Annotated in this window: 165 protein-coding genes and 6 tRNA genes (1 of these 171 cut by a window edge); 125 read left to right on the top strand and 46 right to left on the bottom strand. The window is 60.8% G+C overall.

The genetic code is table 11. The features are described from left to right. From gltB to VI26_RS09730, 30 genes are all read left to right on the top strand, one after another. Positions 1 to 3,327, top strand: partial view of a glutamate synthase large subunit gene (gene gltB / locus VI26_RS09595; RefSeq protein WP_048409498.1) — the 3' portion only. The gene continues 1,122 nt to the left of window position 1, outside the view; only the last 3,327 of its 4,449 coding nucleotides appear in the window; its start codon lies off the left edge, out of view; the stop codon is at positions 3,325 to 3,327. 98 nt (positions 3,328 to 3,425) lie between these two features. Continuing rightward, positions 3,426 to 4,841 (top strand): FAD-dependent oxidoreductase, encoded by a 1,416-nt coding sequence (locus VI26_RS09600; RefSeq protein WP_048409499.1) that lies wholly within the window; start codon positions 3,426 to 3,428, stop codon positions 4,839 to 4,841. Positions 4,842 to 5,201: 360 nt separating this feature from the next. Then, positions 5,202 to 5,561 carry a MarR family EPS-associated transcriptional regulator gene (locus VI26_RS09605; protein WP_048409500.1) on the top strand — a complete coding sequence of 120 codons (360 nt, stop codon included), beginning with the start codon at positions 5,202 to 5,204 and terminating at the stop codon, positions 5,559 to 5,561. Positions 5,562 to 5,563: 2 nt separating this feature from the next. Then, positions 5,564 to 7,012 (top strand): mannose-1-phosphate guanylyltransferase/mannose-6-phosphate isomerase, encoded by a 1,449-nt coding sequence (locus VI26_RS23805; protein WP_082150984.1) that lies wholly within the window; start codon positions 5,564 to 5,566, stop codon positions 7,010 to 7,012. Between the two features lie 168 nt (positions 7,013 to 7,180). Next, the gene (locus VI26_RS23810; RefSeq protein ID WP_082150985.1) at positions 7,181 to 8,176 is read left to right on the top strand and encodes a 2Fe-2S iron-sulfur cluster-binding protein; all 996 of its coding nucleotides are present in this window, start codon (positions 7,181 to 7,183) and stop codon (positions 8,174 to 8,176) included. A gap of 18 nt (positions 8,177 to 8,194) precedes the next feature. Continuing rightward, positions 8,195 to 8,974, top strand: coding sequence for a glucose-1-phosphate cytidylyltransferase (gene rfbF / locus VI26_RS09620; RefSeq protein ID WP_048409503.1), 780 nt, complete (start codon positions 8,195 to 8,197; stop codon positions 8,972 to 8,974). Next, positions 8,959 to 10,041: a CDP-glucose 4,6-dehydratase gene (rfbG, locus tag VI26_RS23815; RefSeq protein WP_082150986.1), complete on the top strand. Its 1,083-nt coding sequence runs from the start codon at positions 8,959 to 8,961 to the stop codon at positions 10,039 to 10,041. Before rfbF ends, rfbG begins: the two co-directional genes overlap by 16 nt. Continuing rightward, positions 10,038 to 11,393: a lipopolysaccharide biosynthesis protein RfbH gene (gene rfbH / locus VI26_RS09630; RefSeq protein WP_048409505.1), complete on the top strand. Its 1,356-nt coding sequence runs from the start codon at positions 10,038 to 10,040 to the stop codon at positions 11,391 to 11,393. Before rfbG ends, rfbH begins: the two co-directional genes overlap by 4 nt. A gap of 62 nt (positions 11,394 to 11,455) precedes the next feature. Then, positions 11,456 to 12,466 carry an NAD(P)-dependent oxidoreductase gene (locus VI26_RS23820; protein ID WP_156183824.1) on the top strand — a complete coding sequence of 337 codons (1,011 nt, stop codon included), beginning with the start codon at positions 11,456 to 11,458 and terminating at the stop codon, positions 12,464 to 12,466. Then, on the top strand, positions 12,459 to 13,277 hold the full coding sequence (locus tag VI26_RS09640; protein WP_048409507.1) for a transketolase: 819 nt from the start codon (positions 12,459 to 12,461) through the stop codon (positions 13,275 to 13,277). Before VI26_RS23820 ends, VI26_RS09640 begins: the two co-directional genes overlap by 8 nt. Further along, the gene (locus VI26_RS09645; RefSeq protein WP_048409508.1) at positions 13,270 to 14,151 is read left to right on the top strand and encodes a transketolase family protein; all 882 of its coding nucleotides are present in this window, start codon (positions 13,270 to 13,272) and stop codon (positions 14,149 to 14,151) included. The genes VI26_RS09640 and VI26_RS09645 overlap by 8 nt, the downstream gene beginning before the upstream one ends. 96 nt (positions 14,152 to 14,247) lie before the next feature. Further along, entirely contained in the window at positions 14,248 to 15,441 is a 1,194-nt protein-coding gene (locus VI26_RS09650; protein WP_048409509.1) for a hypothetical protein, read from the top strand. Next, positions 15,441 to 16,271 carry a glycosyltransferase gene (locus VI26_RS09655; protein WP_048409510.1) on the top strand — a complete coding sequence of 277 codons (831 nt, stop codon included), beginning with the start codon at positions 15,441 to 15,443 and terminating at the stop codon, positions 16,269 to 16,271. The genes VI26_RS09650 and VI26_RS09655 overlap by 1 nt, the downstream gene beginning before the upstream one ends. Positions 16,272 to 16,702: 431 nt before the next feature. Further along, positions 16,703 to 16,951, top strand: a complete 249-nt coding sequence (locus tag VI26_RS25315; protein WP_369799202.1) for a DapH/DapD/GlmU-related protein — start codon at positions 16,703 to 16,705, stop codon at positions 16,949 to 16,951. Positions 16,952 to 16,998: 47 nt separating this feature from the next. Then, entirely contained in the window at positions 16,999 to 18,126 is a 1,128-nt protein-coding gene (locus VI26_RS09665; protein WP_048409512.1) for an NAD(P)-dependent oxidoreductase, read from the top strand. Further along, entirely contained in the window at positions 18,123 to 19,067 is a 945-nt protein-coding gene (locus VI26_RS09670; RefSeq protein WP_048409513.1) for a glycosyltransferase family 2 protein, read from the top strand. The genes VI26_RS09665 and VI26_RS09670 overlap by 4 nt, the downstream gene beginning before the upstream one ends. Positions 19,068 to 19,990: 923 nt before the next feature. After that, positions 19,991 to 21,157 carry a hypothetical protein gene (locus VI26_RS09675; protein ID WP_048409514.1) on the top strand — a complete coding sequence of 389 codons (1,167 nt, stop codon included), beginning with the start codon at positions 19,991 to 19,993 and terminating at the stop codon, positions 21,155 to 21,157. 3 nt (positions 21,158 to 21,160) lie between these two features. Continuing rightward, on the top strand, positions 21,161 to 22,225 hold the full coding sequence (locus VI26_RS23830; RefSeq protein ID WP_082150989.1) for a glycosyltransferase family 1 protein: 1,065 nt from the start codon (positions 21,161 to 21,163) through the stop codon (positions 22,223 to 22,225). A gap of 123 nt (positions 22,226 to 22,348) precedes the next feature. Beyond that, positions 22,349 to 23,248: a glycosyltransferase family 2 protein gene (locus tag VI26_RS23835; RefSeq protein ID WP_197081430.1), complete on the top strand. Its 900-nt coding sequence runs from the start codon at positions 22,349 to 22,351 to the stop codon at positions 23,246 to 23,248. A 243-nt stretch (positions 23,249 to 23,491) separates the two neighbouring features. Beyond that, positions 23,492 to 24,070, top strand: a complete 579-nt coding sequence (locus tag VI26_RS23840; RefSeq protein WP_082150991.1) for a serine O-acetyltransferase — start codon at positions 23,492 to 23,494, stop codon at positions 24,068 to 24,070. Between the two features lie 2 nt (positions 24,071 to 24,072). Continuing rightward, positions 24,073 to 25,050 (top strand): hypothetical protein, encoded by a 978-nt coding sequence (locus VI26_RS24495; protein WP_156183825.1) that lies wholly within the window; start codon positions 24,073 to 24,075, stop codon positions 25,048 to 25,050. Positions 25,051 to 25,814: 764 nt separating this feature from the next. Then, positions 25,815 to 26,924: a glycosyltransferase gene (locus tag VI26_RS09690; RefSeq protein WP_048409517.1), complete on the top strand. Its 1,110-nt coding sequence runs from the start codon at positions 25,815 to 25,817 to the stop codon at positions 26,922 to 26,924. Positions 26,925 to 27,075: 151 nt separating this feature from the next. Then, on the top strand, positions 27,076 to 27,363 hold the full coding sequence (gene groES, locus VI26_RS09695; RefSeq protein WP_048409518.1) for a co-chaperone GroES: 288 nt from the start codon (positions 27,076 to 27,078) through the stop codon (positions 27,361 to 27,363). A 49-nt stretch (positions 27,364 to 27,412) separates the two neighbouring features. After that, a complete protein-coding gene (groL, locus tag VI26_RS09700) occupies positions 27,413 to 29,053 on the top strand; it encodes a chaperonin GroEL (protein ID WP_048409519.1) in 1,641 nt (546 codons plus the stop codon). 121 nt (positions 29,054 to 29,174) lie between these two features. Further along, entirely contained in the window at positions 29,175 to 29,921 is a 747-nt protein-coding gene (locus VI26_RS09705; protein ID WP_048409520.1) for a Nif3-like dinuclear metal center hexameric protein, read from the top strand. A 114-nt stretch (positions 29,922 to 30,035) separates the two neighbouring features. Then, the gene (gene petA, locus VI26_RS09710; protein WP_048409521.1) at positions 30,036 to 30,620 is read left to right on the top strand and encodes a ubiquinol-cytochrome c reductase iron-sulfur subunit; all 585 of its coding nucleotides are present in this window, start codon (positions 30,036 to 30,038) and stop codon (positions 30,618 to 30,620) included. 14 nt (positions 30,621 to 30,634) lie between these two features. Next, entirely contained in the window at positions 30,635 to 31,972 is a 1,338-nt protein-coding gene (locus VI26_RS09715; protein WP_048409522.1) for a cytochrome bc complex cytochrome b subunit, read from the top strand. A 16-nt stretch (positions 31,973 to 31,988) separates the two neighbouring features. Next, positions 31,989 to 32,753 carry a cytochrome c1 gene (locus VI26_RS09720; RefSeq protein ID WP_048409523.1) on the top strand — a complete coding sequence of 255 codons (765 nt, stop codon included), beginning with the start codon at positions 31,989 to 31,991 and terminating at the stop codon, positions 32,751 to 32,753. 150 nt (positions 32,754 to 32,903) lie between these two features. Continuing rightward, positions 32,904 to 33,506 (top strand): glutathione S-transferase N-terminal domain-containing protein, encoded by a 603-nt coding sequence (locus VI26_RS09725; RefSeq protein ID WP_048409524.1) that lies wholly within the window; start codon positions 32,904 to 32,906, stop codon positions 33,504 to 33,506. Positions 33,507 to 33,515: 9 nt separating this feature from the next. Then, positions 33,516 to 33,956: a ClpXP protease specificity-enhancing factor gene (locus VI26_RS09730; protein WP_048409525.1), complete on the top strand. Its 441-nt coding sequence runs from the start codon at positions 33,516 to 33,518 to the stop codon at positions 33,954 to 33,956. Between the two features lie 371 nt (positions 33,957 to 34,327). Here the strand turns inward: VI26_RS09730 and VI26_RS09735 are convergent, their stop codons facing one another. Together VI26_RS09735 and glnK are read right to left on the bottom strand one after the other, a co-directional pair. After that, positions 34,328 to 35,644, bottom strand: a complete 1,317-nt coding sequence (locus tag VI26_RS09735) for an ammonium transporter (protein ID WP_369799203.1) — start codon at positions 35,642 to 35,644, stop codon at positions 34,328 to 34,330. Between the two features lie 27 nt (positions 35,645 to 35,671). Next, positions 35,672 to 36,010, bottom strand: a complete 339-nt coding sequence (gene glnK, locus VI26_RS09740) for a P-II family nitrogen regulator (protein ID WP_048409527.1) — start codon at positions 36,008 to 36,010, stop codon at positions 35,672 to 35,674. Positions 36,011 to 36,311: 301 nt separating this feature from the next. On the opposite strand from glnK, the gene VI26_RS09745 reads away from it, so the two are divergent. From VI26_RS09745 to VI26_RS09770, 6 genes are all read left to right on the top strand, one after another. Beyond that, entirely contained in the window at positions 36,312 to 36,599 is a 288-nt protein-coding gene (locus VI26_RS09745; RefSeq protein ID WP_048409528.1) for an accessory factor UbiK family protein, read from the top strand. Positions 36,600 to 36,604: 5 nt separating this feature from the next. After that, positions 36,605 to 38,113 carry a YifB family Mg chelatase-like AAA ATPase gene (locus VI26_RS09750; RefSeq protein WP_048409529.1) on the top strand — a complete coding sequence of 503 codons (1,509 nt, stop codon included), beginning with the start codon at positions 36,605 to 36,607 and terminating at the stop codon, positions 38,111 to 38,113. A gap of 148 nt (positions 38,114 to 38,261) precedes the next feature. Next, positions 38,262 to 38,903, top strand: a complete 642-nt coding sequence (locus VI26_RS09755) for an SPOR domain-containing protein (RefSeq protein ID WP_231462449.1) — start codon at positions 38,262 to 38,264, stop codon at positions 38,901 to 38,903. Between the two features lie 27 nt (positions 38,904 to 38,930). Next, positions 38,931 to 39,542, top strand: a complete 612-nt coding sequence (locus VI26_RS09760; RefSeq protein WP_048409531.1) for a thiol:disulfide interchange protein DsbA/DsbL — start codon at positions 38,931 to 38,933, stop codon at positions 39,540 to 39,542. 79 nt (positions 39,543 to 39,621) lie between these two features. Further along, positions 39,622 to 40,443: an undecaprenyl-diphosphate phosphatase gene (locus VI26_RS09765; RefSeq protein ID WP_048409676.1), complete on the top strand. Its 822-nt coding sequence runs from the start codon at positions 39,622 to 39,624 to the stop codon at positions 40,441 to 40,443. A gap of 64 nt (positions 40,444 to 40,507) precedes the next feature. Further along, a tRNA-Met gene (locus VI26_RS09770) sits at positions 40,508 to 40,584 on the top strand. Between the two features lie 143 nt (positions 40,585 to 40,727). Here the strand turns inward: VI26_RS09770 and purB are convergent. The 3 genes from purB to ffh form a co-directional block, all read right to left on the bottom strand. Next, positions 40,728 to 42,098, bottom strand: coding sequence for an adenylosuccinate lyase (purB, locus tag VI26_RS09775; RefSeq protein WP_048409532.1), 1,371 nt, complete (start codon positions 42,096 to 42,098; stop codon positions 40,728 to 40,730). Positions 42,099 to 42,161: 63 nt separating this feature from the next. Next, entirely contained in the window at positions 42,162 to 43,058 is an 897-nt protein-coding gene (locus tag VI26_RS09780; protein WP_048409533.1) for a RimK family alpha-L-glutamate ligase, read from the bottom strand. A gap of 49 nt (positions 43,059 to 43,107) precedes the next feature. Further along, entirely contained in the window at positions 43,108 to 44,463 is a 1,356-nt protein-coding gene (gene ffh / locus VI26_RS09785) for a signal recognition particle protein (RefSeq protein ID WP_048409534.1), read from the bottom strand. A gap of 107 nt (positions 44,464 to 44,570) precedes the next feature. On the opposite strand from ffh, the gene VI26_RS09790 reads away from it, so the two are divergent. Next, positions 44,571 to 45,392, top strand: coding sequence for an inner membrane protein YpjD (locus VI26_RS09790; RefSeq protein WP_048409535.1), 822 nt, complete (start codon positions 44,571 to 44,573; stop codon positions 45,390 to 45,392). Between the two features lie 36 nt (positions 45,393 to 45,428). Then, positions 45,429 to 45,806, top strand: coding sequence for a helix-hairpin-helix domain-containing protein (locus VI26_RS09795; RefSeq protein WP_048409536.1), 378 nt, complete (start codon positions 45,429 to 45,431; stop codon positions 45,804 to 45,806). 53 nt (positions 45,807 to 45,859) lie between these two features. Here VI26_RS09795 and VI26_RS09800 read toward each other — a convergent pair whose 3' ends face one another. Then, positions 45,860 to 47,422: a deoxyribodipyrimidine photo-lyase gene (locus VI26_RS09800; RefSeq protein WP_369799200.1), complete on the bottom strand. Its 1,563-nt coding sequence runs from the start codon at positions 47,420 to 47,422 to the stop codon at positions 45,860 to 45,862. Between the two features lie 187 nt (positions 47,423 to 47,609). On the opposite strand from VI26_RS09800, the gene VI26_RS09805 reads away from it, so the two are divergent. From VI26_RS09805 to yacG, 7 genes are all read left to right on the top strand, one after another. After that, positions 47,610 to 48,776 carry a porin gene (locus VI26_RS09805; protein ID WP_048409538.1) on the top strand — a complete coding sequence of 389 codons (1,167 nt, stop codon included), beginning with the start codon at positions 47,610 to 47,612 and terminating at the stop codon, positions 48,774 to 48,776. A gap of 221 nt (positions 48,777 to 48,997) precedes the next feature. Next, positions 48,998 to 50,704 (top strand): type IV-A pilus assembly ATPase PilB, encoded by a 1,707-nt coding sequence (pilB, locus tag VI26_RS09810; RefSeq protein ID WP_048409539.1) that lies wholly within the window; start codon positions 48,998 to 49,000, stop codon positions 50,702 to 50,704. A gap of 71 nt (positions 50,705 to 50,775) precedes the next feature. Beyond that, positions 50,776 to 51,999: a type II secretion system F family protein gene (locus VI26_RS09815; protein WP_048409540.1), complete on the top strand. Its 1,224-nt coding sequence runs from the start codon at positions 50,776 to 50,778 to the stop codon at positions 51,997 to 51,999. After that, on the top strand, positions 51,996 to 52,865 hold the full coding sequence (locus tag VI26_RS09820; RefSeq protein WP_048409541.1) for an A24 family peptidase: 870 nt from the start codon (positions 51,996 to 51,998) through the stop codon (positions 52,863 to 52,865). The genes VI26_RS09815 and VI26_RS09820 overlap by 4 nt, the downstream gene beginning before the upstream one ends. After that, positions 52,855 to 53,466, top strand: coding sequence for a dephospho-CoA kinase (gene coaE, locus VI26_RS09825; RefSeq protein WP_048409542.1), 612 nt, complete (start codon positions 52,855 to 52,857; stop codon positions 53,464 to 53,466). Before VI26_RS09820 ends, coaE begins: the two co-directional genes overlap by 11 nt. Positions 53,467 to 53,504: 38 nt before the next feature. Further along, positions 53,505 to 54,263: a cell division protein ZapD gene (zapD, locus tag VI26_RS09830; RefSeq protein ID WP_048409543.1), complete on the top strand. Its 759-nt coding sequence runs from the start codon at positions 53,505 to 53,507 to the stop codon at positions 54,261 to 54,263. A gap of 38 nt (positions 54,264 to 54,301) precedes the next feature. Further along, positions 54,302 to 54,490: a DNA gyrase inhibitor YacG gene (gene yacG, locus VI26_RS09835; RefSeq protein ID WP_048409544.1), complete on the top strand. Its 189-nt coding sequence runs from the start codon at positions 54,302 to 54,304 to the stop codon at positions 54,488 to 54,490. 61 nt (positions 54,491 to 54,551) lie between these two features. On the opposite strand, the gene VI26_RS09840 is transcribed toward yacG, so the two are convergent. Further along, a complete protein-coding gene (locus VI26_RS09840; RefSeq protein WP_048409545.1) occupies positions 54,552 to 55,793 on the bottom strand; it encodes an N-acetylmuramoyl-L-alanine amidase in 1,242 nt (413 codons plus the stop codon). Further along, positions 55,754 to 56,239 carry a tRNA (adenosine(37)-N6)-threonylcarbamoyltransferase complex ATPase subunit type 1 TsaE gene (gene tsaE / locus VI26_RS09845; RefSeq protein ID WP_369799204.1) on the bottom strand — a complete coding sequence of 162 codons (486 nt, stop codon included), beginning with the start codon at positions 56,237 to 56,239 and terminating at the stop codon, positions 55,754 to 55,756. Before tsaE ends, VI26_RS09840 begins: the two co-directional genes overlap by 40 nt. Before the next feature lie 4 nt (positions 56,240 to 56,243). Between tsaE and queG the strand changes: the two genes are divergently transcribed. Beyond that, entirely contained in the window at positions 56,244 to 57,320 is a 1,077-nt protein-coding gene (queG, locus tag VI26_RS09850; protein ID WP_048409547.1) for a tRNA epoxyqueuosine(34) reductase QueG, read from the top strand. Positions 57,321 to 57,323: 3 nt separating this feature from the next. Here queG and VI26_RS09855 read toward each other — a convergent pair whose 3' ends face one another. Further along, positions 57,324 to 57,740: a MaoC family dehydratase gene (locus tag VI26_RS09855; protein ID WP_048409548.1), complete on the bottom strand. Its 417-nt coding sequence runs from the start codon at positions 57,738 to 57,740 to the stop codon at positions 57,324 to 57,326. 320 nt (positions 57,741 to 58,060) lie between these two features. Between VI26_RS09855 and VI26_RS09860 the strand changes: the two genes are divergently transcribed. The 22 genes from VI26_RS09860 (at position 58,061) to VI26_RS09965 (ending at position 81,134) form a co-directional block, all read left to right on the top strand. Beyond that, positions 58,061 to 58,810 (top strand): electron transfer flavoprotein subunit beta/FixA family protein, encoded by a 750-nt coding sequence (locus VI26_RS09860; RefSeq protein ID WP_048409549.1) that lies wholly within the window; start codon positions 58,061 to 58,063, stop codon positions 58,808 to 58,810. Positions 58,811 to 58,813: 3 nt separating this feature from the next. Further along, positions 58,814 to 59,746, top strand: coding sequence for an electron transfer flavoprotein subunit alpha/FixB family protein (locus VI26_RS09865; protein ID WP_048409550.1), 933 nt, complete (start codon positions 58,814 to 58,816; stop codon positions 59,744 to 59,746). A 221-nt stretch (positions 59,747 to 59,967) separates the two neighbouring features. Next, positions 59,968 to 61,749, top strand: a complete 1,782-nt coding sequence (locus VI26_RS09870) for an acyl-CoA dehydrogenase C-terminal domain-containing protein (RefSeq protein ID WP_048409551.1) — start codon at positions 59,968 to 59,970, stop codon at positions 61,747 to 61,749. 916 nt (positions 61,750 to 62,665) lie between these two features. Continuing rightward, the gene (locus VI26_RS09875) at positions 62,666 to 62,980 is read left to right on the top strand and encodes a hypothetical protein (RefSeq protein ID WP_048409552.1); all 315 of its coding nucleotides are present in this window, start codon (positions 62,666 to 62,668) and stop codon (positions 62,978 to 62,980) included. Positions 62,981 to 63,591: 611 nt separating this feature from the next. Further along, positions 63,592 to 64,221, top strand: a complete 630-nt coding sequence (locus VI26_RS09880; RefSeq protein WP_156183826.1) for a hypothetical protein — start codon at positions 63,592 to 63,594, stop codon at positions 64,219 to 64,221. Between the two features lie 13 nt (positions 64,222 to 64,234). Next, entirely contained in the window at positions 64,235 to 66,382 is a 2,148-nt protein-coding gene (gene gspD, locus VI26_RS09885) for a type II secretion system secretin GspD (protein WP_048409554.1), read from the top strand. Beyond that, positions 66,379 to 67,839: a type II secretion system ATPase GspE gene (gspE, locus tag VI26_RS09890; protein WP_048409555.1), complete on the top strand. Its 1,461-nt coding sequence runs from the start codon at positions 66,379 to 66,381 to the stop codon at positions 67,837 to 67,839. Before gspD ends, gspE begins: the two co-directional genes overlap by 4 nt. Beyond that, positions 67,839 to 69,050: a type II secretion system inner membrane protein GspF gene (gene gspF / locus VI26_RS09895; RefSeq protein ID WP_048409556.1), complete on the top strand. Its 1,212-nt coding sequence runs from the start codon at positions 67,839 to 67,841 to the stop codon at positions 69,048 to 69,050. Before gspE ends, gspF begins: the two co-directional genes overlap by 1 nt. 24 nt (positions 69,051 to 69,074) lie before the next feature. Next, positions 69,075 to 69,335 (top strand): hypothetical protein, encoded by a 261-nt coding sequence (locus VI26_RS09900; protein ID WP_048409557.1) that lies wholly within the window; start codon positions 69,075 to 69,077, stop codon positions 69,333 to 69,335. 28 nt (positions 69,336 to 69,363) lie between these two features. Further along, positions 69,364 to 69,807: a type II secretion system major pseudopilin GspG gene (gene gspG / locus VI26_RS09905; RefSeq protein ID WP_082150993.1), complete on the top strand. Its 444-nt coding sequence runs from the start codon at positions 69,364 to 69,366 to the stop codon at positions 69,805 to 69,807. Between the two features lie 13 nt (positions 69,808 to 69,820). Beyond that, the gene (locus VI26_RS09910; RefSeq protein WP_048409559.1) at positions 69,821 to 70,297 is read left to right on the top strand and encodes a type II secretion system protein; all 477 of its coding nucleotides are present in this window, start codon (positions 69,821 to 69,823) and stop codon (positions 70,295 to 70,297) included. Further along, a complete protein-coding gene (gene gspI / locus VI26_RS09915; RefSeq protein WP_048409560.1) occupies positions 70,294 to 70,674 on the top strand; it encodes a type II secretion system minor pseudopilin GspI in 381 nt (126 codons plus the stop codon). Before VI26_RS09910 ends, gspI begins: the two co-directional genes overlap by 4 nt. Next, positions 70,674 to 71,246: a type II secretion system protein GspJ gene (locus VI26_RS09920; RefSeq protein WP_048409561.1), complete on the top strand. Its 573-nt coding sequence runs from the start codon at positions 70,674 to 70,676 to the stop codon at positions 71,244 to 71,246. Before gspI ends, VI26_RS09920 begins: the two co-directional genes overlap by 1 nt. Positions 71,247 to 71,275: 29 nt before the next feature. Further along, on the top strand, positions 71,276 to 72,223 hold the full coding sequence (gene gspK / locus VI26_RS09925; RefSeq protein WP_231462433.1) for a type II secretion system minor pseudopilin GspK: 948 nt from the start codon (positions 71,276 to 71,278) through the stop codon (positions 72,221 to 72,223). Further along, positions 72,210 to 73,397, top strand: coding sequence for a type II secretion system protein GspL (gspL, locus tag VI26_RS09930; RefSeq protein ID WP_082150994.1), 1,188 nt, complete (start codon positions 72,210 to 72,212; stop codon positions 73,395 to 73,397). The genes gspK and gspL overlap by 14 nt, the downstream gene beginning before the upstream one ends. Position 73,398: 1 nt before the next feature. Then, positions 73,399 to 73,908 carry a type II secretion system protein GspM gene (gene gspM, locus VI26_RS23235; RefSeq protein ID WP_053074347.1) on the top strand — a complete coding sequence of 170 codons (510 nt, stop codon included), beginning with the start codon at positions 73,399 to 73,401 and terminating at the stop codon, positions 73,906 to 73,908. Further along, on the top strand, positions 73,905 to 74,654 hold the full coding sequence (locus VI26_RS09940; protein WP_082150996.1) for a type II secretion system protein N: 750 nt from the start codon (positions 73,905 to 73,907) through the stop codon (positions 74,652 to 74,654). Before gspM ends, VI26_RS09940 begins: the two co-directional genes overlap by 4 nt. A gap of 270 nt (positions 74,655 to 74,924) precedes the next feature. Beyond that, on the top strand, positions 74,925 to 76,052 hold the full coding sequence (carA, locus tag VI26_RS09945) for a glutamine-hydrolyzing carbamoyl-phosphate synthase small subunit (RefSeq protein ID WP_048409565.1): 1,128 nt from the start codon (positions 74,925 to 74,927) through the stop codon (positions 76,050 to 76,052). A gap of 15 nt (positions 76,053 to 76,067) precedes the next feature. Next, entirely contained in the window at positions 76,068 to 76,718 is a 651-nt protein-coding gene (gene leuE / locus VI26_RS09950; protein ID WP_048409566.1) for a leucine efflux protein LeuE, read from the top strand. A gap of 91 nt (positions 76,719 to 76,809) precedes the next feature. Then, positions 76,810 to 80,019 carry a carbamoyl-phosphate synthase large subunit gene (carB, locus tag VI26_RS09955; protein WP_048409567.1) on the top strand — a complete coding sequence of 1,070 codons (3,210 nt, stop codon included), beginning with the start codon at positions 76,810 to 76,812 and terminating at the stop codon, positions 80,017 to 80,019. A 150-nt stretch (positions 80,020 to 80,169) separates the two neighbouring features. Continuing rightward, on the top strand, positions 80,170 to 80,646 hold the full coding sequence (gene greA, locus VI26_RS09960; RefSeq protein WP_048409568.1) for a transcription elongation factor GreA: 477 nt from the start codon (positions 80,170 to 80,172) through the stop codon (positions 80,644 to 80,646). Positions 80,647 to 80,705: 59 nt separating this feature from the next. After that, positions 80,706 to 81,134, top strand: coding sequence for a DUF4149 domain-containing protein (locus VI26_RS09965; protein WP_048409569.1), 429 nt, complete (start codon positions 80,706 to 80,708; stop codon positions 81,132 to 81,134). A gap of 96 nt (positions 81,135 to 81,230) precedes the next feature. Here the strand turns inward: VI26_RS09965 and yhbY are convergent, their stop codons facing one another. Continuing rightward, complete coding sequence (gene yhbY, locus VI26_RS09970; RefSeq protein ID WP_369799205.1) at positions 81,231 to 81,545, bottom strand: ribosome assembly RNA-binding protein YhbY; 315 nt, start codon at positions 81,543 to 81,545, stop codon at positions 81,231 to 81,233. 139 nt (positions 81,546 to 81,684) lie between these two features. On the opposite strand from yhbY, the gene rlmE reads away from it, so the two are divergent. The 6 genes from rlmE (at position 81,685) to VI26_RS10000 (ending at position 89,364) form a co-directional block, all read left to right on the top strand. After that, entirely contained in the window at positions 81,685 to 82,302 is a 618-nt protein-coding gene (gene rlmE, locus VI26_RS09975; protein ID WP_048409571.1) for a 23S rRNA (uridine(2552)-2'-O)-methyltransferase RlmE, read from the top strand. A gap of 83 nt (positions 82,303 to 82,385) precedes the next feature. Next, positions 82,386 to 84,296: an ATP-dependent zinc metalloprotease FtsH gene (gene ftsH / locus VI26_RS09980; RefSeq protein WP_048409572.1), complete on the top strand. Its 1,911-nt coding sequence runs from the start codon at positions 82,386 to 82,388 to the stop codon at positions 84,294 to 84,296. A gap of 89 nt (positions 84,297 to 84,385) precedes the next feature. Continuing rightward, complete coding sequence (folP, locus tag VI26_RS09985; RefSeq protein ID WP_048409573.1) at positions 84,386 to 85,228, top strand: dihydropteroate synthase; 843 nt, start codon at positions 84,386 to 84,388, stop codon at positions 85,226 to 85,228. Between the two features lie 78 nt (positions 85,229 to 85,306). Continuing rightward, the gene (gene glmM / locus VI26_RS09990) at positions 85,307 to 86,641 is read left to right on the top strand and encodes a phosphoglucosamine mutase (RefSeq protein ID WP_048409574.1); all 1,335 of its coding nucleotides are present in this window, start codon (positions 85,307 to 85,309) and stop codon (positions 86,639 to 86,641) included. Positions 86,642 to 86,857: 216 nt separating this feature from the next. Then, entirely contained in the window at positions 86,858 to 88,801 is a 1,944-nt protein-coding gene (locus tag VI26_RS09995) for an ExeM/NucH family extracellular endonuclease (RefSeq protein ID WP_053074348.1), read from the top strand. Then, on the top strand, positions 88,783 to 89,364 hold the full coding sequence (locus VI26_RS10000; RefSeq protein WP_048409575.1) for a rhomboid family intramembrane serine protease: 582 nt from the start codon (positions 88,783 to 88,785) through the stop codon (positions 89,362 to 89,364). The genes VI26_RS09995 and VI26_RS10000 overlap by 19 nt, the downstream gene beginning before the upstream one ends. On the opposite strand, the gene alr is transcribed toward VI26_RS10000, so the two are convergent. Continuing rightward, on the bottom strand, positions 89,310 to 90,383 hold the full coding sequence (gene alr, locus VI26_RS10005; protein ID WP_048409576.1) for an alanine racemase: 1,074 nt from the start codon (positions 90,381 to 90,383) through the stop codon (positions 89,310 to 89,312). The two genes, VI26_RS10000 and alr, sit on opposite strands and share 55 nt — an antisense overlap. 113 nt (positions 90,384 to 90,496) lie before the next feature. Between alr and VI26_RS10010 the strand changes: the two genes are divergently transcribed. Continuing rightward, complete coding sequence (locus tag VI26_RS10010) at positions 90,497 to 91,117, top strand: DedA family protein (RefSeq protein ID WP_048409577.1); 621 nt, start codon at positions 90,497 to 90,499, stop codon at positions 91,115 to 91,117. Positions 91,118 to 91,183: 66 nt separating this feature from the next. On the opposite strand, the gene VI26_RS10015 is transcribed toward VI26_RS10010, so the two are convergent. Then, complete coding sequence (locus VI26_RS10015) at positions 91,184 to 91,510, bottom strand: FKBP-type peptidyl-prolyl cis-trans isomerase (protein ID WP_048409578.1); 327 nt, start codon at positions 91,508 to 91,510, stop codon at positions 91,184 to 91,186. A gap of 171 nt (positions 91,511 to 91,681) precedes the next feature. On the opposite strand from VI26_RS10015, the gene VI26_RS10020 reads away from it, so the two are divergent. Then, complete coding sequence (locus VI26_RS10020) at positions 91,682 to 92,464, top strand: DUF2189 domain-containing protein (protein WP_048409579.1); 783 nt, start codon at positions 91,682 to 91,684, stop codon at positions 92,462 to 92,464. Positions 92,465 to 92,475: 11 nt separating this feature from the next. After that, positions 92,476 to 93,426 carry a D-2-hydroxyacid dehydrogenase gene (locus VI26_RS10025; RefSeq protein ID WP_048409580.1) on the top strand — a complete coding sequence of 317 codons (951 nt, stop codon included), beginning with the start codon at positions 92,476 to 92,478 and terminating at the stop codon, positions 93,424 to 93,426. Between the two features lie 299 nt (positions 93,427 to 93,725). Here the strand turns inward: VI26_RS10025 and VI26_RS10030 are convergent, their stop codons facing one another. Continuing rightward, positions 93,726 to 94,205: a DUF1841 family protein gene (locus tag VI26_RS10030; protein WP_048409581.1), complete on the bottom strand. Its 480-nt coding sequence runs from the start codon at positions 94,203 to 94,205 to the stop codon at positions 93,726 to 93,728. 57 nt (positions 94,206 to 94,262) lie between these two features. On the opposite strand from VI26_RS10030, the gene VI26_RS10035 reads away from it, so the two are divergent. After that, on the top strand, positions 94,263 to 94,748 hold the full coding sequence (locus VI26_RS10035) for a glutathione peroxidase (RefSeq protein ID WP_048409582.1): 486 nt from the start codon (positions 94,263 to 94,265) through the stop codon (positions 94,746 to 94,748). Between the two features lie 32 nt (positions 94,749 to 94,780). On the opposite strand, the gene trmB is transcribed toward VI26_RS10035, so the two are convergent. Beyond that, positions 94,781 to 95,461, bottom strand: a complete 681-nt coding sequence (gene trmB, locus VI26_RS10040; protein WP_048409583.1) for a tRNA (guanosine(46)-N7)-methyltransferase TrmB — start codon at positions 95,459 to 95,461, stop codon at positions 94,781 to 94,783. A 38-nt stretch (positions 95,462 to 95,499) separates the two neighbouring features. Continuing rightward, on the bottom strand, positions 95,500 to 96,420 hold the full coding sequence (locus VI26_RS10045) for an NAD-dependent epimerase/dehydratase family protein (protein ID WP_048409584.1): 921 nt from the start codon (positions 96,418 to 96,420) through the stop codon (positions 95,500 to 95,502). A gap of 38 nt (positions 96,421 to 96,458) precedes the next feature. Here VI26_RS10045 and VI26_RS10050 point away from each other — a divergent pair, with 38 nt between their 5' ends. The 6 genes from VI26_RS10050 (at position 96,459) to arcC (ending at position 103,352) form a co-directional block, all read left to right on the top strand. Next, positions 96,459 to 97,487, top strand: coding sequence for a CDP-6-deoxy-delta-3,4-glucoseen reductase (locus VI26_RS10050; RefSeq protein WP_048409585.1), 1,029 nt, complete (start codon positions 96,459 to 96,461; stop codon positions 97,485 to 97,487). Positions 97,488 to 97,737: 250 nt separating this feature from the next. Further along, on the top strand, positions 97,738 to 97,866 hold the full coding sequence (locus VI26_RS23845) for a DUF3149 domain-containing protein (RefSeq protein WP_019103856.1): 129 nt from the start codon (positions 97,738 to 97,740) through the stop codon (positions 97,864 to 97,866). A 507-nt stretch (positions 97,867 to 98,373) separates the two neighbouring features. Further along, complete coding sequence (arcD, locus tag VI26_RS10055; protein ID WP_048409586.1) at positions 98,374 to 99,813, top strand: arginine-ornithine antiporter; 1,440 nt, start codon at positions 98,374 to 98,376, stop codon at positions 99,811 to 99,813. An 84-nt stretch (positions 99,814 to 99,897) separates the two neighbouring features. Next, entirely contained in the window at positions 99,898 to 101,130 is a 1,233-nt protein-coding gene (locus VI26_RS10060) for an arginine deiminase (RefSeq protein WP_048409587.1), read from the top strand. 133 nt (positions 101,131 to 101,263) lie between these two features. Then, on the top strand, positions 101,264 to 102,274 hold the full coding sequence (locus VI26_RS10065; protein ID WP_048409588.1) for an ornithine carbamoyltransferase: 1,011 nt from the start codon (positions 101,264 to 101,266) through the stop codon (positions 102,272 to 102,274). A 133-nt stretch (positions 102,275 to 102,407) separates the two neighbouring features. Next, positions 102,408 to 103,352, top strand: coding sequence for a carbamate kinase (gene arcC, locus VI26_RS10070; RefSeq protein WP_019103860.1), 945 nt, complete (start codon positions 102,408 to 102,410; stop codon positions 103,350 to 103,352). Positions 103,353 to 103,408: 56 nt separating this feature from the next. On the opposite strand, the gene VI26_RS10075 is transcribed toward arcC, so the two are convergent. Continuing rightward, positions 103,409 to 104,446: a patatin-like phospholipase family protein gene (locus tag VI26_RS10075; RefSeq protein WP_053074356.1), complete on the bottom strand. Its 1,038-nt coding sequence runs from the start codon at positions 104,444 to 104,446 to the stop codon at positions 103,409 to 103,411. 326 nt (positions 104,447 to 104,772) lie between these two features. Here VI26_RS10075 and VI26_RS10080 point away from each other — a divergent pair, with 326 nt between their 5' ends. From VI26_RS10080 to VI26_RS10095, 4 genes are read left to right on the top strand one after another with little or no spacing between them, the layout of a single operon-like run. After that, entirely contained in the window at positions 104,773 to 105,111 is a 339-nt protein-coding gene (locus VI26_RS10080; RefSeq protein WP_048409590.1) for a PadR family transcriptional regulator, read from the top strand. A 2-nt stretch (positions 105,112 to 105,113) separates the two neighbouring features. Next, on the top strand, positions 105,114 to 106,202 hold the full coding sequence (locus VI26_RS23240; protein ID WP_053074349.1) for a DUF1700 domain-containing protein: 1,089 nt from the start codon (positions 105,114 to 105,116) through the stop codon (positions 106,200 to 106,202). A gap of 34 nt (positions 106,203 to 106,236) precedes the next feature. Continuing rightward, positions 106,237 to 106,530, top strand: coding sequence for a hypothetical protein (locus VI26_RS10090; protein WP_156183827.1), 294 nt, complete (start codon positions 106,237 to 106,239; stop codon positions 106,528 to 106,530). Positions 106,531 to 106,587: 57 nt separating this feature from the next. Beyond that, on the top strand, positions 106,588 to 107,349 hold the full coding sequence (locus tag VI26_RS10095; protein ID WP_048409592.1) for a hypothetical protein: 762 nt from the start codon (positions 106,588 to 106,590) through the stop codon (positions 107,347 to 107,349). 65 nt (positions 107,350 to 107,414) lie between these two features. Here the strand turns inward: VI26_RS10095 and VI26_RS10100 are convergent, their stop codons facing one another. Together VI26_RS10100 and VI26_RS10105 are read right to left on the bottom strand one after the other, a co-directional pair. After that, positions 107,415 to 107,963: an adenine phosphoribosyltransferase gene (locus VI26_RS10100; RefSeq protein WP_019103866.1), complete on the bottom strand. Its 549-nt coding sequence runs from the start codon at positions 107,961 to 107,963 to the stop codon at positions 107,415 to 107,417. Between the two features lie 103 nt (positions 107,964 to 108,066). Beyond that, a complete protein-coding gene (locus VI26_RS10105; protein ID WP_048409593.1) occupies positions 108,067 to 109,365 on the bottom strand; it encodes an NCS2 family permease in 1,299 nt (432 codons plus the stop codon). Between VI26_RS10105 and VI26_RS24500 the strand changes: the two genes are divergently transcribed. From VI26_RS24500 to VI26_RS10160, 12 genes are all read left to right on the top strand, one after another. Then, positions 109,364 to 109,534, top strand: coding sequence for a hypothetical protein (locus tag VI26_RS24500; RefSeq protein ID WP_156183828.1), 171 nt, complete (start codon positions 109,364 to 109,366; stop codon positions 109,532 to 109,534). The two genes, VI26_RS10105 and VI26_RS24500, sit on opposite strands and share 2 nt — an antisense overlap. Beyond that, a complete protein-coding gene (gmk, locus tag VI26_RS10110; RefSeq protein WP_048409594.1) occupies positions 109,531 to 110,157 on the top strand; it encodes a guanylate kinase in 627 nt (208 codons plus the stop codon). The genes VI26_RS24500 and gmk overlap by 4 nt, the downstream gene beginning before the upstream one ends. Positions 110,158 to 110,294: 137 nt before the next feature. Then, positions 110,295 to 110,501 carry a DNA-directed RNA polymerase subunit omega gene (gene rpoZ / locus VI26_RS10115; protein WP_019103869.1) on the top strand — a complete coding sequence of 69 codons (207 nt, stop codon included), beginning with the start codon at positions 110,295 to 110,297 and terminating at the stop codon, positions 110,499 to 110,501. A gap of 20 nt (positions 110,502 to 110,521) precedes the next feature. Continuing rightward, complete coding sequence (locus VI26_RS10120; RefSeq protein ID WP_048409595.1) at positions 110,522 to 112,678, top strand: bifunctional (p)ppGpp synthetase/guanosine-3',5'-bis(diphosphate) 3'-pyrophosphohydrolase; 2,157 nt, start codon at positions 110,522 to 110,524, stop codon at positions 112,676 to 112,678. Between the two features lie 3 nt (positions 112,679 to 112,681). Further along, positions 112,682 to 112,885, top strand: a complete 204-nt coding sequence (gene thiS / locus VI26_RS10125) for a sulfur carrier protein ThiS (RefSeq protein WP_048409596.1) — start codon at positions 112,682 to 112,684, stop codon at positions 112,883 to 112,885. Between the two features lie 25 nt (positions 112,886 to 112,910). Further along, positions 112,911 to 113,705 carry a thiazole synthase gene (locus VI26_RS10130; protein WP_048409597.1) on the top strand — a complete coding sequence of 265 codons (795 nt, stop codon included), beginning with the start codon at positions 112,911 to 112,913 and terminating at the stop codon, positions 113,703 to 113,705. Between the two features lie 129 nt (positions 113,706 to 113,834). Continuing rightward, on the top strand, positions 113,835 to 114,047 hold the full coding sequence (rpsU, locus tag VI26_RS10135; protein WP_039756346.1) for a 30S ribosomal protein S21: 213 nt from the start codon (positions 113,835 to 113,837) through the stop codon (positions 114,045 to 114,047). A gap of 188 nt (positions 114,048 to 114,235) precedes the next feature. After that, positions 114,236 to 114,682 (top strand): GatB/YqeY domain-containing protein, encoded by a 447-nt coding sequence (locus tag VI26_RS10140; protein ID WP_048409598.1) that lies wholly within the window; start codon positions 114,236 to 114,238, stop codon positions 114,680 to 114,682. A 43-nt stretch (positions 114,683 to 114,725) separates the two neighbouring features. Next, positions 114,726 to 116,510 carry a DNA primase gene (gene dnaG, locus VI26_RS10145; RefSeq protein ID WP_048409599.1) on the top strand — a complete coding sequence of 595 codons (1,785 nt, stop codon included), beginning with the start codon at positions 114,726 to 114,728 and terminating at the stop codon, positions 116,508 to 116,510. 166 nt (positions 116,511 to 116,676) lie between these two features. Beyond that, on the top strand, positions 116,677 to 118,608 hold the full coding sequence (gene rpoD / locus VI26_RS10150) for an RNA polymerase sigma factor RpoD (protein ID WP_048409600.1): 1,932 nt from the start codon (positions 116,677 to 116,679) through the stop codon (positions 118,606 to 118,608). Positions 118,609 to 118,718: 110 nt separating this feature from the next. Beyond that, a tRNA-Ile gene (locus VI26_RS10155) sits at positions 118,719 to 118,797 on the top strand. Between the two features lie 312 nt (positions 118,798 to 119,109). Next, the gene (locus VI26_RS10160) at positions 119,110 to 119,790 is read left to right on the top strand and encodes a GntR family transcriptional regulator (RefSeq protein WP_197081432.1); all 681 of its coding nucleotides are present in this window, start codon (positions 119,110 to 119,112) and stop codon (positions 119,788 to 119,790) included. A gap of 109 nt (positions 119,791 to 119,899) precedes the next feature. On the opposite strand, the gene tyrS is transcribed toward VI26_RS10160, so the two are convergent. The 5 genes from tyrS to VI26_RS10185 all read right to left on the bottom strand — a co-directional run bounded on the left by tyrS (position 119,900) and on the right by VI26_RS10185 (position 127,682). Continuing rightward, a complete protein-coding gene (tyrS, locus tag VI26_RS10165; RefSeq protein WP_048409601.1) occupies positions 119,900 to 121,174 on the bottom strand; it encodes a tyrosine--tRNA ligase in 1,275 nt (424 codons plus the stop codon). Between the two features lie 72 nt (positions 121,175 to 121,246). Next, positions 121,247 to 122,476 (bottom strand): aromatic amino acid transport family protein, encoded by a 1,230-nt coding sequence (locus VI26_RS10170; RefSeq protein ID WP_048409602.1) that lies wholly within the window; start codon positions 122,474 to 122,476, stop codon positions 121,247 to 121,249. Between the two features lie 121 nt (positions 122,477 to 122,597). Continuing rightward, positions 122,598 to 124,520 (bottom strand): pyridoxal-dependent decarboxylase, encoded by a 1,923-nt coding sequence (locus VI26_RS10175; protein WP_048409603.1) that lies wholly within the window; start codon positions 124,518 to 124,520, stop codon positions 122,598 to 122,600. A gap of 45 nt (positions 124,521 to 124,565) precedes the next feature. Then, positions 124,566 to 126,032 carry an amino acid permease gene (locus tag VI26_RS10180; protein ID WP_053074351.1) on the bottom strand — a complete coding sequence of 489 codons (1,467 nt, stop codon included), beginning with the start codon at positions 126,030 to 126,032 and terminating at the stop codon, positions 124,566 to 124,568. A gap of 438 nt (positions 126,033 to 126,470) precedes the next feature. Continuing rightward, complete coding sequence (locus VI26_RS10185) at positions 126,471 to 127,682, bottom strand: murein transglycosylase A (RefSeq protein ID WP_231463241.1); 1,212 nt, start codon at positions 127,680 to 127,682, stop codon at positions 126,471 to 126,473. 268 nt (positions 127,683 to 127,950) lie between these two features. Between VI26_RS10185 and VI26_RS10190 the strand changes: the two genes are divergently transcribed. Further along, positions 127,951 to 128,244 (top strand): BON domain-containing protein, encoded by a 294-nt coding sequence (locus VI26_RS10190; protein WP_048409606.1) that lies wholly within the window; start codon positions 127,951 to 127,953, stop codon positions 128,242 to 128,244. 397 nt (positions 128,245 to 128,641) lie between these two features. Continuing rightward, positions 128,642 to 128,896, top strand: a complete 255-nt coding sequence (locus VI26_RS10195; RefSeq protein ID WP_048409607.1) for a hypothetical protein — start codon at positions 128,642 to 128,644, stop codon at positions 128,894 to 128,896. 37 nt (positions 128,897 to 128,933) lie between these two features. Here VI26_RS10195 and lysA read toward each other — a convergent pair whose 3' ends face one another. Next, on the bottom strand, positions 128,934 to 130,169 hold the full coding sequence (lysA, locus tag VI26_RS10200; RefSeq protein WP_048409608.1) for a diaminopimelate decarboxylase: 1,236 nt from the start codon (positions 130,167 to 130,169) through the stop codon (positions 128,934 to 128,936). A gap of 125 nt (positions 130,170 to 130,294) precedes the next feature. Here lysA and VI26_RS10205 point away from each other — a divergent pair, with 125 nt between their 5' ends. Further along, positions 130,295 to 131,212, top strand: coding sequence for a LysR family transcriptional regulator (locus VI26_RS10205; protein WP_048409609.1), 918 nt, complete (start codon positions 130,295 to 130,297; stop codon positions 131,210 to 131,212). A 16-nt stretch (positions 131,213 to 131,228) separates the two neighbouring features. Here VI26_RS10205 and VI26_RS10210 read toward each other — a convergent pair whose 3' ends face one another. Then, entirely contained in the window at positions 131,229 to 131,936 is a 708-nt protein-coding gene (locus VI26_RS10210; RefSeq protein ID WP_048409610.1) for an alanyl-tRNA editing protein, read from the bottom strand. A 253-nt stretch (positions 131,937 to 132,189) separates the two neighbouring features. Between VI26_RS10210 and VI26_RS10215 the strand changes: the two genes are divergently transcribed. Together VI26_RS10215 and VI26_RS10220 are read left to right on the top strand one after the other, a co-directional pair. After that, entirely contained in the window at positions 132,190 to 132,807 is a 618-nt protein-coding gene (locus tag VI26_RS10215; protein ID WP_331282551.1) for a pseudouridine synthase, read from the top strand. Positions 132,808 to 133,093: 286 nt separating this feature from the next. Continuing rightward, positions 133,094 to 134,410, top strand: coding sequence for an NAD(P)/FAD-dependent oxidoreductase (locus VI26_RS10220; RefSeq protein WP_048409612.1), 1,317 nt, complete (start codon positions 133,094 to 133,096; stop codon positions 134,408 to 134,410). Between the two features lie 207 nt (positions 134,411 to 134,617). Here the strand turns inward: VI26_RS10220 and VI26_RS10225 are convergent, their stop codons facing one another. Continuing rightward, positions 134,618 to 134,986: an Mth938-like domain-containing protein gene (locus VI26_RS10225; protein ID WP_048409613.1), complete on the bottom strand. Its 369-nt coding sequence runs from the start codon at positions 134,984 to 134,986 to the stop codon at positions 134,618 to 134,620. A 268-nt stretch (positions 134,987 to 135,254) separates the two neighbouring features. On the opposite strand from VI26_RS10225, the gene VI26_RS10230 reads away from it, so the two are divergent. The 4 genes from VI26_RS10230 (at position 135,255) to thrC (ending at position 139,773) form a co-directional block, all read left to right on the top strand. Continuing rightward, positions 135,255 to 136,487: a pyridoxal phosphate-dependent aminotransferase gene (locus VI26_RS10230; protein ID WP_048409681.1), complete on the top strand. Its 1,233-nt coding sequence runs from the start codon at positions 135,255 to 135,257 to the stop codon at positions 136,485 to 136,487. A gap of 238 nt (positions 136,488 to 136,725) precedes the next feature. Beyond that, on the top strand, positions 136,726 to 138,036 hold the full coding sequence (locus tag VI26_RS10235; RefSeq protein ID WP_048409614.1) for a homoserine dehydrogenase: 1,311 nt from the start codon (positions 136,726 to 136,728) through the stop codon (positions 138,034 to 138,036). Then, a complete protein-coding gene (locus VI26_RS10240; RefSeq protein ID WP_048409615.1) occupies positions 138,029 to 138,361 on the top strand; it encodes a hypothetical protein in 333 nt (110 codons plus the stop codon). Before VI26_RS10235 ends, VI26_RS10240 begins: the two co-directional genes overlap by 8 nt. Beyond that, on the top strand, positions 138,361 to 139,773 hold the full coding sequence (thrC, locus tag VI26_RS10245; RefSeq protein WP_048409616.1) for a threonine synthase: 1,413 nt from the start codon (positions 138,361 to 138,363) through the stop codon (positions 139,771 to 139,773). The genes VI26_RS10240 and thrC overlap by 1 nt, the downstream gene beginning before the upstream one ends. A gap of 60 nt (positions 139,774 to 139,833) precedes the next feature. On the opposite strand, the gene VI26_RS10250 is transcribed toward thrC, so the two are convergent. Beyond that, positions 139,834 to 141,867: an autotransporter outer membrane beta-barrel domain-containing protein gene (locus VI26_RS10250; RefSeq protein WP_048409617.1), complete on the bottom strand. Its 2,034-nt coding sequence runs from the start codon at positions 141,865 to 141,867 to the stop codon at positions 139,834 to 139,836. 149 nt (positions 141,868 to 142,016) lie between these two features. Here VI26_RS10250 and flgA point away from each other — a divergent pair, with 149 nt between their 5' ends. The 6 genes from flgA (at position 142,017) to VI26_RS10280 (ending at position 146,506) form a co-directional block, all read left to right on the top strand. Beyond that, the gene (flgA, locus tag VI26_RS10255; protein WP_048409618.1) at positions 142,017 to 142,694 is read left to right on the top strand and encodes a flagellar basal body P-ring formation chaperone FlgA; all 678 of its coding nucleotides are present in this window, start codon (positions 142,017 to 142,019) and stop codon (positions 142,692 to 142,694) included. A gap of 126 nt (positions 142,695 to 142,820) precedes the next feature. Beyond that, on the top strand, positions 142,821 to 143,117 hold the full coding sequence (flgM, locus tag VI26_RS10260; RefSeq protein ID WP_048409619.1) for a flagellar biosynthesis anti-sigma factor FlgM: 297 nt from the start codon (positions 142,821 to 142,823) through the stop codon (positions 143,115 to 143,117). Between the two features lie 23 nt (positions 143,118 to 143,140). Continuing rightward, complete coding sequence (locus VI26_RS10265; RefSeq protein WP_048409620.1) at positions 143,141 to 143,605, top strand: flagella synthesis protein FlgN; 465 nt, start codon at positions 143,141 to 143,143, stop codon at positions 143,603 to 143,605. Positions 143,606 to 143,790: 185 nt separating this feature from the next. After that, positions 143,791 to 144,711: a CobD/CbiB family protein gene (locus VI26_RS10270; RefSeq protein WP_048409621.1), complete on the top strand. Its 921-nt coding sequence runs from the start codon at positions 143,791 to 143,793 to the stop codon at positions 144,709 to 144,711. Positions 144,712 to 144,820: 109 nt separating this feature from the next. Then, positions 144,821 to 146,158, top strand: a complete 1,338-nt coding sequence (locus tag VI26_RS10275; RefSeq protein ID WP_231463256.1) for a DEAD/DEAH box helicase — start codon at positions 144,821 to 144,823, stop codon at positions 146,156 to 146,158. Positions 146,159 to 146,266: 108 nt separating this feature from the next. Then, complete coding sequence (locus VI26_RS10280; protein WP_048409623.1) at positions 146,267 to 146,506, top strand: hypothetical protein; 240 nt, start codon at positions 146,267 to 146,269, stop codon at positions 146,504 to 146,506. A gap of 3 nt (positions 146,507 to 146,509) precedes the next feature. On the opposite strand, the gene VI26_RS10285 is transcribed toward VI26_RS10280, so the two are convergent. Then, a tRNA-Sec gene (locus VI26_RS10285) sits at positions 146,510 to 146,604 on the bottom strand. 587 nt (positions 146,605 to 147,191) lie between these two features. Between VI26_RS10285 and VI26_RS10290 the strand changes: the two genes are divergently transcribed. Together VI26_RS10290 and VI26_RS10295 are read left to right on the top strand one after the other, a co-directional pair. Beyond that, positions 147,192 to 147,692 (top strand): oxidoreductase, encoded by a 501-nt coding sequence (locus tag VI26_RS10290; protein WP_156183830.1) that lies wholly within the window; start codon positions 147,192 to 147,194, stop codon positions 147,690 to 147,692. Positions 147,693 to 147,725: 33 nt separating this feature from the next. Then, the gene (locus VI26_RS10295; RefSeq protein WP_082150997.1) at positions 147,726 to 149,453 is read left to right on the top strand and encodes a HAMP domain-containing sensor histidine kinase; all 1,728 of its coding nucleotides are present in this window, start codon (positions 147,726 to 147,728) and stop codon (positions 149,451 to 149,453) included. Positions 149,454 to 149,465: 12 nt separating this feature from the next. Here the strand turns inward: VI26_RS10295 and selB are convergent, their stop codons facing one another. Beyond that, entirely contained in the window at positions 149,466 to 151,349 is a 1,884-nt protein-coding gene (gene selB / locus VI26_RS10300; RefSeq protein WP_048409625.1) for a selenocysteine-specific translation elongation factor, read from the bottom strand. 101 nt (positions 151,350 to 151,450) lie between these two features. Further along, positions 151,451 to 152,380: a cation diffusion facilitator family transporter gene (locus VI26_RS10305; RefSeq protein WP_048409626.1), complete on the bottom strand. Its 930-nt coding sequence runs from the start codon at positions 152,378 to 152,380 to the stop codon at positions 151,451 to 151,453. 193 nt (positions 152,381 to 152,573) lie between these two features. Between VI26_RS10305 and VI26_RS10310 the strand changes: the two genes are divergently transcribed. Then, positions 152,574 to 152,906, top strand: coding sequence for a GlpM family protein (locus VI26_RS10310; RefSeq protein ID WP_048409627.1), 333 nt, complete (start codon positions 152,574 to 152,576; stop codon positions 152,904 to 152,906). Here the strand turns inward: VI26_RS10310 and selA are convergent. Beyond that, positions 152,889 to 154,328, bottom strand: a complete 1,440-nt coding sequence (gene selA, locus VI26_RS10315) for an L-seryl-tRNA(Sec) selenium transferase (protein ID WP_231580994.1) — start codon at positions 154,326 to 154,328, stop codon at positions 152,889 to 152,891. The two genes, VI26_RS10310 and selA, sit on opposite strands and share 18 nt — an antisense overlap. 46 nt (positions 154,329 to 154,374) lie before the next feature. On the opposite strand from selA, the gene VI26_RS10320 reads away from it, so the two are divergent. Beyond that, the gene (locus VI26_RS10320) at positions 154,375 to 155,364 is read left to right on the top strand and encodes a serine/threonine protein kinase (protein WP_048409629.1); all 990 of its coding nucleotides are present in this window, start codon (positions 154,375 to 154,377) and stop codon (positions 155,362 to 155,364) included. 364 nt (positions 155,365 to 155,728) lie between these two features. Further along, on the top strand, positions 155,729 to 156,040 hold the full coding sequence (locus VI26_RS10325; RefSeq protein WP_197081433.1) for a DUF1484 family protein: 312 nt from the start codon (positions 155,729 to 155,731) through the stop codon (positions 156,038 to 156,040). Positions 156,041 to 156,098: 58 nt separating this feature from the next. Here the strand turns inward: VI26_RS10325 and VI26_RS10330 are convergent, their stop codons facing one another. From VI26_RS10330 to fdnG, 14 genes are all read right to left on the bottom strand, one after another. Continuing rightward, the gene (locus tag VI26_RS10330) at positions 156,099 to 157,301 is read right to left on the bottom strand and encodes an EAL domain-containing protein (protein WP_048409631.1); all 1,203 of its coding nucleotides are present in this window, start codon (positions 157,299 to 157,301) and stop codon (positions 156,099 to 156,101) included. A 13-nt stretch (positions 157,302 to 157,314) separates the two neighbouring features. Beyond that, positions 157,315 to 158,415 (bottom strand): chemotaxis response regulator protein-glutamate methylesterase, encoded by a 1,101-nt coding sequence (locus VI26_RS10335; protein ID WP_048409632.1) that lies wholly within the window; start codon positions 158,413 to 158,415, stop codon positions 157,315 to 157,317. Further along, complete coding sequence (locus VI26_RS10340; protein WP_048409633.1) at positions 158,412 to 158,933, bottom strand: chemotaxis protein CheD; 522 nt, start codon at positions 158,931 to 158,933, stop codon at positions 158,412 to 158,414. The genes VI26_RS10335 and VI26_RS10340 overlap by 4 nt, the downstream gene beginning before the upstream one ends. A 77-nt stretch (positions 158,934 to 159,010) precedes the next feature. Continuing rightward, complete coding sequence (locus VI26_RS23245) at positions 159,011 to 160,576, bottom strand: methyl-accepting chemotaxis protein (RefSeq protein WP_053074354.1); 1,566 nt, start codon at positions 160,574 to 160,576, stop codon at positions 159,011 to 159,013. Positions 160,577 to 160,582: 6 nt separating this feature from the next. After that, complete coding sequence (locus VI26_RS10350; RefSeq protein WP_048409634.1) at positions 160,583 to 161,137, bottom strand: chemotaxis protein CheW; 555 nt, start codon at positions 161,135 to 161,137, stop codon at positions 160,583 to 160,585. A 13-nt stretch (positions 161,138 to 161,150) separates the two neighbouring features. Continuing rightward, the gene (locus VI26_RS10355; RefSeq protein WP_156183831.1) at positions 161,151 to 162,794 is read right to left on the bottom strand and encodes a methyl-accepting chemotaxis protein; all 1,644 of its coding nucleotides are present in this window, start codon (positions 162,792 to 162,794) and stop codon (positions 161,151 to 161,153) included. Continuing rightward, complete coding sequence (locus VI26_RS10360; protein ID WP_048409635.1) at positions 162,791 to 165,046, bottom strand: chemotaxis protein CheA; 2,256 nt, start codon at positions 165,044 to 165,046, stop codon at positions 162,791 to 162,793. The genes VI26_RS10355 and VI26_RS10360 overlap by 4 nt, the downstream gene beginning before the upstream one ends. Further along, positions 165,036 to 165,386 carry a lipid asymmetry maintenance protein MlaB gene (locus VI26_RS10365; protein ID WP_048409636.1) on the bottom strand — a complete coding sequence of 117 codons (351 nt, stop codon included), beginning with the start codon at positions 165,384 to 165,386 and terminating at the stop codon, positions 165,036 to 165,038. Before VI26_RS10365 ends, VI26_RS10360 begins: the two co-directional genes overlap by 11 nt. A 13-nt stretch (positions 165,387 to 165,399) precedes the next feature. Further along, positions 165,400 to 165,768 carry a response regulator gene (locus VI26_RS10370; protein ID WP_048409685.1) on the bottom strand — a complete coding sequence of 123 codons (369 nt, stop codon included), beginning with the start codon at positions 165,766 to 165,768 and terminating at the stop codon, positions 165,400 to 165,402. 17 nt (positions 165,769 to 165,785) lie between these two features. Continuing rightward, positions 165,786 to 166,766, bottom strand: a complete 981-nt coding sequence (locus tag VI26_RS10375) for a hypothetical protein (RefSeq protein WP_048409637.1) — start codon at positions 166,764 to 166,766, stop codon at positions 165,786 to 165,788. 148 nt (positions 166,767 to 166,914) lie between these two features. After that, complete coding sequence (gene fdhE / locus VI26_RS10380) at positions 166,915 to 167,841, bottom strand: formate dehydrogenase accessory protein FdhE (RefSeq protein ID WP_048409638.1); 927 nt, start codon at positions 167,839 to 167,841, stop codon at positions 166,915 to 166,917. Continuing rightward, the gene (locus VI26_RS10385; protein WP_048409639.1) at positions 167,838 to 168,467 is read right to left on the bottom strand and encodes a formate dehydrogenase subunit gamma; all 630 of its coding nucleotides are present in this window, start codon (positions 168,465 to 168,467) and stop codon (positions 167,838 to 167,840) included. The genes fdhE and VI26_RS10385 overlap by 4 nt, the downstream gene beginning before the upstream one ends. Then, the gene (gene fdxH / locus VI26_RS10390) at positions 168,464 to 169,339 is read right to left on the bottom strand and encodes a formate dehydrogenase subunit beta (protein WP_048409640.1); all 876 of its coding nucleotides are present in this window, start codon (positions 169,337 to 169,339) and stop codon (positions 168,464 to 168,466) included. Before fdxH ends, VI26_RS10385 begins: the two co-directional genes overlap by 4 nt. Positions 169,340 to 169,348: 9 nt before the next feature. Beyond that, positions 169,349 to 172,405, bottom strand: coding sequence for a formate dehydrogenase-N subunit alpha (fdnG, locus tag VI26_RS10395; protein ID WP_156183832.1), 3,057 nt, complete (start codon positions 172,403 to 172,405; stop codon positions 169,349 to 169,351). A gap of 133 nt (positions 172,406 to 172,538) precedes the next feature. Between fdnG and fdhD the strand changes: the two genes are divergently transcribed. From fdhD to VI26_RS10425, 5 genes are all read left to right on the top strand, one after another. After that, complete coding sequence (gene fdhD, locus VI26_RS10405; RefSeq protein ID WP_048409643.1) at positions 172,539 to 173,396, top strand: formate dehydrogenase accessory sulfurtransferase FdhD; 858 nt, start codon at positions 172,539 to 172,541, stop codon at positions 173,394 to 173,396. 169 nt (positions 173,397 to 173,565) lie between these two features. Further along, positions 173,566 to 174,792 carry an aspartate kinase gene (locus tag VI26_RS10410; protein ID WP_019103005.1) on the top strand — a complete coding sequence of 409 codons (1,227 nt, stop codon included), beginning with the start codon at positions 173,566 to 173,568 and terminating at the stop codon, positions 174,790 to 174,792. Positions 174,793 to 174,853: 61 nt separating this feature from the next. Then, positions 174,854 to 174,947: transfer RNA gene (locus VI26_RS10415), tRNA-Ser, on the top strand. Between the two features lie 7 nt (positions 174,948 to 174,954). Further along, a tRNA-Arg gene (locus VI26_RS10420) sits at positions 174,955 to 175,031 on the top strand. 6 nt (positions 175,032 to 175,037) lie between these two features. Continuing rightward, positions 175,038 to 175,112: transfer RNA gene (locus VI26_RS10425), tRNA-Glu, on the top strand. Positions 175,113 to 175,219: 107 nt separating this feature from the next. On the opposite strand, the gene VI26_RS10430 is transcribed toward VI26_RS10425, so the two are convergent. Continuing rightward, positions 175,220 to 177,898, bottom strand: coding sequence for a TonB-dependent siderophore receptor (locus VI26_RS10430; RefSeq protein ID WP_048409644.1), 2,679 nt, complete (start codon positions 177,896 to 177,898; stop codon positions 175,220 to 175,222). Positions 177,899 to 178,079: the final 181 nt, after the last annotated feature.

The following is a 178,079-nucleotide window of genomic DNA, read 5'->3' on the forward strand; positions in this document are numbered from 1 at the left end:
GACAATATCTTGACGATTGCCTCTGAAGTGGGGGTATGGGACTACCAGCCGGAGAATGTGGTACGCAAGGGCCGGGTCAAACCGGGCCAGTTGTTCGCCGCGGATCTGGCCACTGGTGAATTGCTGCTGCCGGAGGAGATAGACGCGCAGTTGAAGAGCGCCAAGCCCTATCGGCAATGGATCAAGGACAGCGCCAAGTATCTGGAGTTGTCGATAGAGGACGATGTCGGCGTCGAGCCGCTGTCCAAGGACGAACTGCTGCGGCTACAGAAACTGTTCAATCTCAGTTATGAGGAACGCGACCAGATCCTGCGCGTGTTGGCCGAGGATGGTCAGGAAGCGGTGGGCTCCATGGGCGATGACACCCCAATGGCGGTGCTGAGCCGGAAAGTGCGCTCGCCGTTCGACTATCTGCGCCAGCAGTTCGCCCAGGTGACCAATCCGCCTATCGACCCGATCCGCGAAGCGGTGGTGATGTCCTTGAACACGGTGTTCGGTCCGGAACGCAATATGTTCGAGGAGAGCGCCGAACACGCCAAGCGTCTGGAAGTGCGCTCGCCGGTGCTGTCGCACGAGAAGTTCACCCGCATCACCTCCCGGCCGGAGCCCTATCTGAAGGCGACGACTTTCGACCTGTGCTACGACCCGAGCGAAACCGATCTGTGTCAGGCGATAGAGAGCCTGAACCGGCATGTGGTGGACGCGGTGCGGGAAGGCACGGTCATCGTGGTGCTGTCCGACCGCCACATGACGGCGCAGCGCCTGCCTATCCCGGCGCTGTTCGCCACCGGGGCGGTGCACCACGCCTTGATCGACAGCGGCCAGCGCTGCAAGACCAATATCGTGCTGGAAACCGGCGCGGTGCGCGACGCGCACCAGATGGCCTGTGTCATCGGCTACGGCGCCACCGCGGTTTATCCTTATCTGGCCTACCAGAGCATCATCGACCTGGTGCAGAGTGGCGAAGTCAAACTCAAGAGCAACGAAGCGCTGCAGCAGTACCGCAAGGGCATCAACAAGGGCCTGCTCAAAGTGTTGTCCAAGATGGGCATCTCCACCATCGCCTCCTACCGCGGCGCGCAGCTGTTCGAAGCGGTGGGCGTACATGAGGACGTGGTGGCGCTATGCCTGAAGGGCACGGTGTCGCGGGTGTCCGGCGCTGGTTTCGCCGATTTCGAGGAGGATCAGCGTCAACTGGCGCGCTTCGCCTTCAATCCGGTGCGGCCCTTGTCCCAGGGCGGCCTGCTCAAGTTCGTGCATGGCGAGGAATACCACGCTTATAACCCCGAAGTGGTGACCCTGCTGCAAAAAGCGGTGCAGAACGATGACTACCAGGCCTATCAGCAATACGCCGAGGCGGTGAACCAACGGCCGGTGGCGATGCTGCGCGACTTGATGCGGGTGAAGCCGCTGGGCGAGCCTATCTCCATCGACGAGGTGGAGCCGGTGGAAGCCATCCTCAAGCGTTTCGACTCCGCCGGCATGTCCCTGGGGGCCTTGTCGCCGGAGGCGCATGAAGCGTTGGCAATCGCGATGAACCGGCTGGGCGGCCGCTCCAACTCCGGCGAAGGCGGCGAAGACGCCGCGCGCTACGGCACCGAGAAGATGTCCAAGATCAAGCAGGTGGCCTCGGGACGTTTTGGCGTGACGCCGCATTATCTGGTCAATGCCGAAGTGCTGCAAATCAAGGTGGCCCAGGGCGCCAAGCCGGGAGAGGGCGGCCAGCTGCCGGGGGATAAGGTATCCGGCTTGATCGCGCGGCTGCGTCACGCCAAGGAAGGCATCAGCCTGATCTCGCCGCCGCCGCACCACGATATTTATTCGATCGAAGACCTGGCGCAGCTGATCTTCGACCTCAAGCAGGTCAACCCTTCCGCGCTGGTGTCGGTCAAACTGGTGGCCGAGCCCGGTGTCGGCACCGTCGCCGCCGGCGTGGCCAAGGCCTATGCCGATTTGATCACCATCTCCGGCTACGACGGTGGCACCGGCGCCTCGCCGCTGACTTCGGTCAAGTACGCCGGCTCGCCGTGGGAGCTGGGCCTGTCCGAAGCGCAACAGGTGTTGCGCGCCAATGGCCTGCGCGGTCGAGTACGGGTGCAGACCGACGGCGGCTTGAAGACCGGCCTGGATGTAGTCAAGGCGGCGATGATGGGTGCGGAGAGCTTTGGCTTCGGTACCGGGCCGATGGTGGCGCTGGGATGTAAATACCTGCGTATCTGCCATCTGAACAACTGCGCCACCGGCGTCGCTACTCAGGAAATCAAGCTGCGTTCCAAGTACTTCACCGGCTTGCCGGAAATGGTGATGAACTACTTCCTGTTCATCGCTCGGGAAACGCGGGAATGGATGGCGAAGCTGGGTGTGCGTAATATGGAGCAGTTGATTGGCCGGATGGACCTGCTGGAATGCGTGGAAGGTGCCAGCGCCAAGCAGGCCAAGCTGGACTTGAGCCCGCTGCTGTCTCAGGGGCAGGTGCCGGACAGTGAGCCGCGCTTCTGCATTAGCGCCAGTAATCCTTCGTTCGACAAGGGTGAATTGGCCGAGACCATTCTGCAGGACGCGCTGTCGGCCATCCACAATAAGCAGATGCTGGAGCTGAGCTACCCAATCGAGAACACCCACCGTTCGATAGGCGCGCGCCTGTCCGGAGAAATCGCTCGCGTCCACGGCGCGGCCGGTTTGCCGTTCGGCTGCCTGAAAATCAAGTTCAGCGGCAGCGCCGGACAGAGCTTTGGCGTATGGAACGCGTCCGGTCTGCACTTGGAGCTGGAAGGCGACGCCAACGACTACGTGGGCAAGGGCATGGCCGGCGGTCGCGTTACCATCTATCCGCCCAAGAATGCGGCTTACCGCGCAGGCGAATCCATCATCATCGGCAATACCTGTCTGTACGGCGCCACCGGCGGCCAGTTGTTCGCCGCAGGCGTGGCTGGCGAACGCTTCGGGGTGCGCAATTCTGGCGCGCTGGCTGTTATTGAAGGCGCCGGAGATCATTGCTGCGAATACATGACCGGCGGCAGCGTCATCGTGCTGGGTGAAACCGGCTACAACTTCGGCGCAGGCATGACCGGTGGTTTCGCCTTCGTTTACGACCCGAATGAGAAATTTGCCTACCGCTACAACAACGAGTTGATCGACATCCACCTGATCAATGGCGAAGCCATGGGCATGTACCGCGCCTATCTATTGGAAAAGATCGCTAAGCACGTTGAATTGACCGGTTCCGAGACGGCCAAGGCAATGCTGGAGAATTTCGACGATTACGTCGATTACTTCTGGCTGGTCAAACCCAAGGCGGCCAAGCTCGACAGCTTGCTCAAGGACTAAGACGCGCAAGGCGGGGCGGCTGAGACGTCGTTCCGCCCTACCTAATTCAAAGCCCGGTCGCCTGCGAGCGATGGGCCCCAGCAAGACAGGAAACAACCATGAGCGATGTTTTCCAATTCATGAAGCTTTCGCGCAACCCTGGCGACAAGGTGGACGCTTCGGTGCGCAAGATCGAATTCAAAGAAATCTACCAGCCGCTGCACAGCGTGGATGCGGCGGATCAGGCCGGCCGCTGTTTGTCCTGTGGCAACCCGTACTGCGAATGGGAGTGCCCAGTGCACAACTATATCCCCAACTGGCTGAAGTTGGTGGAGGAGGGACGCTTGTTCGAGGCGGCGGAAATGTCGCACAAGACCAATAGCCTGCCGGAGATCTGCGGCAGGGTCTGCCCGCAGGATAGGTTGTGTGAAGGCGCATGCACCTTGAACCAGGGCGGCTTTGGCGCGGTTTCCATCGGCAGCATCGAGAAATACATTACCGACGAGGCCTTCAAGGCCGGCTGGCGTCCGGATATGTCCAAGGTGGTGTGGACGGACAAGACAGTGGCGGTAATCGGCGCCGGCCCGGCCGGCCTGGCCTGTGCCGACGTATTGGTGCGCAATGGCGTCAAGGCGGTGGTGTTTGACCGCTACGAGGAAATCGGCGGCCTGCTGACCTTTGGCATTCCAGAGTTCAAGCTGGAAAAATCCGTGATCAAGCGCCGCCGCGAGATCATGGAGGGCATGGGGGTGGAGTTTGTGCTCAATACCGAGATCGGCAAGGATGTCCAGATAGAAGAGTTGCTGGAACAATACGACGCCATCTTCATGGGCATGGGCGCGTACAAGTATATGAAGGGCGGCTTTCCTGGAGAGGATTTGCCCGGAGTGTTGGAAGCCCTGCCTTATTTAATCAACAACGTGCGTCAGGGGCTGGGTACGCTGCCGGCTGGCGAAGAGCCGATCACGATGCAAGGCAAACGCGTCGTGGTGTTGGGTGGGGGGGATACCGCGATGGACTGCAATCGTACCGCGATACGCCAGGGCGCGAAAAGTGTGATTTGCGCCTACCGTCGAGATGAGGCGAATATGCCGGGCTCCAAGCGTGAGGTGGCAAATGCGAAGGAGGAGGGCGTTGACTTCTTGTGGAACCGGCAGCCGCTCGGAATTGAGCGGCGGCAGGATGGTGTGCTGAAGATTAGACTGGCTGAGACCTGCTTGGGAGAGCCGGATGCTAACGGTCGCCGTAACGCCGCGATTGTGCCCGGTAGCGAAGCAACCGTAGAATGTGACCATGTTATCATCGCTTTCGGTTTTCAGGTGGAAGCTGTTTCATGGGCGGAAAAGCAAGGCATTACCACCGCCCCTAGTGGTCGTACCCGCGCTGGCGGCCGCGGGATGCATAATTGTCAGACTAGCAATCCCGAGGTTTTTGCTGGCGGCGACATGGTTCGCGGCGCAGACTTAGTAGTGAGGGCCGTATTCGACGGACGACAGGCGGCAGAAGGGGTATTGGGATACCTCGGAATTTGGTAGCTGTAAGTCATTACTGAAAGTATTCTTGCGACGATTTGCTGCATATTGATAATAGGGTGTTGTAAACCTCTTTGAAATGCTCCCCTGTTATAATGAGTTCGATTTCACGTTACTTTTGGCTTAATCTAGTGCTGCTTGTGATAGCTGCTTAGTTCGTGAAAAGTAATGGTCTATAAGTATGTTGGTTCTTATTAGAGAAATCTAGTGTGTGGACCTCTTGGTATAACATTGGGTCCAATGTTCAAGTTCTTACAGTGCGTATTCTTGTCGTGATCAAAGTTGCTTTGTCTAGACGCGAGATGAGAGGTATTTGAAATTGTTTTTGTACAGAGTGCCATATTGGGGTAATGCTTAGACTTTATGACCAGTCGCCAAGCAAGATTGCAGGAGGATACCTATTTTCGCGTAATGCGCATCCTGCAAGAAAATCCAGATCTCACTCAACGTGAGCTGGCTGAAAGGCTGGGTGTCAGTGTGGGTGGTCTAAATTATTGTTTGAAAGCTCTGATGGGAAAAGGGCTAGTAAAAATGAAGAATTTTGGCTATTCCAAGAATAAATTTGGCTACGTCTATGTTCTCACTCCAAGTGGTATCGCCGAAAAATCTGCTATTACGCACCGTTTCTTGCAGCGTAAGATGGAAGAGTATGAGGCGCTGAGAACTGAAATCGAAATGCTCAAAGCCGAAGCCGAAAATCAAAGTAGTGAAAGCGCACAATAAACATGACTAACGTTACACCTGTCATCCTCTGTGGCGGTTCTGGCACCCGTTTGTGGCCACTCTCTCGAACGGGTTTTCCTAAGCAATTTCTGTGCTTGACTAGTAATGAAAGCCTGTTCCAACAAGCCGCGCAACGTTTGTGTGATTTGGCTGATGTCAACATACAGCTTTCCTCGCCGTTGATTGTGACTGGTGAGGATCATCGCTTTTTGGCTGTAGAGCAACTACGAGAAATCGGTATTGAACTGGGGGGCGCTTTACTTGAGCCCGTAGGGCGAAATACCGCGCCAGCACTCACGCTTGCGGCATTGGCCGCGACAGAAGAAGGGCACGATCCAGTGCTGGTAGTTGTCCCCGCTGATCAGACAGTGAGCGATTCAAGCGCGTTTGTATCAGCCATGCAGGTGGCGATCAAAGAAGCGTCAAACGATAACATCGTTATCTTGGGGGTGACGCCTGACAGACCAGAGACGGGGTACGGTTATATCCAGGTTGACAGCTCAACAGTAGGTGTTGGGGTGCAGGCGGTCCTGGGATTTGTTGAAAAACCAGATGAGCAAACAGCTAAGGGCTATTTGGAGGCCGGCAATTATTATTGGAATGCGGGCATGTTTGTGCTGAAAGCCTCTGTGTGGTTGCAAGCACTTCAGGCATTCCGACCTGATATTCTGACTGCAACAAGGCTGGCTTGGGGTAACCGCTCGACGGATGTACAGTTTATTCGGCCAGATAAAGACGAGTTTGCCACGATCCCCTCCGAGTCCATTGATTACGCGGTGATGGAGCATTGTCCCGGAAGTACCTTCCCTATCAAGATGGTGCCACTTGATGCTGGCTGGAATGACCTGGGAGCATGGGATGCCGTCTGGAAGGTTCTGCCCAAAGACGAGACTGGCAATGCCCACGTTGGCGATGTACTAACCACAGGCAGCCGTAATACCCTTGTGCATGCTACTAGTCGGCTAGTGAGCCTGGTTGGAGTAGAGAACATTATCGTAGTTGAAACCCCCGATGCGGTTCTTGTGGCTGACAAGTCCTGCAGTCAGGATGTCAAGCATATTGTTAGCGGACTCCAAAAGCAAAGGCGTGTCGAACATACTCTTCACCGCAAAGTTCACCGCCCTTGGGGGTGGTACGATAGTATCGACGAAGGCGGACGCTTTAAGGTCAAGAGAATTTTGGTCAAACCCAAAGCTAGTCTGAGCCTGCAAAAACATCACCACCGGGCAGAGCATTGGATTGTTGTTAAAGGCACTGCAGAAATTACCAATGGTGAGAAAATCGTTCTGTTGACAGAGAATCAGTCGACCTATATTCCTTTGGGGGAGATTCATCGGCTAGCTAATCCGGGCAATATTCCGCTAGAAATTATCGAGGTACAATCAGGTAGCTATTTGGGTGAAGATGATATTGTTCGATTTGAAGATTGCTACGGAAGAAACGTTCAATGAACTCACCGAAAATAAATGTTGTGGCCCAAAGTTGGGTGGTGGGGTTTGCCTCCGTAGGTTTGTCTTGGATGTTGGTGTGTAAGGAATATCGGACAATAGTAAAAAATAATGTGTGTTGCATGAAAAAATGATTGCGACGTCAATGTCTGAGTGGGGTAAATAACTGTTGTGACAATCGTTAAACTAGCAGATGGGCGTCAATTCCAAGTTGAGAGAAATATTTCGCTACTAGATGCTGCAACAACCTCTGGGGTAAGGCTTCCCTATAGTTGTCGAACAGGCCGTTGTAGTACTTGCAAAGCAAAGGTCTTGAGTGGCTCGACAACTCCTTTGTTTGAGGAGACAGGTCTTACTTCTGAGGAACTGGAAGAAGGCTGGATTTTGACTTGTGTACGATCAGCACAATCAGACATCGAACTCGAAGTAGATGATCTTGGTGGAATCTCCTTTCCCGTATCTAAAACTATACCTTGCCGCATATCATTTTTGGAGCGACTTGCTGATGATGTTGTCAAGGTTTTGTTGCGCCTTCCTCCGGCAGCAAGTTTCGAATTTATCCCAGGCCAGTACATTGATGTGATTGGCCCTGGGGGAATACGGCGAAGTTATTCGTTGGCTAACTTCAATTTTTCTGACAAGACGCTCGAACTCCATATCCGTGAGGTTGATAGGGGTGAAATGAGCCAGTATTGGTTTGATCGGGCCAAAGTCAATGACCTTCTGCGCCTTAATGGACCGCTTGGTACCTTTTTGTTGCGAGAAACCAAGAGTATCGACATATACTTCCTTGCCACGGGGACTGGCATCGCTCCGGTTAAGTCTATGTTGGAGTCTATCGCACATCTGCCTGTTGAGAAAAAACCTAGATCTGTAACGGTATTGTGGGGAGGGCGGCAGCCCAGCGATTTTTATCTGGATGTGTCCAATATTGCGGGAGAGCATAACTATATCCCAGTTTTGTCGCGTGCGAATGATGATTGGGCAGGTAAAACGGGTTATGTTCAGCATGTGATGCTTGATTTAGCTCCTAATTGGAGCAATGCGGTGGTCTACGCTTGTGGTTCAGACGCGATGATCCATAACGCCAAAAAAATACTCATGGAGGCTGGATTGCCAGCCAAGCGATTTTACTCCGATGCCTTTGTGTGCTCGGCAAGTAATTGATCGAATAGAAAGGACAAAATGAAGGCAGTGATTCTTGCAGGGGGGCTCGGTACGAGACTGAGCGAAGAGACATCTGTTCGTCCTAAGCCAATGGTGGAAATTGGTGGCAAGCCAATTCTTTGGCATATCATGAAAATGTATTCTTATCATGGTATTCACGACTTTGTTATTTGTTGCGGTTATAAAGGCTACTTTATTAAAGAATATTTTGCGAATTACTTTTTGCATATGTCGGACGTGACATTTGATATGCAGGCCAATAGTATGCACGTGCATGAAAAGCGTGCGGAGCCATGGAAGGTGACGCTGGTCGACACCGGGGATGACTCCATGACTGGGGGGCGGCTGGGACGGGTCTCCGATTATGTTAAGGATGAAGAGGCTTTTTGCTTTACTTATGGTGATGGCGTCAGTGATATCGATATTTCGGCGACAATTGAATTCCATCGCCAGCACGGAAAAGCAGCGACTTTAACTGCCACCTATCCGCCAGGACGGTTTGGTGCGCTGGATATCCAGAGCAGTCAGGTCATGAGCTTTCAGGAAAAGCCGAAAGGTGATGGAGCTATGATTAATGGAGGATTCTTTGTTTTGAGTCCTAAGGTACTGAAATATATTAAAGGCGACACCACTATTTGGGAGCAGGAGCCACTGATGCAGTTGGCTGAGGATGGGCAGCTGATGGCCTATGAACACCAGGGTTTCTGGCAGCCTATGGATACGCTGCGGGACAAGCATTTGCTGGAAGAACTCTGGATAAGTGGCAAGGCCCCCTGGAAAAAATGGGGTTCGAAGTGATACCGCAGCAAACCAGGCCGGAGTTCTGGCGTAACAAACGCGTACTGTTGACGGGGCATACTGGCTTTAAAGGTAGTTGGCTCTCTCTCTGGCTTCAGGCTATGGGTGCAGAACTGCGAGGTGCCGCGCTTCAGCCGCCCACGACACCTGCACTGTTTGATGTAGCCCGAGTGGCTGAGGGCATGGATCATCAGGTCGTAGATATCCGCGACTATGAAAAAATCTGTGCATTAGTTGCAGATTTTCAGCCCGAAATTCTGATCCATATGGCAGCACAACCTTTGGTTCGTCTGTCGTATCAGCAGCCTGTTGAAACCTATGCCACAAATGTTATGGGCACCGTGCATGTTTTAGAGGCCGCACGTAAGGCTGGCAGTGTTCGGGCAATCGTCAATGTCACCACTGACAAATGCTACGAGAACAAGGAATGGCTCTGGGGCTATCGAGAAGACGAGCCGATGGGCGGTTATGATCCGTATTCGAATAGCAAGGGTTGTGCTGAACTGGTGAGTAGTGCCTATCGAAAGTCCTTTCTCAAGAATGAAGGCATTGCCATGGCGACGGCGCGAGCAGGCAATGTCATTGGTGGTGGCGATTGGGCATTGGATAGGCTGGTGCCGGACATCCTTCGTGCTTTGGAAAAACAGCATGCCGTTCAGATTCGCAATCCACATGCCATTCGTCCTTGGCAGCATGTGCTGGAACCGCTATCGGGCTACCTCCTGCTGGCAGAGCGGCTGTACGAAAATGGTCAAGCCGATGCGGAGGGCTGGAACTTCGGTCCCTGCGATGAAGATGCACGTCCCGTTCAATGGATAGTCGAGCAACTCTGCGAAACTTGGGGGCGGGGCGCGACATGGTCTTTGCAGACGGGTGATCACCCGCATGAGGCCAGCTACCTTAAGTTGGATATTTCCAAAGTACGGCAACGCCTGCACTGGTCGCCACGATGGTCGTTGCAAACTGCGCTTTCCCACATTACTGACTGGCATCAGGCCTGGTTGTCCGGCGCAGATATGCGCGCTTGTTGCCTTGATCAAATCACACAATATCAGAGTAAAAAATGAGTACAGCATCTACCGTTAATTTCCAGCCGCAACTCGATAAACTCCGCTCGCAAATTAGCGAGCTAGTGCAGCAATATGCTGAAATCGCCCACGCGCCCAAACCCTTTGTAGCCGGCCAAAGCGCTGTTCCAGTTTCGGGCAAGGTCATCGGCGCCAAAGAACTGCAGCTGATGGTGGATGCCTCGCTGGATGGTTGGCTGACGACCGGTCGTTTCAATACCATGTTTGAAGAGCGGCTGGCCAAGTTTCTGGGTGTGAAGTATCTGATTACAGTGAACTCTGGTTCCTCAGCCAACCTGGTGGCATTCTCGACACTGACCAGCCCCAAGCTGGGCGATCGTGCCATCAAGCAAGGTGACGAAGTCATCGGCGTGGCAGCCGGTTTCCCGACGACGGTCAATCCTATCCTCCAGTTCGGTGCTGTCCCGGTGTTTGTTGATGTGGATCTCGCAACACACAACATTGACGCCAGCAAGATTGAAGCTGCCATTACTCCCAAGACCAAGGCCATCATGCTGGCCCATAGTTTGGGCAATCCCTTCAATCTGGAAGTGGTGACTGCGCTCTGCAAGAAGTACAACCTTTGGTTGGTAGAAGATTGCTGTGATGCTTTGGGAGCCACCTACAAAGGTCAGATGGTTGGTACTTTCGGTGATATCGGTACTCTAAGTTTTTACCCGGCCCATCACATCACAATGGGCGAGGGTGGGGCGGTGTTCACCAACAATGCTGAATTGAAACTGATTGCCGAGTCCTTCCGCGACTGGGGCCGCGACTGCTACTGCGCACCTGGCAAAGACAATACCTGCGATAAGCGCTTCTGCTGGACGAAAAAAGACCTCGGCGGGGATCTGCCCGATGGTTATGACCACAAGTACACCTACAGTCATCTCGGTTACAACCTGAAGATTTCCGACATGCAGGCTGCTTGTGCTCTAGCGCAGATGGACCGTGTCGAGGAGTTCATCGCCAAGCGTCGGGCTAACTTCGCGTATCTGAAGAACCGCCTGGCTAGCGTCGAGCAGTTTCTGCACTTGCCGGAAGCGACTCCGAATAGTGAGCCGTCTTGGTTTGGCTTTCCCTTGATTGTTAAGGTGAGTGCTGGTGTGAAGCGAGCCGATTTGATCAACTTCCTGGAGGAAAACAAAATCGGTACGCGTTTGCTGTTTGCAGGCAATCTGACGAAGCAACCTTATATGTCAGGCCGTAATTTCCGTGTCAGTGGTGATTTGACTAATACCGATGTGGTGATGAATCAGACTTTCTGGTTGGGGACATTCCCAGCGTTGGGTCAAGAGCAGTTGGATTACATTGTGGAAAAACTGGAAGAGTTTTTTGGGGTAAGTTTCTAAGCATGGAGGGCACACATTCCCCTTTGCACTTGCCGGTTGAAGAGCTTGATCGAGTTGTCGACATGGTCGGCTCCCGCTGGGAGCAGTTGCGAGGTCAGAGGTTGTTATTGACCGGTGGTACTGGATTCATCGGTAAATGGCTCTTAGCGACTTTCTTACAAGCTAACAGGCAGTTGAATCTGGCTGCGCGCGTAGTTGTGCTAAGCCGTCGCCCAGAAGCTTTTCTTCAGGAGTTTCCCGAGCTGCGTGATGCTGCAGAGATTGAGTGGCTTGCAGGTGATGTGCGGGATCTTGCCCCAGAGGCTATTGGCGATTGTCGTTTCACCGTCCATGCTGCAACCGACGTTGTTGCCACAAGTGAGCCTGCTGAGATTCTGGATACGTGTATCACAGGAACACGTCGGGTGTTGGACGCTGCAATGGCTGGCGTGGCCCCGCGGCGCATGTTGTTGTTGAGCTCAGGTGCTGTTTACGGCCGCACACCGCCCGAGATGTCTGTGATTCCCGAAAGTTGGTGTGGCGCTCCGAATCCATTGGCCCCTGCGTCGGCTTACGGTGAGGGCAAGCGGGTGAGCGAGTTACTCTGCGCGATGGCCGCAGCGGAGCGGCCGGGGTTTGAGGTGGCAATCGCCCGTTGTTTCGCGTTCGTCGGCCCGTATTTGCCGCTTGATAAACATTTCGCGATCGGTAATTTCATTAGAGCCGCGATGCGCGGTGAGGATATTCAGATCCAGGGCGACGGTACTCCATTGCGAAGCTATCTGTACGCCACTGACCTTGTGCACTGGTTGTGGGTGATGTTGTTCGACGCACCAAGTGGCCGTGCCTATAACGTTGGCGGTACAGAGAGTTTGTCTATTGGTGAGTTGGCTCATCGCATTAACCGAGTTCTGGGCGGCCGTGGCGAGGTTCGCATTGCTCAGACTCCGTGTCCAGGGGCTGCTCCACAGGCTTATGTGCCATTGGTGGAGCGCATTGCCGCTGAGCTTGGGGCTGTCCCGACTGTAAGTCTGGATGATGCCATTCTTCGTACGGCCCGTTGGGCCCAATCTTCTCTGAATCGACATGAATAGCCTTCATATAGACAGTCGTGATCTTGCCCGGCGTATGCGCGTCCAGGCGTTGCAGATGGTGCACCGAGCTAGAGCTTCCCATATTGGCTCAGCTCTTTCGATCTGCGACATCGTTGCGGTGCTTTATGGACAGGTACTTCGTTTGGACCCGAAGCAGCCTGCAGCACAGCAGCGCGATCGTGTCATTCTTAGCAAGGGGCACGCTTGTGTCGCGATGTATGCGGCGCTGGCTGAGACAGGCTTTTTTCCAGTAAATGATCTTCTCAAGTATGGTGAGGATCACTCTGTGCTGATGAACCACATCAGCCACAAGGTACCTGGTGTTGAGTTCTCGACGGGGTCGCTTGGTCATGGCCTTCCTTTTGGAGCAGGCAAGGCACTGGCAGCCAAGCGTTTGAAGCAGGACTGGCGAACCTGCGTGCTGCTTAGCGATGGCGAATTGGGAGAAGGCTCCAATTGGGAGGCGATGATGTTTGCAGCTCATCATCATTTAGACAACCTCATTGCGATAGTCGATTACAACAAGCTGCAGAGTCTGACGACGGTTGACAAGACGTTGCGTGTCGAACCTCTGGCTGACAAGGCGCTTGCTTTTGGCTGGGCTGTCCGCGAGGTCGATGGCCATGATCACGCGGCGCTGGCGGAGCTCTTGGGCTCTACGCACAGGGAGCCGGGTAAGCCCTCGTTTGTGATTGCCCATACAACCAAGGGGAAGGGGGTTAGCTTCATGGAAAACAGCGTCGATTGGCATTACAAGTCACCGTCGGCAGAGCAACTTGCTCTCGCGCTGGAGGAGCTAAATCATGCGTAACGCATTCATCCAAGAACTGGTGGCTCTGGCCCGGCGACACCCACACATCGCACTGATAGTAGGTGATCTCGGTTACTCCGTCGTTGAACCCTTTGCCGACGAGTTTCCTGATCGTTTTATCAACGCGGGTGTTGCCGAGCAGAATATGACTGGTCTAGCCGCTGGCATGGCGTCGGAGGGCTATCATGTTTTCACCTATTCGATTGCCAACTTCCCAACTTTTCGCTGCGCGGAACAGATCCGCAACGATGTGGCATACCATAAGCTGCCAGTAACCGTGGTATCGGTAGGTGGCGGGCTCGCGTATGGTGCGTTGGGCTACTCACACCATGCGGTGCAAGACTATGCGCTAATGCGTACATTACCTAATATGCTGATCGCCGCACCTGGCGATCCGATGGAGGTACGGGCCTGTATGCATTTCCTGGTCGAAAATCCCAGTCCGTCGTACTTGAGACTGGGCAAGGCAGGTGAGCCGAACTTCCATCTGTCCCCCCCGGATGTTAGGCCTGGATGTTGGTTGAAGGTGAGGGAGGGCACAAGCCAGCGGGCAATGCTCACGACAGGAGCTGGTTTGCAGATCGCGATGGATTGGATCGTAAGGGAAGAACATGTAGATCGTGCGGTCTACTCTATGCCTTTGTGGTCGATGGCCGATAAGGCAACTCAGCTTGAACCTCTTCGTGCCTATACGGAAATTATGACACTGGAAGACCACCTTCAGGACGGTGGCTTTGGCTCATGGCTGCTGGAGGCAAAGGCGTTGCAGCCAGACATCAGTTGTGTCGTGAGGCCGGTAGCGCTAACTCCAGATGTCTGCGGTACAGTGGGGTCCCAGGCGACGCTGAACCGCCTCGGTGGCCTGTTGCCCTGAGTTGCGTCCTCATATCTTATGACTTCACAAGTTGAGACTATGCCGCCAGGTAGTGATGTGTGTGATGAGGCGACTCCGTGTCGTGGTATCGTGCGCGTGGCCTTGATTGCATGCCTACGTCTGTTGTCGGTATTGGCGGGTTTGGCTTACGTTAAGTACTACACCAACGCTCTGTCGTTGGAGCAGGTTGGTGCGTTTTTCTACCTGGGGACCTTAAGCTATGTGTTGAATGCCTTGGTTTTCGTCCCGGTTGACTCGTATATGCAGGCTCGTTTGTCAATTCTTGAGGCTCTGCCATGGCGCGCTCTGCTTCGTCTAGCAAGCGTTACGCTGCTGGTTGCCTTAGGTATTTGTGTGACCCTTAGTCTGCCATTTATTGCTATGGACTTGCTGGCTACACGTGACGTGCCGCTGCTCTATGGACTCGCAGCGTTGTTGTATCTTTGCTCGAGTCTGCGTAACTTGCTCAATATCCGTGGTCAAGGGACCTTCGCGGCCAGCATGATAGTGCTGGAGTCAGTGGCACGTCTGTTCGCATTTATACTGGCAGTTTGGGCTGTCGGGGCATCGGCGCGGTCATTGCTTTGCTCGTCTATCTTTGCGCTGGCGGTTGAACTCGTATTGCTGCTTTGGCAGGCGCGTCGTTCACTGCCGTTGTCGGACGATATGCAAGCTTTGGATCGACCGGCTCATGTGCTTCGCACGACATCGGCACTGGCAGGAGGGGCTGCCTCAAATACTGTTCAACTACAGGCCTATCGTGTGATTTTTCCAGCTGCGGGTCATAGCAATACAGCCGCGGCGTTGGGGGTTACGGCCAATATTGGGGCGGTAGCCATGAGTGCATGTGCACAGGTTTTTTCGCAGCTATTCTTGCCTAGGCTGTACCAGTCACGGGGGGCGTCGATTACCCAGTATGTCTGGGGAGGGGCTGCTATCACGATCGGTTTGCTGCTTATTGTATTGCCATTCTCTAACTTCATCGTGCGGCATTTAACACATGCCGAATACGTGCCCTACGCTGGAGCTATCGGGGTGGGTATCGTGATTGAAGCATGCAATATGGTGATTGGTGCGTACAGTGTGTATCTTACGCTGCACGGTCGGGCTGGCGTATTGTTCTTATTTCAACTGGGCGGTGCAGTGTTGTCCTTGACCGGTTGCCTGGCGCTTCTGTTCCAAGCGCCGGCCTCGCCCTTTGCGCTTGGACTGGTAGTTGCGGTATCTCAACTCGCAGTCACTCCCGCCTTGGCCTTCTATGTTCATCGACTTCTGAGAAGAAATACTTGATGTTCTCCAAACAAATCACCTTCGTGCTCTTCATGTTCAATGAAGAGGCACGTATTGAAAGAGCCGTTCGTAACTTCCTGCCGTATGGTCGCGTGCTGGTCGTTGACAACCATAGCACCGACCGAACTGTGGAAATCGCTAAATCTCTTGGGGCAGATGTCCTGCTTCACAAAAATCAAGGCTGGGTCGAAGACGAGCATACCACCTCAGTTGTGAAGTCCGTGGTACAGACACCGTGGCTGTATTGGGGGTTCTCGGATGAGATTGTCGACCGTGCCACTATGGATCAGATGATTGGTGTTATCGAGAGTGGCAAGTACTCGATTATTAATATCGCGCGCAAGAACTATTACTATGGCGAGTTTTGTCACGATGCTTATCGTAACACGCAGCATCGCGCCTTCAGGAAAGACGCTATCGACTTTCGTGGCAACGTTATTCACAGCTTTGGCAAAGCTACGGTGCCTGACTCTGATATTTGTTACATTGACCCGGATCGGTATTTTGTCCACCACTTCATTTCGAACACTGCGAAGAGCTACATGGGGTCGCTAGATAGGTATACCGATATAGAAGCCCGGCACACGCCTACGCTGTCACCGCTACTTCTAGTACTACGGGTGATCCGCGGTTTCCTAGGGCACTACTATCTGCGTGGTGGCCGCAAGGCGGGCCGAGCCGGTCTGTTTCTGGGTATGCAGATGGCGTTTTATAAGGTGTTGCTAGCTATGAAGTCCTACGAATACGAGCAACAGCTCGACACGCTGAACATTGAGGCACGCAACAATGCGCTACGTGATCGGCTGCTGCGGGATTTGGAAACCCGTTGAACTAAACTATGGATACCGCTGACACTTCTTCACCGCGTAGGTCTCTGCTTGTTCGCCTACGCGACAAGGATTGCTACGACATCCTCAATCTCCTCGGTGTGTTACGCGCGCGCTGGGTGACGCGGCTCTGGTATGCCCGATTCTTCGCAGTCATTGGACCGGGTAGCTGGATCAAGCCCTTGGCGCAGCTGTATGGGCCGGGGCGCATCACGCTGGGCTCGGCGGTTCGAGTTGAGAGGGACTGCATCCTATATTCGGTTAAGTGTAGTGGGAATGAGAGCTATGCTGGGCGTATTCGACTCGGTGACCGTGTCTTTCTGAATACACGCTGTAATCTGACGGCGGCTTTCGGAATCGATGTAGGTCGCGATGTGGCTTTCGGTCCTAATGTCTTTGTCTGCGACTTCGATCACGGCTATGAGCAACCTGGCATGAGTCGGTTGGCGACGCCAGTTCGCAGCAAGGGCCCTATCGTACTGGGAGAGCGCTGTTGGGTCGGTGCCAACGTCAGTATTACCAGTGGAGTGACGCTGGGCCATGATTGCGTAGTGGGGGCTAACAGCGTAGTGACACATAGTTTCCCTCCATACACTATTCTCGCCGGCGTGCCTGCACGCGCGCTACGACACCTAGATTTAGCGAGTGGCCAGTGGGTCCGTGTGGACGACGCGGATAGTTAATTGAGCGTGCCGGCTCTTCCTGACACAATCATCGAAAGACAATTATCATGAACATCCTTATCACCGGCGGTGCTGGATTCATTGGCGCCAACCTAGTTACTCGGCTGCATGCCGAGGGTCATTCGCTGCGCGTGCTTGACACGCTATCTCCTCAGATTCATGGGGTGGATCCGTCACAGTCACCGCTACGCTGCCAGATTGAGGGTAAGTGCGAGTTCCTCCAAGGTGACGTAACCGACCGAGCTATTGTTGACTCCGCATTGGAGGGGTGTGACGCCGTGGTACACCTAGCCGCTGAGACCGGTACGGGGCAGTCGATGTATGAAGTGGCTCACTACTGCCATACCAACGTGCAAGGCACTGCTGTACTGTTGGAAGCGATCGCCGCTCGCAAGAGCACTATTCGCCGCGTAGTCGTTGCGTCATCACGCGCGGTCTACGGCGAGGGGCGTTACGAGCTCGACGAGAAATACGTCTATCCTACCGGCCGCTTTGAGGCTGATTTGTCACATGGTAAATTCGAGCCTCGCTGCCCGGATACCGGCAGAGAACTGAAGGTTGTTGCTACGGATGAGGGCTCGCGTATTCAACCGAACTCTATCTATGGTTTAACCAAATACACGCAGGAACACATGACCCTGCTGAACTGTAAGGCTTTGGGCATCGGGGCCGTAGCGTTGCGCTTCCAAAATGTCTATGGACCAGGCCAGTCTCTTTCCAATCCATATACGGGCATACTGTCGATCTTCTCGACTCGTATCCGTCATGGTCGTGGTATTGATATTTATGAGGACGGCGAAGAGAGCCGTGACTTCGTATATATTGATGATGTCGTTGAATCGTTGGTACTGGCGCTGAGGAACGAGGAGGCAACAGGTGAGGCTTTCGGGATCGGTACGGGTATAGCCACAAGCGTCATGACGGTCGCGCGGACACTTGTCGATCTATACGGTATTGAGGTGCCGTTGACAGTGACTGGGGCCTATCGTGTTGGCGATATTCGCCACAACTTCGCGGACATCGCGAAAGCGGAACGTTTGCTGGGCTTCAAGGCCCGCATACCGTTCCGCGAGGGTATTACCCGGTTTGTGCAATGGGTGCTTGAGCAGCCTATTCAAATAGATACCTATGGAGAAAGCGTTGAGTCGTTGAAGAAACGGGGTCTCTTCAAATGACCATGCCTGCATCCCAGAAAATTGGCATTGTTACCGTTTTGTATAACAGTGATGAGGTGCTGCCCGGATTCTTCGCCAGTTTGGCGAAGCAGGAGGGGATCCAGTATCGGCTGTATGTGATTGACAACGGTACAACGGATAGTGGCACGCGCCTGTCAGAGGCTCTCTCCGCAGAATATGATATTGATGCGGTTTGCGTGTTTAATAATGCTAACGTCGGGGTTGCCAAGGGGAATAACCAAGGCATCGAACTAGCTTTGAGGGATGGTTGCACCCAGGTGCTGCTGGCCAACAATGATACCGAGTTTGAGTCGACAACGATTCTAGACCTCTGGAAGATGTTGGATGGTGGCCGGGAACAGGTGGTGACACCCAAAATTTATTACTATGAGGGTGAAAGGCTGATCTGGTATGGAGGGGGCCACATTAATGCGTGGCTGATGCGCACGCCACATTATGGTGACGGGGAAACTGACCGGGGCCAGCTGGATCATCAGCAGTACGTGCACTACGCACCAACCTGTTTTATGCTTCTCACGCGTGCTGTCTTCGAACAGATTGGTTTCATGGATGAGCGTTACTTTGTATACAGTGATGATACGGACTTCGTCTGGCGTATGCATCGGCATGGACTTCGCATCCGTTATGCTCCAGGGGTGCATGTTTTGCATAAAATCAGTTCGTCAACGGGAGGCGGATTGTCACCATTTTCTCTGTACTATACAAATCGTAACCGTATTTTCTTCATCCGTAAAAACCTACGTGGCATGCAGAAACTGGTCGCTCTAGTTTACGTGTTGTTGACTCGATTGCCGAGGCTCGGGCTGCTACCGAAGAATTTGTCAGAACGTGGCTGGGCTGGAATTCGTGAAGGCTTCACGTTGGATGTACAAAAGGAGGCTGATGCTGGCATCCTGCGTGGCCCTGGAAAAGTGGGTTGATTCGAGTATATTGACACTTAATCCTTTGTCGGAATAAAACCGTTTGGTGACTTCGCCTCCACGAACTCTTTAGCCCATCCACTTGCGCGGCTTGCTTGGTGTAAACTGTAGAGCGCTTCCAGTAGGGGCTTGTGGCAAGGCGAAGTTAAGGCTTTAAATTTAGAAGCTGCGAGATGTGGTATTAATCATTGTGAGGACAGGCCTTCCCCGTGAAGGAGGATATGGCTGTGGTGTAAGTGGATGGGGCAAGATTAATAAATGTCGCCAAACGTAGTTACAGATTGGCGGTTTGTCTTTATTGGATTGTGTCTTGGTATATTAGTCTTTCTTAAAAGGTTTTGTGATTTTTCAAAAATGTCGGAATTTATTCTGAATTCTGCCGTGCGGATGGGCTGTGCTTTTTATTCACCTTCCCAGTGGGAGTGAGTTGATATACATCTGTAGAAGTGTTTTTGTCTACCCTCTGTGATACTTAGGTGAGCCGGGCTCTTTGCAGATAGCTCTGCCTCGCCAATTGCTGGTACGCCCGCGATGCTATTTGCTGCTTTAGGGTGTTGCGGAATGCTCTCCGTATATGTGGAGAAGGCTGCTCTCGACGTGAGTGCTGGATTTTCGATGGGGGGGAGAGTAACAAAATCGGAAAGTAGCAGAGAGCAACATGGTCGCGACCGGCAAGGATGGTGATGGCTCATTCATTCGTGGCAATACAAGCGGGCATGGCACAATAAGGGTTTTAGTAAACATCCCTCGAGACTTGGTCTTGGATTTGGCTGATGAAATGGGGGGGCTTAATTTTTAGAGGTGAACTATCCTTAGATAAGTATTCTGGCCGAAAAGTTCTATTTAAGTGAGAATTTCAATACTCGGATAGATAATTAGTCAGAGGTGCTAAAGATCCATTTTGGTATAGACGGGTTCTCCCAATGCTATTGTTTTTTGTGCTAATTATCTTTTTTCTTCTTCATATTCAGTTTCTGTTGAGGAACCTGTTTTTTGGTGTTTCTGAACTGCCCTATTTTAACTTCACCCTAACCTATCCTTACGGCAGGGAAACGACTATTGAGAGTTTGATTTTCTCGGTTAGTTGTGCCGCCACGTTTGCGGTGGGGTACAAGGTCAGCCAGCTCTTATTGGTTCGTCGACAGTCAATCACTTTGATCCAGCTTTATTCCCCTACTAGTGTACACATTTGGATTGCGAATTTATTCGCTATCATTTCTATTGGCTACATGCTTACTCTTGGGCTTATGACTGGGTTTGATTATGGGGCCATGGTGAATGCACGAGAGGTTAATTCATTTGTTTTAGAGCTTAGAGTAGTCTTTTTGTTGCTGCTATCGCAATTCACGCTAAATTTAGGCTTAAAAGATTTCTTTTCGGCGGCTAGATTTAGACTTACACGTAAGCTTCTGTATTTATATATTCTTTCTGCCCTCCTTTTTCAGGCTCGTTCAATCGTTTTCGAAGTGATTGCTGTTCTGGTTTTTGTTCATGTTGTATGGAATCGGGACCGTGTCAAGTTGGTGTATGTCTTTGGTGTTTTTGTAGGTCTTTTGGTTCCAAATTTGATTGTTCTTGGACGCTTGGGAGTGCCAGATGATCTAAAGGAATTGGTCGATGGGTTGTTCTCGTTTGAGTACTCAATAATTTTCAACAATTTTCTTTCAGCTGCAATAGAGCAAGGCAGTGTTCATATGGCCAGTTATAGCTTTATGCCGACGCTGCAAATGCTTGTTCCCTCGCCTATTCGCGATTTACTTAGTTGGAGTGTTGAAAAGTCTGACTACTATGTAGAGCTATCTGAGTTGGCGGATATCCGAGGTGGTGGCTTTTCGCTACTTGCGGAGATGTTTTCCAATTTTGGTTGGTCGGCAGTTACTGTTTTTCTCGGCCTGGGGGTGTGGATTGGGTACTTTAATGGAATGGCAAGAAGAGCCGGACAGGTCAGTATTCCGATAGCGGCTGCCCCACTTCTTTATGTCAGTTTCATTCTTGTTTTTAGGAATGACTTTGGCGTTTTCCTGAAATACTGCATCCAGCTACTTATTATTGCTTGGTTTTTGCAGTACATGATTCCAAGGAAAAGATAAATTATGTCTATTGTGTTTGATAATATCATATTCTCTCTGCAGCGTTCAGGAGGAGGGAGCCGTTTTTGGGCAAATATTATTGAGCCCCATCTTTCCCGGCTGGATGTGGCTTTTATAGAGCATCCTGGCGCCCATAATAATCTCTACCAGCAGAAAATCACTAGTTCGCCTCTGTTGCGGGACCATGCTCTGCCATTGAGTGTCGCTCGCTATCTAAATTTCAATCGGAAATTTTTCAAGTCGCGGAAATATGTCTTTCATTCCAGCTATTTTCGGGTCAATGCTGATCGTAATTGCATCAATATTACAACGGTCCATGATTTGATCTACGAGAAGTTTCTTTCGGGGGCTGGCGCTGTTATTCACAAGCATCAAAAAAGAAAAGCACTACAGTGCTCAGATGTGATCGTGTGTGTATCCGAGCACACAAAAAAAGATTTACTGGACTTTTATCCATTTTGCCAGGGCAAGGAGCTGGTCGTTATTCGCAACGGTGTAGAGCCCTTGACATTCGCAGGGGACAAGATCGCTCCGGTTGTCGACATGGTGCGGCCTTATTTCTTATATGTAGGGCATCGTGGCGAGCTTAAGGGCTTTCATCTTATTTATGATGCTCTTGAAAGCATTGGCAATGACTTTGACTGTATTGTAGTTGGGGCGCCATTTTCGGAGGAAGAGTCTAGGCTTTTGGTACAGCGTGGACTAACTGATCGTGTTGTAAATGTAGGCCGTGTCAGCGATGCTGAGTTAGCCCGATATTATGCTCAAGCTCAGTTTTTCTTTTTCCCCTCTCTGTATGAAGGTTTTGGTATTCCGCCGCTTGAAGCTATGGCTGCTGGTTGTCCCGTTGTTGCTTCTAATCGCTCCTCTATACCTGAGGTTGTAGGTGATGCTGCCATTCTTTTTGATCCGGATGACCCCGATTCATTGGGGCAGGCATTAATTGATGTTCAGAATGGTAGTGTCAGGCAAGAGCTTATTGACAAGGGTGGTAAAAGGGTTATGGATTTTGGCTGGGGTGCTGCAGTGTCGGGCTATGCTCAGCTGTATAGTGATTTGCTGATTTGAGGTGTGATGCGTGTTTGGGGATAATCAATGCACATTCAAGCTAAAAGGATTTGAATTTGGAGTGTTGTGTTTAAAATTGTTGGGTAGTAATTGTTATGCAATGCTTTAAAGGGGTTAATGGAAATGCTTGATCTGACTGTGATTATTCTAACTAAAAATGAAGAGAAGCACTTGGCTCGATGCTTGGAAAGTATTAAAGGGATCGCGCGAGATATTGTTGTTGTTGATAGCTTGTCTACGGATGGAACAAAGAGAATTGCAATTTCTAGTGGTGCCAATTTTTTAGAAAATGAATTTATCAACCATTCCATTCAGTTTAACTGGGCTCTTGAGCATGCGGATATTCAAACGGAGTGGGTGATGAGGCTGGATGCCGATGAGGTTGTTACTGCAGAGCTGAAAGAGGCCTTGCCTGATTATATAAAGGGTCTTAAGCCAGAGGTGTGTGGAATAACCATTAATCGACAGTTTCATTTTATGGGTAAATTTATTCGTCACGGTGGCATTTACCCGGTTCGCCAGCTTCGAATTTGGCGAACTGGTAAGGGGGTCTGTGAGAGCCGCTGGATGGATGAGCATATTGTGGTGAATGGTGATATCGAGCACCTAAATGAGGATATCGCAGATATTAATCTGAATAATTTATCATGGTGGATCGAAAAACATAATCACTATGCTACGCGCGAGGCTATTGATATGCTTCTTTTGGAGCGGTCTGGAAGTTATGGTGAGGGCTGCGATGGGTATCGAGCTAGTTTGAATGCACGGGTCAAGAGGCAGCTAAAGAATAGAATTTATTCTCGAATTCCTGGCGAAGTACGGTCCTTTATGTACTTTATTTATCGTTATGTTTTGAAAGCTGGTTTTCTGGATGGCAGGAAAGGACTTATTTTCCATTTTCTTCATGCTTTTTGGTATCGACTGCTGGTGGATGCAAAAATTAATGAGATATACTATTTAATGGATGTCCGCCGGCAAAGTGTGGAAGATGTGGTTAAGGCGGAGTATGGTTATGATGTATAGTTTGTGGTTTGTTTTTCGGTCAAGTTTTAGCTGTCTGATGTTGTTTTTATAAAGTAGTTTTAGGGGTGCTGTATTGCGTTAATATTGAAAATGTAACGGCTTTTTTATGGCTGCACACTACTATGTAGTGGTGCATGTTTTTTAATTTTTGGAGGGGCTTGATGGTATTGATTTTTTTCTTTTCAGAAAAGAAGCTGGGTTTCTTGTCGAGCCCGTATTCTGGGCCTTTAGGTTGACCAATCTATGAGTGTACTTTCTGACCTTCTGGATGCGGATTGGGCGCGGTTGTGTTTGCTCTCTGGGGGGGGGCTACGCCCGAGGCTCTGGCGGCACGTTTTATCACCTCGTTTTGCGCCGGTGTTACTAATTCGTACTGCTCAATGTTTGCACGCGGCGAACTGGCCGCGTTTGGCAAAATTACCGGCACTTGTGAATTTTGTATTGTTTGGTATTGAAGTTCCGCCACGTATGCATATCGGCCCTGGACTTGTTCTGATGCATACTCAGGGAACTGTACTTGGCGCTGCAACTATTGGTGCGAACGTTACGCTATATCATCAGGTTACCCTGGGGGCAAAAGATATAGATTTTACCTATACAATGTCCATGCGCCCTATTGTGGAAGATGGCGTCGTTATCGGTTCTGGTGCAAAGGTCTTGGGGGGGGTGACTCTAGGGCAGGGCTGTGTTGTGGGGGCTAACTCTGTTGTGCTTAATGATGTGCCGGTGAACTATGTTGCAGTGGGGATCCCTGCAAAAAACCTTCCTCCTGAGGCTGAACGTTCACATGAGCCGACCATTGATCAATCAATAACAATGTAATTATGCAACTACGGACTCTTCTGATCGCGCCTCGATTCTTTGGTTATGAGCTTGAGATTGCGGCTGAGTTAACCCGACAGGGTATGCTAGTGGACTTTCTTCCGGACCGCCCTTCCAACAATTCTTTTCTCAAGGCAGTCATGCGTTTCCGGCCTGAGTGGGGGGGGCATCAAATATCAGATCGTTTTTTTGTCAAACAAGTAAATGTACTCGGCCGTGATGACTATGCGTTGATTATTGTAGTGCAGGGAGAGGGTGTTACTGGGCGTACGCTGACATCTTTACGCGCCGCATTTCCACGGGCGAAGATGGTTTTTTATACTTGGGACTCTATTGAGAATAAGCCGTTCTCGAGGCGAAATCTTTCCCATTACGACAGTTGTTCTACTTTTGACCCTGTGGACGCGAAGACGTATGGGATGAATTTTCGTCCATTATTTTTTTCTCCGGGTTTTGACCGGGCACTGCCAACAAGTTTTAGTTATGACCTCTCTTTTATTGGAACAATACACTCTGATCGTTATAAGATCATTCAGTCATTGATGCAGCAAATGCCGTTAAATTCAAAGGCATTTGTTTACTTGTACTTGCAGGCACCGTGGGTGTTTGATTTGCGTCGAATATTTACTGGAACATTGCCTAATGCACGACGCGAAGAGTTTAGTTTCGAGCCTCTAGGGAAAAAACATGTGCAAGATATTTTTTTTAGCTCACGTACAGTGCTTGATATCGAGCACCCCTTGCAACGTGGCGCTACCATGCGCACAATGGAGGCACTCGGTAGTCATCGAAAAATGATAACGACTAATACCGCTTTAAGGGATTATGATTTTTTTAATCCTAGCAACATTCATATTATTGATCGCAAGACACCTCGCCTTGATCAAGATTTTCTACGGTTGCCCTTTGTCGATGTGCAGGAAAGTGTTCGGCAAAAGTATTCTCTACGTCAATGGGTTTATGATATTTGCAAGTTTTGAGAATGCTACTGCCCCCGCCCAAATATACAAAAAATAGTTAGCATAGGGGGCAAGGTGCTTACAAGCACAATCTTGCTTGCCTATGAGCAGATCATTACCAGCATCAACGAAGCCGACGTCGGCTTGTCTGTTGTCAATTGTGGCGCAAGCACGGTACCTCTAAGGTGTGCGCCGAGATTGTGGCATGGACGTCTACGAAATCCGTCCCCTTAAGCGGCTTGTAGGCGTGAACAGACGCCTCAAGCGACTGGTATTGTGATCTGCGTTCCCACCAATAAGGAGAGAAATCTTAGATTTACAAGGTCTTGGGACTGTCCTGATCCATGGCCCCTCTCCGCCGATGCCAAGTCACTCTCTGAAAAGTTAGGTAAATTTGCCTTGGACTCTAACTGTGACTGGAAATTGGGAGCGACGCGCCACTGTCAGGGATGGCTGTGTACGAAGTGGTATAGGACGTCGTCAGGTTAGGGTAGGGGCAAGGCTGCTGGCGTGATTGAGAGCATCTGGGAGGGCGATGACTCTGCTGCTGTCAGCCATCCAGTTGAGCACAAAGTTGCCACCTGTGAAGCCGGAGCTGCCTGCCATGCGGATAGCTATATGAAAATTCAGAAATATGTATAATGCATGATGTTGGTGTCTTGAGTTTTGTTCCATGAAAGCAGTGGCTTGAAAATGGCATGGACCTTACAATAAGGAATTCAATTTTCTCGTCCTCGGATGGTACTAAATATATCGGCATCGCCAAATATTGAAGAGACGCCTAAATGTTACAAATTCTATTACTGGCTACGTTTTTATCATTGCTTGTTGGTATGTGCTTGATCCATTTTGCCCACCTGCACGAGCGTTTTTCTGCTGATCATGACTTGGGGGGTGTGCAAAAATTCCATGCCCGACCCGTGCCGCGTATTGGGGGAGTGCCAATTGCTGCTGGTTTGGTGGCCGGCTGCAGTTTGTTGGCTTGGCTACAGAGCGATACTTTGCCGTTGTTGCTATTGGTAGTGGCGCTGCCTGCTTTTGCGGCAGGAATGCTTGAAGATGTTACCAAGAAGGTTGGGCCGTTGCCGCGGTTGCTGGCAACTTTTGTTGCAGCGATTTTGGGCTATTTGATGCTCGGTGCTGGGTTGCAGCGTTTGGATGTCCCTTTCGTGGATGGCTTGTTGTCGCATTTTTGGGTGTTGTCTATGTTGTTGACTATCATCGCCGTTGGTGGGGTAGCGCATGCCGTCAACATCATTGATGGCTACAACGGCTTGTCTGGGGTTGTGTCCATCTTCATTTTTCTGGCAATGGCATATGTTGCTTTCAAGGTACAAGATGCTGCTTTGATGGGGGTTTGTTTTGCTATGGTAGGTGCGATTGCCGGATTCTTGTTTTGGAACTTTCCGCGCGGATTGATTTTTGCCGGTGATGGTGGAGCTTACTTAGTGGGCTTCATGATCGCAGAAGTGGCAGTGCTGTTGGTCGCTCGCCATCCACAAGTCTCGCCTTGGTTTCCACTGCTGTGTGTGATCTACCCAGTGTTTGAAACTTTGTTTTCGATCTATCGTCGTAAATTTCTACAAGGGAGAAGGGTGGGCTATCCGGACGCGCTGCATCTGCATCAACTGGTTTATATGCGCTTGGTTCGCTGGATGGTGGGCTCAAAGGATGCCGACCATAAAACCATGCGTAATAGCCTAACCTCCCCATACTTGTGGGCTTTGTCTTCGGTGTCGGTTGTGCCTGCCATGCTGTTCTGGAACAGCACCCCTATGCTGGTTGGGTTTGCGCTGGTGTTCATGTTTACCTACGTTCGCCTGTATCAGATGATCATTCGTTTTCGCTCCCCGCGTTGGATGCTGTTGCGTAAGTCTCTTCGGAAAGTGCGGTAAATTTCTGAGCCAGTCGAGATTTGCATCCGCCTGGCTCTTGAAAACCCTCCCGCTCGTCCCTATCATTAGCACTCGTAGCAGGTGAGTGCTAACGCTCGCCTCAACTCAAACAGGTTTCAACTCTCAACAGCCACTGTAACAGGAGAGATCCATGGCAATTCGTCCTTTGCACGACCGTGTTGTTATCAAGCGCCTCGAGGCTGAAGAAAAAACCGCTTCCGGCATCGTTCTGCCGGGTGCAGCCGCTGAGAAGCCGGACATGGGCCAGGTGCTGGCCGTAGGCAACGGCAAGATCTTGGAAAACGGCGAGCGTCGTGCGCTGGAGCTGAAGGTTGGCGACAAGGTCATCTTCGGCAAGTACTCCGGCCAGACCGTCAAGGTTGATGGCGATGAAGTCCTCGTGATGCGCGAGGAAGATGTAATGGGCATCGTTGAGTAATCCGACCCGCATCTGAACTTCCCTACACAGAATTCTGGAGATTTAAAGAATGGCTGCTAAAGACGTAAAATTCGGTGATTCCGCTCGCGCCAAGATGGTAACCGGCGTCAACATCCTGGCTGATGCCGTTAAAGTGACTCTGGGCCCGAAAGGCCGCAATGTCGTGCTGGATCGCTCCTTCGGCGCGCCGACCATCACCAAGGATGGCGTATCCGTCGCCAAGGAAATCGAACTGAAGGACAAGTTCGAGAACATGGGCGCGCAGATGGTGAAAGAAGTCGCTTCCAAGACTTCCGACGTGGCCGGCGACGGCACCACCACCGCCACCGTGCTGGCTCAAGCCATCGTACTGGAAGGCATGAAGTACGTTGCCGCCGGCATGAACCCGATGGATCTGAAGCGTGGCATCGACAAGGCCGTTGCCTCGCTGGTGGGTGAGATCGCCAAGATCGCCAAGCCGTGCGCCACAACCAAGGAAATCGCTCAGGTTGGCTCCATTTCCGCCAACTCTGATTCCGACATCGGCGACATCATCGCCAATGCCATGGAAAAAGTGGGCAAGGAAGGCGTGATCACCGTTGAAGACGGCAAGAGCCTGAACAACGAGCTGGACGTGGTTGAAGGCATGCAGTTCGACCGCGGCTACCTGTCCCCGTACTTCATCAACAACCAGGACAAGCAGATTGCCGCTCTGGACAATCCCTTCATCCTGCTGTTCGACAAGAAAATCTCCAACATCCGCGACCTGCTGCCGGTTCTGGAGCAAGTGGCCAAGTCCGGCCGTCCGCTGCTGATCATCGCCGAAGACGTTGAAGGCGAAGCGCTGGCGACTCTGGTGGTTAACACCATCCGCGGCATTCTGAAAGTGGTTGCCGTTAAAGCCCCGGGCTTTGGCGATCGTCGCAAGGCCATGCTGCAGGATATCGCCATCCTGACCGGCGGCACCGTGATTGCCGAAGAAGTGGGCCTGACTCTGGAAAAAGCCTCGCTGGAAATGCTGGGCCAAGCCAAGCGCGTTGAAGTGGGCAAGGAAAACACGACCATCATCGATGGCGCCGGTCAAGCCGCTGAGATCCAGTCCCGCGTGGGCGAGATCCGCAAGCAGATGGAAGAAGCCACTTCCGATTACGACCGTGAGAAGCTGCAAGAGCGCGTGGCCAAGCTGGCCGGCGGTGTTGCTGTGATCAAGGTTGGCGCAGCCACTGAAGTGGAAATGAAAGAGAAGAAGGCTCGCGTTGAAGACGCGCTGCACGCTACTCGCGCGGCTGTGGAAGAAGGCGTTGTGGCCGGCGGCGGCGTAGCGCTGCTGCGCGCGCGCTCCACCCTGGATACCCTGAAAACCGACAATGCGGATCAGGACGCTGGTCTCAAGATCGTGCTGAAGGCGATTGAAGCCCCGCTGCGCCAGATCGTCAAGAACGCCGGTGAAGAGCCGTCGGTCGTGGTGAACAAGGTGCTGGAAGGCAAGGGCAACTTCGGTTACAACGCCGCCAGCGGCGAGTACGGCGATATGCTGGAAATGGGCGTGCTGGATCCGGCCAAGGTGACCCGCTCCGCTCTGCAGCACGCTGCTTCGGTAGCTGGCCTGATGCTGACCACCGACTGCATGATCGCTGAACTGCCGGAAGACAAGCCGGCGGCCGGCATGCCGGATATGGGCGGCATGGGTGGCATGGGCGGCATGATGTAAGCTGACGCCAAGTCCGCATTGAGAAACCCCGCGCAAGCGGGGTTTTTCTTTATATGCGCGGTTTAGGTGTCGGCTTCTGGCAAAATAAGGCTGGGGCATATATTAAATTAAGGAGTACGCAATGGATTTGCTGGCATTGCAGAGTAGCCTGGATACGATTCTGGAGCCGTGGCGCTACAAGGACTACGCACCCAACGGCCTGCAGGTGGAGGGGCGGCGGGAGGTGAAGCGAGTGGTGACGGGGGTCACCGCCTCGCAAGCCTTGATCGATGCCGCGGTGGCGCGCGGTGCCGATGCGCTGTTGGTGCATCATGGTTATTTCTGGAAAGGCGAGGACGCGCCTATCTGCGGCATGAAACGCCAGCGTGTGAAAACCTTGCTGCAGCAGGATTTGAGTCTGCTGGCCTACCACTTGCCGCTGGATGGCCACCTGGAGTTTGGCAATAACGCGATGTTGGGCAAGGTGCTGGAGCTGGAGGCCCGAGGTCAGGACGGCGAGCAGGGTTTGTTGTGGCATGGGGAGTGGCCGGCCGCCGGCAGCGCAGCGGACTTTGCCACTCATGTCTCCGCGTGCCTGGGCCGGGATGCCTTGTTGCTGGGACGTGGTGATAAGAAGGTTTCGCGTGTGGCCTGGTGCACCGGCGGAGCGCAGGGTTTTTTTGCCGAGGCGATTGCGTTGGGGGTGGATGCTTTCATCACCGGCGAGGCCTCGGAGCAAAATCATCATATGGCAATGGAGTGTGATGTTGCGTTTATCGCGGCGGGTCACCACGCCACCGAGCGGTTTGGCGTCAAGGCTTTGGGCGAACATCTGGCCCAGCTCCATGGCATAAGTGTCGAATTTGTCGATATTTCCAACCCGGTTTAGGGGGCAGGATGGGGCCGCGGGCAATTTATTTGCATAGATGCTTCAAGTCCCTACTCGGAATCGGGTAAAATCAGGCAGTTTTGGGCTCGGTTTCCACGTTTGAGGATGACTGTAATGAGTGAACAACAAGTCGATACGGGGCGCCGTCGCTTTCTGACGGTTGCAACCAGCGCTGTTGGTGGTGTGGCGGTGGCCGGAGTGGCGACGCCGTTTCTGATGAGTTTCTTCCCGTCCGAGAGGGCAAAGGCCGCTGGCGCTCCCGTCGAAGTGGATATCGGCAAGATCGAGCCGGGCCAGAAAATCAACGTCGAGTGGCGCGGCAAGCCGGTGTGGGTGTTGAACCGCACGCCGGAGCAGCTGAAAAATCTACCCAAGCTGGATGACAAGCTGGTCGATCCCAAGTCCGAGATGGAACAGCAGCCGGCTTACTGCCAGAACGAGCATCGCTCGATCAAGCCCGAGTTGCTGGTGGCTGTCGGTATTTGCACCCACTTGGGCTGTTCGCCGACCCACCGTCCGGATATCGCGCCCGCTGATTTGGGCCCGGACTGGCTGGGTGGCTTCTATTGCCCGTGTCATGGTTCCAAGTTCGACCTAGCCGCGCGCGTCTACAAAGGCGTGCCGGCACCTAAGAACCTGGAAATTCCGCCGCACAAATATCTGTCCGACACCCGCCTGCTGATTGGCGAAGACAAATAAGCTGAGGGGGCTACATGACTAAAGGACAAAAACTGCTCAATTGGGTGGACGAACGCTTCCCGCTGTCGTCGATGCTCAAGGAGCACGTCACCGAGTATTACGCGCCGAAGAACTTCAACTTCTGGTACTTCTTCGGTTCGCTGGCCATGCTGGTGCTGGTGATTCAGATCGTCACCGGTATTTTCCTGACCATGAACTACAAGCCGGACGGTACCTTGAATGGTGCCGGCATCCCGGTTGCCTTCGCCTCGGTCGAATACATCATGCGCGATGTGGCCGGTGGCTGGATCATCCGCTACATGCACTCCACCGGCGCGTCGATGTTCTTCGTGGTGGTGTATCTGCACATGTTCCGCGGCCTGATTTACGGCTCCTACAAGCAGCCGCGTGAACTGGTGTGGGTGTTCGGCACGCTGATCTTCCTGTGCCTGATGGCCGAGGCCTTCATGGGCTATCTGCTGCCATGGGGACAGATGTCGTTCTGGGGCGCGCAGGTGATCGTCAATCTGTTCGGCTCCATCCCGGTGATCGGTCCGGACCTGTCGGTGTGGATTCGTGGCGACTACGTGGTGTCTGACGCCACGCTGAACCGCTTCTTCGCGCTGCATGTGATCGCGGTGCCGCTGGTGCTGCTGGCATTGGTGGTTGCCCACCTGATCGCGCTGCATGAAGTCGGTTCCAATAACCCGGACGGCGTCGAAATCAAGAAGTTGAAGGATGAGAAGGGCATTCCGCTGGACGGCATTCCGTTCCATCCTTACTACACCGTCAAGGATATCCTGGGCGTGGTGGTGTTCCTGATCGTGTTCTCCGCCATCGTCTTCTTCATGCCGGAGATGGGCGGTTACTTCCTGGAGCATCCGAACTTTGACCAGGCCGATCCGCTGAAGACACCGCCGCATATCGCGCCGGTATGGTACTTCACCCCGTTCTACGCCATCTTGCGCGCCATTCCGTCCTTCCTGGGCACCCAGGTATGGGGCGTCTTGGCAATGGGCGCGGCGGTGGTGCTGATCGCCTTCCTGCCGTGGCTGGATCGCTCGCCGGTGAAATCCATCCGTTATCGCGGTCCCAAGTTCAAGTTCATGCTGGTCCTGTTCATCGTGGCCTTCATCGGCCTGGGCATTCTGGGCGCCTTGCCGTCCACCAATGCCCGCACCGTGATCGCACAGGTGCTCTCGTTCGTCTACTTCGCCTTCTTCCTGGGCATGCCGTTCTACACCAAGAACGATGTGGGCAGCATCCCGGTGCCGACGCGGGTGACCGAGACCAATACCAAGCGCAAGATCCAGTTCGCCGTGCTGGTGGCGGTGACTGTGGTGGCCGCAACCGTATTCGCCATGAACGTGTAAGAAGGGGAAAGGACTCATGAAAAGCAAAATCCGCCACCTGATCGCGGCCATGGTGCTGGCTCTGCCGTTTGCCGGCACGGCTCTTGCCGCAGGTGAAGGGCCCAAGTTGCCCAAGGCGCCGATCGATATCCAGGATACGGAAAGCTTGCAGCGCGGCGCGCAGATCTTCACCAACTATTGTCTGTCCTGCCACTCGGCCAGCGCGATGCGTTATAACCGCCTGACCGATATCGGTCTGACCGAAGAGCAGATCAAGGCCAATCTATTGCCGGAAGGCACCAAGATCGGCGAGCAGATGAATGTGGCGATGAACAAGAAGGATGCCCAGGCCTGGTTCGGCGCTACGCCGCCGGATCTGTCGCTGATCGCTCGTTCGCGCGGCGCCGATTATCTGTACGGCTATCTGCGCGGCTTCTACCGCGATCCCAGCCGTCCGACCGGTTGGAACAACGCTGTGTTCGACAAGGTGGGCATGCCGCACATCTTCTGGGAATGGCAGGGCGAGCAGGTGCTGAAGACCGAGAAGAACGCGGAAGGCCATGAAGAGCACAAGCTGGAGCTGATCAAGGCCGGCTCCTTGACCAAGCTTGAGAACGGCAAGGCGAACACCGTGGAGTTCGACAAGCGCATGGCGGACCTGACCAACTTCCTGGTCTATATCGGCGAGCCGGCTCAGGTGAAGCGTCAGCAGATCGGTTATGTCGTGTTGATGTTCTTGTCGCTGCTGCTGTTGCCGTTGGCGTATTTCTTGAAGAAAGAGTACTGGCGCGACGTGCATTAAGCCCGATTCGGGTTTGTGAAAAAGGCGGAGAATTCCGCCTTTTTTCTTTTTAATCATGGCCTTATGTAACTGTGCTGGAAATTGGCAGGTGGAAAGTGCTAGAATGCTCAGCTGAATCAACCCATTGTTAGTTAAGGATTTCCTCCTGCCATGATGACTCTTTACTCCGGAATTACCTGCCCGTTCAGCCAGCGTTGTCGCATCGTGCTTTTTGAAAAGGGAATGGATTTCGAAATCATTGATGTGGATATCCATAACAAGCCGGAAGATCTGGCGGTGATGAATCCCTACAATGAGGTGCCGGTATTGGTCGAGCGCGATTTGATCCTGCACGAATCCAATATCATCAACGAGTACATCGACGAGCGCTTCCCGCACCCGCAGCTGATGCCGGCGGATCCGGTGATGCGCGCGCGCGCCCGTTTGTTCTTGTACCGCTTCGAGAACGAGCTGTTCATTCACGTCAAGGCGCTGGAGGCTGGAGCCACCGGCAAGGAAGCCAGCAAGGCGCGTGAAGCGATCCGCGACGGTCTGACCACGATAGCGCCGATTTTCTCCAAGCAGAAGTTCATGCTGGGCGATGATTTCTCTATGATTGACGTGGCGATCGCGCCGCTGATGTGGCGTCTTGAGCATTACAATATCGATCTGGGCAAGAATTCGGCGCCTATCCTGAAGTACGCCGAGCGTATCTTCCAGCGTCAGTCCTTCATCGATTCGCTGACGCCGTCCGAAAAGGCCATGCGCAAATAAGGACTGCCAATGAGCTCCAGCACCAAGCCCTACATGATCCGCGCGCTGCATGAATGGTGTGGCGACAACGGCTTCACGCCCTATGTGGTGGTATGGGTCAATGAGCGCGCCGATGTGCCGCGCGAGTACGTGAAGAACAACGAGATCGTGCTGAACATCGGCTTGTCGGCCACCAAGAATCTGCGCATCGATAACGAGTGGCTGTCGTTTTCCGCTCGTTTTGGTGGTGTGTCCCGCGATATCTGGGTGCCTATCGGCAATGTAATGTCTATTTTCGCCCGGGAGACAGGCGAAGGCATGGGCTTCGAAGTGGAGCTGGGGGCCGAGGAGGCCGCCGCGCCGGCGCTGAAGCCGGTTGCCGCCGATGAGGAAGCCAAGCAGGACGAGACGCCGGCCGCGGAAGCGCCGGCCAAGCCCAGCGGTCGTCCCAGTCTACGCATCGTCAAATAACGCCTATCCAAGCATCGAAAGCCGGCCTACTCAGGTCGGCTTTTTTTATATGGTGCTAAGAATCTGTTTACGGTTTCGCGAGCTAGGGCGAGACAAGGCGAAAACGGCTGAGAAAGCGGAGTGTACATACGGTACATGAGTATTTCGAAGACGTACTCACCGTGTAACGCGTCGACGACGCGCAGCAGATCGTAAACAGGTTCTTGGAGCAGCTAATATTATCAGTTTCACGGCTGAGGCAAGGCGCGCCGACGCAACTTGTACTCGAGTACGGCAAGTCGGCGCAATGCAGCATCAGGGCTTTGTTAACCGCTCGAAAAAAAGGGCGCCAGCGGCGCCCCAAGTCCCTTAGCACAACAAGAAAACCTGATTTATTCGACGCGCTCGCCATGGAGGATAAGGTCCAGGCCTTCGCGCTCCTCGTCTTCAGCCACGCGCAGCCCTATCACCGCATTGATCAGCTTCAACAGGATGAAGGTGACGATGGCGCAATACAGCGCGGTAACCCCAACGCCCAAGGCCTGGGCGGCCAGGCTGCCATCGGCGCCGCCAATTTCTTTCACCGCCAGCACACCGGTCAGCAAGGCGCCCAAGATGCCGCCGATGCCGTGCACGCCAAAGGCGTCCAGCGAATCGTCATAGCCCAGCATATGCTTGAGGCCGGTAGCGCCCCAGAAGCAGACAACGCCAGCGGCAATGCCAATGATCAGCGCGCCTTTGACGTCGACGAAGCCGGCCGCCGGAGTGATGGCAACCAGGCCGGCTACCGCGCCAGAGGCGATGCCGAGCACCGAGGGTTTTTTCTTGGTGATCCACTCGGCGAACATCCAGGCCAGCGCTGCGGCGGCGGTGGCAAGCTGGGTGGTGACCATCGCCATGCCGGCGCGGCCATCCGCGGCGCCGGCGGAGCCTGCATTGAAGCCGAACCAGCCCACCCACAGCATGGATGCGCCCACCAGGGTCAATACCAGGTTGTGCGGTGGCATCGCTTCCTTGCCGAAGCCGACGCGCTTACCCAGCACCAAGGCGGTCACTAGGCCGGCGATACCGGCGTTGATGTGAACCACGGTGCCGCCTGCGAAATCGAGCACGCCTTTATCCGCCATCCAGCCTCCTGGCGCCCAGACCCAGTGTGCCACCGGCACATAAACCAGCAATGACCACAGCGCCATGAAGGCCAGCATGGCGGAAAACTTCATCCGTTCGGCGAAAGCGCCGGTGATTAGCGCCGGCGTGATAATGGCGAAGGTCATCTGGAAGGTCATGAACACCGATTCCGGAATAGTGGCGGCCAGCGGATGCACCGCCAGTTTGCCGGCATCCTTGAGATAGACCATGCCGTCCAGCATCACGCGGCTCAGGTCGCCCAGATAGGGGGAGCCAACGGTGAAGGCCAGACTGTAGCCGATGACGACCCACAACACCGTGATCAGTGCGGTGATGGCGAAGCTTTGCATCAAGGTGGCCAGCACGTTCTTCTTGCGCACCATGCCGCCATAGAACAGGGCGAGGCCGGGAATGGTCATGAACAGCACCAGCGCGGTGGAGATCAGCATCCAGGCGGTGTCGCCGGCATTGATGCTTTTGGCGTCGGCGATGGCCGGACCGGCCGGAGCGGCGGCGAACGCCAACGGAGCCGCCAGGCAACCGCCGGCGAGCAGAGTGATTGCGAGCAGTTTTTTCATTATCGTTTCCCCTGTCTGCTAATGATTGGTTCAGACCGCGTCCGCGCCGGTTTCGCCGGTGCGGATGCGCACGACCTGCTCCAGTTCGTAGACGAAGATCTTGCCGTCGCCGATCTTGCCGGTGCGGGCGGATTTCACTATGGCCTCCACCACCTGGTCGAGCAAGGAGTCGTCGATGGCGATCTCCAGCTTGACCTTGGGCAGGAAGTCCACCACGTATTCCGCGCCGCGGTAGAGTTCGGTGTGTCCTTTCTGGCGACCGAAGCCTTTGACCTCGGTGACGGTGACCCCTTGTACGCCGATGGCGGACAGGGCCTCGCGGACTTCATCGAGCTTGAAGGGTTTGATGATGGCAGAAACGAGTTTCATGACTGCTCCTTAGGGTCGGATGATCCGGTGTCTTGGGTTGAGCGCTGCTGAACCACCAATACGCATGAATCGTGCCAGGCGCTGCTTAGCGCAAAAGAAAACCCTGGAATCATGTTGCAATGCAAAAACGGCCTGTACTGGCCGTTTTGGCACTTTTACTGTGCACGCGGTGAGGCGGTGGCGCACTGATTTGGTGCTACAGTGGCGAAGGCAAGCGCGCCGCGCGTTCCAGCAGGTGGCGGCTTGGGCTTTTTGCTACACTCTGCGCTGTTATCACTTATCCACATCAAGGAGCCGCAGCATGCTGAGCCAGAAACTGTTCGAAGAAATCGGCAACAAGATCAGCGAGACCATCGCCGCCAGTCCGGCCAAGGACATCGAGAAGAACGTCAAGGCGATGATGGCTTCCACTTTTTCCAAGATGGATCTGGTGACGCGGGAGGAGTTTGACGTGCAACAGGAGGTGTTGGCGCGCACCCGCGAGAAACTGGCGCAGCTGGAACGTCAATTGGCGCGTCTGGAAGCGCAAGTCTTTCCGGATGAAGCCGCGGCCAAGACCGAGGCCCAGTCCGAGCTAGGCCACTCCTGAGTCCCATGGCGCTGGCCGTGGTGGCAAGCCGGGCCTTGTCCGGCCTGGACGCGCCCGAAGTGGCCGTGGAAGTGCACCTGGCCAACGGCTTGCCCGCATTCACCATCGTCGGCCTGCCGGATTTGGAGGTCAAGGAAAGCCGTGAGCGAGTGCGCGCGGCAATCCTGACCTCTGGTTTCGAATTTCCCGCTCGGCGCATCACTGTCAATCTGGCGCCTGCAGATCTGCCCAAGGATTCAGGCCGCTTCGACCTGCCCATCGCCATCGGCATTCTGGTGGCGAGCGGCCAGGTGCGTTGCGCCACCTTGTCCGAGTACGAAATAGCCGGCGAACTGGCATTGACCGGCGCATTGCGACCAGTGCGCGGCGCCTTGGCCATGGCTTGCAAGACGCGGGCCGCCGGCCGCGCCTTTATCTTGCCGCAGGCCAGTGCCAAGGAAGCCGCGGTGCTGGAGGGCATGTCCTTGTATGGCGTGGACACTCTGCTTGAGGCCTGCGCCTTTCTCAACGGTTTGCAGCTCTTGCAGCCATGCCGGCCCGAGCCGGGCGATGCCGAGGCTAGGCCAAGTTATCCGGATCTGTGCGACATCAAGGGGCAGCCGCTGGCGCGCCATGCCTTGGAAGTGGCGGCGGCGGGGCGCCACAGCCTATTGCTGATGGGGCCGCCCGGTACCGGCAAGTCGATGTTGGCCGCGCGTTTGCCCGGTATCTTGCCAGAGATGCCGGATGATGAAGCTTTGGAGAGCGCGGCGGTACGCTCTCTGACCACGGGAGGCTTTACCTTGGACAGCTGGGGCGTTCGGCCCTTTCGCTCTCCGCACCACACCGCTTCCGCCGTGGCCCTGGTGGGCGGCGGCAGCGATCCGAGGCCAGGGGAAATCAGCTTGGCGCATCATGGGGTATTGTTTCTGGACGAGTTGCCCGAGTTCGACCGCAAAGTGCTGGAGGTTTTGCGCGAGCCGCTGGAGGCCGGTGTCATCCATATTTCACGCGCTGCGCGCCAGGCCAGCTTCCCTGCACGGTTTCAATTGATTGCGGCGATGAATCCGTGCCCATGTGGCTATCTTGGGCATTTCAGCGGAAAATGCCGCTGCACGCCAGAGCAGGTAGATCGTTATCGGGGTAAAATCTCGGGGCCTTTGCTGGATCGCATTGATTTGCATATCGAGGTGCCGCCCTTGCCGGCCAAGGAATTGGTGGCGGGAAGCGCCGGCGAAAGCAGCGAACGCGTCCGGGAGCGGGTGGAATGCGCGTATCACCGGCAATTGGCGCGGCAAGGCAAGGCGAATGCCGAACTCAGCGGCGTGGAATTGGAGGGCATAGGCGGCTTTCACGCCGATGCATTGGCATTATTGCGCCAGGCTTTGGACAAGATCGGCTTGTCGGCGCGCGCTTATCATCGGATACTTCGGGTTTCCAGAACCATTGCCGATCTGCAAGGTCAGGCTATGGTCATGCGGGAGCATGTATTGCAAGCGATCCAATTGCGGCGCGCGGCAATGCCCAATGGCTAGAATAAATAAAGAATTGATCAATCCAGATAGTTTTACCAACTATTTGATTAGCTAAAAGCGTAAGTGGTGCATGGCAAATCGAGATTTAAAAAATTCCTCCCGTAGTTCCCGCAGCCGGTCTTCCGGCGCCAAAAGCGGAGGCGGCGGCATGGTGGCTGGCATCGTCATCGGGCTGATTGTCGGCGTCGCCGTCGCGGTTGGCCTCGCCATGTATCTGAATAAATCCTCCACCCCATTCAGCAACTTGGAAAAACTGGACCGCAAGACCGCAGGCGCTTCCGCGCCGCCTACCGAGTTGCTGGCGCCCGGCACGCGTATTGCCGATGCTGCCTCGGAAACCGCGGTCACGCCGGCTCCGGCGGTCAAGCCGGCCCAGGAGCCGACGGCTCCGCCGCCGATGCCGGCCGAGGTGCCGGTCAAGCCGGCCGCGCCAGCAGCCAAGGATGCGGGCAAGGATGAGCAGCGTTTCGACTTCTACAAGATACTGCCAGGGCAGGTGGATGCGGTGCCGGGCAAGAATGGCAAGGCGACGGAACCTTCTAACCCGCCGGCTGCCAAAAAGGTTTACTTGCAACTGGGCTCCTTCCAGAACCAGGACGAGGCCGATAACCTCAAGGCGAAACTGGCCTTGCTGGGCGTGGAGGCCAAGATCCAGTCGGTAACCGTGCCGGAGAAGGGCTTGGTGCACCGGGTTCGGGTGGGGCCATACAGCCGTCAGGACGAGGTCGATAGGGTGAAGGCCCAGTTGAAGCAGGACGGTATTGGCGCAACAGTCGTCAAGGCGGAATAAACTCTTCCTCTATTAGGAAAATCGAGAATGAAAAAGTGGTTATTGCTTTCTTTGATGCTGTTCAGCGGCCTGGCGAACGCTGCGATTGAACTGGGCAAGGATTACACCATGCTGGCGACGCCGCAGCCAGTGGCCGATCCCAAGAAAGTGGAAGTGATCGAGTTTTTCTCCTATCACTGCATCCATTGCCTGGACCTTGAGCCGGCGATGAGCGCCTGGGAGAAGAGCAAGCCGGCCGATGTGAGTTTCACCAAGGAGCAGATCGTATGGCAGAAGTCGATGGAAGGCTTTGTGCGCATGTTTGCCGCCTTCAAGAGCTCCGGTACCTATGACAAGCTGCACCGGCCCGCTTTTGAAGCTGTCGTGAAGTCGCGCGTCAATCTGTCGGATGAAGCGGTGTTCAATGGTTGGCTGAAACAGCAGCCGGGCGTTAATGTCGCCAATGTGATGCAGGCTTACAAGTCCTTCGGCGTGAATGCGCAGGTGGCCAGGGCCACCAAGATGACCCGCGACTATGCGATTCAGGGCACGCCCACCGTCATCGTCAACGGCAAGTATGTGGTGAAGCCGGTGGCGCCGGAGCGCATGGTACAGGTGATCAATGAGCTGGTGGCCAAGGCCCGAGCCGAGAAAAAATAATAATCGACCGTAATGGTTCGTGAAGAAGGCAGCCCCGTGGCTGCCTTTTGTGCGTCTTAATTCTTGATGGGGGATGGATATGGATGTGATGTTGCTGGCCAAGGCCTTATTGTTGGGCATCGTCGAGGGGCTGACGGAGTTTTTCCCGATTTCCAGCACCGGTCATTTGATCGTGGTGGGGGATCTGATCGATTTCCAGAACAATGCCGATGTATTTGAAGTTGTGATTCAGCTAGGGGCGATCCTGGCCGTGGTCTGGGAATATCGCCAGCGCTTTCTCGGTGTGGCGCAAGGCGCTTTGCAGCGAGATGCGCAATCGCTGCGCTTCATCAGCAATCTGCTGGTGGCTTTTTTGCCGGCGGCGGTCATTGGCTTCTTCGCGATCAAGGCGATCAAGCATTACTTGTTCAACCCGGTGACGGTGGCGCTGGCCTTGGTGGTTGGCGGCGTGATCATCCTGCTGGTTGAGCGTCGGCAACGGGTGCCGCGGGTGATCAGCGTTGACGATATGAGCTGGCAGGACGCGCTGAAGGTCGGCATCGCCCAGGTGTTTGCCATGGTGCCGGGTACTTCGCGCTCGGGCTCCACCATTATCGGCGGCATGCTGTTCGGCCTGGATCGCAAGGTGGCCACCGAGTTTTCCTTTTTCCTGGCTGTGCCGACCATGTTCGCGGCGACTTTCTACGACGTGTACAAGCACTGGCACCAATTCACCGCCACCGATGTACCGGTGATAGGCGTAGGCTTCATCGCCGCTTTCATCAGCGCTTTCTTCGCGGTGCGCGGTTTGATCCGCTATGTGTCCAGCCATAATTTCAATGTATTTGCCTGGTATCGCATTGTCTTTGGCTTGGTGATCCTGGCCACCTGGCAGCTGGGTTTGGTGAATTGGAGTGCATGAACTGGCTTGATATAAAAATATCTTGACAGCAGGGCGGCCTACGTTTAATATGCAACCTCTCTGACGCGGGGTGGAGCAGTCTGGTAGCTCGTCGGGCTCATAACCCGAAGGTCGTAGGTTCAAATCCTGCCCCCGCAACCAAATTCAAGAACCCAGCTTTCTTTTGAAAGCTGGGTTTTTTGTTGTCGCAGTTTTGCTAGCTGTTCGAGCAAAGGTTGATTGTGGATAGCAAATAAAAAAAACCGCCGGGTGACGGCGGTTTTTTTATGCTCGAGCCAAGGTGCTCAAATACGTTTGGCCAGCTCCGCGGCCTTGCCGATATAAGCTGAGGGAGTCAACTCCAGCAGACGGGCTTTTTCCGTTTCCGGCAGCTCCAGGTTCTTGATGAAGGCATGCAGGGTTTCGCGGGTGATGCCGCCCTTGCCGCGAGTCAGTTCTTTCAACTGCTCATACGGATTGGGCACGCCATGACGGCGCATCACGGTCTGCACCGGTTCGGCCAGCAGTTCCCAGCTGTTGTCCAACTCGGTGGCGATTGCTTGCTGATTGATTTCCAGCTTGTTCAGGCCTTTCAGGCAGGCCTTCAGGCCTAGCAGGGTATAGCCGAAGCCCACGCCCATATTGCGCAGCACCGTGGAATCAGTCAGGTCGCGCTGCCAGCGCGATACCGGCAGCTTTTCCGCCAGGTGGCCTAGGATGGCGTTGGCCATGCCAAAGTTGCCTTCCGCGTTCTCGAAATCGATGGGGTTGACCTTGTGCGGCATGGTGGAGCTGCCGACTTCGTCTTTTTTCACTTTCTGCTTGAAATAACCCAGCGAGATATAGCCCCAGATGTCGCGGTTCAGGTCGATCAGGATGGTGTTGACCCGTCCCAGGACCTGGTACAGCTCGGCCATGTAGTCGTGCGGCTCGATCTGAATGGTGTAGGGATTGAAGGTCAAGCCCAGGCCAGTGACGAAGCGGCCACAGAGGCTTTCCCAGTCTATGGACGGATAGGCGACCAGGTGCGCATTGTAATTGCCCACCGCGCCGTTGATTTTGCCGAGGATTTCCTGGTGCACCAGTTGCTCGCGTTGGCGCTTCAGGCGGTATACCGCATTGGCCAATTCCTTGCCCATGGTGGATGGCGTGGCCGGCTGGCCATGGGTGCGGCACATCATCGCGGTGTCGGCCAGCTCATGCGCCAGTTTCTGCAGCTTGTGGATGACCTCGTCGATGGCGGGCAGGGCCACGGTGTTGCGCGCGGTTTTCAGCATCAGCGCGTGCGACAGATTGTTGATGTCCTCGGAAGTGCAGGCGAAGTGGATGAACTCGCTGGCGGCCATCACTTCCGGGTTGCCGGACAGGCGTTCTTTCAGCCAGTACTCGATGGCCTTGACGTCATGGTTGGTGCGCGCCTCGATGGCTTTGACTTCCTCGCCGTGCTGCACCGTGAAGTTGGCGATCACATCGTCAATCTCGCGGATCGTCGCTTCGGAGAAGGCGGGCACTTCTTCTATGCCTGGTTCGGCAGCCAGCATTTTCAGCCATTCCAGTTCCACTTTGATGCGGAACTTCATCAGGCCGTATTCGGAAAACAGATTGCGCAGGGCCTCGACTTGGCCGGCGTAGCGGCCATCCAGGGGGCTTAGGGCGGTCAGCGTGGTCAGGTTCATGCTGGGTAGTTCCAAACGTGGGTTGCCGGTGTTCTGGCGGGTTGCAGTACAAAATCGGCTGGTTCAGCTCAAGCGGCGCGCGAGCGCCGCGGCCAATTCATCGGCCGCTTGCGGCCGAAAGCGGAAAAACAGCTCCGGTTCAATCATTTCCAGTTCCATGATCGCCAGGCGTTCATGGTTGTCGTAAATCACGTCGACGCGCGCATAGAGCACATCAAAGGGCACGGCGCGCACCGCGGCTTCCGCGAAAGCGATTTCCTGAGCGCAGGCCTGATGCGCGGCAACCTGGCCACCATGGTCGTCCTGCACGCGGAAATCGCCCGCCTTTGGTGTTTTGCGGATCGCGTGACTGAAGCGGCCATCGATGACGATCAGCGACAACTCGCCGCGAGTCAGCACATTGCGCTGCATCGGTTGCAGCAGCATGGCTTCTTGTTGGATCAACTCGGCGTACACGCACTCCAGCGATTCGGCCGCGGCAAGATCGACGCGGTAGGTGTGCCGCGCGGCACCGGAAACGGCCGGCTTCAGGATCGCGTCATTCCAGCCCTGGGCATCGAGTTGCCGGCGCAGTGTCTGCGGCGCGCCTTTCTCAATGTAGTGCGTGTCTACGGTATGGACAGCGTTTTGTTGCAGTTCGGACAGGTAACGCTTGTCCAAATTCCAGCGTATCAGCGAAATATCGTTGAACAGCCGGGTTTGCTCGGCTCCGCGCTCCAGCCAGGCGCAAAACGCCGGCAAGCGCTCGAAGTAATCCCAAGTGCTGCGAAATAGCGCGCTGCGGGTGTCCGACCAGGACATGTCCGGGTCGTCCCAGGCCAGGCGGCTCGCGCGCAGACCCTGGCGTTGCAGTGCCGCCAACACCATTTCGTCTTCTAGGTGGACCTGCTTGCGGTACCAGTCTTCATCGTCCGGCTGCAACAGGCGCGAATCGGTCAGAACGGCAACATCGAGCGACATCGAAATCCTTTTACATCAAGAAAAACGGGTGCTGGGCACCCGTTTTAGCTTACATGCCGGGCATCATGCCCTTCATGCCGCGAAGCATCTTCATCATGCCTCCCTTGGAGGAGAACTGCTTCATCATTTTCTGCGTCTGCTCGAATTGGTTCAGCAGCTTGTTGACTTCCTGCACCGTGACCCCGGCGCCGGCGGCGATGCGGCGCTTGCGGCTGGCTTTGAGCAGCTCGGGCTTGTGGCGCTCCTGCGGCGTCATCGAGTTGATGATGCCTTCGATGCGACGCATGGCTTTCTCCGCCTCCGCGCCCTGTACGCCCTTGGCCATCTGGCCCAGTTGGCCCGGCATTTTTTCCAGCAGATTGCTCATGCCGCCCATTTTCTTCATTTGCTGCATCTGCGCCTTGAAATCCTCGAGGTCGAAGCCCTTGCCGGACTTCAACTTCTTGGCCATGGCGGCGGCCTCGTCGTGATCGATGCCTTTTTGCACTTCCTCGATCAGCGACAGCACATCGCCCATGCCCAGGATGCGGCTGGCGATCCGGTCCGGATGGAAGGGTTCGAGGCCGGACACTTTTTCGCCGACGCCGATGAATTTGATTGGCTTGCCAGTGATGTGGCGCACCGACAGCGCCGCGCCGCCGCGGGAATCGCCATCCATCTTGGTCAGGATGACACCAGTCAGCGGCAAGGCTTCATTGAAGGCCTGGGCGGTATTGACGGCGTCCTGGCCCTGCATCGCGTCAACGACGAACAGGGTTTCCACCGGATTCAGCGCCGCGTGCAGCGCCTTGATCTCGGCCATCATCGCTTCGTCGATGGCCAGGCGGCCGGCGGTGTCCACCATCAGCACGTCGAAGAAGTGGCGCTTGGCGTGATCCACCGCCGCGCGGGCGATGTCGATCGGATTCTGTTCGCCGGAAGACGGGAACCACTCGACGCCGACCTGTTCGGCCAGCAATTTGAGCTGCTCGATCGCGGCGGGGCGGTAGACGTCGGCGGAGACGACCAGCACCTTTTTCTTCTGGGTCTCTTTCAGCAGCTTGGCGAGCTTGCCCACGGTGGTGGTTTTACCCGCGCCCTGCAGGCCGGCCATCAGCACAATGGCTGGCGGCACTGCAGCCAGGTTCAGGGCGTCGTTCTTGTCGCCCATCAATTTGGTCAATTCTTCATTGACCACGCCCACTAGGGCTTGGCCCGGGGTCAGGCTGCCGACCACGTCTTGGCCTAGCGCGCGTTCCTTTACCTGTGCGATAAAGGTGCGAACCACGGGCAGGGCGACGTCGGCCTCCAGCAAGGCCATGCGCACTTCGCGCATCGCGTCCTGGATATTGGCTTCGGTCAAGCGCGCATTGCCGCGCAGATTTTTCATCACGCCGGACAGGCGGCTGGTCAGGTTGTCTAGCATGGTGCGTCCTTACTTCTGCCAACGGCTTGCCGGTTGGTGTAGACTCTCAAACCATTGATTTTACCACGAGCCGCCGGGCTGCACCCGGTTTTGATAAAACACCTGCCATGACCAGCTTCCTGCTCGCACTTTCTATTGCGCTGATCCTCTCTTACGGGGTTTTCACCTGGCACTACTTCGCCAATTGGCGTGGCCTGGCCTGCTGGCCGCGCAAGCCGCGGCTGGAGCACAGCCTATTGGGCGTGCTGCTGCTGCTGCAGGCTATCGCCGTGCTGATGCCGCTGACCCAGGGGCCGTTGCTTTCTCTGGGAGTGGGGCGCGCCCTATCGGTGATGGTGTGGATCATGTTGTTGATCTACTGGACTTGCAGCTTCTTTTATCGAGTTGAGGGCTTGCAGCTGTTCATGATGCCGCTGGCCATGGCCGCGCTGGGCTTCGCCTTGTTGTTTCCTGGTCAGCATGTGGTGCAAGACCTGAGCAACCCCGCCTTCGTGCTGCATATTCTGGTGTCCTTGTTCGCCTACAGCCTGTTCGCCATCGGCGCCTTGATCGCCATTCTGATGTTGTTTCTGGAAAAGGCCTTGCACGATAAGCGGGCATCGCCGCTGGTCAAGCAGCTGCCGCCCTTGCTGTCCTTGGAAAAAATGATGTTCCAGGTCATTGGCGTCGGCTTCCTGCTACTGACGGTGTCCCTGCTGACGGGGGTGGTGTTTTCCGAAGAAGTGCTTGGCCATGCGGCGGCGCTGACGCACAAAACGGTTTTTGCCGTCGTGTCCTGGCTGCTGTTCGGCGGCTTGCTGATCGGCCGCAAACTGCAAGGCTGGCGCGGCCGAGTGGCGATTCGTTGGACTTTGGCCGGTTTCCTGTCCTTGGCGCTGGCTTACATCGGTAGCAAGGTCGTCATAGAATTGATCCTGCAACGCAGTTGAGGTTGCCGAGTCTTGCCTCATACAAGGAGATCGATGATGAAAAAACTGTTTGCCCTGTTTGCCGCCCTGATGTTGATTTGCAGTACCGCTTTCGCCGCGGTCAACATCAATACCGCCAGTCAGCAGGAACTGGAAGCACTGAAAGGCATAGGTCCGGTCAAAGCCAAGGCGATTGTGGATTATCGCGCCAAGAATGGGCCGTTCAAGAGCGTCGATGATTTGAAGAACGTCAGCGGCATCGGCGATAAGACCCTGGAAAAGTTGCGCAGCGAGATCGCGATTAGCGGCGCTTCCAGTGCGGCGCCGAAAGCGGCGGCCAAGCCCGCGGCGGCTCCTGCGGCCAAGCCGGCTGCGGCCAAGCCGGCCACAGCAAAGAAAGAAGCCTCCAAGCCGGCGGCCAAGAAGAAGTCCTGAGCCATTTATCCTGGCTGTCCCTGCTGAAAAACGCCCGCGCTTGCGGGCGTTTTTCATTGCCTGCCAAACAAGGCCAGCGCTTGTTGCCGTTGGACGGCATGGTCAACGATGGGAGTAGGATAGTCGCGCCCAAGCACAAAGCCGTCCGGTAATTGTTTCGCCAGCCAGGGCGCGTGGATCGCCTGATCATCCAGTTGCGCCAGCTCAGGCAGATAGCGCCGGATGAAGCGGCCTGCGGGGTCGAATTTTTGCGATTGGGCCACCGGGTTGAAAATCCGGAAGTAGGGCTGGGCATCGCAGCCGGTGGAGGCCGCCCATTGCCAGCCGCCATTGTTCGACGCCAGATCGAAGTCCAGCAGCTTTTCCGCGAAATAGCGTTCACCCAGACGCCAGTCGATCAGCAAATCCTTGACTAGGAAACTGGCAGCGACCATCCGCAGCCGGTTGTGCATATAGCCGGTTTGATTCAACTGTCTCATCGCCGCATCAATCAGCGGATAGCCGCTTAGTCCTTTCTGCCAGCTTTCCAGCCAATCTTGGCGATTAGGATAAGCAAGGTTGCGATATTGCGGCTTGAAACTGTGTTCTGCGACCTCGGGAAAGTGCCAGAGCAGTTGTTGATAGAATTCCCGCCAGATCAATTCCTTCAGCCAGCAAGCCGCGCCTTCGCTGCCGTCAAAGCAGGCGAACTGAACCAGTTGGCGTATCGACACCGTTCCGAAGCGCAAGTGAGTGGACAGATAGGACACTCCCTTTACTGCGGGATAGTCCCTTTGCTCATGGTAGCGCTGAATGCGCTGTTGGCAGAAATCGGCGAGCAACTCCGCCGCACCGGACATGCCAGGCTTCAATAGGCAGGGTTCGACCTGGGTAAAGCCCAGCTCGCTCAGGCTGGGCATGATTGGAACGCCCGCCGGTGCGCGCAGCCTCCCGGCCAGCGGCGGCACCTCCCGTGACTGGCTATGGTAGGGCGTCAACCTTTTCAGCCAGGCATTGCAATAGGGCGTGAACACGGTGAAAGGCTTGCCGCCGCCGGTGAGCAATTCGTCTTTGGCGAAGATGACTTGGTCTTTGCATTGGCGCAACTCCTTGCCCTGAGCGCTGAGGATGGCCGCGATACCCTGGTCGCGCTGGCGCGCATAAGGCTCGTAGTCCTCATTGGCGTAAACCGTATCGGCGTCCAACTGCATGGCGAGCCTGGGAATGATGGCTTGCGGTTCTCCGGTCTCGCACCACAAATCACCGCCTACCGCGCGCAGTAGGTCGCGAATTTCTAGCAAGGAGTGCCAGATGAAGCCTAGACGTCGGTCCGAAGAGGGAAGGGAGGCCAGGATATTGGTGTCGAAAATGAAAACGCATTGCACAGGATGGCCTGCGGCCAGGGCTTGTTGCAGGGCATGGTTGTCTTCCAACCGCAAATCGCGTCGGAACCAATAAAGTGAGGACTTGCTCATGGTTGTGGATGGTGCGGTGTGATTGTCTGACAATGAATGGTCCATTTTATTTGCGATGATCTGTTGTTTTTTTGCAATAAACTTTGGCTTGTGTTGTGTATTTGCATCTTGCAAGCCGTCCGGCTGTGCTTTGTAGGCTATGTGAAACAATGTGTTAGCCACTGTGTGTTGTTTTTTTGCTTGGTTTTTTGTCGAAAGCGCATGCTGTTTTTGTTTTTTCGCAACGCTGGTCTTATATTGAGGCTAGCAATCACCGGAGCATATCGGTGACACATAAATGTCCGGATTCTCTGGCCTTAGAACTAGCGAAATCAACAGGACAATATCAACTGACTTGAAAGGAACTGCAATGAACAAGACGCATATCGCTCTTGCAATCGCCGCCCTGATGCCGGCCGCTGCCGCGATGGCCGACGTTACCATCTACGGTGAAATCCGTGGCGGTTACGAGTACAACAAGACCTACAATTCCAGTGCTGGGGTTGATGCCAATGGCAAGCCGCAAGGCACCTCCCAGATCAACGACTGGACTTCCCGCATCGGCTTCAAGGGCAATGAAGATCTGGGCAATGGCCTGAAGGCGATCTGGCAGGTGGAAAACCGCGTGCATATCGACGGCACCAACGGCAACAAGAATGGTAGCTCCAGTGATAGCTTCGCCACCCGCGATAGCTTCATCGGCTTGGCCGGCGACAATTGGGGTAAAGTCCGTTTGGGGCGCTTGTCCAACTACGCCAACGACATGATGGAACAAGTGGATCCTGGCTTCTACAGTGATGAGAGTGTCGGCGGTCTGGGTATGTTCACCCGGTTGGATGGTCGTCAAAACAACTCGATCCGTTACGACAGTCCAAATTGGTATGGCTTCAGCTTTGCCTTCCTGTACGGTGCAGATGAAAATCGCAAGATTGACCCGAATAGCGGTTCGCGCACCAACAATCAGACCTGGAACTTGGGTCTGAGCTACGAAAACTCCGGCTTCTTCGGCAAGTACAACTACCAGAACTGGGGTGATGCAGACAAGCGTGGCGGAGTTAAGAATTGGCATCGCTTGGAGGCTGGTTACAACGCCAATAATCTGTATGTGGCTTTGGGCTATCAACAGATTGAGGGCTACCTGGCCACCTCCACAACTGGTGGTGTAACGACGTTCACGGATGATGCTGGTGTGGTTTACAACGTAAATGCTTTGAATGCTTACGCCAAGTCTGCCAATGCGCAAATAACCGCAGCTTCTTTTGATACGACTCAGCGAATCAAAACCAAGGAAGCCGCTTTGACTGTGGGCTATACCTTTGGCTCTCTGACCCCGTATTTCTCCTATGTCAAAGGTTATGATGTCAGCGTTGGCGGTAATAACTTCTCGAACTCGGGCTATGATCAGTTCGTGTTGGCGCTGGATTACTCCTTGTCCAAGCGGACCGACGTCTACACTTCCTATGGTAATGTGAAGTGGAAAGATGGCGCGCTGGCTAGGGAAAACAGCTTCGGCCTGGGCTTGGTGCATCGCTTCTAAGTCAGCCTGAGTTTGATCTTGAAAGGACTGCTACGGCAGTCCTTTTTTATTTTGGCGCAACGAAGCTTTGAATTGTCCTGCTCCGGGATTTAAGTCAAAGTGCCCCCCACATTTTGCATATAATGTTGTAACGGCGGCTTTGTTGTCTTGAGGGGGCTGGGTTCTGGCTCCGTTTCGGTCGCCGCATCGTCAATTCTGTCCTTTAGGTAGGTTGCAAGCGTATGGAAGCTTCGGCGGGAATTTCCGGCTTGGGTCGAGCCCTGGTGCAAAACAATATGTTGCTGCAGCAGGATGCCGACGCGATTCTGCGGCAGTCGCTGGCATCGCATATCAGCTTTGTCGAGCAGCTGATCCAGAGCAAGAAGATGAATGCCCAGGAAATTGCGATGTTCGCGTCCAAGACCTTCGGCTATCCCTTGCTGGACATGTCCGCCGTCGACCTGGAGCAACTGCCCAAGGGCTTGGTAGATGATGAATTGATCGCCAGCCGACGGTTGTTGCCCTTGCTCAAGCGCGGCAACAAGCTCTACGTCGGTACCTCGGACCCTACCCAGACCTCGGCCTATCACGCGATCACCTTCAAAACCGGCATGACGGTGGAAGTGGTGGTGGTGGAGGACGACAAGCTGGGCAAGATGCTCGGCAAGTACAACGAGGACGCCACCGCCGCGATCAAGGCATTGGAGAACGAGGATTTCGGCGATCTCGAGTTTGCCGATCCTGACGCGCCGGCAGAGAGTGGCGCGCAGCCGGACGTGGATGATGCGCCAGTGGTCAAGTTCATCCACAAGGTATTGCTGGACGCGATCAATGGTGGCGCATCCGATATTCATTTCGAACCGTACGAGAAGTTCTATCGCATCCGCTATCGGGTGGATGGCGTGCTGAAAGAGGTATCGCAGCCGCCCCTGGTGTTGAAGGAAAAGATCGCCTCGCGGATCAAGGTCATTTCCAAGCTGGACATCTCGGAAAAGCGGGTGCCGCAGGATGGCCGGATGAAGTTGGTGATCTCCAAGGCGCGCGCGATCGACTTCCGGGTCAGCACTTTGCCCACCTTGTATGGCGAGAAGATCGTGATGCGTATCCTGGATTCGTCGGCGGCGAACCTGGACATCGAGCAACTGGGCTTCGAACCGGAACAGAAGCGCTTGCTGCTGGACGCGATTGCGCGCCCCTATGGCATGGTGCTGGTCACCGGGCCTACCGGCAGCGGTAAAACAGTGTCCTTGTACACCTGCCTCAATCTGCTGAACAAGCCGGATATCAATATCGCCACCGCCGAGGACCCGGTGGAAATCAACTTGCCGGGCATCAACCAGGTCAACGTCAACGAAAGGGCCGGCCTGACTTTCGCCTCGGCCTTGAAAGCCTTTCTACGCCAGGATCCGGACGTGATCATGGTGGGGGAGATCCGGGATTTCGAAACCGCCGACATCGCGATCAAGGCGGCGCAGACCGGCCACATGGTGTTCTCCACCCTGCACACCAATAATGCGCCGGCCACGCTGACGCGGATGTTGAACATGGGGGTGGCGCCGTTCAATATCGCCAGCTCGGTGTTGTTGATCATGGCGCAGCGCCTGGCGCGACGCCTGTGTGCGCATTGCAAGAAGCCGGCGGACATCCCCGAGGCAGCGCTGCTGCGCGCCGGCTTCAAGAAAGAAGAGCTGGATGGCAGCTGGAAGCCGTATGCGCCGGTGGGCTGCGAAGAGTGCCGCAATACCGGTTATCGCGGCCGTACCGGCATCTACGAAGTGATGCCGATCACCGATGCGATGACGCGGCTGATCATGCAGAATGGCACCGCCATCGACATCGCCGACTTGGCGCGGCAGGAGGGCATGGTGGATCTGCGCCACGCCGGCCTGCTCAAGGTCAAGGCCGGGTTGACCTCGCTGACCGAGATCGAGGCGGTGACCAATGAATAAGCATGAGATTAGGGATCCAGCCGCGCTTGATCGGCGGCTCTGAAAGCTTGGAATAAGAAAGAGGCCATGGAATGGCAGTCACGGTAGCGAAAAAAGCGACGCCGGGCTTTGTCTGGGAATGGGAAGGCAAGGACAGGGCGGGCAAGGCGATACGCGGGGAATTGCGGGCGGAGTCCGAGGCGGTGGCCAAGACCCAGCTGCGGCGTCAGGGCATCAACGTCGTCAAGATCAAGCGTCGGCGCGCCGGTTTTGGCAAGCGCATCACGGAGAAGGACATCACCTTGTTCACGCGGCAGCTGGCGACCATGATGCGCGCCGGCGTGCCGCTGCTGCAGGCATTTGACATCGCCGCCAAGGGGCATAGCAATCCAGCGGTGACCAAGATGTTGCTGGAGGTGCGCGCGGATGTGGAAACCGGCTTGTCGTTGGCGGAGGCTTTCCGCAAGCGTCCGCTGTACTTCGACAAGCTGTTCTGCAACATCATCGCCGCCGGTGAAACCGGCGGGGTGCTGGACTCCTTGCTGGAAAAGCTGGCCACCTATAAGGAAAAGGTGATGGCGATCAAGGGCAAGATCAAGTCGGCGTTGATTTATCCGTCGGCCATTGTCGGCACCGCCTTGATCATCACCGCCGTCATCATGATTTACGTGATTCCGGCCTTCAAGGATCTGTTCTCCAGCTTTGGTGCCAATCTGCCGGCGCCGACGCTATTCGTGATCTGGCTATCGGATGGCTTCGTCCATTACTGGTGGTTGATTTTCGGGGTGATTTTCGGTGGCCTGTTCGGTTTTCTGTATGCGTTCAAGCGCACGCCCAAGCTGCAGGAAAAGCTGGATCGCGTGCTATTGCGGCTGCCGGTGATCGGCGACATTATCCGCAAGGCCACCATCGCGCGCTGGGCGCGCACCCTGTCCACCTTGTTCGCCGCCGGCGTGCCCTTGGTGGAGGCGCTGGATTCTGTGGGCGGCGCTTCCGGCAATCAGGTTTACGCTGACGCCACCAAGCGCATTCAAAGCGATGTCAGCGCCGGCTCCAGCCTGAATTATTCGATGCAGCGCACGGATCTGTTCCCCAATATGGTGTTGCAAATGACTTCGATCGGCGAGGAGTCCGGCTCGCTGGACCAGATGCTGGACAAGGTGGCGGATTTCTACGAAGAAGAAGTCGACAATGCGGTGGCCGCGCTGTCCAGCTTGCTGGAACCGGCCATCATGGTGATTCTGGGGGTGTTGATCGGCGGCTTGATCATTGCGATGTATATGCCGATTTTCAAGATGGGGCAGGTGGTTGGATGATAGATGAGTGGCGCTGGATTGCCGGCGCGTATCCCTTGGCGTTTGCCGGCGTGGTGCTGGTGTTGGGTTTGTTGCTGGGCAGTTTTCTGAACGTAGTCATTCATCGCTTGCCCAAGATGTTGGAGGCCGAGTGGCACAGGAATTGCGTCGATTGCTTGCAACAGGGAGAGGCGGAGGAGGCCGAGGCTTACAATTTACTGAGGCCGGCTTCGCATTGTCCGCAGTGCCGGGCCGAAGTGCGGCCGTGGCAGAACATCCCCTTGTTGAGCTTCGTGCTGTTGAGCGGACGCTGTGGCGGTTGCCAGGCCAAGATCAGCTGGCGTTATCCGGCGGTGGAGTTGTTGACCGGGTTGGTATTCGCCTTCCTGGCCTGGCGCTACGGCTGGTCCGCGCAATTGCCGGCCTATATGGCGTTGAGCGCGGTGTTGCTGGCCTTGGCCTTTATCGACGCGGACACGCAGCTGTTGCCGGATAATCTGACCCTGCCCCTGCTATGGGGCGGCTTGCTGTTCAATCTGCTGACCGGCACCGTTCCGCTGGCGGAAGCGGTGATAGGCGCGATGGCGGGCTATTTGAGTTTGTGGCTGTTGTTTCACGGCTTCAAGCTGGCCACCGGCAAGGAGGGCATGGGTTACGGCGATTTCAAGCTGCTGGCGGCGCTGGGCGCATGGCTGGGATGGACCTTGCTGCCATTGGTGATCCTGCTGTCGTCGTTGGTGGGGGCGTTGGTGGGCGTAGGCTTGATCCTGCTGGCCAAGCACGGTCGTGGCCAACCCTTGCCGTTTGGCCCCTATCTTGCCGTCGCCGGCTGGGTCGCGCTGATCTGGGGGCCGGGCATAGTGAATTGGTATTTGCATGGCTATTAAAGTTGTGGGACTGACCGGAGGCATCGGTTCCGGCAAGAGCGCCGCGGCAGACCGTTTCGCCGAACTGGGCGTGCCCGTGATCGATACCGACCGCATCGCGCATGAGCTGACTGGGCCGCAAGGCGCGGCAATGCCGGCCTTGGTGGCGGAGTTCGGTGCCGGCGTGATGCGCGCCGACGGCGCTTTGGATCGCGCTTGGATGCGCGAGCGGGTATTTGCCGATGCCGATAGCCGCCAGCGCCTGGAGGGTGTGCTGCATCCTATGATCCGCCAGGAAAGCATTGCGCGGCTCGCGGCGGCGCACGGCGCCTATAGCGTGCTGGTGGTGCCCTTGCTGTTCGAGTCCGGGCATTATCTGCCCTTGCTGGCGCGTACTTTATTGGTGGATTGCGATGAAGCCATCCAGATTGAGCGGGTGATGCAGCGTAATGGCCTGGATGAGGCCGCGGTGCGCGCGATCATGGCGGCGCAATGCTCGCGCGCGCAGCGGCGCGCGCAAGCCGACGATATAATTTGTAATAATGACAGCTTGGCTGCATTGAGGCTTCAAGTCGACGCCAAACACGATTATTATCTTGCCAGCCTAGCCGATAGACCATAACCGGGCTCTCGCGAGCCAAGCAGAAGGGCCGATGCGCCGTGATCAGTTTTGAGTTTCCCGTCACCGAGCGAACCCGCATCCTGCTCCGCCTGGAGCATCTCTACGCACGCCTGGGGCATTTCATTGGCAAGGACCATCCCTATGACCATCATGCAGCGCTGCTGGTGTTGTTCGAGCTGATGGAAACCGCCTCGCGCGCCGACTTGAAGGCGGATCTGTTGCAGGAGCTGGAGCGGCAGAAGCAGATGTTGGAAGCGCTGCGCGAGAATCCGCAGGTAGCGGAGGAAACTTTGGAAGGCGTGCTGGAAGATATCGAGCACGCGTCCAGCCGGTTGTTGGCCTTGACCGGAAAGTTCGGCCAGCACCTGCGCGAGAATGAATGGCTGATGGCGATCAAGCAGCGCGCGGGCATTCCCGGAGGCACCTGCCAGTTCGATCTACCGTCCTACCACCTATGGCAGCAAAAAACGGCGGAGGTGCGGCGTCAGGACATCAAACGCTGGGCCACGCCGCTGATGCCGACCGCGGAGGCCGCGGGCATCCTGCTGACCTTGCTGCGCGACAGCGGCAAGACTCACCACTATGTGGCGCGTCGCGGCGTGTTCCAGCAGATGTCGGGAGGGAAGGTGGTGCAACTGATCCGCGTCGCCTATGATGGCGGCCTGGAGTTGCTGCCCGAGCTGTCCGCCAACAAATACGCACTCAATATCCGCTTCGTCAGCGCGGTGACCGGGGAGTCCCGGCCGCGTCAGACCGAGCAGGATGTCGAATTTCACCTGACCAATTGCAAGTTCTGACCGGCTTTTGCCGATCTGTAGCCAAGTTTTGAGAAGCCATGTCTGATTCCGTTCGCGTTGTCGCCTGTCCCACCTGCCGCGCCCCGGTGCGCTGGGAACCGCAAAGCCAGTTCCGCCCGTTCTGCAGCAAGCGCTGCCGTCTGATCGATTTGGGCGAGTGGGCGACGGAAAGCTATCGGGTGCCGGCGCAGGAAGAGTCGCCGAGCGAGGCGAGCCGCGGCGAGTGAGCACCGGAGAGCCGATAAACAAACAGGTCCCGTCAGGGACCTGTTTGTTTTTGGCTTGGACTCAGGCTCGGGCGGCCAGCGCCGCGCCCTGCGAGAAATAGCCCTTCATGCCGGTGAAAATGGCGTTGGCCATTTGCTGCTGGAAATCGCTGCTGAGCAGGCGCTGCTCCTCCTCCGGATTGGAGATGAAGGCGGTTTCCACCAGGATGGACGGAATGTCCGGCGCCTTCAGCACCGCGAAGCCGGCTTGCTCCACCGCGCTCTTGTGTAGCTTGTTGAGGCCGCCCAAATGGCCCAGCACGGTCTTGCCCAACTTCAGGCTGTCATTGATGGTAGCGGTTTGAGTCAGGTCCAGCAGAGTGTGGGCCAGGTATTTGTCCTTGCTGCCTATCTTGACGCCGCCAATCAGGTCGGCGTCGTTCTGGCTTTGCGCCAGGGCCTTGGCGAAAGCGCTGGTGGCGCCTTTTTCAGACAAGGCGAACACCGAAGAGCCGCGCGCGGCGCGGTTGGGCGCGGCATCGGCGTGAATGGAGACGAATAGATCCGCGTTCAGCTTGCGCGCCTTGGCCACCCGCACGCCCAGCGGGATGAACACGTCTTCCTCGCGGGTCATATAGGCTTTCATATTGCTTTCCGCATCGATCAGCCGTTTCAACTGCTTGCCGATGCGCAGCACCACGTCCTTTTCACGCGTGCCATTCAGACCGACGGCGCCGGGGTCTTCGCCGCCATGACCAGGGTCCAGCATCACGATGATGGGGCGGCCGCTGTCTTTTTTCTTGGGCTTGATCTGCGGCGCCGGTTGTTCCAGCTTGCCTTTGTTGTAGTCCTGCAGCAGCGCCAGCAAGGGATCGTCCTGCTGGCCCCCGGCTGGGTAGAGGTCCACCACCAGTCGGTGCTTGTACTCGGCCACTGGTGCCAGCGTGAAAGCCTGCGGCTTGACGTCGGCTTTCAGTTCCAGCACCAGGCGCACGGTTTCCGGATCGAACTGGCCGGCGCGAGCGGTCTTGATATAGGGGTCGGCGGCGGAAATCTGACCGCCGATGTCCTTGAGCACGCTATTGAGTTGCACGCCTTGCAGGTCTATCACCAGCCGGTTCGGGTTGGCGATGGTGAATTGCTTGTACTGGATTGCCTCGCTGGCTTCCAGCGTGATGCGGGTGTAAGTGGACGCCGGCCAGATGCGCAGGGCGACGATCTGGCTGCTGGCGGCAAAGCCGATGCGGCTCACCGACAGCATGAAGGTGGCTGCGGCCGCGCCGATCAGACGGCGGCGGAAGGGATCGAAAGTCGAATCAGGCATGACTGTCCGGTTTCAGAGTGGGCGAGTAAACGATAATTGCGACCGTTTCCGGCCACGGCTAGTTCCAGCACGATGTCGGCGCGCGGCAGCAAATCCGCTGCCTTGTCTGGCCATTCGACCAAGCACAGGCTGTCCTGACCGAAGTGTTCGCGAAAGCCGGCATCCTCCCATTCTTCCGGATCGGCGAAGCGGTACAGGTCGAAATGGTGCACGCTATAGTGAGAAAGCGGATAGCTTTCCACCAAAGTATAGGTGGGGCTTTTCACCTTGCCGGCATGGCCGAGCGCGGTCAGCAGGCCGCGCGTGAAGGTGGTTTTGCCAGCGCCCAGATCGCCAAGCAGGTATACGACGAGGCCGGCTTGCGCCGCCTCGGCGAAAGCTTTGCCCAGCGCCAGGGTGGCGGTTTCATCTTCCAGGTAGCCGCAGCGAACGCTGGTATCATCCATGGCCATGACCGAAAACTCTTTACAAAAACCGGATTATCCCGAATTGGCGCGCCAAATCAAAGCCTGGGCGCGAGAATTGGGGTTTGCCGATGCCAGAATCGGTCGCGCCAGCCTGCCGCCGGAGGCCGAGCAGAAGCTGGATGCCTGGCTTGCCGCCGGCTATCACGGCGAAATGGACTATATGGCCCGCCACGGCGCGCTGCGGGTCAAACCAGCCGATCTGGTGCCCGGCACCTTGTCCATCGTGTCGCTGCGCATGCATTACTGGCCGCAAGCCCGCGATCCCGCCGAGGTGCTGGCCGATGGCGGACGCGCCTATCTATCGCGCTACGCGCTGGGGCGCGACTATCACAAGGTGCTGCGCAACCGGCTGCAGGCGCTGGCGGACCGGATCAAGCGGGAGATCGGCGATTTCGGCTACCGGGTGTTCACCGATAGCGCGCCGGTGGCCGAAGTGGCGCTGGCGGCCCAGGCCGGCCTGGGCTGGCGCGGCAAGCACACCCTGCTGTTGACCAAGAATCAGGGCTCGCTGTTCTTCCTGGGCGAGTTGTTCACCGATCTGCCCTTGCCCGAGGACGAGGCGGAAGACGGCCATTGCGGCCGCTGCACCCGCTGCATCGATGTCTGTCCCACCGCGGCCATCGTCGCGCCGTATACCGTGGACGCGCGCCGCTGCATTTCCTATCTGACGATAGAACTGAAGCGGGCGATTCCGGAGGAGATGCGGCCCTTGATCGGCAACCGCGTTTACGGCTGCGATGATTGCCAGCTGTTCTGTCCTTGGAACCGTTTCGCGGTGGACAGCGCCGAGGCCGATTTTGCGGTGCGTCATGGTCTGGACGACGTGAGCTTGCTAGAGTTGTTCGCTTGGAGCGAGGCCGAGTTCAAGCAGAAGATGGCTGGCAGCCCGATCTACCGCATCGGCTATGTAAAATGGCTGTCCAATTTGGCGGTGGGCCTGGGCAACGCGCCCACCACGCCGGATGTGGTGGCGGGGCTGCGCGCGCGCTTGGATTTTCCCGACGAGATGGTGGCCGAGCCGGTGCGCTGGGCGCTGGCTCGGCACGGCGTCATGGGGTGACACTCAGTTTTTGCTGGGCGCCTTGACCAGGGATTCGCCTTCCAGCACCACCTTGCCGCGGACCGTGCACTGCGTCGCCAGTTTGACGAAGTGCTTGTCCGGATTCAGCTCGATCACGGTGGCGCGGGCAATCACGGTGTCGCCGATGCGCACCGGGGCCTTGAAGCGGGTGGATTGCGACAGGTAGATGGTGCCGTGGCCGGGTAGCTGGGTGCCAACAACCGTGGAAATCAGGCTGGCCGTCAGCATGCCGTGCGCGATGCGAGTCTCGAACGGTGTTTGCTCCGCGTATTCCTGATTGATGTGCACCGGGTTGTTGTCGCCGGATACGGCGGCGAACATCAGCACGTCGGCTTCGGTAATGGTCTTGCCGAATTCGGCGGAATCGCCGAGCTGAAGATCTTCAAACCAGACAGTCATGACCGCTCCTGACTTGATTATGACGGGAAAATGCTGCACTGCATTGTGACAGCTTTGGGCTGAAATGCAAATTGCCGAGAAATCACGTACTATCGGCGGCAAGTTGCGTTTTTGCCACGCCGCATGCAATGCATGTCAACCAAACGCTCGTTTGAATTTGTGCTTGAGGCATAATCAAGCTTGCTTCGGCAATTGCTGCTTCCGCGTTCGATCAATCCAGACGGCGGCATTTCTGAAACGGCCGCCCAATGATGGCGCGGCGGCGGCGCCAGGCCGCCCCAGGTTTCTTTAAGAGATGTCCAGAGGTTTGTTGGAGGAATATGAAAGTTCTAGTCGCTGTGAAACGCGTTGTGGATTACAACGTGAAGGTTCGGGTCAAGGCCGACGGCACTGACGTGGATATCGCCAACGTCAAGATGTCGATGAACCCGTTTGATGAAATCGCGGTGGAAGAGGCGGTGCGCCTCAAGGAAGCCGGCAAGGTCAGCGAAATCGTCGCGGTGTCGCTGGGCGTCAAGCAATGCGAGGAAACGCTGCGCACCGCGCTGGCGATGGGCGCGGATCGTGCCATCCTGGTGGAAACCGATGCCGAGCTGCAGCCGCTGGCGGTGGCCAAGCTGCTGAAAGCGGTGGCGGACAAGGAACAGCCGCAGCTCTTGATCGTCGGCAAGCAGGCGATCGACGACGATGCCAACCAGACCGGTCAGATGGTGTCGGCGCTGCTGGGTTGGGGCCAGGGCACGTTCGCGTCCAAGGTGGATTTGAGCGCTGAAACCGTGGATGTCACCCGTGAGATCGACGGCGGCCTGGAAACCGTCAAGCTGCGTCTGCCGGCGGTGGTCACCTCCGACCTGCGCCTGAACGAGCCGCGCTTCATCAAGCTGCCCAATATCATGGCCGCCAAGAAAAAGCCGCTGGACAAGACCACGCCGGCTGAGTTGGGCGTGGACCCGGCGCCGCGTCTGAAGACGCTGAAGGTCGCCGAGCCCTCCAAGCGCAGCGCCGGCATCAAGGTGGCCAATGCCGCTGAGCTGGTCGCCAAACTGAAAACCGAAGCAAAGGTGCTGTAAGCCATGGCCATTCTCGTTATCGCTGAACACGACAACCAGAGCCTGAAAGCAGGCACCCTGAACACCGTAACCGCCGCCGCCAAGTTGGGCGAAGTGCATGTGCTGGTGGCCGGCCACAACGCCGCCGCCGCCGCCGAGGCCGCCAAGAGCGTGGCCGGCGTCGCCAAGGTGCTGCTGGCCGACGCCGCGCACTACGCGCACGGCTTGGCTGAAAACTTGGGCGCGCTGGTGTCCGGTCTGGCCAAGAGCTACAGCCATGTGCTGGCGCCTGCGTCCTCCTTCGGCAAGAACCTGCTGCCGCGCGTGGCCGCCTTGCTGGACGTGGCGCAGATCTCCGAGATCGTCGCCGTCGAATCCGCCGACACCTTCGTGCGGCCCATCTACGCCGGCAATGTGCTGGCCACCGTGCAATCCGTCGACCCGATCAAGGTCATCACCGTGCGCACCACTGCCTTCGACGCGGCGGGCCAGGGTGGTTCCGCCGCGGTGGAAACCGTGGCCGCGGCCGCCGACGCGCAGCTGTCCAGCTTTGTCGGCCAGGAGCTGACCAAGTCCGATCGTCCGGAACTGGGCTCGGCCAAGGTCATCGTTTCCGGCGGCCGCGCCTTGGGCTCCGAAGAGCAGTTCAAGGCGGTGATTGATCCGCTGGCGGACAAGCTCTCCGCCGCTGTCGGCGCTTCCCGCGCCGCGGTGGACGCCGGCTATGCGCCGAACGACTACCAGGTGGGTCAGACCGGAAAAGTAGTGGCGCCGCAGCTGTACTTCGCGGTCGGCATCTCCGGCGCGATCCAGCACCTGGCCGGCATGAAGGACTCCAAGGTGATCGTTGCCATCAACAAGGACGAGGAAGCGCCCATCTTCCAGGTGGCGGATTACGGCATCGTCGGCGACCTGTTCACCGTGGTGCCGGAGTTGATGGCCGAGTTGTCCAAATAATCCCGGATCCGCGCCGCGAGTTTCTCGACGGCGTGGACAGGGTTCGGCGTGCCGCACGGCCGTCGGAACAATAATATTCAGCCGGCAACGCCCGCGCGCAGTCATCGGCCCGATGCGGTCCGGACCCGTCGCGGCGCTTGCCGGCTTTTCCATGTCTGCAAATAGAAACCGATTGCCGGCCGAACCGGCGGTCCCAGCCATCCAAACACGAGGAGAAGGCGATGATTTATCAAGCACCGATCAAGGACATTCAATTCGCGCTCAACGAGCTGGCCGAACTGCCGGCCATCTGCGGCTTGCCCGGCTATGGCGAATGTTCGGTGGAACTGGTGGACGCCATTCTGGAAGAGGGAGCCAAGTTCGCCGAAGGCGTGCTGGCGCCGATCAACAAGCAGGGCGACCAGGGCGCGACATGGCGCGATGGCGAAGTCAGCGCCGCGCCCGGTTTCAAGGATGCCTGGCAGCAGTATGTCGAGGCCGGCTGGGTGGGGCTGCGCGCGCCGGAAGCCTATGGCGGTCAGGGCATGCCGGCCTTGGTGGCGGCCGCGGCCGAGGAGATGTGGTGCTCGGCCAATCTGGCATTTTCGCTGGCGCCGCTGCTGACCCTGGGCGCGGTCGAGGCCATCCATCACCACGCGTCGGACGGACTCAAGAGTATCTATCTGCCGCGCATGTCCAGCGGTGAATGGACCGGCACCATGAATTTGACCGAGCCGCAGGCCGGCTCCGACCTGGCACAGGTTCGCAGCAAGGCGCTGCCGCAGGCGGATGGCAGCTACCGCATCAGCGGCCAGAAAATCTTCATCACCTGGGGCGAGCACGATATGGCGGACAACATCGTCCACTTGGTGCTGGCACGGCTGCCGGACGCGCCGGCCGGGGTGAAAGGGATTTCGCTGTTCATCGTGCCCAAATTCCTAGTCAACGCCGATGGCAGCCTGGGCGCGCGCAACGATGTGCGTTGCGTGTCGCTGGAGCACAAGCTAGGCATCCACGGCAGTCCCACCGCGGTGATGAGCTTCGGCGACCAGGACGGCGCGATCGGCTATCTGGTCGGTGAAGCCAATAAAGGCTTGAACTATATGTTCACCATGATGAATCACGCGCGCTTGGGCGTGGGCATTGAAGGCATGGCGGTGTCGGAGCGCGCCTACCAGAAAGCGGTGGAATACGCGCGCGAGCGGGTGCAGAGCCGCGCAGTGGGCTCGCCCGATCCCAGCGGCGTGGCCATCATCCGCCATCCTGACGTGCGCCGCATGCTGCTGACCATGCGCGCCCAAGTGGAAGCGCAGCGGGCGCTGACCTTGTATGCGGCGGCGGCGCTGGATCGCGCCGCGCGCCACCCGGTGGCCAGCGAAGCGGCGCGCAACCAGGCATTGGTCAATTTCCTGATTCCCGTGGTCAAGGGCTGGAACACCGAGCAGGCCAATGAAATCACCAGCCTGGCGCTGCAAGTGCATGGCGGCATGGGCTATATCGAGGAAACCGGCGTCGCCCAGTATTACCGCGACGCGCGCATCACCGCGATTTACGAAGGCACCACCGGCATCCAGGCGCTGGACCTGATCGGGCGCAAGACCGCCAGCGATGGTGGCGCCACCGCGCGCGCCTTGCTGGAAGAGGCCACGGGCTGCGTGGCCAAATTGCGCGCGGCCGGGCTGGCAAGTCTGGCGGACAATCTGGATGAGGCGGTCAAGCAGGCGCGCGGCTGCGTCGATTTTATCCTGGCGACCTTCGCCGAGCAGCCGCAGCGGGCGGCCGCCGGCTCGGTGCCTTTCCTCAAGCTGATGGGCATCACCCTGGGCGGCTGGCAGATGGCTCGCGCGGCCTTGATCGCCAAGGCCAGGCTGGGTGAGGCCGAGGTGGATCAGGACTTCCTGCAGGCCAAGCTGGCCACCGCGCGTTTTTATGGCGAGCACCTGCTGCCGCAGGTGGGAGGCTTGGCCGCGGCCATCGTCGCGGGCGCGGACAGCGTGCTGGAGATGGATGAAGCCTGGTTCTGATTTTGCATAGCTAGTCAGTAAAAGCCGCACTGTGAAGTGCGGCTTTTTTATTAAATGCATTTATTTTTTGAGAAAAATATAATTTGTCTTTATGTTGATGTGGTACGGATGATGCGGTTTTTGATGGGGGCTCTCGTTGCGTTGACTAGAGTGGTTTGTTTAATTTTAAATAGTCAAGCTTTTCGGCGTGAGGTAAATGGCCAATAAAGTTTGAGTCTGCCTGAACTTATATGGTTGAGTATTTTTCATATTTAGAGGCTGTACTAATCACAGTTTTGATATTTACCTTGCCTGTTTCTGGGGCCGTTTCTTCTTTCAATAATGCTTGAGAGTGGCTAATGAAATTCCTAATGCTGCGTTCCGCTAATTTGCCTCGGGCGTGAAATTGATTTTTATTGGCGGCCCTAAGTCGAACGGCTTGTATAAGGTGTGATTGGCCGGTGTGCTTAGAACCTGTTCAAAGTCTGCTGCGCTTCGGCGATACGGCGTTGAAAACAAGCTCAAAATGCTCATGTACCACGTGTACATTCCGCTTTTTTGCTCGTTTTCGCCTTGTCTCGCCCTTGCTCGCGAGACTTTGAACAGGCTCTTAGGGCTGGGAGGCCCGGTAAATCTGGATTTGGATAGGAGAGACGGTGTTGTTGGCCATATAGAGGTATCGCTGATGTGCAGTCATTTGAGTCAGTGCTCGCACGAGTGTTGCGGATAATAGGCGTGAGTCATCACGAGGACTGCAATGCTTGAGTGCTTGTATGGCTCAAACAGGAAGCAGATGATCAATGCTTGTTGGGCAGATGAGGGGTGGGTGGGCGATCAGCGCTTTGAATATAAACCGGGAGGAGGCGATGGCGATTGCCGAAAGAATCAGCAGCGATGCTACAAGAGGGGCCAAAAGCCAGAGTGAAAGGAAGCAATGATGCCCAAATGGAGGATGAGGCTGGGCTTGTGGGCGGGATGGTTTGGCTTGTTTTTGTCGGTATTGGCTTTTGTCGCCAGCCTGATTTTTACGCCCGCGCTTATCGGAGCCCTGCTTGCCTTGCTTGGCGCGGCGGGCTCCATGTATGCGGGCGGTAAAAGAGTCGCAATATTGATCGTGTATTTTTCCTTTTCGACTATTCTTGTTAGTCCAGTATCGGGGTGGCTAATACCCCCCTGGCTGATCCTGCTGCTGCTTTTGCTTGGCATCGGCTTGTCTGTAGCGCTCTATTTTCATTACATAAAGAGTAAGTAGTCTCTACGATTCGTGGCAATATTGATGAGTCCGCAGGCTAGGCCATCAGGATTAGGGCGAGAATTTCCATTATCCTGTCCCGATTAAGGCGCGCGGACGGAATTGCGTCATGGGCATGCCATATGGCTGCCATTGCTCAATCATTGCTTGATGGCGACAAATTTAATGATGTTGAATTCGATATGCGATATAGTCATTTTTTGCGTTGACTGTATCTATTTGTCGTGCGAATAATTTGCTGCACAGAGCCTCAAACAAGCTGTTTTGGTGAACAGGCTGTCGTACGCGTTTGTCCGCCGAGCGGGCTGGCTTGGAGACCTTGAGACGAGACGCGCAGAGGCCGATAGCGCATCAGACGACGGCAATCGGTGCAGCACTGGGGTTTTTGGCGACTCTTGAGAGCGCGCTCAAAGTCTCGCGAGCAAGAGCGAGACAAGGCGTTGCGGCTGAAGAAGCATACGGTAGATGAGCATGCTGAAGATGTTTTCAACGCCCTAGCGCCGAAGCGTCGCAGACTTTGAACAGGTTCTAACAAGAGCAAGCATGCTTGGTGTGTCGTGCGGCTCCCCTTGTGGAGCTTTGCTTATCTCATATAACAGAAGCCCAAATGCATGAAGCAAGTGGTCCATTGGAGTGAAAAGGGGAAGCGGTTGGTGCCGTCGGCGGCGGCGCTGGGGCGTCTGGTCGCCGCCTTGCCCTGGCTGGCGCTGGCAGGCGCCGCCATGTGGCTGGGCACGGCCGTGGCGCCGTGGTTCGGCCCCGCCGCCAAGCAGTGGCGAGGCTTAAGCGAGCCAGCGCCGCAATCCGCCGCCGCCAAGGTGGCGATTGCGCATTGGTTTGGCGAGCCGGTGGCGCAGCAGGCGGTTGCCTTGCCGCCGGTGCGGCTGATAGGCGTGTACGCGCCGCAGGCTTCCGGCGTGCCGGGCTTCGCCGTGATCGATGACAATGGCCGCTCGGTGGCCTTGCTGCAGGGCAAGACAACGCCGGACGGCTGGGAATTGGCCCGGATCACCGCTTCCGGCGTGGTGATGCGCTCCGGCGGCAGCGAGCAGTTCGTGCCGCTGATCGAACGCGCCCCCGGTTCCGGCGGCGCTGGCGGCGTGGCTCCACCGTCCATGCCGATACCGTCCCCGGTCGCTCCTCCGTCCCAGGCTCCCGTTTCTCCTCCCGCCGTGGTTCCTGTGAATCCTGAAACCCCGCAGCAACCTGGGCTGGATTCCGCCAGCATGGTTCGCCAATAAGAAGACTGAATATATGCGTGTCCACAAACTCGTCGCCATCCTGGCCCTGGTCTACAGTTGCAATGCCGTCCTGGCCGCCGCGCCGCAGAATGACGCGGTGATGCTCAACTTCGTCAACGCCGACATCGAAACCGTGGTCAAGGCGATAGGCGAGATCACCGGCAAGAACTTCATCATCGACCCGCGGGTGAAAGGCACGGTCAACATCGTGTCCAGCAAGCCGGTGCCGCGCGCGCTGTCCTACCAAATCTTGTTGTCATCGCTGCGCTTGCAGGGCTTTTCCGCGGTGGAGGGCGGCGGCGTGGTCAAGATCGTGCCGGAGGCCGACGCCAAGCTGCACGCCAAGGCCAGCAAGGGCATTCCACGCGGCGACGGCGACCGCCTGATCACCAAGGTGTTCACGCTCAAATACGGCAACGCCAATCAGTTGGTGCCGGTGATCCGGCCCATCGTGTCGCCCAACAACACCATTGCCGCCTACCCGCAGTCCAATGCGCTGATCGTTACCGACTACGCCGACAATATCCAGCGCATCGAGTCCATCATTGATTCGATCGAAAGCGCCGCCGCTGGCGATACCGTGGTGATACCGGTGTTGTTCGGCTCCGCGGTGGAGTTGGCCGGCAGCCTGAACAAGCTGCTGCAGGACAGCGGCGCTGGCGCCGACGGCGGCAAGACCACCATTATTCCCGACGCGCGCGCCAATGTGCTGATGGTGCGCGCCGATACCCCCGGCAAGATAGGCAAGGTCAAAAGCCTGCTCAAGCTGCTGGATCAGCCCAGTCAGGCCGGCGCCAATGTGCGCGTGGTCTATTTGAAGAACGCCGAGGCAGGCAAGGTGGCGCAGACGCTGCGCGCCTTGATGACCGGCGACGCCGGCCCGCTGCAGGGGCGCACCGCGGTGTCGACCAATGGCGGCTCCAGTTCCAGCTTGTTGAACCAGAGCAGCTCGAGCAGTGGCTCCAGCGCTTCGTCCGCGTCTTCGTCCAGCGCCGCGCAGGCGGCCAGCCCGGTGGGCGGCGACAGCGCGGCCAGCGGCAGCAGCGGCGCCGGCGGCGGCGGCGGCTCCATGATCCAGGCCGATCCCACCAATAACGCGCTAATCCTGAACGTGCCGGACGCGATGTACCAGAATCTGCGCAATGTCATCGACCTGCTCGACAAACGCCGAGCCCAAGTGCTGGTGGAGGCGCTGGTGGTGGAGGTGGCCGCGCAGCGGGCGATGGAGCTGGGCGTGCAATGGCAGGCGCTGGGCGCGCTCAATGGCAACGGCGCCGGCGTGTTCGGCGGCACCAACTTCCCAGGCAACAGCGGCCCCGGCATCATCGGCTTGTCCGGCGGCGCGCTGGCCGGCGGCACCGCCGCCACGCCGTTGGGCACCCTGGCCGGCTCCGGTGGCCTGAACGTGGGCTGGGTCAAGGGCACGGTCAATATTCCCGGCATCGGCACCGTGCTGAACATGGGTGCGCTGGCCAAGGCGATGGAAACCGAGGTGGGCGGCAATGTCCTGTCCAGCCCGTCCTTGATGGCGATGGACAATGAGAAGGCCAAAATCCAGATCGGCCAGGAAGTGCCCATCCTGACTGGCCAGTACAGCAATACCGGCGGCAGCAGCGGCGGCGCGGTCAATCCCTTCCAGACCTATGACCGCAAGACCATAGGCTTCAACCTGGAAATCACGCCGCAGATTTCCGAAGGCGGTTCCATCCGCATGAAGATTCTGCAGGAAGCGTCCACCATCGTGCCGGGCACCGAGAAGAACCCGCAAGGGCCGACCACCAACAAACGCCTGATCGAGACCATCGCCAATGTCGACGACAGCGGCATCATCGCCATCGGCGGCCTGCTGCAGGAAACGGTGAGCGACAATGAGAGCAAGGTGCCGCTGCTGGGCGACATCCCGTGGCTGGGCGCTTTGTTCCGCTACAGCAACAAGCAGCGCAACAAGACCAATCTGATGATCTTCATCAAGCCCACCATCATTCGCGATGATCTGGGCGCGCGTTCCATCGCCACCGATCGTTACAACTACATCATCGGCGAGGGCCAAAAGGTCGAGAAGGAAAAGCTGCAGATGAACCTGGATTCGGCGCTGAAATCGCTGCCGGAGGGCGGCATCCGCTCCACGCTGGAGCAGAGCCTGAAGGCGCAGCCGAAATGAACAAGCCCAAGCTGTCGCCGACGCTGGCCTTTCCGTTCGCGCGCGCCAACGGCGTGATCCTGCTGGACGGGGAGAGCGGCCGCCATCTGCTGCTGCGCGAGGACTGCCGGCCCGAGGCCTGGGCCGAAGTGTTGCGTCTGCACGGCCAGGGCTTGTCCGGCATCGAGACGCTGGAAGCGGCGCTGTTCGACAAGCGCCTGTCCGAGCACTACGCCAACCGCGACGGCGCGGCGGCCGAGGTGGTGGACGATATCGGCCAGGACCTGGACCTGACCCAGATGGTGGAGTCCTTGCCGACGGTGGAGGATTTGCTGGAAAGCGAGGGCGACGCGCCCATCATCCGCATGATCAACGCCTTGCTGACCCAGGCGCTGCGCGACGGCGCCTCCGACATCCACATCGAGGCCTTCGAAGACCGCTCGGTGGTGCGCTTCCGCCTGGACGGCTCGCTGCGCGACGTGGTCAGCCCGCATCGCGCCTTGCACGCGGCCATGGTGTCGCGGATCAAGATCATGGCCAATCTCGACATCGCGGAAAAACGCATTCCGCAGGACGGCCGTATCTCGCTGCGCCTGGGCGGCCGCCCAGTGGATGTGCGGGTGTCCACCCTGCCCACCAGCCATGGCGAGCGCGTGGTGCTGCGCCTGCTGGACAAGGAAAACGCTCGTCTCGACCTGGCCACGCTGGGCATGGCGGCGGACACGCTGCAGGCGGTGGACAAGGTGATCCGCCAGCCGCACGGCATTCTGCTGGTCACCGGCCCCACCGGCTCGGGCAAGACCACCACCTTGTACGCGGCGCTGTCCCGCCTGGACGCCCAGCACACCAATATCATGACGGTGGAAGACCCGGTGGAGTATCACCTGGACGGCGTGGGTCAGACCCAGGTCAATCCGCGCATCGACATGAGTTTCGCCAAGGCGCTGCGCGCGATTCTGCGTCAGGATCCTGACGTGGTGATGATAGGCGAGATCCGCGACCTGGAAACCGCGCAGATCGCGGTGCAGGCCTCGCTGACCGGTCACCTGGTGCTGGCCACGCTGCACACCAACGACGCCGCCTCGGCGGTGACGCGCTTGGTGGACATGGGCGTCGAACCCTTCCTGCTGGCGTCCAGCCTGCTGGGGGTGATGGCGCAGCGCCTGGTGCGCAGGTTGTGCCCGCAGTGCAAGGCGCCACATCCGGTGCCGCTGGAAGGTTCGGCGGATACCCCGCATTACCGGCCGGTGGGCTGCCCGGTCTGCGGCCATTCTGGCTACAAGGGGCGCTACGGCGTCTATGAGCTGCTGCTGGTCGACGATGCGCTGCAGCGCCTGATCCACGACCGCGCCTCGGAACAGAAAATGCGCGATCACGCCGCCCGCCATGGCATGCGCTCGCTGCGCGACGACGGCCTGCGCTGGGTCAAGGCCGGCGAGACCTCGCTGGAAGAAATCATGCGGGTGACGAGAAGCTGATGGCCGCCTTCCGTTTCACCGCGCTCAATCCCGCCGGCAAGGAGCAGAAAGGCCTGCTCGAGGCCGATTCCGCGCGCGCCGCGCGCAGCCAGCTACGTGAGCGCGGCCTGCTGCCGGTGGAGGTGGAAAGCGTCAACGCCAAGAGCGGCGACGCCGGCAGCATCGCCTTGCGCCGCGGCCTGCCGCGCGCGGAGCTGGTGATGATCACCGAACAGCTGTCCACCTTGCTCAACGCCGGCCTGCCGCTGGAAAAGGCGCTGACCGCGGTGACCGAGCAGTGCGAGCATCCGCGCAGCCGCACCGTGCTGGCAGCCTTGCGCAGCGACATCCTGGAAGGCAAGAGCTTCGCCCAGGCGCTGGCCGCCGCGCCCGGCGTGTTTTTCCCGCTGTATCGCTCGCTGGTGCAGGCCGGCGAACAGTCCGGCCATCTCGACACCGTGATGGCGCGCTTGGCCGAATACCTGGACAAGCGCCAGAACACCCAGCAGAAAGTGATGCTGGCGATGGCCTATCCGGCGGTGGTCACCGTGGTGGCCATCCTGGTGGTGGCCGGCCTGATGAGCTATGTGGTGCCGCAGGTGGTCAGCGTGTTCGCCCAGACCAAGCAGACCTTGCCCTTCCTGACCCGGGCGCTGGTGGCCGCCAGCGATTTTCTGCGCCAGTGGGGCGTCGCGCTGCTGGTCGGCATCGTCGCCGCGCTGTTCCTGACCGTGCGCGCTCTGCGCGCGCCGGCGCTGAAGCGGCGCTTCCATGCCCGGCTGCTGAAACTGCCGGTGTTCGGCCGGCTGCTGCGCGCGCTCAACACCGCGCGCATGGCCAGTACCCTGTCCATCCTGGTGGGCAGCGGCGTGCCGCTGCTGACCGCGCTGGAAACGGCGCGCGGGCTGATGACGCTGCTGCCGATGCAGGACGCGGTCAGCGAGGCGATGGCCAAGGTGCGCGAGGGCGTGGCGTTGTCGCGCGCGCTGCACGCCACCCGCCAATTCCCGCCGGTGCTGATTCATCTGATCGGCAGCGGCGAATCCAGCGGCACGCTGGCCCATATGCTGGACCGCGCCGCCCAGCAGCAGGAGCAGGAAGTCGAGCGCAAGCTCGCCACCTTCACCACGCTGATGGAGCCGCTGCTGATCCTGTTCATGGGCGGCATGGTCTTGTTGATCGTGCTGGCCATCATGATGCCCATCATCGACATGAACCAGATGGTGCATTGATTTTTTGCGGAAAGAAGCACGGCAATGTCTCACAAGGCGGTTTTGCAGCAATGGGTGTTGGAAGCGTTGGCCGCGCACGGCGGCAAGGCGGAGCGGCTGACGGTGGCCAAGCATATCTGGCACGCGCATCAGCGCGAGCTGGAAGGCACCGAATTGTTTTACACCTGGCAGTACGATATGAGCTGGGCGGCGGCGGAGCTGAGAAAGCTCGGCCAATTGAAGCCGGCCAATGCCGGCCCGTCCGGCGTGTGGGCGCTGTCCGGCGACGGCCCCTCGCTGTTTTAACCCTGAACATATGGCAGTAGGAGCAGATATGCGACACCTTTCCCAAGCGGCCCAACGCGGCTTCACCCTGATCGAAATCATGGTCGTGATCGTGATCCTCGGCGTGCTGGCGGCACTGGTGGTGCCCAAGGTGATGAGCCGCCCGGACGAGGCGCGCGCCGTCGCCGCCAAGCAGGACTTGGGCGCCTTGAGCCAGGCCCTGAAGCTGTACCGCCTGGACAACGGCCGCTATCCCAGTAGCGACCAGGGCCTGCAGGCGCTGGTGCAGAAACCGAGCTCGGCGCCGGAACCGAAAAACTGGAAACCGGGTGGTTATCTGGAGCGCCTGCCCAAGGACCCGTGGGGCAATCCCTACCAGTACGCGAATCCGGGCACCCACGGCGAGATCGACATCTGGAGCTTCGGCGCCGACGGCGAGCCGGGCGGCGAGGGCGTGGACGCCGATATCGGCAACTGGGACGTAGTCAAGTAAGGTTGGCTCGCCGATGACTTCCTCCGTGCCGGAGCGCGGCTTCACCCTGATAGAAGTGATGGTGGTGATGCTGATCATCGGGGTGCTGGCCACCACGGTGACGCTGAGCATGCGGCCGGACACCCATCGCCAGGCCTCGGACGAGGCCTATCGGCTGGCACGGGTGCTGGAACAGGCGGCGGACGCCGCCGAAATGGGCGATCCGCTGGCGTTGGTGGCCGACGCCAAGGGCTACGGCTTTCGCCGTCGCGGCGACAACGGCGACTGGGGTGGCGCCAACGACGAACTGTTGGCCGACCGCTTGTGGCCGGAAGGCATCCATGGCGGGGCCCTGCTGCTGGACGGCCAGCCCTGGCCGGTGGGTCGGCCGCTGCCGCTGTGGCAGGACGGCCGCGCCAACGCGCTGGCGCTGGAAATCAAGACCGACACTCGCCGGCTGGCGGTGACACTGTCGCCGTTGGGACGCAGCCAGGTGGACGAAGGCCAATGAGACGCGCGCGCGGGTTTACGCTGTTTGAGGTACTGGTGGCGCTGGCCATCATCGCCGTGGCCTTGGGCGCGCTGCTGCGCGCCACCGGCTTGGCCGCCGACAATGGCGAAGGCATGAAGCGCCGGATGCAGGCGGCCTGGGAAGCGCAGAACATGATCGCGCTGATGCAGGCGCGCCGGGAATGGCCGGAAGTGGGCGAGCAGGCGGGAGAGCTGGAAGACGATGGTGCGCGCTGGCGTTGGCAGCGTGTGATCAGCCAGACTCCGAACCCCAATTTCCGCAAAGTGGTGGTACGGGTGCTGGCCCAGAGCGACAGCCGTTACGTGCTGGCCGAGATGACCGGTTATCTGCGCATGAACGCCGGAGGCGGCTCGTGATGCGCGGCCGGCAGGACGGGATGACCTTGATCGAGATCCTGGTGGCGATGAGCTTGCTCGCCATCCTGTCGGTGCTCGGCTACAAGGCCTTCGGCTCCTTGCTGATTTCGCGCGAACGCCTGATGCAGACCAGCCAGCAATGGGTGGACGCGGCGCGCGCGTTCCGGCGGCTGGAAGGCGATCTGAGCGGCCAGGTACCGGCGCCGACGCAAGGGCAGGGGCCGAGCTTGGGCGGCAGCCAACTGTTGCTGCAAAGCGACGGCGACGGCCAGACGCTGACCTTGCAGAATTTTTCCGCTCGCTATCCCGGCGGCGAGGAGCGCATCAGCTACCGCGCCGGCGCGCAAGGGCTCAGTTGGGCCGCCGGCGACGCCCAGGGCGCGGCGCCGACCGCGTACACGCTGCTGGGCAAGGATGCCGCGGTGCGTTGGCGCGTGCTGCTGGACGACGGCAATTGGCTGGACAACTGGCCGCCGCGCGAGGCCAGCCCCTCGCGCAGCCCGCGCGCGCTGGAAATGCGCATCCGCATGCCGGGCAATGAATGGGCGAAACGGATATGGGCATTGCCATGAAGTCGGGGCCGCGCGGGAAGCAACAAGGCATGGCGGTGATCATGGCCTTGTTGATCGTGGCGCTGGCCACCACCGCCGCCTCGCTGGTGTTGTGGCAGCAAGGCCTGTGGTGGCATCAGCTCGACAACGACCGCAATCGCGCCCAGCTGCGGCTGGTGGCCGACGCCGGTCTGGGCTGGGCGATGGAAATCCTGCGCTTCAACAACGGCGCGGCCGGCAACGGCGTGGTGGCCTTGTCCCAGCTGTGGGCGCAGCCGCTGCCGCAGACCGAGGCCCAGGGCGTGACCGTGGCCGGGCAGTTGAGCGATCTGCAAGGGCGCTTCAATCTGAATTCGCTGGTGCAGAACGGCCAGCCCAATGCGCGGCAGCTGGTGTTCTACAAGCGGCTGCTGACCACGCTGGGCCTGCCCACCCGTTTGTCCGATCCGCTGGTCAAGCAGTTGCGCGGCGGCAAGGACCAGGACGAGGCCAGCCAGCCCGCAGGCGAAAGCCGGCTGCCGGAGCCGGGCGCGGCGGCGCCGGGCCATCCGCTGCTGCGAGTGGAAATGCTGCGCTGGGTGCCGGGCTATACCCCGGAGGTGTTGGACAAGCTGCTGCCGCATGTTGCGGCGCTGCCGGCGGAAGTCAGTCAGATCAATATCAACACCGCCACGCCGGCGGTGATGAAAACGCTGTTGCCGGGGGTCGGCGACGGCAATCTGCTGGTGCTGCTCAACCAGCGCAAGGTCAATTATTACAAGGACGCCAATGATTTCAAGGCGCGGCTGCCGGCGCCCGGCATCATCGCCGACACCGATATCGCGGCGGCCTCGAATTATTTCATGCTGGACAGCTCGGCGCGGCTGGAACGCGCGCGCCTGGACATGCGGGCGCTGATCTACAGCAATATGAACGTGGTGAAGGCGCTGTGGCGGCAAGACGGCGCCGGGCGGCCGCAGCCGGCCAGGGGAAACGGAAACCAGAATGACAACGCTTAGATTGTATTTGCGGGCTGGCTGGCCCGATAGCGAGCCGGGCCTGCCCTGGGCCTTGCTGGGCGCGCGTGGCGAAGTCAGCGCCCAGGGCGACGGCGCGCCGGCCGGATGGCCGCGCGCCGACCGCTGCGAGCTGATCCTGCCGGCCGGTCGCACCCTGTTCACCCAGGCGCGGCTGCCGGACGCGGTCAAGCAGCCGACGGCGGCGGTGCTGGGCTTCGCGCTGGAAGAAGGGCTGATCAACGATCCGGCCGCCAATCTCTACGCCGTCGGCGCGGTCTTGCCGGATGGCCGCCGCGCGGTGGCGGTGACGGAAGCCTTCCCGGTGCGGCGCGCGGTGGCCATGCTCAAGAGCGCCGGGCGCTTGTGCGATCGCATCCTGCCGGAGGAAAGTCTGCTGCCGCTGCCGGCGCGCGATGGCTGGAGCGTGGCGCGCGGCGCCGACGGCTGGCTGTTGCGGCTGAGCGCGGCGCGCGCCATCCGCCTGCCGTATTGCGGCGAGTTGGCCGAGCAACTGCTGTTCGCTCGGCTGGCGGCGGAGTGGCCGCCAGCCAGCCTGAGCGTGTGCGGCGCCGACGCCGCCCTGGTCGGCGCGCGCCTGCCGGCATGGCAGGGCGAACCCAGGCTATTGGCCGCCCATGATTGGCGCAGCGGCCAGGCACAGCAAGCGTTTGACTTCGCCAACGGCGATTTGGCGGCCAATCGCCGCTGGCGCGACTGGGGACCGGCGCTGCGGCGCAGCGGCTTGGCGCTGGGTGGCCTGCTGGCGGCGCAGCTGGCGCTGACCCTGGGCCAGGCCGGCTGGTACGCCTGGCAGAAACAAAGCTTGTCGGCGGACATCCGCGCCGCCGCCAAGCCCTGGATCGGCGGTCAGGCGATGCCGGGCAGCAGCGCGTTGGCGATGACGCGCGCGGTGGACAAATTGCGGCTGAGCCACGGCCTGCCGGCGCGCGACGACGCCTTGGAACTGATGGGCGCGCTGGCCGCGCTCAGCGGCCGCGAACTGCAAACCCGTTCGCTCAGCTATGACAGCGGCCGGCTCAAGCTGCAGGTGGCGGAAGTGCCGGCGGACACGCTGCAGCGCTGGCGCAGCCAATTGGCCGCCCAGCAGATCCGCCTGGACGTGGCCACCACCCAACAGGGCACCAAAGAACTCAGCCTGTCGCGAGAACCTTGAAATGAAGCAATACCGTGAACAATTCGCCGTCTACTGGCGGCAGCGCAGCCGCCGCGAACAAGGGCTGCTGGCGGCAATGGCGCTGGTGCTCGGCGTCGGCCTGCTCTACGCCGCGGTGTGGGAGCCTGCGGCCAAATCGGTGGAGCGCAACCGCGCCGCTGTCGGGCGCTTGCAAGCCGAACTGAGCTATGTGGGGTCCCTGGCGCGCGAAGCCGAGCAACTGAAGCGGCAGCCGGCGCAGGCGGCCTTGCCGGCCAAGGAATTGATGCCGGTGATCCGACAGGTGGCGCAAAGCCAGGGATTGAACGAGGCCGGCTGGCGGCTGAGTCCGGAGGGCGAGTCCGGCGTGGCGCTGGAAGGCGTGCTGGCCTTCGATGCCTGGGTCAAGCTGGCCGGCGTGTTGGCGGCTCAGCACCAGGTGCGTGTGCTCAGCGTGCAGACCGAGGCGCAGCCCATGCCGGGGCAGGTGCATATCAAGGCCTTGTTCGGCCATGCGGGAGGCGGCGCATGAAACGGAAGATACTGATGGGCGCGCTACTGAGCGTCTTGTTCCTGGCCGGCCTGATCGCCGCGCTGCCGGCTAGCTTGCTGTCGCTGCCCTTGCTGCGCGCCACCGGCGAGCGCTGGCAGTTCAGCGGCGCGCAAGGCACGGTGTGGCAGGGCAAGACGCAGTTGGTCTATGTCGGCGACAAGGGAGAAGTGCTGCCGATGAGCCGGATAGGCTGGCATTTCCAGCCCAAGGCCTTGCTGTCGGGACGGGCGATCTGGTTGCTGGAGAGCGACGGCCAGGACGGCAAGCTGGAGTGGGGCTGGGGCGGCGTGGAAGTGAACGGCGTCAACCTGACCTTGCCGGTGGCGGCGCTGGCGAATCTGTCCAAGACCTGGCAGGCGGCGCGCCTTGGCGGGGATCTGCAGGTCAAGATCGGGCAGTTCAGCCGCAAGGGCGGTCAATTGAACGGCAATCTGCATGTCAGCTGGCTGGGCGCGGCCTCGCCCTTGAGTCCGTTGTCGCCGTTTGGTTCCTATCAATTGGAAGTCAACGGCGCCGGCGCCGGGGTGAGTTTGAACGTGACGACGCTGGACGGACCGTTGAATCTGAGCGGCCAGGGGCAGTGGCAGCCGGGCGCCGCGTTCGCGCTGGCCGGCAGCGCCGACAGCCCGCCGGAAAAATACGACGCCTTGAAGCCGCTGATGCTGATGCTGGGCAAGCCGAGCGGGCCGAACAGCGTGCAGTGGCAAATCCATCCAGGCGTCTGAGCGCCGCTCATTTGTCATGTCATCGAATTTTCTTGTGATTTTTTCTTCACGGCGGTACTATAGAAAGGTTTAACCAAACGGGACTGATGCGCCAGGCATCGAGTCCCGTTCTTCACATAAAGCAATTCGAAAACTTAGGGTAGGGACAGATCCCATCTGTCGCGGCGGAGGCCTTGCGCGAGCGAGGCGGCCGGGCCGGCGGACGGGGTCAAACAAAAACCGGCGCAGCCGGTTTTTCCTTACCCGCCGCAAACGCAATAGGAGCAGCTTGTGTCAACCGTACCCGCAATCCTTGTCTTGGCCGATGGCACCGTGTTCAAGGGCAGTGCTATCGGGGCCGCCGGACATACGGTGGGCGAGGTGGTTTTCAATACCGCCATCACCGGCTATCAGGAGATTTTGACCGACCCCTCCTATACCAAACAGATCGTCACCCTGACTTATCCCCATATCGGCAACGTCGGCGCGAATTCGGAAGACACCGAATCTCGCGCCGTTTTTGCATCCGGCCTGATCATTCGCGATCTGCCGCTGCTGCACAGCAACTTCCGCGCCGAAGACTCCTTGTCCGCTTATCTGAAGCGACACAATGTCGTCGCCATCGCCGACATCGACACCCGCCGCCTGACCCGCATCCTGCGCGAGAAGGGGGCCCAGGCCGGCTGCGTGATGGCCGGGGACATCGATGAGGCGCGCGCGCTGGAACTGGCGCGCGGTTTCGGCTCCATGGCCGGCCAGGATCTGGCCCAAGTGGTCAGCTGCGACAAGCCTTACGCCTGGACCGAGCGCGAGTGGAAGCTGGGCGCCGGCTATCAGGTGCAGGCGTCCACTCGTTTCCACGTGGTTGCCTATGACTTCGGCGTCAAGCACAACATCCTGCGCATGCTGGCCGAGCGCGGCTGTCAGCTGACCGTGGTGCCGGCCAAGGCTCCGGCCGCCGATGTGCTGGCGCTGAATCCGCACGGCGTGTTCCTGTCCAACGGTCCCGGCGATCCGGAACCGTGTGATTACGCCATCGCCGCCATTCGCGACATCCTGGACGCCAAGCTGCCGGTGTTCGGCATCTGCCTGGGTCATCAACTGCTGGGCCTGGCCAGCGGCGGCAAGACGTCCAAGATGAAGTTCGGCCACCACGGCGCCAACCACCCGGTGCAAGATCTGGACAGCGGCCGGGTGATGATCACCAGCCAGAACCACGGTTTCCAGGTGGATGAAACCAGCTTGCCGGCCAATGTGCGCGTCACTCATCGCTCGCTGTTCGACGGCACGGTGCAGGGCATCGCGCTGACCGACCGTCCGGCCTTCTCCTTCCAGGGCCATCCGGAAGCCAGTCCGGGTCCGGAAGACGTCGCCTATCTGTTCGACCGCTTCATCGCCTCGATGGCGGAACGCGTTTAAGCGGGGAGCGGGGACATGCTGGGGATTACCGATCTCACCACCTATCTGCTGGGCGCCATCGTCATCGTGCTGCTGCCGGGGCCCAACTCCATGTATGTGCTGTCGGTGGCGGCGCAGCGCGGCACTCGCGCCGGCTTTGCCGGCGCCGGCGGCATCATCATCGGCGACTTCATCCTGATGACGCTGGCGGCCACCGGCGCGGCCGGCCTGCTGAAGGCCAATCCGGCGCTGTTCGCCGTGGTCAAGTATCTGGGCGGCGGCTACCTGGCCTGGCTGGGCTTCAATATGCTGCGCGGCGCGCTGACGGCCTGGCGCCGCGCCGCCCGCGGCGAAGCCGCCGAGGCCAAGTCGGTGCTGGTGGGAGAGGAAAATCCCTTCGTCAAGGCCTTGCTGATCAGCCTGATGAATCCGAAGGCCATCCTGTTTTTCGTGTCCTTCTTCGTCCAGTTCGTCGATCCCGCCTACCCGCATCCGGCGCTGACCTTCGTCGCGCTGGGGCTGATCGTGGAAGTGTGCAGCACGCTGTACCTGACCGCGCTGATCGTCGCCGGCCACCGGCTGGCCCAGGCCTTCCGCCGCCGCCGCAGGCTGAGCGCGGCGCTGGGCGGCTCGGTGGGCGCGCTGTTCGTCGGCTTCGGCGCCAAGCTGGCGGCGGCCAGCCTGTAAGACCAAGATTTAATATTCGCCAAGAAGCCGCCGGGCGTCCCAGGCGCCCGGGCTTCGCGGCAAACAAAATGCAATCATAAAGAGTAGAACCATGCCAAAGCGTAGCGACCTCAAAAGCATTCTGATCATCGGAGCCGGCCCCATCGTCATCGGCCAGGCCTGCGAATTCGACTACTCCGGCGCGCAAGCGTGCAAGGCCCTGCGCGAAGAGGGCTACAAAGTCATCCTGGTGAACTCCAACCCGGCCACCATCATGACCGACCCGGACATGGCCGATGTCACCTACATCGAGCCCATCACCTGGAAGGTGGTGGAAAAGATCATCGCCAAGGAGCGTCCGGACGCCATCCTGCCGACCATGGGCGGGCAGACCGCGCTCAACTGCGCGCTGGACCTGGCCAAGAACGGGGTGCTGGAAAAATACAAGGTGGAGCTGATCGGCGCCACCGAGGACGCGATCGACAAGGCCGAGGACCGCGGCCGCTTCAAGGAGGCGATGGCCAAGATCGGCCTGTCCTGCCCGCTGTCCTTCGTCTGCCACACCATGGAAGCGTCGCTGGAAGCGCAGGCCAAGGTGGGCTTCCCGACGCTGATCCGCCCGTCCTTCACCATGGGCGGCTCCGGCGGCGGCATCGCCTACAACCGCGAAGAATTCCTGGCCATCTGCGAGCGCGGCTTCGAAGCCTCGCCCACCCATGAGCTGCTGATCGAACAATCGGTGCTGGGCTGGAAAGAGTACGAGATGGAGGTGGTGCGCGACAAGAACGACAACTGCATCATCATCTGCTCGATCGAGAACTTCGATCCGATGGGCGTGCACACCGGCGACTCCATCACCGTGGCGCCGGCGCAGACGCTGACCGACAAGGAATACCAGATCATGCGCAACGCCAGCCTGGCGGTGCTGCGCGAGATCGGCGTGGACACCGGCGGCTCCAATGTGCAGTTCGCCACCAATCCGGCCACCGGCGAGATGATCGTCATCGAAATGAACCCGCGCGTCAGCCGCTCCTCGGCGCTGGCGTCCAAGGCCACCGGTTTCCCCATCGCCAAGATCGCCGCCAAGCTGGCGGTGGGTTTCACGCTGGATGAGTTGAAGAACGACATCACCGGCGGCGCGACCCCGGCCTCCTTCGAGCCGTCCATCGACTACGTGGTCACCAAGATCCCGCGTTTCGCCTTCGAGAAATTCCCGCAGGCCGACGACCGTCTGACCACCCAGATGAAATCGGTGGGCGAAGTGATGGCGATGGGCCGCACCTTGCAGGAATCGATGCAGAAAGCGCTGCGCGGCCTGGAAACCGGCCTGGCCGGCTTCGATCCGGTGACCAGCGACGAAGCGGCGATCCGCCACGAACTGGGCACGCCGGGACCGGAGCGCATCCTGTACGTGGCCGACGCCTTCCGCATCGGCATGAGCCGCGACGACATCCACGCGGTCAGCAAGATCGACCCCTGGTTCCTGGCTCAGATCGAAGACCTGATCGGCGAAGAACAAGCGCTGGCCGGCCGCAAGGTGGAAGAACTGGACTACGCCGAATTGCGTCGCCTGAAGCGCAAGGGCTTCTCCGACCGCCGTCTGGGCGAACTGTTGGGCTCGGACCAGGCCGCGGTGCGCGCCAAGCGCTGGAGCTTGAACCTGCACCCGGTGTACAAGCGCGTCGACACCTGCGCCGCCGAGTTCGCCACCAATACCGCCTATATGTACTCGAGCTATGAGGAAGAGTGCGAATCCAATCCGTCCGACCGCAAGAAGGTGATGGTGCTGGGCGGCGGGCCCAACCGCATCGGCCAGGGCATCGAGTTCGACTACTGCTGCGTGCACGCGGCGCTGGCGTTGCGTGAATCCGGCTTCGAGACCATCATGGTCAACTGCAACCCGGAAACCGTGTCCACCGACTACGACACCTCGGACCGTCTGTATTTCGAGCCGCTGACGCTGGAAGACGTGCTGGAAATCTGCCGCATCGAAAAACCGTTCGGCGTCATCGTCCAGTACGGCGGCCAGACTCCGCTGAAACTGGCGCGCGCGCTGGAAGCCAACGGCGTGCCCATCATCGGCACCACGCCGGACATGATAGACGCCGCCGAGGACCGCGAGCGCTTCCAGAAGCTGCTGAACGAGCTGGGCCTGAAGCAGCCGCCCAACCGCACCGCGCGCGCGCCGGCCGAAGCGATGAAGCTGGCCGAGGAAATCGGTTACCCGCTGGTGGTGCGCCCGTCCTACGTGCTGGGCGGCCGCGCGATGGAAATCGTCCATGAGCCGGCCGACCTGGAACGCTATATGCGCGAGGCGGTGAAGGTGTCCAACGACAGCCCGGTGCTGCTGGACCGCTTCCTCAATGATGCGATCGAAGTCGATGTCGATTGCGTGTCCGACGGCGACAGCGTGGTGATCGGCGGCATCATGCAGCACGTGGAGCAGGCCGGCGTCCACTCCGGCGACTCCGCTTGCTCGCTGCCGCCCTACAGCCTGTTCCCGGCGGTGCAGGACGAAATCCGCCGCCAGACCGTGGCCATGGCCCGCGCGCTGAACGTGGTCGGCCTGATGAATGTACAGTTCGCCATCCAGGGCGACACCATCTACGTGCTGGAGGTGAATCCGCGCGCCAGCCGCACCGTGCCCTTTGTCTCCAAAGTGACTTCCGCGCCGCTGGCCAAGATCGCCGCGCGCGCGATGGCCGGCATCGGTCTCGTCGAGCAAGGCTTCACCAAGGAAGTGATCCCGCCGTTCTACGCGGTGAAGGAAGCGGTCTTCCCCTTCATCAAGTTCCCCGGCGTCGACACCATCCTGGGGCCGGAAATGAAGTCCACCGGCGAAGTGATGGGCGTGGGCAAGACCTTCGCCGAAGCCTACGTCAAGGGCCAGCTGGGCGCCGGCGACCGCCTGCCCAAGACCGGCAAGGTGTTCCTGTCGGTGCGCGACAGCGACAAGAACGGCGCGGTGGAAGTGGCGCGCGAACTGCAGCGCCTGGGCTTCGGCGTCTGCGCGACGCGCGGCACCGCCAAGCACTTGTCCGCCGCCGGCATCGTGGTGCAGGTGGTCAACAAGGTCAATGAAGGCCGTCCGCACATCGTCGACATGATCAAGAACTCGGAAATCGATCTGCTGATCAATACCGTGGACGAGAAGCGCCAGGCGATTCAGGACAGCCACTCCATCCGCCGCTCGGCCTTGCAGGCGCGGATTCCGCAATACACCACCCTGGCCGGCGCCAAGGCGGTGTGCGTGGGCATGGCCCACGCCGAGGAGTTCGACGTCTACAGCGTGCAAGAGCTGCACAGCCAGATCCAGGGTTGAGACTGACGGCGGCTTAGTCCGTGGGGGCTTGGAAGCGGGAGCGGTTTGCCGTTACAATCCCCCCATAACCCGCTACTTCAAGCCGCCGTCCAGTACGGCGGCTTGTGCTTTTGATGAAGGCGGAGTGCCGCCTCTGGAGAGAATTCTGAAATGATCAAAGTCCCGTTGACCGTGCGCGGTGCCGAACTTCTGAAAGAAGAGCTGCAACGCCTCAAGAGCGTGGAACGTCCGTCGGTGATCGAGGCGATTGCCGAAGCCCGCTCGCATGGCGACTTGTCCGAGAACGCCGAATACGACGCGGCCAAGGAACGCCAGGGCTTTGTCGAAGGCCGCATCGCGGAACTGGAAGGCAAGATTTCCAATGCGCTGATCGTGAACCCGGCCGAGCTGGATGCCGATGGCCGCGTGGTGTTCGGCGCCACCGTCGAACTGATGGATCTGGAGAGCGAGGAAAACGTCACCTACCAGATCGTCGGCGACGACGAAGCCGACATCAAGGTGTGCAAGGTATCGGTGAACTCCCCGATCGCGCGCGCGCTGATCGGCAAGGAAGCCGGCGACGTGGCCGAAGTGGTGGCTCCGGGCGGCATCCGCGAATACGAAGTGCTCGACGTCAAATACATCTGATGGCGGCGGGGCGCGGGCCTAGGCCTGGCGCTCGGCGCGGCGCGGGAGAGGACTGAGACATGGATGGATTGCGTTCCATCGCCAAGACCTTCTGGATTGGCGGCTTGTGGGTGATAGGCATCATCGTGGCGCCGGTGCTGTTCGCCATGCTGGACCGGGTCACCGCCGGCATGGTGGCCGGCAAGCTGTTCGCCAGCATCGCCTGGGTGGGGTTGGTGTGCGGGGTGATCCTGCTGGTCGACCATATCCGCCGCAACGGCGCGGCCGGGGTCAAGGAAAGCGGCTTCTGGCTGGTGATGGGCATGCTGGCCTGCACGCTGATCAATCACTTCGCCGTTACCCCCATCATCGCCAATCTCAAGGCGCAGATGAATCATGCGGCCGAAGGCCTGTTCGGCGGCGGCTTCGCCACCTGGCACGCGATTTCCAGCCTGATCTATCTGGTGCAGAGCCTGATGGGCTTGGTCTACGTCTGGCGCAACGATTAAGCTACGGCTCGCCGTAGCGCTCCCTTGGGAGCGGACAAAACAAAAGCGGTGGCATGCCACCGCTTTTCTACGAAGCGCGATCGCCGCGAGCGGCGTTCAGCCCTTCAGCGCTTGCTTGTTCTTGGGCAGAACGATGCGTTCCTTATCGCTGGGGCGCCACAGCACCAGCAGCTTGCCGATATGCTGAACCGGGGCGGCGCCCAGGTCTTCGCAGATCTGCTCGAACATGGCGACGCGCGCTTCGCGGTCGTCGCCCAGCACGCGGACCTTGATCAGTTCGTGCGCGTCCAGATTGATGGCGATTTCGCGGATCACCGCGTCGGTCAGGCCGTTATTGCCTATCATCACCACCGGGTTGAGGCCGTGCGCCAGTCCCTGCAAATGTTTGCGCTGGAACGGCTTGAGTTCAATTTTCATGGAAATACGGATTTACAAAGCAAAAGCGGATTCTACTCGAATTTGCGCGCTTTCCCAAAGTCCGCGCCTAAAATAACTGAAAAACAACAGGATAGCGCGGCTGGCCTGTTGTCCCACCAACGGAGCTAGCGCAATGGCTAGAAGCAAGAGCAGCAATGGCTGGCTGCAGGAACATGTCAACGACCCCTACGTCAACCAGGCGCAGAAAGACGGCTATCGCGCGCGCGCCGCTTACAAGCTGCTGGAAATCAACGACAAGGACAAGCTGATCCGTCCCGGCACGGTGCTGGCCGACCTCGGCTCCACGCCCGGCAGCTGGTCGCAGGTGGCGGCGCGCATCGTCGGCGACAGCGGCAAGGTGTTCGCGCTCGACATCCTGGACATGGATCCGGTGCCCGGCGTCGACTTCATCCAGGGCGACTTCCGCGAGGAAGAAGTGCTGGCGCAATTCGTGCAATTGCTCGGCGGCCGCGAATTGGACCTTGTAATTTCCGATATGGCGCCCAATATGTCAGGCATGAGCGCCATGGACCAGGCCAGGAGTTTCCTGTTATGCGAGCTGGCGCTGGAATTTGCGCGGGATCATTTGAAACCTGGCGGCCATTTTCTCGTCAAAGTGTTCCAGGGCAGCGATTTCCAAGCCTATCTCAAGTCCATGCGCGAGCTGTTCGACGAGGTAGTCACCCGCAAGCCGAAAGCGTCGCGCGACCGTTCCAGCGAAATTTACCTGCTGGGCAAAGGCCGACGCTGACATAAAGTGGCTCGCGGCGTACAATCAAAGCAAATATCTAGACAAGCAACCAAAAAGTCAGGGCACAGAGGAGTCCGCTACTCGTGAACAATATCGGCAAAAACATCGCGATATGGGTCATCATCGGTTTGGTACTGATGACGGTATTCAATCAGTTCAACAAGCGTCAGGATACCCAGAATCAGCTTGAATATTCGCAGTTCATCAGCGATGTCGAGTCCGGCAAGGTCCAGTCCCTGACCATAGAAGGCCACCCGCTGCGCGGGCAATGGCTGAAAGGCAAGCTGACCGACGGCTCCGCGTTCAGCACCTACGCGCCCTACGATCCGCAACTGGTCGACGACCTGATCAAGAACAACGTCCGCTTCTCCGCCAAGCCGGAAGAAGAGCCGTCCATGCTGATGAATATTTTCATCAGCTGGTTCCCGATGTTGTTGCTGATCGGCGTCTGGGTGTTCTTCATGCGCCAGATGCAGGGCGGCGGCAAGGGCGGCGCGTTCTCCTTCGGCAAGAGCAAGGCCAGGATGCTGGACCAGGACGCCAACACCGTCACCTTCGCCGATGTCGCCGGCTGCGACGAGGCCAAGGAAGAGGTGAAGGAGATCGTCGATTACCTGCGCGATCCTTCCCGCTACCAGAGCCTGGGCGGCCGCATTCCGCGCGGCATCCTGCTGGCCGGCTCGCCCGGTACCGGCAAGACCTTGCTGGCCAAGGCCATCGCCGGCGAGGCCAAGGTGCCGTTCTTCAGCATCTCCGGCTCCGACTTCGTTGAAATGTTCGTCGGCGTGGGCGCGGCCCGCGTGCGCGACATGTTCGAGCAAGCCAAGAAGAACTCGCCGTGCATCATCTTCATCGACGAGATCGACGCGGTCGGTCGTCAGCGCGGCGCCGGTCTCGGCGGTGGCAACGACGAGCGCGAACAGACGCTGAACCAACTGTTGGTGGAAATGGACGGTTTCGACACCAATTCCACCGTGATCGTGATCGCCGCGACCAACCGTCCGGACGTGCTGGACCCGGCGCTGCAGCGTCCTGGCCGTTTCGACCGCCAGGTGGTGGTGCCGTTGCCGGACATCCGCGGCCGTGAACAGATCCTGGGCGTGCACATGCGCAAGGTGCCTATCGCCGCCGACGTCAACGCCGAGGTGATCGCGCGCGGTACGCCGGGCTTCTCCGGTGCCGACCTTGCCAACCTGATCAACGAAGCCGCCTTGTTCGCCGCGCGCCGCAACAAGCGCCTGGTGGACATGGAGGACCTGGAGTCCGCCAAGGACAAGATCATGATGGGCGCCGAGCGCCGCAGCATGGTGATGACCGAGGAAGAGAAGCGCAACACCGCTTATCACGAGTCCGGCCACGCCGTCGTCGCCAAGCTGTTGCCCAAGGCCGATCCGGTGCACAAGGTCACCATCATCCCGCGCGGTCGCGCGCTGGGCGTGACCATGCAGCTGCCGGAACAGGATCGCTTCGCCTATGATCGCGGCTATCTGCTGGACCGCATCGCCATTCTGTTTGGCGGCCGCATCGCGGAAGAGCTGTTCATGAACCAGATGACCACCGGCGCTTCCAATGACTTCGAGCGCGCCACGCAAATGGCGCGCGACATGGTGACCCGCTACGGCATGAGCGACAAGCTGGGCCCGATGGTGTACGGCGAGAACGAGGGCGAAGTCTTCCTCGGCCGCTCCATCACCACCCACAAGAACCTGTCCGAAGCCACCATGCAGCAGGTGGACGCTGAAATCCGCCGCATCATCGACGAGCAGTACGCGCTGGCGCGCCGCCTGCTGGAAGAGAACCGCGACAAGGTGGAAGCGATGACTGCCGCGCTGCTGGAATGGGAAACCATCGACGCGGATCAGATCAACGATCTGATGGACGGCAAGCCGCCGCGTCCGCCCAAGCCGGGCGCCGGTTTCGCGGCCAAGCCGCAGGAAGACAAGCCGACGCCGCCGGCGGCGGAGGTCAGCGCCGATCCGGCCCAGGAAGTCTGAGACCTTAAGTGAAGAAGCCGGGCAAGCCTTGATGGGCTTGCCCGGTTTTTTTGCGACAATTCATACCCATCCATGAGCGTAGTCAGATCATGAAACCCTCTTTGCAATGCGGGCGCTTCACGCTCGATCTGTCTCGTCCGCTGGTGATGGGCATTCTGAACGTCACCCCGGACTCCTTTTCCGATGGCGGCCGCTTCAACGCCTTGGACCAGGCTTTACGGCATGCCGAGCGGATGCTGGCCGAAGGCGCGGCTGTCCTCGACATCGGCGGCGAATCCACGCGGCCCAATGCGCCCCATGTCAGCCCGGAACAGGAAATGGAGCGGGTGCTGCCGGTGCTGGAGCGCCTGCGCGAGCTGGGCGCGCCGCTGTCGCTGGACACGCGCCGCACGGCGGTGATGCGCGAGGCGCTGGCCTTGGGCGCGGTGGACCTGGTCAACGATGTGTCGGCGCTGGAAGACGCGGGCGCGCTGGAATTGGTGGCGGGCGCGGACGCGGCGATCTGCCTGATGCACAAGCAGGGCAATCCGGACACCATGCAGGATCGTCCGGAGTACGCTGACGTGGTGGCCGAAGTGGCCGGCTACCTGGCGCGGCGCGTCCAGCTGTGCCTGGACGCCGGCATCGCACGCGAACGCTTGCTGGCCGATCCCGGTTTCGGTTTCGGCAAGACGCTGGAACACAATCTGGCGCTGCTGCGCGGCCTCCCCGAGATCGAGCGCGCGGCAGGCACGCCGCTGCTGGTGGGCTTGAGCCGCAAATCCATGCTGGGCGCGATCACCGGCGAAGCGGTGCCGGCGGAGCGGCTGGGCGCCAGCGTGGCGGTGGCGCTGGAATCGGCGCGGCGCGGCGCGCGCATCATCCGCGTGCACGATGTGAAGGCCACGCAGCAGGCGCTGCAAGTGCTGGCCGCTTTGGAAGGATTGAACTAAGGGGTACGCCTGGCGCACAATAGCCGGCGTAGCGATTACCGCGGTTGGCCAGAAGCCGGCCGGATTCGAGAGAAAAACATGAGCCGTAAATACTTTGGCACCGATGGCGTGCGCGGCGAGGTCGGCCAGTTCCCGATCACGCCGGAATTCGTGATGAAACTGGGCTATGCCGCCGGCCGGGTGCTGGTGGACCACGACAAGGGGCATCGTCCGACGGTGCTGATAGGCAAGGACACCCGGATTTCCGGCTATATGCTGGAAGCCGCGCTGCAAGCCGGCTTTTCCGCCGCCGGCGTCAATGTGCTGTTGACCGGCCCGCTGCCGACGCCGGGCATCGCCTACCTGACCCGCGCGCTGCGCCTTGAGGCCGGAGTGATGATTTCCGCCTCGCACAATCCCTTCCAGGATAACGGCATCAAGTTCTTCGCCGAAGGCGGCAAGAAGCTGGATGATGCGGTCGAACTGGAAATCGAGGCGATGCTGGAGCAGCCGATGGTGACCAATCCCTCCGAGCAATTGGGCCGGGTGCGTCGCATCGAGGGCGCGGTGGAGCGCTACATCGAATTCTGCAAGAGCAGCTTCCCCAACGACCGCGATCTCAAGGGCTTGAAGCTGGTGGTGGATTGCGCCCACGGCGCCACCTATCACGTGGCGCCCAAGGTGTTCCACGAATTGGGCGCCGAGGTGGTGACCATAGGCGGCGAGCCGGACGGCTACAATATCAACGAGAAGGTGGGCGCCACCTATCCCAAGACCCTGCAAGTGGCGGTGCTGGAGCATCACGCCGATTACGGCATCGCGCTGGACGGCGACGGCGACCGCCTGATCATGGTGGACCGCGACGGCACTGTCTATGATGGCGACCAGCTGATCTACGTGATCGCCAAGGCGCGCGCGGCGGCCGGCAAGCTCAAGGGCGGCGTGGTGGGCACGGTGATGACCAATCTGGCGATGGAGCTGGCGTTGAACAAGCAGGGCGTGGCCTTCGGCCGCGCCAAGGTCGGCGACCGCTATGTGTTGGAAATGCTGCACGGCCAGGGCTGGCAGGTGGGCGGCGAAGCTTCCGGCCACATCCTGTGCCTGGATTGCCATTCCACCGGCGACGGCATCATCTCCAGCCTGCAAGTGCTGGCTAGCCTGACCGATCTGGGCATGAGCCTGGCCGATGCCTGCAGCGACTGGCAGCCTTATCCGCAGACGCTGATCAATGTCCGTCATAATGGCTGCGACTGGAAGAGCGCGTCGGCGGCGCAGCTGGCCGCCGCCGAGCAGGCCTTGCAAGGCCGCGGCCGCGTGGTGTTGCGCCCGTCCGGCACCGAGCCGGTGGTGCGGGTGATGGTGGAGGCCGACGACAAGATCCTCGCCGATCAATGGGCGCAGACGATTGCGGAGGCGATTCGGCAAGTCGCTTGAGCGCGACAGCCGGCGGCTGTCGGCATCAGCATGAAAACGCCAAACAATTTCTGTTTGGCGTTTTTTATTGCCTGAATTTGGAAAGAAATGGCGCTTATTGTTTTTAAGCGAAACATACAGATAGTGACTTTGCGTGCAACTGTATCTAATGACATCTTTTTGTCATTGCGCTCTGGTTAGAATCAGCGCTCCTTACGCTCGTGATGAAACCAGACCATGAAAACAGCAAAAGCATTCAAGGCCTTGAGCCCGGTCGCCATGGCAGTGGCGCTGGCGGTTCCGGCCTTGGCCCAGGCCGCCTGTGGCGCCGCCGGCGCCACCCTGATCCATGATGTGCAGGGCCGCGTCGTCGGCAGCCCGCTACAAGGCAAGACCGTGACCGTGGAGGGCGTGGTCAGTGGCGCCTTCACCGGAACCGGCCAATTGCGTGGCTTCTATCTGCAAGAAGAGGCGCGGGACCAGGATGCGGACCCGGCCACCTCGGAAGGCATCTTCGTGTTTCTCGGCAATCTGGCCGCGCCGACGCTTAAACCCGGCGACGTGGTGCGCGTCACCGGCAAGGTGTCCGAGTACAGCCGCAAGGGCGACGCCGCCAGCGAAACTCAGATCACTCCGGCCAGCATCGCCGCGGTGGAGCAGTGCGCCTACCGCGAGCCGCTGACCTACGCCAGCCTGCGCCTGCCGCTGCAATCCAGCGCCCAGCTGGAAGCGTTGGCCGGCATGGCGGTGCGGCTGGAAGGCCCGGTCTATGTCGCCGCCAATTACGACTACGGCCGCTATGGTGAATTGACGCTGTCCAGCCAGCCGCGGTTGTGGACCGCGACCCAGCGTTTCCTGCCCGGCAGCGCCGAGGCCAAGGCGCTGAGCGAGGCCAATCAACTGGATAAGCTGACGCTGGACGACGGCCTGCAGATCCAGAACGCCAATGCCTGGCTGCCGGCGCCCGGCGGCTTGTCCGCCAGCCAGACCTTGCGCAGCGGCGATCGTCTGGATGGCGTGACCGGCGTGGTCAGCTACGCCTTCGGCAAATACCGTCTGCAGCCGCTGGCTGCGCCGCGCGCGGTGGCCAGCAATCCGCGTCCCGGCGCGCCCAAGCGCCTGCCGGAAAGCGTGCGTTTCGCCAGCTTCAATGTGCTCAATTTCTTCAATGGCGATGGCCAGGGCAAGGGCTTCCCGACGCCGCGCGGCGCCAAGACCCAGCAGGATTTCGAGCGTCAGCGCGCCAAGATCGTGGCGGCGATTCGTCAGTTGGACGCCGATGTGGTCGGACTGATGGAAATCGAGAATGACGGCTTCGACCGCTATTCGGCGATCCAGGACCTGGTCAACGCCTTGAACCAGGGCCAGCCGCAGCCCAAGCAATACCGTTTCGCCAACCCCGGCCTGCCGCAGGTGGGCAGCGACGCGATCACCACCGGCCTGATCTACCGTCCGGCCACGGTGACGGCGGAGGGCAAGGCCGAGGTGAGGGTGATAGGCAATCCGCAGAAGAACCGGCCGGCATTGCTGCAGACCTTTGTGCTCGACGCCAAGAGCAAGAGCCGGGTCACCGTGGCGGTCAATCACCTGAAGTCCAAGGGCAGCAGCTGCGCCGACCAGGTGGTGGACGGCCAGTCCGACGTGGACAAGGGCGACGGCCAGGGCAATTGCAATCTGACCCGGGTGCAAGCAGTGCGCGATCTGATGGCCTGGTACGCCACCCGGCCGCAGCCCGGCCCCAACGATGGCATGCTGCTGCTGGGAGATATGAATTCCTACGCCAAGGAAGATCCGATCCGCGCGTTTGAAAGCGCCGGCTTCAACAATCTGCTGGCGCGCTGGAGCCGCGACGCCTATTCCTATGTGTTCAACGGCGAGTCCGGCAATCTGGACCACGCCTTGGCCGACAAGGCGCTGAGTTCCATGGTGCTGGCGGCCGGGGAGTGGCACATCAACGCCGACGAGCCGACGGCGCTGGAGTACAGCAGCGAGTTCAAGAGCGCGGAACAGCAGCAGAAGTACTATGCGGCGGATGCCTATCGTTCCTCCGACCATGATCCCTTGTACGTCGATGTGGCGCGCCGCGGCAACGCGGTGGCGGCGGCGGACGAGGGTGGGCTGCTCATGCTGCTGGGCCTTGGCGCGGTGGCAGCGATGGCGGCGTGGCGCCGCAAGCGCTGAAACCAGGGAGCATCGACGGCTGGCCATGGCTGCTCGTCGTCGTCATGCTGCCGCTGGCCGCGCCCTGGGGCGCGGCGGCGCTGTCATGGCGCTTCGAGCCGTGGAACGCCGCGGAGTGGTGGCGGTTGCTGAGTGGGGGCTGGGTGCACGCCGACGCGCGCCACGCCTGCCTCAATAGCGCGGCGCTGGCCTTGCTGGCATGGCTGGGGCGGGATAGAGCGCCGCTGCTGCTGACGCTGGCCTTGGCGGCGCCGCCGGCCATCGCCGCGATGCAATGGCTGTGGCCGACGCCGCAGGCCTTCGTCGGCGCCTCCGGCCTGGTCTATTGCTGGTGGGCGGCGCTGGCGCTGACCCAGCCGCGCTGGCGCGGCATGTGGCTGGCCGTCTTGCTGGGGCGGCTGGCGTGGCAGAGCCTGTTCCCGCTCAGCTGGAGCGGCGGAGAACCGGTATTGGCATCGGCGCACTGGAGCGGCGCCGCCTTGGGTTTGCTGGCCGCTTGCGGCTGGCTTCAGTTATGGACGAGGCGCGGCACCCGCGGCGCCACCGCGCACATCAGCTCATAGCCCAGGGTGTCGGCGCCAGCCGCGACGCGTTCTATCGGCACTTGCGGGCCCCACAGCTCGACCCGGCTGCCGATGCCGGCCTGCGGCAGCTTGCTCAAATCCACCGCCAGCATGTCCATCGATACCCGGCCGACCGTGCCCGTCGGGTGGCCGTCCACCGCGACCGGCGTGCCGTTGGCGGCGATGCGCGGATAGCCGTCGGCATAGCCGCAGGCGACGATGCCGATGCGCATCTCGCCTTCGGCCACCAGGCGGCGGCCGTAGCCGACGGCATCGCCGGCCGGCACCTTTTGCACCGCGATGACGCGGCTGCTCAGCGTCATCGCCGGACGCAGGCCCAGGCCGGCGGCATCGGTGTCGGCAAACGGCGAACTGCCGTAGAGCACGATGCCGGGGCGCACGATGGCGCCGTGGGTATGCGGGTGGCGGAACAGCGCGGCGGAGTTGGCGGCGCTGACCGGCAGACCGCTGGGCGCGATCAGCGGCTGGAAGCGGCCCCATTGTTCGGCGACGCCGTAGTCGTCGTCGGCGCTGGCGAAGTGAGTCATCAGGGCGTCGACGCGAGCGCCGGGCTGCGCGCGCAATTGCGCCAGCGCGGCGGCGGCTTCGGCCGGCGTGAAACCCAGCCGATTCATGCCGCTATTGATCTTGAGCCAGCAAGAAACCGGCTGTTGGGCGGAACCTTTGGCCAGCCAGCTTATCTGTTGTTGGGAATGTACCGCGCCGCCCAGCCGGTAATGCGCCATCGCCGCGGCTTCCTCGGCGTCGAAAGCGCCTTCCAGCAGCACGATGTCCTGCTGGACGCCGGCTTCGCGCAGGCGGATGGCATCCTCGATATTGAGCAGGGCGAAGCCGTCGGCGACATCGGCCAAGGCCTGGACCGCGTCGAGCAGGCCATGGCCGTAGGCATTGGCCTTGAGCACGGCGTAAGCCTTGGATTGCGGCGCCTGGGCACGGGACAGCAGGTAGTTGTGGCGGATGGCGGAGCGGTGGATTTCCACCTGGATAGGGCGAGTCATGTCAAGAAAGTCTGCGTTGGAGGTGTGCTATTATAAGCCCCTGGTGATGTACCCCGATAACGCAGCCGCGCCAGGATCGTCCTGAACGGAGACATGGCGGCAAGCGGAATAAAATGGACACTCTGCAAATACTTCTCGATTTTTTCACTGGCTACGGCTATTTCGCCGTGTTCACTGTGTTGCTGGTATGCGGTTTCGGCGTGCCGATTCCGGAAGACATCACCCTGGTGGCCGGAGGCATCATCTCCGGCCTAGGCTATACCAATGTGCATTGGATGTTCGTGGTCGGCATGGCCGGCGTGCTGGCCGGCGACGGCATCATGTTCACCGCCGGGCGGGTGTTCGGCAACCGAGTGCTGAAATTCCGGCCCATCGCGCGCATCCTGACTCAGGAGCGCTTCGAGGCGGTGCAGGAGAAGTTCGAGAAGTACGGCAATTGGGTGTTGTTCGTCGCCCGCTTCCTGCCGGGCCTGCGTTCCCCCATCTTCATCACCGCCGGCATGACACGGCGGGTGTCCTACTGGCGTTTCCTGGTGATGGACGGTTTCGCCGCGTTGATCTCGGTGCCGGTATGGGTGTATCTAGGCTATTACGGCGCCGCCAACCGCGAGTGGCTGATGACCATGGTGCATCGCGGCCAGGCCGGCATCCTGGCGGTGGTGGCGGCCTTGCTGCTGGGCGTGGCCTTTGCCTGGATGCGCCGCCGGCGCCAGCATCAGTGCGTGAAGAAATAAGCCAGCGCCACCAATGAAAAAAGCTTCCCAGGGGAAGCTTTTTTTACATCCTTGCGTGGTTGGGGTTCAACCCACTTGCAGCAGTTCCACTTCGAATACCAGAGTGGCATTGGGCGGAATCACGCCGCCGGCGCCACGCGCGCCATAGCCCAGTTCGGCCGGGATGGTCAGCTTGCGCTTGCCGCCCACCTTCATGCCGAGCACGCCCTGGTCCCAGCCCTTGATCACATAGCCGGCGCCCAGCGGGAAGCTGAACGGCTGGAAGCGGTCCTTGCTGGAGTCGAACTTGGTGCCGTCGGTCAGCCAGCCGGTGTAATGCACGGTGACTTCCTGGCCGCTGACGGCTTCCGCGCCGTCGCCGATTGCCAGTTCTTCAATAATCAGTTCGCTCATTGGAATTCCTTTCGCGGATGCGCGGGATGGGGTCGGGCCAAGGCGGCCGGGCGCGGCCCCGTGCTAATCGGCGGATTATAGCAGCCGGATGGCCAGCTTGTGTTTTGCATCGCGTGGGGTATAACGGAAAGGATGCGGGGCTGCTCGCACCATACCTGAGGGGGACTTGCCATGGACGTGACTCACGATATCCCGCGCGACCGCCCGGTTGCGCGCAAAGTGGAAACCCTGCGGCCGCTGCAGTGGCTGAAAAAAGGCTTCCGCGATTTCCAGAAAGCGCCGGCCGACTGCCTGTTCTACGGCGCGGTGTTCGTGCTGATGGGCTATCTGCTGACCTTGTATTCCGAGCATTCGCCGGAATTGATCATCACCTTCGCCACCATCTTCCTGCTGGCCGGCCCCTTCCTGGCGATAGGCTTGTACGATATCGCCAAGCAGATGGAGGCCTTCGACGGCCACGGCCGGGTCAAGCTGGCGCACAGCATGTCCGCCTGGCGAGTGAACCTGCCGGCCTTCACCTTGTACGCTGCCTTGCTGGCGGTGCTGGTGTTCGGCTGGTTCCGCGTGTCCTTGCTGATGTTCGCGCTGTTCTACGACACCGCCGCGCTGCCATCCTTGAACGATATCGTCGTCAATGCGTTCAACCCGGATAATATCGTCTTCCTGGTCGCCTATTTCGCGGTCGGCTTTCTGTTTGCCCAAGTGGTGTTTTCGGTCAGCGTGGTGTCCATCCCGCTGATGCTGGACAAGGAAGTCGATACCGTCACCGCGATGATCGCCAGCGTGCAGGCGGTGCTGAAGAATGTGCTGACGATGGGGATATGGGCGGCTATCATTGTGGCGCTGAGCGCGGTGGGCTTCGTGACCTATTTTCTCGGTCTGATCATCATCATGCCGGTGTTGGCGCTGGCCAGCTGGCATGCTTACCGCGACTTGATCACCTTCGAGAGATGACTGAATAGCTGATGACCCACTCCGTCGTATTTCTTGACCGGGACAGCTTGCCTGTCCCGGTTCCGCTTCTGCCGTTCCCGGCCGAGTACCATGAATTCCCGTCCACCAGCGTCGAAGACGCGGCGATGAATTGCTCGGGCGCCGACATCGTCATCAGCAATAAGGTACCACTGCGCCGCGACACGCTGGAACAGTTGCCGGGCCTGAAACTGGTGGCCATCGCCGCCACCGGTTACAACCATGTCGATCTGGACGCCTGTCGCGAACTGGGCATCGCGGTATGCAATATCCGCAACTATGGCGATGACACCGTGGCCGAGCACGCGCTGACGCTGATGCTGGCGCTGGCCAAGAACTTGCCGGCTTATCAGCGCGACGTCGCCGCCGGCATCTGGCAGCAATCGCGGCAGTTCTGCCACTTTGGCGCGCCGATCCGCGATTTGCGCGGGGCGACGCTGGGCATCATCGGCGCGGGTGGCATCGGACGGCGCTTGGGTGAGCTGGCCGCCGCGCTGGGCATGCGGGTCTTGTTCGCCGAGCGCAAGGGCGCCAGCGAAGTCAGACCCGGCTATGCGGCTTTCGCAGCGGTGCTGGCGCAGGCCGACGTGATTTCCCTGCATTGCCCGCTGAGCGAGGAAACGCGCGATTTGATCGCGCAGCCGGAGTTGATTGTGATGAAACCCGGTGCTCTATTGATCAATACCGCTCGCGGGGGGCTGGTCAACGAGGCGGATCTGGTGGCCGCGCTGAAATACGGGCAACTGGGTGGCGCGGGTGTTGACGTGCTCAGTGAGGAGCCGCCGGTGAACGGCAATCCCTTGCTGAAGACCCGTTTGCCCAATCTGATCGTCACGCCGCACATCAGCTGGGCCAGCCGGCAGGCGATGGAGCGGCTGGCCGCGCAATTGGTGGAGAATATCGGCGCCTTCGTGGCCGGGGAGTCGCGCAACCGCCTGGTTTGAGGTGGAGCGGGGTGAAAGAGTCGGCGTCATGCCGGCTTTTTTATGGGCGATATTTTAAACGTATAGTTTATATAAATGATTTTATAATTTATTTGTTGTTAACTATTTAAAAACAATTTGCATTATGTTTAATATGAGAATAGGATGATGTTGCTCTTCTGGCTCTGCCAGTATGAGCTGCCCCGCTTGATCGCCGTGGAGGGTTTCCCCCCACGGCTCTTTTTTTGCCTGAAGCTCGCGCCAATGCGACACGCCCGGCAGGGCCGGGCGTGTGGGTGAGGCTGGGGACCGGCTTCGCTTCAGTCCGGGATTTCATTGGGATTGACGCGCGCTTGCTCCTCCGCGCCCATGCCCAGCTTGCCGCGGATGCAGCCGATATAACGGTTCACGTCCGGACCGCCGCCGTGGCGCTGCGCATGCCAGATCATTTCGCCCAGACAGTCCATCATTGAGTGTTGTGCCTGGTGCTCGCTGCCGTGGCGCAAGGCTAGCTGCGCATACAAGGAACGGATGCCGAAGGGTTGGTCGATGGAGCGTTGTTCCTCTATCGCCACATGCAGGCCCAGATGCAGGAAGGGGTTGCTCTGGCCCATTTCCGGCGTCCACTCCTGTTCCATATACTGTTCCGGACGATCCAGAATGGCGTGATACTCCGGGTGGTCTATAAGAATGGGAAGCACCATCTTTTCCAGATCGGACAAGTCCGCGCCGGATTTGGATTTCTGCCAGGTGTCGAAAAAGAAGCGCCGGGCGTCTTGCCGGCTGGGATTGAACAACATTCGGATAGTGCCTGAGTGGATTCTCGGGAGCCCTTATTATACGAGACGGAGGTGGCCATGACCACGCTTTACGATTTCTCCGCCGCGCGCATAGACGGCAGCGAGCAGCCGCTGTCGGCGTACACCGGCCAAGTCGTCCTGGTGGTGAATACCGCCAGCGAGTGCGGTTATACCCGGCAATACGCTGGCTTGCAGGACTTGCAGCAAAGCCTGGGCGACCGCGGACTGGTGGTGCTGGGCTTTCCTTGCAATCAGTTCGGCGGTCAGGAGCCGGGAGGCGAAGCCGAGATCGAGCGTTTTTGCCGGACACGCTTCGAGGTGAGTTTTCCCTTGTTCGCCAAGCTGGACGTCAACGGGCCGCGAGCGCACCCGCTATGGCGCTGGCTGACTCAGGCCGATTCCACCCATCCGCATCCGGTGAAATGGAACTTCACCAAATTCCTGATCGATGGCAAGGGCAGGGTGCTCAAGCGTTACGAGCCGGCGGTGGAGCCGCATGAACTGCTGGAGGATATCAAGGCCTTGCTGCCTAGAGAGGACTGAGACCCGCCGCTGGCGGCGGGTCCGAGCGGGCATCAGCGCCGGCGGAAAATCACATCCCACACGCCGTGGCCCAGCTTGATGCCGCGGGCTTCAAACTTGGTCAGCGGGCGGTAGTCCGGGCGCGGCGCGTAACCGTCGGCGTTGTTGGCCAGCTGCGGCTGGGCGCTGAAGACTTCCATGATCTGCAGCGCGTAGTCTTCCCAGTCGGTGGCGGCGTGCAGGTAGCCACCGGGTTTGAGCTTGGTGATCAGCTTTTCCACCAGCGGCGCCTGGATCAGGCGGCGCTTGTTATGGCGTTTCTTGTGCCACGGGTCGGGGAAGAATATGTGCACGCCGTCCAGGCTACCGTCGGCCAGCATATGGTCCAGCACCTCCACCGCGTCGTGGCGGATGATGCGCAGATTGCTCAATTCCTTTTCCGCGATCAGCTTGCACAGATTGCCGACGCCGGGCGAGTGCACTTCCACGCCAAGATAGTCCTTGTCCGGATTGGCCGCGGCGATTTCGGCGGTGGCGCCGCCCATGCCGAAGCCGATCTCCAGAATCTTGGGCGCCGCGCGACCGAAGGCCTGTTCCAGGTCGACGCGCTCGGGGCGGTATGCGATGCCCCAGCGCGGCATGCCTTCATCCATCGCGCGCTGTTGGCCGGGAGACAGGTGGCCTTGACGTAGTACAAAGCTGCGGATGGCGCGTTGAAATGCCGGATTTTCCATAGAGTGAAGCCTGCTGAAAACTCAAAAAAACCGCGATGTTACCGAATCTTGGCCGTCGAGGCGAGCACGGCAGTGATGCGTTCCGGCGCTTGGGCCAGCGCGGCCAGATAGTCGGCGGTGCTTGGCCAGCGCAGCCGGGGCAGCAATTCGCTGCGCAGGCGCCGGTTGTCCAGCCGCCGCGATTCCGCCAGATAAGACCATAGACCCGCGGAGAGCTGGCTACGGACGGCGTCGCGGGGCAGCAGCGGCGGCAGTGGCAGCGTCAGAGTGGCGGATAGTTGGCGATACCAGGCGCTGACTTGCAGCGGTTGATCGTCGCAGGCATTGTAGACGCGGCTTCCGCCGCGGCATTGTTGCAGCGCCGCCACGCAGGCGGCGGCGAGGTCGTCGGCGTGGATGTGGTTGCTCCAACTGTCTTCCTCGGGAACGATCAGCGGGGCCTGGGTGGCGAAGCGGCTCAGCGGCAGGCGCTCGTCAGCGTAAATGCCCGGCGCGCGCAACACCACGAGCTGGCTGCCGTGGGCGGCGGCGAAGCGGCGCAGCTGGGTCTCGGCGTCCAGCCGACGCCAGGCGCGGTCGTTGCGCGGACGGGGGCGGGCGCTTTCGTTCAGCCAGGCGCCACCGGCGTCGCCGTACACGCCGCTGGTGCTGATGTAGACCAAGCGCTGTGGTATCCTGCAACCTTTTGCCAACGCAGACAACAACTTGCGCATGCGCAAGTCCTTGCGGCCGGTTTCCTGGGGGGGAGCGGTCAGCAATAGATCGTCGGCCAGGCCGGCCAGCCGGCGCAAAGAGGCGGGATGGTCCAGGTCGCCGCGGATGGGCGTGACGCCCTGACGGCGCAGTTCCGCCGCCGCGGCGCTGGAGCGGCATAGCGCCAGTACCCGCCAGTGGCGGACCAGTTCAGGCAGGGCGCGGCGCGCGACATCGCCGGCGCCGATGATCAGCAAGGTTCGCATAGTGCGCATTGTAGCCAGATATCGAGTAGAGGAAATAGATGACAGCGCAGGTGAAAGTGCTCCCCAGTGGGCACACATTTGGCGTCGAGCCGCATGAAACTGTATTGGAGGCGGCGCTGCGCCAGGGCGTGGGCCTGCCCTACGGCTGCCGTGACGGCGCCTGCGGCGCTTGCAAGGGTAAAGTGCTGGAAGGCGAAGTGAGCCAGGACGGTTACCAGGAAAAAGCCTTGACCGAGGCCGAGCGCGCTCAAGGCATGGCGCTGTTCTGTTGTTCCCGGCCGCAGGGCGACATCACCATCGAGGCGCGCGAAGTGGCCGGCGCCGGCGATATCCAGATCAAGACCCTGCCGTGCCGCGTCGAGAAGATAGAGAAGATCCACGACGTGGCGGTGCTCAAGCTCAAGCTGCCGGTGTCGGAGCGCCTGCAGTTCAAGGCGGGTCAATACATCGACATCCTGATGAAGGATGGCAAGAAGCGTAGCTTCTCCATCGCCAATGCGCCGCACGACGACGCGTTTCTGGAACTGCATATCCGTCACCAGCCCGGTGGTTCCTTCTCCGATTATGTGTTCAGCCAGATGAAGGAGCGCGAGATCATGCGCTTCAAGGGACCGCTGGGTTCCTTCTTCCTGCGCGAGGATTCCGACAAGCCCATCATCTTCGTTGCCAGCGGCACCGGTTTCGCGCCGGTCAAAGGCATTATCGAACACGCGATCCACAGCGGCATCCAACGCGAGATGGTGTTCTACTGGGGCGCGCGCGCCAAGGCCGACCTTTATATGGCCGAACTGGCCGGTGGCTGGCAGGCACAGAACCCCAACATCACCTTCATCCCGGTGCTGTCCGACGCGCTGCCTGGCGACGAGTGGGCGGGCCGCGTCGGCTTTGTTCACCAGGCGGTGCTGGAAGACTTCGCCGATCTGTCCGGTTACCAGGTCTATGCCTGCGGCGCGCCGGTCATGGTGGAGGCGGCGCATGGCAGCTTCACCCGCGAGTGTGGCTTGCCGGAAGATGAGTTCTTCTCCGACGCCTTCTTCCTGTCCAAGGACATGAGCGGCAGCAAGTAAGGGAATGACAGCGGACGTTTTTTTATGTGCCGGCGTCGCGAACTGTATTGCTGAATTTAAAACTGTAATGATCTAAATTACTGATTTTTCAGAAAAGAGCCCTTGGCGATAGCCAAGGGCTTTGTTATTTGTCTTGCATCAAATTTCCGAATAATGCCGTTTGATTTGGGTCAATGGATTCCAGGCAGGACTGGCTAAGATGAGGGTCAAGAAACCTACATGGGGCATGGCCCCGGATTAAGGAGTAGCGATGGAACTTCTGACTCTGCTTCTCTCCGACGACGTCGGTATTTTGAGCCTGGTGACCATTGTGGTGACCACGCTGGTGGTGTTGGGCGCTTTGGTGGCGATTTTCAAGAATGTGAAAAAGCCGGAATAGGGCGTCCACCTGGACAGTCTTTAATCAATCCTCTTGATGTGTGTGTTGGTGGATGCGGTGGTGGGCCGCATCCACTTTTTTTTGCTCCGTCGCTCAGCATCCATGCTTTGCCTGCACTTGCCGCTTTTCTTGCCTTGTTCCAAATATCGGCTGGCTGCTGGCTGATTCCCCCTCCGACACCAAGCGTGCTTTTTCCGTTTTGATGATTCCATTGCCGGCTGATATTGCGTTTTATTTATAAGAAAAATTAAATTCATAGTTAATTAACTATTTTGTGCACAGCAACATGGATTGCCCTGCCATTTGGGAGCAGGGCTTTTATAAAGCTTTTGTTCTATTGTCCGTATGGGGCGGATGCGATGTAACAGCGCTATTTGACGCAGGTCAAACGGATGTTCGACTGTTCTGGCGATGACTAAATCCGGGGTATACCATTGTCTCAGATGATAAGAATTTAATTATATAACAACAGATTTGCAGGTTAATGTACTCTCACGGAGAACGAAAATGTCTACGGAAACTGAAACCCAAGGCGGCGGCGCTCCCAAGCTCAAGCTTGGCGCGCTGACCGCTCTGGTGGTGGGCTCCATGATCGGCGGCGGTATCTTCTCATTGCCGCAGAACATGGCCGCGGGCGCCGGAGCCGGCGCCATCCTGATCGGTTGGGTCATCACCTTCTTCGGGATGCTGACCCTGGCATTCGCCTTCCAGATGTTGGCCAATCGCAAGCCGGAAGTGGAAGGCGGCGTGTATGGCTACGCCAAGGCGGGCTTCGGTAACTACATGGGCTTCAACTCGGCCTGGGGTTACTGGATTTCGGCCTGGATCGGCAATGTGTCCTACTTTGTGGTGATGTTCTCGGCGCTGGCCTTCTGGTTCCCGGTGTTCGGCGAGGGCAATACCACCACCGCCATCGTCTGCGCGTCCATCCTGTTGTGGGCCTTGCACTTCCTGGTGCTGCGTGGCGTGCATGGCGCGGCCTTCATCAACACCATTACCACCGTGGCCAAGCTGGTGCCGCTGGCGCTGTTCATCCTGCTGGTCATTTTCGCCTTCAAGGTGGAGACCTTTAATCTGGACTTCTGGGGTTCGGCCAAACTCGGCTCGGTCGTTGATCAGGTCAAGAGCACCATGCTGGTGACGGTGTGGGTGTTCATCGGCATCGAAGGCGCGTCGATGTTCTCCAGCCGTGCGGAAAACATGAAAGAAGTGGGCAAGGCCACCGTGATCGGCTTCCTGCTGACCATCGCCCTGCTGGTTGCGGTATCGGTGCTGTCGCTGGGCGTGATGTCCCAGACTGAATTGGCCGCGCTGAAGAACCCGTCCACCGCTTATGTGCTGGAAAAAGCCATCGGTCCCTGGGGCGCCAACCTGATGAACGCGGGTCTGGTGATTTCGGTGGGCGGCGCGCTGCTGGCCTGGACGCTGCTGGCTTCCGAAGCGCCCTACCTGGCGGGCAAGGACGGCGTGATGCCCAAAGTGTTCGGCACCACCAATGCCAATGGCTCCCCGGCCGCCTCGCTGTGGCTGACCAACGGCCTGATCCAACTGTTCCTGATCATCACGCTGTTCAGCTCCGCGGGCTACCTGGCGCTGCTGTCGCTGGCCACCTCGATGATTCTGATTCCCTACCTGTTGTGCGCCGGTTACGCCTTGCTGGTGGCCAAGCGTGGTGAAGGCTACGCCCAGGGCGAGTCCAGCGGCAAAGAGTTCAGTATCGCCGCCATCGCCTCGGTCTACGGCATCTGGCTGATCTACGCCGCCGGCCTGAAGTATCTGTTCCTGTCCATGGTGCTGTACGCCCCGGGCCTGCTGTTCTACCTGTGGGCTCGCAAGGAACGCGGCGAGAAAGCATTCACCGGCGCCGAAGCGGTACTGGCGGCACTGATAGTAGTGGCGGGCTTGTTCGCCGCCTATGAACTGGCTACCGGAGCGCTGACGCTCTAAGCCGGAACCCTGTAGCAGATTACCGGAGGCGCGCGAGATCCACGGGCCTCCACCAGCTCCCCCAATATCATTAAGGAGTTTGTCATGACCAAGTTTGGTGTTCATTCCGAGTGCGGCAAGTTGCGAACTGTGATGGTGTGCCGTCCTGGCCTGGCGCATAAGCGCCTGACCCCGGACAACTGCCACGGCCTGTTGTTCGATGACGTGATCTGGGTGGAACGCGCACAAAAAGACCATGCTTACATGGTCGAGCAAATGCGCTCCCGCGGCATCGAAGTGGTGGAAGTGCATGAGGCGCTGGCCAAGGTATTGGATGACAAGGCTTCCCGCGCCTGGATCCTGGATCGCAAGGTCAAGGCCGACAACGTAGGTATCGGCATGCTGCACGATCTGCGCAGCTGGCTGGATGAAATGCCGTCTTCGCAACTGGCCGAGCACATGGTGGGCGGTATCGCCAAGTTCGAATTGCCATTCGACCCGAAAGGCCTGTTCGGCGGCTATCTGGACCAGTCCGAGTTCGTGCTGCCGCCGGTGCCGAACAGCCTGTTCCAGCGCGACCCGTCTTGCTGGATCTATGAAGGCGTGACGCTGAACCCGATGTACTGGCCGGCTCGTCGTCAGGAAACCCTGATCCTGCAATCCATCTACAAATTCCATCCGATGTTCGCCGGCAAGGTGAAAGTATGGTGGGGCGACTGCGACCAGGAACACGGCCCGGCCACGCTGGAAGGCGGCGACGTGATGCCTATCGGCAACGGCGTGGTGCTGATCGGCATGGGCGAACGCACCAGCCCGCAGGCCGTGGTGCAAGTGGCCAAGCGCGTGCTGGGCAAGGAAGGCGGCGCCACTCGCGTGATCGCTTGCCAGATGCCTAAGTCCCGCGCGGCGATGCACCTGGACACCGTGTTCAGCTTCCTCGACATCGACCTGCTGTCGCTGTTCCCGGACGTGGTGGACGACATCACTTGCACCAGCATGTACGCCGGTGATCGTGAAGGTGAAATCCGTTTCGAACGCCACGAAGGCGTGCACCTGGTGGAAGTAGTGCGCCAGGCGCTGGGTCTCAAGGAAATCCGCGTGATCCAGACTGGCGGCGACGCCTACCAGCGCGAACGCGAGCAGTGGGACGACGGCAACAACGTGGTGGCGCTGGATCGCCGCGTGGTGGTGGCTTATGACCGCAACACCTACACCAACCGCCTGATGCGCGAGCATGGCGTGGAGGTGATCGAGATTCCGGCTTCCGAGCTGGGCCGCGGCCGCGGCGGCGGTCACTGCATGACCTGCCCGATCACTCGCGACGAAGTGAAACTGTAATTCAGCTGTAGTGTCCCGGCCGCGGGCGCGGCCGGGAGGAAAACCCAAGATTCATGTGCAAAAAGACAGGTTGACCGCCGGTTTCCCCGGAAACGACGGCCGGCTTGCCCAGACTCTAATCAGGAGCAATATCATGGCTTTCAATCTGCGCAACCGTAACTTCCTCCGCATGCTGGACTTCACCCCGCGCGAAATCCGCTACATGCTCGACCTGGCCCGCGACCTGAAGCGCGCCAAGTACACCGGCACCGAACAGCAGCACCTGAAGGGCAAGAACATCGCCCTGATCTTTGAAAAAACCTCTACCCGCACCCGTTGCGCGTTTGAAGTGGCCTGCTACGACCAGGGCGCCAACGTGACTTACCTTGGGCCGTCCGGTTCGCAAATCGGCATCAAGGAATCGATGAAGGACACCGCCCGCGTGTTGGGCCGCATGTACGACGCGATCGAATACCGCGGCTTCGACCAGCACATGGTGGAAACCGAGCTGGCCAAGTTCGCCGGCGTGCCGGTATACAACGGCCTGACCGATGAATGGCACCCGACCCAGATGCTGGCCGACGTGCTGACCATGTGGGAAAACAGCGACAAGCCCATCTCCCAGATCAGCTACACCTACCTGGGCGACGCCCGCAACAATATGGGCAACTCCCTGCTGGTGATCGGCGCCAAGCTGGGCATGGACGTGCGCATCGGCGCGCCCAAGCACCTGTGGCCGACCGACGAACTGGTTGCTCAGTGCCGTGAAATCGCCGCCAAGACCGGCGCGCGCATCACCTTGACCGAAGATGCCAAGGCCGCGGTCAAGGGCACCGACTTCATCCACACGGACGTATGGGTGTCCATGGGCGAGCCGGCCGAAGTCTGGGCCGAACGCATCAAGCTGCTGAAGCCTTACCAAGTGAACGCCGCGCTGATGGCCGCCGCCGAAAACCTGCAAGTGAAGTTCATGCACTGCCTGCCGGCCTACCACAACAGCGAAACCAAGGTGGGCAAGGAAATCGCCGCGCAATACCCGGACCTGGCCAACGGCATCGAAGTGACCGAGGATGTATTCGAGTCCGAAGCTTGCATCGCCTTCGAGCAGGCCGAGAACCGCATGCACACCATCAAGGCCATCCTGGTGGCCACGCTGGGCGATTGATTCGGCCCTAGGCATCCCTAGCTGCACTTTTGCCGGCCAAGGCTTCCCTGACCGGGAACCTTGGCCGGTTTCACATCAAGAACGCGGCTCGCCGTTGCAAATGGCGGGCGCGGCAGTAAAAAAGGAACAGAATATGCGAGTCGTCGTAGCTCTGGGCGGCAATGCCCTGCAACGTCGCGGCGAGGCCATGACCGCCGACAACCAGCGCGCCAACGTCAAAGTGGCCGCCGAACAACTGGCCGGCGTGACCCGCTTGGGCCACAACCTGGTGATGTGCCACGGCAACGGGCCGCAAGTGGGCCTGCTGGGCCTGCAGAACGATGCCTACGCCCGCCACGTGGACGAAAAAGTGACGCCCTATCCGCTGGACGTGCTGGGCGCGCAGACCGAAGGCATGATCGGTTACATGGTCGAGCAGGAGCTCGGCAATGTGCTGCCGTTCGAAGTGCCGATCGCCACCATCCTGACCCAGACCGAAGTGGATGCTAAGGACCCTGCGTTCAAGAACCCGACCAAATTCGTCGGCCCGGTCTACAGCAAGGAAGAAGCCGACAAGCTGGCGGCGGAAAAAGGCTGGACCGTGAAGGCCGACGGCGAATACTTCCGTCGCGTGGTGCCCAGCCCGAAACCGAAGCGCATCTTCGAAATGCGCCCGATCAAATGGCTGATCGAAAAAGGCGTGGTCGTGATCGCGGCCGGCGGCGGCGGCATTCCCACCATGTACGAGGGCGACAAGCTGGTGGGCGTGGAAGCGGTGATCGACAAGGATCTGGCCTCGGCCTTGCTGGCGCGTGAAATCGACGCTGATTACTTTGTGATCGCCACCGACGTGAAAAGCGTGTTCGTTGGCTGGGGCACGCCGGAAGCCAAGGCCATCAAGCAGGCGCATCCGGACGAAATGGACAAGCTGGGTTTCGCCGCCGGCTCGATGGGCCCGAAAGTGGAAGCCGCTTGCGAGTTCGCCCGCCTGACCGGCAAGAAAGCGGTGATCGGCGCGCTGGAAGACATCGAGAAGATCGTCAAGGGTGAGGCCGGCACGGTGATCTCCACCGAGAAGGCCGGCATCAGCTGGTACTGAATCGCGAGTGCTTAGCCAAGCGTCAAGGGCTGCCGTTAGGCAGCCCTTTTTTTATCTCAGCCCAGCAGCTTGGCGCGATGCAGGCGGATGAAGTCCTGCCCGGCCTGGTAGCCGATCTGGTATAGCTGGGACAGATTGGAGTAGGACCAGTCCAGTTCCTGCTGCTGGCGCTCGGGATCGATCAGCGCGTCGAACTGGATCTTCAATACCTCGGTGCGCGGCCGGCCGTGCTCGTCCTTGTTGTGCAGCGCTTCGAACAACTTCAGGTCGTCGCGCGCGATTTCGGTCAGCGGGGTGATGATGGACTGTACCCAGGCATCGTAGAGATTGCGCGGCGGGTGCAGCAAGCGATCGCTGCCCAGCACGTCGAACACCAGGGTGTAGTCGATGTGGTGATGATCGCGGAACAGTTGCTTGAAGTTCAGCGTGTCGATGGCGGCGCCCTCGATGTAATCGCCGTCGTCCAGGCGGTATGGCGGGTAGATGAAGGGGAAGGACAGCGCGGCCAGGAAGTGTTCGTGGCTGATCTCGCTCTTGTCCCAGCAGCGCATCTCGCCGTGGCTGATATTGTAGGCGTTCAGATAGAACTGCGGCGCAATCTGGCGCAGGCGTTCAAAATCCACCACTTGTTCGATGAAGGGCACATGCGCGCACAGCCCCTGGCTGGACGGCGTCAGATCGCTGGGGCACAGCGTGGCCAGCAGCAGCGAAGTCCAGTCGGCCAGCAGCCGTTGCCATGGTCCCTGGTCGGCCTGTTGCTGAATGCTCTGCAGCAGCGGATTCTGGCTCTGCCAGCTGCGCCACAACTCGGCGGCGGGGCCCGGCTTGTTGAACACCTTGTAGTTGACCGGCAGCAGTTGGTAGATGGGGTCGGACACGCCCAGATCGGACAAGCGGCGCAAATTGTCCAGCGGCGTGCCCTTGCGCGGCGCCGCGTACAAGAGGCCGACGATGGCGCCGGCGCCGGAGGCGGAGATGATGTCGAATTCGACGCCAGCCTCGGTCAGCGCCACCAGCGCGCCGGCCATCAGGGTTGCATTTGGGGCGCCACCGCCCAATACCAGCGCGATGCTGGGCTTGTTTGCTATTGCCATGAAGATCCCCGTGGTGAGTCGCCGCTGCTGCGCCATGCGTTGACGATGCGTTCGCGACGCAGTTTCATGTCATTGCCATGCTTGAATTATGGATGCTGGCCGGCATTCCGCAATGCAATATGGCATGGGATGTGATGGAAACTATTGTTGCAAGAAAGATGCACTACTCAACTGTTTGTCATTGAGCAATGAAAGATACCTTGCGCTGCAAGGTAGTGGTTCGTATAGTGCAATCACTAGCAGATTGATGCCTTGGTCCGATTAGCTATCGTGTAATGCAAGATAGTGACGGGTAGCCGGACCGGGCGGTTTCAAGGAAGGACGAAATGAAAACCCAGTTGAAGAAGGGGACTCTGGACATGTGCGTATTGGCGGTTTTGGCCCAGTCCGACAGCTATGCCTACGAACTGGTCAGCAAATTGTCGCAAACGATGGAAATCAGCGAAGGCACGATCTATCCGCTGATGCGCCGGCTGCAGAATGAATCCTGGGTCAGCACCTATCTGGTCGAGTCGGCATCCGGACCATCGCGCAAGTACTACACGCTGAGCGAGACGGGCAGACGGGAACTTGAAGTGATGCGGGGCGAGTGGCGGGAATTCGTCAATGAAGTGAACAGCGTATTGAGTCGTCTGCCGGTGGCAGACCAGTCGGGAGAACAATAATCATGAACCGCAAGACATTCTTGAGCCAGCTGGAACAGGCGCTGGCGGGCATGCCGGCCGAGGAAATCGGCGAAATCCTCGCCGACTACCAAGAGTATTTCCATGACGCGCTGGAGGCTGGTCGCGAAGAGGACGAAGTGGTGGCCGCGCTGGGCAGCCCGCAGAAACTGGCCAAGGAGTTGAAGGCGCAGGCGCGTTACCGTCAATGGGAGAACCATCGCTCCATCGGCAACCTGATGCGGGTGGTCGCGGCGGTGGCAGGCTTGGGGGTGTTGAACTTCTTCCTGGCGCTGCCCTTCATGCTCTATCTGCTATGCCTGTCCATCGGCTACATGGTGTCCGGCAGCTTGCTGATCGCTGGCGTGGTGGTGGTGGCGGCCTGGGGCGGCAACACCTTGTTTGGCTGGCCGGAGCTGGAGCCCAGCTTGTCGCCCAAGGGTGGCGACTTTGAGTTGCAAGTGCGTCCGGCCGGCGAACTGGTGCATGGCGTCACCTTGAGACAGGGCCGGGTGGTGCTGAACCTGGACCCGGATGAGAGCGCCAGCCTGCGCACCCGCGCCGGCGATCCGGTTGCCGTCAGCTACGACGACGGCGAACTGAGAGTGGATGCCAGCGCTCCGGCGGCGCGGCGCTTGATCCAGCAGGAGGGCGAGCACGCGGTCAGCGTGGAGCGCGCGGAACTGAAATCGCTGGTGCTGGTGTCGGGTGACGGCGATCGCATGGAGTTGGTGCAGGGCGGTGACGGGGAGTCGCTGCGTTGGCGGATGATTTCGGCGGAGGCTGCCACCAGCATGGGGGAGGCCAGCAAGCCGACCAATCTGGTGCTGCGCGATGGCGACAGCTCGCTGGTGATCCGCGACAACCGGCTGTCGTTGAACGATGGCGACGGGCATTTCGAGATCGACGGCATCCCGGGCTTGTCCCTGCGGAGTTCAGCGGCGGTAAGCGGCTTCATCCTGTTGGTGATAGGCGCGCTGGGGCTGATGTTCTGCCTGTGGCTGACGCGGCTGACCTGGCGTGGCCTGGTGAATTATGTGCGCTATCAAATGGACTTGGTGGCAGGTAAAGGGGTGGGCGGTAACGTGGTTTGACTCGCTGGATCTGAACGGAATTTGGGAGAGAAACATGAAACACGATGCATGCATTCAACAGTTGCAACTGACCATGGTGCGCTTGCCGGAAGCGGAGCTGCGCAAGATCCTGGATGAATACCGCGACTACATCCGCGATGCGGTGGCGGACCCACGCAATGAGGGCCGGCTGATCGCCGCATTGGCGGATTCCCGGCAGTTGGCGGTTGCGGCCTTTGCCCGGCGGCGTCTGCTGCGCGCCCAGTGCGCGCGCCTGGCTCGCCACGCGCTGGGTGGGATGGCCGCCGCCTGCGGCGTAGTGGCGATGTATTGGCTGTTTCTGCAATGATGGACAAGCGCCGCCGGTTCTGCCGGCGGCTTCGACACTAAAAAAAGGAGATGCGTGATGAAGAGGGAAACGATGCTGGCGCTGGCGGGCCTGTTGTGGACCGGAGCGGCGCTGGCCGCCGAGGGGACGATAGACAAGCTGGTGATCAAGGGTGACGCGGCGGTGCTGAAGCTGAGCACGGATGCGCAGAAGCCCTACCGGCTGGACCTGAACAAGAGCGGCTGGGACGAGGGCAAGTGCAGCGCCCAGGCACGGCAGGAGGGCGGCGTGGTCACCATCACGGTCAAGCTCAATGACAAGCTGCTGGGTAAGAGTTGCCGCTTGGAAATCGCCGGTAATCTAAAGCCGGGCAAGCTGCTGGAAGTCAGCCTTAACGCGGTCAAGGGTTCGATCAACGGCGAATACAAGGCGGTCAGCGTGGACAGCCAGGCGCTGGAGTTGGAGCTGGCCGGCAAGGCCGGTAATCTGACTTTGGCCGGCAGCGCGATCAAGGCGCAGGCCAAGGGCGCTTACGACAAGCTGGTGTTGAAGGGGCAGGCGTTGAAACTGGGCTTTGAAGGCCGCAGCCGCGAACTCAGCCTGGACGGCCAGGCGGTGAAGGCGGAGTTGAAACTGACCGATCCCAAGCCCAGCGGCACCTTGGCGCTGGACGCGACCTCGGGCTCCTTGAAGCTGTCGTTGCCGAAATCCGCCAGCCTGCAATACGAGGTGCGCGGCACCGCGTCGGCGGTGGACAGCAAGCTGCCCAGCACCGCGGGCGCGCCGCTCAAACTGAACGCGCGCGGCCAGGCCTTGAAGGTAGAGGTGGTGGCCGACTGAGGCAGGCTGGGATCAAAGCGAAACGGAGCCCTGAGGCTCCGTTTTCACATGGCGCTAGCGGATGCTTAGTAAGCGCAGACGGTGAACAGCTCCAGGCCGCCATCGCGCACCAGCTTGCCGCCGCCTAGCTCCGGCAACTCAATGATGGCGGCCGCTTCCAACACATCGGCGCCCATGCGCTTGAGCAGCTTGTAGCCGGCCATCATGGTGCCGCCGGTGGCGACCAGATCGTCGATCAGGATCACGCGGTCGCCGGGCTTGCAGGCGTCGGTGTGCATTTCCACCGCGGCATTGCCGTATTCCAGCTCGTATTCCTCTTCCACCGTGGTGAAGGGCAGCTTGCCGCGCTTGCGGATCGGCACGAAACCGACGTTCAGCTCATAGGCCAGCACCGAGCCGATGATGAAGCCGCGCGCGTCCAGGCCCGCCACCAGGTCCACCTTCTCCATCATGTAGCGGTGCACATAGATGTCGATCAGCATGCGGAAGGTTTTGGGGTTCTGCAGCAGCGGGGTGATGTCGCGGAACATCACGCCTTGTTGCGGCCAGTTGGGCACAGTGCGAATCCAGCCCTTCAGATAGCTGGAGTAGTCGAGATTGCTAAGGTTTTCCATGGCCTAATTGTACTTCGAAATGAAGAGAGTCGCGGCGCGGCCCGCAAGAAAAAGCCCGCCGCGCGGCGCGGCAGGCTTGGGGTCCGCATCAATTATTGATGTTTCAGTGGAAGAAAGCCAGCTTGAATACCCACAGCGCGGCAATGATCAGCACCGGCGGCTTGAGGTCGGCGAAGCGGCCGGCTAGGATCTTGATCACCGCGTAGCTGATGAAGCCGAAGGCGATGCCGTCGGCGATGGAGAAAGTGAACGGCATCGCCAGCGCGGTCATCACCGCCGGCGCGGACTCGGTCAGATCGCTCCAGTCGATCTCGGCCAGGCCGCGCGCCATCAGCACCGCCACATAGCACAGAGCCGGAGCGGTGGCGTAGGCGGGCACGGTGGCTGCCAGCGGCGACAGCCACAGCGAAGCCAGGAACAGCAGCGCCACCACCATGGCGGTCAGGCCGGTGCGGCCGCCGACGGCGGTGCCGGCGGCGGACTCCACATAGGCGGTGGTGGACGAAGTGCCCATCACCGCGCCGGCGGTGATGGCGACCGAGTCGGCCAGCAGCGCGCGCTTCAGGCGCGGCAGCTTGCCATCCTTGTCCAGCAGGCCGGCGCGATGCGATACGCCGACCAGGGTGCCGGTGGTGTCGAACAGGTCAACGAAGAAGAAGACAAAGATCACGCCGATCAGGCCGGCTTGCAGCGCGCCGGCGATGTCCATCTGCATGAAGGTCGGCGCCATGCTGGGCACCGGCGCCACCACGCCCTTGAACGGAGACAGGCCCATGGCGATGGACAGCACCGTCACCACCAGGATGCCGATGATGATGGAGCCCGGCACCTTGCGGTATTCCAGCGCCACGATCAGGAAGAAACCCAGGATGGCCAGCAGGGTGGTGGGCTTGTGGATGTCGCCCAGGGTCAGATAGGTTTCCGGATGCGGCGCGATCACGCCGGCGTTCTTCAGCGCGATGATGGCTAGGAACATGCCGACGCCGGCTGAGATGGCGAATTTCAGCGACTGCGGGATCGCGTTGACGATGGCCTCGCGCACGCGGAACAGGCTGACCGCCAGGAACACGATGCCGGAGATGAAGACCGCGCCCAGCGCGGTTTCCCACGACAGCCCCATGCCCTTGACCACGCTGAAGGTGAAGTAGGCGTTCAGGCCCATGCCTGGTGCCAGCGCGATCGGGTAATTGGCCACCAGGCCCATGATGGCGGTGCCCAGCGCGGCCGCCAGACAGGTGGCGACGAAGACCGCGTTCAGGTCCATGCCGGTGCTGGACAGGATCAAGGGATTGACCAGGATGATGTAGGCCATGGTCAGGAAGGTGGTAAAGCCGGCGATGACTTCCGTCTTCACCGTGGTGCCGTTTTCTTTCAGCTTGAAGAAGCTGTCAAGGAATTGCATGGCGAAACGCGCTCCAGGGGCGATAGGGATAGAAAAAACGTGCCATTTTATTCAGCCTGAAGAGATTTACCTAAATCTTGACGTGAAAATAACTTGGCGATTAACAGCGGATGGCGGCTTGTGGTATTCTGGAGAATTACTCATTTGGCAGGAAAACACCTTCTCATGAGCCAGCCAACCGGTAATATCTTTATCGTGGTCGCTCCGTCCGGCGCGGGGAAAACCTCGCTGGTGGCGGCGCTGCTAGCCGCCGAGCCTACGGTGGAACTGTCCATTTCCTATAGCACGCGCCCGCCGCGCACGGGAGAGGTGGACGGCAAGCATTATCACTTCGTCGATCAGGCGGTCTTCAAGTCCATGATAGACCGTGGCGATTTCCTCGAGCACGCCGAAGTCTACGGCAACTACTATGGCACCAGCGCGCCGTGGATACGCAGCCGCCTGGACGTGGGGCAGGACATTCTGCTGGAGATAGACTGGCAGGGCGCCGAGCAGGTGCGCAAGACCTTCCCGGACGCGATCGGCATCTTCATCGCGCCGCCGTCGATCGAAGAACTGGAGCGCCGTCTGCGCGGCCGCGCCACCGACAGCGAGGAAGTGATCCGTCGCCGGCTGGCTTCCGCCCGCGCCGAGATCGACAAGATCGCCGAGTACGACTACATCGTGGTCAATGACGATTTCGAACGTGCCCGGCTCGACTTGATCAGCATCGTGCGCGCCAACCGCCTGCGCAGCGCCATTCAGTGCCGCAAGCTGGCGACCATGCTGGCGCGCATGGGGCAGGGCGGCTGAACGCTAGTTCGCCCCCGACCTGTGCCGCTGTTGGTGAGTCGGCTAAAATTTAGATATAGTGATCCCTCTGGGCGTTGCTGCGGCCGCGAGCATGGCGACCGACAACGCCCTTGGCAACTTGATTGGAAAGAAAACACATGGCCCGTATTACTGTTGACGATTGCCTGGACCGCATCCAGAACCGTTTCGACCTGACCCTGGCCGCCGCCTACCGCGCGCGCCAGGTTGCTTCCGGCGCCAGCCCCTTCGTTGAAGCCGGCCGCCACAAGCCCACCGTCGTCGCGCTGCGTGAAATCGCCGCCGGCCACGTCGGCAAGGAAGTTCTGAGCCGCGGCAAAGCCTGATAGCAAGTGGGTGGTGGGTTATGGCAACCGGCATTGAGGATGAAATCGACTACGACGCCCTGATCGACAGCGAAGCGCAAGCGTTCTTCGAGTCGGTCGCGCGTTATCTCAAGCCGGAAGACGTCCAGCTGTTGCGGCAGGCTTTCGAGGTCAGCCGCGCCGCCCATGAAGGGCAGACCCGCAAGAGCGGCGAGCCCTACATCACCCATCCGCTGGCGGTGGCCGGCATGCTGGCCGAGTGGCGGCTGGACGTGCAGGGTCTCGCCGCCGCCTTGCTGCACGATGTGCTGGAAGACACCGGCGTCACCAAGCCGACGCTGATCGAGAAGTTCGGCAAGATCATCGCCGATCTCGTCGACGGCTTGTCCAAGCTGGAGCGGCTGGAGTACCAGACCAAGGAAACCGCGCAAGCGGAAAGCTTCCGCAAGATGGTGCTGGCGATGGCGCGCGACATCCGCGTCATCATCGTCAAGCTGGCCGACCGGTTGCACAATATGCGCACGCTGGACTCCATGCGCGAGGACAAGCGCCGCCGCATCGCGCTGGAAACCCTGGAAATCTACGCGCCGATCGCCAACCGCATCGGCCTGAACAAGGTTTACCGCGAGCTGCAGGACCTGGCGTTCAAGCACTTGCATCCGCATCGCTATGGCGTGCTGTCCAAGGCGGTGCGCGCCGCGCGCGGCAACCGCCGCGAGGTGGTGACCAAGATTTTGCAATCGGTCAGCCAGAAGCTGGTGCAGAGCAATATCGAAGCCACCATCAAGGGGCGGGAAAAGAACCTCTACAGCATCTACAAGAAAATGCAGGAGAAACACCTGTCGTTTTCCGAGGTGCTGGACATCTATGGCTTCCGCGTCGTCGTCAACGACATTCCCGGCTGCTATCTGGCGCTGGGCGCGTTGCACAGCCTGTACAAGCCGATTCCCGGCAAATTCAAGGATTACATCGCCATTCCCAAGGGCAATGGCTACCAGAGCCTGCACACCACCTTGTTCGGCCCCTATGGCACGCCGGTGGAAATGCAGATCCGCACCCGCGAGATGAACAGCGTCGCCGAGGCCGGCGTCGCCTCGCACTGGATGTACAAGAGCGGCGACGGCGTCAATACCGCGCAGCAGCGCACCCATCAGTGGCTGCAGAAAATCCTGGACATGCAGGAGGAGAGCGACGATCCGGTCGAGTTCCTCGAGCACATCAAGATCGATCTATTCCCGGACGAGGTCTATGTGTTCACGCCCAAGGGCAAGATCATGGTGATGCCGCAAGGCGCCACTCCGGTGGACTTCGCCTACGCGGTGCATACCGATGTCGGCCACCGCTGCATCGCCGCCCGCGTCAACCACGCGCTGGTGCCGCTGCGCACCGTGCTGCGCAATGGCGACACCGTGGAAATCATCACCTCCACCCAGGCCAAGCCCAATCCGTCCTGGCTGACCTTCGTGCAAAGCGGTCGCGCCCGCTCCGGCATCCGCAATTATCTGAAGAGCCTGCAGCAGGAAGAGGCGGTGGGTCTGGGCGAGAAACTGCTGAAGCAGGCGATAGGCGCGCTGGCGGTGACGCCGCTGGCCTTGAGCGATGAGTTGTGGGTGGAGTATCTGGCCGCCTTCGGCGAGAAGCTGGCTTCGCACAAGGAAGTGCTGGCCGACATCGGCGCCGGCAAGCTGATGCCCATCGTGGTGGCGCGACGCTTGCTGGAACTGGCCGGCGAACGCTTGGGCGAGGAAGTGAAAGTGGGGCCGGTGACCATACGCGGCAACGAGGGCGGCATGGTGCAGCTGTCGCCGTGTTGCAATCCGCTGCCGGGCGACGACATCCTCGGGGTGATCACCAAGGGCCAGGGTCTGGTCATCCACCGCAAGGGCTGCCCGAACGCGCGGCGCGCCGATCACGACAAGCTGCTGGACGTCAACTGGGAGGCGCAGCGCGACCGCATGTTCGGCGTCACCGTCGGCGTGTTGTCCCGCAACGAGCGCGGCGCGCTGGCCGATATCGCCACCGCGATCTCCCAGGCCTCGGCCAATATCGAAAGCGCGGACACCCAGGACAGCAGCCGCGATGGCGACGGCTTGTTCAATATCCACTTCCGCTTGCAAGTGGAAGGCGTTGAACATCTGGAGCGGGTGCTGGGCGCGATCAGGCTGCTGCCGGTGGTGCAGCGCGTGCAACGGAGATAAGACATGCTGACACTCAGGATCAACGGCGAGAGCCGGCAGTTGGACGCGGTGGCCTGCGTGGCCGACCTAGTGGTGGCGTTGGGCCTGAGCGGCAAGCGCGTGGCGCTGGAAAAGAATGGCGAGATCGTGCCGCGCAGCCAATACCCGCAAGTGGGGCTGGCGGACGGCGACGAGCTCGAAATCGTAGTGGCCGTCGGCGGAGGCTGAGCGGCAAGCTGACAGAGGTGCAGAAGTGGCGGATCAACTGATCATCGCAGGCAAGGCCTATAATTCGCGTTTGCTGGTGGGTACCGGCAAATACCGGGATTTCGCGGAAACCGCGCAAGCGCTGGATGCGTCCGGCACCGAAATCGTCACCGTCGCGATTCGCCGGGTCAACCTGGGGCAGAATGCCGGTGAGCCCAATTTGCTGGACTTTTTGCCGAAAAACCGGTATAACCTTCTCCCCAATACGGCGGGATGCTATTCCGCCGATGACGCCATTCGTACTTTGCGTCTGGCCAGAGAGCTTCTGGATGACCATCGTTTGGTCAAGCTGGAAGTGCTTGGCGACCCGAATACCTTGTTCCCCAACGTCAGGGAAACGCTGAAGGCCGCCGAAGTGCTGGTCGCCGAAGGCTTCGACGTGATGGTGTATACCTCGGATGATCCCATCATCGCCCGCGAGCTGGAGCAAATGGGCTGCTGCGCCATCATGCCGCTGGCCAGTCTGATCGGCTCTGGCATGGGTATTTTGAATCCGTGGAATTTGAAGTTGATTATCGAGCAGTCCAAGGTTCCCGTGCTGGTTGACGCTGGCGTTGGCACCGCGTCCGACGCGGCGATCGCCATGGAGTTGGGCTGCGATGGCGTGCTGATGAACACCGCGATTGCCGCCGCGCAACAACCGGTGTTGATGGCGCATGCCATGAAACAGGCTGTAGAAGCAGGCCGCTCGGCATATCTTGCCGGCCGGATGCCGAAACGTTTTTATAGTGCAGTACCTAGTTCTCCTAGTGAGGGGGTGATTTCTTCCGCCAAGCCGTGATGCGTAAAGCGCCACAGATTACTTGGTCGGAACGCTTCAGACTTTTCCAAACCGCGTAACGTTGTTAAAATGCTGTTTTTTATAGCTCCAGTCACGTCTGGACGCTAGGAACTAAGGATACTTGATTCAATGCCGAACATTCGTGTTAAAGAGAACGAGCCGTTTGAAGTTGCAATGCGCCGCTTCAAGCGCGCAGTGGAAAAAACCGGTCTGCTGACCGAACTGCGCGCCCGCGAGTTCTACGAAAAACCGACTGCCGAGCGCAAGCGCAAGCACGCTGCCGCGGTTAAGCGCCACTACAAGCGCATCCGCAGCCAGATGCTGCCGCCGAAACTCTACTAAGAGTTCCTCCGGTCAGTAAGCAGGACCGCAGGCCTAGCCTGCGGTTTTGCCATTTGTAGTTCCCCGTTTGCAGACTCTGACGGCATGGGTTTTGGATCAGTCCAAAATCAATGTCATCAGGGTTTGAATCTCTATCTGTGCGCACTTGCCGCCCGCGACGGGTGGCGGTCTTCTCCGGAAAGCTAGCAATGAGCCTCAAACAGCGAATCAGCGACGACATGAAATCTGCGATGAAAGCGCGGGAAAGCGATAAATTGGCGGCCATCCGCCTGTTGCTGGCCGCCCTCAAGCAGAAGGAAGTGGACGAGCGCGTGGAGCTGGACGATGTCGGCATCGTCGCCGTCATCGACAAGATGCTCAAGCAGCGCCGGGATTCGGTCAGCCAATACGAAGCGGCTCAGCGCCAGGATCTGGCGGACAAGGAAAAATTCGAGATGGACGTGCTGATGGCCTATATGCCGCAGCAATTGTCCGCCGATGAGATCGACGCGCTGGTGGCCAAGGCCATCGCCGACAGCGGCGCCGCCGGCATGCAGGATATGGGCAAGGTGATGGGCCTGTTGCGGCCGCAACTGGCCGGCCGCGCCGACATGGCGCTGGTATCCGCCCGCATCAAGGCCAAGCTGGCCGCCTGAGCCGGATTCGGGCCGCGCAGGCGGCCCGCCTTGGTGACGCTTTTTGATTCCTCAGGATTTCGTTGATCAGTTGTTGTCCCGCGTCGATATCATCGACGTGGTGGATCGTTACGTCCCCTTGAAGAAGGGCGGCCAGAACTATCTGGCCTGCTGCCCCTTCCACAAGGAAAAGTCGCCATCGTTCACGGTGAGCCAGTCCAAACAGTTCTATCACTGCTTTGGCTGCGGCGCGCATGGCTCGGCCATCGGCTTCGTGATGGAATATCAGGGGCTGGGTTTTGTCGATGCCGTCAAGCTGCTGGCCGAAGGCGTCGGCATGCAAGTGCCGGACAGCCGCGCCCACGCCAACCCGGAAGCCAGCCGCGCGGCGCGCGAGCGCAAGCTGTCGCTTGAGCAGATGATGCAGATGGCCGCAGGCTACTACAAGCAGCAGTTGAAATCCGCTCCCAACGCCATTTCCTATCTGAAAGGGCGGGGTTTGAGCGGAGAAGTGGCCGCCCGTTTCGGGCTGGGCTACGCGCCGGATGGCTGGCAGAGCCTGGAAGCGGTATTCCCCGACTATCAGGACGACAAGCTGATCGATACCGGCCTGGTCATCGTCAATGAGGAAAAGGGCCAGCGTTACGACCGCTTCCGCGATCGGGTGATGTTCCCGATTCGCAACCAGCGCGGCGCCATCATCGGCTTTGGCGGCCGAGTGATGGGCAAGGGCGAACCGAAATACCTGAACTCGCCGGAGACGCCGCTGTTCGAGAAGGGCCGCGAGCTGTATGGCTTGTACGAGGCACGCCAGGCGATACGGGATAAAAACCGCGTATTGGTGGTCGAAGGCTATATGGACGTGGTGGCGCTGGCGCAATTCGGCGTCGCTTACGCGGTCGCCACGCTGGGCACCGCCACCACCGGCGAGCACGCGCGCAAGCTGATGCGCCATGCGGACCAAGTCTATTTCTGCTTCGACGGCGACAAGGCCGGACAGAAGGCGGCGTGGCGGGCGCTGGAAAACAGCCTGCCACAATTGCAGGATGGCAAGGCCTTGAATTTCCTGTTCCTGCCGCAGGAACACGATCCGGACAGCTATATCCGCGAGTTTGGCGCGGAAGCGTTCGAAAAAGTATTGGAAGAACAGAGTCTGCCTCTGTCCGTTTACTTCACCCGCGAGCTGTGCCGCGAGGTGAACCTGACCACGCCGGAGGGCAAGGCCGACCTGATTCGCCAGGCCGCCCCCCTGCTGGCACAGATTGCCGCTCCGGCTCTCGGCTTCATCATCAAGAAAAGACTGGCGGAACTCGCCGGTGTGGATGTCGACGAATTCGACATGTTGACGACGGGCCAGAAGAAACCGGAGCGCAAGGGCAAGCGGGAATACCGTTTGCCGGAGGCATCGCATCGCCCACCTCAGGCGTCCATTGTGACGCGGCTGATCAAATGGCTGCTGCTGAACCCGGCTTGGGCCGGCGATGTGCGTTTGCCGGACAGCATGGCACTGTCCGATGAGCTTGCTTGTTTTGCCATGTTGGCCGAATGCGTGCAAGGGCACGACCAGCCGCCGAATACGGCGCAATTGATGGAAAGCCTGCGTGGCACTCCATATGAAGGGCTGGTGGATAGTGTTCTGCAGCAGGCCATGCAGGATCCGGACGAGTTTGCCGATCCCAGCGAGGAAGACAGACAGCAGTTTCAGGACGGCGCGGCCAAGCTCCTGAAAATGATGCGTCAAACTCAGGTGGAGCGGCTAAAACAAAAAGACCGGAACGAAGGCCTGACTCCGGAAGAAGTCAGATTGTTAGGGGAATTGCTGCGGGATTTGCTGGCGCCGAATGTTTGACGACGTCGCCTTACCGCGGCAGACCGCTTGGCGGCCGGGCATGCCCGGCGCGCCGACAAGCGATGCAGCGGCTTTTTGAAAGCGCCCCGCAGGGCTACACAAACAGCATTGCTTGCTTGTGTTATTATCAACTGTTTTTTTCGGCTTATTTCAAGCAGGAAGCGAAATGGCGGCCTCTCCCGAAAATCAAAAAGATGTGCAGGAAAACGAAACCGAAGTGATGAGCCTGGAAGAGCAGCGTAAACGCCTGCGCCAGCTGATCGCCTTGGGCAAGGAGCGTGGGTATCTGACCTACGCGGAAATCAACGACCACCTGCCGGAAGATGTGTCCGACGCAGAGCAGATCGAAAACATCGTCACGATGATTGCCGGTCTGGGCATCCAGGTTTACGACGAAGCGCCGGATGCCGACACGCTGCTGATGTCCGACTCCACCCCGCCGGTGGCCGACGAAGACGCCGTGGAAGAAGCCGAAGCGGCGCTGTCCTCGGTGGATTCCGAGTTCGGTCGCACCACGGACCCGGTGCGCATGTATATGCGCGAGATGGGTTCGGTGGAACTGCTGACCCGCGAAGGCGAGATCGAAATCGCCAAGCGCATCGAAGATGGCCTGAAATACATGATTCAGGCGATCTCGGCTTGTCCGGGCACCATCGCCGAAGTGCTGGAGCTGGTGGAACGCGTCAGCCGCGACGAGGTGCGCGTCGACGAGGTCGTCGACGGCTTCATCGACCTGAACGCGCCTACCGAAGCGGACGCGGCCTATGCCGAGCCGGTGGACGAGGATGAGCTGCTCGACGCCGAGGAAGAGGAAGAAGAGGAAGGCGAAGAGGAAGACGGCGAAGCCGGCGATGCTTCCGGCGTCAACCTGGAAGAACTGAAGCAGCAAGCGCTGGAACACTTCACCGGCGTGCGCATGCTGTTCGACAAGATGGTCAAGGTGCTGTCCAGCAAGGGTGCCCAGAGCAAGGAATACCTGGAGCTGCAGGACGCGATCACCACCGAGTTCATGCTGGTGCGCTTCTCCACCCGTCAGGTGGAAAGCCTGTGCGACTCGCTGCGCAGCCGCGTCAATGAAATCCGCACCTACGAACGCGACATTCAGGACATCTGCGTCAGCCGCGTGCGCATGGAGCGTGCCCACTTCATCAAGGTGTTCCCGGGCAACGAGACCAATACGGATTGGGTCGAAACCGAAATCAATTCGGGCAAGGCCTGGGCCGAGGCGTTGACTCGCTTCAAGTACGCGATCATTGAAAAGCAGACCAAGCTGTCCGAACTGCAGGACCGCGCGATGCTGCCGATCAAGGCGCTGAAGGAAATCAACCGCCAGATGTCGGCGGGCGAATCCAAGGCGCGCCGCGCCAAGAAAGAGATGATCGAGGCCAACCTGCGCCTGGTGATCTCGATTGCCAAGAAGTACACCAACCGCGGCCTGCAATTCCTCGATCTGATCCAGGAAGGCAATATCGGCCTGATGAAGGCGGTGGACAAGTTCGAATATCGTCGCGGCTACAAGTTCTCGACCTATGCCACCTGGTGGATTCGCCAGGCGATCACCCGCTCCATCGCGGACCAGGCGCGCACCATCCGCATTCCGGTGCACATGATCGAGACCATCAACAAGATGAACCGCATCAGCCGTCAGATTCTGCAGGAAACCGGCCACGAGCCGGATCCGGCCGAGTTGGCGGAAAAGATGGAAATGCCGGAAGAGAAGATTCGCAAGATCATGAAGATTTCCAAGGAGCCCATCTCCATGGAAACGCCGATCGGCGATGACGACGATTCCCATCTGGGCGACTTCATCGAAGACCAGAACAACCTGGCGCCGTCCGATGCTGCGATGTATTCCAGCCTGAAGGACGCCACCAAGGAAGTGCTGGACACGTTGACGCCGCGCGAAGCCAAGGTGCTGCGCATGCGTTTCGGCATCGACATGAACACCGACCATACGCTGGAAGAGGTGGGCAAGCAGTTCGATGTGACGCGTGAGCGTATTCGTCAGATCGAAGCCAAGGCATTGCGCAAGCTGCGTCATCCCACCCGTTCGGAGCGCTTGCGCAGCTTCCTGGACAATGAGCCGGGCGGCCAGTGATCTGATTGCGACACCGGTCTAGGCTAATGGTCTGAACGGTATGAAAACCCCAAGCTGTCGGTATTCGGCGCTTGGGGTTTTGCTTTTGGGCTGTTATAATGCGCTGCTCTGGGCCTCTAGCTCATGCCTGGTTAGAGCAGCGGACTCATAATCCGTTGGTGCGGGGTTCGACTCCCCGGGGGCCCACCAGGATTCCCGCAAATCGTGCGGCGGCGCATGCCGCATGTAAAACAAAAAGCCGACGATTCGTCGGCTTTTTGTTTTTCGGAACCGTGCCGCAGCCGCGACTCCGCGTTTGCTTCGCCATCGAACAGCCCATCTCACTGAATTGATCTTCGCCTATTGATCTCCATGCCAAATGGACGTAGCTTTTAGCTATTCCCACGCCATACCGATGGCGAAAATCAATATACATGTAATTTTTAAGTTATCATCTAGCGTTTTGCGCATCGTCGCGCATTAGCATGTGGAAGAGACCGAATGCCCCGGAAGGAAAAAAAGGTGGCAAGCAGCAACGCCACATTGGCCGAAAAAGTGTTTCTGGAGTTGCGGCGCGATATTCTGCTGGGCGTGTATCGCCCGTCGCAGAAGCTATTGCTGCATGAACTCAAGACGCGTTACGACGCCGGCGGCTCGCCGATCAGGGAGGCGCTGCTGCGTTTGAGCTGGTCCAAATACGTGGTGATGGAGCCGCAGCGCGGTTTCTGGGTGGCGCCCATTTCCCGGCATGAGCTGCACGACATTCTGCTGGTGCGGCGGGCGCTGGCCGAAGAGGCGGTGAGGCGCTCGCTGGAGCAGGGCGACGAGGCCTGGGAACTGGAGGTGCTGGCCAGCTACCACCGTTTGAGCCGCATTGATCTGGACGACCCGGATGTGGATCTGCAGGCCTGGGCCGACCGCCACATGGCGTTTCACCTCGCCATCATCAGCGGCAGCCATTCATCGGTGATCCTGGATTTGATGGAGTCTTTGTACAACCGCCTGGAGCGCTACCGCCATATCTGGTTCGATCCGGCGCTGCCGGCTTCCAAGCGCTACAGCGACGAAGGCGAGCACACCGCCATCATGCAGGCGGTGCTGGCCAGGGATGCCGATTTGACGCTGCAATTGCTGGATCAGCATTATTCCCATGTGATGCGCGTGGTGGAAGGGCTGAGCGCGGAGACTTTCCCTTCCGGCTGATGCCGCGTCTCCCTATCTATTCAAACGCCAGCCGCGATCCGGCCGCCGCGCGGCGGCCGGATGCCATTCCAGCCTGGAGCCCGCGGCAGCGGATTTCAGGCTGGCTCGCTTACTCCCAAATCAACAGGCAATACTGCTTTTTACCGCGTCGCAACAGCGTATAGCGCTGATGGCGACGTTCGGCTTGTCCAAGGCTGGCTTCCAGCGCATCCACCTTGGCGCCGTTGACGCTGACCGCGCCGCTTTGCAGCAGGGTGCGGGCTTCGCTTTTGGACGCGGCCAGGCCGCTGGCCGCCAGCGCGTCGATCAGCGAGGTGGGCTGCAGCGGCAAGACCAGCCGTGGCACGCCGTCCTGGGCCAACTGGGCGAAGTCCTCGGCGCGGAGCTGTTCGACATCGTTGTCGAACAGGCTGAGCGTGATTCTCTGGGCGGCGGCCAGCGCGGCCTGGCCATGCACCAGCTCGGTCACCTGCTCGGCCAGGATGCGTTGTGCTCGCGGCTTGCCGCCGGAGGCGCGGTCTTCGGCCTCGATCACTTCGATTTCCTCGTTGGACAGGAAGGTGAAGTAACGCAGGAAGCGGTAGACGTCGGCGTCGGCCGCGCCCAGCCAGAACTGGTAGAAGGCGTAGGGCGAACATTTGCTCGGGTCCAGCCAGACCGCGTTGCCTTCGCTCTTGCCAAACTTGGTGCCGTCGCTATTGGTGATCAGCGGCATGGTCAGGCCGAATGCCTGCTGCTGGCTCACCCGTCTGACCAGGTCGATGCCGGCGGTGATATTGCCCCATTGATCGGAGCCGCCGATCTGCAGCTTGCAGCCGAAACGGCGGTTCAATTCCACGAAGTCATGCCCTTGCAGCAAGCTGTAGGCGAACTCGGTGAAAGAGATGCCCATGTCGTCGCGGTTGATGCGCTGCTGCACCGATTCTTTCTTGATCATGGCGTTGACCGAGAAGTGCTTGCCGACGTCACGCAGGAAATCCAGCACGTTCATGGCAGCGAACCAGTCGTGGTTATTCGCCATGCATGCGGCGTTGTCGCCTTCGAAGCTGAGGAAAGGCTCTACCTGGCGGCGGATTTTTTCCACCCAGCCGGCCACGACATCGGCGGTGTTGAGCTTGCGCTCGCTGGCCTTGAAGCTTGGGTCGCCTATCATGCCGGTGGCGCCGCCGACCAGGGCGATCGGACGGTGGCCGGCCATCTGGAAGCGCTTGAGCAGCAACAGCGGCACCAGGTGCCCAAGGTGCAGGCTGTCGGCCGTGGGATCGAAACCGCAGTACAGGGTGACCTTTTCCCGGGACAGCAGCGCGTCGAGCGCCGCCGCGTCGGTGACTTGCGAGATCAGGCCGCGTTGCTGCAGATCCCGGATCAGGGTCGATTGCTTCATATCGTTGTACCTCCATGATTGCGATGCGCGGCGTTTACGGCCGCGCATCCGGACGACGGCGCGGACGCGCCGTCAGAACACGGGCAGCAGCCCCTGCATCACCAAGAGCTGGAACAGAATGATGGCGATGCCGGCGCCGCCTATCGCCCAGTGCAGGGTGCCGCCGCCGCTGACTTGATAGCTGGGCTGGTAATCTTCCTGGCGGCGCAGCTTGATCAGCGCCAGCGCCGGGAACAGGATGGCCAGGATCACTAGGAAGATGGCCGCGGCGCCCAGCGCGGCGACGAAGCCGCTGGGGAAGAACAGCGCGAATCCCAGTGGCGGCAGATAGGTGATCAGCGCGGTCTGCAGGCGCTGGCGGGTGTCGTCGCTGCGTTTCAGCGTGCTGGCCATGGCGTCGAACAGGCCGAGCGATACGCAAAGATAGGACGTGAACAGCGCGATGGACGAGAAGGCGGACAGTAGTGAGGGGACCTGCGGCGTGGGCACCAGCGCGTGGAACTCGTCCAGGAACATGCCCACCGAGCCGTTATGCGAGGAAATGGCCTGGAAGCTGTGGCTGCCGTAGCGCGGCAGCGCGCCCAGGGTGTTGAACACCCACAGCAGATAGATGCCCATCGGGATCAGGCTGCCGGCGATGAACACATTGCGTAGCGTGCGCGGCTGGTCGCGGCCCAGGTATTTGACCATGCTGGGCACGCTGCCGTGGAAGCCGAAGGCGGTCAGAAACATCGGGATGGCGGCCAGCATGTATTTGGCCGAGTCCGAGCTTTCCGACAGATTGCCGGTATCGACATAGGGCTGGATCACGGTGCTGAGCGCGAGGAAGATCAGGACATTGAGGCTGAACAGCAGCCGGTTGACCTTGTCCACCGCATTGGTGCTGACGAAGACGATGCCGCCTATCAGCAGGGTGAAGGCCAGCGATACCAGGGCCGGGGACAGCGACAGGCCCAGGTACTGGTGCAGATTGGATTTATAGGTGGAGCCGCCGCCGGAAATGTAGGCGGAGGAGAGCGCGTAGAGCAGCAGCAGCAGGCTGGCGTTGATCAGATAGCTGCCCTTGGTGTCGAACAGCGCCTTGGCGATGGCGTCGAAACCGTAGCCTTCGGGGAAGGACAGACAGACCTCGAGCAGCATCAGCCCGGTATAGGTCATCAACATCCAGATCAGAAACAGGGTCAGGCAGGCATAGCCGAAACCCATGCCGGCGGAAACCAGCGGCAGCGCCAGCATGCCGGCGCCCAGCATGGTGCCGGAAATCAGCAAGGTGGCGCCTATGGCCTTGAAATTGACTTGCATGGGGAATCCTCAACCATCCTTGATGAAGAGAAGGATGCGTTCGTAAAAGCCGGACAAACTCATAGTCAGCGTTGGGTCTGGTAATGAAAAAAAGCTCCCGGCCAGGCCGGGAGCGCTTGTATCAGGCGGCGATGCGCGCATCGGCCTTGTCGTCGAGATCGACGATCTGGGCCAGCTTGGCGGCGAAGACGCTTTGCAACTGTTCCCAGTAGGCGTCGAAGTCTTCGGCCTTGCGCAGGAAGTGGGTCATCACCGCGGCGCGCAGGATGTAGACGCTTTCCACCTTGTCCCATTCGGCGCGGCTGAAGCCGCGGCTGGCCACGTAGTGCCACGGGGTGTCGCCGTACTCTTCCACCGACAGCGAAGTCGAGGAGGTCAGGAAGTCGTTGGTGTAGGTGCGGCCGGAAGCGTAGGAGCAGATCTCGTACATCTTCTTGTTCAAGCGGTTGTGGTCTTCCAGGCTGTCGTTGCCGATTTCCTTGAAGGTGAAGTTCACCATGTGGAAGTCCGGATGCATGATGGGGCGCACTTCAAACTGGCGGCGTCCCACGGTCAGCGGCTTGGCCGTGGCCAGGCGCTGGGCGAACCAGTCGGCGGTCACGATGCCGCGAGCGATCACCTTGCCGTAGCCGCCGATGTTCAGCGGCACCAGGCGATGGGCGGCCCATACCGCGGCGGCGGTGGCGCCGGCCTTGGAGCCTTCCATGATGGAGGAGCCCAGCACTACCTTGGTGTCGGCGCCGGTGTCCTCGTCCACTTCTTCGAACACATAGGCGGCGTGGTAGGAGATCAGGTCGACGATGCGCTTGTCCTTCATGCACACGGCGCCGGCCGCGTACTGGATGTAGCCCACCTTGTGCGGGTCCACGGTGATGGAGTCGGCCTCGGCCATCGCCTTGAAGCCTTCATAGACTTCGCGCTTGGGCCAGGTCACGCCGGCCGGGATGATGTCCTCGGCGCGGTAGCGCGCCACCAGCGCGTCGTAGTCCATGAACTGATTGTTTTCGTCGAGGAACATCGCGCGGACATAGCCGCCGTAGGCCGCGTCCACATGCACGTAGAAGGAGGCGCCGTATTTCTGCTCGCACTCGGCGCGCAGCTTGATCACCTCGTCGACATGGTCGATGGAGCCTTCCTCGGTGGTGCCCACCACGGACACCATGGCCAGGATGGGGTGGCCTTCCTCGATCAGGCGGAAGGTGATTTCGCGCATCTTGGCCACGTCGGTGCGGTAGTTCTCGTCCACCGGCAGCGGCACGATGTGTTCCTGGCCAATGCCCAGCACGTCCATCGCCTTCATCCACGAGTAATGCTTGGACTGCGGCACCAGGATCTTGCCCAGCGAGCCTTGCTTGATGCCTACGCCGCGGCAGGACAGCGCGCGCACTTCTTCGAACAGACCACGCTTTTTCAATTCGTCGGTCAAGTCCAGCACCGCGCTGGGAGACAGGTTCAGCAGTTCGCGTTCGCTCTTGCCGGCCACCAGGTCGCGCGCTTTTTCATGCTGGGCGATGGCCAGCGGGATGGTCTTCAGATTGCGCGCCACCCACATGCCTTCATAGTTGGCCACGGTGCCGCCGGAGGTGATGTGGCCCCAGCCGCGCTTGGGGTCGTAGCCGAACATCCGGCACAGATCGAGGCCGGCTTCCACTTCCAACTCGGTGGTGGTGGGCGAGGCTTCGTGCGCGCAGTTGTTCGGGTTGTACATCATGGTCATCACGTAGGCCAGGTTCGACACCATCAGCGTGTCGGCATTCATGTGGCCCAGATAGCGCGGGGAGAACCAGGGCACCGAGGTGTTCTTCAGCTTGGAAGACAGCTGGCGCAGGATGCCTTCGGTGCGGTACAGGGTTTGGCGAAAGTCGGTGGCGTGCTGCTCCACCGGTGTCACCAGCGCCGGATCTTCCGGGTGGAAGTCGGCGCGCCAGTGCAAGTGCTCGGAGACGGCGTATTCCATCATTTCCTTGAAGAACACGCGGTTTTCGGATTTGGGGCCGATGAACAGAGCATCGACGTTGAGCGAGGAAGAATTCTGGCTGGTCATGTCGGATTTACCTTGTAATTTGATAGTGAGGCTGAAGCAGCGGGTTCATTTGCCTTCGGCGGGACGCGCCTTGCTGGCGGGCGAGGTACGCGGCGCGACGCCGGCGGAGCGGGCGTGCTTGGCCTTTTGGCCATAGGCGTAAACCAGGAAGGGGATCACCACCATGACGGCGAGGCCGATGAGCTGGAACTGCAGGTATTCATGGGCGGAGCCATGGAAGCTGCCGGGCGGGATGAAGCCCAGGTAGCCGGCCAGCAGCGAGATGGCGAGGCCGAGCCCGGAGCAGATCCACATGCCGAGCTTGCCGCCGGGAACGCGGAAGCTGCGTTCCACGTCCGGGCGCTTGTAGCGCAGATAGATGGCGGCGGAGAACATGAACAGGTAAGCCACCAGGTAGACGAGCCCGGTCAGGCCCATCAACATGAAGTAGAAGTTATCCACATTGGGCATCACGGTGATCAGCACGCCGACGATGGTGATGGCCACCGCCTGGATCAGCACCAGGGTCACCGGCACGCCGTGACGATTGGTCTTTTGCAGGAATTCCGGCAGCGCGCCGGAGTCGGCGGTGGCTTGCAGGCCGCGCACCGGGCCCAGCACCCAGGAGTTCACTTGGCCAACCAGGCCCAGGCCGATGCACAAGCCCATGACCGGAGCGAGCCAGCCCATGCCCCATTGATTGAAATAGAGCTCGAACGCCTGCATCAGGCCGGCGGTCATCGAGATCTTTTCTTTGGGAATGGCGACGAAGATGGCGGCGGAACCGATCACCGACAGCAGCACCATGATCACCGACACCAGGATGATGGCGATCGGGTAATTGCGGCGGGCATCCTTGATGGAGGAGACGTTGGACGCGGACACTTCCATGCCCATCACCACGAAGATGAAGCCGATGAACAAGCCCAGGGTGCCGCTGTCGCTAAAGCTAGGCACCAGGTTGTTCCAGCTCCAGGACACATCGGTCATGATCGGGTGGCCGCCGGCCAGATAGGCGATGCCGCAGCCGATCAGCACCACGCCGGGCATGAATACGCCCAGGCTCACGCAGATGGTGGACACCCAGCCCAGGGTTTTCACGCCGCGCATGTTCACCAGGGTGCAAGCCCACCAGATGCCCAGGATCATCGCCAGCATGTAGAGCTTGTTGCTGGCCAGGGCCGGGTTGAACACATAGGCGAAAGTGGCGGCGATGATCATGATGATGGAGGTCATGCCGAACACCATCTGTATCCACTGCATCCACACCGCGACAAAGCCCATGCGCTCGCCGAAGGCCTCGCGCACCCAGATGAACAGGCCGCCGTCCTGCGGCCAGGCGGTGGCGAGCTCGGCCGACACCAGCGCGGTGGGAACCAGGAACAGCAAGGCGGCTGCCAGTGTTAGAAAAATCGTCATCATCCCCGGCTGCGCGGTCATCGGCAGCGTGCGGACGCTGACGACTACGGCGGCGGTGATCATGACGAAGGCGAAGACGCTGATCTTGGGAGGCGTCTTATCTACGGTCGTCATTTTTGATCTCCATCGAATAAAGCAATAAAAACGTTCAAACTAAAAATTTCGAAAATCTTAGTAATTTCGCCTTTGTGTCTATTTGATGAAAGTCAACATTAGGAAAATGCAATAAAAGATAATTCGTATGGAATATTTTGAAAGACCGGGGAAAACCTTGTCTGGCAAGGGTTTCCTTAAGTTGGAACCTTATGCTCGCGAATCCGGCGATGGAGGGGTTTTGACTGGACTTCGCGCGATGCGCAGTGAGACGGGGAAGAGAGAACGCGCCGGGAGACCGGCAGGGAAGACAAAGCAAGCGCGGCGCCGAAGAGACGGCGCCGCGGAAGAGGGCTGGCTTTTTAGCGCTTGCTCAAAGTCTCGGGCAAGAGCGAAACAAGGCGTTGCGGCTGAAAAACGTGTTCCGAGTCATGGTGCGCGGTGGACTCGAAACAGGTTTTACAGCGCCTGGGAAGGGTTCATGCCTTTGGGCAGCAGCATCCACAGATTGCCTTGCTGCTTCATCCTGCCCGCGTACATGCCGGCCTCGGTGCCGTAGCCCCAGAAGAAATCAGCGCGCACGGCGCCCTTGATCGCGCTGCCGGTATCCTGGGCGTGAACCAGCCGCGCCAGCGGCTGGCTCGAGTGCGGCCAGGTGGTGACGAGATAGACCGGCGCGCCCAGAGGGATGTAGCGCGGATCGACCGCGATGCTGTAGCCGCCGGTCAGCGGCACGCCCAAGGCGCCCACCGGACCGCCGTTGTCTCCGGGCAAGGTCTTGAAGAACACATAGCTGGGGTTGACCGCGAACAGTTCCTGCTGGCGCTGCGGGTTGCGCGCCAGCCAGTCCTTGATGCCCTGCATCGATGCATTGCTCATGGTCAGTTCGCCCTTGTCCACCAGCCACTTGCCTATCGATTGATAGCCATAGCCGTTCTGTTCGGCGTAGCCGATGTGGACGAAGCTGCCGTCATCCAGCTGGATGCGGCCGGAACCTTGCACTTGCAGGAAGAACAACTCCACCGGGTCTTCAACCCAGGCGAGAATGGGCGCATTGGCCACGCCCTTGCCCTGATTGATTTCGGCGCGAGTGTAGTATGGCAGCAGACGCTTGCCGTCCAGCCGGCCTTTCAAGCGCGTGCCGCGCGCGTCGGCGGGAAAGTCGGCGGGGCGGACTTCAATATCGCCGGTCGGGCTCAGCGTCAGCCGGTTGGGGCCGCTGCGACGAGCCATCAGGCTGGACTTGCCGCGCGCCGCCTGCGGCACGTCCACGCTGTAAAAGTCCGCCGGAATGCCGTAGACCGGCCAGGGCGTGCGCGCGCTGCGCATGCGGCTGCCGCTGAGCAGCGGCTCGTAATAACCGGTGATCAGCCCGCTATCGCGGCTGCCGTCATTGACTTTCCAGGCGGCAAAGCGGTTTTCGAAAAACTGGCGCACGGCCGGGGCGTTCTCATTGGAAATGCCATCCGCCTGGCGACAGACATCCGCCCAGCCGGGTTTTTTGGCGATGGCCTTGCAGCTCTGTTTCAAGGCGGCCAGCGTATCGCCCAGCTCCTGCTGGCCCCAGGCCGGCAGCGCGTTTGGTGTTCCGGTGTCCCGCGGCCCACCGCCGGGCTTGCCGGGAGGGCTGGAGGTGGAACAGGCGGCGAGGCCGATGACGAGCAGCAACAACAACCATTTTCTTAACATGCGGACGATTCTCTGAAACGGGACTGGACAACGGGGTGATTGCGAACCGGCTTGATTCTACGCTGCGCCAAGCATGACGGGGGATTGCGTGCGTCAGCAATTGTTGCGTCGCCGCCAATGACGCGGCCATTGCGCTACGTTGTCATGGACCGGCAACAAAATTGAAAAGTTTCCTCGCTAGTATGCGGTAAAACTTTTGCGCTGGAGCCCGAGGCTTGAGCGCTTGCAGGCCATATCACTGGAGAGACTGATGAAACGTTTTTGCATTCGCGCGCTGCTGTTGAGTTCCCTGTTGTCCGTTGCCGCCCTGGCCCATGCCGAACAGACCCCGCCGACCGATGAAGAACTGGCCGCCAGCGTGCAGCAGGCGCTGAACAGCGATGCCGAACTGCAGACGCTGGGGCTGAAAGTGAGCAGCAAGAAGAGCGAAGTGACGATAGAAGGCGGCATGACCGACGATCAGCAGATGTTCAAGGCCGGTCAGATCGCCGAGAAAGTGCCGGGCGTCAAATTCGTCATCAACAATATGGTGCCGAAGAACTGAGCTAGCGGGTCTTCCTGCCGGCTGGGCGGGCCAGCACAACGCGACAGGGCGCTTTGGCGCCCTGTCGTCATTTCCACCGCCATGTGGTGATCAGGCGGGAACACGAGACGAATATCCGCCGTGCTAGCGTTGGATCTATGCGCTGAATTTAAGATTAATCCGATTGTGGCGGCGTCTCATATTCAGAAAAATGTCAGGTGCTGTCGGCCGACAGCCTTGAATCCCCTGTTTGAGGCGGGGGCCGCTTTTGCTGGCGGCATATGGGCGCCGGAATGGGGCTGTGGCCGGATCATGGTTTTTAAATTAGCGGTTTGGCGCGGATGCCGTCCAACTGCAAAGCACCGGGCACAGACTCATGGCATACGCACCCCTACTTGGCAGGACCTTCTCTCACCGCATGCAGCAACAGCCGGCGGAGCAAGTGGACAAACTGATTTCCAGACTGGAGGGCTCGGAAGAGGCCAAGCTGGTCTACTGGGACGAGCGCAGCCAGCGGCTGCGCGCGCTGAGTCCACGCTCGCGCCGCGGCCAGCAATTGCTGGCGCGTGGCCTACAGGCACCGCAAGTAGTGGGGGTCTTCGATGGTTACGCCAGCTACCAGGATATTTTTCAGGCGTTTCAGGAAACGCTGGCGGATTTGAAATTGTGCTGAGCGCGCGGCCGGCTTTGAGCCGGCCGCGTGGTTCGCGCTACACCTGTTCCAAGGCCAGCAGTTCCGCCATCGTCTGGCGGCGGCGGATCAGGCGGCTGGTGTCGCCATCCACTAGGACTTCTGCCAACAGCGGGCGGCTGTTGTAGTTGGAGGACATCGCGGCGCCGTAAGCGCCGGCGTCGTGGAACACCAGCAAATCGCCAACCTGGGCATCGGGCAGCATGCGGCTTTCCACCAGGCCGCCTTCTTGCTGGGTGAATACATCGCCCGATTCGCACAAGGGACCGGCCACTACGCTGGGAATGTTCCCGCTCTTCTGCTCGCCCTCAGCCGTCAGCACTGAAATCTCGTGATGGCTGCCATACAGCGCGGGCCGCATCAGGTCATTGAAGCCGGCATCCACGAGTACGAAATGGCGGCTGCCCATCATCTTGACTGCACGCACTTCGCTGATCAGCGCCCCGGCCTCGGCCACCAGGAAGCGGCCGGGCTCGATTTCCAGCCGTACCGGATGGCCTAGCCGGCTTGCGATCTGCTGTCGCGCAGCATCCCAGAGCCCAAAGTAATGCGCGGTGTCGATGCGGGCATCGCCGTCGCGGTAGGGAATGGACAGGCCGCCACCGGCGGAAATAGCCTCGATATCGTGTCCCAGGTCGGCAACCAGTTGGACCATGGCGCCGCAGACCTGCTGCAGGTGGTCGTAGTCGACGCCGGAACCGATATGCATGTGCAGGCCAACCAGATGTAGCCGGTATTGACGTATCACCGCCAAGGCTTCGGCGAGCTGTTGGTGCCAGATGCCGTGCTTGCTGTTCTCGCCGCCGGTATTGGTTTTCTGGCTATGACCGTGGCCGAAGCCGGGATTGATGCGCAGCCAGACCTTGTGGCCGGGCGCTGCCGCGCCCAGTTGGCGCAGCATGTCGATGGAGCCAGCGTTGACGGTGATGCCCGTGGCCACCACCCGCTGCAGCGTCGCGTGGTCCAGCACGTCGGCGGTGAACACGATGTCGGAGGGCTCGGCGGAGTCGGCCTGGTAACCGGCGGCCAGCGCGCGATCGATTTCACCCAGCGATACCGCGTCCACTTTGACCCCCTGTTCCCGCATCAGCCGCAGGATGTGGGTGTTGGAGTTGGCTTTCTGCGCGTAGCGGATCACGTCGAAGCATTTCAGTTCGGCGATGCGCTGGCGGATGGTATCGGCGTGATAGACCCACAGTGGTCCGCCGTACTGGCGGGCGAGGGCGGCAAGCTGCTTAGGCGTGAAGCATTTCATGTTAGGCGGATCGAAAGTGGGGGATGGCCACATCATCGCGCCTGCTACGGCAAAAATAAAATATCAAATTATCGCAAGTTCTTTCATTTATGATATGGGTAGAGGGTGTTTCAGCGGAGGGGCGCATGCGGATCAGCCTACGCCATATCGAAGTGTTCCGAGCAGTGATGACCACCGGCAGCGTGACCGAGGCCGCCGCGCTGCTGCGCACCTCGCAGCCCACGGTCAGCCGTGAGCTGGCGCGTTGCGAGCAATTGCTGGGCATGAGCCTGTTCGAACGCAGCCGCGGCCGGCTGCGACCTAGCGCGCAGGGTTTACAGCTGTTCGAAGAAGTGCAGCGCAGCTATTTGGGCTTGGAGCGCATCGTCAGCAGCGCCGCCGCCATCCGGCAGTTCGAGCGTGGACAGCTGTCCATCGCCTGCCTGCCGGTGTTCGCCCAGGCCTTGCTGCCGGCGGTCGCCCGCGCTTTCCTGGAGCGGACGCCGGGTGTCAGTCTGAGCATCGCGCCGCAGGAGTCGCCTTTGCTGGAGGAATGGCTGGCGGCGCAGCGCCACGACCTGGGCCTGAGCGAAAGCGGCCATGCGCCGGCCGGCACCGAGTTGGAGTCCTTGCTGCTGGCGGACGAAGTCTGCGTGCTGCCTGAAGGCCATGTCTTGCTCGAGCGGCCGGTATTAAGCCCGGAAGACTTTGCCGGGGAGGCGTTCATCAGCTTGGCGGTCACCGACAGCTACCGCCAGCAACTGGACCAAGTGTTCGCCGAGCGCGGCATCGAGCGGCGCATGTTGGTGGAAACCCATAGCGCGGCATCGGTTTGCGCGATGGTGCGCCAAGGCATAGGCGTAGCCGTCGTCAATCCCTTGACGGCGCTGGAGTACGCCGGGCATGGCTTGGCGACCAGGCGCTTCAGCGTGTCGATTCCGTTCGCGGTCAATCTGGTGCGGCCATTGCACCGTCCAGCCTCGCCGCTGCTGGCGCGCTTTGTCGATTGTCTGAAAACGGAGCTGGCCCATATCGGCCGGCGCCTGGAGGCGTCGGCCGGCTGATGCCGCCGGTGGGGGCTTAGTCGCGCAGCGCCACCACCACCCGCTTATTGCGCGCGCCCTTGCTTTCTATCTTCTTCACCAGCACCGGGCCGATCTCGCCGGTGCTGCGCACATGGGTGCCGCCACAGGGCTGCAGATCAATGCCGTCGATATTGATCAGGCGGATTTCCGGCAAGTGCAGCGGCGGCGTCACCGACATGGTCTTGATCAGCTCCGGCTGTCGTTGCAGCGCCTCGCCGCTGCTCATTTCGATGCGCACCGCGCGGTCTTCCGCCACCAGGCGATTCAGTTCGCTCTCGATGTGCTCGCGATCCAGTTCCATGCCTTCCGGCAGATCGAAATCCAGGCGGCCGGATTCCGCGCTCAGATTGCCGCCGGTGACGCCGGCCTTGATCACCACCGACAACAAGTGCAGACAGGTGTGAATGCGCATGTGGCGATGGCGGCGCGCCCAATCCAGCTCCAGCGTGACCGGCGTGCCGGCGGCGAGCCGTGGTGTATCGGCGGGCAGCAGATGGACGATGGCGCGCGTTTCGCGGTCGCGGCGGGTGTCGTTTATCGCACAGCCGCCGCCGTCCCAGCTCAGCGTGGCGGTGTCGCCGGGCTGGCCACCGCCCAGCGGATAGCACAGCGTGTCTTCCAGCACCAGGCCGGCGTCGTCATGTCGTGCCACGCGGGTTTCCAGCCGAGTCTGGTAGGGATCGATGTAAAAACGCTCTGCCATGGTGAAGCATCCTTTCGAGGAGATTCCGGGGAGGGACCGCGGCCAGGGAGAAACGTGGCCGTCATCATTTGAGAATGCTGCCGGCGGTTGTGGATTTCAAGAGACAGCGCTGGCGAAAAATCACGGCTACAGCTTGTCGCTGCGGCGTTTAGCGCTGATAATCGCCGCCTTTTCAGCGTTTCAGTCTGTTGCCGTCATGACCCTCCGCCATAATTTGGAACATTACACTCCGCCGCCCGACACCGGACTCGACGTGATCTACGTCGATGAAGCCATGCTGGTGCTGAACAAGCCCTCGGGGCTGTTGTCCGTGCCTGGCCGCGGCGAGGACAAGGCGGATTGCCTGATCAGCCGCGCGCAGCGGGTCTATCCCGACGCGCTGACCGTGCATAGACTGGACATGGCCACTTCCGGCCTGGTGGTGATGGGACGCGGCGCCAATATGCAGCGCGCTTTGTCCATCGCCTTCATGGAGCGCAAGGTGGACAAGCGTTATCTGGCGGTGGTGGACGGCATCGTCGAGCAGAACAGTGGCACCATAGACCTGCCGCTGATCATAGACTGGCCCAACCGCCCGCGTCAGAAAGTGGACTTTGAGCACGGCAAGCAGGCGATCACCCACTACCGGGTGGTGCTGCGTGACAGTCAGCGCCAATGCAGCCGCGTGGAGCTGGAGCCGGAGACTGGCCGCGCCCATCAGTTGCGCATGCATATGCTGCACCTTGGTCACCCCATTCTGGGCGATGACATCTATGCGCCGGAGGCGGTGCTGGCCAAGGCCGATCGTCTGCTGCTGCATGCGGAGCGGCTGACTCTGCGTCACCCCATCACTCGCGAAGAGATGAGCTTCGACGCCAAAGCGCCATTCTGAATTGTAAACCAGCGCGCGCGGCCATGCCGCGCCGCAGCTTGATTTGCGCGCCTATTCCCCGTTGGCCGCGCCACGTCCATTCCCCTCCAATATCGCCCAAAGTGTCGGCTGAGCCGCGTTCGGCCATCGCGTCATCGCGATGCCAGCGGCGTTTGGGGCCATAAAAGATTGGCTAGCCTTGCCAGTCTGTGCATACTTCCGTTTTGATCTGAAGCAAGAACTCCCTAAACAAGCGCGTTGTCGCCAGCGTCCTTGTTTAGAGATTTCTACCTTGTAAGGATCTGTCATGCTAAGTCGCAACTCCGCATTGCCCAGCATTGTCGTCGTCGGTGGAGGCGCCGGCGGCCTGGAGCTCGCTACCCGGCTGGGACGCACCTTGGGCACGCAGCACAAGGCCCGCATCGTGCTGGTCGACGGTTCTCCCACTCATATCTGGAAACCCTTGTTGCACGAGGTGGCCACCGGCGCGCTCAATACTGGCGAGGACGAGGTGAATTACTTCGCTCACGGTTACCGCAATGGCTATGAGTTCGAGTTCGGTTATATGCAGTCGCTGGATACCGAGCGGCGTTGCATTCTGCTGGCCGAAGTGAAGGACGCCAGCGGCGAGCAACTGAGCCCGCCGCGCGAAGTGCCCTATGACTGGTTGGTGATGGCGGTGGGGGCCGAAGCGAACGACTTCGGCACGCCCGGCGTCGGTGAACACGCGATGTTCCTGAACACGCCGGACGACGCCGAGAAGCTGCGTCACCGAGTGCTGGAACTGGCCTTCCGCTGCAGCAGCGGCCAGCAGCCGCTGGCCAAGCTGGGCATCGCCATCGTCGGCGGCGGCGCCACCGGTGTTGAATTGGCGGCGGAGCTGAATCATACCTTGTGCGAACTGCATCATTACGGCGCGCGTCTGCAGCCGGAGCGCGTGGAAATCAGCGTGATCGAGGGGGCCGACCGCATCCTGGCCGCTGCGCCGCCGTCGCTGTCCGCTTATGCCCAAGAGCAGTTGGCCGCGCGCAATATCAAGGTGCTGACCGGCAGCCGGGTCGCGGCGGTGTGCGCCGACGGCGTGGAGTTGCGGGATGGCGCAAAGGTGAGCGCCGACATCACCGTCTGGGCCGCCGGCGTCAAGGCCCCCGCCTGGCTGGCCGGTTTGGGAGGCTTGCAGACCAACCGAATCAACCAGCTGCAAGTGGACCCGTGGCTGCGCTGCCAAGGCGCGGCCTGCGTGTATGCCTTGGGCGATTGCGCCGAGGCGCCGGACGGCGACAGCGGTCGCAATCTATCGGCCACCGCCCAGGTGGCGCACCAGCAGGCGCGCTGGCTGGCGGACGAGTTGAGCCGACGCGTGGCCGGTCGTCAGGGCAAGCCGTTCGCGTTCAAGCCGCAAGGCATGCTGGTGTCGCTGGGCAAGCACAGCGCGGTGGGCAGCTTGGCGGCGGTGGTGGGACCCAAGCGCGATTACTATGTGGAGGGTCTTGGCGCCAAGCTGATCTATAGCTCGCTGTACCGCATGCATCAGGCGGCGGTGCATGGCTGGGTGCTGGCCGGCCTGCTCTATATCGGCGACAAATTGCGCCGGGCGGCGCGGCCGTCCTTGAAGCTGCACTGAGGCGGTCAGCCCATGACAAAAAAGCCCGCCTGGATGGCGGGCTTTTTTTATGGCGTTGGGTTTAGATCCTGTTTACGATCTGCTGCGCGTCGTGGACTGTTACACGGTGAGTACAAGCTCAAAATGCTCATGTACCACTTGTACATTCCGCTTTTTCGCTCGTTTTCGCCTTGTCTCGCTCTTGCTCGCGAGATCGTAAGCAGGTTCTTAGAGCGCCAGCAGCGCGGCCACCACGCGGCGGTCTTCCGCCAGCAGAATATTGAAGGTACGGCAGGCGGCCTGGGTATCCATGGTTTCCACGCCGATGCCGGCGGTGGTCAGCGCGGCGGACAGCCGCGGGTGGCAGAAGCGTAGATGCTTGCCACTGCCGAACAGCACCACTTCCGGCTGCAGGGCCAGCAAGGCGCTGAAGTGGCTCTCCTGTAGCTCTTCGAAAGCGGCCACCGGCCAGGGCTCTACGCTGTCCGGCGTCACGATCAGATTGCCGTCATGGCGTTGGGCGTTGATCAGAACATGGCCTTCGCCGTAGCCGGTGAACAGGTTTTTTCCCTGCCCCAGCGATTGCTGCATTTTCATATGAGTGCTTCCCGGTTTCGCGGACTTGGCGCAGCCGTCGCGGCCCGGCGCGGCCGGTGCCCTGGGCGCTTGGTCCTATTTAGTGCAGTGCATCAGAGATTGGGATAGGATTATAACTCCACCCCGCCGCTGAACGCCGCTGCAAACTGGCCGCGGCCAGCCGCCCGAGCGGGGCATCCAAAGAGATCACATGAAAGAACACAAACCGCGTCGCCAGGGCAAGACCGCCGCCTCCGGCGGCCGGCCAGCCACGGAAACCATTGTCGCCATGCAGCCAGTCCATAAATCGCAAAAACTCGCCAACGTCTGTTACGACATCCGCGGTCCGGTGCTAGAGCACGCCAAGAAGATGGAAGACGACGGTCACCGCATCATCAAGCTGAACATCGGCAACCCGGCGCCGTTCGGCTTCTTCGCACCGGACGAAATCATCGAGGACGTGATCGTCAACCTGCCGTCGGCTTCCGGCTACTCCGATTCCAAGGGCTTGTTCGCCGCGCGCAAGGCGATCATGCACTATGCGCAGCAGAAACAATTGCCCAATGTCGGCATGGACGACATCATCATCGGCAACGGCGTGTCGGAATTGATCGTGATGGCGATGCAGGCGCTGCTGGACAATGGCGACGAAGTGCTGGTGCCGGCGCCGGACTACCCGCTGTGGACGGCCGGCGTCAGCCTGGCTGGCGGCAAGGCGGTGCATTATCTGTGCGATGAAGAGCAGGGCTGGTTCCCCAGCATCGACGATATCCGCGCCAAGATCACGCCGGCCACCCGCGCCATCGTGGTGATCAACCCCAACAACCCCACTGGCGCGGTCTATCCGCCGGCGCTGCTCAAGCAGATCGTGGAAGTGGCGCGCCAGCATCAGCTGATCATCTACGCCGACGAAATCTACGACAAAGTGCTGTACGACGAGGTCAAGCACACCTCCATCGCCTCCCTGGCGGCGGATCTGTTCGTGGTCACCTTCAACGGCCTGTCCAAGAACTACCGCGCTTGCGGCTACCGCGCCGGCTGGATGATTCTGTCCGGCGAGAAAAAGCACGCCAAGGACTATATCGAAGGCCTGAACATGCTGGCCTCGATGCGTTTGTGCGCCAATGTGCCGGCGCAGTTCGCGATCCAGACCGCCCTGGGCGGCTACCAGAGCATAGACGACCTGGTGGCGTCGGGCGGCCGCCTCGCGCGTCAGCGCGACCTGGCGCACAAGCTGCTGACTGACATTCCCGGCGTCAGCTGCGTCAAGCCGCAGGGTGCGCTCTATCTGTTCCCGCGGCTGGACCCCAAGGTCTATCCGATAGGCGACGATCAGCAATTCATTCTGGAGTTGCTGCAGGAAGAGAAAGTGCTGCTGGTGCAGGGCACAGGGTTTAACTGGATTGCGCCGGATCACTTCCGCGTGGTATTCCTTCCCAACTCCGACGACTTGGTGGAAGCGATTGGCCGCATCGCGCGCTTCCTGGAAAGCTACCGCAAGCGTCACGGCGCCGAAGCCTGAAGCGGCGCCCGATTGAAGCGGCAAGCGGGGGCGGCGGCCCCCGTCTTGCCATCAGGCCTTCTTTGCCAGCGGATGCGGTCCGTTGGCAAAGAAGACTTGGGACACACGCCCGCTGCGCCAGCAGCGGCCAGGCGGAGCGGCTTTTGATCAGGGCCGGCCGCCGACGCGAGCCGCGCGCACCATCCTTGCGCATGGCCGCCGCGGGCGGGGACAGAATACTAGAGACAGGGAGCAGCGAATGAAACCGATCAATATCGGCCTATTGGGCGTGGGGACTGTGGGTGGCGGCACCGCCACCGTTCTCAAACGCAACGCCGAGGAAATCAGCCGCCGCGCCGGCCGCCAGATCCGCCTATTGCAGGCGGCCAACCGCAATCAGGCGCGCGCGCAATCGCTGCTGGGTCCGGACGTGGACGTGGTGGCCGACGCGATGCAGGTGGTGAACAACCCCGATGTCGACATCGTGGTGGAACTGATAGGCGGCGACACCGTGGCCAAGGAGCTGGTGCTCCAGGCCATCGCCAACGGCAAGCACGTGGTCACCGCCAACAAGAAGCTGCTGGCGCTGCATGGCACCGAGATCTTCGCCCGCGCGCAGGAGCAGGGCGTGATGGTGGCGTTCGAGGCCGCGGTGGCCGGTGGCATCCCCATCATCAAGGCGCTGCGCGAAGGCTTGTCCGCCAACCGTATCGAATGGATTGCCGGCATCATCAATGGCACCTCCAACTTCATCCTGACCGAGATGCGCGAGAAGGGTGCGAGCTTCGCCGAAGTGCTGGCCGAGGCGCAGCAGCTGGGTTACGCCGAAGCCGATCCCACTTTCGACATCGAAGGCCATGATGCCGGCCATAAGCTCACCATCATGGCGGCGCTGGCCTTCGGCATCCCGATGCAGTTCGACCGCTGTTACCTGGAAGGTATCAGCAAGCTGGAAGGACGCGATATCAAGTACGCCGAAGAGTTGGGCTACCGCGTCAAGCTGCTGGGTCTGACCCGGCGCACCGCCGCCGGCATCGAATTGCGCGTGCATCCGACGCTGATCCCGGCGCGCCAACTGATCGCCAACGTCAATGGCGTGATGAACGCGGTGCTGGCCAAGGGCGACGCGGTGGGGCCGACCTTGTACTACGGCGCTGGCGCCGGCGCGCTGCCCACCGCCTCCGCGGTGGTGGCCGACATCGTCGATGTGACCCGCTTGCTGACGGCGGATCCGGAGCATCGCGTGCCACACCTGGCCTTCCAGCCGGACCAATTGCAGAATCTGCCCATCCTGCCGATTTCCGACGTGGTCAGTTCCTACTACCTGCGCATCGGCGCCGCCGACCGCGCCGGCGTGCTGGCCAATATCACCCGCTTGCTGGCGGAGAATGGCATCTCGATCGAGGCGGTGATCCAGAAAGGCTCGGTGTCCGATGGCACCGCCGAGGTGGTGATCCTGACCCATCGCGTGCAGGAGCAGGCGATAGACCGCGCCATCTCCGGCATTGAGGCGCTGGAAAGCATTACCGGCAAGGTGGTGCGCTTGCGCATGGAAGAACTGAATGATTAAACGCTGGCTGACCGGCCTCGGCGCCGGTCTGATCCTGGCCAGCGCCGGGGCGACGCCCTTGTCCTCCGGCCAGCACAGCCTGCTGCAGGGCTTTCTGATGCGCGGCTGCGTCAAGCGCACGCCGGCCTCGGACGGCGTCGGTCAGCATTCGTCGGAACAAGTGCAGAAATACTGCCAATGTGCGAGCCAGCATCTGGCCGGCCGCTTCTCCTCGGAAGAGGTGATGGGCGTGCTGACCGGCCAGATCAAGAAAGACGACCCGCGCGGCAAACAGCGGATGAAGGACGCGTCCGCCGCCTGCGCCCAATATCTGGAAACTCCCTGATGCGTTATATCAGCACCCGCGGCGGCATGGCCCCGCAATCGTTCAGCGACATTCTGCTGATGGGCCTGGCGCCCGATGGCGGCCTGGTGCTGCCGGAAAGCTATCCGCAGATCGGCCGCGAGCAGCTGGATGCCTGGCGCGGCCTGTCCTACGCCGAACTGGCTTTTGAAATCATTCGCCTGTTCGCCACCGACATTCCGGCAGATGATCTCAAGTCCATCATTGAGCGCAGCTATACCCGCGCGGTGTTCGGCAGCGAGGAAATCACCCCGCTGAAGCGGCTGCATGATGGCCTTGCCATTCTGGAACTGTCCAACGGCCCGACGCTGGCTTTCAAGGACATGGCGATGCAGCTGTTGGGCAATCTGTTCGAGTATGTGCTGGCCAGGAAGGGCGAGCGCCTGAACATCCTGGGCGCCACCTCGGGCGACACCGGCAGCGCCGCCGAGTACGCGATGCGCGGCAAGGCCGGCATCCAGGTATTCATGTTGAGCCCGGATGGGCTGATGAGCCCGTTCCAGCGCGCGCAGATGTACAGTCTGCAGGACGCCAACATCCACAATATCGCGATCCAGGGCATGTTCGATGACTGCCAGGACATCGTGAAGGCGGTGCAGAACGACCACGCTTTCAAGGCGCGCCACAAGATAGGCACGGTCAACTCCATCAACTGGGCGCGTGTGGTGGCCCAGGTGGTGTACTACTTCAAGGGCTATTTCAACGCCACGGCGAGCAATGAGGAGAAGGTCAGCTTCTGCGTGCCGTCGGGTAATTTCGGCAATATCTGCGCCGGCCATATTGCGCGCCAGATGGGTTTGCCGATAGAGCGCCTGCTGGTGGCCACCAACGAGAACGACGTGCTGGACGAGTTCTTCCGTACCGGCGCTTACCGCCCGCGCGGCACCGCCAACACCTATGTCACCTCCAGCCCGTCAATGGACATCTCCAAGGCGTCCAACTTCGAGCGTTTCGTGTTTGATCTGCTGGGGCGCGACGCCGAGGCGTTGAAGGGCTTGTGGCGGCAAGTGGATGCTGGTCAGGGCTTTGAATTGTCCGCCGCGCAGCAGGCCGCCGCCGCCGAGGCGTTCGGTTTCGTCTCCGGCAAGAGCAGCCATGCCGACCGTCTGGCGACGATACGTCAGGTGGCGGACGAAGACGGCGTGGTGGTGGACACCCATACCGCCGACGGCATCAAGGTGGCGCGCGAGCTGCGCCGGCCGGGCGAAACCGTGGTCTGCCTGGAAACCGCCTTGCCGGCCAAGTTCGCCGACACCATCCGCGAAGCGTTGGACCGCGATCCGCCGCGACCGGAGGGCTTTGAAGGTCTGGAAGAGCTGCCGCAAAAAGTGGTGGTGTTCCCGGCGGATGCGGTCAAGGTCAAGGCCTATATCGAGCAGACGCTGGCATCTTGACGCAGCTTGGCGTCAGGGAAAACGGCCCCGCAAGGGGCCGTTTTTTTATGCCGTGAGCGCTTAAAACGACAGCGCCACGCCGATATTGCCGGCGGTCTGGCTGCTGCCGCTGCGTCCGCTGATGGCGCTGAGCTGGCCAAACATCGACACGCTCTTGTTCAACTGAGCGCTGAGGCCGGCGGTCCATTCCAGCCAATCCGCCTTGGGCTTGCCCAGGTTCACGCTGTAGTCGCCCAGGGTATTGGCCACGCCGGCGGTGACCACGCGGTCGTCGCGCTTGAACTCGTGCGCGTAGCTGAGCTTGGCGTAGGGGCTGAAACGGCCGATGTCGGCCTCCAGCTGCCAGCCCACGCGAGCCACCAGCGAGGTGTTGTTTTGCGCGTTGAAGGCCATGCTGCTGCTATTGCCGCCTTGCTCGGTGAAACCGTTGACCTTGACGTGGGCGTAATCCAGGCCGGCGATAGGGCCGGTGCGGTAAGCGCCCAGCGGGAAGCTGTAGCCGCCGTTGATGCGCAGGCCGTATTGGCTTTGGCGCGCGCTGCCTTTCAGCGCGACTTGCACGCTCCCCAGCGTCACATTGCGGCTGGTGTCGATGTCGCCGGCGCCGATATGGGCGTCGCCGTCCACCCAGAACCGTTCCTGCTTGTAGCTGAACAGCGCGCTCATCAGCGTGCTGCGGTCGTCGACGCTGCCCGGCGTGGCGATGCCGTTGATGTCGGTCTTGCCGTTCTGGCGCGACATCGCCAGGCCCAGGCTCAGCGCCTGGCTGGCCTGAAAGTCCATGCCCACCGTGTATAGCCGGCCTTGCGGCTTGGCGGACAGCGCATCGTAGCCGACCTTGTCGTCATTGAAGGCGCCACTGACAAAGGCGCTGACGGTGCCGATCTCGCGTTTCTGCGCGCGGATGGCCTGGTAACGGCTGTCCAGCGTTCCACCCAGTTGGCGGGCGTTGTTCAAGGCGGATTCCGGCAGCGCGCCGGCGAAATAGGGCGCTTGCAGCAAGCCGTAGAGATAATCGCTGATCAGCCGGTAGGCGGCGGGCGTGGGGTGCAGCGCGTCGGTGAACATATAGTTCTGCCCCGGCACGTTTGCGGCCAGGCAGTACAGCGCGGATTGCGGGCAGGCCGAGCCGGAGGTGTTGCTGAAGCCGTAAGCGCGCGGATTGGCCAGAATCTCCGAGAACAGGCCGGCGATATCGGCCCTGACCACGCCATGTTGCAGATTGCCGGCGCTGAGCGCCATATCCACCAACTGATTGTAGCCGCTGGCGCCTTTTTGCAGATTGGGCTGTACCGCGGCATAGGCGGAGGTCAAGGTGCCGGCGCTCAAGCCGGCGGCGGTTTCCGCCTGGCTCAGCGCCTGATTGATCAAGGTCGGGGAATTGCTGGTCTGGCCGGTGCTTAGCACATACCATGCGGCCCCCCAGGCGGTGGCCACTTTGCCGGCATTAGCCGCTCCGGGCAAGGCGTTCTGGATGGCGCCGAGCACCGCCAGCGGCGCCGCCGAGATATCCGGCAGATTCGGCAGGATGATGGTGTTGGCGCCCGCAGCCTTCAGACTGGCCACCGCTTGCGCGGTATAGCTTGCGGAGGAGCCCAGATACGCCGTCGGGTTGCTCTGGCCGGCGGCGGCGATGACGTCGTTGCCGCCTATCCATACCGCGTAAACGGCGTTGGGATCTGCCTTTTGGCCTTTCTGGCCAAGATAGGCGCTGATTTGGCCCGGCAAGTCGGTGACCTGGATCGCGTCGGGTGCCGGCGTTTGGCTGGGGGTGTCGGGATTGGTGTTGGGCGGGCTCGCCGGCTGCGCGCGCGCGTCGCCCTGGGCGAAGTTGTTGCCGGAGGTGTTGGCGATATGGTTGTTGAGAGCGTTATTGGGCGTCACGCTCAGACCATAGCGCTGGCCCAGCGCCTCGGCCCAGCCGGTGCCGTATGCCAGGGTCCAGCGGGCGTTGGCCGGCAGGCCGCCCAGGCCGCCGAAGGCGCCGGTGTCGGTCAGGCTGTCGCCGAAGAAATAGAAATTGCTATAGGCGTTGGCGGCGGCCGGCATCGCCAGCAGAGTGGCCAGCGCCAGCGTGTTCAGACGTTTTTTCATTGGAATGTCCCCTTCCGGTTTTATGTGCTGAATTATTTATTTAGGTTTAAGAGTCTAAGCTCTATTCGAACGATTATTTGAATCTGGCGCGCAGATGTCAATGACGGAGGCGGCTGCGGCCTGGCCACGGCTTGCGCTAGAATGGGGGAATGCAACGTTTATTTCTCTGGATGATCTGCTGCGCTTGGGCTGTTTTGGCGTGCGCGGCGGGTACGCAGGACCTGGGGCGGCTGGAAGCGCTGGCGGGTGATTTCCTCAAGCACGAGCTGTCGATGCGCCCCGCCACCTGGACGCTGGGGCAGCTGGACCGCAAGCTGGCCGTGCCGGCCTGCGTCCAGCCCAAGGCCGACTGGGCGAATCCGGGCGTGACCACCGGCGCCACCTTCATCTCGGTTTCCTGCCCGGAGCAGGGCTGGGCCTTGAGGATTCCGGTGCGGATCAACGAAAAGAAAATGGGGGTGGCGCTAAGCCGCGCGGTGGCCGCCGGCGAGGTGCTGAGCGCCGAGGACGTACGGCTGATCGATGTGGCCAACCCCAGCCTGGCGCGTAATGTGCTGGACGATTTGCAGCAGGCGATAGGCAAGACCATGCGCACTGGCGCGCCGGCCGGCGCCTGGCTGCGCAGCTTCATGGTGCGCGCGCCCTACCTTGTGCGCAGCAATCAGCGCGTGAAAGTGGTGGCCTCGGGCGAGGGCTTCGCCGCGGCGGCGGATGGTTTGGCGATTGGCAATGCCGCCGAGGGCGAGCAGGTGTCGGTGCGCATGACTTCCGGCCGGGTGATTCGCGGCCAAGTGCTGGCCGACGGCAGCGTCATGGTCATATTTTGAAGCCGAGCGGCGTTTTGTCGTTGCTTGGCGAGGCGCTTGACCGGATAATTCCGATAAAGTCTTCAAGATATTGTTTTTCCGTCCGATAATAAAGGTAACTCAGGTTCCCTTTGGGAAGGCTACGCCATGAAAGTAGATAACTCGGGCAAGCTGCCGGCCAGCTATAGCGCCCAGAACAAGACTGTGCAGCGGGACGCGGCGGCTAGCGCCAACCCTGCCAGCGCGGGGTCCGACAGCGTGACGATCAATCCCCTTGCCAGCCGCCTCAGCGCCGTTGAGAGCAAGGTGGGCAGCGATTCCGGCTTCGACGCCGGCAAAGTGGACGCGATCAAATCCGCCATCGCCGCTGGCACTTTCAGCGTCAATCCGGAAAAGATCGCCGATGGCTTGATCGCCTCCACCAAGGAATTGCTGGCGCGTTAGCGGCTAGGTAGTGAAAGTCAGGCATGAACGTTGTTGAAGAATTCACCCAACTGTGCCGGGCCGAGAGCGATCTCGTCGCCCGGCTGGTCGCATTGCTGGAGCAGGAACAGAAAATCCTGATCAAGGGCTTTGATGTTCAACTGGATGCCTTGGCAGAAAGCAAGAGCGGCGTGCTGGACCTGCTGGCGGCCAGCGCCGCGCAGCGCGGCGAGCTGATGCGGCAGATAGGCGTGCAGGACAGCGAGACCGTTTATATCTGGCTGGCGGACAAGCCGGAGGCGAGTCTGGCCTGGACCGGGCTGGAAGAGGCGATCCAGCGCGCGCAAAGCATCAACCAGCTCAACGGCAATTTCATCGACCAGCGTCTGTCGCTGGTGGAAGGCGCGCTGAGCACCCTGCGCGAGGCGGCGGCTTCCACCGTCGGTTACGACAAGGCCGGTCAGTTGCCGGAGCTAGCCACTGGGCGGCGCTTTCTGGGCTCCGCCTAGCGCTTGTCAAAGCTCGCCGTCAGCACCGTCATCACAGAGCGCCCGCGTGGCGCTCTTGTCGTTTCCGCGTGGCTGGCTTGCCGGCCACTCGCGGTTTTTAGAGTCTATTCTCAAGGAGAAGTGGGAATGGCAGGGTCTTTATGGTATCTTCCACTCCGGGCCTGAGAAACCACTATCCAGAACCAATGACCCTGATTTCCTTGATTATCGCTCTGGCACTGGAGCAACTGCGGCCGCTGGGCAACCGCAACCGCGTCTGGCTGCTGTTCACCCGCTACGCCAATCATTTGGAACGCAATCTGAATGCCGGCTCCAATCGACACGGCGTGTTGGCGTGGTCCTTGGCCATCGTGCCGGCGGTGCTGCTCAGTTTGCTGATCTACTATGCGCTGCATGCTTTGAGTCCCATTCTGGCGATGTTGTGGAATGTCCTGGTCCTGTACCTGACCATGGGTTTCCGCCACTTTTCCAGCGCGTTCTCCGAGATATCCCTGGCCTTGGCCGAGGGTCGCGACCTGGATGCCCGCGTGGCGCTGGCGGACTGGACCGGGCAGGGTACGGCGGAATTGTCGGTCGAGGAAATCTCGCGGCTGGCGATCGAGCAAGGGGTGGTGGACAGCTACCGCCATGTGTTCGGCACCATGTTCTGGTTCGTGCTGCTGCCGGGACCGGCTGGGGCCCTGTTGTATCGCCTTTGTTCTATGCTGAATCAGAAATGGGGCAACCGCGACGTCAATGAAGACCCGTTCGGCCGTTTCTCGGCCAGCGCCGCCGCTTGGCTGGACTGGATTCCGGTGCGTTTGACCGCCGCCAGCTTCGCCATCATGGGCGACTTCGAGGACGCGGTGTATTGCTGGCGCTCCCAGGCCAAGACCTGGGGCAACTACGCCAATGGCATTCTGCTGGCTTCGGCCGCGGGCGCGATAGGCGTGAAATTGGGCGATCCGCTCAGACAGGATTACTCGCTACGCTTCCGGCCCGAACTGGGCTTGGGCGATGAGGCCGACCCCAACTACCTGAAAAGCGCGGTTGGTCTGGTTTGGCGCTCCGCCCTGCTATGGCTGGCCGTAATTCTGCTGCTCAGCGTCGCAAGCCTCATGGGCTGACGACCCAACGCCGCCGTTAGGGCGGCGTTGCCTTGTCGGTTCGTGTCATTTGAATACGAGGGCGTGTTGGCGCATGCGCGCAACAGGCCCCGCGAGTTTTGCAGGAGTGTTGTCCATGCTGTTTTCCGAACTCGGGCTGTCGCCCGAGATTCTGCGCGCCATCGAAGAGCAGGGCTATTCCCAGCCCACCCCTATTCAGGAAAAGGCGATTCCCCTGGTATTGTCCAACCGCGATTTGCTTGCCGCCGCCCAAACCGGTACCGGCAAGACCGCGGCCTTCATGCTGCCCATCCTCGAGCGTTTGAAGAAATACGCCAATACCAGCGTATCGCCGGCCATGCACCCGTTGCGCGCGCTGGTGCTATCGCCCACCCGCGAACTGGCTGATCAGATCGGCGTCAACGTCAAAACCTATACCAAGTATTTGCCGCTGCGAGCCACCACCGTGTTCGGCGGCGTCAATATGGACCCGCAGACGCAGGAACTGCGCCGCGGCGTCGAGATTTTGATCGCCACGCCGGGCCGCCTGCTCGACCACATTCAGCAGAAGACGATTCAGTTGAACAAGGTGGAAGTGCTGGTGCTGGATGAAGGCGACCGCATGCTGGACATGGGTTTCATCCAGGATATCCGCAAGATCATGGGCATGCTGCCCAAGGAACGCCAGACCCTGCTGTTCTCCGCGACCTTCGCGCCGGAGATCAAGCGTTTGGCTTCCGACTTCATGAAGTCGCCGCAAACCGTGGAAGTGGCGCGCCAGAACGCGACCAACGACCAGGTCGAGCAGATCGTCTACTCGGTGGACGCGTTCAAGAAGCGCAACTTGCTGAGCCATCTGATCAAGTCGCGCGATATGAGCCAGGTCATCGTGTTCTGCAAGACCAAGCTCAGCGCCGACCGCTTGGCGCGCGAATTGCAGCGCGATGGCCTGCAGGCCGAAGCCATTCATGGCGACAAGGCCCAAGGCGCGCGGCTGGAAACCCTTGCCGCGTTCAAGGAAGGCAAGCTGCGCGTGCTGGTGGCCACCGATGTCGCCGCGCGCGGCCTGGATGTGACGGAGCTGCCCTATGTGGTCAATTTCGAGCTGCCAAACGCGCCGGAAGATTATGTGCACCGTATTGGCCGCACCGGCCGCGCGGGTGCCAAGGGCGTGGCGATTTCGCTGATGTCGCCGGAAGAAACCCGCCAGCATGAGTCTATCGAGAAGCTGACCAAGCTGACGCTGACGCCGCAGATCGTCGACGGTTTCCGTCCGTCTTGGCTGGCGCCGCGTCCGCAAGAGCGTCCCGCGCCGCAAGCGAGCGCCGTCGCGAAGCCCGAGGCTTCGGCGCTGGCGGGCGCCGAGGGCGTGAAGAAGCCCTTGAATAGCCGCCGCAGCCGCAAGACCAAGCGCGAAGTTCCGGCATTGCTGCTGCCACCGCGCTACAAGGTGGAAATCATCCGCTGATTGCGGCAAGCCAAGAACGGTCCTGTTTCAGGGCCGTTTTTTTATCGCTTGCGGCGCTGCAGGCTGGATGTGTCCGGCAATGGAAAGCCTGTAGTGAAAGGAAACGCGATGCCAGTGAAATGGCTGCAGATGGCTGGGGCGAGCGGAGTGATGCTGGGCGTTGGCGCGGCGGCAACGGCGGGTTGCGGGCCGATGATCGCCAGCGAGCCCAGGGTGAAGGAAGCGCCGGTCGAGGTGTCGGTGATGCTGGCGGAAGCGCAACGTCTGCAGCGCTTGCGCGCGCTAGTAAGCCGCCACGCGATTCAGTGCAATTGCCCGCTGTGCCTGGGTGTCAAACCGACAGAGTAAGAGTGGCGGAAGAGAACAGGAGTCGAACCTGCCCGGGACCGCTGGCGGCCCCATCTGGTTTTGAAGACCAGCCGCCCCACCGGGGACGCGTCTCTTCCTCTGAGGAATCGCCGTCAAGCGGCGATAGGCGCAGGCGTCGGGATGACGCCAAGCCGCATTATATCGCGGAATCGCGATAAGCCAATTTTATGCCCCATCAATAAAATGCGTTTTACCGCAGTGCATCATGCCATTAGACTGGTGGAGTCGCCGACTGCGTCACCAAGAACGCGCGGCGCCGTTCTGTCTACCGAGAATAAAGGAAATCAGCATGAAGCACTTTCTGTCCCAGTTTATCCAACTTTGTCATGTCGCCGGCCGGCCTGGATTGCGCCGCGGCAAGTAGGACCCGAGCCGGCTGAATCCGGCGCCGGAATACACAGGGCGGCCTTGGGCCGCTTTTTTATTTGCGCCGTTCCGGCGCGGAGGTATCACAGCGGCCAACTGTCCCATCGGACTGGTAGACAGGGGGGCGCATGGTGTTTTGACTAGGGGCTTGATATATTGAACAGATATTTTAATGGCATTTTTGTTCTAGTTAGATTTATTCATTCAAGTTTCTGCAAATTGATACGTTGATGTCATTGCCGGCGCGGGGAACGCCCAGCTGCAATGACCGCGGGACGGGTGTGGCTGGGAGCGTGGCATGGGGAAGAGTTGGAAGACGGGATTGAGCGGCTTGGCGCTGGCGTGTTGCGTCGCGGTGCTTCATGCCGAACCGGGGCCGGTGATTTTGACGGTGTCGGGCAAGATCAGCCAGTTCACCGACAAGGAAAAGAATGTATACGAGTTCCGTGAACAGGATTTGCGGAGCCTGAAGCAGCACTCGGTGGTGACCCGTACCACCTGGACGCCGCAATCGGTGTTCAGCGGCCCACTGATGCGCGACATCCTGGCCAAGGTGGGCGCCAGCGGCCAGAAGGTCAAGCTGCGCGCGCTGAACGACTATGTGTACTGGATAGACAGCCGCGAGTTCTACGACTTCGACGTGGTGCTGGCGCGTTCGGTCAATCACAAGCCGCTGGATGTAGGCAATCGCGGCCCACTGTGGCTGATGTACCCGCTGGACCAGATGCCGGAGGACAAGAAAGGACCGGCGATGGACGCCAAGCTGGTCTGGCAGATCAACCGCCTGGTGGTGTTTTGATGCCGGCCGGCGCGGGATGGACGGGAGCGCGAGATGAGTAAATCGATGCTGTCCGCCTGGAAGGGACTTCCGGCGATCGCGCTGCTGGGCTTTCTGCTGCTGGCGGTGGGCGTCTACATGGCGATAGAACGCTATGTGCCGGCGCGCGGCTTTGAAGGCCGCAGCGAGGACTTGTATTGGTCGGTGGCGCAGATGCAGCTGGAGCTGGAAAAGGCGCGCGCCGATCTGCTGCGGCTGAAGGCGGGGGAGATTTCCGAAGCGCAGGCGCAGCTGCGGCTGGAGGTGGCCAATAGCCGCTTCCTCGATTTCACCACCCCGTCCAAGATGCAGCAGATGCTCAGCCGCGTCGACGGCTTCAAGGGCACCGCCAGCCTGCTGCAGGACTTCTTCGAAGACCAGAACATCCTGCATCCCAGCATCGCTTCCGCGCAGCAGAATATCGACCGCATCGACAGCATACGGCCGTCCCTCGCCGAGTTCGCGGTGCAGGCTCGAGTGACCGAAGTATCCTCGCGCGACGCGCGCAACAAGGACCTGCGCTACAACCAGCAATTGATCGCCTCGCTGTGGTTCGCGCTGGGCGGCATCTGCATGGTGATTTTCGTGCTGCTGTACCGCTACCAGGGCGCGCGCCGCGAGGCCGCCTCGCGCCAGCAATTGCTGGAGCAGGAGCGGGCCGCGCACAAGGCCACGGTGAACGCGGAGCTGGACCGCACCACCTTCCTGGCCACGCTGAGCCACGAGATCCGCTCGCCGCTGCAGACCATGCAGGTGTGCGTGGAGCTGATCGAGCCGGATATCGACCCCGCGGGCAAGGCCGGCAAGGCGGTGGGGCGGCTGAAAACCTGCATGGCCCACCTGATGACCCAGGTGCGCGACATCATGGACATTTCCGCGATCAAGAACATGCAGTTCCGGCTGCATATCAGCGATGTGGACGTGGCGGCGACGCTGAACGAGGTGATAGACCTGCATCGCGCGCAACTGGACGGCAAGGGCCTGGGCTTGCTGGTGCGGCTGGGTGAATTGCCGCCGGCGGTGAAGCTGGACAGCGGCCGCCTGCGGCAGATCGTCGGCAATTTGCTGACCAACGCCATCCGCTACACCGACAGCGGCACGGTGACGGTGGAGGCCGGCGTGGACGGCGCCGATGGCCGCAACATATTGGATATCCGGGTGATAGACACCGGCATCGGCGTGCCGGAAGAGTTTCAATCGCGGATCTTCCAGCCCTTCTTCCAAGGCCATGCGCGCCGGGTGGGCAGCAGCGGACTGGGGCTGGCGGTGGTCAAGGAACTGGTGTCGCTGCTGGGCGGCGAGCTGGAACTGAAGAGCGTGGTGGGCGTGGGCTCGGAGTTCATCGTCCGCTTGCCCATCGTGGTGCCGGACCAAGAGCCGGCGCCGGAGCGCTCGGTGCTGGTGGTGGACGACGACAAGAATATCCGCGAGCCGTTTTCCGATTGCCTGCAGATGAACGGCTACGCGGTGTCGACGGCGAGCTCGGTGGCCGAGGCCTGCCAGAAGATCCAGCAGTCCCGCTTCAATGTGGTGCTGCTGGACATGCAGCTGGGCAATGAGAGCGGTTACTCGGTGGCGGAGGCTCTGAAGCGCAGCGTGCGCCATCGCGGGGTGAAGATCATCGCGATGACGGCCTACCCGGAAGAGTATGCCGATCCCCGCGCCGACTGGTTCACCGCCAAGCTGGAGAAACCCTTTGATATCAGCCGGCTGCGCGCGGTGCTGGGCCGGGCGCTGGAATAGCGCGCCGGTGCTTCAATCGAATAGCTGCGCCTCGCGCAGCAGATGTTTGTCCCCCAGACGGCGGGTGAAACCGCTGCGGTCGAAATATTCCAATACCTGGATCGCCAATTTGCGGCCGCAAGCCAACTGATCGCGGAAATTGGCGGCGTCGGCGTAGCCGGCCTGCTGGTTCAAGTCGCGTACCACGGCGGCCATGCGCCGGATCGCGGCGCCGGAAAAATAGCGGTCCGGCACCACCGCGTGCACATGACCCAGCCGCGCGGCCTTGCGCAGCAAGGCGCGCGCTTCCTCTTCCTCCACGCCGCCCAGAGCGGCCAAGTCCCGCACCCAGCAAGCCTGCCCGTCGGTGCTGAAGGCGGGCTCCAGCCGCTGCCATAGCACCGCCTCTTGAGGAGTGAAGGCCAGCACATGTTCGGGCAGGTGCAGCCAGCCGCGGGTATTGAGCAACTTTCCCGATGCCAGCAGCTGATCGATCATCAGATTGACCGCGGCCTCGCTTTCCAGTGGCAGCGCCAGCCGGCGCATGCGGCCGCGGCTGGCGCCCAATTGATCCGGTTGCTGGAGATGCAGCGCTTGCAGTCGTTCCAGCAACTGCAATTGCAAGCGTGCCCAGTGTTCCGGCGCATAGGCGTGCTGGCCGGCGATTTGCAAGGGCGCGGCGTCCAATAGCCGCGTCAGTCCGGTTTCGCTCAGCTGGCGGTCCCAGGCCAGTTCCGGCAAGGACAGCGCTTGTCGTTGCAGGCGGAGGCGCAATTGGCCGGCATCATCGCCGCCGGCGGCGTCCAGTGCGCGCAGATAGGCCAGCCGCTCAGCGTGGCGCTTGCCGCGCGTCGGCGGCTGCCGCTCCAGCACCACGGCCCCGGCCAACGTGTGCTGCGCGCCGGCGTCGCGCAGAATCAGCCGGTCGCCGTCGGCCAGGTGCAGCGGACGGTCCAGCGCCAGTTCCGCCAGCCCGGCGTCGCCGGGATTGAGCTGCGCCTGCTCCAGCAGCACGATTCTGCCGGTGCAATGGCTGGCGGCATGGTGGATGTGCACCGGCTGCCAATGGCGCAGCAGCGCATGTGGCGCGGCGGTCAGACGCAGCCGCACGCTGACGCGGGCGGCGGGCGCCGGCGGCGCCGCGGCCAGCAGCCAGTCACCACGCTGGATGTCTTGTTTTTCCGCCTCGCCGCTCAGATTGAGCGCGATGCGCTGGCCGGCCTGGCCTTGGCGCGCCGGCTGGTTCTGCACATGCAGGCCGCGCACGCGCATCGGGACCTCCTTGCCGCTGAGCCATAGCGTATCGCCGACTTCGACGCGGCCGCCCCAGGCGGTGCCGGTCACCACCAGGCCGGCGCCGCCGATGATGAAGGCGCGGTCTATCGCCAGGCGGAAGCGCCGTTCCGCGCCGAGGTCGCCGCTGGGCAATTGCAGCAAATGCCGCCGCAAGGCATCGATGCCGGCTCCGCTGACGGCGGACACCGGGAATAGGATGGCCGGCGGCAGCCCGGGCGCGGCCAGCGTTTGCCGCGTTTGCGCGAGCACGCGCTCCAATTGCGCAGCGTCGGCCAGGTCGCTCTTGCTGATGGCCACGGTCAGGCTGTCCAGGCGCAGCAGTTGCAGGATGGCCAGGTGCTCCCGGGTCTGCGGCATCACGCCGTCGTCGGCGGCGACCACCAGCAGCGCGTGACGCACGCCGCCGACGCCGGCCAGCATATTGCCGAGGAAGCGCTCATGGCCGGGCACGTCGATGAAGCCCACCATGCCGCCATCCGGCGTTGGCAGATAGGCATAGCCCAGATCTATGGTCATGCCGCGCTTTTTCTCTTCCGGCAGGCGGTCGGCATCGGTGCCGGTCAGGGCATGCAGCAGCGAAGTCTTGCCGTGGTCGACGTGTCCGGCGGTGGCGATGATCATGGCGGGAGAAATGGCGCGGGGAAAAGGCCAAGTATCGCCAGAAACGGCGGGTTTGGCCACTTTGGAAGTTTATTGCCGGCTTGCGGTCCGCGCCCGCCGCGTCAATGCGTGGGGGTCGCGCCTGGCAGATAGTGGCCGGCCGGGTCGATATGCGCCAGCACGTCCAGCACCGGGTGGCGTTCCAGCACGCGGTGGCGCGCGGTCTCGGAAATGGCGTGGGCTTGCTCCACATTGATGGAGCCGTCCACTTCCAGGTGCACGTCCACCAGGATCAAGTCCCCCATCTTGCGGGTGCGCAGATCGTGCACGCCGTAAATGCCGGGCGTGCCGAGCAAGGTCTGGCGGATGGCGGCGATGGTGTCGTCGTCGGCGGCGCGGTCCATCAGATCATTCATCGCGTCCCAGCCGAAGCGCCAGCCCATGCGCGTGACCAGCAAGCCCACCAGCAAGGCGGCCACCGGGTCCAGCAGCGGGTAGCCCATCAGGTTGCCGACGATGCCCAAGGCCACCACCAGGGAGGAGGCGGCGTCTGAGCGCGCGTGCCAGGCATTGGCCACTAGCATGCTGGAGCGCACGCGCTTGGCCACCGCCAGCATGTAGCGGAACAAAAGCTCTTTTGCGACCAGCGCCAGCAGCGCGATCCACAAGGCGATGGTGTGCACGGTGGGAATGGTGTCCGGATGGCTGAACTTGCCTGCGGCGGCATAGAGCATGCCCAGGCCCACGCCCAGCAATAGCAGGCCAAGCGCCAGCGAGGCGGCGTTTTCATAGCGGTGATGGCCATACTGGTGATCATGGTCCGGCGCTTTGTGGCTGTGCTTGCCGGCCAGCAGCACGACGAAGTCGGCCAGCAGGTCGGACAGCGAGTGCACGCCGTCGGCGATCAGCGCCGAGGAGTGCGCCAGCGCGCCGACCACGATCTGTATGGTGGACAACAGCAGGTTGACGACGACGCTGACCTGCGTGCTGAGGCGGCCGGCGCGGCGTTTTTCGACGCTGCCCTCATCGTGGGCATGATGTATATGGGCCATGGTCGTGACAGCCAAGCAGTGGATGGGAGCTTCTATTATCGCACAAAAGCTATTAAATATAAAAACTGATTGTTTTTATTAATGAGAATGAGAACAAGAATGAGCCTCACAGACCCTGCCATCAGGATGGGTATCCCTTGCGCCGCGCCGCGCTTATGCCACAATCCGGGTTTTGCCGAGAACGGGGAAGCGAATGGCCTTGCTGCTGAAAAGCCTGTTGGGCGCGCTGGCGGTGCTCTTGATCAGCGTGCTGGCCAAGTCCAGGAATTACTACATCGCCGGCCTGGTGCCGCTATTCCCCACTTTTGCGCTGATCGCTCACTATATTGTAGGCGGCGAGCGCGGCGTAGCCGCGCTGAAGGCCACCTTGCTGTTTGGCATGGCCTCCTTGCTGCCTTATTTCATCTATCTGCTGGCGCTGTATTGGCTGGTGGACCGCTGGCGGCTGGGACCGGCGCTGATAGGCGCCGCCGTCTGCTGGACGGCGGCGGCGGCACTGCTGGTGCTGCTATGGTCGCGGCAATGACTCCAGATTGGCGATAAAGCCGGCTTCGTCCTCCAGGCAGCGCAGATCCAGCCACAGCCGGCCGTCGGTCAGCCGGCCTATCACCGGACGCGGCAGCGCGCGCAAGGCCTCGGCCAGCCGCTCCAGCGTGCCGCCCTTGCCATCGGCCGGCGCCACCGCCAGCGCCCAGCTGGGCAGCCGGTCCACCGGCAGCGAGCCGCTGCCGATCTGCGACAGGCAGGCGGCATCCTCCACCTGATAATCGGCGCCCAGCGCTGAGGCCAGCGGCGCGCGCAGCCGTTCGGCGCTGGCGCGCATCGCCGCCTGCGGCCGGCTCAAGCGGCGCAGCGTCGGCAGGGTCTCAAGCAGGCGGTCCGGCTCCAGGTACAGGCGCAGCGTGGCTTCCAGCGCCGCCAGCGTCATCTTGTCGCAGCGCAGCGCGCGTTTCAGCGGATGCTGCTGAATCTTGTCTATCCATTCGCGCTTGCCGATGATCAGGCCGGCCTGCGGTCCGCCCAGCAGCTTGTCGCCGGAGAAGCTGACCAGATCGACGCCGGCGGCGATCATCTGTTGCGGCATCGGTTCGTGCGGCAGGCCGTAGGCGGCCAGGTCGATCAGCGCGCCGGAGCCCAGATCGGTGGCCACCGGCAGGCCGCGCTCGCGCGCCAGTTCCACCAGTTGTGCCTCGCTCACGCTGCTGGCGAAGCCCTGGATCGCGTAGTTGCTGGTGTGGACCTTGAGCAAGAGGCCGGTCTCGGCGGTGACGGCGTTGCGGTAGTCCTTCAGATGGGTGCGATTGGTGGCGCCCACTTCCACCAGGCGGCAGCCGGCCTGGCGCATCACGTCCGGCATGCGGAAGGCGCCGCCGATCTCCACCATTTCGCCGCGCGACAGGATCACCTCGCGGCCGGCGGCGACGGTGGACAGCATGATCAGCACCGCGGCCGCGTTGTTGTTGACCACGCAGGCGGCTTCGGCGCCGGTCAGCTCACGCAGCAGTTCGCTGACCGCCTGATCGCGGTGGCCGCGGCCGGCGCCCTGTAGATCGAACTCCAGCGTCGCGGCTTCGCGCATCGCCGCGCTCACCGCGTCCACCGCGGCCTCGGCCATAGGCGCGCGGCCCAGATTGGTGTGCAACACGGTGCCGGACAGATTGAACACCGGCCGCATCGTCATGCGCTGGCGTTGCGACACCCGGTCGCCGATGGCGGCGGCCAGGCTGTCGTCGCTGTCGGCCCAGGCCGGCAAGGCGTGCTGTTCGCGGATGTATTGGCGCGCCTGCTCCAGCGTCTGGCGCACCGCCTCGGTCAGGGCGGCGTTGCCGTGGCGGCCCAGCAGGCGCGCCAGGCGGTCATGGCCCAGCAGGCGGTCTACCGAGGGCAGGCGGGTGTATAGCGTTTTCAAGTCCATGGCGGTTTCCGGCGCGGCGTCAGATATCTGCATTTTACCCGCTTACGCTCGAGGACTGCCGGCTGCGTATAATGCGTGGATGCAGACACATCAAACGCCCCCATTCGCCGGCCTGACGCCGGACGCCATCCTGGACGCGGTGGACAGCCTGGGCCTTTACAGCTCCGGCAGCCTGCTGGCGCTGAACAGCTATGAGAACCGGGTTTACCAGATCGGCATCGAGGATGCCGCGCCGCTGGTGGCCAAGTTCTATCGGCCGGAGCGCTGGAGCGATGCGCAGATCCTGGAGGAGCATGCCTTCTCCCTGGCGCTGGCGGAACGGGAAATCCCGGTGGTGCCGCCGCTGGCTTTCAATGGCGCCACCTTGCACCATCACGGCGGTTTCCGCTTCGCGCTGTTCCCGCGCCGCGGCGGCCGGGTGCCGGAGCTGGGCGACGCGCGCACGTTGGAATGGATAGGCCGCTTCCTCGGCCGCATCCACGCGCTGGGGCGGGTGGAAGACTACGCGCAACGTCCGGCGCTGGATGTGAGCAGCTTCGGTCGCGAGCCGGCGGAATATCTATTGCAGCACGCGGCCTTGCCGCCGGAACTGCGCGAGGTGTTCCGCGGCGTGCTGGAGCAGGCGCTGGCCGGCGTCGAGCGCGCTTATCAGCGCGCCGGCGCGGTGGGCACGCTGCGGCTGCATGGCGATTGCCATGTCGGCAATATGCTGTGGACCGACGACGGCCCGCACTTCGTCGATTTCGACGATAGCCGCATGGGGCCGGCGGTGCAGGATTTGTGGATGCTGCTATCCGGCAGCCGCGAGGAGCAGTCGGCGCAATTGGCGGATGTGCTGGCCGGTTACGAGGATTTCTGCGAGTTCGACTTGCGCGAGCTGCATCTGCTGGAAGCGCTGCGCACCCTGCGCTTGATCCATTACAGCGCCTGGCTGGCGCGGCGCTGGCACGATCCGGCGTTTCCGGCGGCCTTCCCCTGGTTCAACAGCCAGCGTTACTGGGAGGAGCAGATCCTGACGCTGCGCGAGCAGATCGCGCTGCTGGACGAGCCGCCACTGTGGTCGGTGTGAGTGCAGGCTGCAGCGGGCCGGCCCCTGGTTTGGCCGCTCGGCCTTGACGCTGGCAAGCTCCGCTCGTAAGCTGCCCAACGCATCGCACTTCATCCGTGGTGCTGGGTTGGGAAGCCCACATTATCAGGCCAGGCTATTTCATTGCGGAAATAGCCTGTGAGTTCCATGACTTCGCCCGCAAGTCGGGCTGACCATGGCTCTGAACCTGGGGGCTGCCGTTGCCTGATATATGGCCTTCCGACTCTGCCATGCGTCTGCCCACTATCTGCGTTTCGGTCAATAGTGGAGGATGTATGAAGCGATTTGTTCGTCCTGGGGCCTGGCCCCTATCTGTGGCGCTATGGTTGATGATGGAGGCGCCGCGATGACTCTCCCCCCGTCCACGTCGTTGTCTTGGTGCTTGCGCGAATTGCAAGCCTTGCGGCAACACCATCAAGCCCTGTCCCCGATTGACCCTCTGATACAGCAGCTGGATCGCTACCGTGAGCATTTGCATACGGGGATTCATGCTGTCGACTTGGAGTTGAGCCAGGTCAGCAGCGCCTTGAGCGGCTTGCTGGCCATGTTGGACCAGTCCAATCTGGATAGCCTGGAATGCGAGCAGGTGTATTGCTTGCTGGAGCCTTTTGCCCGGCGTTTGCAGCAGACCGCCACTCAGGTAAGGCAATTGATTTAAAACCTTGACCGCCAAAGCCCGGTTTTACCGGGCTTTGGCATAGTCGGCCAGGCTGGATTCACCCGGCGCTGGCCTCCTTGCTTTGCTGCATTCTTTCCTTGACCCAGGTTTCGAAGTGCGGCGCGTCCATCGGCTTGGCGATGAAATAGCCTTGGCCCATCAGGCAGCCGCGGTTGCCCATGAAGTCGAGATCGGTGGTGGTTTCTATGCCTTCCGCCACCGTGGTCAGCTGCATGCGCTGCGCCAGCTCGATCACGCTGTTGAGCACCGCTTCCAGGTGCGGCTTGGTGGACACCGAGGTGACCAGCGACTGGTCTATCTTCAGCTCGGTGAACGGGAAGCGGGTCAGTTGCTGCAAGGTGGCGAAACCGGTGCCGAAGTCGTCGATGGACAGGCCCAGGCCGCCCAGGCGCAGCCGGGCGGCGATGCCTATGGCTTCGGCCAGATTGTCGGCGATGGCGGTCTCGGTGACTTCGAAGATGATGAAGCGCGGCGGCACATGGGTGCTGCGCAGCCGGTCCTCGATCTGCTGGGTCAGATCGTCTCCCTTCAGCGACAAGGCGGACAAATTCACCGACAGCGGCAGCCGCAGGCCGCGGCGCGCCCATTCCTGCCATTGTTTCAGCCCTTGGTCCAGCATGCTCAGCGTCAGCTCGGTGGCCCAGCCGCTGGCCTCCACCACCGGGATGAAGCGGGCGGGGGAGATGATGCCGTGTTCCGGGTGCTTCCAGCGCGCCAGCATTTCCGCGCCCTTGAGCAGACCGCCGTTGAGGGTGACCTTGGGCTGGTAGTAGGGGATGATTTCTCCCTTGTCCAGCGCTTCGCGCACTTCCACTTCGCTGAACAGCTCGGCGTGATGTTCGTCTTCGCCCTTGGGGGTCCACACCCGCTTGAGCAGGTCCATCAGCTCGGGCTGGCGCAGCGGCTTTTTCAGGCCGCCCAGCACCGGCAGCCCCAGTTCCCGGCCCATCAATTCCACGGTGGAGATCAGCAGGTAATCCTTGCTGGAGGTGACCACCAGCGGCGCGGCCAGGCCTTCCCTGGCCATGTGCTGCATCACTTGCACGCCGTCCAGCTTGGGCATTTCAAGATCCAGCAGGATCAGGCTGGGCAATTGCTCGCGCATCCGCTCCAGGCCTTCCTCGCCGTTGGCGGCCTGGCGGATCTGCTGCGCGCCCAGGCCTTGGCAGATCTCGCAGCCGTGCTGGCGCTGCAAGGTGCTGTCGTCGATGATCAGGACGTCCTGGATATCCAGTTGCATGGTGTTTCCTCGTTCAACGGCAAATCGCCTTGGCGATGGTGTCCAGCGACATCACTTCGTCGGCGGCGCCCAGGCGGATCGCCTCCTTGGGCATGCCGAACACCACGCAGCTTTCCTCATCCTGGGCGATGGTCTTGGCGCCGCAGTCGTGCATTTCCTTCAAGCCCTTGGCGCCGTCGTCGCCCATGCCGGTCATGATGATGCCCAGCGCGTTCTTGCCAGCGAACTTGGCGGCGGAGCGGAACAGCACGTCCACCGAGGGCTTGTGGCGGCTGACCAGCGGGCCGTCCACCACTTCCACCAGGTAGAAGGCGCCGCTGCGCTTGATCATCATGTGCTTGCCGCCGGGGGCGATCAGCGCGCGGCCGGGCAGGATGCGGTCGCCGTTGCTGGCTTCCTTGACCTCGATCTGCGACAGGCTGTCCAGCCGCTCGGCGAAGGAGCGGGTGAATTTTTCCGGCATGTGCTGGACGATGGCGAGGCCGGGGCAGGTGCGCGGCAGCGCGGTGAGCACGGTTTCCAGCGCCTGGGTGCCGCCGGTGGAAGTGCCCACGGCGATGATGCGTTCGGTGGTGGCGAACATATTGCCGCCGGTGGGCGCGGACAGGATGGCGTCGGCGGACAGCTTGGGCCGGGTTTCCAGCGGGTTGGCCGCCGGCGCCGCGCCGGCCAGCGCGGTTCCGCCGGCCGAGGGCATCACCCGCACCCGGTTCATGCGCGCGGCGGCGGCGCTGCGCACCGCGTGCACCAGCTGGCTGGCGCTTTCCTCCAGGAAGCCCTTGACCCCGGCCATGGGCTTGGCGATGACTTCCACCGCGCCGGCCGCCATCGCCTGCACGCTGATGTCGGTGCCTTTCTGGGTCAGCGAGGAGCAGATCACCACCGGCGTCGGCCGGCTGGCCATCAGTTGCTTGAGGAAGGTGATGCCGTCCATGCGCGGCATTTCGATGTCCAGCACGATCACGTCCGGCCACTGCTGCTTCATTTTTTCCATCGCGGCGATGGGGTCGGTGGCCACATCCATCACCGTCATGCCGGTGGCCTGGCTGAAAACCTGGCTCAGCACTTGGCGAACCACCGCAGAGTCGTCGACGATCAGCACCTTGATAGTCATGCCCGAGTCCTTGTCTTGTGCGCGGAAATCCTGCTCATGTCCGCATCTTGCGTTTGTTTTACCCACACATCGCCGGTGGCCAGATCGAACATCACCAGCCGCGGGCTGTTGCCGCCCAAATCCTCCGCCTGCACCGATAGCCCGAGTTGCTTGACCAGTTGGTAGGCCATGTCGATATTGCGCGACGGCACATCATGCGGCTGGTCGCGCTCCACGCCGGCCAGCACCGCGGCGCCGCCCACCAGCTTGGCCTGGAATTCCTGCAACGGCAGCCCGGACGCCAGCACCTCGTGCAGCATCAGCAGCATCGCCTCGTCGCCGTAGCGCCCGGACAGCGCGGCCGAGCGGCGATCAGTGCGGCGCGCCAGCAGGTAGTGGCACATGCCGCCTATCTTGGCCTTGGGATGCCACAGCGTGATGGAGACGCAAGAGCCGAGCAGGGTGCGGACCTTGTGGTGTTTGTCGCCGAAGTACCAATCGCCGGGGTGCAGGAATATTTCATTGTCTTGTTTTGTCATTTCCTGGGTCCTTGTGCCGGAGAGTCAGCCAGACGACCGCTTCGTTCGTTTCAATGTAGAACAGTTGCCGCGCCGTTTCAGGGCGGATTCGGCGCGCCGGCGTCCGGCCGTTCGATGGCGAAGTAGGCGATTTGCCGCCGCAGCCGCTCCGCCTGCTTGTCCACTTCGGCGGCGGTGGCCGCCAGCGCCTCGCTGCTGGAGGTGTTGCGCTGGGAAACGGAGCCCAGGCTGCCCATCGTGTCGCTGACCTGGGCCACGCCGCGCGCCTGTTCCTGGCTGGCGGAGCTGATGCCGGCCACCAGTTCCGCCGTGGCCGCGCTGCGTTCCAGGATGCCGCACAGCGCGCGCGCCGCCTGGCTGGCCTCGCGCTGGCCGTGGCGGGTCAAGTCGCCGATGTCGCGGGCGGCGTGCTGGCTGCGCTCGGCCAGCTTGCGCACATCGCCGGCCACCACGGCGAAGCCGCGGCCGTGCGGCCCGGCGGTGGCGGCTTCGATGGCGGCGTTGAGCGCCAGCAGATTGGTCTGGTAGGCGATGTCCTCGACGATTTGAATGCGGGCGGAGATCTGCTCCAGCGCCTGCTCCAGGGTCTGCACCGCCTGCTTGCCGTCGGCCACCTGGCTCGCGGCTTGGTGAGCGGCGGCATTGGTCTGCTCCGCTTGCGCCAGATTGCGCTGGCTGACCGCGTTCATCTGGGCGCAGCCATTGGCGGTGGTATCGACGCTGAGCGCGGCCTCCCAACTGTTTTGCGCCAGCGCTTCGGCGGTGGCGCGGATTTCGCGGGCGCTGTCGGCCAATTGACCGGCGCTTTGGCTCACTTCGTGAAGGATGGCGCTCAGGTGGCGGCAGCTGTGGCGTAGGATGCCGTCCACGCTGCGGCGCGCGCCCGGCGCCGGTTCGCTTTCTTGCCATAGCCGGCCGGCGGCCATGTCGCGCATGCGCTGCGCCAGCGCTTCCGGTTCCGCGCCCAGCACGCGCCATAGCTGGCGGTGTATCGCCCAGGCCAGCAGCAGTCCGCTCAGCAGGCAGCCGCCGGCGAGCGCGCGCAGCAGCGCCGTCAGTTCCCGGCAGCGTTGTTCCGCGCGCTGCGCCGCCTGCTGTCGCAGCGCGTGGGTTTCGGTCTGCAGTTGGCGCAAGGCGGCGAGGAAGTCCGGCGTGGCGCGGCCCAGCACCTTGCGCGCCTCGTATTTCTGGTTGGCGGAGGCCTGGCGCATTGCCAGGTCCAGTTGGACGAAGGCTTCGACGCGACGGTTTTGCAGCCGCCGCAACGCCTGTTGCAGCCCGGCCCGGCCCGGCGCCTGCTGCCGCGCGATGCCGTCGGCCAGCCGCTGTTCCAGTTCCAGATAGCGTCCGCGCGCGCTCTGGTAGCGCTCGCGCCAGGCGTCGATGTCGCGGCGGGTGGAGACGATGATCAAGGAACGGTAGCCGATGCGCATTTCCTGGATCTGGCCGTACATCCGGTCGCTGATCTGCGCGTGACGGCCATAGACCTGGGTGATGTCGTCCAGTTGGCGGTGATATGCCTCCAGTCCGTACAGGCCGGCGCCGATCAGGCTCAGCAACAGCAGCAGCAGCGCGCCGAAGCCCAGCTTCAGTTGCCGCGACACGGTCAGGCCGAAGGAGGGCTGCGCGTGAGGGGAGGACATTGCGGCTCAGGCCTTTTCCGGCAGGCTCTCGACGGCGGCTTCCTGCTGGCCCAGGCTGGAGATCAGCGCCATTTCATCGACGGACAGCACTTTGTTGACGTTGAGCAGCACGATGAAATGGCTGTCCAGCTTGGCCATGCCGGCGATGAAATCGACGCGGATCTTGCTGCCGAATTGCGGCGGCGGTTCGATGTCGGCGTCGGGGATGGCCAGCACCTCGTGTACCGCGTCCACCAGGATGCCGATCAGCTGCAATTGTTCCTCGCCCTCCACCTCGATGATGACGACGCAGGTGCGGCGGTTGATTTCGGTTTCGCCGCGCGCGAAGCGCAGCGACAGATCGATCACCGGCACCACCGAGCCGCGCAGATTCATCACGCCGCGGATGAAGGGCGGCATCAGCGGCACATGGGTGGGTTTCAGGTATTCCAGGATTTCGCGTATCGCCAGGATGCCGATGGCGAACACGTCGTCGCCCAGCTGGAAGGTCAGGTATTGGCTGACGTCGGCCTGCGGCTCGGCGCTGTGTTCGTGCTTGCGTAGTAAATGGAGCGGTTTCATGGCGGGCTCCGGTTTAGAAGCGGATGAAGTCAGACTCTTCCGCCAGCGGCGCGTGCAGCGGCGCGGGGAAGTGGCTGGATTCGTGCCGCGCGCGCTGGCGCGGCGCCGGGCGGAAGTCCTCGTTGGCGCTCAGCTTGAAGTAGCCCATCAGTTCATGCAGGTGTTCGGCCTGATCGTTCATCTCCTCGGCGGTGGAGGCCAGTTCTTCGCTGGCGGACGCGTTTTGCTGGGTGGTCAGGCTCAGTTGCTGGATGGCGGAATTGATCTGACTGACGCCGCTGGCCTGCTCGTTGGAGGCGGCGGCGATTTCCTGCACTAGGTCGGCGGTGCGGCTGCTGGAGCGCACGATTTCCTCCAGGAACTGGCCAGCCTGTTCCGCCAGCTTGACGCTGCTGCCGGCCACGCCGCTGATTTCCTGGGCGGCGATCTGGCTGCGTTCGGCCAGTTTGCGCACCTCGGCCGCCACCACGGCGAAGCCCTTGCCATGCTCGCCGGCGCGCGCGGCTTCGATGGCGGCGTTGAGCGCCAGTAGATTGGTCTGGTAGGCGATGTCGTCGACGATGCCGATCTTGTCGGCGATCTGGCGCATCGCGTCCACGGTGCGGCGCACCGCCTCGCCGCCTTCGGCCGCTTCGCGCGAGGCCTTGGTGGCGATGCTTTCGGTAACGCGGGCATTGTCGTTGGTCTGGCTGATGGAGGAGGACATCTCTTCCACCGAGGCCGAGGTTTCCTCGATGCCGGCCGCCTGTTCGCTGGCGGCCTGGGACAGCGATTGCGAGGTGGAGTTGATCTGCTGCGCGGCGCTGGACAAGGCTTCGGAGCCGCTCTTGACCTCGGCGATGATGGTGCGCAGCCGTTCTATGGTGGCGGCGATGGCGGCGCACAAGCTGGTCTGATCGCCCGGACGCAGCCGGATCTCGGTGTCCAGCTTGCCGTCGGCCACCTGGCGCATCACTTCGGATACATAGTGAGGTTCTCCGCCCAGGGTGCGCAGCAGATTGCGGGTGATCAAGGTGGCCAGGCCGGCGCTGATGACGACGGCGAACAGCGAGAGGCCTATCATGACCCAGTGCGCCTGTTGATAACTGCCGTTGGCGTCGGCGGCGAGCTGGTCGTTGAGTTTGTCTTCCAGGTCGGCCAGCGCGTTCAATTGCAGATTGAACGCCTGCATCTGCGGCGCGATGTCGTTCTGCATGATTTTCTTGGCGTCTTCCTGCCGGCCCTGGTTGGCCAGGTCCACTGCCTTGTCCACCAGCGCCAGGGTGGCGGGGCGCATGTTCTGGATGCGGCCCAGCAGCTCCAGTTCCTGCGGGGTGTTGTTGTCAGCCTGGCGGAAGATGTCGGCCAGCTTTTTCTCGCGCTCCATATAGGTTTGCTTGGAGGCTTGATAGGCTTGCAGCGCCGCGCTGATGTCGGTGGGCCCTTCCGCCAGCATCACATTGCGGTAGGCGATGCGGATGTCCTGGTTGTCGCTGACCAGCAGCCGCGCTTGCCGGCTTTCCTGGTTGTTGAACGTGGTGATGTTGCGCAGGGCGCTGTTGCTGACTTCCAGGCCGTACAGCGCGCAGCCGACGCAGATCAGCATCAGCACGATGATCAGGCCGAAGCCCAGGCCGAGCTTCTGCGCTATGGTCATTCCGTTTTTCGATTGGCTCATTGGGCGCTCCTATCCGTTTTCGTCGTCGGGTTGCTGGTGCCAGGTTCCCATTCCCGAGCGAGCGAGGGCAGGGTGTAGCGCTCCGCCTCTTTTTGGGTGGCATGGTGGATCAAGGCGGGCACGTCGAGAATCAGTGCGACTTCGCCGGTGCCCAGAATGGTGGAACCGCTGATGGCCTTCAAATGGCGGAACAGGCTGCCCAGCGGCTTGATCACGGTCTGGAATTCCCCCAGCAGCGCGTCCACCACCAGGCCGGCCTTGCGCTCGCCGTAGTGGACCACCACCACGTTGCGGCGCTTGGCCGCGACGGCGGGCAAGTCCAGGAAGTTGTCCAGCCGCAGCAGCGGCAACAGCTCACCGCGCAGGTTCAGGCAGTCGTGCACGCTGTCCCTGTCCAGCGCGGCCGGCAGTTCTATGCATTCGATCACTGCTTCCAGCGGCACCACGAAGGTGGCGGCGCCCACTTCCACCAGGAAGCCGTCGATGATGGCCAGGGTCAGCGGCAGCCGGATGCGGAAGGTGGTGCCCAGGCCGAGTTCGGATTCGATGTCTATGGTGCCGCGCAGCTGTTCTATGCTCTTTCTCACCACATCCATGCCCACGCCGCGGCCGGAGATGCTGGTCACCTGGTCCGCGGTGGAGAAGCCGGCCTCGAAGATCAGCCGGAACACATCCTGCTCCGGCAGCGCCATGTCGGCCGGCAGCAGGCCGCGCTCCACCGCCTTGGCCAGAATGCGCGCCTGGTTGAGTCCGCCGCCGTCGTCGGCCACTTCGATGACGATGCTGCCGGATTCGTGGTAGGCGTTGAGCCAGACATGGCCTTCGGCCGGCTTGCCGGCGGCCAGCCGTTGCGCGGTGGTTTCGATGCCGTGGTCGATGGCGTTGCGCACGATGTGCATCAGCGGATCGCCCAGCTTTTCCACCATGGATTTGTCCAGCTCGGTTTCCGCGCCGGAGATATGCAGCTGGATGTCCTTGCCCAATTCGCGCGAGACATCGCGCGCCACGCGCGGGAAGCGGCTGAAGATTTCGCCTATCTGTATCATTCGCATCGACAGGGTGCCGGCGCGGATCTGTTCGATCAGATTGGCGATGGCCTGGGTGGACTCCACCAGCGCGCTTTGTTGCGAGCGGCGCGCCACCAGATTGGCGGCGGCGCCGGCGATCACCAGCTCGCCGATCAGATTGATCAGGCTATCCAGCTTGCCGGCCTCCACCTTGATGAACTTGCTTTCCGCCTGCTTGGCGCTCTTGGCTTCGCCGGCGCCCTTGGCGCGGCTGGGTGGGGCCTCCGTTGGCGGGGAGGCATCGAGCGGGGCGGTGGCTGTTTCCGGCTCCAGCATGTCGATTTCGGCCGGTGCGTCGGGATAGGCCGGCGTGAGCAAGTCGGTTTCCTCGGCCTCCGCCGGCGCGGACGTGTCCAGGCCAAGCGCTTGCCATACCGCCTGCACCGCGGCGGCCTCGGCCGCGTCGGCGCTGAGCAGGCTTTGCGCTTGCTGCGCGGAGGTGGCCGGCCATGGCCAGATATGCACCTCGCTGTCTTCGCGGGCGAATTCGAACACATCGGCCAGGGTTTGCTGATCGGCCGGGCTGCGGTAGCGCGCCTCCAGGCGCAGGTAATTGGTTTCCGGGTTGAAGTCCGCGCCGGCCGGCAACTGGGTGGCCACCGCTTGAATCTGTTCGACCTCGCCGATGGTGGCCAGGTAGCGGATGAAGGAGGACGGGTCCATGCCGTTGCGCAGCATGTCCGGGCCGAAGCGCAGCGACAGCAGCCATAGCCCGGACCCGGGCTCATCGGGCTCAGGCTCGGCCGGCATGGCGGGTTCCGCCGCCGCGGGCGGCGCGGCGATTTCCGGCTCCGGAGCCGCGCCGGTTTGGGTATAGGCGGCCAGCTCGGCCAGCAGCTCGGGCTGGGCGAAGCGGTCCAGGCTGTCCTTGGCCGCCAGCGCGGCCAGCATTTCCTTGACGTGATCGTGGCAGCGCAGCAGCAGGCCGGTCAGCATATCGTCCAGGCGCAGCTTGCCGTCGCGCAGCTGGTCCAGTGCGTTTTCCACTTCATGGGTGAAGGCGACGATGATGTCGAGGCCGAATAGCCCGGCCGAGCCCTTGATGGTGTGCATCGCGCGGAATAGCGCGTTCAGCTGTTCGCTGGTGGTGTTGTCCGCTTCCACGTCCAGCAGGATGCGTTCCATCTCGCCCAGCAGCTCGTTGGACTCCTCGAAGAAAGTTTGCAGCGCCAGTTCAAGATCCATGCGCCAGTTCCTCCAGCGGCAACAACGGCTGCAAGCCGATCAGGCGGATGAAGTCCTGCACCGGCTGGCTGGGCGCGATGAACTCCAGCGCGACGCCGCGCGCGCCGGCTTCGCCGCGCAGCCAGATCAGCACCTGGGCGATGGCGCAGTCCAGTTCGCTGACACAGGACAGTTCCAGCTGGATGGCGGTGTGCTTGCCCAGCGCCTCGGTCAGTTGCTGGTGTAGTTCCGCCGCCTGGTAAATGGTCTGCTCGCCGCTCAGCGTCAACTGGAACGGCGTGGTGGACAGCGCGGCGGGCGCGCTGTGCTGGGCGTCTGATTTTTTGCGGGCGCGCGCCATGTCGGGCTCCCGGTCAGGGCAGGATCAATTTGGAAACGGCGGTCAGCAGCACCGGAGGCTGAAACGGCTTGACCACCCAGGCCTTGGCCCCGGCGGCCTTGCCTTCCTGCTTCTTTTCCTCGGACGATTCCGTGGTCAGCATGATCACCGGGGTGAATTTGTAATTGGGGTGGACCTTGATATTGCGCAGCAGAGCGATGCCGTCCATCAGCGGCATGTTCACGTCGGAAACGATCAGATGGACCTTGCGTCCATCCAGCACGTCCAGCGCTTCCTGGCCGTTGGCGGCCTCCAGCACCTCATAGCCCGCGCCGGCGAGTGTCATGCGCACCACCTGCCGCAGGCTGGCCGAATCATCGACGATGAGTATGGTCTTGGCCATCTGGAACATTCCCCGAATCAAAAAAATGTGATGTTGTTTTGCTTATCGCCGGATTCCGCCTGGTCGCTGCTGTGCAGGACACGCTGTTCATGAGTGGTATAGCTGCTTTTCAGCGCCTCCAGCCAGGCGGCGGTGTCCGGCGGCTCCGGCCGGTGCTCGGCCGCCGCCAGCGCCAGGGTGATCACGTTCTCCAGCCGGCGCATATCGTTTTGCACGCCGCTGAGGATTTGATCGACGCGGTCCTGGAATTGCAACTGCACCAGGATGTCTTCCAATGCCTGCGGCAAGCTCTGCGCAAACGCCGCTTCCTCGTCCAGCGGCGCGGCGCTTGCGCCCAGCGGCGCCTGCGGCCGTACCGGTTCGTGCGCCATCTGCGCCAGGCTGCCCATCGCCTTGTCGATCTGGGTTTGCAGCCGGGACAGTTGCTCCAATGTGTCGTTGCCCAACTGTTCCATATTCTGCTCGCTGTCCAGCTGGCGGCCATTGACCAGGCTGCGCACCAGGTTTTGCAAGGTATTGGCGGACTGGCCGAGCGTGTGCAAGTGGATGGCGAGATCGGTTTGCTGCCGGGTGGCGTTCTGCAGCAATTCCAGCATGTGTTTGAGCCGGCTTTCCGCCTGCGCCAGCACTGTCTTGTCGGTATGTTCGCCGGCTTGCCGCACCGAGCCGCCCACCTGGCGCAGAATGCCGTCGAAGCGCATGGTCAGCCGATTGGCGGCGTCGTCCATCTGTTCCTTGCCCAGCGCGATGTGGCCGGTCCACAGCGGCAGCAGCGCGCAGATGTGGTTGGCGAAGCCCTGCCAGTAATCATCCGCGCGCGGCGTGGCCTGCGTTGGCGCGGCGGCGGGCCAGAGCAGCGCCAGCGCCAGAACCGCGCAGCTTAGCGCCAGGCCAGCCCAGAGCAGCGGATGCCCCCAGAACAGCCAGCAGAGGACGCCGCCGTTGATGGCCAGGCCCAGCAGCAGGCGATGTCTTGGCGTCAGGGGCGGGAGAGCCATGTCGATTAACCGGGATAGAAAAAAGTCATACCTTTTTTGTAGTTGTTGGTTTTTTCTTATGCAAACGGACGGCGTGGCCAAAGCGTTTGCCGACGCAATGAAAAAAGCCTCCGTGATGGAGGCTTGGGGGGTGATTCAGAGGCGTTTCTCAGCCGGGGAACAGCAAGGGATTGACCCCGCTGCGGGCGAAGCCGTGTTGTTCCAGCTGTTGATCCAGCGCCAGCGTGGCGAGGTCGTCGGCCGCCGGTTCGGCATTCAGATCCTTGTCCAGCGCCAGGATCTTCAGATAGCTGCCGCAGTCGCCGCAGCTTTCGCCGCGCACCGCGGCCTGCTGGCTGTCGCCTTGCTCCAGCGACCAGTAGCCGATGTCGCGCGTGGCTTCGCAATTGCTGCACTTGGCGCGCACCAGATGCCATTCGCTCTCGCACAGGCTGCAATGCAGATAGCGCAGGCCGGACTCGTTGCCGAGGCGCACCACGCTGGCCACCGGCGGCATCGCGCACACCGGGCATAGGTGGCGGGCGTCGTCGGGTTCGGCCACCGCAGTCACCTGCAATTGCGCGGCCAGCTGGCTGAAGTAGACCGACAGCGCCGCCCACAGCAAGGGCGCCCGCGCCGAGCCTACGGCGGCGAAGTCGCCGTCCAGCAGCGCGCGCGCGGCGCTTTCCAGCGCGGCGTCGTCAGTCTGTTCCAGCTCGCGCGCCACCTGGCCGGCGGGGCCGGGCAGGGCGGCGAGGTCCGCGCACAGCGCGCGCAGCAGATCGCGCCACACCGGGTCGCGCGGCCAGGCGGCGGCGCCCAGCGGCGGCAGGCCGTGTTCGGCGCAATGATGGAAGTAATCGCCGCGCTGCGGCAGCGTCACCGGCTGTTCGCGCACCAGGCGGTGCTGAGCCGCGGCGATGCGGGCGGCGAAGGCCAGATAGGCCGCCATCGGGTGGCCGTCGGCCAGCGCCGTGAGGCGCTGGCTGCGCGCCAGATAGCGTTCGGCGGGCTGGGGCAGCAACAACGGCGGGATCTCTCCCGCCGCGGTTTGCAGCCGGCCAGCCTCGTCCAGGGGGACGATGCGTATGCTCATGGCTTGTTCTTGTCTCCGGTCATTTCACGATACCAGCGCGGATGATGCTTCTTGGCCCAGGCATGGGTGACCACGCCTTCCACCATCGCCCGTATCGTGCCGCGCACCCAGATGGCGGCGTAGACGTGGACGATGATGCCGGCGATCAGGATCAGCGCGCTCCAGGCGTGCAGCAGCAGCGCCACGCGGATCACCGGGATGGGGAAGTACAGCGCGAAGTACGGCCGCCACATGATGAAGCCGGTGCACACCAGCATCAGCATGCAGCCGGTCATCAACCAGAACATGCCTTTCTGGCCGCCGTTGTACTTGCCGATGTCGCCGACCTCGTGGCCGGACAGCACCGACTTCACCGCCATCATCCACTTTACGTCTTCCTTGTCCAGGAAGTTGTGATGCCAGTAGCGCAGGAACTGACGCGCGAAGCCGAGGAACATCAGCACCCCGACGAAGGGGTGGATGATGCGCGCCAGCTGCGGCGTGCCGAACACGCCGGTCAGCCAGAAGAAGGCCGGGTAGAAGAAGGCCAGGCCGGAAATCGCCAACAGCACGAAGCACACCGCCACGATCCAGTGGTTGACGCGTTCCGCCGCGCTGTAGCGCTTGATCAGCTTTTCCTTGCTCATGCCTGTTCCTCCTCTTCCTCTTCCGCCTTATTGGGGCCGACGCCGATGTAGTGGAAGAAGCCGAACAATACCGAAGCCGCCAGGCCGATGGTGGACAGCGGCTTGAGGATGCCCTTCCACAGGCTGACCACCGGGCTGATCTTGGGATCCTTGGCCAGGCCGGAATACAGCTCCGGCTTGTCGGCGTGGTGTAGCACGTACATCACGTGGGTGCCGCCCACGCCTTCCGGATCGTACAGCCCGGCGTTGGCGTAGCCGCGGGTCTTCAGCTCTTCCACCCGGTCGTGGGCGTAGGCCTGCATATCGGACTTGGTGCCGAAGCGAATGGCTCCGGTGGGACAGGTCTTCACGCAGGCCGGCTCCTGGCCCACCATCACCCGGTCGGAACACAAGGTGCATTTATACGCCTTGTTGTCCTTCTGGTTGATGCGCGGCACATTGAACGGACAGCCGGAGATGCAATAGCCGCAGCCTATGCAGTGCTCGGACTGGAAGTCCACGATGCCGTTGGCGTACTGGATGATGGCGCCCGGCGACGGACAGGCCTTCAGACAGCCCGGATCGGCGCAGTGCATGCAGCCGTCCTTGCGGATCAGCCACTCCAGCTTGCCGCTTTCCTCCACCTCGCTGTAGCGCATCACCGTCCAGCTGTGGGCGGTGAGGTCGGCCGGGTTGTCGTAGACGCCGACGTTGTGGCCCACTTCGTCGCGGATGTCGTTCCACTCCGAGCAGGCCACCTGACAGGCCTTGCAGCCGATGCAGGTGGACACGTCGATCAGCTTGGCCACCTCGGCCTTGTAATCGCGCACCACCGGCGGCTGGGTGGGACTGGCGGAGCGGCGCAGGATATCTTGCGATTGCAGTGATGACATGGTCGCTCCTTATACTTTCTCGACGTTGACCAGGAAGGACTTGAATTCCGGCGTCTGGGTGTTGGCGTCGCCTACAAACGGCGTCAGCGTGTTGGCGCTGAAGCCTTTCTGGGCCACCCCTTCATAACCCCAGTGAATCGGAATCCCTACCTGGTGCACCGTCTTGCCGTTGACCTGCAGCGCGCGGATGCGCTTGGTCACCACCGCCTTGGCCTTGATATAGCCGCGTTTGGACGACACTTTCACCGTGTCGCCGTGGGCGATGCCTTTCTCCTTGGCCAGCGCCTCGCCGATTTCCACGAACTGCTCCGGCTGGGCGATCGCGTTCAGGCGCGCGTGCTTGGTCCAGCCGTGGAAGTGCTCGGTCAGACGGTAAGTGGTGGCCGCGTACGGGAAGGCGTCGTGCTTGCCCATCTGTTCGCGGTCCGCCGGGAACACCCGCGCCGCCGGATTGGACACCACCTTGGGATGCAGCGGGTTGGTGCCCAGCGGCGTTTCGAACGGCTCGTAGTGCTCGGGGAACGGGCCTTCCGCCATCTTGTCGAGCGCGAACAGCCGCCCCAGGCCCTCGGCCTGCATGATGAACGGCGCCATGGCGCTGCCGGGAGGCTCGTCGGCCTTGAAGTCCGGCACGTCCACGCCCACCCATTTTTCGCCGTTCCACTTGATCAGCGTCCGCTTCTTGTCCCACGGCGTGCCGTCCGGCTTACAGGAAGCGCGGTTGTACAGCACGCGGCGGTTGGCCGGCCACGCCCAGGCCCAGCCCAGGGTATTGCCCAGCCCGGACGGATCGCTGTTGTCGCGGCGCGCCATCTGGTTGCCGGCCTGGGTCCAGCTGCCGGCGAAGATCCAACAGCCGGAAGCGGTGCTGCCGTCGGCCTGCAATAGCGCGAAGCCGGACAACTGCTCGCCTTTCTTGGCTAGGAACTGCCCCGGGTTCTTGGGGTCCGGGATGTCCGCCAGCGCCTTGCCGTTGAGCTCCTTGGCCAGTTCCTCCGGCTTGGGCTCGTGCGGATCGCCGTAAGCCCAGGACAGATTCATGATGGCCTCGGCGTTCTTGCCGCCGTCCTTGGCGTACTGAGCCTTCAGACGAGTGAAGATGCCGGCCAGGATTTCCGCGTCGGTGATCGCTTCGCCCGGCGCGTCCGCGCCTTTCCAGTGCCATTGCAGCCAGCGGCCGGAGTTGACCACCGCGCCGTCTTCTTCGGCGAAACAGGTGGTGGGCAGGCGGAACACCTCGGTCTGGATCTCCGCGCTCTTCACATCGTTCTGCTCGCCGTGATTCTTCCAGAAAGTGGAAGTGTCGGTGGCCAGCGGGTCCATGATCACCAGGTATTTCAGCTTGGAAAGCGAGGCCACCACCTTGTTCTTGTCCGGGAAGGCCAGGATGGGGTTGAAGCCTTGGCAGAAATAGCCGTTGATCTTGCCCTGATGCATCAGCTCGAAGTACTGCAGCACGTCGTAGCTCTTGTCCCACTTGGGCAGCCAGTCATAGCCCCACTGATTGTCGGCGGTGGCCTTGTCGCCCCACATCGCCTTCATCAGCGAAACGAAGAACTTGGGATAGTTCTGCCAGTAGTTCATCTGCCCGTCGGCCAGCGGCTTGCTGGTGTACTTGCCCAGATAGGACTCCAGCGTGGGCTCCTTCTCCGAGGGCATGTTCAGATAACCCGGCAAGCTGGTGGACAGCAGGCCGATATCGGTCAGACCCTGGATGTTGGAGTGGCCGCGCAGCGCGTTGACCCCGCCGCCGGCCATGCCCATATTGCCCAGCAGCAGCTGGATCATCGCCATGGTGCGGATGTTCTGCGAACCGATGGAGTGCTGAGTCCAGCCCAGTGCGTACAGGAAGGAGGTGGTCTTGTCGTGGGCGCCGGTTTCCGCCAGGTATTCGCAGACCTTGAGGAAGGCGTCCTTGGGCGTGCCGCAGACGGTTTCCACCATTTCCGGCGTGTAGCGGGCCACGTGCTCGCGCATCAGATTGATCACGCAGCGCGGGTCGGACAGGCTGTCGTCGCGCTTGGCCATGCCCTTGTCGTCCAGCTGGTAGGACCAGGTGGATTTGTCGTAGCTGTGCTTGTCGGCGTTGTAGCCGGAGAACAGGCCGTCGTCGAACTTGAAGTCCGGGTTCACCAACAGCGCGGCATTGGTGTAGGCCAGCGTGTATTCCTTGTTGTACTTGCCGGTTTGCAGCAGGTAGCGGATCACGCCGGACAGGAACGCAATGTCCGTGCCGGTGCGGATGGGGGCGTAATAATCCGCCACAGACGCCGTGCGGGTGAAGCGCGGGTCGATGACGATCAGTTTCGCCTTGTTGCGGGTCTTGGCCTCAATCGCCCAGCGGAAGCCCACCGGGTGCGCCTCTGCCGCATTGCCGCCCATGACGACGATGAGGTTGGCGTTCTTGATGTCGACCCAATGGTTTGTCATGGCACCGCGACCAAATGTTGGGGCAAGACTTGCCACCGTTGGTCCGTGTCATACACGCGCCTGGTTGTCGACCGCCAGCAGCCCCAGGCTGCGGGTGAATTTGTGCGTCAGCCAGCCCGCCTCGTTGCTGGACGCGGAAGCGGCCAGGAAACCGGTGGTCAGCCAGCGATTGACGGTGACGCCGTCGGCGTTCTTCTCGACGAAGTTGGCGTCGCGGTCGCGCTTCATATGGGCGGCGATGCGCTCGAAAGCCTCGTCCCAGCTGATGCGCTTGTATTCGTTGGAGCCCGCTTCGCGCACTTCCGGGTAGCGCAGGCGGTTGGGGCTGTGGATGAAGTCGATCAGGCCCGCGCCCTTGGGACAGAGCGCGCCGCGATTGACCGGGTGATCCGGATCGCCTTCAATGTGGAAAATATCGGCTTTGGCGTTCTTGGCGCCGTCGCCCAGGCTGTACATCAAGATGCCACAGCCCACCGAACAGTATGGACAGGTATTCCGGGTTTCCGTCGCGCGCAGCAATTTATAGCTGCGGGTGTCGGCCAGCGCGGTTTCGGGCATGAAGCCCAGCGTCGCGATGGTGGTGCCTGCCATGCCGCCGGCGCAGAGCTTGAAAAACTGCCGTCTGCTGACTTGCATGGGTTTGTCTCCTTGGTATGAACCTGGCGCCCCTGACCCACCAAGGGCGCATTGCTCACTCACAGCGGAAAATCTATTATCGCCGTAGGTATCAATTAGTACAAACTATTGCGGTGGATCACAGGTTAATTCTATGACAATAAATGACGCGCTGACGGGCGCGGCGCTGGGCTTGGACATCGTCGACTGCCGCGACGGCCTTGCCCGCTCCCGCCAGGACTGGGTGGCGGTGGAGACCCCGGTGGCGCTGGTGTACAACGGCTTGTCCCACGTGGTGATGATGGCCAGCCCGCGGGAACTGGAAGACTTCGCGCTGGGCTTCAGCCTGGCCGAGGGCATCATCGCCCATCCGGGCGAAATCTACGGCATCGACATCATCCCCGGCGAGCGCGGCGTGGAAGCGCGCATCGATCTGGCCTCGGCCCGCTTCATGGCCTTGAAGGAGCGCCGCCGCCAGCTGGCCGGGCGCACCGGCTGTGGCCTGTGCGGCGTGGAGCAACTGGCCGAAATCCACCGACCGCTGCCGCCCCTGCCGCGAACCCAAAGCTTCAGCCTGGACGCGCTGGCGCGCGCCTTGCCGGCGCTGCAACAGGCGCAAAGCTTGTCCCAGGCCACCGCCTGCGCCCATGCCGCCGCCTGGGTGGGGCAGGACGGCGCGCTGCTGCATGTCAGCGAGGACGTGGGCCGCCATGTGGCGCTGGACAAGCTGATCGGCGCGCGCGCGCGCCAGGGCTGGCGCGACGGCGCCGCCATCGTCACCAGCCGCGCCAGCTATGAAATGGCGCAGAAGGCCGCCGCCGCCGGCATCGAGATCCTGATCGCGCTGTCCGCGCCCACCTCGCTGGCGGTGGAAATGGCCGCGCGCTACGGCCTGACCCTGATTGGCTTCGCCGGTCACGGCCGCGCCAATCTGTACAGCTGCCCCGAGCGTTTGCGCATGTCATCCAACAGAAATAATCTGCCAGCAAACGGCATCTCAGCCATGGATTGATGCCGACAAGCGCCGCTGTGCCGGCAGCTTGAGCCGCGGCGCGCCGGACGCGGCCGGCAGTGGGTTTTGCGTTGCAGCATGCGCGGAGAATTCCGCCTTGCAATTCTGGCCAGGATAGGGTCAGAATCGAAGCTCGACATTTCAACCCTTTCGAATATAAGAAACAAGCATGGCACTCATCGTACAAAAGTACGGCGGCACTTCGGTTGGAACCACCGAACGGATCAAGAACGTTGCCCGCCGTGTCGCCAAGTGGAAGTCGCAGGGACATGATGTCGTGGTGGTGGTGTCCGCCATGAGCGGCGAAACCAACCGCCTCATCGCCCTGGCAAAGGAGATTCAGGACTATCCGGACCCGCGCGAGCTGGACGTGGTGGTATCCACCGGCGAGCAAGTCACCATCGGCCTGCTGGCGATGGCGCTGAAGGAAATCGGCGTGCCGGCCAAGAGCTACTGTGGCTGGCAGGTGAAGCTGGTCACCGACAACGCCCACACCAAGGCCCGCATCCAGGAAATAGACGACGCCGCGATGCGCTCCGACCTCAATGAAGGCCGCGTCGTCATCGTCGCCGGCTTCCAGGGCGTGGACGAGGACGGCGACATCACCACGCTGGGCCGTGGCGGCTCGGACACCTCCGCCGTGGCGCTGGCCGCCGCGCTGAAGGCGGACGAATGCCAGATCTACACCGACGTGGACGGCGTTTACACCACCGATCCGCGCGTGGTGCCGGAAGCGCGCCGCCTGAAGACCGTCACGTTCGAGGAAATGATCGAAATGGCGTCGCTGGGCTCCAAGGTGCTGCAGATCCGCTCGGTGGAATTCGCCGGCAAGTACAAGGTTCGTTTGCGCGTGCTCTCCAGCTTCGAAGACGAAGGCGAAGGCACCCTGATTACGTATGAGGAAGATGAAAGCATGGAAAAGGCCGTTGTCGCAGGCATCGCATTTGACCGTAACGAAGCGCGCATCAACGTCAAGGGCGTGCCGGACAAGCCTGGCATCGCCTACCAGATTCTGGGGCCGATCGCCGATGCCAATATCGAAGTGGACATGATCATCCAGAACGTGGGCGAAAACGGCGCGACCGATTTCTCCTTCACCGTGCCGCGCGGCGAATTCCAGCGCGCGCTGACCATCCTGCGCGAAGTGCAGACCCATATCGGCGCCGCCAAGATCGACGCCGACGACAAGGTGGCCAAGATCTCCATCGTGGGCGTGGGCATGCGTTCGCACTGCGGCATCGCCTCCACCATGTTCCGCACCCTGGCGGAAGAGGGCATCAATATCCAGATGATCTCCACCTCGGAAATCAAGGTATCGGTGCTGGTGGACGAGAAGTATCTGGAACTGGCGGTTCGCGTTTTGCATAAAGTTTTCGGACTGGACCAGCCGGCGTAAATAATTTCGGATACACGCTTGACAGAGGGCGCAGCGCTAATTAATATGGCGCTCTCTGAACGGAGAAATGGCCGAGTGGTCGAAGGCACTTCCCTGCTAAGGAAGCATACGGGCTTAAACCTGTATCGAGGGTTCGAATCCCTCTTTCTCCGCCAGTTCAGCGCACCCGTAGCTCAGTTGGATAGAGTATCTGGCTACGAACCAGAGGGTCGGGCGTTCGAATCGCTCCGGGTGCGCCACTTGCTGTCCCTATAGTTTAGCGGTTAGAACACCGCCCTTTCACGGCGGTAGCCGGGGTTCGATTCCCCGTGGGGACGCCAGATTTAGAAAAACCCATCGCGTAAGCGGTGGGTTTTTTGCATTGTGCTGTCGATTTGAGCGCAGGCGGCGGCAGACCGCCCGCGCGGATCGGCGCAGGCAGCCTGGTTCAGAACTTGTGGTTCACCTCCACCCACCACTGGCGGCCATAGGGCAGATAGCTGCCCACCGGGTAGTAGGGCCAGTTGCTGGTATCGTCGCGCTTGATGGTGTCCAGCACATTGTTGACGATGAGCCCCACCGAAGTCTGCTTGCTCCATTGATACTGAGTGCTGAAATTGGCCAGCACCGTGGGCGTCAGATTGCCATTGCCGCTGGCCTTGGGAATCTTGCCGTAGCGGGTCAGCAGCACGGTGGACGACCAGGGGCCGATGTCCCAGCTCAGGCTGGTGTCCAGCTTGTCCGGCCAATCGGTGTTTTCCGGGTCGTTCAACATATTCTTTTCCACATCGCCGGTAAACTGCTGGTAAGTGTGTTTCAGCACCTTGGTGTAATTAGCTTTCAGCAGGAAGCTGCCCCAACTGGCGGTTTTCCAGCGCAGCTTGCCGGCGATGTCGAAACCGCTGGTGCGCTCGCTGGCGGCGTTGATCGGGTTGACCACGATCTGCTTGATCGCGCCCGGATTGATCAAGGCATTGGCCGGATTGCGCTGCACTCGGCGCAGCGTGTCCTGGCACAGCTGGGACGACGCGTCCAGCACGCCGGCGCGGCACTGCGCCTCGTCGCGCAACAGCTTGTCGCCGCTCAGGTCGGTGACCAGATCATTGATGGCGATGTCCCAGTAATCCACCGAAATATCCGCGCTGCTGCTGGGCGACCACACAAAGCCGAAGCCGTAGGACTTGCCGTTTTCCGGCTTCAGTTCGGCGTTGCCGTTCTTCACGTAGTCCGCGCCCGGCGACATGCTTTTGTAGTCGCAGCTGGCCAAGGGCTGGCCGGCCTGGGCGCAACGCCAGTAATCGGTGCTGGACGAGTAATAGCCGCGGCTCTGGGTCAGGAACAGATAATTCATGTCCGGGGCGCGGAAGCTGGTGGCGTAACTGCCGCGCAGCAGCAAGCTGTTCAGCGGCCGGAACGCCAGGCCGGCGCCGTAAGTGAACTTGCCGGCGCTGCTGTCCGGCAACTGGTAGCGGTCGTAACGGCCGGACAGCGTCAGGTCCAGCCGCTTCAACACCGGGATGAACAACTCGCCGCCCAGCGCCTGGCGCGAGCGGGTGCCGCCGGCGTGCACGGCCGGCGAGGTGTTGTAGAACGCGCCCTGATTGATCAGCGGGTCCGGATCATTGCTGAAGCCCTGGCTGCCCCATTCCAGCGTGCCGGCCAGCTTCACCGCGCCGGCCGGCAGCTTGAACAACTCGCCGCTGCCGCTCAGGCTCAGCGCCTGCAGCCAGGACTTGTTCTGGCTCACCGAGCGCCCGGCGATGCTGTCGAACTCCGCCTGCGTCAGCCGGCGGTTGAACGGCCCGGCCGACGGCGCGTAAATCGGCACCCCCTTGGCGTCCACGCCCTGCTGCTGGCCCAGGAAGAAACTGTCCGCATTGGCCAGCAGCCGCGGCGCGATGTTCTGGCTGGTATAGATGGACGCGTTGTAAGCGGCTTCGTAACTCCAGCTGCTGTCCGGCACCGTGCCGCGCAGGCCGAAAGTCAGGTTGGCCGCCACATCGTCCCATTTGCGGTTGTAGCGGCTGGCGCCGCCCATCTCCTCCGGCGATAGCAAGCGGCTCCAGACCTCATAGCGGCCGCTGTTCTGGTTCAGGAAATAGCCGCCGTTGCCGGCGGCCGAGGTCCAGCTGGGGCCGCGGGTGTTGTTCTCGCTGTGGTTGAAGGCCAGCAGCGCGTCGCTGAACAACTCCAGGTGATCGTTGAGCGCGTAATTCAGGCTCAGATAACCGTTCTGGCTCTGGTTGGCGGTCTGCACCGTCCAGTAGGAGGCCTTGGCCAGCGGGCTGGCGCAGACATTGCTCTTGCTGCTGCGGTAAGCGCGCACGCTGCCTGCGTACAAGCCGCCCAGCTCGCCGCAAGCCGCGCCGGGATCGATGAACTTGCCGGTCTTCACATCCTTCTGCGACCACACCGTGGTGGGCGCGGCGCCGTTGACGGTGTTGTCCGCCATGAAGCCGCGCTGGCGCGACCAGATCGGGTTGCGCTGGCTCAACTCCAGCGCATAGACCAGGTTCAGCTTGTCCCAGCTCTTGCCGCCGCTCAGTTGCAGGCGCAGGTTTTCGCCGCCGTGATGCTCGCTGCCGCCGGCCTTGACGTTGACCGTGGTGCCGTCGGCCTTCTTCTTCAGGATCACATTGACCACGCCGGCGATGGCGTCCGAGCCGTAAATCGCCGACGCGCCGCCGTTGAGCACCTCGATGCGCTCAATCATCGCCGCCGGGATATTGGCCAGATTGACGAAGTTGACCGAACCCTCGTAAGCCACCGGGTAATCGGCGATGCGGCGGCCGTTGAGCAAGGTCAGCGTATGGTTGGGCCCCAGCCCACGCAGGCTGATGGCGTTGGCGGCCGGAGTGAAGGTATTGCCGAAATCCGCGCCTTGGGTGAAGCCGGTGTTCTGCGCCAGATTGTTCAGCGCGTCGTAGACATTGGTGTAACCCTGTTTTTCGATATCGGCGCCGCTCAGCACCGTGACCCCGGTGGGGCCTTCCTTGCCGGCGCGCGCAATGCGCGACCCAGTGATGGTGACGCTGTCCAGCGTGTTGCCTTCGGCGGCCAGCGCCGGCAAGGCTTGCCCAGCCAAGGCCAGCGCCAGCGCGGAGAGAGTGAAATGGGGATATGCCATCGTGGAATGCCGGCTGCGCCGGCCCTTTATTGATTTTGGAAAACAAAATCTAGCACGATTGCATATATGTTAAAAATCTGGAAAATTAGATTGATATTCAAATTGAGAATAATGTGATTGGAAGCATTGCGGGAGCTTGGCGTGGGTGGGGATTGGGCGCGGGGTTTGCCGTTGTGGCAGG

Source organism: Chromobacterium sp. LK1, assembly GCF_001043555.1.
GTDB lineage: Bacteria > Pseudomonadota > Gammaproteobacteria > Burkholderiales > Chromobacteriaceae > Chromobacterium > Chromobacterium aquaticum.

Excerpts from the sequence above, each read along its gene's own strand:
- VI26_RS09600 (WP_048409499.1), top strand. The coding sequence starts at position 3,426 with ATGAGCGATGTTTTCCAATTCATGAAGCTTTCGCGCAACCCTGGCGAC.
- VI26_RS09605 (WP_048409500.1), top strand. The coding sequence starts at position 5,202 with ATGACCAGTCGCCAAGCAAGATTGCAGGAGGATACCTATTTTCGCGTA.
- VI26_RS23805 (WP_082150984.1), top strand. The coding sequence starts at position 5,564 with ATGACTAACGTTACACCTGTCATCCTCTGTGGCGGTTCTGGCACCCGT.
- rfbF (WP_048409503.1), top strand. The coding sequence starts at position 8,195 with ATGAAGGCAGTGATTCTTGCAGGGGGGCTCGGTACGAGACTGAGCGAA.
- rfbG (WP_082150986.1), top strand. The coding sequence starts at position 8,959 with ATGGGGTTCGAAGTGATACCGCAGCAAACCAGGCCGGAGTTCTGGCGT.
- rfbH (WP_048409505.1), top strand. The coding sequence starts at position 10,038 with ATGAGTACAGCATCTACCGTTAATTTCCAGCCGCAACTCGATAAACTC.
- VI26_RS23820 (WP_156183824.1), top strand. The coding sequence starts at position 11,456 with ATGGTCGGCTCCCGCTGGGAGCAGTTGCGAGGTCAGAGGTTGTTATTG.
- VI26_RS09640 (WP_048409507.1), top strand. The coding sequence starts at position 12,459 with ATGAATAGCCTTCATATAGACAGTCGTGATCTTGCCCGGCGTATGCGC.
- VI26_RS09645 (WP_048409508.1), top strand. The coding sequence starts at position 13,270 with ATGCGTAACGCATTCATCCAAGAACTGGTGGCTCTGGCCCGGCGACAC.
- VI26_RS09655 (WP_048409510.1), top strand. The coding sequence starts at position 15,441 with ATGTTCTCCAAACAAATCACCTTCGTGCTCTTCATGTTCAATGAAGAG.
- VI26_RS25315 (WP_369799202.1), top strand. The coding sequence starts at position 16,703 with ATGAGTCGGTTGGCGACGCCAGTTCGCAGCAAGGGCCCTATCGTACTG.
- VI26_RS09665 (WP_048409512.1), top strand. The coding sequence starts at position 16,999 with ATGAACATCCTTATCACCGGCGGTGCTGGATTCATTGGCGCCAACCTA.
- VI26_RS09670 (WP_048409513.1), top strand. The coding sequence starts at position 18,123 with ATGACCATGCCTGCATCCCAGAAAATTGGCATTGTTACCGTTTTGTAT.
- VI26_RS09675 (WP_048409514.1), top strand. The coding sequence starts at position 19,991 with ATGCTATTGTTTTTTGTGCTAATTATCTTTTTTCTTCTTCATATTCAG.
- VI26_RS23830 (WP_082150989.1), top strand. The coding sequence starts at position 21,161 with ATGTCTATTGTGTTTGATAATATCATATTCTCTCTGCAGCGTTCAGGA.
- VI26_RS23835 (WP_197081430.1), top strand. The coding sequence starts at position 22,349 with ATGCTTGATCTGACTGTGATTATTCTAACTAAAAATGAAGAGAAGCAC.
- VI26_RS23840 (WP_082150991.1), top strand. The coding sequence starts at position 23,492 with ATGAGTGTACTTTCTGACCTTCTGGATGCGGATTGGGCGCGGTTGTGT.
- VI26_RS24495 (WP_156183825.1), top strand. The coding sequence starts at position 24,073 with ATGCAACTACGGACTCTTCTGATCGCGCCTCGATTCTTTGGTTATGAG.
- VI26_RS09690 (WP_048409517.1), top strand. The coding sequence starts at position 25,815 with ATGTTACAAATTCTATTACTGGCTACGTTTTTATCATTGCTTGTTGGT.
- groES (WP_048409518.1), top strand. The coding sequence starts at position 27,076 with ATGGCAATTCGTCCTTTGCACGACCGTGTTGTTATCAAGCGCCTCGAG.
- groL (WP_048409519.1), top strand. The coding sequence starts at position 27,413 with ATGGCTGCTAAAGACGTAAAATTCGGTGATTCCGCTCGCGCCAAGATG.
- VI26_RS09705 (WP_048409520.1), top strand. The coding sequence starts at position 29,175 with ATGGATTTGCTGGCATTGCAGAGTAGCCTGGATACGATTCTGGAGCCG.
- petA (WP_048409521.1), top strand. The coding sequence starts at position 30,036 with ATGAGTGAACAACAAGTCGATACGGGGCGCCGTCGCTTTCTGACGGTT.
- VI26_RS09715 (WP_048409522.1), top strand. The coding sequence starts at position 30,635 with ATGACTAAAGGACAAAAACTGCTCAATTGGGTGGACGAACGCTTCCCG.
- VI26_RS09720 (WP_048409523.1), top strand. The coding sequence starts at position 31,989 with ATGAAAAGCAAAATCCGCCACCTGATCGCGGCCATGGTGCTGGCTCTG.
- VI26_RS09725 (WP_048409524.1), top strand. The coding sequence starts at position 32,904 with ATGATGACTCTTTACTCCGGAATTACCTGCCCGTTCAGCCAGCGTTGT.
- VI26_RS09730 (WP_048409525.1), top strand. The coding sequence starts at position 33,516 with ATGAGCTCCAGCACCAAGCCCTACATGATCCGCGCGCTGCATGAATGG.
- glnK (WP_048409527.1), bottom strand. The coding sequence starts at position 36,010 with ATGAAACTCGTTTCTGCCATCATCAAACCCTTCAAGCTCGATGAAGTC.
- VI26_RS09745 (WP_048409528.1), top strand. The coding sequence starts at position 36,312 with ATGCTGAGCCAGAAACTGTTCGAAGAAATCGGCAACAAGATCAGCGAG.
- VI26_RS09750 (WP_048409529.1), top strand. The coding sequence starts at position 36,605 with ATGGCGCTGGCCGTGGTGGCAAGCCGGGCCTTGTCCGGCCTGGACGCG.
- VI26_RS09755 (WP_231462449.1), top strand. The coding sequence starts at position 38,262 with ATGGTGGCTGGCATCGTCATCGGGCTGATTGTCGGCGTCGCCGTCGCG.
- VI26_RS09760 (WP_048409531.1), top strand. The coding sequence starts at position 38,931 with ATGAAAAAGTGGTTATTGCTTTCTTTGATGCTGTTCAGCGGCCTGGCG.
- VI26_RS09765 (WP_048409676.1), top strand. The coding sequence starts at position 39,622 with ATGGATGTGATGTTGCTGGCCAAGGCCTTATTGTTGGGCATCGTCGAG.
- purB (WP_048409532.1), bottom strand. The coding sequence starts at position 42,098 with ATGAACCTGACCACGCTGACCGCCCTAAGCCCCCTGGATGGCCGCTAC.
- VI26_RS09780 (WP_048409533.1), bottom strand. The coding sequence starts at position 43,058 with ATGTCGCTCGATGTTGCCGTTCTGACCGATTCGCGCCTGTTGCAGCCG.
- ffh (WP_048409534.1), bottom strand. The coding sequence starts at position 44,463 with ATGCTAGACAACCTGACCAGCCGCCTGTCCGGCGTGATGAAAAATCTG.
- VI26_RS09790 (WP_048409535.1), top strand. The coding sequence starts at position 44,571 with ATGACCAGCTTCCTGCTCGCACTTTCTATTGCGCTGATCCTCTCTTAC.
- VI26_RS09795 (WP_048409536.1), top strand. The coding sequence starts at position 45,429 with ATGAAAAAACTGTTTGCCCTGTTTGCCGCCCTGATGTTGATTTGCAGT.
- VI26_RS09805 (WP_048409538.1), top strand. The coding sequence starts at position 47,610 with ATGAACAAGACGCATATCGCTCTTGCAATCGCCGCCCTGATGCCGGCC.
- pilB (WP_048409539.1), top strand. The coding sequence starts at position 48,998 with ATGGAAGCTTCGGCGGGAATTTCCGGCTTGGGTCGAGCCCTGGTGCAA.
- VI26_RS09815 (WP_048409540.1), top strand. The coding sequence starts at position 50,776 with ATGGCAGTCACGGTAGCGAAAAAAGCGACGCCGGGCTTTGTCTGGGAA.
- VI26_RS09820 (WP_048409541.1), top strand. The coding sequence starts at position 51,996 with ATGATAGATGAGTGGCGCTGGATTGCCGGCGCGTATCCCTTGGCGTTT.
- coaE (WP_048409542.1), top strand. The coding sequence starts at position 52,855 with ATGGCTATTAAAGTTGTGGGACTGACCGGAGGCATCGGTTCCGGCAAG.
- yacG (WP_048409544.1), top strand. The coding sequence starts at position 54,302 with ATGTCTGATTCCGTTCGCGTTGTCGCCTGTCCCACCTGCCGCGCCCCG.
- VI26_RS09840 (WP_048409545.1), bottom strand. The coding sequence starts at position 55,793 with ATGCCTGATTCGACTTTCGATCCCTTCCGCCGCCGTCTGATCGGCGCG.
- tsaE (WP_369799204.1), bottom strand. The coding sequence starts at position 56,239 with ATGGATGATACCAGCGTTCGCTGCGGCTACCTGGAAGATGAAACCGCC.
- queG (WP_048409547.1), top strand. The coding sequence starts at position 56,244 with ATGACCGAAAACTCTTTACAAAAACCGGATTATCCCGAATTGGCGCGC.
- VI26_RS09855 (WP_048409548.1), bottom strand. The coding sequence starts at position 57,740 with ATGACTGTCTGGTTTGAAGATCTTCAGCTCGGCGATTCCGCCGAATTC.
- VI26_RS09860 (WP_048409549.1), top strand. The coding sequence starts at position 58,061 with ATGAAAGTTCTAGTCGCTGTGAAACGCGTTGTGGATTACAACGTGAAG.
- VI26_RS09865 (WP_048409550.1), top strand. The coding sequence starts at position 58,814 with ATGGCCATTCTCGTTATCGCTGAACACGACAACCAGAGCCTGAAAGCA.
- VI26_RS09870 (WP_048409551.1), top strand. The coding sequence starts at position 59,968 with ATGATTTATCAAGCACCGATCAAGGACATTCAATTCGCGCTCAACGAG.
- VI26_RS09875 (WP_048409552.1), top strand. The coding sequence starts at position 62,666 with ATGCCCAAATGGAGGATGAGGCTGGGCTTGTGGGCGGGATGGTTTGGC.
- VI26_RS09880 (WP_156183826.1), top strand. The coding sequence starts at position 63,592 with ATGAAGCAAGTGGTCCATTGGAGTGAAAAGGGGAAGCGGTTGGTGCCG.
- gspD (WP_048409554.1), top strand. The coding sequence starts at position 64,235 with ATGCGTGTCCACAAACTCGTCGCCATCCTGGCCCTGGTCTACAGTTGC.
- gspE (WP_048409555.1), top strand. The coding sequence starts at position 66,379 with ATGAACAAGCCCAAGCTGTCGCCGACGCTGGCCTTTCCGTTCGCGCGC.
- gspF (WP_048409556.1), top strand. The coding sequence starts at position 67,839 with ATGGCCGCCTTCCGTTTCACCGCGCTCAATCCCGCCGGCAAGGAGCAG.
- VI26_RS09900 (WP_048409557.1), top strand. The coding sequence starts at position 69,075 with ATGTCTCACAAGGCGGTTTTGCAGCAATGGGTGTTGGAAGCGTTGGCC.
- gspG (WP_082150993.1), top strand. The coding sequence starts at position 69,364 with ATGCGACACCTTTCCCAAGCGGCCCAACGCGGCTTCACCCTGATCGAA.
- VI26_RS09910 (WP_048409559.1), top strand. The coding sequence starts at position 69,821 with ATGACTTCCTCCGTGCCGGAGCGCGGCTTCACCCTGATAGAAGTGATG.
- gspI (WP_048409560.1), top strand. The coding sequence starts at position 70,294 with ATGAGACGCGCGCGCGGGTTTACGCTGTTTGAGGTACTGGTGGCGCTG.
- VI26_RS09920 (WP_048409561.1), top strand. The coding sequence starts at position 70,674 with ATGCGCGGCCGGCAGGACGGGATGACCTTGATCGAGATCCTGGTGGCG.
- gspK (WP_231462433.1), top strand. The coding sequence starts at position 71,276 with ATGGCGGTGATCATGGCCTTGTTGATCGTGGCGCTGGCCACCACCGCC.
- gspL (WP_082150994.1), top strand. The coding sequence starts at position 72,210 with ATGACAACGCTTAGATTGTATTTGCGGGCTGGCTGGCCCGATAGCGAG.
- gspM (WP_053074347.1), top strand. The coding sequence starts at position 73,399 with ATGAAGCAATACCGTGAACAATTCGCCGTCTACTGGCGGCAGCGCAGC.
- VI26_RS09940 (WP_082150996.1), top strand. The coding sequence starts at position 73,905 with ATGAAACGGAAGATACTGATGGGCGCGCTACTGAGCGTCTTGTTCCTG.
- leuE (WP_048409566.1), top strand. The coding sequence starts at position 76,068 with ATGCTGGGGATTACCGATCTCACCACCTATCTGCTGGGCGCCATCGTC.
- carB (WP_048409567.1), top strand. The coding sequence starts at position 76,810 with ATGCCAAAGCGTAGCGACCTCAAAAGCATTCTGATCATCGGAGCCGGC.
- greA (WP_048409568.1), top strand. The coding sequence starts at position 80,170 with ATGATCAAAGTCCCGTTGACCGTGCGCGGTGCCGAACTTCTGAAAGAA.
- VI26_RS09965 (WP_048409569.1), top strand. The coding sequence starts at position 80,706 with ATGGATGGATTGCGTTCCATCGCCAAGACCTTCTGGATTGGCGGCTTG.
- rlmE (WP_048409571.1), top strand. The coding sequence starts at position 81,685 with ATGGCTAGAAGCAAGAGCAGCAATGGCTGGCTGCAGGAACATGTCAAC.
- folP (WP_048409573.1), top strand. The coding sequence starts at position 84,386 with ATGAAACCCTCTTTGCAATGCGGGCGCTTCACGCTCGATCTGTCTCGT.
- glmM (WP_048409574.1), top strand. The coding sequence starts at position 85,307 with ATGAGCCGTAAATACTTTGGCACCGATGGCGTGCGCGGCGAGGTCGGC.
- VI26_RS09995 (WP_053074348.1), top strand. The coding sequence starts at position 86,858 with ATGAAAACAGCAAAAGCATTCAAGGCCTTGAGCCCGGTCGCCATGGCA.
- alr (WP_048409576.1), bottom strand. The coding sequence starts at position 90,383 with ATGACTCGCCCTATCCAGGTGGAAATCCACCGCTCCGCCATCCGCCAC.
- VI26_RS10010 (WP_048409577.1), top strand. The coding sequence starts at position 90,497 with ATGGACACTCTGCAAATACTTCTCGATTTTTTCACTGGCTACGGCTAT.
- VI26_RS10015 (WP_048409578.1), bottom strand. The coding sequence starts at position 91,510 with ATGAGCGAACTGATTATTGAAGAACTGGCAATCGGCGACGGCGCGGAA.
- VI26_RS10020 (WP_048409579.1), top strand. The coding sequence starts at position 91,682 with ATGGACGTGACTCACGATATCCCGCGCGACCGCCCGGTTGCGCGCAAA.
- VI26_RS10025 (WP_048409580.1), top strand. The coding sequence starts at position 92,476 with ATGACCCACTCCGTCGTATTTCTTGACCGGGACAGCTTGCCTGTCCCG.
- VI26_RS10030 (WP_048409581.1), bottom strand. The coding sequence starts at position 94,205 with ATGTTGTTCAATCCCAGCCGGCAAGACGCCCGGCGCTTCTTTTTCGAC.
- VI26_RS10035 (WP_048409582.1), top strand. The coding sequence starts at position 94,263 with ATGACCACGCTTTACGATTTCTCCGCCGCGCGCATAGACGGCAGCGAG.
- trmB (WP_048409583.1), bottom strand. The coding sequence starts at position 95,461 with ATGGAAAATCCGGCATTTCAACGCGCCATCCGCAGCTTTGTACTACGT.
- VI26_RS10045 (WP_048409584.1), bottom strand. The coding sequence starts at position 96,420 with ATGCGAACCTTGCTGATCATCGGCGCCGGCGATGTCGCGCGCCGCGCC.
- VI26_RS10050 (WP_048409585.1), top strand. The coding sequence starts at position 96,459 with ATGACAGCGCAGGTGAAAGTGCTCCCCAGTGGGCACACATTTGGCGTC.
- VI26_RS23845 (WP_019103856.1), top strand. The coding sequence starts at position 97,738 with ATGGAACTTCTGACTCTGCTTCTCTCCGACGACGTCGGTATTTTGAGC.
- arcD (WP_048409586.1), top strand. The coding sequence starts at position 98,374 with ATGTCTACGGAAACTGAAACCCAAGGCGGCGGCGCTCCCAAGCTCAAG.
- VI26_RS10060 (WP_048409587.1), top strand. The coding sequence starts at position 99,898 with ATGACCAAGTTTGGTGTTCATTCCGAGTGCGGCAAGTTGCGAACTGTG.
- VI26_RS10065 (WP_048409588.1), top strand. The coding sequence starts at position 101,264 with ATGGCTTTCAATCTGCGCAACCGTAACTTCCTCCGCATGCTGGACTTC.
- arcC (WP_019103860.1), top strand. The coding sequence starts at position 102,408 with ATGCGAGTCGTCGTAGCTCTGGGCGGCAATGCCCTGCAACGTCGCGGC.
- VI26_RS10075 (WP_053074356.1), bottom strand. The coding sequence starts at position 104,446 with ATGGCAATAGCAAACAAGCCCAGCATCGCGCTGGTATTGGGCGGTGGC.
- VI26_RS10080 (WP_048409590.1), top strand. The coding sequence starts at position 104,773 with ATGAAAACCCAGTTGAAGAAGGGGACTCTGGACATGTGCGTATTGGCG.
- VI26_RS23240 (WP_053074349.1), top strand. The coding sequence starts at position 105,114 with ATGAACCGCAAGACATTCTTGAGCCAGCTGGAACAGGCGCTGGCGGGC.
- VI26_RS10090 (WP_156183827.1), top strand. The coding sequence starts at position 106,237 with ATGAAACACGATGCATGCATTCAACAGTTGCAACTGACCATGGTGCGC.
- VI26_RS10095 (WP_048409592.1), top strand. The coding sequence starts at position 106,588 with ATGAAGAGGGAAACGATGCTGGCGCTGGCGGGCCTGTTGTGGACCGGA.
- VI26_RS10100 (WP_019103866.1), bottom strand. The coding sequence starts at position 107,963 with ATGGAAAACCTTAGCAATCTCGACTACTCCAGCTATCTGAAGGGCTGG.
- VI26_RS24500 (WP_156183828.1), top strand. The coding sequence starts at position 109,364 with ATGGCGAAACGCGCTCCAGGGGCGATAGGGATAGAAAAAACGTGCCAT.
- VI26_RS10105 (WP_048409593.1), bottom strand. The coding sequence starts at position 109,365 with ATGCAATTCCTTGACAGCTTCTTCAAGCTGAAAGAAAACGGCACCACG.
- gmk (WP_048409594.1), top strand. The coding sequence starts at position 109,531 with ATGAGCCAGCCAACCGGTAATATCTTTATCGTGGTCGCTCCGTCCGGC.
- rpoZ (WP_019103869.1), top strand. The coding sequence starts at position 110,295 with ATGGCCCGTATTACTGTTGACGATTGCCTGGACCGCATCCAGAACCGT.
- VI26_RS10120 (WP_048409595.1), top strand. The coding sequence starts at position 110,522 with ATGGCAACCGGCATTGAGGATGAAATCGACTACGACGCCCTGATCGAC.
- thiS (WP_048409596.1), top strand. The coding sequence starts at position 112,682 with ATGCTGACACTCAGGATCAACGGCGAGAGCCGGCAGTTGGACGCGGTG.
- rpsU (WP_039756346.1), top strand. The coding sequence starts at position 113,835 with ATGCCGAACATTCGTGTTAAAGAGAACGAGCCGTTTGAAGTTGCAATG.
- VI26_RS10140 (WP_048409598.1), top strand. The coding sequence starts at position 114,236 with ATGAGCCTCAAACAGCGAATCAGCGACGACATGAAATCTGCGATGAAA.
- rpoD (WP_048409600.1), top strand. The coding sequence starts at position 116,677 with ATGGCGGCCTCTCCCGAAAATCAAAAAGATGTGCAGGAAAACGAAACC.
- tyrS (WP_048409601.1), bottom strand. The coding sequence starts at position 121,174 with ATGAAGCAATCGACCCTGATCCGGGATCTGCAGCAACGCGGCCTGATC.
- VI26_RS10170 (WP_048409602.1), bottom strand. The coding sequence starts at position 122,476 with ATGCAAGTCAATTTCAAGGCCATAGGCGCCACCTTGCTGATTTCCGGC.
- VI26_RS10175 (WP_048409603.1), bottom strand. The coding sequence starts at position 124,520 with ATGACCAGCCAGAATTCTTCCTCGCTCAACGTCGATGCTCTGTTCATC.
- VI26_RS10180 (WP_053074351.1), bottom strand. The coding sequence starts at position 126,032 with ATGACGACCGTAGATAAGACGCCTCCCAAGATCAGCGTCTTCGCCTTC.
- VI26_RS10190 (WP_048409606.1), top strand. The coding sequence starts at position 127,951 with ATGAAACGTTTTTGCATTCGCGCGCTGCTGTTGAGTTCCCTGTTGTCC.
- VI26_RS10195 (WP_048409607.1), top strand. The coding sequence starts at position 128,642 with ATGCAGCAACAGCCGGCGGAGCAAGTGGACAAACTGATTTCCAGACTG.
- lysA (WP_048409608.1), bottom strand. The coding sequence starts at position 130,169 with ATGAAATGCTTCACGCCTAAGCAGCTTGCCGCCCTCGCCCGCCAGTAC.
- VI26_RS10205 (WP_048409609.1), top strand. The coding sequence starts at position 130,295 with ATGCGGATCAGCCTACGCCATATCGAAGTGTTCCGAGCAGTGATGACC.
- VI26_RS10210 (WP_048409610.1), bottom strand. The coding sequence starts at position 131,936 with ATGGCAGAGCGTTTTTACATCGATCCCTACCAGACTCGGCTGGAAACC.
- VI26_RS10220 (WP_048409612.1), top strand. The coding sequence starts at position 133,094 with ATGCTAAGTCGCAACTCCGCATTGCCCAGCATTGTCGTCGTCGGTGGA.
- VI26_RS10225 (WP_048409613.1), bottom strand. The coding sequence starts at position 134,986 with ATGAAAATGCAGCAATCGCTGGGGCAGGGAAAAAACCTGTTCACCGGC.
- VI26_RS10230 (WP_048409681.1), top strand. The coding sequence starts at position 135,255 with ATGCAGCCAGTCCATAAATCGCAAAAACTCGCCAACGTCTGTTACGAC.
- VI26_RS10235 (WP_048409614.1), top strand. The coding sequence starts at position 136,726 with ATGAAACCGATCAATATCGGCCTATTGGGCGTGGGGACTGTGGGTGGC.
- VI26_RS10240 (WP_048409615.1), top strand. The coding sequence starts at position 138,029 with ATGATTAAACGCTGGCTGACCGGCCTCGGCGCCGGTCTGATCCTGGCC.
- thrC (WP_048409616.1), top strand. The coding sequence starts at position 138,361 with ATGCGTTATATCAGCACCCGCGGCGGCATGGCCCCGCAATCGTTCAGC.
- VI26_RS10250 (WP_048409617.1), bottom strand. The coding sequence starts at position 141,867 with ATGAAAAAACGTCTGAACACGCTGGCGCTGGCCACTCTGCTGGCGATG.
- flgA (WP_048409618.1), top strand. The coding sequence starts at position 142,017 with ATGCAACGTTTATTTCTCTGGATGATCTGCTGCGCTTGGGCTGTTTTG.
- flgM (WP_048409619.1), top strand. The coding sequence starts at position 142,821 with ATGAAAGTAGATAACTCGGGCAAGCTGCCGGCCAGCTATAGCGCCCAG.
- VI26_RS10265 (WP_048409620.1), top strand. The coding sequence starts at position 143,141 with ATGAACGTTGTTGAAGAATTCACCCAACTGTGCCGGGCCGAGAGCGAT.
- VI26_RS10270 (WP_048409621.1), top strand. The coding sequence starts at position 143,791 with ATGACCCTGATTTCCTTGATTATCGCTCTGGCACTGGAGCAACTGCGG.
- VI26_RS10280 (WP_048409623.1), top strand. The coding sequence starts at position 146,267 with ATGCCAGTGAAATGGCTGCAGATGGCTGGGGCGAGCGGAGTGATGCTG.
- VI26_RS10290 (WP_156183830.1), top strand. The coding sequence starts at position 147,192 with ATGGGGAAGAGTTGGAAGACGGGATTGAGCGGCTTGGCGCTGGCGTGT.
- VI26_RS10295 (WP_082150997.1), top strand. The coding sequence starts at position 147,726 with ATGAGTAAATCGATGCTGTCCGCCTGGAAGGGACTTCCGGCGATCGCG.
- selB (WP_048409625.1), bottom strand. The coding sequence starts at position 151,349 with ATGATCATCGCCACCGCCGGACACGTCGACCACGGCAAGACTTCGCTG.
- VI26_RS10305 (WP_048409626.1), bottom strand. The coding sequence starts at position 152,380 with ATGGCCCATATACATCATGCCCACGATGAGGGCAGCGTCGAAAAACGC.
- VI26_RS10310 (WP_048409627.1), top strand. The coding sequence starts at position 152,574 with ATGGCCTTGCTGCTGAAAAGCCTGTTGGGCGCGCTGGCGGTGCTCTTG.
- selA (WP_231580994.1), bottom strand. The coding sequence starts at position 154,328 with ATGCAGATATCTGACGCCGCGCCGGAAACCGCCATGGACTTGAAAACG.
- VI26_RS10320 (WP_048409629.1), top strand. The coding sequence starts at position 154,375 with ATGCAGACACATCAAACGCCCCCATTCGCCGGCCTGACGCCGGACGCC.
- VI26_RS10325 (WP_197081433.1), top strand. The coding sequence starts at position 155,729 with ATGACTCTCCCCCCGTCCACGTCGTTGTCTTGGTGCTTGCGCGAATTG.
- VI26_RS10330 (WP_048409631.1), bottom strand. The coding sequence starts at position 157,301 with ATGCAACTGGATATCCAGGACGTCCTGATCATCGACGACAGCACCTTG.
- VI26_RS10335 (WP_048409632.1), bottom strand. The coding sequence starts at position 158,415 with ATGACTATCAAGGTGCTGATCGTCGACGACTCTGCGGTGGTTCGCCAA.
- VI26_RS10340 (WP_048409633.1), bottom strand. The coding sequence starts at position 158,933 with ATGACAAAACAAGACAATGAAATATTCCTGCACCCCGGCGATTGGTAC.
- VI26_RS23245 (WP_053074354.1), bottom strand. The coding sequence starts at position 160,576 with ATGTCCTCCCCTCACGCGCAGCCCTCCTTCGGCCTGACCGTGTCGCGG.
- VI26_RS10350 (WP_048409634.1), bottom strand. The coding sequence starts at position 161,137 with ATGAAACCGCTCCATTTACTACGCAAGCACGAACACAGCGCCGAGCCG.
- VI26_RS10355 (WP_156183831.1), bottom strand. The coding sequence starts at position 162,794 with ATGAGCCAATCGAAAAACGGAATGACCATAGCGCAGAAGCTCGGCCTG.
- VI26_RS10360 (WP_048409635.1), bottom strand. The coding sequence starts at position 165,046 with ATGGATCTTGAACTGGCGCTGCAAACTTTCTTCGAGGAGTCCAACGAG.
- VI26_RS10365 (WP_048409636.1), bottom strand. The coding sequence starts at position 165,386 with ATGGCGCGCGCCCGCAAAAAATCAGACGCCCAGCACAGCGCGCCCGCC.
- VI26_RS10370 (WP_048409685.1), bottom strand. The coding sequence starts at position 165,768 with ATGGCCAAGACCATACTCATCGTCGATGATTCGGCCAGCCTGCGGCAG.
- VI26_RS10375 (WP_048409637.1), bottom strand. The coding sequence starts at position 166,766 with ATGGCTCTCCCGCCCCTGACGCCAAGACATCGCCTGCTGCTGGGCCTG.
- fdhE (WP_048409638.1), bottom strand. The coding sequence starts at position 167,841 with ATGAGCATACGCATCGTCCCCCTGGACGAGGCTGGCCGGCTGCAAACC.
- VI26_RS10385 (WP_048409639.1), bottom strand. The coding sequence starts at position 168,467 with ATGAGCAAGGAAAAGCTGATCAAGCGCTACAGCGCGGCGGAACGCGTC.
- fdxH (WP_048409640.1), bottom strand. The coding sequence starts at position 169,339 with ATGTCATCACTGCAATCGCAAGATATCCTGCGCCGCTCCGCCAGTCCC.
- fdhD (WP_048409643.1), top strand. The coding sequence starts at position 172,539 with ATGACAATAAATGACGCGCTGACGGGCGCGGCGCTGGGCTTGGACATC.
- VI26_RS10410 (WP_019103005.1), top strand. The coding sequence starts at position 173,566 with ATGGCACTCATCGTACAAAAGTACGGCGGCACTTCGGTTGGAACCACC.
- VI26_RS10430 (WP_048409644.1), bottom strand. The coding sequence starts at position 177,898 with ATGGCATATCCCCATTTCACTCTCTCCGCGCTGGCGCTGGCCTTGGCT.